The organism is Nostoc sp. PA-18-2419 (genome assembly GCF_005869855.1).
GTDB lineage: Bacteria > Cyanobacteriota > Cyanobacteriia > Cyanobacteriales > Nostocaceae > Nostoc.
Map to the genome: position 1 here is coordinate 1 of NZ_SZNH01000019.1, position 163,108 is coordinate 163,108.

Annotated in this window: 135 protein-coding genes, 3 tRNA genes, 1 other RNA gene and 5 pseudogenes; 52 read left to right on the forward strand and 92 right to left on the reverse strand. The window is 40.6% G+C overall.

The window, feature by feature from the left end; genetic code table 11:
• The coding region (locus FCR06_RS19205; protein ID WP_138502520.1) for a helix-turn-helix domain-containing protein at positions 1-227 on the reverse strand (227 nt) is incomplete at its 3' end.
• A 190-nt stretch (positions 228-417) separates the two neighbouring features.
• Here FCR06_RS19205 and FCR06_RS19210 point away from each other — a divergent pair.
• The gene (locus tag FCR06_RS19210) at positions 418-900 is read left to right on the forward strand and encodes a helix-turn-helix domain-containing protein (protein ID WP_138502522.1); all 483 of its coding nucleotides are present in this window, start codon (positions 418-420) and stop codon (positions 898-900) included.
• A gap of 356 nt (positions 901-1,256) precedes the next feature.
• Here FCR06_RS19210 and gatA read toward each other — a convergent pair whose 3' ends face one another.
• On the reverse strand, positions 1,257-2,714 hold the full coding sequence (gene gatA / locus FCR06_RS19215) for an Asp-tRNA(Asn)/Glu-tRNA(Gln) amidotransferase subunit GatA (RefSeq protein WP_138502524.1): 1,458 nt from the start codon (positions 2,712-2,714) through the stop codon (positions 1,257-1,259).
• Positions 2,715-2,971: 257 nt separating this feature from the next.
• On the opposite strand from gatA, the gene FCR06_RS19220 reads away from it, so the two are divergent.
• From FCR06_RS19220 to FCR06_RS19240, 5 genes are all read left to right on the forward strand, one after another.
• Positions 2,972-5,305 (forward strand): cation:proton antiporter, encoded by a 2,334-nt coding sequence (locus FCR06_RS19220; protein ID WP_138502526.1) that lies wholly within the window; start codon positions 2,972-2,974, stop codon positions 5,303-5,305.
• Between the two features lie 527 nt (positions 5,306-5,832).
• Positions 5,833-6,213, forward strand: a complete 381-nt coding sequence (locus FCR06_RS19225; RefSeq protein WP_138502528.1) for a hypothetical protein — start codon at positions 5,833-5,835, stop codon at positions 6,211-6,213.
• A gap of 7 nt (positions 6,214-6,220) precedes the next feature.
• The gene (locus FCR06_RS19230) at positions 6,221-7,435 is read left to right on the forward strand and encodes an Nramp family divalent metal transporter (protein ID WP_138502530.1); all 1,215 of its coding nucleotides are present in this window, start codon (positions 6,221-6,223) and stop codon (positions 7,433-7,435) included.
• Between the two features lie 3 nt (positions 7,436-7,438).
• Positions 7,439-7,798 carry a hypothetical protein gene (locus tag FCR06_RS19235; protein ID WP_138502532.1) on the forward strand — a complete coding sequence of 120 codons (360 nt, stop codon included), beginning with the start codon at positions 7,439-7,441 and terminating at the stop codon, positions 7,796-7,798.
• Entirely contained in the window at positions 7,798-8,127 is a 330-nt protein-coding gene (locus FCR06_RS19240; RefSeq protein WP_138502534.1) for a hypothetical protein, read from the forward strand. Before FCR06_RS19235 ends, FCR06_RS19240 begins: the two co-directional genes overlap by 1 nt.
• A gap of 161 nt (positions 8,128-8,288) precedes the next feature.
• On the opposite strand, the gene FCR06_RS19245 is transcribed toward FCR06_RS19240, so the two are convergent.
• Complete coding sequence (locus FCR06_RS19245) at positions 8,289-8,504, reverse strand: Hfq-related RNA-binding protein (RefSeq protein WP_138502536.1); 216 nt, start codon at positions 8,502-8,504, stop codon at positions 8,289-8,291.
• A gap of 93 nt (positions 8,505-8,597) precedes the next feature.
• Here FCR06_RS19245 and dapF point away from each other — a divergent pair, with 93 nt between their 5' ends.
• Entirely contained in the window at positions 8,598-9,434 is an 837-nt protein-coding gene (gene dapF, locus FCR06_RS19250; RefSeq protein ID WP_138502754.1) for a diaminopimelate epimerase, read from the forward strand.
• 121 nt (positions 9,435-9,555) lie between these two features.
• Positions 9,556-9,789: a hypothetical protein gene (locus FCR06_RS19255; RefSeq protein WP_138502538.1), complete on the forward strand. Its 234-nt coding sequence runs from the start codon at positions 9,556-9,558 to the stop codon at positions 9,787-9,789.
• 116 nt (positions 9,790-9,905) lie between these two features.
• On the opposite strand, the gene FCR06_RS19260 is transcribed toward FCR06_RS19255, so the two are convergent.
• Together FCR06_RS19260 and ada are read right to left on the reverse strand one after the other, a co-directional pair.
• The gene (locus tag FCR06_RS19260; protein ID WP_138502540.1) at positions 9,906-10,559 is read right to left on the reverse strand and encodes a DNA-3-methyladenine glycosylase family protein; all 654 of its coding nucleotides are present in this window, start codon (positions 10,557-10,559) and stop codon (positions 9,906-9,908) included.
• A complete protein-coding gene (gene ada, locus FCR06_RS19265) occupies positions 10,543-11,628 on the reverse strand; it encodes a bifunctional DNA-binding transcriptional regulator/O6-methylguanine-DNA methyltransferase Ada (RefSeq protein WP_138502542.1) in 1,086 nt (361 codons plus the stop codon). The genes FCR06_RS19260 and ada overlap by 17 nt, the downstream gene beginning before the upstream one ends.
• A gap of 793 nt (positions 11,629-12,421) precedes the next feature.
• Here ada and FCR06_RS19270 point away from each other — a divergent pair.
• The 3 genes from FCR06_RS19270 (at position 12,422) to FCR06_RS19280 (ending at position 15,355) form a co-directional block, all read left to right on the forward strand.
• A complete protein-coding gene (locus tag FCR06_RS19270) occupies positions 12,422-12,922 on the forward strand; it encodes a HugZ family protein (RefSeq protein ID WP_138502544.1) in 501 nt (166 codons plus the stop codon).
• Positions 12,923-13,229: 307 nt separating this feature from the next.
• Positions 13,230-14,162: an alpha/beta fold hydrolase gene (locus FCR06_RS19275; RefSeq protein WP_138502546.1), complete on the forward strand. Its 933-nt coding sequence runs from the start codon at positions 13,230-13,232 to the stop codon at positions 14,160-14,162.
• Positions 14,163-14,245: 83 nt separating this feature from the next.
• Entirely contained in the window at positions 14,246-15,355 is a 1,110-nt protein-coding gene (locus FCR06_RS19280) for a universal stress protein (RefSeq protein WP_189523490.1), read from the forward strand.
• A 130-nt stretch (positions 15,356-15,485) separates the two neighbouring features.
• Here the strand turns inward: FCR06_RS19280 and leuS are convergent, their stop codons facing one another.
• Positions 15,486-18,131, reverse strand: coding sequence for a leucine--tRNA ligase (gene leuS / locus FCR06_RS19285; protein WP_138502550.1), 2,646 nt, complete (start codon positions 18,129-18,131; stop codon positions 15,486-15,488).
• A 772-nt stretch (positions 18,132-18,903) separates the two neighbouring features.
• On the opposite strand from leuS, the gene FCR06_RS19295 reads away from it, so the two are divergent.
• Positions 18,904-19,326, forward strand: coding sequence for a gamma-glutamylcyclotransferase (locus FCR06_RS19295; protein WP_223280200.1), 423 nt, complete (start codon positions 18,904-18,906; stop codon positions 19,324-19,326).
• A gap of 13 nt (positions 19,327-19,339) precedes the next feature.
• Here the strand turns inward: FCR06_RS19295 and FCR06_RS19300 are convergent, their stop codons facing one another.
• The 3 genes from FCR06_RS19300 to FCR06_RS19310 form a co-directional block, all read right to left on the reverse strand.
• Positions 19,340-19,954, reverse strand: a complete 615-nt coding sequence (locus FCR06_RS19300) for an anti-sigma factor family protein (RefSeq protein WP_138502554.1) — start codon at positions 19,952-19,954, stop codon at positions 19,340-19,342.
• A gap of 157 nt (positions 19,955-20,111) precedes the next feature.
• Positions 20,112-20,768, reverse strand: coding sequence for a sigma-70 family RNA polymerase sigma factor (locus FCR06_RS19305; protein ID WP_138502556.1), 657 nt, complete (start codon positions 20,766-20,768; stop codon positions 20,112-20,114).
• Positions 20,769-21,136: 368 nt separating this feature from the next.
• A complete protein-coding gene (locus FCR06_RS19310) occupies positions 21,137-21,331 on the reverse strand; it encodes a hypothetical protein (protein ID WP_138502558.1) in 195 nt (64 codons plus the stop codon).
• A 230-nt stretch (positions 21,332-21,561) separates the two neighbouring features.
• Here FCR06_RS19310 and FCR06_RS19315 point away from each other — a divergent pair, with 230 nt between their 5' ends.
• Positions 21,562-22,560: a L,D-transpeptidase gene (locus FCR06_RS19315; protein WP_411268009.1), complete on the forward strand. Its 999-nt coding sequence runs from the start codon at positions 21,562-21,564 to the stop codon at positions 22,558-22,560.
• 25 nt (positions 22,561-22,585) lie between these two features.
• Here FCR06_RS19315 and FCR06_RS19320 read toward each other — a convergent pair whose 3' ends face one another.
• The 5 genes from FCR06_RS19320 to FCR06_RS19340 form a co-directional block, all read right to left on the reverse strand.
• Positions 22,586-23,134: a late competence development ComFB family protein gene (locus FCR06_RS19320; protein ID WP_138502562.1), complete on the reverse strand. Its 549-nt coding sequence runs from the start codon at positions 23,132-23,134 to the stop codon at positions 22,586-22,588.
• 119 nt (positions 23,135-23,253) lie between these two features.
• The gene (locus FCR06_RS19325; RefSeq protein WP_138502564.1) at positions 23,254-24,189 is read right to left on the reverse strand and encodes a M23 family metallopeptidase; all 936 of its coding nucleotides are present in this window, start codon (positions 24,187-24,189) and stop codon (positions 23,254-23,256) included.
• A 743-nt stretch (positions 24,190-24,932) separates the two neighbouring features.
• A complete protein-coding gene (locus tag FCR06_RS19330; RefSeq protein WP_138502566.1) occupies positions 24,933-25,625 on the reverse strand; it encodes a DevA family ABC transporter ATP-binding protein in 693 nt (230 codons plus the stop codon).
• 86 nt (positions 25,626-25,711) lie between these two features.
• A complete protein-coding gene (gene devC / locus FCR06_RS19335; RefSeq protein WP_138502568.1) occupies positions 25,712-26,884 on the reverse strand; it encodes an ABC transporter permease DevC in 1,173 nt (390 codons plus the stop codon).
• A gap of 130 nt (positions 26,885-27,014) precedes the next feature.
• Positions 27,015-28,217 (reverse strand): ABC exporter membrane fusion protein, encoded by a 1,203-nt coding sequence (locus tag FCR06_RS19340; RefSeq protein WP_138502756.1) that lies wholly within the window; start codon positions 28,215-28,217, stop codon positions 27,015-27,017.
• 614 nt (positions 28,218-28,831) lie between these two features.
• Between FCR06_RS19340 and FCR06_RS19345 the strand changes: the two genes are divergently transcribed.
• Complete coding sequence (locus FCR06_RS19345; RefSeq protein ID WP_138502570.1) at positions 28,832-29,584, forward strand: alpha/beta fold hydrolase; 753 nt, start codon at positions 28,832-28,834, stop codon at positions 29,582-29,584.
• 117 nt (positions 29,585-29,701) lie between these two features.
• On the opposite strand, the gene FCR06_RS19350 is transcribed toward FCR06_RS19345, so the two are convergent.
• The 3 genes from FCR06_RS19350 to FCR06_RS19360 all read right to left on the reverse strand — a co-directional run bounded on the left by FCR06_RS19350 (position 29,702) and on the right by FCR06_RS19360 (position 33,038).
• Complete coding sequence (locus FCR06_RS19350) at positions 29,702-30,406, reverse strand: DevA family ABC transporter ATP-binding protein (RefSeq protein WP_138502758.1); 705 nt, start codon at positions 30,404-30,406, stop codon at positions 29,702-29,704.
• Positions 30,407-30,489: 83 nt separating this feature from the next.
• Positions 30,490-31,665 (reverse strand): ABC transporter permease DevC, encoded by a 1,176-nt coding sequence (gene devC / locus FCR06_RS19355; RefSeq protein WP_138502760.1) that lies wholly within the window; start codon positions 31,663-31,665, stop codon positions 30,490-30,492.
• Positions 31,666-31,730: 65 nt separating this feature from the next.
• Positions 31,731-33,038 (reverse strand): HlyD family efflux transporter periplasmic adaptor subunit, encoded by a 1,308-nt coding sequence (locus tag FCR06_RS19360; protein ID WP_138502572.1) that lies wholly within the window; start codon positions 33,036-33,038, stop codon positions 31,731-31,733.
• 590 nt (positions 33,039-33,628) lie between these two features.
• On the opposite strand from FCR06_RS19360, the gene FCR06_RS19365 reads away from it, so the two are divergent.
• Positions 33,629-34,246, forward strand: coding sequence for a TetR/AcrR family transcriptional regulator (locus FCR06_RS19365; protein WP_138502574.1), 618 nt, complete (start codon positions 33,629-33,631; stop codon positions 34,244-34,246).
• A 410-nt stretch (positions 34,247-34,656) separates the two neighbouring features.
• Positions 34,657-35,460 (forward strand): hypothetical protein, encoded by an 804-nt coding sequence (locus FCR06_RS19370; protein WP_223280201.1) that lies wholly within the window; start codon positions 34,657-34,659, stop codon positions 35,458-35,460.
• A 113-nt stretch (positions 35,461-35,573) separates the two neighbouring features.
• Here the strand turns inward: FCR06_RS19370 and FCR06_RS19375 are convergent, their stop codons facing one another.
• The 4 genes from FCR06_RS19375 to FCR06_RS19390 form a co-directional block, all read right to left on the reverse strand.
• Entirely contained in the window at positions 35,574-36,164 is a 591-nt protein-coding gene (locus FCR06_RS19375; RefSeq protein WP_138502578.1) for a flavodoxin family protein, read from the reverse strand.
• Positions 36,165-36,359: 195 nt separating this feature from the next.
• Positions 36,360-36,728, reverse strand: coding sequence for a pentapeptide repeat-containing protein (locus FCR06_RS19380; protein ID WP_138502580.1), 369 nt, complete (start codon positions 36,726-36,728; stop codon positions 36,360-36,362).
• Complete coding sequence (locus FCR06_RS19385; RefSeq protein WP_189523491.1) at positions 36,718-37,032, reverse strand: hypothetical protein; 315 nt, start codon at positions 37,030-37,032, stop codon at positions 36,718-36,720. The genes FCR06_RS19380 and FCR06_RS19385 overlap by 11 nt, the downstream gene beginning before the upstream one ends.
• Positions 37,033-37,146: 114 nt before the next feature.
• Positions 37,147-37,683: a lipocalin family protein gene (locus tag FCR06_RS19390; RefSeq protein WP_138502582.1), complete on the reverse strand. Its 537-nt coding sequence runs from the start codon at positions 37,681-37,683 to the stop codon at positions 37,147-37,149.
• A 210-nt stretch (positions 37,684-37,893) separates the two neighbouring features.
• Here FCR06_RS19390 and FCR06_RS19395 point away from each other — a divergent pair.
• A pseudogene (locus FCR06_RS19395) lies at positions 37,894-38,580 on the forward strand (substrate-binding domain-containing protein).
• Positions 38,534-38,842, forward strand: a complete 309-nt coding sequence (locus FCR06_RS34305) for a substrate-binding domain-containing protein (protein WP_262984687.1) — start codon at positions 38,534-38,536, stop codon at positions 38,840-38,842. The pseudogene FCR06_RS19395 and the gene FCR06_RS34305 overlap by 47 nt, the downstream one beginning before the upstream one ends.
• Positions 38,843-39,024: 182 nt before the next feature.
• Here the strand turns inward: FCR06_RS34305 and FCR06_RS19400 are convergent, their stop codons facing one another.
• The 6 genes from FCR06_RS19400 to FCR06_RS19425 form a co-directional block, all read right to left on the reverse strand.
• Positions 39,025-39,606, reverse strand: coding sequence for a hypothetical protein (locus FCR06_RS19400; RefSeq protein WP_138502764.1), 582 nt, complete (start codon positions 39,604-39,606; stop codon positions 39,025-39,027).
• A 201-nt stretch (positions 39,607-39,807) separates the two neighbouring features.
• Positions 39,808-41,160 (reverse strand): OB-fold nucleic acid binding domain-containing protein, encoded by a 1,353-nt coding sequence (locus tag FCR06_RS19405; protein ID WP_138502584.1) that lies wholly within the window; start codon positions 41,158-41,160, stop codon positions 39,808-39,810.
• 274 nt (positions 41,161-41,434) lie between these two features.
• The gene (locus FCR06_RS19410; RefSeq protein WP_138502586.1) at positions 41,435-42,415 is read right to left on the reverse strand and encodes an SDR family NAD(P)-dependent oxidoreductase; all 981 of its coding nucleotides are present in this window, start codon (positions 42,413-42,415) and stop codon (positions 41,435-41,437) included.
• 19 nt (positions 42,416-42,434) lie between these two features.
• Positions 42,435-42,659: a transferase hexapeptide repeat containing protein gene (locus FCR06_RS19415; protein WP_138502588.1), complete on the reverse strand. Its 225-nt coding sequence runs from the start codon at positions 42,657-42,659 to the stop codon at positions 42,435-42,437.
• 161 nt (positions 42,660-42,820) lie between these two features.
• The gene (locus tag FCR06_RS19420) at positions 42,821-43,237 is read right to left on the reverse strand and encodes a retroviral-like aspartic protease (protein WP_138502590.1); all 417 of its coding nucleotides are present in this window, start codon (positions 43,235-43,237) and stop codon (positions 42,821-42,823) included.
• Positions 43,230-43,448: a hypothetical protein gene (locus tag FCR06_RS19425; RefSeq protein ID WP_138502591.1), complete on the reverse strand. Its 219-nt coding sequence runs from the start codon at positions 43,446-43,448 to the stop codon at positions 43,230-43,232. The genes FCR06_RS19420 and FCR06_RS19425 overlap by 8 nt, the downstream gene beginning before the upstream one ends.
• A 237-nt stretch (positions 43,449-43,685) precedes the next feature.
• Between FCR06_RS19425 and FCR06_RS19430 the strand changes: the two genes are divergently transcribed.
• Positions 43,686-43,955 (forward strand): hypothetical protein, encoded by a 270-nt coding sequence (locus FCR06_RS19430; protein WP_138502593.1) that lies wholly within the window; start codon positions 43,686-43,688, stop codon positions 43,953-43,955.
• Between the two features lie 170 nt (positions 43,956-44,125).
• Here FCR06_RS19430 and FCR06_RS19435 read toward each other — a convergent pair whose 3' ends face one another.
• Positions 44,126-45,982 (reverse strand): tetratricopeptide repeat protein, encoded by a 1,857-nt coding sequence (locus tag FCR06_RS19435; protein ID WP_138502595.1) that lies wholly within the window; start codon positions 45,980-45,982, stop codon positions 44,126-44,128.
• Positions 45,983-46,019: 37 nt separating this feature from the next.
• Positions 46,020-46,763 carry a toll/interleukin-1 receptor domain-containing protein gene (locus FCR06_RS19440; RefSeq protein ID WP_138502597.1) on the reverse strand — a complete coding sequence of 248 codons (744 nt, stop codon included), beginning with the start codon at positions 46,761-46,763 and terminating at the stop codon, positions 46,020-46,022.
• Between the two features lie 818 nt (positions 46,764-47,581).
• On the opposite strand from FCR06_RS19440, the gene FCR06_RS19445 reads away from it, so the two are divergent.
• Positions 47,582-48,328 carry a hypothetical protein gene (locus FCR06_RS19445; protein WP_189523492.1) on the forward strand — a complete coding sequence of 249 codons (747 nt, stop codon included), beginning with the start codon at positions 47,582-47,584 and terminating at the stop codon, positions 48,326-48,328.
• Between the two features lie 200 nt (positions 48,329-48,528).
• The gene (locus FCR06_RS19450; protein WP_138502599.1) at positions 48,529-50,067 is read left to right on the forward strand and encodes a flavin-containing monooxygenase; all 1,539 of its coding nucleotides are present in this window, start codon (positions 48,529-48,531) and stop codon (positions 50,065-50,067) included.
• Between the two features lie 107 nt (positions 50,068-50,174).
• Here the strand turns inward: FCR06_RS19450 and speB are convergent, their stop codons facing one another.
• The 4 genes from speB to FCR06_RS19470 form a co-directional block, all read right to left on the reverse strand.
• On the reverse strand, positions 50,175-51,227 hold the full coding sequence (gene speB, locus FCR06_RS19455) for an agmatinase SpeB (protein WP_138502601.1): 1,053 nt from the start codon (positions 51,225-51,227) through the stop codon (positions 50,175-50,177).
• Positions 51,228-51,551: 324 nt separating this feature from the next.
• Entirely contained in the window at positions 51,552-51,989 is a 438-nt protein-coding gene (locus FCR06_RS19460) for an RrF2 family transcriptional regulator (protein ID WP_138502603.1), read from the reverse strand.
• A gap of 424 nt (positions 51,990-52,413) precedes the next feature.
• On the reverse strand, positions 52,414-53,037 hold the full coding sequence (locus FCR06_RS19465) for a hypothetical protein (protein ID WP_189523493.1): 624 nt from the start codon (positions 53,035-53,037) through the stop codon (positions 52,414-52,416).
• A gap of 346 nt (positions 53,038-53,383) precedes the next feature.
• The gene (locus FCR06_RS19470; protein ID WP_138502605.1) at positions 53,384-54,331 is read right to left on the reverse strand and encodes a DNA polymerase III subunit delta'; all 948 of its coding nucleotides are present in this window, start codon (positions 54,329-54,331) and stop codon (positions 53,384-53,386) included.
• A 764-nt stretch (positions 54,332-55,095) separates the two neighbouring features.
• On the opposite strand from FCR06_RS19470, the gene FCR06_RS19475 reads away from it, so the two are divergent.
• Positions 55,096-56,664 (forward strand): phytoene desaturase family protein, encoded by a 1,569-nt coding sequence (locus tag FCR06_RS19475; protein ID WP_138502607.1) that lies wholly within the window; start codon positions 55,096-55,098, stop codon positions 56,662-56,664.
• A 54-nt stretch (positions 56,665-56,718) separates the two neighbouring features.
• On the opposite strand, the gene FCR06_RS19480 is transcribed toward FCR06_RS19475, so the two are convergent.
• Together FCR06_RS19480 and FCR06_RS19485 are read right to left on the reverse strand one after the other, a co-directional pair.
• Complete coding sequence (locus FCR06_RS19480) at positions 56,719-58,227, reverse strand: energy transducer TonB (RefSeq protein ID WP_138502608.1); 1,509 nt, start codon at positions 58,225-58,227, stop codon at positions 56,719-56,721.
• 459 nt (positions 58,228-58,686) lie between these two features.
• Positions 58,687-59,181: a GNAT family N-acetyltransferase gene (locus FCR06_RS19485; RefSeq protein WP_138502610.1), complete on the reverse strand. Its 495-nt coding sequence runs from the start codon at positions 59,179-59,181 to the stop codon at positions 58,687-58,689.
• A 744-nt stretch (positions 59,182-59,925) separates the two neighbouring features.
• Between FCR06_RS19485 and FCR06_RS19490 the strand changes: the two genes are divergently transcribed.
• A complete protein-coding gene (locus FCR06_RS19490) occupies positions 59,926-60,885 on the forward strand; it encodes a hypothetical protein (RefSeq protein ID WP_138502612.1) in 960 nt (319 codons plus the stop codon).
• Between the two features lie 247 nt (positions 60,886-61,132).
• On the opposite strand, the gene FCR06_RS19495 is transcribed toward FCR06_RS19490, so the two are convergent.
• The 9 genes and pseudogenes from FCR06_RS19495 to FCR06_RS19535 all read right to left on the reverse strand — a co-directional run bounded on the left by FCR06_RS19495 (position 61,133) and on the right by FCR06_RS19535 (position 76,116).
• Positions 61,133-61,708, reverse strand: a complete 576-nt coding sequence (locus tag FCR06_RS19495) for a hypothetical protein (protein WP_138502614.1) — start codon at positions 61,706-61,708, stop codon at positions 61,133-61,135.
• A gap of 2,717 nt (positions 61,709-64,425) precedes the next feature.
• Positions 64,426-66,453: pseudogene (locus tag FCR06_RS34820) on the reverse strand (DUF4157 domain-containing protein); the annotation flags it as partial.
• Between the two features lie 243 nt (positions 66,454-66,696).
• Entirely contained in the window at positions 66,697-68,403 is a 1,707-nt protein-coding gene (locus tag FCR06_RS19505) for a dipeptide ABC transporter ATP-binding protein (protein ID WP_138502618.1), read from the reverse strand.
• Between the two features lie 351 nt (positions 68,404-68,754).
• On the reverse strand, positions 68,755-70,050 hold the full coding sequence (locus FCR06_RS19510; protein ID WP_138502619.1) for a CO2 hydration protein: 1,296 nt from the start codon (positions 70,048-70,050) through the stop codon (positions 68,755-68,757).
• Between the two features lie 101 nt (positions 70,051-70,151).
• Positions 70,152-71,654: an NADH-quinone oxidoreductase subunit M gene (locus FCR06_RS19515; protein ID WP_138502621.1), complete on the reverse strand. Its 1,503-nt coding sequence runs from the start codon at positions 71,652-71,654 to the stop codon at positions 70,152-70,154.
• Between the two features lie 122 nt (positions 71,655-71,776).
• The gene (locus FCR06_RS19520; protein ID WP_138502623.1) at positions 71,777-72,478 is read right to left on the reverse strand and encodes a carbonic anhydrase; all 702 of its coding nucleotides are present in this window, start codon (positions 72,476-72,478) and stop codon (positions 71,777-71,779) included.
• A gap of 122 nt (positions 72,479-72,600) precedes the next feature.
• On the reverse strand, positions 72,601-74,469 hold the full coding sequence (locus FCR06_RS19525; protein ID WP_138502625.1) for an NAD(P)H-quinone oxidoreductase subunit F: 1,869 nt from the start codon (positions 74,467-74,469) through the stop codon (positions 72,601-72,603).
• Between the two features lie 406 nt (positions 74,470-74,875).
• Positions 74,876-75,061, reverse strand: a complete 186-nt coding sequence (locus FCR06_RS19530) for a hypothetical protein (protein ID WP_138502627.1) — start codon at positions 75,059-75,061, stop codon at positions 74,876-74,878.
• A gap of 77 nt (positions 75,062-75,138) precedes the next feature.
• Positions 75,139-76,116: a fatty acid desaturase gene (locus tag FCR06_RS19535; protein ID WP_223280202.1), complete on the reverse strand. Its 978-nt coding sequence runs from the start codon at positions 76,114-76,116 to the stop codon at positions 75,139-75,141.
• 215 nt (positions 76,117-76,331) lie between these two features.
• Between FCR06_RS19535 and FCR06_RS19540 the strand changes: the two genes are divergently transcribed.
• The 5 genes from FCR06_RS19540 to FCR06_RS19565 all read left to right on the forward strand — a co-directional run bounded on the left by FCR06_RS19540 (position 76,332) and on the right by FCR06_RS19565 (position 82,032).
• Positions 76,332-76,634, forward strand: coding sequence for a hypothetical protein (locus FCR06_RS19540; protein ID WP_138502629.1), 303 nt, complete (start codon positions 76,332-76,334; stop codon positions 76,632-76,634).
• Between the two features lie 378 nt (positions 76,635-77,012).
• Positions 77,013-77,228 (forward strand): hypothetical protein, encoded by a 216-nt coding sequence (locus FCR06_RS19545; protein ID WP_138502631.1) that lies wholly within the window; start codon positions 77,013-77,015, stop codon positions 77,226-77,228.
• A gap of 102 nt (positions 77,229-77,330) precedes the next feature.
• On the forward strand, positions 77,331-80,201 hold the full coding sequence (locus FCR06_RS19550; protein WP_138502633.1) for a filamentous hemagglutinin N-terminal domain-containing protein: 2,871 nt from the start codon (positions 77,331-77,333) through the stop codon (positions 80,199-80,201).
• A gap of 398 nt (positions 80,202-80,599) precedes the next feature.
• Positions 80,600-80,938, forward strand: a complete 339-nt coding sequence (gene trxA / locus FCR06_RS19555; protein WP_138502634.1) for a thioredoxin — start codon at positions 80,600-80,602, stop codon at positions 80,936-80,938.
• 323 nt (positions 80,939-81,261) lie between these two features.
• Complete coding sequence (locus FCR06_RS19565) at positions 81,262-82,032, forward strand: class I SAM-dependent methyltransferase (RefSeq protein WP_138502636.1); 771 nt, start codon at positions 81,262-81,264, stop codon at positions 82,030-82,032.
• 147 nt (positions 82,033-82,179) lie between these two features.
• On the opposite strand, the gene FCR06_RS19570 is transcribed toward FCR06_RS19565, so the two are convergent.
• Together FCR06_RS19570 and FCR06_RS19575 are read right to left on the reverse strand one after the other, a co-directional pair.
• A complete protein-coding gene (locus tag FCR06_RS19570) occupies positions 82,180-83,010 on the reverse strand; it encodes a class I SAM-dependent methyltransferase (RefSeq protein ID WP_138502638.1) in 831 nt (276 codons plus the stop codon).
• A 135-nt stretch (positions 83,011-83,145) separates the two neighbouring features.
• On the reverse strand, positions 83,146-83,607 hold the full coding sequence (locus FCR06_RS19575) for a hypothetical protein (protein WP_138502640.1): 462 nt from the start codon (positions 83,605-83,607) through the stop codon (positions 83,146-83,148).
• A 279-nt stretch (positions 83,608-83,886) separates the two neighbouring features.
• Between FCR06_RS19575 and FCR06_RS19580 the strand changes: the two genes are divergently transcribed.
• On the forward strand, positions 83,887-84,159 hold the full coding sequence (locus FCR06_RS19580; protein WP_189523494.1) for a hypothetical protein: 273 nt from the start codon (positions 83,887-83,889) through the stop codon (positions 84,157-84,159).
• A 91-nt stretch (positions 84,160-84,250) separates the two neighbouring features.
• Here the strand turns inward: FCR06_RS19580 and FCR06_RS19585 are convergent, their stop codons facing one another.
• Both FCR06_RS19585 and FCR06_RS19590 read right to left on the reverse strand, forming a co-directional pair.
• Positions 84,251-84,808 (reverse strand): DUF1634 domain-containing protein, encoded by a 558-nt coding sequence (locus FCR06_RS19585; protein ID WP_138502644.1) that lies wholly within the window; start codon positions 84,806-84,808, stop codon positions 84,251-84,253.
• A gap of 1 nt (position 84,809) precedes the next feature.
• Positions 84,810-85,646, reverse strand: coding sequence for a sulfite exporter TauE/SafE family protein (locus tag FCR06_RS19590; protein ID WP_138502646.1), 837 nt, complete (start codon positions 85,644-85,646; stop codon positions 84,810-84,812).
• A 481-nt stretch (positions 85,647-86,127) separates the two neighbouring features.
• On the opposite strand from FCR06_RS19590, the gene FCR06_RS19595 reads away from it, so the two are divergent.
• The gene (locus FCR06_RS19595) at positions 86,128-86,412 is read left to right on the forward strand and encodes a hypothetical protein (protein ID WP_138502648.1); all 285 of its coding nucleotides are present in this window, start codon (positions 86,128-86,130) and stop codon (positions 86,410-86,412) included.
• 254 nt (positions 86,413-86,666) lie between these two features.
• Here FCR06_RS19595 and FCR06_RS19600 read toward each other — a convergent pair whose 3' ends face one another.
• Entirely contained in the window at positions 86,667-87,716 is a 1,050-nt protein-coding gene (locus tag FCR06_RS19600) for a glutathione S-transferase family protein (RefSeq protein WP_138502650.1), read from the reverse strand.
• Between the two features lie 185 nt (positions 87,717-87,901).
• On the opposite strand from FCR06_RS19600, the gene FCR06_RS19605 reads away from it, so the two are divergent.
• Positions 87,902-88,315, forward strand: a complete 414-nt coding sequence (locus FCR06_RS19605) for a heavy metal-responsive transcriptional regulator (RefSeq protein ID WP_138502652.1) — start codon at positions 87,902-87,904, stop codon at positions 88,313-88,315.
• Positions 88,316-88,406: 91 nt separating this feature from the next.
• On the opposite strand, the gene FCR06_RS19610 is transcribed toward FCR06_RS19605, so the two are convergent.
• Both FCR06_RS19610 and FCR06_RS19615 read right to left on the reverse strand, forming a co-directional pair.
• Entirely contained in the window at positions 88,407-88,901 is a 495-nt protein-coding gene (locus tag FCR06_RS19610; RefSeq protein WP_138502654.1) for an ureidoglycolate lyase, read from the reverse strand.
• 88 nt (positions 88,902-88,989) lie between these two features.
• Positions 88,990-90,009, reverse strand: a complete 1,020-nt coding sequence (locus tag FCR06_RS19615) for an RpoD/SigA family RNA polymerase sigma factor (RefSeq protein ID WP_138502656.1) — start codon at positions 90,007-90,009, stop codon at positions 88,990-88,992.
• Between the two features lie 49 nt (positions 90,010-90,058).
• On the opposite strand from FCR06_RS19615, the gene FCR06_RS32805 reads away from it, so the two are divergent.
• Positions 90,059-90,217 (forward strand): hypothetical protein, encoded by a 159-nt coding sequence (locus FCR06_RS32805; RefSeq protein ID WP_189523495.1) that lies wholly within the window; start codon positions 90,059-90,061, stop codon positions 90,215-90,217.
• 398 nt (positions 90,218-90,615) lie between these two features.
• On the opposite strand, the gene FCR06_RS19620 is transcribed toward FCR06_RS32805, so the two are convergent.
• On the reverse strand, positions 90,616-91,014 hold the full coding sequence (locus tag FCR06_RS19620; RefSeq protein ID WP_223280203.1) for a hypothetical protein: 399 nt from the start codon (positions 91,012-91,014) through the stop codon (positions 90,616-90,618).
• A gap of 352 nt (positions 91,015-91,366) precedes the next feature.
• Between FCR06_RS19620 and FCR06_RS19625 the strand changes: the two genes are divergently transcribed.
• Complete coding sequence (locus FCR06_RS19625; RefSeq protein WP_138502658.1) at positions 91,367-94,825, forward strand: HEAT repeat domain-containing protein; 3,459 nt, start codon at positions 91,367-91,369, stop codon at positions 94,823-94,825.
• Positions 94,826-95,009: 184 nt separating this feature from the next.
• Here the strand turns inward: FCR06_RS19625 and FCR06_RS34310 are convergent, their stop codons facing one another.
• Positions 95,010-95,144 (reverse strand): hypothetical protein, encoded by a 135-nt coding sequence (locus FCR06_RS34310; RefSeq protein WP_262984688.1) that lies wholly within the window; start codon positions 95,142-95,144, stop codon positions 95,010-95,012.
• Positions 95,145-95,159: 15 nt separating this feature from the next.
• On the opposite strand from FCR06_RS34310, the gene pcrA reads away from it, so the two are divergent.
• A complete protein-coding gene (gene pcrA / locus FCR06_RS19630) occupies positions 95,160-97,484 on the forward strand; it encodes a DNA helicase PcrA (RefSeq protein ID WP_138502660.1) in 2,325 nt (774 codons plus the stop codon).
• A gap of 54 nt (positions 97,485-97,538) precedes the next feature.
• Here pcrA and FCR06_RS19635 read toward each other — a convergent pair whose 3' ends face one another.
• The 4 genes from FCR06_RS19635 to FCR06_RS19650 form a co-directional block, all read right to left on the reverse strand.
• On the reverse strand, positions 97,539-97,832 hold the full coding sequence (locus FCR06_RS19635) for an antibiotic biosynthesis monooxygenase family protein (RefSeq protein WP_138502662.1): 294 nt from the start codon (positions 97,830-97,832) through the stop codon (positions 97,539-97,541).
• Positions 97,833-97,924: 92 nt separating this feature from the next.
• Entirely contained in the window at positions 97,925-98,575 is a 651-nt protein-coding gene (locus tag FCR06_RS19640) for a retron system putative HNH endonuclease (RefSeq protein ID WP_138502664.1), read from the reverse strand.
• Positions 98,572-99,825 carry an AAA family ATPase gene (locus FCR06_RS19645; protein ID WP_138502666.1) on the reverse strand — a complete coding sequence of 418 codons (1,254 nt, stop codon included), beginning with the start codon at positions 99,823-99,825 and terminating at the stop codon, positions 98,572-98,574. Before FCR06_RS19645 ends, FCR06_RS19640 begins: the two co-directional genes overlap by 4 nt.
• Before the next feature lie 5 nt (positions 99,826-99,830).
• Entirely contained in the window at positions 99,831-100,751 is a 921-nt protein-coding gene (locus FCR06_RS19650; RefSeq protein WP_138502668.1) for a metallophosphoesterase family protein, read from the reverse strand.
• A gap of 135 nt (positions 100,752-100,886) precedes the next feature.
• On the opposite strand from FCR06_RS19650, the gene FCR06_RS19655 reads away from it, so the two are divergent.
• Positions 100,887-101,801 (forward strand): hypothetical protein, encoded by a 915-nt coding sequence (locus tag FCR06_RS19655; RefSeq protein WP_138502670.1) that lies wholly within the window; start codon positions 100,887-100,889, stop codon positions 101,799-101,801.
• A 362-nt stretch (positions 101,802-102,163) separates the two neighbouring features.
• Entirely contained in the window at positions 102,164-102,994 is an 831-nt protein-coding gene (locus FCR06_RS19660; protein WP_138502672.1) for a RimK family alpha-L-glutamate ligase, read from the forward strand.
• A gap of 88 nt (positions 102,995-103,082) precedes the next feature.
• On the opposite strand, the gene FCR06_RS19665 is transcribed toward FCR06_RS19660, so the two are convergent.
• A complete protein-coding gene (locus tag FCR06_RS19665) occupies positions 103,083-105,173 on the reverse strand; it encodes a GAF domain-containing sensor histidine kinase (protein ID WP_138502674.1) in 2,091 nt (696 codons plus the stop codon).
• 173 nt (positions 105,174-105,346) lie between these two features.
• Between FCR06_RS19665 and cobN the strand changes: the two genes are divergently transcribed.
• The gene (gene cobN / locus FCR06_RS19670; RefSeq protein ID WP_138502676.1) at positions 105,347-109,366 is read left to right on the forward strand and encodes a cobaltochelatase subunit CobN; all 4,020 of its coding nucleotides are present in this window, start codon (positions 105,347-105,349) and stop codon (positions 109,364-109,366) included.
• Positions 109,367-109,375: 9 nt separating this feature from the next.
• Positions 109,376-110,512: a peptidoglycan-binding protein gene (locus FCR06_RS19675; RefSeq protein WP_138502678.1), complete on the forward strand. Its 1,137-nt coding sequence runs from the start codon at positions 109,376-109,378 to the stop codon at positions 110,510-110,512.
• A gap of 130 nt (positions 110,513-110,642) precedes the next feature.
• Here FCR06_RS19675 and FCR06_RS19680 read toward each other — a convergent pair whose 3' ends face one another.
• From FCR06_RS19680 to lipA, 4 genes are all read right to left on the reverse strand, one after another.
• On the reverse strand, positions 110,643-111,098 hold the full coding sequence (locus FCR06_RS19680) for a Fur family transcriptional regulator (RefSeq protein ID WP_138502680.1): 456 nt from the start codon (positions 111,096-111,098) through the stop codon (positions 110,643-110,645).
• Positions 111,099-111,636: 538 nt separating this feature from the next.
• Entirely contained in the window at positions 111,637-112,887 is a 1,251-nt protein-coding gene (sigC, locus tag FCR06_RS19685) for an RNA polymerase sigma factor SigC (protein WP_138502682.1), read from the reverse strand.
• Positions 112,888-113,473: 586 nt separating this feature from the next.
• Positions 113,474-114,403, reverse strand: a complete 930-nt coding sequence (locus FCR06_RS19690) for an NAD(P)H-dependent glycerol-3-phosphate dehydrogenase (protein WP_138502684.1) — start codon at positions 114,401-114,403, stop codon at positions 113,474-113,476.
• Between the two features lie 146 nt (positions 114,404-114,549).
• Positions 114,550-115,422: a lipoyl synthase gene (gene lipA / locus FCR06_RS19695; RefSeq protein WP_138502686.1), complete on the reverse strand. Its 873-nt coding sequence runs from the start codon at positions 115,420-115,422 to the stop codon at positions 114,550-114,552.
• Between the two features lie 135 nt (positions 115,423-115,557).
• Here lipA and FCR06_RS19700 point away from each other — a divergent pair.
• Positions 115,558-115,631: transfer RNA gene (locus tag FCR06_RS19700), tRNA-Pro, on the forward strand.
• Positions 115,632-116,452: 821 nt separating this feature from the next.
• Entirely contained in the window at positions 116,453-117,220 is a 768-nt protein-coding gene (locus FCR06_RS19705) for a DsbA family protein (protein WP_138502688.1), read from the forward strand.
• A gap of 567 nt (positions 117,221-117,787) precedes the next feature.
• Here the strand turns inward: FCR06_RS19705 and FCR06_RS19710 are convergent.
• The 3 genes from FCR06_RS19710 to FCR06_RS19720 form a co-directional block, all read right to left on the reverse strand.
• The gene (locus FCR06_RS19710) at positions 117,788-118,453 is read right to left on the reverse strand and encodes a glutathione S-transferase family protein (RefSeq protein ID WP_138502690.1); all 666 of its coding nucleotides are present in this window, start codon (positions 118,451-118,453) and stop codon (positions 117,788-117,790) included.
• A gap of 43 nt (positions 118,454-118,496) precedes the next feature.
• Positions 118,497-118,913 (reverse strand): acyl-CoA thioesterase, encoded by a 417-nt coding sequence (locus FCR06_RS19715; protein ID WP_411268011.1) that lies wholly within the window; start codon positions 118,911-118,913, stop codon positions 118,497-118,499.
• Between the two features lie 141 nt (positions 118,914-119,054).
• Positions 119,055-119,642 carry a TetR/AcrR family transcriptional regulator gene (locus FCR06_RS19720; protein WP_138502694.1) on the reverse strand — a complete coding sequence of 196 codons (588 nt, stop codon included), beginning with the start codon at positions 119,640-119,642 and terminating at the stop codon, positions 119,055-119,057.
• Between the two features lie 523 nt (positions 119,643-120,165).
• Here FCR06_RS19720 and FCR06_RS19725 point away from each other — a divergent pair.
• Positions 120,166-120,963, forward strand: a complete 798-nt coding sequence (locus FCR06_RS19725) for a sulfite exporter TauE/SafE family protein (RefSeq protein WP_138502696.1) — start codon at positions 120,166-120,168, stop codon at positions 120,961-120,963.
• Between the two features lie 112 nt (positions 120,964-121,075).
• On the opposite strand, the gene FCR06_RS19730 is transcribed toward FCR06_RS19725, so the two are convergent.
• Both FCR06_RS19730 and FCR06_RS19735 read right to left on the reverse strand, forming a co-directional pair.
• Positions 121,076-121,876, reverse strand: coding sequence for an isopentenyl phosphate kinase (locus tag FCR06_RS19730; protein WP_138502698.1), 801 nt, complete (start codon positions 121,874-121,876; stop codon positions 121,076-121,078).
• A 69-nt stretch (positions 121,877-121,945) separates the two neighbouring features.
• Positions 121,946-122,608 (reverse strand): cadmium resistance transporter, encoded by a 663-nt coding sequence (locus FCR06_RS19735; protein WP_138502700.1) that lies wholly within the window; start codon positions 122,606-122,608, stop codon positions 121,946-121,948.
• A gap of 39 nt (positions 122,609-122,647) precedes the next feature.
• On the opposite strand from FCR06_RS19735, the gene FCR06_RS19740 reads away from it, so the two are divergent.
• Positions 122,648-123,352: a cadmium resistance transporter gene (locus FCR06_RS19740; protein WP_138502702.1), complete on the forward strand. Its 705-nt coding sequence runs from the start codon at positions 122,648-122,650 to the stop codon at positions 123,350-123,352.
• A 320-nt stretch (positions 123,353-123,672) separates the two neighbouring features.
• On the opposite strand, the gene cysK is transcribed toward FCR06_RS19740, so the two are convergent.
• A complete protein-coding gene (gene cysK / locus FCR06_RS19745; RefSeq protein WP_138502704.1) occupies positions 123,673-124,635 on the reverse strand; it encodes a cysteine synthase A in 963 nt (320 codons plus the stop codon).
• Positions 124,636-124,653: 18 nt separating this feature from the next.
• Positions 124,654-125,136, reverse strand: a complete 483-nt coding sequence (locus FCR06_RS19750; protein WP_138502772.1) for an RrF2 family transcriptional regulator — start codon at positions 125,134-125,136, stop codon at positions 124,654-124,656.
• 205 nt (positions 125,137-125,341) lie between these two features.
• On the opposite strand from FCR06_RS19750, the gene cysE reads away from it, so the two are divergent.
• Positions 125,342-126,070, forward strand: a complete 729-nt coding sequence (gene cysE / locus FCR06_RS19755; RefSeq protein WP_138502706.1) for a serine O-acetyltransferase — start codon at positions 125,342-125,344, stop codon at positions 126,068-126,070.
• A 178-nt stretch (positions 126,071-126,248) separates the two neighbouring features.
• The gene (locus FCR06_RS19760; RefSeq protein ID WP_138502708.1) at positions 126,249-126,839 is read left to right on the forward strand and encodes a Crp/Fnr family transcriptional regulator; all 591 of its coding nucleotides are present in this window, start codon (positions 126,249-126,251) and stop codon (positions 126,837-126,839) included.
• A gap of 131 nt (positions 126,840-126,970) precedes the next feature.
• Here FCR06_RS19760 and FCR06_RS19765 read toward each other — a convergent pair whose 3' ends face one another.
• Positions 126,971-127,615, reverse strand: coding sequence for an NIL domain-containing protein (locus tag FCR06_RS19765; protein ID WP_138502710.1), 645 nt, complete (start codon positions 127,613-127,615; stop codon positions 126,971-126,973).
• A gap of 517 nt (positions 127,616-128,132) precedes the next feature.
• The gene (locus FCR06_RS19770) at positions 128,133-128,315 is read right to left on the reverse strand and encodes a hypothetical protein (protein ID WP_138502712.1); all 183 of its coding nucleotides are present in this window, start codon (positions 128,313-128,315) and stop codon (positions 128,133-128,135) included.
• Positions 128,316-128,326: 11 nt separating this feature from the next.
• Here FCR06_RS19770 and FCR06_RS19775 point away from each other — a divergent pair, with 11 nt between their 5' ends.
• Positions 128,327-130,915 (forward strand): beta strand repeat-containing protein, encoded by a 2,589-nt coding sequence (locus tag FCR06_RS19775; RefSeq protein ID WP_138502714.1) that lies wholly within the window; start codon positions 128,327-128,329, stop codon positions 130,913-130,915.
• Between the two features lie 25 nt (positions 130,916-130,940).
• Here FCR06_RS19775 and FCR06_RS34825 read toward each other — a convergent pair.
• From FCR06_RS34825 to groL, 10 genes and pseudogenes are all read right to left on the reverse strand, one after another.
• Positions 130,941-131,333 (reverse strand): annotated as a pseudogene (locus FCR06_RS34825) (transposase family protein); the annotation flags it as partial.
• 2 nt (positions 131,334-131,335) lie between these two features.
• Positions 131,336-131,431, reverse strand: a pseudogene (locus FCR06_RS34830) (IS5/IS1182 family transposase); the annotation flags it as partial.
• 222 nt (positions 131,432-131,653) lie between these two features.
• Positions 131,654-131,731, reverse strand: a pseudogene (locus FCR06_RS34835) (transposase family protein); the annotation flags it as partial.
• Positions 131,732-131,743: 12 nt separating this feature from the next.
• Positions 131,744-131,926 carry a hypothetical protein gene (locus tag FCR06_RS19790; RefSeq protein ID WP_138502716.1) on the reverse strand — a complete coding sequence of 61 codons (183 nt, stop codon included), beginning with the start codon at positions 131,924-131,926 and terminating at the stop codon, positions 131,744-131,746.
• Positions 131,927-132,029: 103 nt separating this feature from the next.
• Positions 132,030-133,397 carry a Gfo/Idh/MocA family protein gene (locus FCR06_RS33645; RefSeq protein WP_223280204.1) on the reverse strand — a complete coding sequence of 456 codons (1,368 nt, stop codon included), beginning with the start codon at positions 133,395-133,397 and terminating at the stop codon, positions 132,030-132,032.
• A gap of 91 nt (positions 133,398-133,488) precedes the next feature.
• The gene (gene rnc / locus FCR06_RS19805) at positions 133,489-134,208 is read right to left on the reverse strand and encodes a ribonuclease III (protein WP_138502717.1); all 720 of its coding nucleotides are present in this window, start codon (positions 134,206-134,208) and stop codon (positions 133,489-133,491) included.
• A gap of 928 nt (positions 134,209-135,136) precedes the next feature.
• Positions 135,137-135,583: RNase P RNA component class A (rnpB, locus tag FCR06_RS19810), an RNA gene on the reverse strand.
• A gap of 134 nt (positions 135,584-135,717) precedes the next feature.
• Positions 135,718-136,413 (reverse strand): hypothetical protein, encoded by a 696-nt coding sequence (locus tag FCR06_RS19815; RefSeq protein ID WP_138502719.1) that lies wholly within the window; start codon positions 136,411-136,413, stop codon positions 135,718-135,720.
• Between the two features lie 66 nt (positions 136,414-136,479).
• Entirely contained in the window at positions 136,480-137,622 is a 1,143-nt protein-coding gene (corA, locus tag FCR06_RS19820) for a magnesium/cobalt transporter CorA (RefSeq protein WP_138502721.1), read from the reverse strand.
• Between the two features lie 499 nt (positions 137,623-138,121).
• Complete coding sequence (gene groL / locus FCR06_RS19825) at positions 138,122-139,792, reverse strand: chaperonin GroEL (protein WP_138502723.1); 1,671 nt, start codon at positions 139,790-139,792, stop codon at positions 138,122-138,124.
• Between the two features lie 156 nt (positions 139,793-139,948).
• On the opposite strand from groL, the gene FCR06_RS19830 reads away from it, so the two are divergent.
• A complete protein-coding gene (locus FCR06_RS19830) occupies positions 139,949-141,031 on the forward strand; it encodes an MraY family glycosyltransferase (protein WP_138502725.1) in 1,083 nt (360 codons plus the stop codon).
• A 135-nt stretch (positions 141,032-141,166) separates the two neighbouring features.
• The gene (locus FCR06_RS19835; protein WP_138502727.1) at positions 141,167-142,132 is read left to right on the forward strand and encodes an acetamidase/formamidase family protein; all 966 of its coding nucleotides are present in this window, start codon (positions 141,167-141,169) and stop codon (positions 142,130-142,132) included.
• Positions 142,133-142,215: 83 nt separating this feature from the next.
• Here FCR06_RS19835 and FCR06_RS19840 read toward each other — a convergent pair whose 3' ends face one another.
• Positions 142,216-143,292, reverse strand: coding sequence for an AI-2E family transporter (locus tag FCR06_RS19840; RefSeq protein ID WP_138502728.1), 1,077 nt, complete (start codon positions 143,290-143,292; stop codon positions 142,216-142,218).
• Between the two features lie 196 nt (positions 143,293-143,488).
• Between FCR06_RS19840 and FCR06_RS19845 the strand changes: the two genes are divergently transcribed.
• From FCR06_RS19845 to FCR06_RS19855, 3 genes are all read left to right on the forward strand, one after another.
• Positions 143,489-144,088 (forward strand): hypothetical protein, encoded by a 600-nt coding sequence (locus FCR06_RS19845; protein ID WP_223280205.1) that lies wholly within the window; start codon positions 143,489-143,491, stop codon positions 144,086-144,088.
• Between the two features lie 490 nt (positions 144,089-144,578).
• Positions 144,579-146,048: an efflux RND transporter periplasmic adaptor subunit gene (locus FCR06_RS19850; protein ID WP_138502730.1), complete on the forward strand. Its 1,470-nt coding sequence runs from the start codon at positions 144,579-144,581 to the stop codon at positions 146,046-146,048.
• Between the two features lie 116 nt (positions 146,049-146,164).
• Positions 146,165-147,382 (forward strand): ABC transporter permease, encoded by a 1,218-nt coding sequence (locus FCR06_RS19855; RefSeq protein WP_138502732.1) that lies wholly within the window; start codon positions 146,165-146,167, stop codon positions 147,380-147,382.
• 344 nt (positions 147,383-147,726) lie between these two features.
• Here FCR06_RS19855 and FCR06_RS19860 read toward each other — a convergent pair whose 3' ends face one another.
• The 3 genes from FCR06_RS19860 to FCR06_RS32255 form a co-directional block, all read right to left on the reverse strand.
• Complete coding sequence (locus FCR06_RS19860; protein ID WP_138502737.1) at positions 147,727-149,328, reverse strand: TROVE domain-containing protein; 1,602 nt, start codon at positions 149,326-149,328, stop codon at positions 147,727-147,729.
• Between the two features lie 37 nt (positions 149,329-149,365).
• Positions 149,366-149,487 (reverse strand) — tRNA-OTHER (locus tag FCR06_RS32250).
• A 36-nt stretch (positions 149,488-149,523) separates the two neighbouring features.
• A tRNA-OTHER gene (locus FCR06_RS32255) sits at positions 149,524-149,653 on the reverse strand.
• 475 nt (positions 149,654-150,128) lie between these two features.
• Here FCR06_RS32255 and FCR06_RS19865 point away from each other — a divergent pair.
• Positions 150,129-150,848: a hypothetical protein gene (locus FCR06_RS19865; protein WP_138502739.1), complete on the forward strand. Its 720-nt coding sequence runs from the start codon at positions 150,129-150,131 to the stop codon at positions 150,846-150,848.
• A gap of 28 nt (positions 150,849-150,876) precedes the next feature.
• On the opposite strand, the gene FCR06_RS19870 is transcribed toward FCR06_RS19865, so the two are convergent.
• Positions 150,877-152,016, reverse strand: a complete 1,140-nt coding sequence (locus FCR06_RS19870; protein ID WP_138502741.1) for a quinone-dependent dihydroorotate dehydrogenase — start codon at positions 152,014-152,016, stop codon at positions 150,877-150,879.
• A 120-nt stretch (positions 152,017-152,136) separates the two neighbouring features.
• Entirely contained in the window at positions 152,137-153,099 is a 963-nt protein-coding gene (locus FCR06_RS19875; RefSeq protein ID WP_138502743.1) for an alpha/beta fold hydrolase, read from the reverse strand.
• A 145-nt stretch (positions 153,100-153,244) separates the two neighbouring features.
• On the opposite strand from FCR06_RS19875, the gene FCR06_RS19880 reads away from it, so the two are divergent.
• A complete protein-coding gene (locus tag FCR06_RS19880) occupies positions 153,245-156,193 on the forward strand; it encodes a GAF domain-containing protein (RefSeq protein ID WP_138502745.1) in 2,949 nt (982 codons plus the stop codon).
• 324 nt (positions 156,194-156,517) lie between these two features.
• Here FCR06_RS19880 and FCR06_RS19885 read toward each other — a convergent pair whose 3' ends face one another.
• The 5 genes from FCR06_RS19885 to FCR06_RS19905 form a co-directional block, all read right to left on the reverse strand.
• A complete protein-coding gene (locus tag FCR06_RS19885; RefSeq protein WP_138502746.1) occupies positions 156,518-156,895 on the reverse strand; it encodes a response regulator transcription factor in 378 nt (125 codons plus the stop codon).
• Between the two features lie 146 nt (positions 156,896-157,041).
• Complete coding sequence (locus tag FCR06_RS19890) at positions 157,042-160,413, reverse strand: PAS domain S-box protein (protein WP_138502748.1); 3,372 nt, start codon at positions 160,411-160,413, stop codon at positions 157,042-157,044.
• Positions 160,414-160,426: 13 nt separating this feature from the next.
• Positions 160,427-162,439, reverse strand: coding sequence for an ATP-binding protein (locus FCR06_RS19895; protein ID WP_138502750.1), 2,013 nt, complete (start codon positions 162,437-162,439; stop codon positions 160,427-160,429).
• Positions 162,426-162,620, reverse strand: a complete 195-nt coding sequence (locus tag FCR06_RS19900) for a hypothetical protein (protein ID WP_138502752.1) — start codon at positions 162,618-162,620, stop codon at positions 162,426-162,428. The genes FCR06_RS19895 and FCR06_RS19900 overlap by 14 nt, the downstream gene beginning before the upstream one ends.
• Positions 162,621-162,874: 254 nt before the next feature.
• Positions 162,875-163,108, reverse strand: a 234-nt coding sequence (locus tag FCR06_RS19905; protein WP_138499596.1) for a transposase family protein, incomplete at its 5' end; no start/stop codon positions are given.

Sequence of the window (163,108 nt, forward strand, 5' to 3'; positions counted from 1 at the left end):
ACTAGCTGCTGCACTGTTAATAAATTCTCGACTGTGATTTTAGCGATCGCTCCACCTGCATGAGGTTTTGGAGTCACTTGTCCTATATTTCGGTAGCGACGAATTAACCGTTGGACAAACGATAAGCTTACTTGAAAGCGGTCTGCAAGTTGTCGAAGTGACCCTTCCTTGGCTGTATAAGCATCAATTACCCGTTGGCGTAGATCATTTGAGTAGGCAGCAGGCATTACTGTGAGTATTTTTATTACTCTTCTAGTTTATACATTTTGTAGTCTACTCAATTGAAAACCGCTGTAAAATAAAGGATTAAGCTATAATCCAAAAAATTTATTAGAAAATCAAATATCCAGTAAATTTACGTATGCATATTTAAGTCTTCTCAATGAAAGTAGAATTAGCCCATACCAAAAGAAGACTGTGATACCCTTAAACGAAGCTCAACTTGAGCAACTAAAGGAAATAAGCACACATTTACGACAAGTAAGACAAGAAAAATCGATACGCATAGAACAAATAGCCGCTCAAACAATGATTCGGGTAGGCGTTTTGCAAGCATTAGAACAAGAGCGATTTGAAGAATTGCCTGAGCCTATTTTTCTTCAAGGATTTATCCGTCGCTATGGAGATGCTTTAGGGCTAGATGGGAATGCTTTATCACACATCCTGATAACCAATGTTGTCCGTCAAGACTCTAAAAATACTCGTAATAATTTAGACAAAAAACGAAATACATACATCCCTCTTATTCTGACCTATATTCTATTATTAGCAAGTGCATCAGCCGGTCTTGTTTATACACTTAATCCTCGACTGATAGCTAAATCCGTGACTCCAGAAGACAATAATCAACAGTCAATAGTTAGCAATCAGACTAACAGGGGACTGGAAACTGGGGACTAGTGACTGGGAATGCGATTTTGAGTTTTTGAGGTGGATTAAATCTAGTTGTAACACCAATTTGAAAAAAGAATGCGACAGATACACATCTCCAAAACCTTGTCCTGTCTGGATTCTTAATGCGTAAATTTTGTTAGCACAGCTAAGCCGTGTCCGCGTCCCTTGCGCGTCTCGTAGAGAGCGTCATTTTGAATTTTGAATTGGTATAACTCTCCTGTGCCCCCCTGTACTTGTACTCACTCATCCTCGGTTTCCAGTACTCAATTTTCAAAACATAGCACAAACCTTGGTGATTAAGACATCAACAGATGATAAAACCTAGACACCAAAAGATTTTTCGCCCAGCCCCCAGTCCCCTGCTATATTTGCGGTTTACGTCGATGCCAACTAGTGGATTGCTCATAAGCATAAGCTACTTGAAAAAGTTGGTCTTCTCGCAGCACGTTACCAATTAGCTGTAATCCTACGGGTAGTCCTTGCTCGTCAAAACCACATGGCAAACTTAAGCTAGGTAAACCAGCAAGATTTACGGGAATAGTCATCAAGTCATTTAAATACATACTTAAGGGGTCAGTAGTTTTTTCCCCTGCTTTAAATGCTGTAGTCGGAGATGTAGGACAGACTAACACATCAACTGCGCCAAAAGCTTTTTCAAAGTCTTGCTTAATCAGGGTGCGGACTTTTTGAGCTTTCAGGTAGTAGGCGTCATAATAGCCAGCCGAAAGCGCGTAAGTGCCGATCATAATCCGACGTTTGACTTCTGTACCAAAACCAGTGGCACGGGTACGAGTGTACATCGATAGGAGATTATCAGCATCAGCAGCCCGGTAACCATACTTAACACCATCGTAACGAGCTAAGTTAGCTGAGGCTTCCGATGGGGCGATAATGTAATAAGTAGGTAAGCCATAGCGAAAGCGGGGACAGGAAACGACATGAATTTCTGCTCCCAAACTTTGCAGTTGATCGACTGCTTTGGTAACAGCATCTTCGACTACAGAATCCAGACCTTCACCAAAAGTTTCTTTAATCACACCAATTCTGAGCTGCCTTCTGGCTTTGAAATCTGGTTTCAAATTAGCAGCGTAGTCGGGAATGGCAACTTTCAGGCTGGTGGAGTCTTTGGAATCGTAACCTGCGATCGCATTGAGTAATATTGCAGCATCTTCTACCGTGTTTGCAAATGGGCCTATTTGATCTAAAGACGAAGCATAAGCCACCAAACCATAACGCGAAACTAAACCATAAGTTGGTTTCATCCCCACAACACCGCAGAAAGACGCAGGTTGGCGAATCGAACCGCCAGTATCAGAACCAAGAGCAACCACACATTCTTCGGCTGCTACGGCTGCTGCCGAACCCCCCGAAGAACCACCCGGAACTCGTGACAAATCCCAAGGGTTAGCCGTAACTTGGTAGGCAGAGTTTTCTGTGGAACTACCCATTGCAAACTCATCCAAGTTGGTTTTACCGAGCATTACCGCCCCAGTATCAGCCAGTTTTTGCGTCGCTGTTGACTCATAAGGTGGTATAAAATTTTCTAAAATGCGTGAGCCGCAGGTAGTAGGAATCCCCTTGGTACACATATTGTCTTTGATACCCACAGGAATCCCTGCTAGCAGTCCAATTTCTTCTCCCGCAGCAATTTTGGCATCCACAGTACCCGCCTGCTCTAATGCCCGTTCTGCGGTTACACATAAAAAGCTGTGCAATTTTGGCTCTAACGCTTGAATGCGTTCTAAAGCTTCTTGGGTAATTTCCACAGCGGAACGTTCTTTTTTTACCAACTGTTCGTGCAACTCGCGGATGGATGCCATGATTGCTCTCTTTGTGACTCAAGTCCTTGATTTTAGTACATATTGAACGAGATTGGGGAACTTAGGATACTAAGGTGTATACACAGTAGGCTTGCGGGGAGGGGAAACAAAGCCAAGCTTTGGCTGTTTCTAGTACAAGGCTCCCCAACCTACAGACTACAGACTTCCTCTGCTGCATGTCCTAAAATAAACTATTCTGAGATATATAAAACTTTGTATCCTGAGTTAAATAAGGTTTAATACTTCTTTTAAAACTGGTGCAAGAAGATTTTAGGTTAATTATTGATTTAGTCTCAGTTTTGGCGGTTGCAGCCTGTGGCGGACTGTTAGCGGCACTTTTGCGGCAGCCAGTGCTGCTGGGGTATCTCATTGGCGGCATGATCGTTGGGCCGGCTGGACTGGGAGTGATTAAAGAAGTTATTCAGGTAGAGACTCTGGCACAGTTCGGGGTGGCGTTTTTATTATTCGCTTTGGGTGTAGAATTTTCCTTTGCGGAACTCAAGAAAGTAAAAGCGATCGCTCTGGGTGGAGGTGGACTCCAGATTGCTTTGACGATTTTGGTCACGGTTGCGGTCTGCGGGTTAACAGGTGCCTGGGGAACGTTACCTGCTAAGGGAATGTTTTTGGGCTGTATTCTCTCATTGTCTTCCACGGCGGTTGTCCTCAAGTCGTTGATGGAGCGCAATGAAACAGAAACGCCCCACGGACAAGTGATGTTGGGTATTTTGGTTGTCCAGGATTTGGCGCTGGGATTGATGTTGGCAGTTTTACCAGCCCTCAACCAACCCGCAGAAACTATTGGTATCGCCGTCCTCACAGCGCTGGCGACGATTGCTTTATTTGCTGCCGCCGCAATAGCAGTGGGGATTTGGCTGATACCGCCTTTGTTGCGACTCTTAGCCCGTACTGAAAGCAAGGAGCTATTTTTATTAGGGGTTGTAGCTTTGTGTTTGGGCATTGCCTTGCTGACAGAGCATTTGGGGCTGTCGATTGAAATGGGGGCGTTTGTCGCTGGGTTGATGATTTCTGAGGTGGAGTATGCTGACCAAACCCTGACTTACGTAGAACCATTGCGAGATATCTTTGCCAGTTTGTTTTTCGCTGCCATTGGGATGTTAATTGACCCAGTGTTTTTGTGGAAGAACCTGGAATTGATTTTAGTGTTAGTGGCAATAGTTTTTGTTGGTAAGTTTCTAATTATCACTCCCTTAGTGAAACTATTTCGCTATCCTTTGAAAACAGCGATAATCGCTGGTTTGGGACTGGCACAAATTGGGGAATTTTCCTTTGTTCTGGCTAGTGAAGGGCAGTTCTTAGGGTTGGTGTCCCGGCAGATATACTTATTGATTTTGGGAACCACAGCAGTCACTTTGATAGTGACGCCATTTATTCTGCGGTTAGTGCCATTTTTATTTAACTTTGCTGAATCCATGCCCTGGTTGAAACCGTATCTAGCAGAAGACCAACCACGGGATATGTCAGAAGATTTACCTGCAAAAGACCATGTGGTGGTTTGCGGCTATGGGCGAGTCGGCAAAAATTTAGTCAAGTTGTTGCAGCAACACGACCTACCCGTGATCGTAATTGACCAATCAGAAAGTAGAATTCAACAGTTGCGTGAAGCTGGGATATCTTATGTTTATGGCAACTGTGTGAGTTTACACGTTCTGGAAACTGCGGGAGTCAATCATGCCAAAGGAATGGCGATCGCACTTACTGACCCCATGAGTACCCGTCTTTGCTTGAAACGTGCTTTGGAATTGTATCCAGAATTAGATTTAGTTGCCCGCGCTACCCATAATCGAGATATTGAAGTGCTGTATCAACTGGGAGCCAGAGAAGTAGTACAACCAGAATTTGAAGCCAGCTTAGAAATGGGAACTTATTTATTAACTGGCTTAGGCTTTTCCCAAACTGCTGTTCAACGGGAAATGCAGCTCATTCGCAACGATCATTATTTAGATTTACGACCAGAACGTTCTGCTAGTGAAGTTGCCTACGATTTGCGCCAAGCAACTCGCGATTTAAATCAGCGCTGGTATCCTCTACCATCAACTTCGCCTTTAATTGGCATGAGCTTAGAAGAAGCAGATATGCGCTACTTAACAGGAGCAAGTTTGATGGCAATTCGCCGCGCTAACGGTGATGAAATCGATTATCCCAGCAATCAAACGAAATTGGAAGAAGGCGATCGCTTGCTGGTAGTGGGAGCAGCTGAAGAACTGGCAGCTTTAGCAGAATTCGCCAAGGGACAAGCAGCTGTTCCTGGAGAAAATAGTGCTTGTCAGTGGATGGCAGTAAATGGTGACTCTCCAACGCTGACTAAAACTCTTGCAGATTTGGGTATTAGCAAACACGGCATACAAGTGCAGGCAATTCGACGTGATGGCAAATTTATCCGCTATCCTGATGGCAGTACAGATTTGCGAGTTGGTGACCAAGTATTATTGTGCGGTAACTTGACAGGTCTGAGTCAAGTAGAACAGTTATTTGKCATTCCTAATAAAGTACCCATTCCTCTCCCTGTAATTAAAGCTAGTAGCGCAGAAGCACTCAAAGAGTTTCTGCCTGTCGATAAAATGACTGATTAACTAATTCGTAATTCGTAACTATTAATTAGGAATTACTTTAAGACTTTTGGTATAGTACTTACTGAAGAACTCTAAAATTTATTCTTATCAAAACAGAATTTAGGAGTCAGGAGCGAAACCTGATGTTTTTGTGACTCAGATTCATAATTGAGCCTGATTGTGTCGTCGTTTGACTACGTTTCACTCACAATGACATATTTATAATTTGCCGCACATCATCTAATTGATTCTGGTGGCTTAGCAGAGCATCTCCGGCTTTGCTGTTCAATTGTGACTTCTGATTTATTGTTCAATTATCTAGAAAATATTTTGTAATAAAGATATACATATTGCTCATAATAACAAAACTGATACTAAATTGCATTTATAAACATAATTTCACAATTTTTATTTCCCATCTCTCCCACAGCAAAATTACATTTGATAACGCCCAATATTATCATTATATGGTTGATTATAGAAACTTAAAAATATCAGGAATTAATCAAAAACTGTTTGTCAGTAATTGCTTATTGATTCTCACATTCATGACATCCTGTAATTCTGCAAATCCCAAGGAAGATTTGAGCAAAGAAGTACAAAGTGTTTCTTCTTGGGCAGCAACGGCACAGATGGTTACTAACGCTTGGCTCAAAAGTAATGTACCCAAAAAATATGCTCAGCAAACATTAAATAAAGCTCAAACAGAATTTCTGAGTGAGAAAAAGAAAATTTCCCAAATTAAGTCATCAACAAATGTAATTCAGCAGCACCAATCATTAATCGTAACTAATATATCCCAATTAGCAACTCAAACAGAGAAAATGTCAAAAGCAATTGCCCAAAACAATCATTCTCAAGTTCAACAGCAATTAAAAGTATTAGAAATAGAAGTGCAAAAAATCAATCAGTTAAAAACAATGCCATAGGCAGATTATGAAAAAACTTTTGGAAATTGCTCTGGGTATTGTTACTAGTATTGGTGGCTTTCTAGATGTAGGTGCGATCGCAACTTCAGCTGAAGCTGGTTCTGAGTTTGGTTTTCAACTGATTTGGGCGATTGTCCTCGGTACAATTTGTGTAATTTTCTTAGTAGAAATGTCTGGTCGCTTGGCAGCAGTCAGCAAACATACGTTAGCTGCGGCAGTGCGGGAACGTTTTGGATTCAATTTTTATATTATTCCATTAATTGCAGAAGTTGTTGTTGATTTTCTAGTCTTAGGATCTGAAATTGGTGGTGTTTGTATTGCTTTGCAACTATTAACAGGTATTAGCTTTCAGTGGTATGCTTTACCAGTTGCCTTTGCAATTTGGTTAATACTTTGGTATGGCAACTTTGGTCTGATTGAAAATGGAATTTCCGTCTTAGGATTAGTTACACTCGCATTTGTTGTCGCTACGTTCAAATTACATCCATCATTGACACAAATTGGTACTGGTTTATTGCCAACTCTACCAAAAGAAGACAGTGTACATTATTTATTTCTTGCAGTTGGAATCTTAGGTGCAATAATTAGCCCTTATCTATTTTATTTCTACTCATCTGGTGCAGTAGAAGATAAATGGGATGAGGGACATATTGGTGTGAATCGTGCGATCGCTGGTTTAGGAATGAGCTTCGGTAGTGTTGTCTCACTGGGAGTGTTGATTGTAGCAACATTGGTACTCAAACCTAAAGGTATCCAAGTAGATACATACGAACAAGCAGCGCTGATGTTAACAGAACCTTTAGGTTATTGGGGCTTTGTTCTATTTGCAGCATCTTTGGGCATTGCCTGCTTTGGTGCAGCATTAGAGGTAAGCCTCGATACTGCCTATGACGTTGCTCAAGCCTTTGGTTGGAATTGGGGCGAAAATCTTAAACCAAAAGATGCCGCACGCTTTAGTTTAATCTACACCGTATTTGTCTTTGCTGCCTCGTTATTGATGGTATTTGGGATCGATCCATTGCAATTAACTTTGTTTTCAATGGCAATTACAGCAGTTATTTTGCCACCTGTGATCGTACCATTTCTAGTTTTAATGAACGATCAATCTTATGTTAGCAAGTATCGCAACGGCTGGATTAGTAACAGCGTTATCATTTTTACAATTACACTAGCATTTATACTAGCAATCGTTGCTATTCCACTGGAAATTATTGGAGGATAAGAAATGGACATTATTAGAGATGTTCTTGATAACCAATTAGTTGACCGCAATCAACGCAAAATGGGTAAAGTTGATGGCATTGTGATGGAGTTGCGCGATGGCGAACCACCAAGACTTGCTTATATTGAAGTAGGAGTAACAACCCTTAGCAGACGACTGAATCCCAGGTTGGCACGTTTGGTAGCAGTGATTGCAAGTAAATGGGGTGCTAAACAAAGTGAACCGTTTCGGATTCCGTGGTCAAAAGTGCGAGATGTTGGTATTGATGTTGAAGTCGATGTTGAAGCTGAAGCAACACCAGCCTTAGGCTATGAAAAATGGTTGCGCGATCGCATCATCGCACGAATTCCAGGAGGGGAATAATGACAACTTCTGAAATTCATCTCGAATTACTGCTAGGTAAATTAGTACTAGACTCTACTGGTAAAGCTGTCGGACGCATTCAGGAAGTACGCGCCGAACAACAAGGCGAAGAATGGATTGTTAAAGAATATCTAATCGGTTATGCTGCTGTGTTGGAACGGCTATCTGCTTGGACAATTGGGTTAGGAATTTTGCATCTACTAGGGGCGCAGAAAATTTTCGGTGGTTATACAATTCCTTGGAACAAGCTAGATTTGACTGACCCTGACAAGCCGCGTTTACATTGCAGTCTAGATACATTAAAGTCATTAGACGAGAATAATTTGTAGTACTCGCTAAGGCGCGAGAAGCAAGTGGGGTGAGGCAGTCTGTTTGCGGGTTTTTTACGCTTAAAGGAACTGCCGTCTGATTAATTGGAAGCGTAAGATGATGATCGCAATCTTACCTTTGTGCTTAGTTATGAGGTAATAATTACGAACTATTTTGACTCCTAAGTTTTTGGTTTAATATAAGCGATCGCTTGTTTCCAAACAGTGGTTTGCTCGCTGTTTTCGTCTACAATGCATACACAATGTGGGTCTTGCCATAAAACTTTTCCTCTGATTACATCGCCAGTCAGTAACTTAAACTCTGCTGGGTTTGTTTGTTTAATCAGGGTTTGAACTTGTTTAATACTAGGCAAAGTGGTGTCAAATTCAGTAATCATAGTTATTAGTTATTAGTCATTGGTCATTAGTCATTGGGTATCATTCACGAATGACCAATGACAAAACACAAATATAATTTATTGATTTGGGAAATGGCAATCAAATTTACTAAGTATCATGGTCTAGGCAACGACTTTATTTTAATTGATAATCGCTCGTCATCTTTGCCTGTGGTGACTCCAGACCAAGCCATCAAGTTGTGCGATCGCCATTTTGGTATCGGTGCTGATGGTGTCATTTTTGCCTTGCCTGGAGAAAACAGCACTGATTACACCATGCGGATTTACAATTCTGATGGTTCTGAACCAGAAATGTGTGGTAATGGTATTCGCTGCTTAGCTGCATTTTTGGCAGATTTAGAAGGTGAATCGCGCAATCAAGACTTATATCGCATTCATACCCTAGCTGGTGTGATTACACCCCAAATTTTACCTAATGGTCAAGTGAAGGTGGATATGGGTTTACCCAGGTTACTCGCTGTTGAAATTCCCACCACCCTTGCACCTGCCGAAGAAAAAGTGATTAATCAGCCTTTAGAAGTGGCGGGACAAACTTGGGAAGTCACCTGTGTAAGTATGGGAAATCCTCACTGCATTACCTTTGTGGAAGATGTAGCAGCAATTGAGCTAGAAACTATAGGCCCCAAATTTGAGCATCACTCGGCTTTTCCCCAACGCACAAATACAGAATTTATTCAAGTAGTGCGCGGCGATTATCTAAAAATGCGCGTCTGGGAACGTGGCGCGGGAATTACCTTAGCTTGTGGTACTGGTGCTTGTGCTTCCTTGGTGGCTGGTGTGCTAACTGGAAAATGCGATCGCACTGCCACTGTAGAATTACCAGGTGGGCTGTTACAAATTGAATGGTCAGACGACCAACGAGTTTATATGACAGGCCCAGCTGAGCGGGTATTCACAGGCCAACTCTAACTGATTTAGGGACTGATAAGCTGCCAAGAGCATTTTTGGTGTTGACTGTTGAGTGTTAAGCGTCAGCGGTCAACGAACCTCATGTACACACAACTCTTGTAAAGTTACTGCGTAACGTAACGTGAGTGAATTTTTACAAGCTGATGCATTAGCAGTGCAGGTCGATGCATTGGCAGTGCAAGCCGATGCATTAGCAGTGCAAGCCGATGCATTAACAGTGCAGGTCGATGCATTGGCAGTGCAGGTCGATGCATTAACAGTGCAGGTCGATGCATTGGCAGTGCAGGTCGATGCATTAGCAGTGCAGGTCGATGCATTGGCATTGCAGGTCAACAGAGTTGTGTGTAAACCTTAGTAAGAGCTTGCTCTTAGGGGCTGGAGGTGGGATGTTAGGGGACTTTTGCAACACGTCTAATCAACAGTCATCAGTCAACAGTTATCACTCATCAACTTCAAACAAGATAATTTATTTCATTGAGTTCCTTTACTATTGGCATTACTCAAGTAGTAGTGCCATAGAAGTCTGGCAGCGATCGCTCGCCACGGTTGCCAGTGCTGTGTGATAATTTCCAGTTGTGCTGGTGTTGGACGTGTCGTCAATTTTTTCAGCTTTTGTAAAGCGATCGCCAATGCTAAATCACCTTTGGGAAAGACATCAGGACGTTGCAGTGCCATGAGCAAATAAATATCAACTGTCCAGTCTCCAATACCTTTAAGACGCTTTAACTCGGTTCTAATTGCAGTTTCGTCCATTTTGGAGAGCTGACTTAGGTCAAGCTGACCAGTGGTGATCGCATTAGCTAATCCCCGACAGTATAAAATCTTTTGCCGACTGAATCCAATTGCTCTTAATTGAGCATCATCCAATGTCAGAAAATTTTCTGGCGTCAGCGTTACAACAATTCCACAAAGACGTGTAAATATAGCCTTGGCAGCTGCTAAGGAAACTTGTTGTTCGAGAATGATGCACAGAAGCGTTGCAAAACCGGGTTCTCTTGACCATATCGGTGGAGGCCCCAGTGTTGCTAAAATCTGAGCAAAATCGCTGTCAAGATTGGCAAGCACCATTAAACCACGGGTAAGACTTTCTTGAGTCAGCGATTCTAATTCAGGTATCTGAGTCATATTTGATAAATTTCGATTCTTGGATCAGCAGTTTTTGTTTGCGCTCAATTCCCCAGTGATAACCCCCAAGAGTGGCATCACTCCGTAATACACGGTGACATGGTACAATCAGCGCGATCGGATTAGCTCCACAAGCATTTCCCACAGCACGGACGGCTTGGGGTTTGCCAATCTCACGAGCAATATCACTGTAGGTGCGCGTTTCACCGTAGGGAATTTTCTGTAATGCTTGCCACACCTGCTTCTGAAATGCTGTACCGCGTACATCAAGTGGTAAATCGAGATCCGCTTTACCTCCCACGAGCGAGTCGAGGATTGCTTGTATCCAATCTTTGTGTGTCTGGTCATCACGGACGATGTGCGCTTGGTGAAATTCCTCCCTCAAGATTTGTTCCAATTTATCTGCTTCATCACCTAATTTTACGGCGCAGATACCCTTTTGTGTTGTTGCCACCAGTAAATATCCTAGTGGACATGGAGCGATCGCATAAACAATAAACATTGTCTTTCCCGCTTGCTGGTAAGTTTTTGGTGTCATCCCCAGTTGCTTGGGTGCTTTCTCATATAGTCGGCTACTTGAACCATAACCAGTGTCATAAATTGCATCGGTAATTTCTTCTCCTGACTGGAGACGCTGCTTTAATCGTTGGCTACGCAGCGCATCTGCATATTGAAAGGGAGATACGCCAATTATTTGCTTAAATATTTTTTGTAGATAACTGGGACTCATTCCCACCTCAGAGCATAATTCTAAAAGAGTGGGGATGCGATCGCTTTGGGCTTCAATGCATCGACATGCTGCTAAAACTTTTGCCTTAGCCGGATTTTGAACTGTTTGTAATTGTGGTTGACATCGTTTACAAGGTTGAAAACCTGCAATTTCAGCTTCTTGTACCGACTCAAAGAAACAAACTCGATCACGATTTGGTCTACGGCTAGGGCAAATCGGTCGGCAATAAATGCCTGTAGAGTGAACACCATAGAAAAGCTTACCATCAAAACTAGAGTCTCGATTGAGAACTGCTTGCCAGAGAATTTCCTCTAAGACTGGTGGCTGTTGTAATTGCATTGATGCCTCCTTGGAGGTATGTTTTAGCATCTGCGAAAAAGGCTAAAGTCAAGCTATACACTAGATTAAGTGTATTGACAAAGTAGTTTCTATCCGATAGTTGCGATCAAAGTTGCTTAATTTTTCCATATTCATGCTCAGCGATCGCTTTCTCAACTTCACTTACATCGGATTACTCCCGATATTTTCTCGTCAAACTCCAGTTTTGAAGATGGATCGGCTTTAATCTCCGTTAATTAACCAATTATCTGCCAACCGCTATTTCAAATCCCAGTCGATTCAAAGATTTCTTATAGGAGATACTGTCCACATAAGGACTTAAATTTTACTTTTCACAGAGTTTATCACATTGACAAAAATCTTTGCGACAAATGAATCAGCTGTCGTGGTATAAAGCTGTATGCCCCTACAAGGTGTATCTTTAGGTTTAATTAATAGGACTTATGCAACGCGGATATTGTCATTGCGACCGCAACGGAGTGTAGGGAAGCAATCCCAGCGTCAGGGGGGATTACTTCGCTATCGCTCGTAATGACAGAGTTACGTTATTTTTGCGTAAGTCCTGATTAAGTTGACCTACTTAATCACAGCCTTTAATACTGTGACAATTCACGTTAAAATATATAGCAGTCCTAAATGATTTGTGAAATACTATTATTGAGTCAGGCATTAGTCATTTTTCGTTTGTTCCTTGGAATTCAAAATGACCAAGAACGACCAGAAGAAGAATTATCACTTTCTCATTTAAGATTGCTATAGAATTAATTGTTATTTATTAAATACTAGTTTAATTATGAATCCACTGGAAATTCAAGCCGAGTACGAAAAATTTCCGGAAAAATTTGAAAGTATAATCATTAGCACCGTTAGCGCACAGGGAATACCCAACGCTAGTTATGCACCATTTGTAATGGATGATTCTAAAAATATTTATATTTACGTCAGCGGTCTTTCAACTCATACTAAAAATCTCTCTGTCAATCCTCATGTTAGTATTTTGTTTATTGAAGATGAAGCCAAGAGTAAGCAAATTTTTGCTCGGAACCGTTTGAGTTTTGATTGTACGGCAAGTTTGATAGAGCGTGAAACTGAAAAGTGGAATCAAATAGTTGAGCAATTTCAAGGTCGGTTTGGTCAAATGATAGAGGTTTTACGCGGCTTGTCTGATTTTCGGATTTTCCAGCTAACTCCTAATGAAGGTCGTTTTGTAGTTGGTTTTGGTGCAGCTTATCAAATTAGTGGTGATAATCTCTATCAACTTGTTCAGATTACAGGAGATAGCGACCAAAAATAATAATGAAAGATAAATGCTAAGAATTCAACAGTCACAATAGTTAAATAATCATCAGAACATTTGGTGAATCAATATACTAGTCATAGTAAAGAAATCCTATTTGATTTGTGAACAAAATTTCGGACAATTTCAAGCTTCTATAACTCTTTTGCAAGACTGCCTACTTATAGCGCTTCCCGCACCACTCAGATAAGTTCATGAATCAAATCGGATTGCTACAGATTATAACTTCTGATTATTAGGTACTCAATTCTGATTGATGAATTATTAATTATCAACATCCTATTAAACTCATTTTTTAAATTCTATGCTTAAATTTCAACCTCCTGGCTTTGGACATAAAGTGATCCATACATCCTTGGGGGCAATGGTTTACTATACTCAAACGAATGTACCTTGGACGCTCGCCCTTAGTCCAGAGTTCACTAGAGAAGGCCTTAGTAAAGATATTGCTAACACTAAAGATTTACCGCCACTTCTATTTCTGCATAACTTTGGTGGTGGAGCATCTGCTTATGAATGGTCTAAAGTTTATCCAGCTTTTGCTTCTACTTACCAGATTTTAGCCCCTGATTTAATTGGTTGGGGAGAATCGGCTCATCCAGTCAGAGATTATCAAATTAAAGATTATCTGGGCACGATTGCTGAATTTATTATCCAAACCTGTCACCAGCCAGTGACGGTGGTAGCTTCGTCTTTAACAGCGGCTTTTGCTATTCGCCTAGCTATTACCCAACCGAATTTATTCCAAAGATTATTTTTAGTATGTCCCTCTGGATTTGATGACTTTGGACAGGGTATTGGACGCAGGCTTCCCTTGGCGGCAATTAATACGCCTTTATTAGATGATTTTATTTATATTCTTGGTGCTAAAAATGAAGTTGCTGTCCGAAACTTTTTACAAAGTTTTCTCTTTGCCAAATCACAACGAGTGTCTCAAGAAATGGTAGAAGCTTATTTAACTTCTGCACAACAACCCAATGCCAAGTTTGCTGCCTTAGCATTTTTACAGGGTGACCTTTACTTTGATTTGAGTTTATATATTCAACAATTAACAATTCCCACAGTGGTGTTTTGGGGAGAAAAAGCACAATTTACTAACATCAAATTAGGCCGACGATTGGCAAATTTAAATCCTAATGCAATTCAAAAGTTTTATCCGATCGCAGATGCTGGCATCTTACCTCATTTGGAAATACCAGAAATTGTCATCGGTTTATTACAGCGATATCTTAGGTAACTGGGGAGTGAGTAACGTGGAGAGTGTGGGAATTAGTAATCTTAAATTATACTAATATTATTTCGGTGAGTACTACACCTTCGATGTCTGCAAATTACTCGCTTTATCCTACACGCCGAGGCAAGCACAAAATCTTTATTGGCATGGCTCCTGGGGTAGGTAAAACCTATCGAATGCTGGAAGAAGGACATGCACTCAAACAAGAAGGAATTGATGTAGTTGTTGGGCTTTTGGAAACCCACGGACGCAAGGAGACAGCAGAAAAGGCACAAGGATTAGAGATTGTCCCCCTTAAACAATATCCTCGCGGTGAGTTGACCTTAAAGGATATGGATACAGATGCTATTTTAAAGCGATCGCCACAACTAGTCCTCATCGATGAACTTGCCCATACTAATGTCCCTGGTTCGCCACGCGAAAAACGCTACGAAGATGTAGAAATAGTCTTAGCAGCAGGTATCGATGTTTACTCAACAATGAATGTGCAACATCTGGAAAGTCTCAATGACTTAGTAGCTAGAATTACTGGAGTGATAGTACGTGAGCGAGTTCCTGACAGAATTCTCGATGAAGCAGATGAAGTAGTAGTAGTAGATGTAACGCCAGAAACACTGCAAGAACGATTATTAGAAGGCAAGATTTACGCACCGCAAAAAATCCAACAATCCCTCGATAACTTTTTCCAACGTCGTAACCTAATTGCATTGCGTGAGTTGGCTTTGCGAGAAGTCGCAGACAATGTAGAAGAAAACGCGATCGCCACCACCCCCAATGGACAGTTTTGTAACATTCATGAGCGAGTCTTAGTATGTGTATCTACTTATCCAAACTCTGTGCAACTGCTACGCCGTGGTGCAAGAATCGCTAACTACATGAATGCCCCCCTGTATACTTTGTTTGTTGCCGAACCAGAACGCTTCCTGACTAAAGAAGAAAGTTTACACATTCATACTTGTGAGAAACTCTGTAAAGAATTTGAAGGGACTTTTCTACGAGTAACTAATAGTAACGTAGCTAATGCGATCGCCGAAACAGCAGGGAAATATCGGATTACTCAAATTGTAATTGGAGAAAGTCAGCGATCGCGCTGGCAAATACTCCTGAAAGGCTCTTTAACACAAAAATTGGTACGTTTGCTCAAAAACATTGATTTGCATATCATTGCCAGCGAAAAAGTGATTTCACCCAAATAGCGTAGTTATGGGGCATTGGGCATGGGGTGAGTGCGGGAGGTGTGGGAGGTGTGGGAGGATGGGAAAGAAATTTTTCCCCCCTCTCTCCCCTCTCTCCCCACACTTCCCTATCTCCACAGTCCCAGTCCCATTAGCTGACTACAAAATTCACCAACTTCCCAGGCACTACAATTACCTTTTTAATTTCTTTGCCTTCGATATAACGCTGGGCAACTTCAGATTCACGGGCGTATTTTTCCAACGCTGCTTTATCTGCTTGTGCTGGTACTTGAATCGCGCCACGAGTTTTGCCCATAATTTGAATCACTAAGGTGATTTCATCAGCAACTAAAGCAGCCGGGTCAAACGAGGGCCAGGTTTGCGTATGAACTGAATCACTTTCACCCAACAACTGCCATAATTCATCAGCAATATGTGGTGCAAAGGGTGCTAGCAATACCACTAAAGTCCGAATGCCTTCTGCATAAATTGGTGAATTTTTGCAGCTAGTATCAGTTAGGGCATTACTCAACTTCATCAATTCTGAAACAGCTGTGTTGAATTGATATTCGTCTTCTACGTCTTCCGTCACTGCTTGAATAGCGGTGTGAATTGCCCGCCGCAATTCTTTTTCTACCTTAGTTAAATCAGATTGCGGTTTGCTATCAGATATTCCAGCAGCAATATAATCTGTCACCAAACGCCAAACTCGATTTAAAAAGCGGAATTGTCCTTCTACATCAGCTTCATCCCATTCCAAATCTTTTTCTGGCGGTGCTTTAAACAAAATGAACATCCGCGCTGTATCTACACCGTATTTGGAAATTACATCTTCTGGTGCTACACCGTTTCCCTTGGACTTAGACATCGTGGCGTAGAGACGTTGGAGTGGTTCGCCCGTCTGGGGGTCGCGGGGGTCAGCAGCATTTACCACATTAGAAGGAATCCATTTATCCTTACCACCCTTGTTGGGATTCAAGTAAGTCAAACCCTGCACCATCCCTTGAGTTAACAGGCGTTGGAAGGGTTCGTCAAAATTCAATAAACCTCTGTCCCGCAGTACCTTGGTAAAGAACCGCGAATACAACAAATGTAAAATTGCGTGTTCAATTCCACCTACGTACTGATCTACTGGCATCCAATCATTGATTTTACTGGAATTAAAAACCTGTTCTTCATTCTTAGCATCTGGAAACCGCAAGAAATACCACGAAGAATCAATAAAAGTGTCCATTGTGTCTGTTTCCCGCTTCGCCGGAGTGCCACAAGTCGGACAAGGCACATTCACCCAACTTGACAACTGCGTTAAAGGTGAACCACCACGTCCAGTAAATTCTACTTCTTGGGGCAACTCTACTGGCAAATCTTTGTCAGGCACTGGTACTATCCCACAATTAGGACAGTGAATTACGGGTATCGGCGCGCCCCAGTAACGCTGCCGGGAAATCAACCAATCCCGCAAGCGGTATTGCACCCGCACTTTACCAAAACCTTGTTTTTCGGCATATTCAATTATCGCCTGTTTAGCATCTGGAGAAGCCATGCCAGTAAAAGCCCCAGAATTAATTAAAATTCCTGGTTCAGTGTATGCCTGATTGTATTCAATTTGAATCACTTGCGTGACTTCATCCATTTCTGATGTTGGAGTTAAATCAAAACCTGCAACATCATCCGGGGAAGCGATAACAAAATCTATCGGCAAATCATAAGTTCGGGCAAACTTAAAATCCCGGACATCATGTGCCGGTACACCCATGACTGCCCCTGTACCATACTCATACAGTACGTAGTCAGCAATCCAAATTGGCACTTCTTCCCCTGTAAACGGGTTAATTGCCTTACCGCCTGTAGGGACACCCCGCTTGGGTTTGTCTTCAGCAGTACGTTCCAACTCACTTTGATGAGAAATCTCCTTAATAAAGGTTTCTACTGTCGCTTGCTGTTCTTTTGTGGTGACACGCTTTGTTAAAGGATGTTCTGGTGCTAATACCACATAACTCACACCATAAACGGTATCTGGGCGTGTGGTGTATACAGCGATTTTTTCATCTATGCCGATGATGGGAAATTCTAAGTAAGCGCCTGTGGATTTGCCAATCCAGTTTGCTTGCATTAATTTGACGCGTTCTGGCCAACCCGTCAACTTATTCAAGTCGTTAAGTAATTCTTCAGCATAGTCAGTAATCTTGAAAAACCACTGCCGCAACAATTTGCGCTCAACTATTGCGCCACTGCGCCAAGAACGTCCTTCACTATCGACTTGTTCGTTTGCCAATACAGTTTGGTCAATGGGGTCCCAGTTTACCGCCGCTTCTTTTTGGTAAGCTAACCCCGCTTGTAAAAATTGCAAAAAAATCCATTGCGTCCACTTGTAATAATCTGGCGAACAGGTAGCGAGTTCGCATTCCCAGTCGATGGATAAGCCAAGACGCTGTAATTGTTGCCGCATCTGGGTAATATTCTGATAAGTCCACTTTGCTGGCGGTACACCACGGTCAATGGCAGCGTTTTCTGCTGGCAAACCAAAAGCATCCCAACCCATTGGGTGTATTACTCGATACCCTTGCATTCGCTTAAGGCGGGCAATTACGTCAGTAATCGTGTAATTACGGACGTGACCCATGTGTAAGCTGCCCGATGGATAAGGAAACATGGATAAAGCGTAAAATTTTGGCTTGTTACTAACTGTAGGTGTCTTATCTAAGCCAAGTTCTGCCCATGTTTTTTGCCATTTTTCCTCAATTGCTGCGGGGTTGTATCGAGAATCAACTGAATAAGGTATTTCCAATGGTTTCATCCCTGTTACGCTTTATTTCTACTAATCCTAAGTATTTACTTATTAGTACATTTGAACTGCTAAGTTAATTATCTGTCTAATAATTTACGTTTAATGTGAATTAAGTACTGGAACCCATGTAATTTCGTAAATAGTGCCAAAACAATTATTTTAGGCAAATCTAAAAACTCTTGTGGGATAAGAGGCGTTTCTAATTCACTTCTTACATAATTTATAAAATTAAATTATAAAATCAATTTTGAAATCTCCTCTATTTCTCATTCCTATCTATCTTATATCCCTAAAGTTCTTAGACTATCAGGGACAGTCTTTATTTCAAGTTCGGATCTCAACATATAGAAAAAATCAAAAAACTCCTCATTGTTGATGAGTGCGCTAAGAATGCTGTAAAGTGTGGACTACTGACTTACTAGTGCGATCGCCTGTTCAAACCTCATTTTAGCCAGATGTAGATTCAGCAACCTTTGTTGCTCATATCTATCTAGGTAACTGATTAGCCTATTTTCGAGTGTGATTCTAATCAGCACTATTTGCTCATTAGTAGGTGTACCCATCTCATCTATCGCTGTGATGAAAACTTGGATAGAAGCGCCAAAATCGGAAATGCCATTAAAGAAGTGATATAGCTTGCTTTGTAAGCAGAAAAGACAAGTAAGCGTAATGTGAATACTTTCTTGTAAATTAAAAACCCCTCCTGATCATAAAAGGAAGGGTTTATTAATCAGATGGTATAAAATAGACTATGTTTGAATAAAATATAAGATTTTCTGATTTGGTACAAGTTTTTGTTTATGGCACCCTCAAACCAGGTGAAGCTAACTATAGAAGATACTGCGCTGGCATCGTAGATGTTAAAAAAGCTTTTGTACAAGGCAAATTGTTTGCTTTGCCAATGGGCTACCCAGCAATGACGCTAGGCGATAGCCAAGTCTACGGTTATTTACTTTCTTTTCCCAACCCAGAAATTTTAAACCAGCTAGATGCGTTAGAAGATTACCACCCCACTAGAGAAATCTCACAAAACCTCTATAATCGAAAAACTGTCGAGGTTTATCAGGGAGAGTGGTTTTCTCTAGGATGGGCTTGGGTTTACTTAATGAGTTTAGAGCGAGTTAACAAATTAGGAGGTGTCCTCCAAGCTGACGGCTGGTGGAGTAGCTCCGGCTTAACTACAAAGTACAGTTATAATCTGTAAATTGTTAATGCAATTAATTTATGTCGTCTGTGGAATCCTGGCGTTGTGGCTGTACCTGATAAATTGAATTTTCCGGAGATGCTACTGCTGCTTTCGGAATTTCAATTACTGGATTATTTAGTCCAACCATGAGCGAGGAAGGAGGTACTAAAGACGCTGACGACATTTGTGCCGATTCTATTTGTGGTCTTTGTGCCAGTTGTGGTGTTCTCGAACCACCAGTTACTAAACCAGATATTGCGCCTATAGCACAAGCCGCAGCGGCTACGCTTCCAACCATCCAGTTAAAGCGAGAACGACGGCGCAAACGTGCTAATACCTGGTGGGCTGTTGCTTCTGGTGACTGTTGGACTGTTGGCACTGGGAGAGTCCGCAAGCCTTGCCTAAGCTTTAATAATCGGGCATACAAGCATTGAACTGAGGCATCATTTGCCAGCCATTCTTCTACTTGTCTGCGCTCGGCGGCTGTGACTTCACCATCAAGATAAGCACTTAATAGCTCGAAGCGATCGCGCTTCACCATATCCATAAAACCCGTTGATTCATTGGTATACTCAACCATTCCATCTGACAAATCTTCAGGAAGTTGTAAGGGAGAACGATCATCAAACTGAGAATCAGTAGTCATCTTAACATTATTACCAATTCATACACGGGTAAAGTGAATTGAAAATTCGGAAAAATTACGCAATTTTCCTCCTAACAGCAGAAGTTATCTAGGTCTTTCTAAAGATTATTAATCAATGCTTAAATTCCACCATTGGGCAGAGGTAAAATACTATAAATTAGGAGTCTAGATAGTTTTGCAACTGAGCTTGCAATCTAGATCTAGCTCTAGCAATTCTTGACTTAACAGTTCCTAAGGAAACTCCAGTAATTTCAGCAATTTCTTCGTATGCCATGCCTTCAATTTCTCTGAGGACAATAGTAGTACGAAATACTTCTGGTAAATCGGCGATCGCTTCCCGTAATTGCTCGTAAAATTCTCTAGTTGTCAATTCTTCTTCCGGCCCTGGTGTATCGCCAGCAATTTCCCAATCCATTTCACCATCCTCTACGGAGCGGGGAGCATCGAGTGACAACGGACTCACAATCCGCTTGCGTTTTCGCAACTCATCGTAAAACAAGTTGGTAGCAATGCGGCTTAACCAGCCCCGAAATTTAGCAGGCTCTTGTAATCGATTAATATTCCGATACACTCGAATCCATACTTCTTGAGCCAAATCAGCTCTGTCAGCCCAATCTGGAGCTAAATGGTATAGAACCCGATCAACTTGGGTTTGATAGCGGCGCAGTAGTTCTGCAAATGCAGCACGATCTGGGCGCAGTCCAGCTTGACAACGCAAAATTAAATCGTGGTTAGGAAGTTTGTCAACTTGCACTGATGCTTCTGGATACTTTGCATCAACCGTTGACCAGGATAGAGTAATCGACTGACTCATAAATCGTACTGGGTCTAAATCATCCCTTTCTATTAGACCTGCTAATAAGCCACAAGTTCCTTGCTAAGGTGACGGATTTATGACTGGAACACTGAGGCACACAATTTTAGCTAAATTTATAGCAATTAACAGAACCTCTTTGTCCTTATACTGCTTGCATGTTTTTGTTTTATCTATCAACTAACAAAGGCGTACAATTAATGCACATTTTGTTACTTTTAGCAACTGGGTATATACGCTTGCTCAAAATAATTAAATTTAGTTATAAGGATGAAAATAAAAATTTTGTAATTCTAGCTTCTTGATACCTTTAAAATTTAGGCAATAATTTCTGAAAGTTGGGTTACTCTAGTGACGATAATGGTAATTTATTTCGGAGATTTTGTTACCACAAAAGTTGCTGATTGTTCTGGTTGTAGTACGTAACTAGCACTAGAGTTATTTTGCTCTGGTAGGTGAACTTGAAAAAAGAAGTTGAGGGAAAATGTAATCGTGACTGCTAGTAATAGTTTTTCAAACATGGTTTTTCTCCCACCCACACCATTAATAATTGATTGTTCCATTTCCAAAGTTCCACCAGAAAGTCCAAGTAGAGGCTTACAACCTCCTGAACTTTGGAGGAATGAGATTCTGACTGGGAGTTTTGCTGTTGGAACAATGCGTATAGCCTTAGTTTGCCCAAACCTGTTGGCAGATTAATAGCACAAGTGATAAGTATTGATAAATTTTTCATGATCGGATAATGAACCCATCCAATTGTTCGGTTGGATACGTCAGGGATAAACAATAGGCGATGGCAATGGTAAGAAACGAATCTGTAGGGCGTATGGTAATGTTGCTTTGTTTTGGCACAGCATTTTTGTCTTTAGCTGTGCATTGGCGCATTACTACGGCACAACGGCAGTTTGAAAAGTCGGCATCTGCTTCGATGCGGCGAGATTCTAGCCAAACCAACCCTAAGGGAAGCCGCCCAGAACAAGTCTATAAGAATTTTTCACAAGTCAGTTTAGGAGAAGTTGCGCTTGGTGCAGGTGTTTCTCCTAGTGAAAATAGGCAAGGCTTAGGTCTTGAGTCTGGTACTAAGTCAAAAAGAATTAACAAGAATATAGCTAAAGCAACAGTTCGCACGTCTTCTAAACTCAAGMTTCAAACTAAGTCGAAAAAAATTAACAAAAATCTAACTCAAGCAACTGAGCAAACAGCATCTGCGCTCAACTCTGGTGTAAAATCTCAAACTAAGCCCCAAACAATTAAGAAAAATATAGCTAATTCTCCAGAGTTACCAATCAAGACACGGTTAGTAGCACAAGCAGAAACACAAAATCCAATTGTAGATAGTTGGCCAAAAGCTCTATGGCCTAAAGCTTCAGCCGAACAACTACCATCTAATAAGTTACTATCTGGGAAAACAAAAGTGGTGGTTGATTTAAGCGATCGCCGCACCTACGTATACGTAGAAGATGAGGTAATTGCAAGCTACCCGATAGCTGTTGGTAAGAAAGGTTGGGAAACGCCTACGGGTTCTTTCCAAGTGATACACATGCGACATTATCCAGTGTGGCGTCACCCAATTACCGGCAAAATATTTGAAGCAGGTACAGATAGTCCGTTAGGAGACAGATGGATTGGCTTTTGGTCAGATGGACGGAATGAAATTGGCTTTCATGGCACACCTGACATTGACCTGGTAGGAACAGCTGTATCCCACGGCTGCTTGAGAATGCGTAATTCTGATGTCCGATTGTTATATGAGCAAGTAAGTATAGGGACAAAAGTATTAGTACGCGATTAATTAAGAGTGGTTGTTATTTGGCTTGTCAATTTGGCTTGTCATTTTGCTCAAAGTTAGGTGCATATGCCCTAAGTAAAGCGCCAACTTGGTCGAGAACTTCATTGCCAGTACTTTTGCCTAAGGCTTGTCGTTCTGGGAAGAAATTAGGTCGATCTAGGTAACGACTGATCGCTTCATTTACTTGCTGGGAAATAAGTTCTTGCAGTTCTGCTTGAGCGCGTTGGCGCTGGTAATTAGCACCTTCTTCTGTAGTTGCATACAAGGGCGGTAACCGATTGAGAGCGTAAGCTGCAATATCACCAACATCTAGGGAACTTTCACTAGTTGCTTCAATTTCGGCGACTCGGGCGATCGCTTCCGTTAGTACCAATTCTTCCATCACGTTAATGAATTGTTTTCGAGGTACCGCCACTACCTCACCAGTTAACAACGCACCCATTAGGCGATCAAGCGCCATATACTCTTCAATTGAGAGTTCTGAAGCGTTGTCACAGATTCTACCGACTTCTGCTTCCATTGCTGGTGTCAAATAACCATCCTGGAGAGCTTGTTCTACAATTTTTTCGATACTCATAACGCTTATCATCATTTATGTTAGCCAAGCAAGGTAGGGACGGTATCAATCCAATTTATTTTGCTGAATTTTCGCAAAAATATCCAAATTATACACAGACGCGATCAATTCCGCCTCTACTATTTAACGACGTTAGTTCGCCAAGGTGTTGGATCGACGGATACTCCGTTGACATATAGACCCCAGTGCAAATGTGGCCCTGTGGCCGCACCTGTTGAACCTACTGCGCCAATGAGTTGACCAGCTTTCACAAAATCACCTTCTTTGACGTTAATACGACTCAGGTGCATGAAAATACTAGTTACTCCTTGACCGTGGTCAATGCCCACTACGTTACCGTGAATCCGAAACCCTTGGGATACCCTACCTACCAAAGCAACTCGCCCAGCGGCTGGGGCAATCACGGCTGAACCGGCACCACCAGCGTAGTCAAGGCCACGATGATAGTAGTCCTCTGCAAATTTACCATTATAGTAGCGGCGTACACCATAGTTTGTACTCATCCGTCCTGCATTGGGTCTGAGGAATACTCCATTCCAATATTTTTCTGGTGTTTCTAGTGCTTTAAAAGCTGCTACGCGCTTGAGTTCATACTCTGTGGCGTCAACTCCAGCTTTACCTGGTGGTAGAGTAATGCGTTGTACAGGAAACTTCCGATTTTGCACATTTACCGCCAAGTTTTGCACTTGACCATCTCCTGTAACTTGAAACGACCTCCTTCCAGACTTTTCTAAGGGAGTTGTCGGAACAAAAGCCCGATACTGATTGGGTGCAATTTTAAATGCTGGATACGTATTTTTACCACTAGCTACTGTTAGATTTGTACCATTTTCCTGATTATCTAAATTAATTTCTACCGAAAGTGTATCCCCTAATTGAGGATTATTTGGAGTCACTTTTACTTGCAAAGCATCTACAGGCAATGCCCAAGTGATGGGAAGAACAGCAAACATTCCCTTGAACAAATTTATTACATGGCGATTAACTGTCAAACTTTTGACATTTAACCCAAGCAAGTTATTGTTTAATTTACTAGTGTGATTCTCGCTAATCATAGAGCTACAAAAAATCCCTTAGTTGTGTGGGAAAATAGACTAGCTTATTACTAGTGGTGTTTCCTTTTGACAGCGGATGTTGTTGAAAGGCATAAATTTGTTTAGCAAATGCTTTAGACACTTTGTTAACATGAAGTAAATAACGAGCAGGTGGTAAGGAAGAATAATTTGTAAATATAATTTTGTGAATTTCTATTAATTTTAAGAACTAACGTGTGTGACATTGTGATTGTTCGTAAAATTTGACTACATTGATGATAAAAACGGCTTAGTGGCTTACTATAAGAATTCCTTGTTAGGCAACAAAAGAACTTTTTTATGGTTAAAGTCACTACATAATGGTACTTGAAGGAAACCTGGGAATCAACTGGACACTTGTTCAACTGGACACTCATACCACACTGTGGGGTCGAGATTGAGTCTAAGTTCATCAGCCAAATCAGCTAAGTCAGAGCGAAAGTGCTAGAAATAACCCAAAAAATTAAGATGATTAAGATTTTACACGAAGCTAGCTGGATTTACTATGTAATTTATAATCTCTATTTACATAGTCATAACAAATTTTTTTAATGTTGGTAAATTATATTTAATTTCAGTAAAATTACTTAATTCGGTTTTTTCACTAATAAACAGAATAATCGAATTTTAATTTTTAAATTTTGAGTTTTCAAGGGTAAAAATAGGATTTTAAAGTAGAATTATAGTAAATTTAGAGAATTTAAATGAATTTAATCTAATTAACTCTAGACTATTAGTTTTACTTGTGAGTTGAGCTTACCATCTTGCATGTGAACAATGCGATCGGCAATGTCTAGGATGCGGTTATCATGAGTAACCATCAAGATAGTACAGCCTTGTTCTTTTGCCAGTTTTTGCATGAGGTTAACCACATCTCGTCCCGATTGACTGTCAAGGGCAGCTGTGGGTTCATCGGCTAGAATAATTTGAGGATGGCTGACCAAAGCACGGGCGATCGCTACCCTTTGTTTTTGTCCCCCAGATAGTTGATCAGGATAGTAATGCAAGTGATTTCCTAATCCAACCTGCTCCAACATCTGGGCAGACAAAGTTCGCATCTTTTTTAACCCAATATATTTGTGTAATTCCAAAGCCATTTTTACATTTTGCAGTGCCGTCAAACTACGATGCAAATTATGTGCTTGGAAAATGTAGCCGTTATAGCGTCGCACCTTCATTAATTCTTGGGCGCTAGCACCACAAAGTTCTCGTCCTAAGACCAGCAAACTACCAGATTGGGTAGAACGCAACCCACCCACTAACGTCAGCAAAGTAGTTTTTCCTGAACCAGATGGCCCAGTCATGATAATAATTTCACCAGCGTTAATCTCCAAGTTGATATTAGATAAAACTTGCTTGCGAAGTGAGCCGTGACCAAAGTAGTGGTTGAGATTATAGATGGAGATGATGGGAGGCATGTTTGGTGAGTGAGGATTGGCTATCCAGAATTAGAGATTGAAGATTGGGTACGGGTATTAGGAAAATAGTCCCCAGTCCCCATTATTTAAAACATATCAGCCGGGTCAGTGGCTTGGAGTTTGCGGGTGGCGATCGCACCGGAAATTGCACACATAATTATTGTCAGCACTAATACCTGTAACGCCCGAATCAGGGTTATGTACATGGGCAAGTTTGTAGCTGTGCGAGTCAGTTGGTAAAGTGCTAAGGATACTGCCAATCCGGGAAAGAAGCCCAATGCTGCCAATATCAAAGACTCTTCAAACACCACGCCTAGCAGATAGTAATTGCGGTATCCCATTGCTTTGAAGGTGGCGTATTCCCGAACGTGGGCATTAACGTCGGTAGAGAGGACTTGATAGACAATGATTACGCCTACCACAAACCCCATTGATACACCCAGATTGAAAATAAACCCAATTGGGGAATTTGTTCTCCAAAAGTTATTTTCAAATTCAATAAATTGTGCGTGGGTTAGGACTTTGACATCATTTCTCAGGTAGGCTTTGAGCATTGCTGCCACTTTTTTGGAGTCATAGCCTGGTTTTATTTGAATCAAACCTAGACTGATACTGCTGGACTGTCGCCCAGAAAATAGCCGTAAAAAATTTTGATCGCTAGTAATCAAGTTACCTTCAGCGCCAAAGGAAGCCCCGACTTGGAATAAACCACTAATGATAATTGTGCGGCGTTCTATTTCCGCAGTCACGATTTTACCTTCTTCAATTTGGGCGATCGCTTTTTGATAATCTCCTCTAGCACCACGGTCGAACAAGACCGCACCCGGCAGCTTGATTGCTTGCAATTGTTGATTAACATCCGCTAAATCAAACGCTGGCTTGTCTGGGTTAAAGCCAATAACTAACACCCCCGTCTCACGGTGTGTTAGAGGATTTTTCCAGATTGTGTTGTTGAGATACATCGCTTGGGCCGACTTCACACCTGGTATATCCATTGCTTGATAAAGTCGTCGCCGAGAAAAGGTAGACAAGCTTGGTAAATTACGGGCTTGGGGACTAATTAAAACAATGTCTGCTTGCAAACTGCGGTGTAGTTTAGTATTACTGTCATACAGCGCTGTCTGAAAGCCCAGCTGCATGAACATAAGCAAATCTGCAAAGGCAATACCTAATAATGCCACCAACAAACGACTTTTTTCATGACTCAGTTGCAGCCATCCTAAAGGAGTTCTGCGTCGCAATTGTTCAATCAATCCCATAGTTTAGAGTGGCGAGATGGGGACTTGGAACTGGGGAGGTGGGGAGGTGGGAGAGGTGGGGAAGATGGGGAGGTGGGGAGGTGGGGAGCTAGGGGAAAATAATTAATGACCAATGACCAATGACTAATGACTAATGACTAATTTCAATTACTGCTTTAACTTGCATATTGGTTAGGTTGGCAGCTTTTTGGTTAAAGGCTCGATCTAGTCTGATGTGGACTTCTACAACTCTGCTGTCGATATTGCTAGCAGGATCGGTGTCAATGACATTTTGCCGCTGCACTTGCAAGCCTTTACGATCTACGATTCCTTCTAATTCAATGGGTAGGAAATCGCCAAAGATTTGTACTTTTTGCCCTGAATGCACTTTGTCAATATCGCTTTCATAAACTTCGGCGATGACGTACATCTGGCTGGTTTGCCCAATCTCAGCTATGCCATCATTTGATATTAATTCGCCCGGATAAGTGTGGATCTTGAATATCTGTCCATTTTGGGGCGATCGCACTTCAGCTTGTTTGAGATTAACTTTCGCTAGATTCATGGCTGCTAGGGCACGATTGACTTCTGCTTGGACAGCTGCTAAATCCACTCCTCGGACTTCGCTGATTTGGTCAAGTGTTGCTGTGGCTTCTTTGATTTGTTGCTGGCTAGTTAATTGGGTGCGATTTAACTGTGCTTGGGCTTGTTGTAAATTTTTTTTGGCTGTCTTTAAATTTAAATGTTTGCTGTCCCGTTGGGAGGCAGAAATTGCTCCTTGTTGAGATAGTTGCTCATAGCGTTCGTCTTCTACTTGGGCGTTATCGACTTCGGCCTGGAATTTGGCAATTGTCGCTGCTTGGGTATCAATATCGCCAAGGCGTTCTGCTTTTAAGCGGGCGATCGCAGCTTTTTGGGCAGTAATTTCACCGGGTTTAGCACCTGCTTGGGTACGGTTAAAGTTGGCTTGGGCTACTATTACCTGCGACTGCGCCTCTTTTAATGCTGCTTCTAAGCGATCGTGGCTGCTCAAAATTGCAATTACTTGTCCTGCTTTTACCCTATCGCCCTCCTTCACCAACAACTTTTCTACTCGACTTCCTTCCCCAGACACCCCAGCAGATAGTTTAATTACTTCCCCCTGTGGTTCGATTCTTCCTAAGGCTGTTACTGTTTTTAACTGTGGCAATTGTTTTACTGGCACTTGTGCTTCTTGAGTGGCGGAATTTTGCCAGAGTTTTACTGTATAAAAACTTATCGTGCCAACCAATAAAGATGCAATTATACCTATAGCGACAGATGGACGCAGAACAGACTTAGGGGACGTTGTGTACCCTAGCTTTGAGTTTCGCACCATAGATTACCTCTTAACTAGTGGCACCCAAAAAATAACAATTTGAAGAAAAAGTCACAATTCAAAATTTAGATATTGTTGGTCAAACGCTGCAAAATCTTTAACAAAATTGGAAATTTTTGAGATTTTACTTAAATAAGGCGAATTAGCCAGATAGGACAACAAAACTCTCTACTGAATCAGAGATTTGTGTTCATATTAAACTACTTTTGTTTTATAGAAGTACTTGGGGTATAGTAAACGTTTTTAAAATTACGGATTGTAACAGCGCCAACAATCAAAGATAAATTAAGTAGATATAAGTATTTATATTTTCCCAACCAGGTAAAGTTTAATCATATTTAGCTGACAATTTAAATTATTTATTAGACTTCTTGTATAAATCAAAAAAGAACCTTAAAGAGCCTTTTACTTACATCAAACTCTCCCCTAAGAGCAAGCTATTAGGGTTTGGTAGTGGGGTGTTAGAGGACTTTTGCAATAGGTCTATTGTTTTTAAACTAAAAATTATTTATAGCCATAGTTACAGAGATAATAATTACGAATTATTTTGACAATAGTGCAAGATGTAAAGTAGAAGAAAAATCCAAGTTAGAAAACTTACCTAAATCATTATGAGTCTTTTTTGTCTAGTTCACGGCGCCTTTCAAGGCGCTTGGTGCTGGGATTTGTTAATTCCTTACTTAGAAGCACAAGGTCACAAAGCAGTAGCAATGGATTTGCCAATTGAAGATGCATCTGCAAGTTTATCACAGTTTGCAGATGTAGTACTTCAAGTGCTTCCAAAAACTGATGATGATATTGTGCTGGTTGGTCACTCAATGGCTGGTACCGTTATTCCACTTGTTGCCCAAGCGCATCAAGTACGTCAACTGGTATTCCTGACTGCGCTTATTCCATACCCAGGAACCACTACAGTTGAGCAATTTTCTCATCATCTCGATGCTGATAGCCGCAAATCATTAAATTATGAACCAAAAGACTCACGTCAACTCGAACAATTCAATGATGAACTTTATATGTTTAATCCGGTTTCTGCTGGAAAAAACTTTTCAGATGAAGCAGTATTGAGGCAATTTTTCTATCAAGATTGTCAACCGGATGTAATGCGCTGGGCACTCTCAAAAAGACATTTGCAACAATCAATGGCATATATTTTTGAAGTCAATCCCCTGAAAGCTTTACCAAATGTAGAGTGTAAATATATTTTTTGTACTGATGACCTAATAATCTCTCCTGCATGGTCACGCTACGCTGCACGCAAGCGTTTGGGAGTTGAGGCCATAGAACTACCTGGAGGACACTGCCCACACTTATCTCGTCCTGCTCACCTTGCCTCAGTATTAACTAATGATAAATTAGACTAAAACCCTCTTCGCTTATCCCAACTACAAATATTTAGCTAACTTAGTTTCAAAAAGTTGTGATTGCTGTTAGCGGTAGCAGGACGTTTAGCCTATGCTGAGTAAAAATTACTAGTATATTTAAGTTACTGAAACAGCAACACGATCGTTTACTAGCTTGCCATCTTCCATGTGGACAATGCGATCCGCAATATCTAAAATGCGGTTATCATGAGTAACTAAAAGAATTGTACAGCCTTGTTCTTTTGCCAATTTTTGCATCAGGTTAACTACATCTCGTCCCGATTTACTGTCAAGGGCGGCGGTAGGTTCATCCGCTAAGACAATTTTTGGATGACTGACCAACGCCCGAGCGATCGCTACTCTTTGTTTTTGTCCCCCCGATAAGTCATCAGGATAGTAATTTAGGCGATCTTCTAATCCTACCTCCCCTAACATCTGAGCTGACCGCGTTTTCATTTCTGATGGGGAAATATTCTTGTGTACTTCCAAGCCCATTTTGACGTTCTGGAGTGCTGTCAGGCTACCGTGGAGATTGTGCGCTTGGAAAATATAACCGTTAGTGCGTCGCGCCTGGGTGAGTTGTGCTGCCTTAGCGCCACAAAGTTCTTGTCCTAAAATCTGCAAACTACCAGATTGAGCAGAACGCAATCCACCTACCAAGGTTAGCAGTGTAGTTTTACCAGAACCAGATGGCCCTGTCATAATAATAATTTCGCCGCTATTAATTTCTAAGTTGATATCAAAAAGAACTTGTTTGCGAAGCTGACCGCGACCAAAGTGGTGGTCGAGATTTTTAACAGAAATAACGAGTTGACTAGTCATAAATAGCTCGATATACTCTTGAGGCTCGTCCTTTGTCATTTTTGCTTTGCAAATGACCAATGACTAATGACTAATGGCAATTTTTAAAACATATCTGCGGGGTCGGCAGATTGTAATTTGCGAGTGGCGATCGCTCCAGAAATCATACACATAATCATAGTCAGCATTAGTACTGTTAAGGCTCGCGCTAAAGTCATATATACAGGTAAATTTGTCGCATTCCGAGTTAGGTGGTAAAGTCCCAAGGGCACGATTGCACCTGGAATAAAACCTAGTACTGCCAGAATTACTGCCTCTTCAAATACCACCCCTAGTAAGTAAAAATTGCGATACCCCATTGCTTTGAATGTGGCATATTCTTTTGTATGGGCGTTTACATCAGTAGACAGGACTTGATAAACGATAATTACTCCTACCAAAAACCCCATCATTGCACCCAAGCTAAAAATAAAACCTATGGGAGTGTTTTTCTGCCAATAGTCTTTCTCAAAAGCGATAAATTCCTCTTTGGTAAGGACTTTAGTATCATCGCCTAAGTATGATTTTAAGTTTTTTGCTACTTGTTTTGGCTCATAGCCTGGTTGTAGTTGAATCAAGCCTAGACTGACACTGCTTGCCTGTTGTCCGGGAAATAGTCGTAAATAGTTCTGATCGCTAGTAATTAGACTACCGTCAGCAATAAAAGAAGCCCCAACTTTGAATAAGCCACTAATAGTAATTGTTCGTCGTTCTATTTCGGTTGTGACTGGTTTACCTTGTTCAACTTGGGCGATCGCCTCTGTATAATCTCCCCTAGAAGCACTGTCGAACAACACAGTGTCCGGTAGCTTAATCGCCTCTAAGTTACGGTTAACTTCCGGCAAGTCTAGCATTTGGCGATCGGGATTGAACCCCATAACTAATACTGCTGTATGCTGGTGTGTTTGGGGATTCTTCCAATCGATAAAGCTAAGATACATTGGTTCTGCTGACTTTACCCCCGGTATATCCATTGCTTGGTACAGTCGCCGCCGAGGAAAGGTAGACATATTAGCTAGGTTACGTGCCTGGGGACTGAGTAACATAATGTCTCCCTGCATACTGGTATGTAACCTAGTATTACTGTCAAACAGAGCATTTTGAAACCCTAGTTGCATGAATATCAGAATATCAGCAAAAGCAATGCCTGATAATGCTACTAAAAAACGCCCTTTCTCATGACTCAGTTGCAGCCATCCTAGAGGTGTTCGCCGTCGTAGTTGTTTGATCAATCCCATAATTACGAAGTGGGGAGTGGGGAGATGGGCAGACAAGAGAGACAATGACTAATGACCAATGACTAATTTCACAATTCAATCATCGCCTTGACTTGCAGATTAGTGAAGCTAGAAGCTTTAATGCTGGATATGCGATTCAGTTGCACATGGACTTCTACTACTCTGGCATCGATATTGCTAGAAGGATCGGCGTTGACGATGTTCTGCCGCTTGATTTGCATCCCAATCCAATCCACCCTTCCCAATAATTCTTGGGGAAGGGAATCACTGGTTACCCGCACCAGCTGTCCGGGACGCACTTTGTGGATATCACTTTGGTAGACTTCTGCCACTACATACATTTGGTCAGTTTGACCGAAATCCACAATTCCATCATTACCTACTGTTTCTCCAGCCCGTGTATTAATCTCTAAAATTTGACCGGGTTTAGGAACTCGAACATATACTTGCGCCAGTTGTGTTTTAATTTTATCAACAGTGGCTTGAGCGCTTTCTACTTCTGCTTGGGCGAGTGCTACATCTGTTGGACGCACTTCAGTAGTTTGGTTAAGGGTGGCTTGTGCTTCGTTAATTTGCTGTTTTAGAGTAGCGATAGTTCTGTCTCGGTTAGCTTTTGCTTGGTTAATTTGCTGGTCAAGGGTAGCGATAGTTGTTGTCTGTGTAGCCTGACTTTCAATTAACTGCTGAGTGGTAGTTGCTGCACTCAAGCGTCTGTTGTCAACTTCTTGATTGGAAATTGCCCCTTGTTTATATAAAGTCTCGTAGCGTTGGGCGTCAGCTTGAGCATTACTTTTCTCGGCTGCTATGCGAGTTACTGTTGCTTGTAACTGCTGTTTTTGCCCTTTTAGTTCCGCTTCTAAGCGATTAATTGTGGCTTGCTGAGTTCTAATATTTCCTTCTAATTCTGCTTGCAGACGGATTACATCAGCCTGTCGTGCCCCGATTTCTCCCTGTTTTGCTCCCGCTTTCACTTGGGCAAGACGGGATCTGGCTACTAAGACTTGTTTTTGTGCTTCACGTAAAGTTGCTTGTAAGCGATCGCGACTATCCATAATCGCAACTACTTGCCCAAATCTGACCTTATCCCCCTCGTTAACCAATAGTTGTTCAACCCGATTTCCTTCATTGGAGGTAGGCGCAGACAGTTTTATTACCTGTCCCTTTGGTTCTAGCCGTCCCAATGCTGTGACTGTTTTTACTACTGGCTTCATGGCTGCTGAGGTTTGTTGCTCGTTGCTTACTCTGCCTTGAGACCTTTGCACCAGATAAAAACCTAGTCCACCTATAACTAAAGATGCAATTATTGTTAACAGTACAGGCAAGCGAAAAATATTCTGGGAAGACCGTGATTCTTCTAGCTGTAAATTTGGCTCCATACCGCCCCCTCTTACCAGCGGTCAACAAAACTAAACCGTCTAGTTCTAAAATACTAAACTAAACGGTACAGTTTAGTCAATATCGCGGATCTAAACTTCCATTAATTTGTTCTAAACTAAAGGCTCGATTAAAAATATTTAGTAAGTTGGCACAAAAAATCAAACTAAGTAAAGAAAAGTGAACTAAGCTAAAACCCTTTTTCATCGTCCCTCGTGCCTCCGGCCTCCTGCGTTATGCCAACAACAAATATTTACACCGCTCTACTTTGTTCTATTTAATCCTTCATACCTTGCCAAATTGTTTGAAAATAATAGTCTTTCTTATAGCATGTTTAAAAAGTCAAAATATATACTCGAAACCTCACTTCCATTCCTCTCTCCTGCTTTTGAAAGGCTTTGAAACCCCCATTCCCTTGTACGCAACTCGCTACCCAATTAAATTCGGGCTAAGGTCAAATTTAATCGGGATTAGGTTCTGAGGCTTTTGGTGTTTCAGACAATACTTTCCAAATATCCTTTCAGAGAAAAAAGATATTTTTAGTTTAAGTTTAATTAGTTTAATAGTACTTAACCGCAGAGGCTCGTTAGAAATGACACGTATAAAAGCTAGTGAAATTGAGCGAGAAAATTCAAGCGATAAAATCGAAAAAATTTTACAAGGGTCAAAGCAAGAGTTTTTAGCACACGGCTACACTGGCGCAAGTATGGATAGAGTAGCGGTAGCAGCAGGTGTTTCTAAAGCAACAATTTACAGCCATTTTCAAGATAAAGAAGGACTTTTTAAAGCTTTGATAGAGCAGTTAGCAAGAAAACGGTTTGAGTCAATTTTTGGCGCACAAACTTTAGAAGGAGAACCCAATATTGTATTACGGCAGTTATTAGCTAAAGCATTGACACAAATGCTAGAAGACAAAGAATTTCAAGCATTTCAGCGAGTAATAATTGGGGAATCTGCTCGTTTTCCTGAGTTAGCTCAGATTCTCTTCCGCTGTATTGCTAAACCAGGAAGTGAGATTATCAGTCAATATTTGGCTTCTCGCTTAGAACTTAATATTCCTGATCCAGAGGCAATGGTATGGGTATTGATGGGATCTATAGTACATTTAGTGATTGCTCAAGAGATTATGCATGGTAAAGAAATTTTACCAATGGAAAGCGATCGCTTAATTAATGCTTTAACACACTTGATTAATAAATGCGCTGAATAAAACTTGCTTGTAGGAAATAGGAAATGAAGAATTGAAGAAGTATTAATTACTTTTTAGAGGATGTTTGAAAAGTATTGATGCAATACAATTTGCTACTACACAAACGTAGGCAAAGCCTTCCTGTAGGATAGTCCGCACAGGCGGACTAACAGAAAATAAAGCTTTTTCTAGTTTTTTGTCAAAGCACTGGCTAGCACTTTCTCAATATCAAATTGATAGTTTTACAAACTTATTTAATTGTATTTATTTTTCTTTTTATACAAAACTTAAATATTTTCAATATTATCTGTAAAATAAATTAATTATTAGAACAAGGTATTTTATGTATCTTAAAGAACAAGTCTAAGTTATAGACAATATTATTTTATGCATTTTATTTCAAAACTTGAGGAGTAACCCTTGTGGTATTTATGACACATCGATTATTCAAATTATCAATCAAATATTTACCAGCAATTACAGCATTAATTACAGTTTTTTCCTTACCAGTTAAAGCTGCAACATCTTTTGTCGCTCAACGGGCTGCTTTTGGAGGTAATGATGAAGTTAATTGGCTGAGTTTAGGTAAAGTATTCAATCCCGTCACTCCTGATTTTTCTGTTTTTTTACCTAACTCTTTTTCTACAACATCCCAAGGTGGTTTGGGATTAAATGTAAATATAACTCCAAGTAATAATCCTCAAATTACGCCACCATTTGTCTTTCAAACTTTACCTAATGGTATTCGGACTAACTTCGCATCAGGCGATTATATCCTGTTTGGAGGCATTGACCCAACAGGTTTTCAACCTCCTCCTCCTGGTACTCCCGCTCCTAATACTCTAGGTAATGGAAAGCCTTTTACTATCAGTTTTGACCAGCCTGTTTTTGGCGTTGGTACTCAGATAGCTGTAGACGTTGGTAATTTAGAATATGAAACTTTTATCAGTGCTTTTGATAGTGCCAATAATTTGTTAGGTACTTTTTCTAGAGTCACTACTTCGTCACTAGCATTAGATAATTCGGCAGTGTTCTTGGGGATTCGTAGTGATACTCCTAATATCTCACGAGTAGTTTTTAGTAGTTCTCTTCCCCAATTTGGTTTGGCKATTAATCAAGTAAGCATCATTGGAGTTCCTGAACCAACTTATACTTTGGCAATATTAGTTTTTGGTATTTCAGGTACCGTTTTGAAAGTACGCCAACGCATTTTATATTCCCATAAAGCAAAATAGTTTTAATTAAAAAGGCTTATAATATAAGCCTTTTTTACTTTAGGAAAGAGGTACTCGATATCATTCCCAATTATAAAAGTTAACACTTTTGGTTAATAAGTGAACTATAAAAGCTAATTAACCCAACGTTTAGTAGCTTCTGCAATACGTTGTCCAAAGCGTTGTGAAGTGAGATAGTCACCCGAATCTAGTACTGGTTCTTTGCCACTCATATCGAGTTGGCTTTGACCCATAACACCTAAAAATCCTCCTAGTCGATTAACCCCATCATCTTTCCCAGACAGAAAGCTTTGCAAGTCGCCAACGTTTACCCAAATCATGCCATGCTGGGCGGCGTTGGTGGCTAAGTACAAGAGCGTACTTTGCTTGTCGCCACTGGGAGAGCTTGAGTGAGTGAAGCCCCCAGCAATTTTGTCTTTCCACCCATGTCGGAACCAAACTTCGCTACCAGTATCAATAAAAGCCTTGAACTGAGCCGCTACACCACCCATATAGGTAGGAGAACCGAAAACAATCGCATCCGCTTGATTGAGGGTTGCCATCATCGAATCATTCTTCCAACGACCATTGATAATCTGCTCTCCCTCAATTCGCAGCAGATTAACAGTGATATCTTCAACTTTACTTGCACCTTCAGCAATAGCTTGGGCCATAAGATGAGTATGTCCTGCACCTGAGAAGTAGACAATTGCAATTGTGGGCATAAAAACTTAAGTCAATCTTGTAATTAATAGAGAGTTTCGCACAACTTAGACGAACCTTAAAAATAAGTATATAGCGATGTATATAACAATTCTTATTTGAATTAGGTAAATACGGTAGCACAGCTGTGCTACCTACAGATATCTGCGTTTTTCTGTATCTTACTCAAACGGAAACCGCACTCAACCCATTGCCCTTCATACCTTCTGCATATTTTGACTAATGGGGTCAAAACCTTTAGAAAAACGGGTACTTTCATCGTAGTAAGCGCCAGTTAAATTCGCTCCATACAATTTGGCATATTTGAGTTTGGCTCCTCGAAGATTCGCTTCATTAAGTTTGACACCGCTCAAATTAGCTCTAGTCAAGTTCGCCTTGGCTAAGTTAGCTCTACTCAAATCTGCTCCCCAGAGTTTGGCTTTAGCGAGATTAGCTCCACTTAAGTCAGATCCCCATAAATTAATTCCAGGTAAGTAAGCTCCAATCAGCTTGTCCCTAATTAAGTTAATGGCTGGAAAATATCTCTCCCCTGCGGCATAACGCCTTTTCAATTCCTCAGCATCCATGCATCACATTCACCTTTTTTAACAATACAGAAGTTATTTGTTCCCATTCCTGATTTAGCCCTCCTAGAAATTCTATCTGGCCACTGCGTCGATACCAGTAACGGGCGTTGTTTAAATCGCCCTCTTTACGGTGCAGGTAAGCATGAACCCAAGCACTATCAGCATCACTAGCATCTTGAACTATTTCATGAGCTTTACTCCAATTACCTTTGTTGTCATACCACATTGCTTGCAGCGCTTTTGGCAATGTCTGAGGACATGGGCGCTGTTTCTCAATCAATCGCAAGAATTCTTCTGTATTCACGATCGCCACCCAACGAAAATCAAACTTCTATCTTTAAGATACTCCTGACACGAGCGAGGGGACTGAGTATTATATTGGGAAGAAATTTTCCCAATTCCTAGTTGCTAGTCCCTTCTATATCTGCTTGACTGAAATAACTTCAAACTCGAAGGTACTAATTAAACGGTCAGCAACATAGACCTCTATTTTATACTTACCAACTGGATCGCCAGGAGCGATCGTCCAAAAATTCTCAATTACGCCGTTAGKAGCAGACTGTGTACGCCGCGTTACAGATGTAGTACCGTCTGCTGAGATTGAGAAATCTTCACCACTATCTGTACCCCAAGTTTCTGGAGGTTTTGGTAACCGCAAGACTTCACGCCATTTAACTTCACCTTGGTAATCTTGGAGTTTAATTCGCCAACCGTAGGCGTTTCCTTGCTGGAGTGGCACTGTTGTTGTTTGAAAAATGGTAACGTTACCTTTGGCGTCAACTCTCTTCAACCCAAACTCAGCGTTACTAACAGTAATCTTTTTCAGGCTTGTTGGTGTAGGAAATGGTGTGATATTTTGTCCGATAAGAGAACTAGCGGCGATCGGCTTAGAAGCTATAACCCCAAATATTAGCCAAGAAGAAGCTAGCACAGCAGCAGCAGCCAAAATTCTCATTTTTTTGGTTTTCCTGTCAGACGTTTGGTACTTATTCAATTAATCTGACATGTTTTCCGGGTCAAGATTGCTTATAGTTGGACAATGACTAAAGCTTTGTTGTTTGGCAAAAACTCCGATTTAGAGAAAATATTTTATTTCTACCAAATTAGTTGGTAATACAAAGTTTGAGTTAAAAATACCTAATAACTTCAAGGCTTTAGTAAACAGATGAAAGAATATTTTTTGGTAAGTTCTTTAGTAGCTTGTGCCTTCGGTACTCTAATACCAAATCAGGCTTTTGCCGCCGATTTCAACTTATATGGGGCAGGAAGTTTAAGAGATGCACTAACGGAAGTCAGTCAAGACTTTACTCAAGAAACAGGCTACACAGTGAATACAGTCTTTGGGCCTTCAGGAATTAGAGAGCAAGCAATTGAAACAGAACTCCAAGTCGGACAGCGTACTGCTGATGTCTTTGCTAGTGCAGATATTGGGAATCCACAAAAACTCTACATTAAAGGATTGAGCAGTCAACCAATAGAATTTACTCGAAACCAAATCGTTGCAGTCTTTTCCTCCAAGTATTTCTAAGTACAAATTACACCTAATCAGGTGTTAGATTACTGAGTAAATCCCAATATCAAGGTAGGAACTTCAACACCTATAGCTGATCCTCTTGGTGACTACACTCAACAAATATTCACTCAAGCTGATTTAAAAAGACCTGGAAGTTTTGATACTCTCAATAGTAAAGCTTTGCAATTAACAGGTGGAGCTAATTCACCGATAGTCCCATCAGGACAGAATAACTTAGTTTACTTCTTAGATACTACTCAGCAGGCAGATGTTTTCTTGAGTTACTATACTGGTGCTATTGCATCCCAAAAAAATCGCTCCAAGTCTACAAATAGTTAGGCTACCAGATTATTTATCTGTTGCAGCACCATATGGTTTAACAGTTCTTAAAAATGCTGATCCGAATGCACAGAAACTAGCAGATTATATTTTGTCATCAAAAGGACAGCAAATTTTGCATAATTATGGGTTTAGTAGCTCCAGTCAATCAGTACCTGAGCCTAACTATGTGTATGGACTACTATCTGCGGCTATAGGTATAGTACTCAACAAAAAATCCACCGAGCAAAAGCGAAACTTACAAACTTCAAATTTGAGATAAACTCAATTAAGATGACAGCGATAGCGAAATGGCGATCGCTGTCAATAATTATTGATTATAAGATTTAGCTTGGGTTTATTTGGTGTAGGTAAAAGGTAAGTGATATTCGGAAATTAGAAAGGATTCAAGTTTCCGGAAAAATTAAATACATAAAGTACAAAGAACTAATCGGTATTACAAAGTTAACTCAATTTTTGGACTCCTATTTTGCTTACTTCATAACCTTTTTGAACAGTGTGATAAGTTCTTCGCCATTTTTCTAGATAATCTATAGATATAGATTTAGATGTGACATTTACCCCATTTCCTCGCCAAGCAACTTCGGGATCTGTTGTAAAAACTCCGCATTCTAGTTGGTCTAGCCTGATATTCCAATATTCACTAAATCGACCTTTTAAGGTAATAACTTGTTCAAATACTTTATTTCTATGTTTATTTCTTCTTTTTCTTTCTGTCGCTCCTGTTGCTTCTGTATCAATAAACTTAGTTTCAATTAAAAACAGACTACCTTTAAACGTCAGGTAAACAAAATCGCACTTACCTAAATCTGTATAATCTGATATTGGCGATTTTTCAAATAACAGCAATTCAGCGCATGAAGGAAATAATTCTTTGATATTTAAAAATAAATATGCCTGCAACAGAAGTTCTTTATCATAAGGAAACAACAGCACCCCTTCAAAAAATTTTTGAATGTCCTCCTGAGTTTGGGGTTGAGTTCTTTTACAGTATGAAACAAATTTATGTAGCTCGTTGACAATCATCAATTTATAACTCCTTCCCCCGGTCGCAGCCTTAAGGTTCATGGCATCAAAAGATACCACTTCCTTAAGAGAAATTTCATCCGCATAAGTAACTAAAAAAACTATTAAAACCCTACCTAATTAAGGCAATCTACTGTTGACAGTTGAGGAAAACTCATCTTTAATTTACTTTCAGTGCTGCTGCACCTTTCACTTTTAACATCAGTTACTAGTTAGAGATTTTATATGAGCAGGAAAACTAGCATTTTGCAAGGCTTGAACAGTTATTCTAGAATCTTGTACGGAAAATTGCCAACCTAAACGAACAAGCTTACGTGAATTTTCAGTTTGGATAACTCCAATTACTGGCATTTTTGCTTTTTCTTTGTCTGGTGAATGTTCTTGCAAAATTTTTTTCAAGCGGTGTAATTCTTCAATATTAACTGCTTGTTGGGGATTTAACTCCACCATTACCATTTGTACTGTTTCCACTGGTTCTGCATCTTCAAGAATAAATTGAGTTTGCTCGTCACGTCGATCTACTTTTCCCCAAATAATTAATCTGGTATCAACTTGCAGTAGGGAAGTAATGCGTTCGTAGGTTTTGGGAAAGACTACAGCTTCTAGTTGTGTAGTTAAGTCTTCTATTTGCAAAATTGCCATTTGATCGCCTTTTTTAGTAACGACTTTTTTGACATTATTTAACATTACAACTGCACAAAGTCGTGTATCTTCCCTTTGTTCTCCAAGTTGTGAAAGATTAATTGGAGTTAAAAGTGGTACTATTTGCCGTAAAGATTTCAGTGGATGGTCTGATACGTAAAAACCTAGTAGTTCTTTCTCCATTTGTAATTTTTTCTGTGGAGGAAAATCCGTCACAGGTTTAGCTTTAGGAGCAGTTTCAAAGGCATTATTTACTCTTTTATTTTGATTTTGAGAAAATCCATTACCTAATAAATCAAAGAGATTCCCTTGACCGCTGGCTCTATCTTTAGCGCGAGATTGTGCCCAATCATATACTAATTCAAGGTCATGAATTAACTGTTGGCGGTTAGTTTCAATTTTATCAAAGGCTCCACAGTAAATGAGTGACTCTAAAGTTCGGCGGTTAACTGCACGTAAATCGACGCGATCGCAAAAATCAGCTAGGGATTTAAACTCTCCTGTCTCATTTCTCGCTGATAAAATACAAGCGATCGCATTTTGTCCCACATTACGCACTGCCGAAAATCCAAACAAAATCTTTCCTGCGGTTGGTGTAAAATCAACACCAGAACGATTAATATCTGGCGGATCTATGGGAATACCCATATTTGTACAGTTGGTGATATATTTTTGTACCTTATCTGTATCGCCGCTGTTAGCTGTCAACAGCGCCGCCATATATTCCAATGGATAATTAGCTTTTAAATATGCTGTTTGATAAGTTACATAGCCATAGGCAGTTGAATGGGATTTATTGAAACAATTAGAAGCTATTAAACCATTTTTGATTGCAAAATTGTGGTCACACTCAACCCCAATATCATAGACATTTTGTTTGCCTAAATATTTGCGTGTTATTATTTTTACCATCTTATTACCTCTGTAAACAAATTTTGCAAACAAAATTAATTGATTAATAAAATGATGAAAATTGTAGATGGTGTATTACTGATAATACCATTCCTCAACGAAAGGAAACATTGCTATACTCTTACACAAAATTAACCACAATATATCAAAAGTTTAATAAACAAATAAACAAACAGTTAATAGCCAGATAATTGAGGTTTTAAAAACTTATTAAACACATTTAGATAGATATTAATCCGCTTGATCAGATAAATTACCCATTGCCTAGTATCGGTTAAACTTTAGGCGAACTTAGGGCATTCAATAATAGCAGTGACCACGGCACTTTAATATCGGGTATGAGCGATGAATACTTTCTCAGTATAGGCAATGCAGCTGGCAGCACAAAACGTAGAGAGCGTAACGACGCAGGCCGATCGCCATTTTCATCGACAATTCCATATTGGTTCGCGAGTTCGGCAACAATTTGCACGCGTCCTGTACGATTCATGATATTTAGCTCGCCAGCGAGTTGAGCGATCGCTCGTCCGGTGAATAAGGGAGTTTCCCAGTTGTAGCGTTCGCCCAAGAATGAGTTTTTGCGATCGCTAGCATTTGTTTGGTTCGCCTCAGAAGCAAAACGGGAAAAAAGCTCAGTACCAACAATACCCGGCCAAATTGAAACCGAAGCGACGTTGTAGGGTTTTAACTCAACAGCCATATCAGCGGCTAGGCGATCGCAGGCTGTTTTCCCAACACCGTATCCTACATTAAAGATATAAGACATGCTCCCCCAAGAAGAAATAGTGCAAATTAGTCCAGACTTTTGCTTAGTCATCATTCGGGCAGCAAAAATACTCGCTACATAATGGCTGCGAAGACCAACATTGTTGCAAGCATCCCAAAGACTCGGTTCACTATCCCAAAAAGGCTGCCCAGAAGCGTCTCTTAAGGCCTGAACTCCTGAGTAAGCATTATTTACCAGCAAATCGAGTCGTCCATTTTGCTCGTCTTGGATGCTCTTAAAGAGCAAACGCACCTGCTCATCGTCGCTGTGGTCTAGTTGGACGGGAATGCATACACCACCGACTTGCTCAACGGCTGATTGCGTTTCAGTTAGAGTCCCGGAAATATCATCATTGGCATAGGAATTGTGCAAACTGCGACCCGTAATGTAGACAGTTGCCCCTGCTTCACCGAGGCCAATGGCAATTCCCCGACCGATTCCCCGCGTCGCGCCTGTAACTAATGTAACTTTACCTTCAAGGTGTTTCATGATTGCTGATGAAATATATTTACACTGTCCAATCCTGTGTTTTCAAGTTTGGAATTTTGTCAGCGTGGCGCAATGACCGCCCATATTCTAAAGCTTCCAAAAATGCTGGTTCATCAGAGATTGAGCCAATAACGTTTTCCAGCCAATTACTAGAGGTAGGCGCATTGATGACTCTATATTTGAGATCCGCTACTGTTTGTTCAAGAGTCACTAAACGTTGTTCGAGATTCGCTTCATCTAACATAATTTTTTGGAGGCTTTAATTTTAATGGTAGTGCTTATCCGCGTCTCGACAACTACTAAAGTGGCGTTGGCACAGCCCAACCCAGGCATCGCTATTAACCAATTATCAAAACAAACAAAGCGATGTCTATGACGGTATATGCCTACGCGTAATTGTCAATCTTACGACTTAGGAGACAGTTCAAAAGTCATCTGCGAACGATAAAAACAGACATCGAATTCTATAAAAAAATTCATCCGTCCTAAAAGTAACGGCACATCATCTGTAAGACTCCAAGCAAATACCAATCTTACTGGTGCAAAACTGGCTATTTGAGCAGATACAACTAACCCTTTTGCTTCAACTGGTGCTAGGTTTCCAGCCAGTTGCACTGAGGTTGTTAGTTCTTCCCAAGCTGCCCCCAACTGAATACCTACACTGTAAGGTAAAACATTAATACTAGCTCCAGTATCCAACAAACCTGAAACGTTGATGACAGAATTTTTGTAGCTTAACGTCAGAGGTAATATTGGCACCGCATCGATATCCCCGAATAGATCGCGACTTTCAATAAAGGGAAATCTTTGTAAATTAAGCATCGTTTACCTGTTTGTCTTCTTCTAGCAGTGCAGCTAGTTTGTTAGCAGMTTCATAAGAATTATACGGAGACCACACATAATGAGTGACTCCTGGCTGTAAGGACAATGCTTCTTCTTCAGTCGCTAGTTCTTGAACTAAAAACTGCATCACCTTGAGTTTATCTGCACGAGATAGGTTGTGCAATGTTGGGAATAAATCTGCTGGGCTCATATTAAGTTGAAGATAATGACTAAGTACTTTTTATATTTTCACAACTACTATAAGGTGGTTACAAAGTTTGTGGCATCGCATCGTCAACAACAGGCGTTGGCGCAACCTAGCGCAGGCATCGCTATTGACGAATTCTCAAAACAAACAAAGTAATTATCTGTGACGGGACACGCCTTTGCGTTTTGAACTCGACAATTGATGTTCAAAGGTGCAACTTCCGAGTTCAGAACTCGAATCGTGAGGATAAAAGCCGCAACTTCGAGGATAAAAGGTCAAACAGCCACCCTTTTTACTCGACAATTCATGTTCACAGGTGCAACTGCAAGGATAAAAGCCGCAACTTCCAGGATCAAAGGTGAAACGATCGCCCTTTTTACTCAACAGTTCATGTTCACAGGTGAAACGATCGCTCTTTTTACTCGACAATTCATGTTCACAGGTAAAGCGATCGCCCTTTTGACTCAACAGTTGATGTTCAGAGGTACAATCTTCGTGTTCAGAAGTTAAATGATGAGGTTTTGAGTTAAAGCGATCGCTCTTTTTGCTCGACAATTTCTGTTCCAAAGTGCAAGCTTTGTGTTCAGAAGTCAAATGATGAAGCTTTGAGGTCGAGCGCTCGCATCATCAGCAACAGGCGATCGCACACCATTGAGTTGAATCAGACTGAGAATATTCTACTAACCAAATAAACTTCCCCAAAAACCCTTCTTCTTATACTTATAATTCTCTAAGTTTTTACGAATCACAGTGTTACTAGGGTCGAGGCGAACAGCTATTTCTAGTTCAGCAATCGCTTCTTCTAGCTTTCCTTGCTTTTCCAGCGCCACCCCCAGATTACTGTGAGCAGCTGCAATGTTTGGGTCGAGGCGCAGGGCTTCTTGGTAGCTGGCGATCGCTTGTTCCAACTTCCCTTGATTGTACAGCGCTAACCCCAGATTACTGTGAGCGGCTGCAAAGTTTGGGTCGATTTGCAAAGCTCTTTGGCAGGCAGCGATCGCTTGTTCCAACTTCCCTTGACTTATTAGTGCAATCCCCAAGCAATAGTGAGCGATTGCAAAGTTTGGGTTAATTTGCAAAGCTCTTTGGTAGGCGGCGATCGCTTGTTCCAACTTCCCTTGACTTATTAGTGCATTCCCCATGCAATTGTGAGCCATTGCAAAGTTTGGGTCGATTTGCAAAGCTCTTTGGAAGGCGGCGATCGCTTCTTCTAACTTCCCTTGCTCGTATAGTGCATCCCCCAGGTTATTGTGGGCGTTTGCATCGTTTGGGTCGATTTGCAAAGCTCTTTGGAAGGCGGCGATCACTTCTTCCCACTTCCCTTGACTTCTCAGTGCAATCCCCAGGTTATAGTTAGCCACTGCATCGTTTGGGTCGATTTGCAAAGCTCTTTGGAAGGCGGCGATCGCTTGTTCCAACTTTCCTTGACTTCTCAGTGCAATCCCTAGGTTACTGTGAGCGATTATAGAGTTCGGGTCAAGACGGAGGGCTGCTTTGTACTTGACGGCTGCTTCCTCGAACTTTTTAGCTTCGCGCAAACGATCCGCTTCGTTTATCAGGCTTGTGACTTTATCTTGGCGCTTTTCTTGCTCTTGTGGAGTGACTTGCTCCTCAAGCTGAGTTACATCCTCATTTCTGAGTTTTAGCATCTGCTGATAATTCTTTAGTCCTTCACGGCTATGATTACTAAGTGGATACTCCCATTGCAGGATTTCGATTAATTTTTGCTCGTATCGTCGCAAATTTTGCTGGTAGGCCTCCAGTGATACCTCTACCTTTTGAACACTAACAACCTTGAGATACAAATCTCCTCGTTGATTGGTTATCGAGTTAAGTTTACCTTTACCTAGAATCCGCAGCTTCTTACCAGGACTAAAACCAGATGGAACAGTCACAGTAATTGAGCCATCTTCCAGTGCAATCTTCTTTTCTGTACCGTAGGTCAATTCAGCAATACTCAGAGGGAGTTCTAGCGTTAGGTCAGTTTGAATTTGATTATTAGGTTGAGATGGAGCATTATCTGTTGCGGGTTTGAGAGCAAGAGGCTTTTGGTTTGCTGAACTGTCTTTGGGAGGTGAGTAATTCGAGCTAGCAACTAATCGCGCCACCTCAAGCCGAATTCCCTTGACAACTTCTAAGAATGCTTCATCTCGGTCAGTCCAGCTTTTTATCGGTTTGCGATTACTAGGCAGGGGTGACAATTTATCAATGGGAGGATTGTCCCAATCTGCATGGCGTAGCAATACCGGAATCACACGAGCCTTACCTGCGGCATTTTGTTCTAAGGCTCGTGTAACTTCAACAGTCCAGTGATAGTCTGAAGCAATAAAATCTGGACTCACCAACAGTAAAATTAGCCCAGCCCGTTTAAGGTACTTATTAATTTCATCTTGAAACTCTTGCCCAGCGATAATTTCGCGCTTGTGCCAACTAGTAATAAGTTTTTCCCGCAGCAAAGTCGCTAAATGCTTCTCTAACTCTTCGCGCAGTTCTTCATCTTTTTGGTGATAAGAAATAAAAACTTCAATAGACTTCATAGGGATATGGCAAGACGCTGGCTGGTTTAAAAGAAAACTACAAAAGCTTTTGCTCGATTTCCTCAAGCTGCTGATCTAATCTACTCTGTTCTGTTTGGCTTTCCTGAATTTGCGCTTCTAGCTTAAACTTTGTTGCTGTATCTGTTTCAATGCCGTAAGCTTGGCGCAGGCGACCTAATTTTGTGGTAGCCAGGTCATACTGTTGTTGCAGTGAATCTCGTTCTTGCTCTAATCGGCGACGCTGGCGCTCAGTTAAACCCCCACTCGTTGCAGCAGGGCTGGAAGTCGCAGGTGTAGTAGTTCCAGAAGCAGTTGAAGAGGAGGTTTTTGATTTGGCAATATCTTCCACAACTCTGCGAATCCCTTGAGCGACATTTACAAAAGCCTCATCTTGGTCTGGCCAGGTGGTTACAGGTTTAGCATTTTTGGGGAGTGCTTGCAGTTTCCCAAAAGGCGCACCATTCCAGTCTGTCGGCTTCAGAATAACCGGAATTACACGAGCTTCTCGCGTTTCGTGTCGCTCCATTGCTCGTGTCATTTCTTTGTCATAACAGTAATCTGAAGCCAAAAAGTTAGCACTCACCAGCAGCAGAATGATATCTGCAACTTCAAGATTGTCATCGATCGCATTTGCCCATTCACTACCAGCGCTAATTTCGCGATCATGCCAAGCTTCGATAATCCCTTGACGTTTCATCATGCTCAGATGAGTTGCCAATTCGTCACGCAAAGCTTCATCTTTGTGGGAGTAAGAAAAAAATACTTTAACCGGATTAGACATATCCTTAAATGTACTTATTTAAATAGCTATTTATTTAGATTTGCTGAAATAAATTTATCAATTTTAGTGGTTTGTAAACAATCTTTGCTCACGATACCAAATTTACAAATATCAAGACTGAAGATTTAGGCGATCGCTATTGACCAATTCTCAAAAAATCTAAAGCGATGTCTGTCTTAAAAAGTGAAAATTTGAAGTAGCAAAAATTAATATTTATTTTTTATCATCTATCTAAAGATATACATTATAATATAGGAAATTAATAATATTATATATATTTTATAAATTACATTGATATTTCATTAATCAGATCCTTTCTAGATAGCAAAATAAATCTAAAAATGGGGGTTTTAGCTCGTTTTTTTGACAAATATCCATAAAATAAAATATTTTTGCAATTTTTATTTGTCACCAAAAACTGACAATATTAAATATTGATGTATAGTAAATCACATTTTTTCTTTTTTAAAAGAATTAACTAAAAGATTTATGTATTTTTTTTACTGTGAGTTAACAAGAAAATATATACAAAATACTGAGTTTTGATTTTTATATACTGCTAGTAATTTATAAAATAATTGTATTTAATAATACTATATATAGATGTAAATTATTTTACAAAAGGAAATCTAAAAAATTACGGTTACGATTTTATAAAAAAAATATTAAAAAATAATTAAGCAAAATAATTTTTTTATACAAAAACTTTATTTCGTGAAGTACTAAATGCAGTAGATGAACAATAGCACTGTAATTAGTGCGATCTATCTGTAGGTTTTTGAACAATTAAATTATTAGAGTGAGATAGGGCATTAAATATGAAAGAAATCCTTGCATTTATTGAAGCTAAGAAGCAAGAGTTTGCCCAGTTACCTTTATTGGAGTTCATGCAAGATAAAAACATAGACCCCAGAAAAAGATTAGCTTGGAGTCCATGTGCTGCTCCTTTTATCATGGGTTTTGGAGAATTAAATAAATATGTATTTCGTGATCTGACAAGTAGCGATCCTATTCAGAAATTAATTAATCAACATACTGAAGAAGACGATCATCACTGGCTATGGTTTCTATCAGATATTGACAAACTTGGGTTTGACCACTCATTAAGATTCAGCGAGAGTATGAAATTTTTATGGAGTGAAGCAACCAAAACTCCACGTTGGGTAGTTCATCAATTATTTCGTTATGCTTTAGAGTCAGATCCTCTACAAAAGCTAGTTATCATCGAAGTTTTAGAGGCAACCGGAAATGTTGTATTTACTAATACTGCACAAGTTACCCAAGAGTTGCAAGTAATTACAGGCAATAAATACTTATATTTCGGTGGATTTCATTTAGCTGTAGAAACTGGTCATGCAACAGGCACAAATGATATAGAGAATTTTCTCCAAAGCATTGAGATGAATGACATACAGCATCAAGCTGCATTGCAATTGGCAGATAAAGTATTTGAGTTGATGACAGAATTAGTTAATGCGCTCTTTGCATATGTCACAACTTATGATGAGCAACAAGCATTTATGCAAGTATCGACAATTGATAATAATGTAGTTATTGCTGCTTAACTTAATTCTTATTCAGGTGTTAATAATTAAAACTAGCACCTGATAGAGAATATGTAATAGTAGAAAATTACTACAACTTGCTGCTTGATAATAATCTAGATACCTGTGGCTGAATATAATATAATTTTTACATTTAGCACCTAGTTTATTAATTGTTAGTTAACTTCCTTGGTTTGGAAGTTTATAGAGGATAGTCGATTATGCTGATAAAGCAAGTTTGCGTAATTGGTGCGGGAATCAGTGGTTTGGTTGCAGCTAAAACCTTTATTGAGGAAGGCTACGAAGTTACTGTATTTGAAAAACAAAAAAGTTTAGGCGGTGTCTGGGAAAAATCTCGTACTTATCCAGGTTTGACTACCCAAAATACTCGTGACACCTATGCTTTCTCTGATTATCCCATGCCTGCATCTTATCCAGAGTGGCCGACAGCAGAACAGATGCAAAAGTACTTAGAGTCTTACGCACAGCATTTTCGCATGATGGAAAAGATTCGCTTTCACACAGAAGTTACCAAAGTTGAGCAAAAAACTGATGGAACAGGATGGGTAGTCAGTGTAAATACTTTAGCCGATAGTGAGAGTAACACCACATCGCAGAAGTATGAATTTGATTTTGTATTGGTGTGCAATGGCATATTCAATATTCCTCACCAACCTTCACTTGGTGGGAGAGAAGAATTTATTGCCTCTGGTGGTCAACTGCTACACTCTACCCAGTTTAATGATATTTCGGCGATCACAGGTAAACGGCTGATTGTTGTAGGTTTTGGCAAATCTGCTATTGACATCGCTACTACTGCTGCGCCAGTAGCCGCAGAATGCACACTTGTCTTTCGTCAAGCTTCATGGAAAATTCCTAGGTTTTTCTTTGGAGTCCTTAACATGAAATATGTGCTGTTAAGTCGTTTTGCGGAAGCTTGGTTACCCTATCGTCACCTACAGGGTATAGAAAGGTTACTACACACTGTAGGCAAACCATTGGTATGGCTTTACTGGCGAGTCTGTGAAATGCTTTTGGGTCTTCACTTAGACGTTGATGCTTTTAAGATGCAGCCTAGCAAACCCTTAAATCAATCTTTGGATTGTGGTGGTATCTCTGTACTTCCTCCAGACTTTCGCAAGCACCTGCGTTCTGGAAAAATTCGGACTTTTAAAACTGCGATCGCCAGATTGATGTCGGGTGGTGTAGAGTTAGCAACAGGTGAGCATTTATCAGCAGACATAGTTATTTTGGCAACCGGATTTCGCCAAGATATACCCTTTTTAGAAGAAAAGTATCATCAGTTAATTATTGACAACCAAAATATTTTTCATCTTTATCGCCATCTAATTCATCCTGACATCCCGCAAATGGGTTTTGTTGGCTATAACTCTAGCTTTTATTGTCAATTAACATCAGAAATTGGTGCTAGGTGGCTAGCTGAATTTGTCAAAGGTAACTTAGTATTACCTTCTAATTCTGCGATGTACGATGAAATGGCTACAGAATGGCAATGGATTAAAACACACTGGGATTATACTCACAATAATGGTACTTGCATTGCTCCATTTCACTTACATCATATTGAACAATTAATAAATGATATGGGTGTCAAGAGTCACAAAAATTTTTGGCAAAAAATTCCACAAGTATTAATGCCATTAGACCCATCTATCTACAAAAATATTTTACAGCAATTGCCAAGACATAACTTATATCAACAAGAATCAAATACAGAGGTAATACCAATTAAAAATTAAAATAATGAATTCGTTCCCAAATGAAGACGAGTAACATCGGGAACAATAGAACATCCGCCAAAAGTACAGTACAATTGGAGCAAAGGTGAGAGCATATACTCAATTGTCTATTCTGACTGCTGAATTCTGTTCGACAAATCCATCAAATTCGCCAGCTTATAAACAACCCGTGCCCCAACATTCCCATCCCATTCACTATCACCAACTTCACAAATATCAAAGCCAATAATTTTTCTGCCACTATTTACCAATTCCCGAAACAGGCAAAATGCTTGTTCTAATTCCAATCCACCTGGAACAGGAGTACCTGTACTCGAACAAAGTTTTGGATCTAAGCCATCAGCATCAAAGCTAATATAAACATACTCAGGTAAATGATTGATAATTTCTCGACATAAATCAATCCAAGTTGTGCCAGAGTAAAGCTTTTGTTTAATGGCAGGATCGTAATAAGCAATAATCCGACTATTAGATTGGTTAATCATCTGCACTTCATCATGAGAAATATCTCGCAAAGCAACTTGCACTAACTTGGAAATTTGCGGTATTTTCATTGCATTAAACATGATCGACGCATGAGAAAATTCAAATCCCTCATAGGCGTCGCGTAAATCTGCATGTGCGTCAATGTGCAAAATTCCATAATTTGAGTAGCGAGTCGCCAATGCTTGGAAATAACCTAACGGCGAACTATGATCTCCTCCAATAACTGCGACTCGTTTACCATTGTTAATTGCTTGCTGAGAATTCTTAAACAGCCATTGATTAACTTGTTGACAAGCCTGATTGATTTCTGTCAGTACAGGTGTTAAATCTGGTGTATCTGAGAGTTTTTTACCTTGAGCTAGTCGCTCGATAATTTTTGCTGCTAAGCTGCGATAGTATTTGTTCTTTTCTAAAATATCCTGGGAAATTTCGACCATAAAAATTCCCTGCTTCCAGCCATCGGGATGATCAAAATCGAACAAATCTAATTGCGTCGAAGCATCCAGAATCCTCTGTGGCCCGTTAGCTGTACCTGCACCATAGGAAACAGTCACTTCCCACGGGACACCAAAGACAATCAGGTTTGCAGACTCGTAATCGAATGGTAAACCCAAAAGGTTGCCATTTATTTCACCTACGCTGCTGGGATTGTAGTCTTGTAGTTGATTACTCATCGATTATTTACTGAATTTAGTAGACAGCAGGCCGCCTAGTAGACATCTGCATTGTAATCAAAAATTTTCACCAACGCTAAACTACATACCTTATAAATGATATTTTTCCACACACTCCGATTAAAGATAAGTAGGTCGGTGTAAATATTTATCGTGCTTACACAAAAGTTTTGAATAAGTTTTGTAGTGTGTGTTATGCCGCTCGCTTAGGCACAAAGATATTTAATAGTGGGTTAGGACTAATGCCCATAACACACCTTGTATTCTTAGAAGAAGTGATGGCTACACCACCGTAGCTCACAAAGGTGGAGTAGTTAAACTTTCCTAAATATAATACATCAGTTCCTTTTGTTGGCGGATTGCTCTCCTGTCACAAAGGTCTTGGAGTGTATATTTTTCTAATACAGAGTTAGCAGCTTGACGTGCTTCCTGCCACACTTCTTGAATTAGCTCACCTTCTACCGTACTGGGAGGCGGTTCACAAGTAGAGACAACAACATCTGACCCTTCCATACAGGTAAAAGCGTCCAGTACTGTGATTGTCCTGGGGTCTCGTGCCAAAACATAGCCGCCTTTGGCTCCGCGTATACTTTTAATCAAACCTCCACGCCTTAATGTTGCTAGGAGTTGTTCTAAATAGCGGTTTGGTATGTCTTGTAATACTGCTATTTCTCGAATTTGCAGGGCGTCACCGTTAGGGTAGCAAGTTGCCAACTCTAACAGGGCTAGAAGGGCGTATTCTGATTTGTTAGAGATTACCACAGGCGTAATATTTTAAAGTCACACCTAAATATACAAAGTTACTGGATCTATTTCCCTAAGCTTTTGCTAAGAAAAACTTGACAATTAACTAATTGTTGACCGGCTAACTCTAGTTTAAATACTTTTAACAATAAAAACAATTACTTTTTTTTTTCCATTTAATAAATCAAAATGATGAATAAGTTGACAGTATTCTTAGCTGTCTCAATAAATACAGGGCTAGAGGAAGAAAGATGTTTATTTCATTCCTAGCGAGTGGTGTACAGTCTGTGCGGCTACTCTGAAGAAAAGGGAGTGGGGGAAATCGAGAAAGAGGGTATTTCCTTGATTCTTCATGCGTAGTTTGGATCTGCTGAGATTGCTTCCTTGCGCTCTACTCGACTCGCAATGACAGAATACTACTATGTTTAACAGTAATCTAGTATCAATAGATACTTTGCCAAGCTTTCACTGTCTGTTTACCAATTTCGCTATCAACGGTTTGGCCTCCTTCCAATACTAATCTAATGTCTAAATTCTCATCAGGAGCATTTTTCAAAGCAGTGGCTAACTCTTTATTGACAGCAAACGTGCCGGTTGAACTGTCTAATCGAAAAACTTGTTCTCTGACCTTGAGCAAGAGTTTATCTACTTTTTTAGTAGTAACGAACCTCACATAATCAGGTCTAGGATAATATATATTACCTGCGGTATAGAAAGAAGAACTTGCTTGATCGTTATTTATTGTTACAAGTAGTCGAATGCTGGAAGGAGTCCACAAACTAATAACTTGCTTTGAGCCACTACGGTATAAAGAACCACCTAAATAATTACGATCAAAAACCCCAAATAACTCCCCTTCAAAAGGGTCAACGATTTTCACAGGTTTTGACCAAGGTACATTCATATCGGGGGACAGTCCTGCTGATTTGACCACTTGCAAATTAGTTGATGCTTGGGCAAGACTAGGTAGCTTTTGAACACTGGAAGCAGTGCAAAGTCGAGGGGAAAGCACAGCCAAGCTCGCCCCTAAAAGAAGAACAGGAATTGTCTGTGGTAAGTCGATCATGAGCCAGGGGTGGAATCTTCAAAGACAATAATTTAGACAGCTTTTATTTAGTTCTCCTCACCAAGAGTTTTTTCTAATACACCGAGTGCGTAAATAAACCACTGATTTCAAATCAATGAAACGCTTACGGTATAGTAATTACGAATTATAAATTACAAATTACGCCATGCAGTTCTAGAACTTTTGGCAATTGAGTAAATCCCTAGTGTTTTGAGAAGATGTTTTTTGACACTTCAACGTCGGAGTACTCATCTACACGATATAGAAAGCTGCTACAACTATTCTAGCTTGTGAATATTCGTAGAATTGGCAGGATTGTTCTAAATTGAGAATTTTGAATTATGCTTTATTTTTGATACATAGATAAAAGCAGACATTCCCAAACTAACCGTGGTTGAGCATAAGTAAGTAAGTATTTACGAGCTTGTTCTAGCTGCTGGATTGTGTTATATTGATGCCACTGCTGCCAGTAAAATTGCTGAAGATAATCAACTAACCATAGTTGTGCTTCTATATCTAAATCTTTATCAATTTTTTTAGCTAACTCTAAAGCGTTGCGGTAAGATTTAGGGGCGAGTTTCAAGTCTGCGAGTAATTCAGGGGGAATAGCTTGTAGTTGCTCAAAAGAAGCGATCGCCTTTCCTACACTGCCAGCTGCTATGCTCAATACTGCTTGATGTTGCAAAATTTCCTCATGACCTGTTTGCTTTAGTACAACAGCTAAAGACTGTGCATCTAGGCGATAAAAAGGAATGCGCTGACAGCGTGACACCAAGGTTGGTAGCACAGACTCAACTGTAGGTGCGATTAAAATTAATGTCGCTTGTCCTGGTTCTTCTAAAGTCTTCAGTAAAGCATTCGCTGCTGCTTCTGCCATTGTTTGAGCTTCTTCCAGTACTACCACATTCCTTGGCGCTTCCAAAGGCGGACGACTGAGAAATTCAGTAATTTCTCGAATTTGCTCTAATCGAATTACTGGTGGTGTCTTACGCTTAAGTCCTTTTTCAGCCGCTTCTGCTGCTGTGAATCGTTGTCCTTGATATTGGTAAGTTGGTTGCACCCACAATAAAGCTGGGTGATTACCTTGAAGCAAACGGTTTTGTAAAGATGCACTGGCTTGCATTTGACTAGAGAATAGCAATTCTACAAAGCACCTAGCTGCTAAACTCCTTCCGACACCATCTGGCCCTATGAATAAATAAGCTGGAGGAACGCGGTTTTGTTTGACAGCTTGAGTGAGTAACTCTATAGCTTGTTGTTGTCCTACAAGTGGTGTAAATGGATCGTTGAGCATTGAGTATAGTCAATTGTAATCTCTACAACAGTGGTCTTAGCGTTCAGAAGAGATTTTTCTAAAATTTAATGGTAATTTTTTAAGTTTTAAGTTATTAAAAATAAGTTTTTTAACCTTTCCAGATTTATTTATTACATATTTTTTAACTAATTAAAATTATACTACTTGATTGGCAAATTTAACTTCATATTTATCAGATATAAAAAGCTTGTAGATTAAGTGTTATTTTCTTGTACGTTGTTGAAATATTCAGCTTTGATAAAGAAAAGCAGACATTATCAAACACTTCTTATTGAGTTAGATAATCTGAATACATAAAATAGAGAAAAAATAATTTAAATTATTAAATTAGCAACTGTTAAATAACTACAAAGTTTTACCAAAATTTACGGCAAAAGTTTGTAGCTATTTTAAATATTATTTAGGACATCTAAATCTTAGAGATAAGTAGCTCAGCCTGATTAAACGTGAAATGTCATTACGAGCAAAAGGGAGTCAAGCGTACCACTTCCCTGTAGGACGCTACGCGAACGTGGAAGCAAGCTACGCAAAGCGTCTCGTAGAGAAGTAATTGCAAAGATTAATAAATTACGTTTTTCAATATTGACCTACTTATAACTCCTAGTTAATTGCGTGCAAAAACTCGCCCTCAAGCCAAAACTAAAAAGTTAGGTGAATAACTGTTGAGTATTTTGGCATTTTTTCAAATACAAAATAGTGAAAAAACCTTAACACCAAAATCAAGATTGCCAAAGGAAACCGACATGGAAATCTTCGATTACGTAATTCTAGGAGCAGGACTAGGTGGACTTTCTGCCGCAGCTTGTTTAACTCGGCAAGGCTACCGGGTAGCAGTTTTAGAACAACATTATTTACCTGGTGGATGCTGTCACACCTTTGATTATGGTGAATATAGTTTTTGTGCTAACGTTCATTACATTTCCCAATGTGGTTCTGGTCAAACTATAGCTCAATTTTTAAACTATATTCATCAAGATATAGCCTTTAATAGCCTCAATCCTGACTGCATCGACCGAGTTATTACACCAGAGGCAGATTTTAGAATTCCTTTAGGATGGGAGAATTTGCGATCGCGTTTACTTTCGACATTTCCAGAAGAAGCTGGGGCGATTAACCATTACTGCAATGAAATTGTGCAACTCCACCAAGAAATTCGCAACTTCGTACAGGAAGTACGGTGGTTCGATCGCAAATTATCTGATTGGTTAAAGTTACCAAAATATTTCAATTTATTTTGCAAGCGGAACTGGACACTACAAAATTTGTATAACCATGTCGGTTTGTCGCCTAAACTACAAGCAGTCTTGGCGGGGCAAAGTGGTGATTATGGATTACCACCTGAAGAAATTGCTCTACTTACCCACACTTCCTTAGTTTCGGACTACTCAGAAGGCGCTTATTATCCAAAACATCACTTCAGACACTTTGTTGACACTATTGCAAACGTAATTACCGCAGGTAGCGGTGTAATTAACTACTCAACTACAGTTAACCATATTCAAGTTAGCAACCGCACTGTCCATAGCGTACTTGCCGATGGAATCACCTATCGCGCTACTAAGGCTTATATCAGCGACCTCGACCCTAAATTAACAGTAGAGTTGATGCACGATTCTGAGGCTTTGAGCGATAAAGAGCGTCAACGTCTCACTCGTTACGAATACTCAGCTAGTGCTTTCAATATTTACTTAGGTTTAGATAGCGGCTTCAATCCCCATCGCTACGGCATCGGGAACTGGAATATTTGGTATTATCCTACAGGCAACCTCAATAAAGAATATCAACAACAATTGCAGGGAGACCTCAGTCAGCCGTGGATTTTCCTCTCGTGTCCGACGATGAAATCCAGGGAACCAGGGATAGCACCAGAGGGACATCATGTTTTAGAGATTGCTACTGTCTGCTCCTATGAATCATTTGAATATCTGCATAAAACTAACCCCAAAGCATATAAAATTAAAAAACAGCAAGTTTATCAGCAGATAATGACAAGTGTGCGAGATTTGATTCCAGATGTGGACAACTACACCAGAATCAAAGTTTACGGTACACCTACCATCAGCGAATTTTATCTTAGACGACCGCAGGGTAATATTTACGGTGCAAAATTAGTACCAAAACAAGTTGGTTTAAATCGTCTGGGATATGTGACTGAATTACCGAACCTCTTCTTAGTAGGGGCGAGTGCTGGATATCCAAGTGTACCAGGTGTAATTGGTAATGGGATGGATGTAGTGGAACTGTTGACAGGGCGATCGCCACGCCAGAAACTTGAAATAAGCACCGTTGGCAACAATAACGCTTGTATCTAAGCATTTTAAAGTTTGACATTACAAGCGTTTGTTACTTTTGAATTCATCGCTTACCTATTGTCCACCATCCCCTGATAAATTTAGCTCCCCATAGACATTGATATTAAATGTAAATTGAATCTGGATGTAGTTGTTGGGATATCCTGTAGGCAAAGGTGCAAAGGGCGCTGCTCGCTGTATAGCGTTGAGTGCGGCTCGATCCGTCACACTAAATCCAGAAGTTTCTGCAAGCTGGAGATTGCTCAATTGACCTGAACGGCTAATACTGAAGTGAAGTACTGTTCGCCGGGAAGACTGGCTCAGTCCCGGTAGCCACTGCTGCCTTACTTGTTGCTGTAATTGGTTTAAGTAAGAGGTAATATCTATATCTTGATTTTGGGCATCAATACCAGGAGGAGCTTGGCGATCTCGGTTGGAATTAGGTAATGCTGCTAGATAATCACCACTAAAATTTCGACTAGATACACTCACCGTACCACCCAGCAAGCTTGCTGCACCTGTATTTTTAGAAGACCGAGCTTGAGATGGTGTTCGTCCGCTTAAGGGTCTTCCCGACTGCCCTAAGTTCTTAGGATTCGGTACTGGTGATTTAGTAGCTGTTGCAAGCGCTGTTTTTCGCGGCTTAGCTAGCGGTGGTGTAGTATTAGGCGCGAGTGCAATTTTTTTTGGCTCTGGTGCTGGTGGTGTGGTTGCTCTTATGAGTGGTGTTGGCTCAACTTTGGGCACTGGTAACTTTGTATTTAGCGCCAGGGGCTTTGGTGCTGGTGGTGTGGTTGCTCTTATGAGTGGTGTTGGCTCAACTTTGGGCACTGGTAACTTTGTATTTAGCGCCAGGGGCTTTGGTGCTGGTGGTGTGGTTGCTCTTGGGAGTGGTGTTGGCTCRAGTTTCGGCRCTGGTAACTTTGTATTTAGCGCCAGGGGCTTTGGTGCTGGTGGTGTAGTTGTTCTTGGGAGTGGTGTTGGCTCAAGTTTCGGCGCTGGTAACTTTGTATTTAGCGCCAGGGGCTTTGGTGCTGGTGGTGTGGTTGTTCTTGGGAGTGGTGTTGGCTCAAGTTTCGGCGCTGGTAACTTTGTATTTAGCGCCAGGGGCTTTGGTGCTGGTGGTGTGGTTGCTTTTGTGAGTGGTGTTGGTTCAGATTTTGGTTGCTCAGGAGATAAATTTGGTGATTTTGCTTTCTGTTGCCTTGGTTCTGGCTGAAATATCTTTGCTGGAGATAAGGCTGTTAAGTTAGAAGAACTTTCACTAGAGGCTTTATGTGCATCTATTCGTGACTTGACAGCAGAAACAGGTCTTTTCGGTGAAGCTTTACCCCCTGCAATTGAATCTTTAATAGCCCGCCGTGAGGTTTTTTGAGGTATATGTGTTTCATTAGGAGGAACTTCAACTATCTCAATTGGAATTTCTTGAGAAATATCTTGCTTCGGCTCAGGTACAAAAGCTGTAAGCAAATATTTGCCACCTACCAGTAAAGTAAAATGTAGAAGGATAGAAATAACTAGACATTGGAACGTTTCTCCAGAGCGCACGCTCCGATAGTGGTGTAATTCATCAGAAAAAGCCATGTTATTGTGCTTTTGCGTTATAGTGCTATTTAATCACTCTCACCAGAGAATAAAATAATTTTGTCTTAGAGGATGTTTGAAAAGTCCTCTTGTAGGTATCAAAAGTTTTAGATCGCTCTAAATATCCCTTAAAAAGGGAGGTAGTCGGGAAATCTAAAAGTACCTAAAGTCACAGTGAAACACTTTTCAAACAACCTCTTAGAGTTAATAATAAAATATTTTCTTAATTAAAGAATAACTTATAAAGTTGGCTACAGAATTAAATGCTGAGTTGCTTACCATGTCCAAAGCTGCAAAATGAAACTCTGACTACGCAAAACGATACAATACTCTAACTATAAATAATAGAGTAACTTCTCATCAATTAGAAGCTTTATTAATTCCAGCGATCGCAAATCAACAAAAACACTATAGCAGTCCTATAAAGATTTATAAAATATTGATGCCCAGGCTGTTTACCTATTGATTAATTCCGAGTCCCATAATAACTAAGTCTCGTTCAACACCGTCTAGTTCTGCAATTTTAGGTAAATGTCCCCACTGTTGAAACCCAAATGTTGCAAATAAGTTTAAACTGGGTTGATTGTGGGCAAAAATGAAGCATACTAAAGTTTTTAAACCCAAATTAGAACTTTCTTGAATTGCTTGTGCTAAAAGTTGCTTTCCTAAACCACATCGATGAAAGGCAGGCGCTATATAAATACTAATTTCAGCTGTCGTACTATAAGCAGGTCGTCCATAAAACGATTGGAAACTCAGCCAGCCAGCAATTACTCCTTCTACCTCGATTACCCAAAGCGGACGTTGTGAAGGCGATCGCCCCTTAAACCAAGCAAGCCGACTTTCCACAGATATCAGCTCTAAATCAGCAGTCGCCATGCGGCTGGGAATTGCAGCATTGTAAATTGCTACAATTGTAGGTAAGTCAGTTTCAATCGCATGGCGAATCATCATTGCTAAGTCTCAAAGAAAATCTTCAGCAAATATTCAAAAATATTACAGCTTTAACAGTAGCAATTATAAAGCTTTTATCCTAATTCTTAAAGATGTTGACGTAGAGATTCTCTAAAATACTAACTTACTAATTTTTAAATTACAAAAAATCTAAAAGGGCTAAGCAAGATGAGGTAAAATTTTCTACCTCATCTTATATATCTTTTAACTGGTAAGCTCTACATCATTAGCAAAGACACCACTATTGCTACAACTAGATAAAAATTGCAATCCATTGTCTCTTGTACTGGTTGTAGCTGAAAAACTTTATCATTTATCACTCTGAAATCATAAGTCTTTATTTCTCACCTCTAATTCATTTCTTATTATCAGCAAATAGGTAACTTTAAAAATTACACAAATAATAAATCTTTTGGTTTAAATATGTATGTATATTTAATATAATTTCAATAAAATTATTTTTGAGCTTATCATAGCACAGTAATCTCTAATATATATCCATCATAATATACAATACTAAATTCTCTACATTATAATTTTTAAATATTTTTATAAAACATTAACATGCATATAGATAGAGAAAATTTTGTATTTTTTAGCGCAATTTTAAAAAAAATTATTTTATCGATTTCAATAAAAATAACTTGTATCTACAGCTAAAGATAGAGGGTGCTAATATTAGTTATGCTTAAACTTAAATTAGTAGTAATATGAATTTTTGTAAAAGTTTAACTTCTATTCACTATGCTGATTAAGTTTTTGACAAACAATGATACTTGTGTCAAGAAAATTAAACCTAATAACATATCTATAGAAGTTGAAGTTGCTATTTTTATAGATAAAATTAAAAATTTAATTTGGCTATTTGGTATTCCCTCTTGGCTTTTTGGCATAACTGATAGAAGTCTAGCTACATTTGCTGATGGTTATGTCTCGACTATAGAAATATTTCAACTATTTACAGCCTCTTTCTTTTTTTTCAGTTGGCTATATCTCAAACCAGAGGAAGGCTTTAATGGTAATGATTTAGAACCCAACCAGTATCAAGAATATCTCTATCGGATTCAAGCCGAAAAGTTAAAAATCAAAAAGCTACACATGATTAGCCAAGAATATATTTTACCATTCCCTTATGTTTGTCAAATATATCATCTCTTGAGCTTAAAACATTTAGAAACAGTTCATAAATTTAGCCTAAATAACCTAAAAATCATAAATGTCAGCCATTTTAAAAATACAAATATTGGTGGGGCAATAAAATTTCAAACAATATTAGATTCCCCAGCTAATCCTTTGAGAATTTGGCGACAACCAATAGTGGAAGTTGATTTAATATTGCATAGTCCTTACACGATTGAGCTGAGTATTCCGGTCTATAATAACAAAAGAATAATTGTGATTTTTCACGTTTTTCCATTAAATGATTCGGAACATCATTTATTTATAGATATTTATAGTGATTTAGAATGGCCAAAGCCATTATTGCAAATAATTTTGCATTTTGCTTCTTGTTTGACACTCTTTGAAGACTTACCATATTTAAAGGCTCTAGCTGAGAGAAAAATAGAGCGTTTATTCAATTTAAATCGAGTTTCAAATCACGAAACTGCTTTACTTTTTAAAAGATTTGTTGAGCTATATAATTCGAGTGGAGAAGCAATTAAATTAATTGAAGGAAGTGAAGAGTTTAATGAAGAGTTCTAAGAATTACAGCGTTGCTGAATAAAGGCATGATTGGTGGTGACGCTGGGAGGCGATGATTATGTTTCGATGCCAATTCTCAAATCATCCCGCAATTAATGCAACACCAGAATTATTTGTTTAGGATTTTAAAGTTTTGCCTTTAAACGTGTTGGTATAAGCTGATTGAGACATTCTCTATCAACTCTTGATGCTGCAATCGTAGCAAGCGATCACCATTCATCTCAAAGCATCTCAACAACAGTCGCTATCAGCCCTTAGAATTTTTGATGGCAAGCCAGTTTTCAATAGATTGCTTTGCGGTTTTTGCATGTTCATCTAACCCTTGAATAACATCTTGATATTCAAGATCGTTACCTCTGAGCATTCGGAAAAATTCTATAAATCTTTTTCCACAATCATATAGAGCTACTATCAATTCTGAACGGTCAATTCTAATATCGGGGATTCCATCACCTGATATTCTTACTATATTTCCCTCTGGATCTAATCGTACAAATCCATAGTTATTATATATCCTAACAACCGCAGATTTTTCAGCTACTAAGTCTGGAATTGTAATGAAGCAAAGATTTTGTACAATCGCCCATAATTCATCTTGAATCTGCACGCGAGTATTAGGCTCATCTAAGGAGCTAATCACAATCAATCCATCAGCATCTAAGTAATTAATTAATTTGTCACGATATTTTTTAAAATCCACTTTCAACGTATTCTCATCAATGCAAGGAAACTCATTTCCTTCACGAATATAAGCACAAAATTCTACTTTAGTTTTCATTTCATTTTTTTCTCTAAAGCAATCGATTTGCTCGCAATCATCCACGTTTCAAAACAGAGTATATAGTAATCTTCCTTTCTCATGCCTCTAGATTAAAAAATTAATAATCGATTCACTTATTTTTATTGTAGCAGCCTCCATAGGGCATTTATTTCAGCCTGTGTGTAGTGAATTCCACCACCTGTAGGTGTCGGGAAAAATTGTCCTATTCTTAAGTTTGTTGCAGATCCTTGCGTACCGACTTGAACAGTAAAACCGCTGATAGAAACTGATTGTGGAGCTCCCGGTAGAATCACTGTAGGAGGTGTACTGGAAGTTAGGACATTAACTGCTTCTTGTACATGCGTCTCAAGAGTAGCAGGAGTAGTTCCTGGTGGCCACAGTGTTGTACCAAGGGTCTTATTCAGCCTACTTGGTAAATCGACATATTCATACGTATGATCTAGAAAATGCCCCGCAGTTGCATTTGGAGTCAAACCTGTGTAGGGAGGTGTTGGAGTTGGTAGACTCATCGTCGGTTTTGCTAGTGGTGGTACTTTGAACAATGGTGCTGCATCAGCCAATTTGCGGAATACAGTTGCATTACCATTGGCTAGATTCAGAATATCCTCAACTCGCTTAACATCTCCCTTGGCAACTGCACGGTTCAAAATTGCTTCTAGTCCTGCAATTTCACCTTTTCCTCCTGCCATTAGCACATAAAGTTCAAGGTCTTCTGAGGTATTGACAAGGTTAAGAAGACGCTCAAGTTCGGCAGCATTATTTGTAATATTTGCATTTAGAAGCTCTTGCAGCCTAGTAATACTGGGTATCTTTGCATTATTGAGCAGGTTCAAAATTTCAGTAACATTAGTAACCTGGGCGTGATTCAATAAGTCTAAAATCTCAGTAATATTCGTGACTTTGTTATGATTCAACAGGCTAACAAGTTCTGCAACATTCGTTACCTTGCTATGATTTAGCAAACTTAAAATCTCTGCAACATTTACAACTTTAGGATGATTCAGTAAGTCAAGAATTTCGGTAACATTCGTAACTTTGCTATGATTGACTAAACTCAGAAGTTCAGCAATGCTAGTAATTTTGGCATGATTGAGTAAACTGAGAAGCTCGCCTACATTCGTAATCTTGGCATTATTTAGTAAGTCGAGAAGTTCAGTAATGCTAGTAACTTTGGTATGATTCAGTAAACTGAGAAGCTCACCTACATTTGTAATCTTGGCATTATTTAGTAAGCTGAGAAGTTCAGCAATGTTAGTAACTTTGGTATGATTCAGTAAACTGAGAAGCTCGCCTACATTCGGAATCTTGGTGTGATTTAGCAAGCTGATAATTTCGGTAACATTTGCGATTTTGGTGTGATTCAGTAGGCTGAGAATTTCAGCCGTATTTTCAATCTTGCTATTGTTTAGTAAACTTATAACCTCAGCACCATTGCTAATTTTAGTATGGTTTAATATATTTAAAAGTTCAGTACCATTGGTAATCTTGGCATTATTTAGCAACTCTTCCAATTGACCAAGATTTGTAATTTTCGGATGAGTAACTAAGCTCTGTAATAGAGTTACGTTGTCTGCTATTTTACTATGACTAAGCAGTTGCTCTAACTTAACCACAGTCATTCGGGGAGAACCATCAGCATTACGCAGTAAATTTCTTAAAATGCTTCCTGTCATGCCTGGCTTACTTAGCAGTTGCAAGGCATTATCAACTGTAATTCCTTCAATCCGCAGAATTTCTAATAACGTATCAATATTTTTTTCGGCTCTAATTAGCTCCAAAGCTTTTTCAGAATTCTTAGCAAGCTCAATCAATTGAATGGCTTTATCAACATTCTTGACTTCATCTAAAACTGCTAGACTGGCTTCTATGCTGCCAAAGCGCCGCAGTTGCATAATCCAACGAATTTTTTGCATTGCTCCAGCACCCTCTGTCAATTCAGAGATAGTCCTGAATGCTTTGGCAAACTGAAGAATTTCCAGGACGCTGACAACAATAAGTAAGCCTTCAATTAATGCTTTGCCTAAATGTTTTCCTTTTTCATAGGCACTGATTAAAGGATTAAAAAGCATTGCTATGTGATATACCAGGTGTAGAGCTCCTACTGCAATCCCAACACCCACTAAAATCGGAACTGAGACTTCAGGGAAAGCACAGGCTAGGATAATCAAGACAATTAGTCCAATAACTCCCAAGCTTGCCCAGATATTACCTCTATCTGCCTCAGCGAGCAGTTCCAGTAAACTCCCTGCAAGACTGATTACGCCTGTAATTAAGTTCTCAATCCACTCAAGTATTCCTGCGACGACACCAAGAACGAAATCAGCAATGGCATTGCCTGTTCTCAAATAACTGAAAACATCATCAACTAGCGATCGCTGTATAACTATTTCATCTTTTGTGCGGCGTTGAACGCTATCAATAGCGGTATCGCTTTCTAAGGATTCAGCTTGAGCTGGTAGTTCGTCAACGGATTCTGTCTTGCTTAAAACTTGACCTGCTAGCAATTGTGTCAGCGATTCTTCAGCTACAGAGGTGTCGGCTTGACGATTCTTCTGACGTTGTACATTCTGTGGAAAACCTCCTACTAGAGGCTCAAGCCAATCATTGGAACTAGCTGATGCCTTACTGAGCATTTCTGGTTTGGGAGCTTGCATCGCTCGATCTGCTATTTGCTCGGCTTCTTGCTCAAACGGATCGGAGGGATCGCTAATGGAAACCCCTTCTGCTGTGGGTGTGCCAGCGACGGCTCCATTTCTCTGCTGTACGGTATGCACCACTTCATGGGCAATTAGATGTTGTCCCTCTGTGGAAGTGGGATTGTAGCTACCGGAACTAAAGAAAATATCTTGACCTGTTGTGAAGGCAACTGCATTCACCGATTGAGAAAGTCGATCTGCTTCGCTATCGGTATGGATTCGCACGTTGGCTAAGTCTGCCCCTAAATGCTGCTCCAAATGCTGTTCAACCCCAGCATCCAATTTGCTGCCCTTACCAGATGCCGCATGGATGCCTTGGGCGATCGCCCCCTGTGCAGCTGTCTCGGTGTTATCTTCTTGCCGCTGAATCTGCTGAACCGGTAGGGGTTGCGGCGGCGGACTGCCGATCGCACTGGGAGAAGATGCACCAAAGCCTAGACTAGAGGGCAGTAGTTGTCCGATATCAAGGTGCATTCCCAGCATCAGGTTATTACCACCTGTATTCAGTTCCAGGTGCAACCAGTTGACTCCGGGAACGGGCAGTACTTGTCCGTTGAGTTTATCTAACGCAAATCTTCGAGTCTCTGGATTGGAGAAAACCCCGGTCAGCGCCCCTGCGCCAATTAAAACCGTTGTACTCACGACAGCAACCTGTCCGCCGGCGTTCAGCTGCGACCAGTCTTGAGTAATCCGGTTTTTCGCTTGGGTTCGTAGCGAAATCAGTTCGCTATTAATTGCTGGCACAGCCATAATTGCCCGCACCAAATCCCCTGTAGTCGCATTTTGCGGCGGATGAGGATCTGGACTGGCAGCTGGGGAAGCAGCGGTTGCGGGGGTTGGTTGTCTAAAAATTAGATTCGAGTCGTTGCTATTCTCAGATGGCGATAGAGCCGCATACAGATTGGTTGTTGGGGTTGTATTGTCAGATGAGTTGGGGGGGTTATCTGAAACAGGCAAGCCGCTGAGGTCGATTTGCACCAAAGCAGATTCAATGGTTTCGGGGATTAACTGCTCGTCCAGCTGTTCCACAGCGATCTCCTCTATCTTGGGATTGGAGCTGGAATCCGGCGTTGTTTGATTTGCAGTGTTAGTAGCTGGGGACTGTGGCAAAGCAGGAGTTGGTAGACCGTTGGCAGGAGGCTGTAAATTATCGCTTTGATCTCGTTGGATGAGATCGTTGTGCTGTTCCCAGGCAGCAGATTTGCCAGATAGGCTTTGGGTGAGCGATCGCATGACCACAGCCTCATTTGACTCGGGAGTTTGCATTGGCATCACTTCATCCACAAGCCAATCGGTTTGTCGTTCGTAGAGGTTTGGTGCCTGATTCGCCCTCTGCTTGGCTAGCACTGGCAACATCGAAACCTCGTTTGAATCATCGTCTCGAACTGAAGGATCTTTGAATTGACTGGTTGAGAATTTTGCCTGGGAACGCAATGAAATGCGACTAATATCGTGTTCTAGAGGCTGGTATTTGAAAGCTTCTTGTTCCTGGGACTGCTCCCCAGCAGACTGAGGATCTTGCTGGTTTGATAACTCTTGAGCTGCGATCGAATCTTGAGGTTGCGGCAAAGTAGGAGTCATTTGACCATTGGCATCCCCCTGTTCCCAGGCAGCAGATTTCTCAGATAGGCTTTGGGTGAGCGATCGCATGACCACAGCCTCATTTGACTCGGGAATTTGCATTGGCATCACTTCATCCACAAGCCAATCGGTTTGTTGTTCGTAGAGGTTTGGTGCCTGATTCACCCTCTGCTTGGCTAGCACTGGCAACATCGAAACCTCGTTTGAATCATCGTCTCGAACCGAAGGATCTTTGAATTGACTGGTTGAGAATTTTGCCTGGGAACGCAATGAGATGCGACTAATATCGTGTTCTAGAGGCTGGTATTTGAAAGCTTCTTGTTCCTGGGACTGCTCCCCAGCAGACTGAGGATCTTTCTGGTTTGATAACTCTAAACCAAAACTAGGCGTGGGATTGGCTAATGTTGGGGTTGTGGGTGAGGCCAGCGAAGGATGGGGAACAGTTGATGTGTCGCTCTTTTTAGGGTTTATCTTTGTGCGTTGGCGTAGCCCGTCGTAGACATCGCTCATCCCACTCAACCGCCTGTGCTACAAAATGTTTATAAATTTACAAAATAATATCTACAATACAACTTCTCAAAAGCCTGCCATATTGGACTAAAGTCTAATGTTTGCCCTGAATTTTAACCCACTTAAGCCAAGCAAATCAAACCAATCCTCATTAGTGGTTATGCAAAATTATTTATGTCATTGCCAACAAAGTCAAGCAATGCCAAAACCTTGTGATTGCTTCGTTTCGCTACACTCGTATAGTTAAGCGCGTGCTAATAAGGGAGCAGCAGCTAGTAAGGTTTGGGTATATGGGTGCTGAGGACTGGCAAAAATCTCTCTTGTATTACCGAGTTCAACAATTTTCCCACCGTTCATTACGGCAATGCGATCGCACAAAAATCTAGCTAACCAAAGGTCATGAGTAATAAACAGATAAGTTAACTCAAACTCTTCTTTTAATTGCAACATCAAATCCAAGACTTGTGACTGCACGCTGGCGTCTAACATACTCACAGGTTCATCACAAATTAAAAGTTTCGGGTGAGTAATCAAAGCACGAGCGATCGCTACTCTTTGTTGTTGTCCTCCAGACAAATCTGATGGATAACGCTCATAATACACTTGTGGTGGTGTTAAGCCAACTTTTTCTAACATCGATAAAACTTGTTCTTTTGCCTTCACAGAATCAGCGAGATTGTGAATAAATAAAGGATCAGCGATACTTTGTCCCACTGTCATTGCTGGATTCAGACAAGCATGGGGATCTTGAAAAACCATTTGGATTTGTCGCCGTGAAGACCGAATTTGTTTGCGCGACAGTTTAGTTAAATCCTGTCCTAAAAACTCAACTTTACCAGCCGTGGGACGAATTAGTTGCAAAATTGTCCGTGACAATGTACTTTTACCGCAACCTGATTCCCCAACTAAACCAAGAATTTCTTTTGGATATAGCTCCAGATTAATACCATCTACTGCTTTAATTGTCTGTGGTTGTTTATTAAATAGTCTTTCAATAAAGTTAGGTTCTATAGTGTAATATTGTTTGAGTTCCGTAACACTCAAAATCGGTGATTTCTGATTAATATTCGCTAATTGCTTTTCCTCCCCAGCCACCAGTCCCCATTGCCCCTTATCCCCAAAGGGGACCCCGAGTTCCCCAGTCTCTATTTCATCGACTGATTGAATATGTAAAGCTGCTTTGAGGAGGGATTGGGTGTATTCATGTTGCGGTTGTCTAAATACACTTTCTGTGGAACCCATTTCCACCATCTTACCTTGGTACATAACGCCAATGCGATCGCAATACTCAGCTACCATTGCTAAATCGTGAGAAATCAGCAGCAATCCCATGTTTTCTTGACTGCACAGCCGAGTTAATTCTTGTAATATCTGCGCGGAAACGGTGACATCTAAACTTGTGGTGGGTTCATCTGCAACAATCAACTTCGGGTTGAGAAGTAAAGCTAAAGCGATGGCTACCCGTTGTCGCATTCCGCCGCTAAATTCATGAGGAAACTGATTCCAGCGACTTTCGGGAATGTTTACCTTTGCCAATGTGGCAATTGCTTTTTCTTTGGCTTGTGAGGGTGATAATTGTGGGGAGTGCGCTTGCAGAGTTTCAATACAATGCTTACCAATGGTCATCAGCGGATCGAGGCGTGTCATCGGATCTTGAAAAATTAAAGCGATCGCTTCTCCACGAAATTTCCGCAATTGGTTAGGCGTTAAGTCAAACACTGATTGTTCCTGAAATGTGACTCGTCCCTCAACGCGACTAGAAGCTGGTAGTAAGCGCATTACGGCGCGTCCGATAGTTGACTTCCCACAGCCCGACTCTCCCACCAATCCCATTTTTTCACCTGGCTGCAAGCTGAAAGATACATCATCAACTGCCCAGCTTAGTTCTTCTCCACTTGGTTGAGGATAGGCAACCCGGAGATTTTCGATACAGAATAAGGCTTTACTCATACTTAGTTATCAGCGCTGAGCTAGCAGCTTTGATAGTTTTAAATTTTAGATAGTTTAGCAGATTATTTTTAGAGCTTCGTTGTCTAAACATCTCTAACCAAACATCTCTAATATATTAGCGATCGCTCTTATCGATAACTAATTGTAGGGTGTGTTATGCAGTAAGCTAACGCACCCAGCCCTGTAACTATTGACGAATTGGCAATACTCCGCGTCGTACCTTGGCGCTGACTTTGCCTAACCTTCGGTAAGCCCCTAACGCATCTACCTCTGCGTTTAAAAACACTAGCTCACTACAAAACTTACATAATATATTAAAGCCCCCATGAAAAAGGAGGCTGAAGGAATCATCTATCTATAATCCTGGTTTTGAATATTACGCAGACGTGCAGCATCACGAATGTTGTAGTCAGAACGAGTAAAGCGATTGAGTTGCATTTCAAAGAAATCTCGATTGGCTTGGAGGTGTTCGGGATCGGGGTCATCTAAAGGATGTAAAAGTGCTGTTCGCAAAGCTTGAATTACCGCAGAAGTTACACAGTACATTGACCTTTGAAAACTAATACCTAGCTGAATCAACATATCATTTTCACCACGGCAATGTTTGCTGTAGTAATCAACAAGATAAGGTGGCAGAAAATGCAACATGTCTTGCATTAATAATGTCGGCGGAATGCCAGCCGTACCTACTGGAAATACATCCGCGTAGAGAATCCCGTAGTGAAAATCTTTTTGGTCTTCTGGTACTTGACGCGCTTGAGCATTATAAGATTTTGTGCCGCGAAACGGAGCAGTGCGGTAGAAAACAGCTTCGACATAAGGTAATGCAGCTTCATACAGCCAGACAAAACCCTTGGATTTAGGAACAATTTCGTAGCATTCGCCGCGAATATAAAGATGATGGTAAATCGGGCGATCTGCAACTGCAAATATTCCATTGACAATAAAATTCATTGCCTCTGGAACGCTAGCGATTGTACCTTCATCATAGCGATCGGACATTTCAAAAAATACAGGTGCCATGACTTCCCAGAACAAGCCGAGATTAGCGTAGTAAGACATCTGGCGACATTGTTCTAAAAACATATCTGGAAATAGCTTGTAAAGTCCCAGCATTACCGGGTTGCCTTGGAAGTAAGCTTTAATTGCCCGATCGGCGTTGGCTTTGTATTCTTCAGAATCTAAGTAAGGGTCAAATTTTCCGCCCATACCTCTATGCCACAGCATCGCCCGCATACAAGCTTCGGCAAACTCCATGTTAATGCGATCGTGGAACAAATGATGTAATAACTTTGGCATTTTGAAGGTTTCACCTTTATTAATAAATGCCAAAAGTTCTGGATGCGCTGTGGCTTCGCCGCGCCAAACTCGTAAATCGGCATCATCACCAGCGTAATGATTATGCAGTTCTAAATACTCTTTGGGCAAGAAGTATTTAAAGAAAGGCAACGGATTTAAAAATACATGTTCGGCAATATAAAGCAAGTCACGCCAATAAAAGTCCATCGGTACTGCATAAGCTTTATATAAACCGATGATTTGCATTAAATTTTCTGGGGTATCCGGCAACATCGCACCGCCAGCTTCTAAGCGATGAATGACTTCGGCAAATTCATGTTTGGAAGGAGGTAATTGAATTGCTGTCATGTTAATCGATAGTTGGTGTAATTAATTGTTGACGTGTTTTTAAAGCATGAAAAATGCTTAAAACATCTGTTATTTGTCAGTTGTTTTCTAATAGCCACTGACTACTGATTATTGACTACTTGAGAGATTACGGTTTTTTCAGCTGGGAGAATTGTGGCTACCATTGCTGTAGTTGTCTGTTCACTCCAACGCACTAACCAAGTGGGTTGTATTCCCAAAAAGATGATAAAAACTGCCAAGATTAAAGCTGGTATTTTCTCAGACCATAAAACTTTTGGATAATAAGCTAAGTTATTATCGAGTTTGCCAAAACAGGTGCGGTTGAGGAGGATAACAAAATAGACTGCGGTTAAGCCAGACGCAACAACACACAACAGTGTGGGGATGGGAAAGACAGAGAAACTACCTTGGAAAACGATAAATTCAGCGATGAATCCTGTCAAACCGGGAATACCGGCGCTAGCCATGCCGCTTAAAACTAGTAAAGCGCTAATTAAGGGTAAACCACGTATGGGACTCATTAAGCCGTTGAGTTTATCTAACTCGCGCGTCCCGACTTTGGCTTCTACAACTCCAACCAAGTGGAAAAGAATTGCCAGGATCAGACCGTGGCTAAACATTTGGGCGACAGCACCGACAAGTGCTAGAGAAGTACTGGCAGCACTAGCTAGCAAGACATAGCCCATATGACCAATGGAACTGTATGCTACCATGCGCTTGATATCTTTTTGAGCGATCGCAACTACTGCCCCATAGATAGCGCTAACTGCCCCCCAAATTGCCAAAGTTGGTGCGATAATGCTCCAAGTTTCGGGAAACATGCCCATCCCAAATCGTAACAGTCCGTAAGTTCCCAGCTTGGCTAACACCCCACCTAAAAGAATGGCAATTGGTGCTGAAGCTTCAACATAAGCATCCGGTAACCAAGTATGGAAGGGAACTAAAGGAATTTTAATTCCAAAACCTAACACTATCCCCGTTAGTAAGAGGATTTGCATTCCTGTTGATAGGGTTTGCGTAGAGACTGCATCACAAGCAAAACTAGTAGAACCAGTCAGCCACACCATACCCAAGAAGGTTGCTAAAATTAATGCCCCTGAAACAGCGGTATAAATTAGAAACTTGATCCCAGCATAAGCCCGTTTTTGTCCTCCCCAAATAGAAATCAATAAATAGAAGGGAATTAATTCTAGTTCATAGAACAAAAAGAATAACAACAAATTCTCTGCTAAAAATGCACCCGCCACCCCGCCACTCACTAGTAAAATCATTGAGTAGAACAGGCGAGGACGTTCGGTTTGTTGACTACTGCTGTAAATAGCAATCCAGGTGAGTAGGCTATTTAATATCAGCATCAAAATTGATAGCCCATCAACTCCTAATTGATAGCTTAAACCTAGAGTTTCATTCCAAGGAAGATATTCTTGAAATTGCATTCCTGGATTTTTGATATCGAATTTCCACAGAATAAATAAATTCCAGAATAAGACGATTCCAGAAAAGTATAATGCTCCTAAACGAATCCTGTTTGCTGGAAGACTTTTAGGTAGTAAAGCTATGATAGCCGCCGCACAAATTGGTAGTAAAACTAAAACACTTAACATGGGCTTTAAAGTTTAGTAAAAGTTAATTGTTAACTAGCGACTGTTGACTGTTACTGGCAACAGTCAACTTGGCTAAATGTGCAATTTATTTTGACCTAATAGCTGATTGGACAAAAACTGAATTAACTAACTAGGCTAATTTTGCCATTATCTAAATCGTAATAGCCACCAACTATTTTTAGTTTTTCACTTTTGATTAATTCAGATAAGACTGTTGAAGATTTAAGTTTAGCAACTTGCGCCAAAATATTTGCTTTACAGACATTCTCTGTTTTATCTCCTGATTGTTCTTTGGAACTTTCCACACTTGGTCTAATTGCTTCTATCAAGCTTCCAATTTGTCCAGGTACAGGACTACCTTTGATCGCAGCTTGTACTGCACCACATCTTTTATGCCCTACTACCATAATTATTTTTGAACCTAATATTAAGCTACCAAATTCTAGGCTACCAATTTCTTCTGATGTAGCTACATTCCCAGCTATCCGGCAAACAAATAAATCTCCTAGGCCTTGGTCAAAAATAATCTCCGAAGGAACTCGTGAATCTGCACAACCGAGAATAGAAGCAAATGGCTTTTGACCTTTGGCGACTTCGTGTAAACGTGTAAGGTTTTGGTGGGGATTTTTGCGCTTTGTTTTCACAAAGCGGTCGTTACCATCCATTAATTCTTGTAGCGCCTTATCAGGGGTAAGCTCATCTTTTTCTGGAGTTTCTTGAGCTATAACTAAGTTGGAACCAACTCCTACTGTGACGACTCCTGTAGCGATCGCACCTGCACTGTATTTGAGTAAATTTCTTCTGGAAAGATTGTTTGTAGTCATGAATTTTTTCTCACTGGATTAAGAAACTAAAGATTTAAAAAGAATTCCGGAGTCAGAATTCAGTATGATTTTTTGCAGTTTTTCAGATGAATATCCAGGATTTTACCCATTAATTCTGGATATTACATTTTTAAAAACATCAGATTTAAGAACAGATTTCCCCAGTATCGCCAACTCAGAAATGCTCCTAATATGCCTACTCCTAAGAGGACTGTGAAGGCATAAAACTGCGTTTGTCCAGTAGTGCTGTACTTGAGACTTTCACCACCCAACAGCGAAAACAAACCAACCATATTTACGATGCCATCGACTACAAAACGGTCAATCATATCGACAAGTTTTGAAAGTTGGGCAACGCCGAAAATAATAGTCATCCGATAAAGTTTCGGTGTGTAAAAATCGTATGCCACCAAATCTTGTAACCCTTTCCAAGGTAAGCGAATTGGTTTTGGAACATTGCTTAAATAAATCACACCAGTGACACTACAACCGAAAAGAGTTGACCAAATTAACAGTAGTGCGACATCTTTATTAAGGATTGCCCAACTGGGTAACAGTGATAAGCTTTGCAACACTAAGGGAAGATGCAGAGTAAAGCCAAGTAAAACCATCATTGGTAAAACCATCGGCCAGTGAACTTCAGGCGATCGCTCGCTCATCTGTTTAGCTTTACCGCCAAAAAGTAAACCGAATTCTCTGGTTAAACTCACGGCTGTTAAAGTATTGACAGTTATCACTACTCCCACTAACCAAGGGTGAGTTCCCCACAGTCCATCTGCTAGTTCCAGCATCGCCCAAAAGCCGCCGAGGGGAGGAAAACCAATTAATCCCAAACTTCCCACGATAAAGGCTAGTGCGGAAATCGGGCGACGTCTCCACAATCCGCCTAACTGAGTTACATCTTGGGTGATGCTATTCCAAATAATTCCGCCGGTACTCATTACCAACAAAGCTGCGGCGATCGCATTGGAGAGTACCAACAACAGTGCGGCTTCGTCTTGCTGCACTCCCACAGCGATGAACACCAAACCCATGTAGGCACTTACAGAATAAGATTGGCAGCGTTTGAGGTCGATTTGGGCGATCGCTATTAAAGAAGCACCCACGGCTGTGACTGCACCAATCGCCACCATTGCTGAGGAAATTATCGGCGAGAGGGTTAACACAGGTTGGAGTTTAATCAACACCCATGCACCACTAGCAACTACCACCGAGTTCCGCAAAATTGTACTCGGAACAGGGCCTTCCATTGCCTCATCTAACCACAGGTGCAAGGGGAACTGGGCGCATTTGCCCATCGGCCCGGCAATTAATGCTAAACCGACAAGCGTTATCACTATGGGGTTGACGTTTGCAGTAGTCGCCCACTCTGCCAATTCTGTATAATTCCAAGTCCCAGCTAGGGTCCATAATGCTAACACCCCCATTAGCAAGAATAAGTCTCCCACCCGCTTGGTTAGAAAAGCATCCCTGGCACCCGTGACTACCAATGGCTGACTAAACCATAATCCCACTAGTAGATAGGTTCCCAAAGTCAGGACTTCCAGAATTACATAGCTGAAGAACAGGTTATTACATAGTGCCAAGGCACACAATCCCGCTTCAAATAATCCCAATAAAGAATAGAAGCGTCCCCAACCCCAGTCCATTTCCATGTAACCTATGGCATAAATCTGCGCTAGCAAATTCAAGCCAGTGACAACAGCGATCGCACCCACACTTACTGAGGAAATTTCTAAGGTGATCGTTAGGTTTAAACCTGCTGTAGATAGCCAAGGTATAAATACTTGTTGAGACGGCTGATTCCAAGTTGCTTGTAATGCCAACGCAGCATGAACAAATGCCAAAAATGTCATGATTAAATTGACATAACCTGCCGGTCTTGGCCCCGTTTTAGAAATTAAACCCGGCGACCAAGGCACGGCTAACAACCCACCTACCAAGGCATAGCAAGGAACTAGCCAAACAGTCTCCAAGAGAAACTGAGCCATTAACTTACCTCTATGTTTTCATCAAAAACTTGCAATTTTAAATCAACTAGCGTTGATCCCGGTTGATCCCGCTATTGAAAATATTGCAAATTTATCTTTTTTTAATTTTCTTAAAAAACAGCTTACCTTTATATTTGCCAAAAGTGAATTACTATATCTAAATAAATCTGAGATGCTTACTCTAAATAATTCTTATATAACGTAACTATTCAATTAGTAAATTATAACTATTAATGTTTATCTATGAACGATGTATTGGCGCAATCAATAGTAACCATTGATTTTCTCGGTTAATTATATAGCGCTTTTCATCTAAGTTAAATAGATTACAGAGTTTTCACGGCAATCCGCTATAAATGACAAGAGACGCCATCGATGGCATCTCTGAAAGTCGGTTAAATGCAATCTAGATTTGGGTAGTTTTGTCAACCTGCCAGTGATAGATAGCGATTGTGGGTGCTGAATTTAGTTGATTAATGGGGGCGGGTTGCATATCGCGGTAGTCCAGCAGTTGGACGAGGATGAGGTAGGCGATCGCTAAGATAATAGAAATCGCACCTGTAATAATCGCAACTATTTTCGAGCGGTTCATAAATCTTTCCTTTAAACTGTCATTATCTGTAGGCTAACTTAGTGCAATACATCACATCTGGTACAAAAGTAAACAACTCAGAAATTTTGCGATGATGGCGATCGCTCAAATTCACCGACAATATCCCAGTTAACTTTTATGTATCCTGGTTCAATGTGGGTAAAGTGTGAATTCAACTGTTGATGAGCTGTGGGTAGAGCGTGAAATGGAATTGATGGGTACAAATGATGCTCTGCATGAAATGGCATATTCCACATCAAAAATTGTAGAGGAAAGAATGTCAGGGTTGTACGGGTATTCGTCAACAGATTAGCATCAAGAGTACAACCTGTATGTTCTGCCAGCAGAATAAAACGCAGAATTGGTTGACCGATAAACAAAGGTAGCAGCCAATAAACCAAAAACCAAGGCTGACCCACTATTATGGAAACAGCGATCGCCCCTGCATAAACAGCTAATTGCCAACGAGTCGAGCGAATAACTTCAGCTCGTGCTGTTTGCGGCACAAATGGGCAATCATCAAGTTGACCAAATGCAGCCCGAAAATGTCCACCAATCTTGCCTAACCACCAAGGTAAACCACTAATAATTAGCAAGTATTTACCTAAATTGCTAGGTTCAAGGTCGGTCAGTTCTGGATCTTTGTCAGGAACACGAGTATAGCGGTGATGCCAGTTGTGGTAGTAGAGATAAAACGTGCTGTTATAAAATGAAAGCAAACCTGCACACCAAGCCACAATATCGTTCAAACGATTATTAGCAAAAGCAGTTCTGTGAATGCATTCATGCATAGGTGCGAACATCGAAGCCAGACAAAAGCCGTAGATTGCCAGTGCCGGCATTGCTAACAACCAATTACCAAAATTCATTACCCACACGTAACCACTGCATCCCATAACAGTCAGATGTCCAGCCAATTGAACCAACCCCTTCCAGTTATAGCGATGATTCAAAACACTTAATTCTTGCATAGCGAGAATTTGGCGGGGTTTGTGCTGCTTGTCGGCTTCCTTTTCTAATAATTCAGGTTGAATAATCGCATCATTAAACATCATTTCAAACTCCACATAGATAGATATAACGATTAAACTCTGTGTTTACACCGTACTTGAGAACCAGAGAGGTCAAATTCCAGCTATCGAACTCCTGCAAATAAATTAACCCATTTGTAGGAGGTAATGACCAAGACAATCAGTGTAGTTTACGTATTGTCAGACCAAAACAAGATGGTTTGAAGCAAAGCAGAATTCACATAAGAGATATATTAACTATGTTCAAACCAAGATTCACTCGCTGTATAACAATAAAATTGTTAGTATTTTCAACAGCTTTTTTCCTAGTTTGGGAAAGTTCTGCTAACGCTCAACGAACTTTTCCTAGTTTGACTCCAGCACAAGCTCAACATTTATCTCGTGATTTGGTTCCATCTAGCTCTGAAGAATTTTTTAGGCAAGAAAAAAATTCTTTTGAGAGAGAAATTCAACTTCTCAAAAAAAGACAACTTTCTCCAAATAAACCTATTCTCAAGAATAATTTGATAGAAGTTCTCAAGAAACCATCTACTCAAGAGTAACCTTTAGGAAATAAGTTCTAAATAAAAAATATTCCATAGCACAAGCAGACAAGGCAAAGTAAATATAATGCGATCGCACCAGTTCTAAAAAAAGAGTGATCGCCGAAAATTCAATTAGTAAGTAGTTAAGCAAAATTAAATACACGCCGAATCGGGCAAGAGCCAACTAGGGAATAAATAATCAACAAAAAATAACATTAAGTTGTATAAAAATTTACTTATTTTTTATGACTTAATTCTTTTTTTGTGCATCCGGACTAGCCAATTATTGAGCAAATTTAAAAGATAATATAAAGTTTTATTGCATAACACGTAATTCCTACAAGTAGAACTGAAGCATTAATTGACAGTACAGTTTTTAACTTGAGGGAATAAGTTATGAATGAAAGCATTGAGCCTAATGTTACTACTAACTCAGAACAATCTTATTTACAAGAAGAGAACACAGAATCTAATGAAAGCCAAACAATAGATACTGAACTCAACGATCCACAAAATTCTCTTGTGCAGAAAGGCAAACCAGTACTACTTGCTGACGGAACAATAAATCCTCCGCCTCCTAAACCAGAGATTATTTCTGAAAGAATTGCGTAGTTTTGGGCATTGCTTTTGCTAATCACCAAAACAAGACTATTACTGATTTTCCACTTTTCCAATATTTCATCTTCAAGTTGACTCTAAATTTTTTCCAAATTTATGAAACAACGCTTTTATATGTTGTCGGGTGCTTGTGGTATCTCTTTGTATTTGATAGCTGCGACCAGTAGTGTCCAAGCTCAATCTATCCAGATAGATGGAACTACCCCAACCACACCAGGTACATGCATTGGAAGTTGTAATATTGGGGGTGGAATTCAGCGTGGTAGCAATCTTTTTCACAGTTTTTCTGAATTTAATGTTGATCGAGGAGCAACAGTTTTGTTCCTCGATCCGGGAGTCACGAATATTTTGACTCGGGTAACAGGAAATCAACGCTCCAACATTTTTGGGACACTAGGTGTATCAGGGGGTAATGCCAACCTATTTTTAATAAATCCGAATGGGATTATCTTTGGGCCAAATGCCAAGCTAGATGTTGGGGGGTCATTTGTAGGGACTACAGCTAATGCTATTCAATTTGGCAATCAGGGTTTTTTTAGGGCTTCTGCTTCTGAAGTTCCATTACTGACAGTCAATCCTTCAGCTTTGTTCTATCAAAATCCCAACGGAATAATCCAGAACAATTCAATTGCATCAGCAGGATTAGATTCAACAGGCTTACCTGTATCAGGGCTTAGAGTTCCTGATGGACGGAGTTTGTTACTAGTTGGTGGACAAGTGAACTTAGACGCAGGAAAATTAAATGCTTTTGGCGGTCGAGTCGAATTGGGAGGATTAGCTGAATCTGGAGTAATCGGGTTAGATATTGATAACAACAACTTACGCTTAAGTTTTCCTGAAACTACTGCATTAGCAGATGTATTACTAACCAATGGAGCTAGAGTTGATGTTACTGCTAATGGTGACGGTAATATCACAATCAATGCAGGAAATATAGGCATTTCGGGAAATGATACTAGGCTTCTTGGCGGTATCAGGACAAAAGGTGGGGGTCAAGCTGGAGATATTACACTCAATGCCAGAGGAGCATTAACGGTTAACGGTAGTAGAGTACTCAATAGAGTGCGGCCTGGAGCAGAAGGCAATAGTGGCAACATCAATATTAAGGCTGGATCGCTTGCCTTAAGTAACGGTGGTCAAGTGCAGGGTGTGACTTTTGGTAAAGGAAATGCTGGAAACGTGAACATTGATGTCCGTAATGGCACTGTTACAGTTGTTGGTGAGGATTCTCGTTTAGATAGCAGTGTGGGAGAAACAGGAATAGGTAACGGTAACAATGTCAACATCACAGCCAAGGAACTTGATATCAAAGATGGGGGTTTTGTAACTACGGGAACCTTTGGACAGGGAAATGCTGGAAACATATTGATAGAGGTTTCGGATCTTGTCTCTCTCGAATCAACAAAAAACAGTGGAATTTTTAGCAATGTGTCAGATGGAGCAGTCGGTGATGGTGGTGAAATTAATGTTACGACGCGATCGCTCTCCTTAAGTGGTGGAACTCAAATAGCTGCTTCCGTTATTGGTGAAACACAAAACCCCGATGGATCGAAAACTCCCGGAGGTCGGGGAAATGCTGGAAATATCACAATCAATGCTTCTGATTCTGTGACTATTTCAGGTACTAGTTCTCAAACGGGTTTTTCTAGTGGCTTATTTGCGGCTACAGAAACAGGTGCAGAAGGTCGAGCAGGCAATATTACCATTAATACGGCAGCCTTTAGCATTGCAAACGGTGGTGCTGTGAATACTCAAACTCTCAATCAGAGCGATGCAGGTAACATCATCATTAACGCGACTAACTTTGAAGCTACTAATGGTGGACAAATTATCACCACTACCGGCAGTTCTGGAAATGCAGGCAATATTACCATCAAAGCTACTGATAGCATTACACTTTCTGGAAGCGACCCCACCTTTGCTCAGCGAAAGGCCAAATTTAATAATGATAAAATAGTCCAAAATGAAGAACCTGGTGCTAGTGGGTTATTTGCCAGTACCCGCCCTGACTCTACAGGGTTAGGAGGGAATATAACAATTGAAACTGGACAATTCAATGTCCAAGATTCAGCTCAAGTCAGCGTTAGTAGTCAAGGAAAAGGGGATGCAGGCAATATTGATATAAATGCACACAGCCTCAGTCTCAACAACCAAGGAAAAATCACCTCAGAAACTCAATCAGGTAAGGGTGGAAATATTACCCTCAAAGTGCGGGACTTATTACTGATACGTCGCAATAGTCAAATATCCACTAATGCAGGTAAGGCAGGATCCGGGGGCGATGGAGGTGATATCGAGATTAATGCACCTAATGGTTTTATTATTGCCGCTCCTTTAGAAAATAATGATATTACTGCCAATGCCTTCTTTGGAAGTGGTGGTAAGGTTGTAATCACCACTAAGGGCATCTTTGGATTTGTGCCTCATACTGGTGCAGACATAGATGACTCCAATCCAAATGACGTCCCAACTAATGACATTACAGCATTTTCTCAAAAAGACCCTTCATTAAATGGCACAGTACAAATCAACTCGCCAGATGTTGACCCCAGCAAAGGATTAGTTGAACTACCAGTAAATGTAATTAATGCCTCAGGGCAAATTGTTGGTGAATGTAATGCGAGTGGAAAATCCAGCAGGAATTCATTTACAATCACCGGACGTGGCGGAGTACCATCCAATCCTGTAGAATCATTGACAGCTGAGCCGGTGTTAGTAGATTGGATAGCCTTAGAACCAAAGGCAAAAAATACTATTGGTGGTGTCCAAAATAGAGTAGTTATTTCAAAACAGAGAAATAGAGAACATTTTTTAGAGAAAGTCAATTCTGTAGAGCAACCTACTGAAATTGTGGAAGCCCAAGGCTGGGTAGTGGATGCCAACGGTAATGTGGTTCTAGTTGCTCAAAGACCGACTGGAACACCTCATAACTTAGCCCTTGTATCTGGTTCTTGTGTTGTGAAATAAATGTGAGTTCGATAGGTCATAATTATATTCGTCTAATTAGTCGAATCAAAATACCTCTGCCTGAGGTTAAGTTTGGCGTTGGTTTTTCCAGATGATGTAAAAAGTCGGCAAGAGTGGGGGTAGGAATGATACTCCTGCGGTAAGTAGGTCAGTGTGAATATTTATCGTTGGAATGAGGCAGTTCGCGTAGCGTGTCGAAGAAAAGGCAGTTGTTGCAGGAGGCAGAAGCCAAGAGGGTTTGAGTCTATTTAATTTGTATTAACATAGTTTGGTTTTTCCACATCGTTCTACTTAATTTGCCAATCTACGAAATTAGTGAACCCAATATACATAACAAAGTATAGTTTGTATAGTCAGCTTTGTAATAAAATTTTAGTTTTAGATTGGAGACTTAAAAGATGTCTAGTGATACTCACATAGTTGCTTACGTTCAAGAAGGCGAATTTGATGTTGTTTTAAATGGAAGTGAAGAGCAAGTTGTTGTTGTTGACTTTACTGCTAGTTGGTGTGGTCCCTGTCGCCTGATTGCTCCGTTAATGGAGCAACTCGCCGAGGAATACAAAGGTCGTGCTAAAGTTGTTAAGGTAGACGTTGACAGCAACAAACCAATCTTCAAACAATTTGGTCTTCGCAGCATTCCAGCAGTTTTATTTTTCAAAGATGGTGTTTTAGCAGAGACTATCGTAGGAGTTTCTCCCTATGAGCAGTTCACCAATGCTGTTGACAAGCTTCTTTAGTTAATTCGTAATTCGTAATGACGCTCGTTCCGACGCTCCTCCGTCGCTAACGCTTCGCTATCGCTAACGCTGCGAAGACAGTAATTCGTAATTAAAGGGGGTTTGATTGCTCTGAGGTCATTCAGCTTACTATAAATTATGCTCAGTAGTCTGCTCAGAGCAAGTAGATAATACTGATAGCACTCTCGATCCCGATGCGATCACCCAAACTTATCTCAATATCCTCCGCCAACCGCGCAGTGCTTAGACATGGGAAGTAGAACTACGTCCGTGGGTAGAGAACTTCTAGCCAAGACAATTGTTACAAAGATAGTTTTGAAGGTATGAAAATTGATTTTGGTGCAACTGCTGTTGATTATGCAAAACACCGTGCTGGTTTTCCCAGTTCATTATTTAACAAACTGTCTGAATATGGTATAGGTTTACCAGGGCAAAACATTGTTGACCTGGGTACAGGAACCGGAACACTAGCGCGGGGTTTTGCGGATAGAGGTGCCTATGTGATTGGTATCGATCCATCAGTGTCACTTCTAGAACAAGCCAAACAGCTAAGTGAATCTGTCCAAATCAAAGTAAATTATCGAGTCGCAACTGCTGAAAACACTGAGTTACCAGATAAAAGTGCTGATGTAGTCACTGCTGGACAGTGTTGGCATTGGTTTGACCGTCCGCGTGCTGTAAAAGAAATCACTCGCATATTAAAAGCGAATGGGTCAATTGCGATCGCTCATTTTGATTGGATACCTTTAAAAGGTAATGTGGTTGAAGCAACAGAAAAACTGATACAAGCTCATAATCCAGCTTGGAAACTGGGCGGTGGTAATGGATTGTATCCTTTGTGGTTACAAGATATTGGCGAAGCCGGATTTCGAGACATCCGCACATTTTCTTACGATATATTTGTATCTTATACACACGAAGATTGGCGGGGACGAATTCGTGCGAGTGCAGGTGTGGGAGCCAGCTTAACACCAGAAAAAGTAGAAGTATTTGACCAGGAATTGGCGGTATTACTGAAAGTAAAATATCCCACACCAATTCTGCAAGTTCATCATCGAGTGTGGGCGGCGATCGCTAAATCACCACAGCCCTAGTAGATTTTTCGGGGAAACAACTAATACTAATTCGTAATTCATAATACTCGCGTCCGGCGAGAAGCAAGCTACGTAATTAAGAAAGTCTGATTTAGTTTGGGTTCCTGGGTTTGAATCTGTATCATTCTTTTTGGGAAATGGTACAACTCATGGTTTGCGACCTACAGTCAATACTGCATAAGCAGGAATTTCAATCCCATCATTTGTAGCGTACTTCTTTGCTCCCTCGATAATTGCGTTCTCGATATCGTGGCGTTGCTGTCCAGTTTGCATTGACAGCATCGAGCCAAGGCGTGCCGAACTTGCAATAATCGTCGGCATTACATCCTCAGGTTTAGAGAAAGTCCAGTTTATAAGCAATTCGGTAACAGACACCGATGTGAATCCTTTAACATTCAAGGTCTTTTTGCACTCGTCAGGGTCGCCGAAACGAAATAACGGTGGCGCTGGAGGTAGATCCACATCAATCGTGCCATAAGTCTGCACTGTTCCCAGAATCAAGGACATGAATGGGTTGTGTGCGGGTGGTGTCCAACAAGTGAAGGCATAGCGCCCTCTTGATTTGAGGACTCGCAAGGACTCGGCGATCGCTTTTTCCGGTTCTGGGAAATGGAGAATACCAAAGTTACATACTACCGCCTCAAACTCATCAGACTCGAAGGGAAGATTTTCGGCGTCCCCTACCCGAAATTCAGCTTCCGGACATCGCGATCGGGCAATGACCAACATATTCTCTGTATAGTCTAAGCCAGTAACTATAGCCCCACGTTTGACTGCATCAGCACTGAGCCAACCAGTGCCGCAGGCGACATCCAGCAATCGCATACCAGCTCTGGCTTCTACGCCATCCAATATGGCTTGATTTACCTGAGACGTTACCTGAGCGATCGCTCCATTGTATCCTTGTGCGACCTTAGAGAATCCGTCACGCTCAAACTGCTTAAATGCCTCATGATCGATGGGAGGGTCACCCGTCATTTTTTAGCTCCTTTCCTCTACAAAAAAATATAGCACCTCCGTAAGTTCTATATTCTTGTAAGAAAGAAACAGTCTCAGCTAAATAGCCTGACGCTCCTATAACCAATTCAGATGTAGAAAGGCGATCAACTAAATTTAACCATTAGAGAATAAAACCGGAGAATCGAGAATCTTCAACTGGATTAATAGCAAAATCAACAGAGTAAAGGCTGTTGAAGAAATTATACCCGTAAATAACTCTTTTTTCAGGTTATGCTTTTTGGGTTCTTTTTGAAATATCTCCTGAGAACCAAATTGCATCAACAGAATTCCGACAATATTAGAGAGCCAGTACCCGATAATAGAACAAGGTAAAAGTAATTTTGGGAAAAATAAACTACATCCATACCCAAAACCATAAGCTATTGGCAGATTAAAAATTAAGTCATTCCACCAACACAGTGGTGATAATAAATATCCGAGTACCAGAAAGAATCCACCTCTAAGTTTTTTGAAAATGTCTTTTTTCAACTCGTGTGAAATAGTTGGCTCTAACTGCTCAGTCATTGTCTGATTTTCGAGGCTCAACTGTTGACTTCCTTTCTGGACGCTTTGCATAAAAAACCACTAATCCTATCTGCTTAGTGTAGTTTAAACCAAAAAGCAGAGCAACGTCTACTATACAAGCGACATAATTTTGAGTTTTTGACACTAAAAGTTCTATCAATGGATAGTTGCAGCAAAATATGTCATTAGTTACTTGTGATTAGTTTTTCTTTGCGTCCCGGTGTCTTCTTCATATCCCCGTCTTCCTAATCTCCTCTATACATGTAGCCGTTGCAGAAAATTTAAATAATCATAGCTACAATAAAGCTACTGAAGTATTTGAATAGGAAAATGACAGATTTTACTGCAAATAACACATTTGTGATCGCAGGAATTGTGTTTATAACGATTGCTGTGATTGGGCGATCTAAATTAGCTTTTATCGAAATTAATCCAGGTTTTTTTGGCAGATTCTTAGCTTTAATTATCGGTGTTTCGAGCTTATTATATGCTGTAGGATTATTAAATTTTTCAGTTGGAACTCTTGATTCCTTAAGAACTTATCTGCCAGAACTAATTCAACAGAGTGTAAGCTCAATTAATGAAATTTTACAAGGTTCATAATAGTTAACATAATTAAATTTTAGGTAAATCTTCAATACCTTTAGGTTAGGGGTAAAAGTGTCAATTTCACCCTTAACCATTGAAAATAAAATTAATAATATGCTCCGAGAAGGCTGTAAGTCAGACTAGCTAGTACTAATAAGGTAATAATCACATAAATAAATTCTCGCTTGAGCAGAAATGCCAATAGAGAAATGACTACCCGTAAAATTGGAGTAGCAATTAATAGTAATAGCCCCAGTTGAATAATACCGCGATCGCTACCTGATAAAACAGCTTTCACAACACCTGTTGGCGAGCGAAATTGCAATGGTTCTCCCCGAAAAAAGTGATATTTAGCAGGTTCAGCACCATGATGAATTAAGTAGAGGATACCTCCCAATAAAACTACAGCACTAGCTATCAAAACGCCGTATTTAAGTAAGTTACTTAGCAAATATTCTAATTGTTGCTCGCTTGATATTTTCGTTATATTCTTGTTAGCATCAATCTCAGAACTATTCGGCAATTGCGCTGCTGTACTAACTTGCTGTTCTTCCAACTTCTCAATATCAGAGTGTGAATTTTCTGATGGTAAGGTTAGTGCAATTGCTTTACTCTGTGGCTGTGCCGATGATGTCCAGCGAAAACCAGTCTTTAACTTATACATTTTACAGCCCCCATATTAAATTGTTGTAGACCATTTTTAAAGCCATTACCACCAGTACAAGGCTGAAAATAATTCTTAAAATTTGTGTTTGAGTCCCTGCAAGGACTCGTGCGCCCAAAAAAGCACCAGGTAATACTCCCAACATTACCGGCATAGATAGTCCCGGATCTATGTAGCCTCGTGCTAAGTAAACTCCGGCTGAGGCTGCTGCTGTCACACCAATCATAAAATTGCTAGTGGTGGTAGAAACTTTAAAGGGTAGGCGCATAGCTTGATCCATTGCTAACACCTTAAATCCGCCAGAACCAATACCTAGTAATCCAGAAAGCACCCCAGCTAAAATCATCATGGTAAACCCCATTGGTACTGAATGAACTTGATAAGCCATTAGTCCATCAGGAGTTGGATAACTGTTATTTAGTTTTAAATAGTTTGCGAGGGGATCTCCTGGTTCACCTTCAGTATTTTCTATTTTTGGTCGTTGCGAAAGGTATGCAGAATAAATCAGGACGATCGCTAATACAATAGTTAGCGCTTTGACGGACACAAAACTAGCAATCACAGCTCCGGCGATCGCCCCAATAGTTGTAGCTACTTCTAAAAACATCCCTAATCGCAAATTGGTATAGCCTTTTTTAATGTAAGTAGATGCTGCACCTAAAGAAGTAGCAATTACAGATACTAGAGAGGCGCCAACTGCATATCGAAGATCGACGCCAAATACTGAAGTTAGTAAAGGAACAATTACTACTCCACCCCCTAAGCCAGTTAATGCTCCTAAAAAGCCAGCACTAAATGAACCAATCCAAACTAATAAAGAAAATTCCAAAATAGACAAATTTCATACCTCTTTTTTTATATGTATATCAAAATGCCAAAATATTTTTTGTATTATTTAAAACTTAAACGGTAAGTTTGTTACTGTTGACAGGCTTAGTGGTTCATATTTTTAGGGTGATGGGGAGACAATGACAAATGACTAATGACCAAATCCACCAATGGTTGATTAACTTAGCTCAATTAAGTCTGTACATACAGAAAACTAATACTAATTTGCCAAAATACTGCTATAGGCGATCGGACTTTGATGCCAAAACAGCAAATCGTAACACTAATTATGATCAATTCTTTAGCAAAGTACTCGTATTTTCCACAAATTTGCTGTATTGTAATTATTCTGTTAAATTGTTCAATACTCAACTTGCCCGCAGTATCTTATAGATCTGGTTAAACCTTCTTAAAAGGCTACATCAGACCCTTAAAGAATCGACTTTCAGATTCTCTTTTTTTATGACCACTTTTTCAAACCTTTAGGAAATATGAAAATCATCAAAAAATCTGAAAAGCTAACCCTGAAGAAGATGAAAGAAATGGAAGAAGCTCAAGAGCAGACTCTTCAAGGTGAAACTGTTGATTTTTCTGAACCTCTGGTTGAAGACAAACCAGTAATCACCCCAGAGTATCCAGTAAGCATTGCGGAGTATAAACAACCGGATTATATTGCAGTGCGTGACAATCCTTTAGTTCAATCTGTTGGTAACTCAGGCTGGCAACCTTCTGATATTTGGCGGGAAATAAGAGTGGATAGTTTTTATGATGGATAGAAGAGTGCTTTTCTAGCAAACAACTGTTCAGCATTAAAAGCCATCTATCAAAAATCCTTCTCCATGCTAACTTTTAAAAACGCTGCTTCTGCTTGATGGCAATTGCTAGTGATGCAGTCTGCAATATTTCAGATGATGTCCGGTAAATCACCCATGATATTTCTGAAGCGAGTGAAACTATGCAATCACAACGTTTTTGGGATTGCTTCCCTACGGTCGCAATGAATCGATGTATTTGTTTTCAATCTAACCGATCAAGCATTCACTTTGCTGATGCGATCGCGACTATGTGGTTGATTAAGATAGGACATATCAGGGCCGTCGGGAATGATTCCACCGGGATTGAGTGGGAACAAGTTACCATAGTAGTCGCGTTTAACAGTTTCTACGTCGCAGGTATCAGCAACACCTGAAAGCTGATATAAATCTCTTAAGTAAGCTCCCAAGTTTTGATAGTCTCGAATTCGTTGCCGATTACACTTAAACAAGCTGTAATAGACGCTATCAAAGCGAAATAAAGTAGTAAATAAACGCACATCAGCCAGTGTGAGATTCTCTCCGCATAGATATCGACTAGTTTGCAATGCACTGTCAATCTCATCGAGAGTTGCGAATACTTCATTACAGGCTTGATTATACGCTTCTTGACTCTGGGCGAAGCCGCAGCGATACACCCCGTTATTCACTGCGTGATAAATCTTCTCATTCCACCAGTCAATTTTTTCTTTGAGTTGTTCTGGATAAAGATCCAATGTTGGATTTTTGGCGAACTCGTTAAATTGAGAGTTGAGCATCACAATAATTTCTGAACTCTCATTGTTAACAATGGTTTTTGTTTGCTCGTCCCATAGAATTGGAACTGTGACGCGTCCGCTGTAGCCCGGTTCTGCTCGCTGATAAAATTCAACTAGCGTGCGACAACCTTGTTCTTCTTCGTCGAATACCCAACCGCCTTCAATCGGAGAAGGAGAGACGATACATACTGATATTACCGCTTCGAGTTTTTTGAGCGATCGCACAACTAAAGTTCGGTGCGCCCAAGGACAACCCAACCCAACATAGAGTTTATAGCGTCCCGCTGCTGGTTGGTAAGGATTCCCTTCTTCGATGCCAATGAAGTTGCGAAACTGGCTACTAGGACGAATATACGCTCCCGATTTATTGGTAGGAGCAAGCTTTGACATCATTATTCGCCAAAGGCTTGTCCAGACAAACATTCCTAGCCAAATAATCAGCTTTGGAGGCAGGGAGCGGCCTTTCTTTTTGGGGAGAGTTTTATTATCTATTGCAGTTGAGTTACTCATGGCGACAATTTTGCTTTTAGCCCTGCTAACTTTTCTTGGCAGACTACTAAAAATTGCGAGTGGTCAATACAATTGTTACATTATTTCTGATTGTTAAAAACGATCCTGTTCTCACTTGACTCTCCAGTTCACTAGAGAGTTTAAAATAAAGTAAATAAATTTATTTAACATCAGGGCAGCTACGTATGTTAGTTCAAGAACAGCCAAAACTCATTGGTCATGTTGCTAAGTCTAGCGGTGTACCAATTAAAACTATTCGCTACTATGAGGAGCTAGGCTTACTCAAGTCATTAGGGAGAACCGAGGGTGGATTTAGATTATTCAACTCTGATGTTTTGGCTCGCTTGAATTTTATCAAACGTGCCCAAAGTCTAGGATTGACCTTATCAGAAATTAAGAATTTTTTGGATGTTCACGACGGAGGTGAATTACCTTGCGTGCATATAAAAGCTAAACTGCAAGATAAAATTGCAGCTATTGATGAACAAATTCAGCAATTACTGATTCTCAGGCAAGAATTATCAGGATTAGTTTCTGGTTGGGAAACAATACCTGAAAATCCTGAACAAACAATTTGTCCTATTATTGAAAGAAATTAAACAAACGCTCCCCTAAGAGCTTGTAGGGTGGGGTCGAAATTACCAAAAAAATATTTCACTTTCTCATTTAGAACTGTTATAGAGTGGATTACTATATCATTTCAAACTCTAATTGATGACTTTTGAGAAAATCATGAGTGAAATGATCTACCACATTTGTATCAGTTAGTTCTAAATTATAAAAATCCACAGTTTCATGTTCAAAATATGGCCCTGCGTGCCAAGTTCCCTGATGTAATTGAATAAAGCAATTTCCAGGAATGCGGAAAGCAGCAATTTCCTCTAACGCTGGTTGATCAACATCATTATTCGGTGGACAAACTGCTATTAACCAATCTTTTCCTGACAAAGAACCGAGACATTGAGTGCATTGGACGTGGCGAGTAATTTTATGAAACTTTCGCCCTCTTTTATCTAACTGCATAATATAAAATCGCGGAATTCCATTTTGCAAGTTTAACTTTGCATCTTCGGCATCATAAGCTTTGCCATCTTGACTAGCAAAAATTACCTGTCCATAAGGCCGAAAATTTTTTGGTGTCACCCATTGCGCTTGCAATTGTTGTATTGTTCGCGATGTATTCATAGCAAGTTTTATTGAAATTATTTAGGCTTATTGTATGAATTCAGAAGCGTCTTTGGCGAGGCTTCTGAATTCTTACCTCAAAACAACTTTAGCTAGCTAGATAACTACGTACTTGTTCCTTTTGACGTCTCAGAAGGCTTAGAGCTTTTTGCTCTATTTGACGCACCCGTTCTCGACTAATACCCATACGATCGCCAATTTGTGCTAAGGAAAGTTCATGTCCATCTGTCAGACCAAAGCGCAAGGTTAATATTTCTCGTTGCTGGGGAGACAGCTTTGACAATAAGTTTTGTAAATCTTGGTGCAGCGATTCTTCAGTAGCGTAGTCTTCGGGAGAAAGTCCGTCATCTTGCAATATGTCTTGCAATTCTGTATCCTGTTGTTCGCCAACTCGCGCTTCTAGGGAGAAGGGTTGACGAGCTAAATACAAACACTCGCGAATCTGGCTGGCTGTTAAAGACAACGCTTCGGCAATTTCAGCAGTAGTGGGAACGCGACCCAACTGTTGAGATAATTCTCGCTGTACCCGCTTAATTTTATTCAGCTTTTCAAAAATGTGAATTGGTAACCTAATTGTACGTCCTTGCTGAGCGATCGCTCTTGTGATTCCTTGACGAATCCACCAGTAAGCATAGGTAGAAAACTTATAACCAAGAGCAGGATCAAATTTATCTACGCCTCGTTCTAAACCCAAAGTACCCTCTTGGATTAAATCCATAAACTCCAAGTTGCGATGCTGGTATTTTTTCGCCACTGCTACCACTAACCGGAGATTAGCTTGAATCATTTTCTGCTTGGCTTGCTGTCCTTGTCTTAGCTGTTGCTTTAACACCTCAACACTTAAATCCATCTGGTCTGCCCATTCTTGCAGCGTAGGTTCCTGCTTTAGTTTCACAGCTAATTCTTCTTTGACAGCTAATAAATTCATCATCTGCTGCACTTGTTGGGCAAAAATAACCTCTTGCTCGCGAGTCAACAAATCTACACGCCCGATCTCTTGCAGATAAATACGCACAATATCATCTGTAGTTCGAGCTTTTTTATCTGCAACGCCACTTTTTTTGTTCGTGTTTTGAACTTCGGTTTGTGGAGATGTTAAGCTGCTCATGGTTATTCACTCCTATGTAACCTTATGAATTTATTGGTATCAAGCCTAAATGCTGAGACTCATAATGCACGTAGATATCTGCGTTAAATCTGGTATTATGAATGTAATTACTGCTGGTGACATTTTCTGTTCTAAAAGTAGTAACAGTGGTCACATTAACACCAAGGATTATAGTTGGCAAGACAGCAGCACCTATGATCGCCACTAAATATCCAAATTTCAGCCAAAAAATTTCTGCTTGCAGGCACTTAGTTGAGTATTGCGGAGTATAACTAATACATTTGACAAAATAGTCCCTACACATATAGAAGTCTGATTTAGGTACTAATAAATAAAAAATATTAGCTACTTACACTTAACAGTCAACAGCCACCACTGATATTGTTCGCTTTCTCATTTATAATTGCTAATTATATGTGTAATAAAGCACATTTATTATAGTTCTTGAAATTTACTTTGATAACTCATAATTGTGTTTCAAGTAGGAATTTTAACCCCACCTGAAACGATGCTGACATTATTAGGCACTGAGTAGAAACCTTTTAAAATTAGGAATTATGAATCAAGAATTATGAACTACATTGATTATTTCAGAAACTTACTGACTTAAAACTGAGTAACTGTTAGTTTAATGCCAGAATCGAGTTTAGGAACCTTGAGATAATCAATTGGCTCATAACTTTGACGAGTTTGAGCATTGCTTTGTTTGGGACATGCCTTGAAGAAAGATTCTGGGTTATTGATGATTTCACGTGGGTTGATTTTTGGACATTGTTGGTCTTGGATTGCTGAAATTGTTTGATGAGGAATTGGTTTAAGATTGTTAGTCCGTCCAGCAAAATTTGTCCATTTAGTATTAATGGTTGCAGGTTCAGTCAATAACACTTGAGCTTGATTGCGATCGCCTGTTGGATTTGGGATATTCTCTTGGTTTCCAAAAGCGCTCTGAGGCAGAGCGAGTGCGCTAATTGCAACAAATAAGGGGACACAAAAGGATTTCATCATTGAATTTCTCAAGCTTGTCAGTTTAATAACTACAATTGCCTAAATACAGATACCGAAAAACAGGAGTCTGATTTTAATACTTCTTAAAGCATATACAAACAATTAAGTATTCGTCATGCACTATGTGGATGAAAATGGGCATGGAACATGAGGCTTGGGGCATAGTCCGTAGGAAAACGGGAAAGACTTACTGCTACTTACCCTCAGTTCCTCGCTCACCTGCTTTCTCTTATTATTAAAGGGCGATCGCACTGACTACAATTCTAGGATTATCGGTAGAAAGCTAATTCTCTCAAGAGATGTTTTATTGTGTAGTATGTTAGGCAGAACTTAACTTGCTCAATTCACTGGCATGGTTTCAGACCACGGCATTGATTTTCTAGCATATTTACAATCCCTCTGCCAAGATGAGACATACAGTGATTGGCAGAAATTTTATACAACAACTGATACTTTAGACCATCAGCGACTTGAACTGAATAAATCTCCAAAACGGTTGGATTTGAGTTTGATGGTGCAAACAGTACAATCAAAGCAACCGACGGAAGTACCAGAAAGAGAAACAATCGAACGGTTGAATGTTCTAGAAGGGCTACGGAAGTATGCTGCTAACCATGTCATGCTAGTGGGACGACCAGGTTCAGGAAAATCAACTGCTCTAGAACACTTGTTGTGGGAAGAAGCGGAAAAGTGCAGGGGAGCATGGGAGCAGAGAAGCAGAAGAGAAGGGGAAAAGCTGGCAAGGATTCCCGTGTTGGTAGAATTGCGGCAATACAAAACTTCCGTGCTGGATTTGATTCGGGAGTTTTTGAAACGGCACAGGTTACTGCTAGATGAAACAACAATTGAAACGCTGCTGTTTCAAGGGCGATTTTTGTTACTAGTAGATGGCGTCAATGAGTTGCCTGATGAAGATGCACGCCGAAATTTACGATTCTTTCGCCAAAATAATCCTAATACACCGATGATTTTCACCACAAGGGATTTAGGTGTAGGGGATGATTTGGGTATTGAAAAAAAGCTGAAAATGCAACCTTTGTCAGAAGGGCAGATGCAACAGTTTGTCTGCGCGTATTTGCTGCACAAAGGTGAGGAAATGCTACGACAACTGGGTGGACGCTTGCGAGAGTTCGGGGAAACGCCACTGCTGCTGTGGATGCTGTGTGAGTTATTTAGACAAACAGGTAATATACCGCCAAATCTGGGTTTAGTATTTCGCTGCTTTGTCCAAAGTTATAACGCCAAATTCTGGGATAATGTGCGAGTCTGCCATGAGTTCCGTCATTTGTTACCTGAGTTATTGCAGCATCTAGCGTTTACAATGATGCAAGCAGCAAGCCCCACAGAATTACGAGTTAATATTGACAAGCGAGAAGCGGAACTAATTCTGACAAAATTTTTAGAAGGCAAGGTTGATTATCCTCCAATTCGGGCGAAAGCTTGGTTAGAAAATTTACTCAAACATCATTTAATTCAACTTGCTAGTAACTCTCAAATAGAATTTCGTCACCAACTGCTTCAGGAATACTACGCCGCAGAATGTCTACTCCAGCAGTTTGGGAACATTAATGATGACAAGCTCAAACGGGATTATCTAAATTATTTGAAGTGGACAGAACCCTTAGCGCTGATGTTGTTGTTAGTGGAAGATGAAGCCCAAGCAGTGCGAGTGGTTAAGTTAGCACTAGATGTAGATTTGAAATTAGGGGCAAGGTTGGCGGGAGAAGTAAAGCCAGAATTTCAGGAAGAAACTGTTGGTTTAGTTAACGGGCTAGAGGTTCCTCAAGAACTCAAAATTAGACTTTTGGGGATAACACGTTCTAATAATGCAATTCCAGCTTTGCTCCCAGTTTTAAATTTGAATGATGAAAACTCTAGTGTTGCTTGGTATGCTGCCGACTCATTAGGCAACATCTGTAGCGCAGAATCGGTTTCAGCTTTGCTTCCAGGTTTGATTCATGAATATGCTCATGTTCGTAGAAATTCTGCTTACGCGTTAGGCAAAATAAGTAGTGAAGCAGCCGTTTCAGCTTTAGTTACAGCATTAAATCATGAATATTCTGATGTTCCTAAGAATGCTGCGTATGGCTTAGGAGAAATCGGAAATAAGGCAGCTATTACAAAGCTTTTAGAAGCTTTAGAAGATGAAGAATCCTCTGTTCGTCAGGAGGCAGCTACAGCGTTAGGTAAAATTGGCTCTGATTTGGCAATACCTGGATTACTCAAAGCTTTAAAGGATGAAAGCTTTTCGGTGAGTCATAGCGCTGCATTTGCATTAGGTGAAATTAGCTCGGCTCTGGCTGTCCCTGAAATATTGGAAGCTTTGAAAAATAAAGCTATGTGGCTTCGAGAAAGAGCTATCTATTTCACAGGTAAAATTGAAAATCAGGAATACTTATTTGATATAATGCAAACTTTGGAGAATGAAAATCATAGTTTTCTTAATGCTATCACCTGGGCTTTAAATAAAATAGGTGGCGAGTTAATAGTACCTACTCTACTACAATATTTGAAGGATGAATATTTTTTGGTTCGTGCAAATGCTGCCTATGCATTAGGAGAAACTGGTACAAAAGAGATACTACCCGCATTACTGAAAACTTTGAAAGATGAAAACTTTCAAGTTCGTGAGAAATCTGCTTATGCATTAGGAAAAATCAGTGATGAGGCAGCATTACCCGCATTACTAGAGGCTTTGCAAGACGAAGTACCTTGGGTTCGTGCTTATGCTGCCTCTGCATTAGGAGAAATTGGTAATGATAAAGCAGTACCTGCGCTGCTAGAAGCCTTGAAGGATAAATATTCATTAGTTCGTGGGAATGCTGTTTATGCATTAGGAAAAATTGGTAGTGAAAATGCTGTGATAGGAGTAATTTCAGCCTTAGGAGATCGAGATCCTTCTGTTCGTAGGAGTGCTGTTTTGGAGCTAGGAGAAATTTGTAGTGAAAATGCTGTTATCAAATTGCTATCTGCTTTGAAAGATACAGATATTTGGGTTCGTGCTTATGCTGCTGAAGTGTTAGGAAAAATTGGCACTGAAGCAGCTATTAAAGGTTTACTAGCAGCTTTAAAAGATAAAAACCCTTCGGTTTGCCGAGGCGCTACCCGGGGTTTAGAGCAAATCAAAATAAATATAGAGGTAGCTGTTGCAGATCTGCTGCCAGCTTTAAAAGCTAAAGACTCTTACGTGCGTCAAGATGCGGCTTATGCTCTAGGAAAAATCGCTCCTTTTCAAATACTGCCTAATCTTATTGAGCTTTTGAAAGAAACTGAAGAAACATATTTACTCAATACAATTACCGCAATTCAAAAGCGTTGCAATTTTTATAACTATGCAATCGCAACTTCTCTACATGAAGAAGAGATACAATCTGATCCTTTACTTATTACTCTAAACAAACTTAATCAAACTATGTCAGAAACTCCTAAAGTACAAATGAATTTTAATGCGCCTATTACTGGTAGCAGTGTTGCGGGGAATGTTGAAGGTAATAGTATTGGCACTCACAATAAAAACGTTACAATACAAAATATTGCTGAGGTAGAAAAACTACTTCAGCAATTGCTTGAGCAAATAGAGCAGACTAAACCAACACCAATCGAAGCTCAAGTAATTGTTGATCAAGCTGTTGAAAAACATCCAGTACTCAAAGACAGGCAAATAATTGAGCAAGCGATTAAACATTATCCACCACTCAAAATACGTTTACAAAGAGTGGTGACAGCAGTAGGTATTGAGATAGTAAAGATTATATTCGCTCCTGCTGGCATTGCGATAGAAGCAATTAGAGCTTGGAATCAACCTGAATAGTTACGCCTGGCGGTTGGAAACCGCGCCTACACAAGCCAAGTCCGCCTGCGCGGACTAACAATATCTAATCAAGCTGCGTGGTTGGTTTTGTTTTTGTAGCTGTGATTTCCAATCAGCAGGGTAAAATTTCCTCAATTGCTATCGAGTAGCATTTTGGTTAAGAAGATTGCCAGACAATCTTTATTCACCAAGTTTCGTTAGGATATTGTAATCTGGGCAATAGCCACTCTTTTACTGATGTGACGCCTAGCGTAGGTATAGCCCGCACTTCTCTGCCAGACGCTGCGCGAACGACAAGCTCAGTGACCATCGTAGACATCGCTTTTTCACATCCATGACAACAACCATTGACTTTCTCAGTCACCTTAACCCCAGCCAACGTCAAGCTGTCGAACATTACTGCGGGCCATTGCTAGTTGTTGCTGGCGCGGGTTCGGGTAAAACACGAGCGCTGACTTACCGGATTGCAAATCTGATCCTCAAACACCGTGTAGATCCGGAAAATATCCTGGCGGTTACTTTTACTAACAAAGCTGCACGGGAAATGAAAGACCGGATTCAACGGCTGTTCGCCGAACAAGAAGCAATGAAACAATACAGTCAGCGGTTGGATTTGTTGACAGAATACCAACAAATGCAATTGCGATCGCAAGTTTATAAAAATACTATAAAAGATTTGTGGTGCGGTACTTTCCACAGTCTATTTTCTCGGATTCTTCGCTTTGACATTGAAAAATATCAAGACGATAAAGGACGCCGCTGGAATCGCAATTTTTCTATCTTTGATGAATCAGATGTTCAAAGTATTATCAAAGAAATTGTTAACAAGCAATTAAATTTAGACGATAAAAAATTTGATGCTCGCTCTGTCCGTTACGCTATTAGTAACGCGAAAAACCAAGGCTTGTCACCCCAAGAATTTGAACGAGAACAACCCAATTATCGGGGACGGGTAATTGCCGAAGTTTATAATATATATCAAGATAAGTTAGCAGAAAATAATGCTCTCGATTTTGACGATTTAATTCTCGTACCTACGAGATTATTTCAACAAAACGAACAAGTCTTGGGTTACTGGCACCGCAAGTTTCGCCATATACTTGTAGATGAATATCAAGATACTAACCGCACTCAGTATGAACTGATTCATTTATTAGTAACTAATGGTGAAACCAAAAAGAGCGACTGGGAATGGCAAAATCGCTCAGTTTTTGTTGTCGGTGATGCAGACCAATCTATTTACAGTTTCCGCATGGCAGATTTCACAATCTTGCTAGAATTTCAGCAAGATTTTGGCGATGGTTTGGCAGATGACGATACCCGGACAATGGTCAAGTTAGAAGAAAACTATCGCTCTTGTGAAAATATTTTGCAAGCGGCAAATGAATTAATTGAAAATAACACCCAACGAATTGATAAAATTCTCAAACCAACGCGGGGGCCGGGGGAGCAGATTTTTTGTCATAAAGCCGATGAAGAATTAGCAGAAGCGACATTTGTAATTAATCAAATTCGCACCTTAGAACAGCAAAATCCAGAGTTGAACTGGGGTAGTTTTGCCGTACTTTATCGTACAAATGCTCAATCTCGTCCTTTTGAAGAATTGTTAGTCAGGAATCAAATTCCTTACACAGTTGTGGGAGGAATGAAATTTTATGATCGCAAAGAAATTAAAGATGTGATTGCTTATTTAAGAGCGATCGCTAACCCATCTGATACACTAAGTTTATTGCGAGTTATTAATACTCCCCGGCGGGGAATTGGCAAAAGCACGATTGATGCTTTGGTGAACGCCTCCCAACAATTAGGAACGACTTTGTGGGAAATACTCAGCGACGAAACATCAGTTAATACACTAGCTGGACGGGCAACAAAAGCTGTAAATAACTTTGCCCAAATGATTAGCCGTTGGCAAGGACAAATTGGCACGCTTCCGGTGACTGAGGTTTTGCAAGGAATACTAGAAGATTCTGGTTACGTCCAAGACTTAATGAATCAAGGCACAGATGAAGCCACAGATAGAGTACAAAACGTCCAGGAACTTTATAACGCTGCACTGCAATTTCAAGAAGAAAATGAAGATGTTTCTCTGACAGCATTTCTGCAAAGTGCCGCCCTCAGTTCGGATTTGGATAACTTAAAAGAAGGACAAACAGCGGTTTCTTTGATGACTTTACACGCCTCCAAAGGACTAGAATTTCCTGTAGTATTTTTAGTGGGATTAGAACAGGGACTATTTCCCGGCTATCGTTCGCTAAGTGATCCTGCGTCTTTAGAAGAAGAACGCCGCTTGTGTTACGTAGGAATTACTCGCGCCCAAGAAAGATTGTATCTATCACACGCCCGCGAACGTCGCTTGTATGGTTCTCGCGAACCCGCCATCCGATCGCAATTTCTCGACGAATTACCAGAAGAATTATTAGCTAGCCAACGAGTGAGTCATCAAACTTATACCAAAAGTGCCTATAATTCAGGTGGTAAGCCAGATACAACCCACAATTGGCAAGTAGGCGATCGGGTATTACATAAAACTTTTGGCCCTGGCGAAATCACACACGTTTTCGGAACGGGTAGTAAAATGTCTGTGGCGATTAAATTTCCCAGTTTGGGGCAAAAAATTGTTGACCCAAGGATAGCACAATTACAAAGAGTCGAATAAAAGTCACAGCTTTGTTACTTCTTAAAGAAGTTGCAGAGCTTGTTTTATACTTTTTTATATTTCAACTTCTTGAAAATGTTCAACTGTAGGAAATGGCTCGTAAAAATGATGTAGAAGTTTCTTCCACTCTTGATATTCAGGAGAACCTCGAAATCCCACAGTATGAGATTCTAAACTTTGCCATCTCACAAGTAATAAGTATTTCCCTTGTACTTCTAGACATCTGTGTAATTCATGGGATAAATATCCATTGATTGAGGAAATAATTTTAGAAGCTTTTTGAAAATCAGCTTCAAAATCTGATTCTAAACCAGATTTGACGTGAAGTATCACAGCCTCAAGAATCATATAGTCTTTAACGAGAATTAAGTTGATGTTATTTAGTATAAATTGAATGTGATGTCTACAATGAGCTACGCCTACATACACATTTTTATCAATCAAAAATAATTCTTGAATAAATAGCTAATTGCCGCACAAAACGGAGTATATTGCCCATTTTTATCAGGTTTTTCATAACCTTGAGCAAGTAGCTGTATTTCTGCTTCAGTTAAATCATCAGTAGCAAGCAATGCAGCATCAATTGCTAGTTTACGCATATTTTGTAGCTTGCTGATATTGAGTGCAAGCTTCTCAATTGTTGTTTGAGCAGCAGCTTTTTTAGCTAGCTCATCTGTTGGTTGAATTTCGCCAGAAGCAGGGTATTGAAAAAAATCAGCACAGGTTATTTTTAAGGGTGAAACCATCAAATTTTCATCGTACCAATACTTTTTCTTATGTCCACAATGCACGGGAACAGGAGGAGGTTCTTCACTTTCTCCTTGGCACGAAGCAATAAGATTTTTATATTCTAGAGATAGACTTGGATATGCACTACGAGGCTTTAGATGTTCTATATGGCTAGTTTCTCTAGTAATACGCATTCCACAATAGCAACAGATATATCCTTGTTCTTTAAGTAAAGCATCATGTACAATAGGTTTTTCTGGTGTTTGAAAATTATCATCCCAGTCAGGTTTCCAATCATCGTTTTCTAGAGCTTTCCAAGCAGTCAATTTTTCTGGTTCTTGATTTTTTTTGATGTACTTCATCGGTTGAGAATTTCCTTCCGCCGAATGAGTACATCCGCTTTAACAAACTCAGGTTCATCTGCTCCAATTTCATTGGCTAACTGTTGACGTAATTGCCTAGCACCTTCAATATTTCCAGCATCAATTAGTCGAAAAAGCTCTAAAAGACTTTCTTTTATTTTCTGCGGACGTTCTGGAACACCCATGAGGTCTTCTAATATGCGATTGCTATCTCTGCCAAAGGAACTTTCTGGTTTTTTAGCAACAACACCTTGGTCTGTCTTTTCTAAAATGTAAATTCCTTCTGGCTTGACTTGGCTAATTACTTGAGGCGAATGGGTAGTGACAATAAATTGACAATTGGGGAATGTTCTGGTCAAAGCTGGAATAATTTCACGTTGCCATTTTGGGTGTAAGTGTAGTTCAATTTCATCAATTAAAACAACACCCTCACCTTCGAGCGGTTCTGTTAAACCTGGGTTGGCGATCGCCAATCGTCTTGCTAAATCTCCCACCATTGCCAGCAAACATTTCTCACCATCCGATAGCTGATTTACTATCAGTTCTTCACCTTGTTTTATTACAGTCATTCTTAAAGGAGAACGACGAACCCGTAACTTTGAGAAACTAGGTATCAATGAAGATATCGCTTGTCTAACTGCTTCTAACTGTGGATCTTGGTAAGTTAGGTTGTCTCGTAGTAACTCACTCTCTAAATCTTCTTGGTTTCTAAACCATTGGAAAAAAATCGCAAAGTCATTTCTGCTGCCTGTAAGCGCTTTTTCATAAGCATCTATTTGCTTAAACTCAGTTTTCTTTGGAGTCTCTAGTTTAATATCAAGAACTGCACGATTAACGGGATAGTACACTGCTAGAGGTAGGTTATATTGAGGCTCATTTTGCCAATGACGCCAAATTGCATCAGCAGCGGATCTTATCATTTCATGCATTGAATCTTGAGATACTCCATTACGACTTCGAGATATTTCCCAATTATCTTCTCCTCCACGTAATAAAATCGCAATATTCAGTTTTGTTAATATGTCTTTATTAGAAATATCTAGTTCACTAAATGCTCTTACTTCATCTTTCGGAGAAACACCTCCAATCCATTCCATAAAACGGGAAAGTAAGAGAGAAAGAGCATCAAGAATGCTGGACTTACCTACACCGTTGATACCAATAAGCACAATAGATTCATTTACATCAAACTCAAGCGTCAAATCACCGATTCCACGGAAAGATTGCATTTTCAAGCGCTTGACTTTCATAATAATTACGCTAATTTCAATTGAATAATACCTTTATCAAAAACACGATTATTAGTAGCGATCGCATTTACTTCAATTCTATCTGCATACACTTCATACGCTGCAAAACTTAAATCACTAGTGGAATACTCTGTCCACTGAGAACGCCCTACAGGACGATTACCTGCACCTGCACCACAAATTAAATAAGTTGTACCATCAATAGCACGAGTCCGTTCATAATTATGTTCGTGACCATTGATATAAAGTTGAACGCCATATTTTTGAAACAATGGAGTCAATGTTTTAATAAAGTCTGGATTACTGCCATACTGACCAGATGAATAAATTGGATGATGTCCATATACCACTTTCCAAGCAGCGTTACTCCGACTTAATTCTTTTTCTAACCAAGTTAGCTGGTTTTCCCAATCAGCATTACTATTAGTATCTAAAGCAAAAAATTGTACAGTTCCCCGACGAAATGTATAATATCGTCTGCCATTCATATTGAAACCAACATACTTCAGTTGTGGTTCGCCATTTTCAGTACGAATATCGTGATTACCTAAACAAGCTTGAAATTTTACACCTTGCTTGAGCAAAGCTTGGTAGGGGCGTTCAAAAACTGCACTAATTTTTTCAATTTCGCCATTGTTGTAAATGTTATCTCCAGCTAAAACTACTAAATCATAAGGATTTTGTTTGTGATAAAAATTCATTGCCCCAGCCACAGCATACTGTCCTTTAGCACCGGTTCCTGTATCTGCAACAGATACAAAACGTAATAACAAGTCTTTTTTCGGTGGGTTGGCGGCTATAACTGTTGTGGAATCGCTAACATCAGCACTTTGAGAATTTTGATGATTTAACATCCAGCCCAAAAATCCTGTACCGATAGCGCCCAGGCTACTTAAAAATAAAAATTGACGGCGTTTCAAGTTCATAACTCACCAAATTTAATAAATAGTTAGTTTCCACAGAACTAATGTGCAATGAAGTGATACATTAAGGCAAAAGAGGCAGCACCAGTAATAATGTACGTTGTTTGTCTTTGATTCGCTGCTTTTGGTGAAAGTTCCATGTCACAAGACAATCCAAAACCGAACGAACAGCAGGTAACTCAACCTCCCCAAAAACCTTACCAGAGAGTTCAGCCAATTTGGAAGGCTAAAATTATCCAACTTCTGAAAGGGACAATTGGGGTTTTAGAAGTAACAGTCCAAAAACTGGAGACAGCACCTCCACCCGGTGCTGAAGAAACCCCCAGTTTTTTGCAACAGCTTCAGCTGCGGTGGGGTGGACTATTAAGGACAGTCCGCTTATTTTTACCATCAAATTTATCTACAAAGTTATCAGATACAGCTTTGACGGGAATTATCACAGGAATTGCTGTAATTCTCGTTTGGACAACTACAACTATTTTTACTAATAAACCTACCCAAGTAGCAACAGTTCCTCCGGTTGAGGAAGTTCCCATACCAACACCAACCATAACTACTCCACCAAAATCAGCTGTACCAGAACCACAGCCACCAGAGGAAATTACGCCGCCAGAAAAAATTACACCAGCGCCAGAAGCACAACAACCACCCCAGGAAATTACGCCGTTGCCAGAACCAGAACCGGAAGTAATTCCCACACCAACGCCAACACCAACACTAATCAGAGAATTGACACCTGAACAAGCCTTAATTGTGGCTATTGAAAATCAGGTAGCTGAAATTAGCGATCGCACTACCTCTGGTCTGATAAAGTCAATTCAAGCTAACTTTCGCACCAGTAATCTCACTGTGAAAATTAGTGACGATTGGTACACTATTTCAGAATCTCAACAGGACAAACTCGCTGCCGATATTTTACAACGCTCTCAACAACTTGATTTTACTCATTTAGAAATTATCGACTCTCGAAATCGCTTAATAGCACGTAATCCAGTTGTTGGTACTGAAATGGTAATTTTCAAACGAAAAACAACAATTTCAACAAAAACTTAGAAATTAGCGTTGCATATTTTGAAATCGTAATTTTTAGATTTCAATATCTAAATTTCATCCGTCGTTTATGCAACGCTTTCAAAGTCTAAAGTTATAAAAAAATAAAATAAATAATATATTTTTTTGCTGAAGTGTAAAATTTGTGTTAATTGTAATTTCTGCATTCACTATAACATTGATGGCAAATTATTGCATTATCTAATAAAGAGGTGTATTTTAGAGAATGGCTTTTGTAAAGAGCTTTAGTAAAAAATAATTCAGCAAATCAGAATAAAGCGCTCAATTGATATTTATCAATTTTGCAAACTTTGTCTTGTTAATTACTATCAACACTTAACTTATCAGTTTAACTTCAAGTATTTATGTTAGACAACGTTTCGCTATTGCTCCAAGCTTGTGAAAATCTAAATATTAGCTATGAAATTATTTATCCATCTGAAAATTTAATCAAAGTAAAATTGAATAATAAACACCACTATTTTTGTAATCATACCACTCCTTTAATTAATCAAGCAGTGGCAAAAATTGTCAAAGATAAGGAATATACTTATCATATTTTAAATAGAAAAATTAAACTTCCTCGGACAATAGGCTTTCTTTCGCCTTTTTGTGATGCAAGATACAATATGTATTTAAAATTTCCAACTATCCAAGATATTATCTCAGAAATTAAAGAAAATTTTGCAACACCTGTGATTGTAAAAAGGAATTCTGGTTCCAAGGGACATAATGTCTTTTTATGCCAAAATCAAGATGAAATTGAAAACGCTTTAAAAGAGATTTTTAATAACAATAATAAGTATGATTATGTTGCCATTGCTCAAGAATTAATTCACATAAAATCTGAGTATAGAGCAGTTTTCTTAAATAAAGAATTAGTTCTACTCTATGAAAAAGATATAAGTAACGCGAATTTTACGGGTAACTTAAGTCCTCTCCATTGGGATGGCGCAAAAGCAAAATATATAAGCGATCCACAAATTTTGTCAGAGATTGATAATTTTGCCAGACCAATTTTTGAAGAATTAGACCTTGATTATGGTGGCTTAGATATTGTATTGGATCAAGATAATCAATATTGGTTAATTGAAATCAATTCTCAACCAAATTTCACCATTTTCACTAGAGACAATGGAAAAGAACATGTGTTGAAAGTTTTTGAAAAAATCCTAACTAGTCTAGCCTCAAAATAATTTAGGGCATGGGGCATGGGGTATGGGGTAGGGAAGATAATATTAACTTCTCACGCCTTGGCGGAGCTTTCCTTGCTTTAATCTTAACTTAGCATTGATTATTGGGCACTTTCATTGTCTGAGTTGGTATCCATACAGTAAAAATTGAGCCAATACTCACAGTTGATTCTATTTCAATTCGACCTCGATGCAGTTCTACAAGTTGTTTTGTTAAAGCCAATCCCAATCCAGTACCCTCGTAACGGCGGCGATAGGGTGTATCGAGTTGTTGAAATTTCTCAAACAGTAGTGGTAATTGTTCTTCAGGAATGCCTATGCCGGTGTCTTCCACTTGAAAAATGGCGGTATCGTCCTCTACCCAAAGACGCAAAGTAACGTCGCCACTTTCGGGGGTAAATTTAATCGCATTAGTTAACAGATTCCAGAGAATTTGTTGTACTCGTTCGGCATCAGCAGTAAAGCGATCGCGTTCAGGATTGATTTGCAAATCAAGTTTGAGACTAATTTGTTCGCTGGTTGCTTTTTTTTGCAATGATTTCACAGCATTTTCGGCAACATTTATCAAAGAAAATTCTGAAATATTTAAAGCTGTCTTCCCAGCCTCGATTTGTGATAAATCGAGGATGTCATTAATCATATCTAATAAATGTTCTCCACTATCGTGGATTGTTTGCAGATAATCCCGTTGTCGTTGACTCAATTCACCCAAAGGCCAGCGTAACAACGTCGAAGACATCCCAATCACATAAGTTAAAGGTGTGAGTAATTCATGACTGATGGTAGCGAGAAATTCACTTCTGAGGCGGCTAGCAGCTTCAGCAGCGAGGAGAGCATCGCGTAGGGCCCTTGTATGTTCAATAACTCGTTGTTCTAGTGTTTGTTTTTCTTGGGTGAGGGTTTGCATTAACTCAGCTTGGTGAATGGCGATCGCTAATTGTTCGGCGATGGAACTGAGCAAGTTTTTTTCGCTATCAGTCCACTGACGTGGATTCTCGCACTGATGAGCAATCAGCAATCCCCAGAGTTTTTCCTCAAAAATAATCGGTGCAGCCAATTTTGCCCGGACTTGGCATTCTCTTAAAAAATTTAACAAACACTCTTCTAAAACATAAGTTTTTTCGACATCATCTACCGCTAAAGTAAAGCCTTGGCGATACTTTTCCCAACATTGAGAAGTTGGAAAAAAGCAATTTTTTTCACTATAATTCAACACCGATATAATACTATCTGTTACACGGGCTTCATAGATAACATAACCTCGGTACTTTTGATACTCTTGTGAGAGAGATTGACTATTGACTGATAGACAAAGCGAGGAGTTACTGTTATTGGAAGAAAAATCCGAGTCAAGGTTTTCTTGAATTAAGACTTCAGGTTTAATACTACTAGCTAAAATTCCCTCTGTTGTAGCCAGCGCTGTGTCATTGAGAGCAATAGTATTAAATTGGTGTTGTTGAGTCTTGACTTTGGAACCCTCAAATTTATAAATTACTAATCTGTCTAATTCCAAAAACTCACGCACTTGTGTAATTGCTGTTGCCATAATTACTGGCAAATCTAGGCTTTTGCGGATCTGCGTTGTTACCTGGTTTAACAGCTGTTCTTGGGAAATTTGTTTTTTTAGGGCATCTTCTACTGGTTGACAAATATAAACAGCCGGGCCCGTTGAGCTTGGAGGTGATATTATTTCTTGATTTGGCTGAGTCAGAAAATATTCTAATAACAACAGCGTGAATTTACTTTGGAGCGTAGCATCGTTAAGTCTAATTACTTGGTGATAGCGTTCCAGGTTTTGGTGAGTCTGGGAACTGCACTCAAACAAGTTTCTCAATTGCAAGACAAAAGAAGCGATCGCCTCTAAATTAAATGTCAATCTAGTATTAATCTGTGATTCTCTATTGCCTAGTTGTGAGTTGTCAGTAAGTAGTTTTTCTTCCTCATCTCCCTCGTCCCTTTCTAAATTTCCTAGCAGCAGCGCACTAAACTGCTCAGAAACAACTACTGTAAACCTTTGCCTTTCCCACTCCACAGGTATAAGAATCGACGCCAAAATAGCATCTGTGAGTACCAGAGTGGCACTTCCTACCGTTTGAGCCATCTGCTCTAACAATTCCCGTAGCTGATTGAATACAACAATAGGCAAGGTTCGAGAAAAGCTCAAATCAGGAGAACTCAGCATTTTTAATCATTCTGGTAAGAGAGGGCTGAATGCAAAAACGAAAGTTTATTTTTCTTAAGAGAAACTCACGGTTAAGAGGAGGTAGTGCGGGGACATAAAGTCTTCGGAATTCTGAATTCTGACTCCTTTTTTATTGTCTATTAACCAACAGCTTAAGACTGTAATACAAGATTATGCATCGTATAAGTGGCATATCGGGCGGATGGGATCAGTCAGAGGGTTTAACTTTTGTAGAACAAACTCCAGCGACCTTGGTGTTGATTACGGCTGCTGATACCGACATTCAAACCTTGGCAACTGCGATTCCAAAATTACCTGCACGCTTTCCGACATTCAGAGTCGCCAACCTGTTGCAATTGCAGCAACAACTAAGTATAGATACTTACGCAGAGCAAGTTTTAGAATTTGCCCAAGTAATAATTCTCCGTCTGTTAGGGGGACGTTCTTACTGGGGTTATGGCTTAGAAGTAGTGCAGGAAATTGTGCAACGTAAGGGTATAACCCTTATTGTAATGCCAGGAGACGACAGTCTAGATCCCAACTTAATCTCCCAGTCTACCTTGCCTTTGGGCATTGTTAACCAGATATGGCAGTATTTTAGCGAAGGCGGGATAGAAAATTTCGTGAATGCTCTGCAATTTATCGCCGACGCTTGCCTTTCGACTGCATATAATCCTTTGCCACCTCAGCGCATTCCGCGTGTGGGATTGTATGAATGGGGAGCCGGGAGATGGGGCATGGGAAGAGGATGGGGAGCAGGGAGCAGGGAGCAGAGGGGAGAAGATCCTCCCCTGCACCCCGCCCCCTGCCCCCATGCTTCTCCCTCATCTTCCCACACTCCCAATCCCCATTACCCCTTATCCCCAGAGGCGGCCCCACCTTCCCCAATTTCCAAAGTTGGCATCCTTTTCTACCGCGCCCATTATTTAGCGGGAAACACCAAGGTAATCGATGCTTTATGCCAAGCTTTGGTACAGAAAAATTTACAACCAGTGCCAGTTTTTGTTTCGTCGTTGCGTGAACCAGATGTTCAGCTTGAGTTGAGTGAATTTTTTCAACCCAAAGAAACTGAACCAATTGCACTGCTACTGAATACCACCAGTTTTTCTCTAGCAAAGTTGGAGAGCGAAACACCCCAAACCGAACTGTGGCAAAAATTAGATGTGCCTGTATTGCAGGTTATTCTTAGTGGCGGGTCAGTTGAACAGTGGGAGTTACAGCTTAAAGGGCTTTCTCCCCGTGATATTGGGATGAATGTAGCCCTACCAGAAGTAGATGGGCGGATTATTACTCGTGCTGTGTCTTTTAAAGCAGTGCAAACTCGTAATTCCGATTTAGAGACAGATGTGGTAGTTTATGAACCAGTGAGCGATCGCATCGAGTTCGTTGCTCAACTAGCAGCAAATTGGGTGCGTCTGCGTTCTAAACCACCCCAAGAGCGGCGAATTGCCCTAATTTTGGCAAACTACCCCAACCGCAATGGACGCCTAGCTAATGGTGTGGGACTCGATACCCCAGCTAGTTGTGTAGAAATCCTCCAAGCTTTACATCAGGCTGGCTATCAAGTAGAAAATCCACCTGCTCAAGGAGATGAGTTGATTCAACGGCTAACATCTGGCGTAACCAACGATCCGGAAAGTCGAGAATGGCGTCCGGCGCAGCAAAGTGTCTCTTGGAGAGAGTATCAAGAGTATTTCGCTTGTTTGCCGCCAGCAGTGCAGCAGGGTATTAGTGAACGTTGGGGAGTGGGAGACCAGGAGAGCAATCAAGAATTCTTCCCCTGTGCCCCTGTGCCCCTCTGCTCCTCTGCCTCTATCCCCGTTCCCGGAATTCAACTCGGCAATATCTTCGTGGGAATTCAGCCGTCAAGGGGTTATGATAATGACCCCAGTTTGAATTATCATGCACCGGACTTAGAACCAACCCATGCTTATTTAGCTTTTTACTATTGGGTTAGAGAATGTTTTGCTGCTGATGCTGTAGTTCATGTGGGCAAACACGGAAACTTAGAATGGCTACCCGGTAAAAGTGTGGCTTTATCGAGCAATTGTTACCCAGAAGTCGCTTTCGGTGCCCTTCCCCACTTGTACCCGTTTATTGTCAATGACCCTGGTGAAGGTTCTCAAGCCAAACGTCGCGCTCAAGCAGTGATTATAGACCACCTGACGCCACCGATGACTCGTGCAGAACTCTACGGTTCTTTGCAACAGCTGGAAAATTTAATTGATGAGTATTATGAAGCAGAAAGCTTAGATCCTTCCCGTTTGCCAGCGATTCGCGATCGCATTCGCGAACTAACTCTTAAAGAAAATTTGCATCTGGATTTAGGAATTCAAAACGAAGAAATTTTGAATTCAGAATTTTTAATTTTGAATTCTTTAGATGGTTATCTTTGTGAACTCAAAGAAGCTCAAATCCGCGATGGCTTGCACATTTTTGGGCAATGTCCTCAAGGACAGCAATTAAGAGATTTAATAGTAGCGATCGCTCGCATACCCAATCGCTATTCTTTAGGCATTACCCGTGCCATAGCTGAAGATTGGGGTTTAGACTTCGACCCCCTGACAGCAGACTTGTCTATGACTAGCGGTCAATATTCAGTAGTCAATAGCACAGAATGTCGCACTATCGGTGATATTGTTGAAGTCCTAGAACAACACGCTGCCCTTTTAGTAGAACAACTTATAAACCAGAATTCAGAATTCAGAATTCAGAATTCAGCACTCCCGACTCCCGACTCCCCACTCACCACTACCTTGGACTGGATACGCGATCGCCTACTTCCAACTTTACAACAAACCCACGAAGAGATTACCCATTTATTACACGGACTTGATGGCGGGTACGTAAAGAGCGCTCCATCTGGCGCACCCACCCGCGGACGCCCGGAAGTTCTACCAACGGGGAGAAACTTTTATTCCGTGGATATTCGCGCCATTCCCACAGAGACAGCTTGGGATATCGGTAGAAAAGCCGCTGAAACTCTGATTGAATATTACACTCAAGAACATGGTGAGTATCCAAAAACACTAGGCTTATCATTGTGGGGAACTGCCACCATGAGAACTGGAGGTGATGATATTGCCGAGGCTTTGGCTTTACTGGGAGTAAGACCCGTGTGGGATGGTGCAGCACGGCGAGTCGTGGATTTTGAAATTTTACCCTTGGCAGTTTTAGGGCGTCCCCGTGTAGATGTTACCTTGCGAATTTCCGGATTCTTCCGCGATGCTTTTCCCAATTTAATTGATTTATTCGCTCAAGCAGTGACAGCGGTGGCAAACTTAGATGAACCCCCAGAACAGAACCCTTTGGCCGTTGCAGTTCGCCAAGAGACTGATTTGTGGACTCAACAAGGTTTAACTTTAGAAGCAGCAAAAATGCGATCGCTTTATCGTATCTTTGGTTCTCGTCCAGGTGCTTATGGTGCCGGACTCCAAGGTCTAATAGAATCGCAAAATTGGACAGATGACCAAGATTTAGCCCGCGCCTACATTAACTGGAGTTCTTACGCCTACTCCTCGGCAGGGGGAGCAGGGGAGCAGGGAGCAGGGAGCAGAGGAGACAAAATTACTTCCCCCAGCCCCCAGCAAAGAGCCCCTCTGCCTCTTAACCCCACTCCCGAAATCTTCGAGCAACGCTTAGCCCAAATGCAAGTTGTACTCCACAATCAAGACAACCGCGAACACGACCTGCTCGATTCTGATGATTATTACCAATTCCAGGGTGGCTTAACAGTTGCAGTGCGTTCTCTACAAGGAAAAAATCCCCAAACCTATTTTGGGGATCATTCTATACCTACCCAACCGCGAATCCGCCAATTAAGAGAAGAAATTGCACGGGTGTATCGTTCTCGCGTAATTAATCCTAAGTGGATTGCGGGAGTCATGCGTCACGGTTATAAAGGTGCTTTTGAAATGGCGGCGACGGTGGATTATTTATTTGCCTACGATGCTACAACTAAATGTGTCGAAGATTATATGTATCAAGGCATCGTGCAAGCTTATTTACTCGATCCAGTTGTCTTGGAATTTATTGAGGAAAAGAACCCTTATGCACTGCGTGATATTGCTGAAAGATTAATCGAAGCACACAAGCGCAATTTATGGCAGGATGTAAATATAGGAACATTAGAAATTTTGAGAAACCTAGTACATCAAGCTGAAGCAGTTATCGAAGAAAAATCAATGGTGTAGGAAAAAAATATGGAGAATCTTGCGTATTTACACCTAGCTAATGCTTATGAAGACGGCACACCCAGTGAATTGATTTCGCTCAGTTGTTTGTTAAACAAAGCAACTGCACCAGACTGGAACCGGCTTTCTGGAAAGGCTTGGAAGTATATGCTGCCCCTTGTTTTATCTTTGTCTATTCTCAGTGCTGTCAGCAGCGTCATGGCACTAGAAAAAGGCGATCAAGGGCCTTCTGTCAGAAATTTACAACAAAAGTTAAAATCAGCAGGTTTTTATCAAGCTCCTATCACTCAAGTATATGATACATCCACGGAAGAATCTGTGCGGCGCTTCCAAAAAGCTGCTGATATACAAGTAAACGGTGTTGTCGGAGCAACCACCCTGGAAAAATTAGAAAAATGGCAACCGAAAAAGCCGAGTAATACAACTGCACAAGCTAAAAAAACGACTACGACTACACAAGCTAAAAAAACCAGCACTACAACCGTAGCTAGTTCGGCAACTAATCAACGCCATAATTCCAACTATTTGATGAAGGGAGATGAAGGGCAAGACGTAAAGGTTTTGCAAGAACGCTTAAGAGTTGCAGGCTTCTATTACGGGAACAGCACAGGAATATTTGGCCCGATTACTGAAGAAGCTGTTAGGCGCTTTCAAGATTCTTACAACTTAAGCGTTGATGGAATTGTTGGCCCGGCAACATCACGTAAATTGCCGCCAGTTGGCGTCGGTGATGGAGAAGAAACTCCTAAAAAAGTAGCAGATCGAGATAAACTCCGCCTTGGCGATCGCGGCGAGCCAGTTAGAATTGTTCAAGAACAATTAATTCAGGCAGGATATTTAGAGGGAGAGCCAAATGGCTACTATGGTCCCTACACTGCGGATGCTGTCAAGAGATTTCAGTCAGCTAATTTCTTGAGTGCAAGTGGCGTTGCTGGCCCAACTACTAGAGCTAAATTATATGGCTCAATAAATACTGCCTCTAAAAGCGACTTTAGTGTTCTGGAAATTCAAACGCGACTACGGGAGCGAGGTTTTTATAAAGGCAAGCTCAACGGTGTGATGGCAGATGACACCAAAAAAGCAATCAAGCAAGCCCAAGAATTTTACGGCATTAGTCTTAAGGATCTTAAGAGCGGACGCTTTTAGCATCCGCTTTGGTGTTGTTAGTATCAGTCCTCAACTGGTTGCTTGCCTCCAGTAACAGCAAATTACGAACTGCTCAAAATTCGACTAACTTGGTTAATTTGAGTAGTTTCGTTTTTTATATACCCAAGTTCTAGAGCGGCATCAGCGCTCGTTGGCACTTGGGACACACTGCATGGATAGTCATTTGACAATCAAGTAAGTGAAAACCTTCTTTTTGAGCAGTTTTCCCCCCAATTTTTAAAATTGAGTCATTTTTAAACTCAATGGTTGAGTTACACCTGACACAAATTAGGTGATGGTGATGATGGGGATAGGGTTGGTTGAGTTCATAATGTTTATGTCCCTCGCCCAATTCTAATTCCCGTAGAATTCCCATTCTCGCCATCAACTTTAAACTCCGATAAATAGTTGACAGACTGATCCCTTTACCATCAGTTTCTAAACGATGATAAAGATCTTCCGCACTCAAATGTTCACCTTGTGGAAGTTCTTGAAAAATGTGTAAAATTGTTTCGCGCTGGGGAGTTAAACGCCAGCCTCGCTCGTTCAGTTCTGCCTTGAGTGAAGTAGTTGTGTAGACAGTCATAGCTAATATTTCTCAACTAACACGCTTTGTTGAGAATATAACAAATCTTTGGAGCAATTTGCAACAATCATTACCTATTGAGAATATTTACTAAATGCTCGAAAAATGTTGATCAAAAGTCAGCTAACAGTCGATCCCCAGCTTCAAGATATTCGGAGCAAAGATCTGGGGAAAACTCTACTATAACTGGTGCAAATTATTTGCTATAAGGCTTGAAGAAGTTTTGTTGCAATTTGTAATTCAATACACCACAGTACAGTACCACATCTGTGCTACCCTACAATAATTTAATTTTCTTTTCATGTCTATTTCATTTAATTGAAAACCACTGTCTATCTAGGGAGCAAATACAGTCATTTGTTCATAATCATTTGCCAGGTAAGTTTTCAAATAAAACGCAAAATCTGAACGGAGGAAACCTCCGCTCAGACGCCACTTAACTACCATACGGGTTCTCCAAAGGAGTACAAACTAAAACGCCCGTCCAAACATAGTGGCTCAACTTTCTCACAAATGACTAATGACAAATTACCATTGGCTAACTTAGAGACTCCAAATAATCGCGGATGAGGTTACGGCGTTTGGGTTGGCGTAACTTTTGCAAAGCCTTAGATTCAATTTGTCTTACTCGTTCCCGCGATAAGTCAAGAGCGCGTCCAATTTCTGCTAAAGAGTAGGGATGACCATCAGCCAAACCAAATCGCATCAAAATTACGTCGCGTTCCCGGCTAGTCAAATCTGATAGAAGATGATGCAAGTCTTTTTGTAAAGATTCTCGCATTAACATCTCTTCTGGAGTCACATTGTCAGTCTCGAGTAATTCTCCTAACTCAGTGTCTTTATCCTTTCCTACCTTGGTTTCCAAAGAGACGGAGCGAGGAACCCGCAACAAAACTTCCCGAACTTGTGCGGGTGTCATTTCTAACTCAGTGGCTAAATCCTCTAAAGTTGGGGTGCGACCTTTTTCTTGAGCAATTTTGCGTTGGGCTTTTTTGATTTTGTTTAACTTTTCAGTAATATGAACAGGTAGGCGAATGGTGCGACTAGAAGTAGCGATCGCCCGTGTAATTCCCTGACGAATCCACCAGTAAGCATAGGTACTGAAGCGATAACCCTTTGTTGGGTCAAATTTCTCTACAGCCCTCTCTAAACCTAAAGTACCTTCTTGGACTAAATCCAACAATTCCAAACCACGATTTTGATACTTCTTAGCAACAGACACAACCAGGCGAAGATTAGCCTTAATCATGTGTTCTTTTGCCTGGAGTCCTTGGGATTGAATTTGCTCCAACTCTTCCACAGTCAACTTGGCGATTTCAGCCCAGCGACGTTTGCCATCTGCCAAAATCGGTCTAAGATTTGATACAACGACACCAGCAGTAGCAGCCCACCTTTCCAAAGACGGGCGATGTCCTAGTTCCGAGGTCAGACGCTCTTGAACTTCAATTAACCTTAGATAAGGCGAAATTACCTCATCTCCTTGCTTTGCAGCATTAGCAAGCACTATCCGCATCCGCAAATAACGCTGAACTTTTTGAGCTTCTGAAACCTCTTCATCCCGCCCCAACAACCTAACCCGGCCAATTTCCTGAAGATATAAACGTACAAGATCTGTACTACGGCGGTTAGCGTTAGCAGCAAAGTTAGTATGGTCAACAGAAGCCATTTCTAACTCCTGTAGATCGTCTACTGATAACTCACTTTCATCAACTGTGAGATCCGAGTCCAAAACCTGGCGGGACTTTTGGGTATTGTAGGCGGCATCTGCATAAAAAGATGTTGCTGGCATAAAGCGTCTCAATGGCTCCAGGTAACAATAGATTAGGGTCAGCTAAGATTACGGTCAGCTATTCAACTGTTGCTATTGTTCCCGTGATTCACGAGGAACTAACACGGTAGAGAATTCCATTACAATTTTTTTATAAATTTAATGGAATAGTTTTATTAGATACAGTATTACTGAACTTTATCGGCTACTAAGCTTCTGATTGAACCAATAGCTATTCAAATCCGCAGCTAGGCTTTCAATATCTAAACTATTTACTTAAGATTTCAATTTTGATGATTTTTGATAGTTATTTTTGTAACATTGTATAAACATAATTCAGTGAATATTTGGTTTATAATTGTCATAGTCACATTTACATGGGTACGAAAGTAATATCCTGACGATTTAACAATTTTTTCTCAGGATTATTTGGGAATAAGTTTAACTAATAGGTCGAACAAAAGTGATTAGTAGCGCTAGGGTAGTCAGATGCGGGGAGGGCAGACGTAAAGAGTAGGAGACGCAGCCAGGCAAAGAGTGTTTGTGATAAATTAAGAGCGCCTCCATTTCCTATTTCCCCACGTCTTTGTGTCCCCGCATCCGACTACTAGTAGTTATACTCAGGCTTGATATCTCGTAGCATTAGTTCATCAAGTGCTTGTCGGGGTGTGATATTACCCTGAAGTAAGCGATAAACTTGCTCGGTAATTGGCACAGCAATGTTTTGTTGATTAGCTCGTTGTATCAAAACCCGACAAGTGTTAACTCCTTCAGCGGTTCCTTGTAAATTTGCCAGAATTTCTGTAAGTGTCTTACCGCCAGCTAGCTGGTAACCGACTTGGTAGTTGCGACTTAAGGGACTATTGCACGTTGCTAACAGATCTCCTAGACCCGATAAACCATAAAATGTTTCCGTCTTTGCGCCCCAGTGATTACCGACGCGAATTATTTCTGTAAGTCCACGGGTGACTAAAGCAGCTTTGGCATTGGTTCCTAGTTGTAAACCATCGCATACACCAGCGGCGATCGCAATGACATTTTTCAGAGTTCCCCCCAGTTCGACACCCAGAGGATCGGGATTGGTATATACCCGGAAACGATAGGAAGAAAATACTAACTGCACTAGTTCGGTAGCCGTGGGAATATTACTGGCGACCACCGTTGCTGCTGGTAATTGTTGTTCAATTTCTTGAGATAAATTCGGCCCTGAGAGAACAACTACTGCATGGTTAGGGAATATTGTTTGCCAAATTTGCGAAGGCGTACAGGTCGTTTGGGGGTCTAAGCCTTTTGTAGCTGTGATAAAAATTGTTTGCTGAGAAACAGGGAAAGAGTGGACTTGAGAAGCAACATCCCTGACACCTGTCATGGAGATAGCTGACAGGATTATGTGGACATCTTTTACTACTGCTTCGAGAGTTTGCGAACCGTGACGCGACCACAAGCGCACCTGATGACCATTGGCTGCTGCTAGATTTGCCAGCGCCATACCCCAAGCACCTGCACCCAGAATTGCAACCGATTTTGGATTAGTCATTACTCAAGAGACTCCATGAGTTGCGCCCATAAGGAAAGATGAAAATTTTTCTTTCCCACTTCCCATTACCATACAGACGCGATGAATCGCGTCTCTACAAACTCCCCATTTTTCCATCTCTTCACTCACCAATCTCAAATCTCAAATTAACTGCGGGGATAACGTTCCATTAATTTCTTGACTTGTTCTGCATGATATGAGCTTCTTGTCAATGGTGAAGAAACTACCTGTAAAAATCCTAGTTCTTCGCCGAATGCCTTCCAAGCTGCAAATTTTTCTGGGCGAATAAATTCATTTACTTTCAGGTGTTTTTGACTGGGTTGAAGATATTGCCCAATTGTTAAAATGTCGCAATCTACAGTTCGTAAGTCTTGGATGACTTGGCGGATTTCTTCGTCAGTTTCACCGAGTCCAACCATGATACCGGATTTAGTGTAGGTGCTACGAGAAAGTTGGCGAGTTCGCTGCAATAATTCTAATGTGCGATCATAGTTTCCTTGGGGACGTACCCGACGATACAACCGCGGGACAGTTTCCGTATTATGGTTTAACACCTCTGGCGCAGCTTGGAGAATCAACTCTAAAGCATCCCAATTACCGCACAAGTCAGGAATTAATACTTCAATTGTGGTGTTGGGTGAGACGGTACGAACTGCATCAATACACCCCACAAATTGAGCTGCACCACCATCTGGCAAATCATCCCGGTTGACGGAAGTGATGACCACATGATTAAGTTTCATCCGGCGAACAGCTTCCGCTAATCGTGCAGGCTCGGTGGGGTCTAGGGCTTTGGGTTTTTTCTCAAAATCAATATCGCAGTAGGGACAAGCGCGTGTACAAGCCGGGCCCATAATCAAAAACGTAGCAGTCCCAGCGTTAAAGCATTCACCAATATTCGGACAGGATGCTTCCTCACAAACTGTATTGAGGGCTAAATCCCGCAAAATGTCTTTAACGTTACCGATGCGCTCACGCCCAGGTGCTTTCACCCGCAACCAGTCTGGTTTTACAGTCACAATCCGCTTTGACCACTAAAGTTATACAAATTTAATCGTAGCAAGCAAAGCTTGTGGTGAAATGATTATATATAGATGTAATTTTGTCATTTGGGACGGGTTGTGATATTTTGGATTAATAATGTCATTTTTTGGCGGGATGTAGCGCAGCTTGGTAGCGCACTTCGTTCGGGACGAAGGGGCCGCTGGTTCGAATCCAGTCATCCCGATTTGTTGTTATGAATTAATCAAAATTTGGAAATCAATAATTTTGATAAAACGACAACTAAAATGTTACTATTTTAAATAGCGACATTTAATTTGTTAAAAACTTTTCAAAGTTAAATGGAAGTCAAAAAGGCTATAATCATTGTGCAATGAAGATTATAGCCTTTAGTCTTTTGATGACACTAATTTGTTAAGACGACATTTAATTTGTTGACCGACAGTTGTACATTCGCAAATTAGTGTCGTTGTTCGCACGTTCATGTCAATTTTTGTGTTTCTTATAAGCAATTTAGGCGTTGCTGATTGCGGTATGAAAAATGTGTATATCATGCTGAATGGAGCAAAGCGAAATGAAGCATCTATCAAGATTCTTCGTTGCACTCAGAATGACAAATCATACTTGATTCAGCAACGCCGCAATTTAATTATCCTAAGTTTTCGCAAATATTATCGTTAATTTGATGAAGTAAGTTTACTTCACTAAGTTTCTAAATATAATTCCAAAGCTCATAAGGCTCCCGAACGAAGAGCGCCTTTGAACCCTCCTATTTAAAAATATATCTGTGAAAGTATAACAAAGACTGCAATGCTTAATTCGTTATCTACACGTCACGTAGATTAGTTGATAGACAAAAGCGATCGCCTTTTGTGGAACCCCATCAATGAGGTTACTTAGATGATTGTACAAAAAGAGTTCGATAATCAGAGCTCGGCTCAATCAGAGTTTGTGCGGTCTTCTATGTTTAGAGATTAGCTTAACCGGCTGTAAATTGACACATGTGTGGCAATACTAAGAGAATGTTGATTTTTTTACAGTCTTTGTATGACTACATTCTTTAGTTGGTTTAGACAATTACTTCAATATCTGCGTATATTGGCAGCAATAGGTATGCTATGTTTACTTCTCACTTGTTCACTTCCTGCACAAGCTGCTAGCGGCATCGATCCTAAGTTAGAACAGCAAGTATTACAAATTATCCGCGAACATCCAGAGGCAATTATCGAATCTGTTCAAGTGTATCAGCAGCAACAACAACAAAAACTAAATCAAGTGCGGCAAGGATTTTTACAGAATTTAAAAACAAATCCTCAAGCAGTGATTGGTGATTCTCCAACCATAGGTTCAACTCAATCAAAAATTCTACTGCTGGAATTCTCAGATTTTCAATGTCCTTACTGTGCTGAGGCGCATAAAACCTTAAAACAATTGTTAGCAAAATACCAAGATAAGGTAACATTAATTTACAAGAATCTCCCGCTAACTTCAATTCATTCTCAAGCATTGCCAGCGGCAACAGCAGCTTGGGCAGCATATCAGCAGGGTAAATTTTGGGAATATCATGATGCCCTATTTACTAATCAAAAGCAACTGGGTGAGAAATTGTATTTAGATATTGCTAAAAATCTCAATTTGGATTTAGAAAAATTTAAACGCCAGCGAACTATTGCCATTCCTGCGATTAAAAAAGATATCGATTTAGCTGAAAAACTAGCTATTTCTGGCACACCTTTTTTCATAATTAATAGTCCAACTGTTTCAGGTGTAGTGGAGCTATCAGATATCGAAAAAATATTGGCTGATACTAAGTAGATTGGTCTATTTGGTAATCAGTTAACATTGATAATGGTAATTCTGTTTAGTCATTAGTACGTAATAACTGAGAATTCAAAATTAATCAAGTTTAGATACTCAAAGATAAGTTGAACCAAATCAAGCAGGTATATAATCATTGATTTTTTAACTATTTTGAACTTGCATTACTTAATTTGGAGAGACACGCCAATTCGTTCACTTGGGGAAACCAAGGTCGCACTGGCTCCTCCTGACTCCTGAATTATTACATTAATACTAATGACTTAACAGTAATAAACTGGATATATATACTGAGTAACTATGCTATCTCTATAGTATTTGTTTAGATATATACTTAATTATTTAATATAAATTTGCATCTTTAGTTAGAGGTTTAATACATCAGTAAACTGTTGTACTTGAAGCAAGTGTAAGGAGTAGCTATATGAGGAGTAAGGAGGAGAGATTTTCCTCACTCCTCATGTTCTTAAAGATATGATAATCTTTCTGAGTTATACTAAATTGAGGACTAAAACACTGTAATTACTTTCTGCTATTTTTCCTCAAAAAATCGTGCATAACTTGTTATTTGTTTTGATTGGCTTTATTTGTATGCAACCTCACTAAAGCTCTAACTCGCTCTTTAAATAGTTCAAATTCTTCACTACTCAATTTGGTTTTCTGCCATGCTGGACGTTGTATCAAGCGCTCAGACCATTCCTCTAATCTGGGGTAATCACTAAGATTAACACCTAAACTAGGTAATGAAAGTATACTTATTCCTGCAACGATATCTGCTAAAGTTAACTGTTCGTTACCAAAAAAAGAGCAATCGCCAAGCACTTGGGTAAAAAATTGCAGTACCTTAGCTATATGCTGTTTTGCTAGTACAGCTTGTGGCGAATCTTCACTTTCATAAATTAGTGAAATGATTTGTGGAAATAATTCATTACCAGCAACTAATTGCACCATCCTCACTTTAGCTAATACTTGAGGTTCAGAAGGTAGCATCGCAGGTGTAGGATATTTCGCTTCTAAATAGTCCATAATTGCCAAGGATTCCACAACTCGAAAACCATCATCTACGACAACCGGAATATGATGAAAGGGGTTAATTGTCACAAACTCTTCTTGGAGTTGATCGCCATCTAACTTTATCAAAACTGGTTCAAAGTCAATTTCTTTTTCTAGTAAAGTGAGCCATACACGACGAGTATTTGGCGAAAGAGGATTATAGTAAAATTTCAACATTTTGAATCCTTAATCAATAAAATAATTTTGACATTTCAATCTACTAAGTTATTTGATGATAATGAAAATATTTCTTTTGCAATTCTTCTGGAATTTTAATCAGACGACCATTTTGTAAACTAATAAAAGCACCTTTTTGGATAGCTACTGCTGCTAACTCATTGTTAGATAAAATTTCTGCTTTCACAGTCCACTTCAAACGTCCTAAATTACTTAACCATAAATGTCCAATCACGCGATCGCTAATCTTTATCGGACGTTTATATTCAATTTCAGTTCCAGCTAAAACAGGTGCATATCGTTGCTCAAGCTGTTGACTGAGTTGCCAATGTTCATCTAAAAATTTTAAACGTAAATCTTCTAGCCATCTGATATAAACAATGTTGCTAACAATTCCCACAAAGTCGATGTCATATGTCCTTACAGGAATAGCCAATACTACCTCTAATGGTCTGTGCATGTCATTTATTATCATGATTTGTCCTGAAAAACTAATTTTAAAGACCGATTGGTCTCTAAATAGCCAAAATAATTACTCTAAGATAAATTGCGCTCAGATTTTTAGTCTAGATAACTACAACAATTTCAAAATTTTATATGTTTAAAGGTGAGTTTCTAAATATTGATTCAGGTGATTAATTACTATGTGCATGTGAATTGAATCACCATAAAGCTTGCTCATCATAATGGCTCCTTCCAAGGTTGCAATGATGATAGTAGCAATTTCATCAGCGTTCACATCAGGACGAATTTCACCTTTTGCAATTCCTGTTTGAATAATTCTACCAATCAGATTCAGCCAAGAGTTCATTGCTTGTTGAGCGCGATCGCGCAATGCTGGATGAGCATCATCACTCTCAACAGCAGTGTTGAGCAATGGACATCCTCCCTTGATTGGTGGATTTTCTGCAAAACTGCTAAAGACTCCAATGATTGCTTGCAGACGTTCCACTGCATGGCGTTTGTTTCGCAACGCAGATCTAGTATGCTGTTGGATACAGGCGATCGCAAACTCAAAAGCCTGTAGCGCTAGATCGTCTTTGCTTTGGAAGTGATTGTAAATTCCTCCTTTTTGCAATCCAGTGACACGCATGATGTCTGACATCGATGAGCCTGCATACCCCTGTTGGTTAAACAGTTCGGCTGCTTGCTGGAGAATTCTGCTTTTTGTTTCTTTACCTTTGGACATTAAGTTATTTGAGACCTTTTGGTCTGAATTAAAGTAGCATTAAATTTTATAAAAATCAAGTATTTCTCAATCCAAAGTATCGAGGATTGGGGATTCTGACTTTTCACAGGAAGTCCTTAGCCTCTTGTTATAGCAGGAGGCAGGGGATAGGGTGTAGGGAAAACAAGAAAGTCTTACTACACCCCACACCCTCGCTCCTTTACCACATACCATGAAAAATCAGTTGGGGATTAGCTTAGAAAAACTTTTCTCTAGTCCCCAATCCCCACTGCGTATACAAAGCGAATACAGTAGACGTTTAATCATAATTACGATTAAAATACGGTAAGCTAGTCGGATTACCGTTTTTTATGTGTAATACTGCAAAAAAATTAGTTAGGAGTAGTAATTCAGCAATCAGCGAACCAGAACAGTTATCAATACTTTCTTTAGAGATTTAAACCCCAAAGAAAGTCTCCTCACTCATAAGACGACTTTGAACGTGCAGATACTTGATAGCTGATTGTTGAAATTCCCGAAGAATATGCACTATCTATCACTACCATTTTTAAGCTTCTTCGTTGGCATCATTGTTGGTTTAACGGGAATTGGCGGAGCTTCTCTGATCACCCCAATGTTAATTTTTGTCTTTCAAGTTCCGCCTTCTATTGCTGTGAGTTCTGATGTTGTGGCTGCGACATTGATGAAGATTGTCGGTAGCGTCAAGCATTGTCAACAGAAAACCCTTGACACCGAAGTTGTCAAATGGCTCGCCTTTGGAAGTGTTCCAGGCTCATTGTTTGGGGTAGGAATTTTGCACTTTATTAAGCGCACCGGCGAGTATAACCTAGATAGCATTTTGCTTCGTTTGCTTGGGGTGATGATTCTACTAGTCACCTTGTTAGCATTAATACAATTATTGTTGTTGACTTTTTTCCCTAAGTTTAATTTACCCGAACTACCAAAATTAAACTTAGAAACTAACTTTGGCCGTTTGAAAACAATGACTTTGGGAGCAATTTTGGGCTGCTTAGTTGGTTTAACAAGTGTCTCCTCAGGTTCAATGTTTGCGCTACTAATGATTGCATTTTTCCGTCTTGATGCGCGTAAGTTAGTGGGTACAGATATTTCCCACGCAGCCATTTTATTACTGTTTACCTCCCTTGGACACCTCAGCCTGGGAACAGTTGATTGGAGTGTGGTAGTGCCTATATGGTTAGGTTCTATTCCAGGAGTATTAGTAGGTGCTAAAGTTTGCCAACTAGCTCCGCAACGCCCACTACGGTTTATTATTTATGCAATCTTGATGATGGTGAGTTGGAAATTAGTTCATCAAGTTTAAAAAGTAAAAAGAACGCTTTCCCTAAAAGGGCTTTCATCGACTTACAGATTGTACAAGGTGAGACTGAAATAGAGCGATCGCCAGTTTTGATTCAGCTGACACAACTATTTAGTTAAACTGCGCGAATCAAAGTACCTTGAGTTGGCGCTCCAGAAACAGCTTTGACTAAATTGCCAGGAATATTCCCATCAATTATCCAACAATCAATTCCTAAACTGGAAATAGCTAAAAACTCCTCAACTTTTTTAGCCATTCCGCCAGTCACATCTACTGATTCACTTTTACTCAAAAAAGGTTGTATGTGAGAATAGTTGGCTTGAGTAATATTAGAAAATACCTGTCCATCTTGGTCATGCACACCTGGATAATTCCCGGCATTGATTAGTCGAACTTCAAACTTATGTTGAAGATAAAAATATTTAGCTAATTCTGCAAGCATTGTATCTGTGGAGAGTATAGTACCACCAATGGCTTTATCTAAAACAACATCACCARAAACTAAAGGAATCAAACCTGCTTGTAGACTATTTTCTATTGCCCAAAAGTTACTCGTTAATAGTTTTTTGTTGTCAGTTATTACCATCGTCAGAGGTGATAGGCTGACCACTGGCAAACTCGCTTGTAAAAAAAATTTAGCTAAGAGTAAATTTAAATCTAAAGCATCTTGGTGGACTAAGCAAAACCCCAACTTTTCTTCCTCACAGAAAAAACCATCTATTGTATTGTATTTCTGAGCTGATTGGTGAGCGAAAGAACCAGCACCGTTGCCTATAATCAATTTCAGATTAGGATTTTCATGTCTAATTATGCTCACTTCCTCAACCAGTTGTGACATAATTTCTGGTCGAGTAGTATAAGGTTTATCCTTATCAGTAATTAAGGAACCTCCGAGTTTGATTAATACTAGCTCCATAATCAAATCTTAAATAAGAGAAGATAAATACTTTTAGCAAGCTTATTAGTGTTCACTGATAATTGTTGATTAGCCTTTCAGCCACGGTAATAGTCTGAATGTACCTCGTTCATAAATAATAAACAGACCCAAGCCAATTAATACAAAAGGTACCACAGCCTTGCCGTAGCGACTTAAAATATTTGCGATGGTAGGTTGACGACTTAACAAATAAGCGATCGCACACCACACCCCTACCATGATAAAAAATATACCCAGAATTAAAACCAAGCTCTTAAGATCATGACCAGCGAATAGGGGGATATATATACTAATATTGTCACCGCCGTTAGCAATGGTTACTGCTGCGACTTTATAAGTTTGGGGATGTAAAATACTCAAAATCAAAGATAATACAGGATTAGTAGGTGTAAACTGTCTAAAATCAGTGCTTACTGTTTGAACTGTTATATTTTCTTCTTTTTTAGATAATAATTGCTGAACACCAATTGCTATTGGTAGCAGTCCTAGCAATCCTATCCATTCTCGCTTTATCGCTAAGCCGCCAAAAAATCCTGGTAAGCTAGCGATGATAATAGCTGTAAAACCTAAGTATTGACCGAGTAAGATATGCCGCCGCCGAAAATTAACATCTACCTGTGAGAAAAATACTAATAAGATAATGATGTCATCAATATTGGTGGCACTGAAGGCAATGATTCCTTCAGTTAAAGCTGTTGTAAGCTTACTCATGCTGGATGCAAATAACACACATATCACTATACCAAGTTAATGTCCTGGCACAACTATGTTACTGCAATTAGTACAGGGGCAATTACGTTTATTGCCACTAACATTGACGATATTGTTATTCTATTGTTGTTTTTTTCTCAAATAAATTCTACTTTTCGCCCGCGACATATAGTTACTGGTCAGTTTTTAGGTTTTACAGTTTTGTTAATCCTGAGTCTTTCTGGTTTATTTAGTGGGTTAGTTTTATCAAAAAGCTGGATTGGATTACTTGGATTGCTGCCAATTGCTATTGGTATCAGCAGTTTAATCAATCAGGAAGAAGATTCATTAGAGGAAGTTTTACCAGAAACAGAACATCAAGAAACAACAATTGCTAATTTACTATCTCCTCAAACTTACAGTGTGGCAGCCGTTACAGTTGCTAATGGTAGCGATAATATTAGTGTTTATGTACCATTATTTGCTAGCAGTAACTTAGAGAGTTTTCTAATAACTATAGGATTATTTTTTCTATTATTAGGAATTTGGTGTTATGCAGCATATAGATTAACTAACTTTCAAATAATAGCCAGCGTCTTAACTCGCTATGGCAGTAATCTTGTACCTTTTATTCTCATAGGTTTAGGTACTTTTATTGTATTAAAAAGTGGAGCTTTGAGCTTAATCAAGCTAGCTGCTAGTTGTTTTTGTTTGATGATTTTGGTAAAAAATAACAAAAGTCAGGATGAAATCGAAGAAAATTAAAGTAGGCAACAAAGCTAATTTTAAGTAATAACTCAGGAGTCAGAATTCAGAATGATATCATGTCCGGTTGAATAGTTATGATATCTGTTAGGATCGGTAATGGATAAGAAAAACACAATTGTTCACCTATCAACCATTACCTTTTTCCCAATTACCAAAAAGACCAATCATATTATAAGTAATTAACTGGACTTGATATGATTTGTCAATCAAGTGTGATATAACTTCTTGATTATTTTAAAGTTGTTAAGTTGAAGTATTAAATATTCTGACTTCTGAATTATTGCCTAAAATCCAAAACCTAAAATTGCTTTACTGAATTAAACTTTGCTCAACCATTCATTTTCGTCTGGGTCTTTAAACAGTGAGGTACTAAGGTAGCGTTCGCCGAAGCTAGGCTGCACCATGACGATGAGCCGACCTGCGTTTTCTGGTCGTTGTGCGACTTTAATAGCAGCATACAAAGCAGCACCAGTAGAAATACCAGATAGTAATCCTTCTTCTTTTGCTAGGCGACGACCATAGGCGATCGCTTGCTCATCTGCTACCTGAATCACTTCATCTATCAGTTCTGAACGGTAAATTGCTGGGATAAATCCCGCACCGATACCTTGGATTTTGTGAGGCCCTGATTTACCACCTGCTAATACCGGACTGTTGCTTGGTTCAACTGCGATCGCTTGAAAACTCGGCTTGCGTCCCTTTATAACTTCTGCAACTCCCGTAATCGTCCCACCAGTACCAACTCCCGCCACAAGAATATCCACTTGTCCATCGGTATCATCCCAAATTTCTTCTGCGGTGGTTTGGGCGTGAATTTGCGGGTTAGCAGGGTTACGAAACTGCTGCAACATATAAGCATTAGGGGTTTTAGCTACAATATCCTCTGCATGAGCGATCGCCCCTCGCATCCCTTCTACCCCTGGGGTTAACTCTAGTTGAGCGCCATAAGCTTTGAGCATGGATCGTCTTTCTTGGCTCATTGTGTCGGGCATCGTTAGAATAAGATGGTAACCCTTAGCGGCTGCCACCATCGCTAACGCAATTCCTGTATTCCCAGACGTTGGCTCTACTAAAACGGTTTTTTGGGGGTGAATCAAGCCTGCTTCTTCTGCCGCTTCCACCATACTTGCGCCAATCCGGTCTTTGACAGAAGATGCTGGATTCATGCTTTCTAGTTTCACCACAATTCGAGCAACCGCTCCCGAAGCTTGGGGAATCTTGTTTAATTGAACTAAAGGAGTCCGTCCAATTAATTCTGTGATATCTTTAGCGATTCGCATATAAGTACTCCTTTGGGACTAAATGTAATACATCGGACTCTGTTGGGCGCGACTTTCCCTTTCCTGACACAAATCTTGGAGCGTATAACGAGCCAAAACTTCAATTGAAGCAGTATTAGCTTGCTCCCAGACTTCATAAACCAGAGTCCTTTCCAGAGTTGCAGATTCAGAGGGATCTTTCTCTTTTCGCTCGCCTTCAACCAAAGTCACAATTTCCAGCAGGGTGATCTGCCAAGGTTCACGAACTAAAACGAAACCTCCTTTAGAGCCACGTTGACTCTGCACCACACCAGCACGCCGGAGGTTAGTCAAAATTTGTTCCAGATAGCGCTCAGGTATGGGTTGCTTAGCGGCGATTTCACTCATGGTTAAAGGAACTTTTTTCCCGTGGTGGCTTGCTAGTTCTAAAAGTGCTAGCAGCGCGTATTCCACTTTGGAAGACAAATCAAGGAGAGAGTAGTTTTGGCTATTCAAGACTGTACTCAATATACTACGGTGAATTGAGGGATTTATCGCAGTTTGTGCGAAATTTATTTTTCCAAGTGTCGGATGTGATAGCATCCCACTTATGGCCCACAAAAACACTATAATCTATCGATTTACCGTAGATTATTATTTGAGAAAATTCCCATAAATACTTGATTTTTGAGTGGGAATTATCTGAGTTTGGGAACTCCAAAAAATCAAACTAAAATCTCAAAAGAGTATGCTACTAACAGATTTGCGGACCATTTTTGAGCGTGACCCAGCAGCGCGTAACTGGCTAGAAGTATTGTTCTGTTACCCTGGATTTCAGGCGTTACTGTTCCATCGAGTGGCACACTGGCTGTTTAAACTTGGAATTCCCTTTGTACCTCGGTTTATCTCTCATCTTAGTCGGTTTTTTACTGGAATTGAAATCCATCCTGGGGCATTAATTGGCAAAGGAGTGTTTATTGACCACGGTATGGGAGTAGTGATTGGCGAGACAGCGATCGTCGGTGACTATGCTTTGATTTATCAAGGTGTAACCCTTGGTGGTACCGGTAAAGAAAGTGGCAAGCGCCATCCAACTATAGGTTCTCATGTAGTTGTAGGAGCAGGTGCCAAGGTATTAGGAAATATTCAAATTGGCGATCGCGTCCGCATTGGAGCAGGTTCAGTAGTGCTGCGAGATGTGCCCAGCAACACTACCGTTGTCGGGATTCCAGGCCGCGTGACTCGTCAGAACAATTTACCCGGCGAAGTTCTAGATCATGATAAAGTTCGGGACGTGGAAGCTGAGGTTATCCGCGCTTTATTTGAACGAGTCAAAGCTCTAGAGAAACACTTACAGGAGTTAGAAGACCAATCAAGCTTAGTTGAAAACGAGCTTGGCTGCGAACAAACAAACAAACCTAAGAGCAATAATTCTGATGGAATGATTGAAGATTTTCTAGATGGTGCCGGAATTTAGGGAATGGGGCATTGGGGAGTGGAAAAGATAAAGGAGATAAGGAGATGGGGAGAATTCCTAACTCAACACCCCCATACCCACTCCCTGTGTAAAAACATTATTAATTTCAATATACATGAGCTTTTATAACCTGATATATATATACTACGGTTAGTTTATCCAATAACAGTATTATAAAATGGTTTCTCTATACACAAATTTTACTAATCTACCAAGTAATAATACTAGGCAAATTTTTGCACGTCGCTCATTCCTGCCAGAATATCCAAACGGTCTGTGGAAGATTGAAACGGGTTTTGTCAGGACTTATACTTATTTGGAAGATGGTACAACCGTGGCTTTGGGATTGTGGGGACCTGGAGATGTGGTTGGAAAAACTTTGTCAAAATTAGAACCTTATCAAATGGAATGCTTAACTAAAGTAGGGGCAACAGTCTTAGCTTTAGAGGAGTGGACTCAACTAACGGAAACTTTACTTAGCCATATCCAACAGGCTCAAGAATTGATGGTGATTCGTAGCTATAAAAAAGTAGATACTATGCTCATCAAGTTATTGGTATGGTTATCTAAAAAGTTTGGTTCGGAAGTTGAGAAGGGACGTTTAATAGATATGCGCCTAACTCATGAAGACTTGGCAGAAATGCTGGGTTCAACTCGTGTAACCATCACTCGTGTTCTTGGCCAGTTTGAGCAAGAGGGCTTAATCGATCGCCTTTCGTTGCATCGAATTGTGCTACGAGAAGAAGATATTTGGTACTACGAAATTTAAATTTGCGGGAGATGGGGAGATGTGGTTCGACTTCTCTACGAGACGCTACATGTAGCTTGCTTAAGAGCAGGGGTACGCTCACCAACCGGGAGATGGGGAGATGGGGGAGTTCTGAATTCTAAATTCTTTAGTTAGCGATCGCCATAAACGCTAGATAAATCCAACCAAATCGGTAGTCCGAGTTTTTCTAAATAACTCAGACTAGAGTAGAGTTGCTTTGTTCTACCCCATAAATCCAAGTCAAACCAGCCGTCATCTTGGCTATCGGGTCTAAGTATAGCACTGGTAATATTGACTGTTAATCCATAACAAGAAACTAACTTAGAAATCACGGGTTSTTCGTAGTAGGTTTTCAAGACACACAGTTGCAAGCGCAATCGATTGGTCTGACCTAAAGAAATCCATTGCTGAAATTGTTCTTGCCATTGATTTGTCAGCGATGTGGAGTCTCTAGGGCTGAGTTTGTCAGCGGAATCTGGGAAGGGTAAGGAGTGTTGGGTGGGTTGAATTTGAGTCGCGATCGCTAGTTGTACTAAATTTACTCCTAATCCTTGCAAGTAAGATAGGCTATTTGTCAGCTTTTGGGGATTTCCCGAAAGTTCTAAATCAAACCAGCCATCGTTGTCAGTATCTAATGTCAAGGATGCAGCTTTGATATTGACGGTTAAATCATAACGAGACACCAGTCGGGAAATTACAGGTTGCCTGTAATATCGCCCAGGCACGAGAATTCGACTGTAGACTGAAGCAGGTTTTACGGATTTAGTGGCAGACATAACTTCATTCCCAATAGCGATGCCTATGGCGGGCTGCGCCTACGCAATTTTTGGTCAATAGACAATCTTGCTAATGCTGTACATCTGCAACTCAACTGTGCCGACTTGGATGCCAGCCTTACAGAGATTTTCATTTTTTTGACTTTAATCAAACTACTGTAAATCTATCGAATTAATGTATTTAATTATTATGTAAAGGAGGGTCTCATAAAGCCCAGAAAAAAACAATAAGTAAATTTACGTAAAATATACTCAATTTATGTAAATTACTTGTACATCAAATTGATAAATTATTTTAAATTTGATAAAGGTGTCATATAAGAATTAAGTGTTTCCAAAGATTGAAACGCAATTTTAAGGTTTTTTAATCGAAATTAATTGACTGGCTAATGGGCGATCGCATTAATTCTGATAGGTAATTAAATTGCCAAATTCGCAACCCATCAGAATTAATGATGAGTGAAAAACTAGGGAGACTCATATCAAAACCTAGTGGCGGAATTTGGATGTCTGATTTTTATTGACTTGATGTATCCCAGGAATCAGCGTCACCCTCAAGTGTGGTTACTTTACAGGAACCAACAGCAATTTTGCCTGGTTTTGAAACTTTGGTGTTGCAGGTAAAGTCTTGTGCAGTGCGATCGAGTTTCAGAGTTGCCTGATGCCAGATATAAGCCACTCCCGCAATTACAAAAAACACAGGAGAAAATCATGGCTAATTCAATATTTAATCTTTCAGATCTCAATGGCAGCAATGGCTTCGTTATTAACGGCATTGCTGCGGGCGATAATTCAGGCAATTCAGTCAGCAATGCAGGAGACATAAACAACGATGGCATTGACGACCTGATTATTGGTGCATATACTGCCTCCCCTAACGGCATCGGTGGTCTCTATCAGGCTGGGCAAAGCTACGTGGTATTTGGAAGAAAAAATGTAGGCAGTGGCAGTATCTTAAACCTCTCGTCCCTGGATGGTACTAATGGCTTTTTAATTAACGGCATTGCTGTTGGCGATCAATCAGGCATTCGGGTCAGCAATGCAGGAGACATAAACAACGATGGCATTGACGACCTGATTATTGGTGCATATACTGCCTCCCCTAACGGTAACTCTCTTGCTGGGCAAAGCTACGTAGTATTTGGGGGAAAAAATGTAGGCAGTGGCGGCATCTTTAATCTCTCCTCCCTGAATGGTACTAATGGCTTTTTAATTAACGGCATTGCTGAAGATGACCGCTCAGGCAACTCTGTTAGCGATGCAGGGGACGTTAACGGTGATGGCATTGACGATCTGATTATTGGGGCATTTTTTGCCTCCTCCAACGGCAAGAGTTATACGGGGCAAAGCTATGTGGTGTTTGGAAGAAAAAATGTGGGTAGTGGCGGCCTCCTCAATCTTTCCTCCTTAAATGGCATCAATGGTTTTGCCATTAACGGTATTGCTGAAAATAACTTCTCAGGTAACTCTGTCAGTAATGCAGGGGACGTTAACGGTGATGGCATTGACGACCTGATTATTGGAGCAATTGGTGACTTTGGCAACGGCAATCAGTCTGCTGGACAAAGCTATGTGGTGTTCGGGGGAAAAAATGTGGGCAATGGCGGCATCTTTAATCTCTCGTCCCTAGATGGTACTAATGGCTTTTTAATTAACGGCATTGATAAAGATGACCTCTTAAATGTCTCAGTCAGCAATGCAGGGGACATTAACGATGATGGCATTGACGACCTGATTATTGGGGCATCTGGTGCCTCTGGCAACGGCAATCAGTCTGCTGGACAAAGCTATGTGGTGTTCGGGGGAAAAAATGTGGGCAATGGCGGCATCCTCAATCTTTCCTCCTTAAATGGCATCAATGGCTTTGTCATTAACGGCATTAGTCAGTTCGCTCAATCAGGTATCTCAGTCAGCAATGCAGGAGATATTAACAACGATGGTGTTGACGACTTGATTATTGGAGCAATTGGTGCCTCCCCCAACGGCAATAGTTTTGCGGGGCAAAGCTATGTGGTGTTTGGGAGGAAAAATTTGGGCAGTGGTGGCATTCTCAATCTCTCCTCTTTAGATGGCACTAATGGCCTTGCCATTGATGGGATTGCTGAAGATGACCAATCAGGCACTTCAGTCAGCAATGCGGGGGATATCAACAACGATGGTGTTGACGACCTAGTTATTGGGGCATTTTTCGCCTCCCCCAACGGCAACTTTCGTGCTGGGCAAAGCTATGTGGTGTTTGGTGGAAGTAATATCGGCCGCAGCCCTAACTTCACGGGAACTTCTGGTTCAGACACTCTTATCGGCACAATTGGCAACAACATCATTGATGGCAAAGGTGGTAACGATATCCTCACAGGTAATGGAGGTCAAGATAAGTTTATTATTCGCCGGGGCGATGGTAGTGACACTATTACCGATTTTGGTGGCGTTGGTAAAGGCACAAATCCATCAGCGACGGTAATTGCCAATGTTGACACACTGCAATTTATTGGGGCTGGCTTGACTGCTCAAAATCTGCTGTTGACTCAAAATGGGAGCAACTTAGAAGTCACGTTTGACAATGTTTCCAATACCAAAGTCACTCTAAAAAACTTTCAGTTAGAAAACCTGGATAACTTGAAAGCTTCTGGAGGCATACCAGCCATTGGTAATATCCTGTTTGATGGGCAAACTATCATTACCGACAACTTTAATGTCCTCGATGCCAACTCTACTGATACGAGTATCGGCATCAAGAACACAGTTACTTTCCTCAATGACCTCAATAACAAGATTACGGGTTTAGATAACTCCAATGATGCGATCAATGGTCAAGGAGGTAATGACAAAATCGACGGCAAGAGTGGTAACGACCTTTTGAGGGGTGGAACTGGTAATGATAGTATTGTTGGCGGTGCTGGCAATGATACTCTTGTCGGCGGTGCTGGCAACGATCGCCTCACAGGTGATGTGGGTACTGACTATTTCCTTTACAATACCAATGCTGCTTTTGTTAGTTCTGTTATTGGTCAAGATACCATTACTGACTTCAAACACTCCCAAGGTGACAAGATTATCCTGGATAAAACTACCTTCAGTGCTATCAATTCTCCTGCGGGAAAAGGTTTCAGTAATGCTAGTGATTTTAAAATCATTTCTAATGGGGCATCCAGCACGGCGAAAATTGTCTATGACCCTGTGAGTGGTAATTTGTTCTACAACCAAAATGGCAGTGCGGCTGGTTTCGGTAGCGGTGGTCTATTTGCTACCCTTGCTGGTGCGCCCACTATCACAGCTACAGACTTCATCATTCAAGCGTAGTTAATAGACCTCTTGCAAAAGTCGCTCAGGAAGATTTGATTTTGGGGAGACAAAGCTCATAATTGTAGAGAGCAGCAATCAAATAAAACCTTAAACTAAATCGTTTTCGGCGATTTCTATAAGTAAGGGACAAAATTTTAAATACCTTTAACTTCCGATTTACATGCTCACCTAGAACTCTAATTCTGGCTAATTCTTGATTACTATTTTTATCCTCACAACTTAATTTATCCCCTCTAGGTTTTTTCTTGGGAATCCGACTATTGTTATGCAGTTTTTGAATACCTTGATAACCTTTATCGCCCAAGCACTCTATATCTTCTCTCAATCTAACTCGACTATTTTTAAATATCCGAAAATCATGCTCTCTACCCTTGCCATGAGCGGTGCAGATGATTTTACCATTTGCTCGGTCTACTACTACTTGTGACTTAAGTGTATGCTGTTTGTTTTTTCCACTGTAAAACTTTTTTTGTTTTTTTTAGGACGTTCAATGGGACTTTCTGTAACATCAACCACTACTACTTCTAACTGATAATTAGAACTAGCCAATTTTTTCTTCCCTGGNTTGTGACTTAAGTGTATGCTGTTTGTTTTTTCCACTGTAAAACTTTTTTTGTTTTTTTTAGGACGTTCAATGGGACTTTCTGTAACATCAACCACTACTACTTCTAACTGATAATTAGAACTAGCCAATTTTTTCTTCCCTGGAAGTGTAAACGCCCTAGATTTAGTCAGTGTATCTTCTATTTTTCGGATAATTCGGTAAGCTGTAGACTCGTTCACTCCCCAAGATTGACCTATATGGAAGTAGGTACGGTACTCTCTTTAGTATTCCAATGTCATCAACAATTTGTCTTCCAACGTGAGTTTACTTGGCCGTCCTGTTTTCTGTTTTGCAAGGCTTGGCGATCGCACTATCTCTAGCATCTGGTTAAAAGTCTCCGGTCGTACACCACACAAGCGTTTAAAGTCTTCTGGCTTTAAGCTTTTTACTTGTTCGTAGGTCATCAATGCTACCCAACTCTAACCTACTTGTCCCACGTATTTGGGACTTTTGCAAGAGGTCTAATGTTTGTCAGCAGGGAAACTTATTAATGTGTAAAACTCTTTTTTACTTTTTAATTGTTAATTTTGACTGTTGACCATCATTGAGAAATACAGGTTTGCCGCCTTCCTTCAGAGATAATGAAAGAGCTGCAAGAATTTCTACTAACTGTGCCCCAACCCAGCCAGACGAAACCTCTGAGGGAGTATTGTTAAGAATAGAGACAACAAAGCGATCGCAAACTCGTCCCAATGGTTCTCCTGGTTCTAATTCCAACATCACTTGGCTTTGATTTACAGGAATAAATAGATTGCCCTGCTGTTCAAACTCCCCGTGTAATAGGGTTAGAGGTGACAATCGCGACATTTCATCAAAAATCAAGCTGCCAAGGCTGCCTACAATCCCTAACCGTCGCTGCTTATCAGGGTTCAGCCAGCACAAGTGAATATAAGCTTGAAAGTTATCTGGGTATGTCAGCGTTAGCCATACTAAGTCAGCCAAGCCTTGAGATAGAGGGGCACAGGGGTATGGAGCATTGGAAGCGTCGGGAGACGGGGCGATAGGGTGGTGGGGTGAAATTTTCTCTCCATCTCCCCATCGCCCCTTATCCCCACAGGGGACCCCCACCTTTCCCATCTCCCCTAATCCCTGCTGAGCTTCGCCCCGCTTCTCTACGAGAGGCTGCGCCAACGCTAACGTGGAGTCCCCGAATTCCTCATTGCTAATCCCCACTGAGCTTCTCTGCGAGACGCTACACGAACGCCCCGCTTCTCTACGAGAGCCTGCACCAACGCTAACGTGGGGCCCCTGAGTTCCTGATCTCTCCTCCCCTTGTAGCCACACCGTACTTGTTGCCTGTACTTTCACAGGTAACTGACCTAACCATGTATTAAAAATAGCAATATCATGAATCGCTAAGTCCCATAGTGCATCAACATCTTGCCGCACAGGTCCTAAATGGGTGCGGGTAGCATAGCCATAGCGGAGATCCCCTAATTTACCCGCTTGAACTACAGTTTGTCCCCGCTCGACTGCTGGGTGAAATAAATAAGTGTGGTCAACCATGAGTATTAAATGATGCTGCTCTGCTAACTGGCAAAGTTGCCAACATTCTGCCGGGTCAAGAGTTAGCGGTTTTTCTGCCAAAACATGGTATCCCTGTTGCAGAGCGTCTTGAATTAAAGCATAGTGCGTGGTAGCAGGAGTTGCGATCGCTACTGCTGTTAGTCCAGGCACTTGTTTTAAATCCTGCCACTGAGTTGTTAATATTATATTTTTATCTAAATTGAACTGCTGTTTTACTGCCACTAACCGTTCTGGATGGGGATCTACTACAGCAACAACACTTACCCGGGGATGTACTAAAAAATTTCGCAGTAAATGCACTCCCCAACGTCCAACTCCGATGACAGCGATTTTAATTTGGTTTGTCATTTGTTATTTGTTATTTGTCATTGGTAATTGGTTATAAGTTTTATACAAACGACAACCAACTGATTATCAGTTTAATCGCAGTCTTTTGAATTCAGGGTTTTTCCTGATGATTAATTGCTAAAAACGCTACTTTAGCTGCGGCTTGTTCAGCAGTTTTAATTGAGCGTCCCTTACCTTGTCCTAGCATATTTCCGTGTAGCCATACTTCAGCAACGAAACGTTCTTGATTGCGGTACGGTTGATTAACTTCCACAACTCGATACTCTGGTAAAACTTTAAATTGTGCCTGTGTCCATTCTTGGAGAGCCGCTTTGTAATTAAGTCTGGCTGGATCGAGGCGAATTTCTGTTGCTAGTTTTTGAAAGTGAGGATCTAGCCAAGAACGGATTAATTCTAAATTTTGAGTGCTTAAATAAAGCGCACCCAGAACTGCTTCAAAAGCATCTGCTAGTCGTGACTCTTGACCAACTTTATCAGCCGTAGCACTCCCAGCAACTAGTAAATATAGCTCCAAACCATATTCTCTCGCTAATTGTGCCAGAATGCGATCGCTCACTAGCACCGAACGAATTGCCGCAAAATCCCCTACTGGACAATCTGGGTAATTTTCCCACAACACAACAGCTGACACTAACCGTACCACTGCATCGCCAACAAACTCTAGCTGTTCGTAATTTGCTGACTCAGAAACCGTAGCATGAGTCAGTGCTAAGTCCAATAGTTGCCATTTAATTGGTGCTTCTAGTGGCAAACCAAATTTTTTGACTAAGCTTTCGAGTTGTCGTTGACGGCGTGGATAAACTAGGGTCATCAGTTCTTAGTCAAGAGTTATTAGTGATTAGTTATTGCTCATTCATAAATAAACAAAGAGTCCGTAGTAAGCCAGTTAGCCTACATATTAACGATATTAAACACGTTTAAGCTTACTTTTTTTCAAAACATACAAATCTTGTACAAATAAATCCTAGTCTTATGCTATCCCTTCATACTACAAGTATTACCATGTATTACATTGTGGGTGCAACTAGGCTATTAATTAGTTTACTCAAAATTACTCTAGCTATATTTGTCTGCCTTAATGTTGGCTTAAAGGGTCTGGTGACTGATACAGACCTTTGCTTCCCCGAACTCCTACTCACTGTTCACAGTCATCACTCAGCAATTTCAAATCGGATAATTTATTTGTTGGAGTTACCTTATATCATTGGCTAGCTAGCAACTGCTATATTTTGGAAACACAGCAACATAGTAAAGCTTACTGTGCTGTATCAGTTTACTAATTTTCTTAAAATAAGTTACAAAAACTGCTTCTTAGATAAGTCAATTAGAAGCTGGAGTTAATACAACTTAAGCTAAATTTATACTTAGTGATATTTATTTACAAACCTAATTTATTAATAAATAAAACTAATTTTTTAAATAAAAAAGGAAATTATTAATTATAAAAATTTATTAAATGATAATTAAACTATAATTTTTAGTTAAATATCTTATTGATAAATTATCAATTAACAAGTTTTAGTAATACCAATTTGAAAAAAGAATGCCAGAGATACATACGGACATACCTTTGTTCTGTCTGGCTTTGTGAATGCGTGAATTTTGAATTGGTATAACTCCGGTATGTCCTGGAGTTACAAACTATAACACAGTCTAAGTGTTTTCTATTAATTTCATGAGATAAGTTAGTATAAAAAATAATGGAGTACAAACCTAAAAAGTTTAATACTCCATTTTGAAGGAAAGAGCAGGACATAAGCCGGGTTCTGTTCTCTTGCGAGGGCAGTTATCTATCTGGGACGCCTGTTACCAGACGCCTCTAGCGGCTCTTATTGAGCGGAACTGGTAAAAGACCAACCGTAGTTCCTCTGGCCTTGCTCCCAACCGGGGTTTACCGAGCCAGCACCTCTCGATGCTGCTGGTGCGCTCTTACCGCACCTTTGCACCCTTACCAAAATTAATTCAAAATTCTTGGTTCAAAATCCTTAATTTTGAATTTTGAGTCGCACCTTTGGTGCGCTAGAAGCGCAACTTGAGTTTTGAATTGTTTTGGCGGTATCTTTCTGTGGCACTATCCTCACGATCGCTCGCACTGGACGTTATCCAGCAAGTTTGGTCTTTCGGGAGTCCGGACTTTCCTCAAACCAGTAACTATGACCGGTCTGCAACCGCCTGCGCCTACTCCTCCCTAGATCAAGTGTAATCTTGGATGGCATAGTGTGTTGAGATGAGGTGAGGTTCGTTGACAGATGACGGTTAACAGTTAATCATCAACAGCCAATACCAAAAGATATGCTGCATTATATACAAGGACAACTTATTATTTCTTTTTATTCCAAGGTAGGGCGTAAGTCCAAGGTAGTTTTCTGACTGTAAAAGGACAATTGATAATGCAAATGGGAGGAAAGTTGATCCCAGGAGCTAAACCTATACGTACTTCAGATATTCTTAATACTAATTGCAGTGAGAAATCTAACTCCTTTCTTCTATTTATAAAGTCGTTGTACAATTTCTTTTGTCCTTTTTGCAGCCCATTGATGTCAATTAGTGGTTTTTGAGCTGAGTAGGTTCCAGTTGTTTGGTCGCGTTGAAAAACATCTTCTGCGGTCACTGTCTCAGAAAGTGTTTTCTTGGGGACAATCAAGCTCGGACTTTGAGGTACGGCTAAGTCGCGGGTTAAGTCTGGTGATTTGCGGATTACTCGGCGCGATTGTTTGCTATGTTCAACTACCAAGGAGCTATTATCCCAGTCAACGTATACGGCAATATTCTCAGATTTATTTTCGATACTAATGGATAACTCTTTCAAATCATCAATTGAATAAGAAGATTTGAATTTGAAAGAAATTCCAACTTTGTCATCGAGATTTTGTTCTTTTAACTGCTCCTCGACAAATCCTTTTTTAAACTCGAATTTAATTTGGTCGTCAATGGATTCAATCATCCGGTTAAAAACATAGGATACGCCAATGATATAAATCGTCAAAACTACTAAATTCTGGTCGCTACTCCTCATAATTTTAAAACATCAACTCCGGGTATTAATTAATAATTATTCAACTCATTGTTTGCGTACAATTCTTTAATCACGTTTAATGGTGAAAGAATTTTGCAGCCAGCCTCGTTGCCAAAAAAACAATAGTAAACCAAGTGCGATCGCTATCATCACTGCCCAACACATTGGATAGCCCCAATACCAATTCAATTCAGGCATATTATATGGTGATTTCTCGGTATTGAAATTCATACCATATATTCCGGCAACAAAAGTCAATGGAATAAAAATTGATGAAACCACTGTTAAGACTTTCATGATTTCATTCATTTTGTTGCTCACTGCTGAAAGATAGACATCCATTAATCCAGATGCTAGTTCTCGGTAAGTTTCCACCATATCCATTACTTGCACGGTATGGTCATAACAATCTCGCAGGTAGATTCGCACGTCTTCACTAATCAAATCACTGCCATCTCGAATCAAGGAATTAATTGCGTCTCGCTGCGGCCAGACAGCTCGACGTAGTTGTAGTAATTCTCGCCTAATTTGATAAATATTTTGTAATGTTTGCGGAGTTGGTTTAACTATTACTTCCTCTTCTAATTCTTCGATTCGCTCACCATAAAGTTCCAACACTGGAAAATAGCCATCAATAATCGCATCTAATAGAGCATAAGCTAAATAATCGGCTTTTTGAGAGCGGATGATGCCTTTACCTTTTTCAATTCGCGATCGCACTGGTTCAAAGCAATCATGCTCTGGTTCTTCTTGGACTGTGAGCAAATAATTTTTACCCAATATCAAACTCACTTGTTCGCTGTAAAAGCCACATGTTTTTTCCTTTGGTACTACCATGCGAGAAATGAAGAGTAATTGGTCTTCATAATCCTCTGTTTTCGGACGCTCTGGTACATTAACCACATCTTCTAAAACCAGAGGATGCAAATCAAAAACTCGACCCAATCTTTGTAATATGTCTTGAGATCCTAAACCTTGTACGTCTACCCAAGAAACAGTTTCCATCTCTAGATATGGACTACATTCTTCTGGAGTTGCTACTTGTTCGTGGATAAAATTGGTTTGGTTATAGTCAATCAAGAAAATTATCGGTGCTGGAGCATTTGCATCAATAAAAATTGTTCCTGGCAGAGTTCCTGGGTGGTGATAGAACTCATCTTCAAATGGCTTATTTACTACTTTCGGAGCGCGGCGCAGTTTTCGTGCCATGAAATATTACCTAATAGTAATTTGTCATTTATTACAAAGTTCTGATGTCTGACGACAAGACGCCCCAAGGGCATCTATGGAAAAAAGCTTGGAACAGGCTTTGCACTTTGTCATCTATTCTTTGTCATTTGTTATTTACAAAAGACAAAAGATAAATCACATACATATGATTTTACAAAAATTAATCAAAAGACAGTAATTTCTAAATTACATAATTGATTTACATGGTTAATTTGGCGCTCAAAATTTTATTAATCATTACTTATACTTACGACTAACCACTGAAAACGTTGATAATTAAATTTATTTATGTTCGGGAAGTTACCAGCAATACAGATAACATATTGCTTCTAAATCAGCAATGGTAGGGTAGATATAAAAAACAGTTTGTCTTCTCAAGACAAACTGCTTAAAAAATATTTATCTAAAAATTCAGGAGCTAAGCCACAGACCTTTGCGGCTTTGGTTGTGAATTCTTACATCTGTGGGCGAACAGAGATTAAAACATGCCGCCCATGCCGCCCATGCCGCCCATGCCACCCATGCCACCCATGCCGCCCATACCGCCCATATCAGGAGCAGCAGCGGATTTCTTTTCAGGTTTTTCGACAACGATCGCTTCGGTAGTTAAGACTAAGCCAGCAATCGAACCAGCGTTTTGTAAAGCTGAGCGCACGACTTTGGCAGGGTCGATAATACCAGCAGCAATCAAGTCTTCAAATTCTCCGCTAGCAGCGTTGTAACCAATGTTAATTTCGGCATCCCGGACTCTAGAGACAATTACAGAACCTTCTGCACCAGCATTGTCTGCTATTTGACGCAAGGGAGCTTCTAACGCTCGCTCGACAATATTAGCCCCAATTTTTTCTTCCTCGTGGAGGCTGTTTTTGATTGCTTCTATTGCCTTGGCTAAGTGAATCAGGGTGGTTCCACCACCAGGAACAATACCTTCTTCCACAGCAGCTTTAGTGGCGTTGAGGGCGTCTTCAATCCGTAGTTTACGGTCTTTGAGTTCGGTTTCTGTAGCCGCACCTACTTTAATCACTGCCACACCGCCAGCTAGCTTAGCAATGCGTTCTTGGAGTTTTTCTTTATCGTAGTCGGAATCGCTTTCTTCCAACTGCCTGCGAATTTGACCAATTCGCTTTTGCACCTCTGGTTTGTTATCGCTACCAGCAACAATTGTGGTGTTTTCTTTATCGATAGTGATTTTGCGAGCAGTTCCTAACGCCTCTAAAGAAGCGGTGTCTAGGCTCAAGCCGATTTCTTCAGAAATCAATTGTCCATCGGTGAGAATGGCAATATCTTCTAGTAAAGCTTTGCGGCGATCGCCAAATCCAGGCGCTTTAATGGCAGCTACGGTAAGTACACCCCGCGCTTTGTTGACTACCAAAGTTGCCAAGGCATCTCCTTCAACATCTTCGGCAACAATTAGCAACGGTTGACCAGAACGGGCAACTTTTTCCAATACCGGCACTAAATCTTGAATGCTGCTAATTTTTTTATCAGTAATCAAGATGCGAGCGTTTTCAAATTCGACGATTTGCCGTTCGTTGTTGGTGACAAAGTAGGGAGAAATATAACCCCTATCGATTTGCATCCCTTCTACAACTTCTAATTCAGTTGTCAGGGATTTCGATTCTTCAACGGTAATGACACCATCTTTGGTGACTTTTTCCATTGCTTGGGCTAACATATCACCAACTTCTTCGTCGTTACCAGCAGAGACAGTGGCAACCTGAGCGATCGCACTTCCTTCTACTGGTTTAGCTATCTTGGCAATTTCTTCTACCAGCGCTTCGATAGTTTTATCGATCCCGCGCTTTAAGCTCACTGGGTTACTACCAGCCGCAACGTTCTTTAGACCTTCGCGAATCAAAGCCTGTGCCAGAACTGTAGCAGTTGTAGTACCGTCTCCAGCAACATCTTTAGTTTTCGAGGCCACTTCCTGGATGAGTCTTGCACCTGTATTTTCCAAAGGATCTTCTAATTCAATTTCCTTGGCAACAGTGATACCATCGTTGACAATTTGAGGTGCGCCAAATTTTTTCTCTAAAAGGACATTGCGACCTTTGGGCCCCAAGGTGATTTTTACGGCATCGGCAAGGGCGTTAACACCCCTTTCTAGAGCTCGCCGCGATTCCTCGTCAAATGCAATAATTTTCGCCATGTTTTATTTCTCAAGCGCTTCCATTAGACAATTTAGCACTCACAGGACAAGAGTGCTAATCTCTCCAGCAAGTCAAGTTACAAATGGAAATAAAAAATTGATTAATATACAGGTGATGCTCATACTAAATACTGGCAGTAATGCTTGAATTGGGAGATGAACTTAGACAACTCCCTTAAGTCCCTTGGTATTGCCGAACCTAGCGGCACCGGCTGGTTGGCAGTAGTATTTACCTTCCTCTTAGCTTGGCTGGTAACCTGGCGTTTAATTCCCACAGTACGTAAATTCGCCTTGCGGGTAGGTTGGGCTGACCAACCCAACGCACGGCGACTCAACCGAGAACCTTTACCCAATGCAGGGGGGCTAGCTATCTACGCGGGCGTAATTGCCGCGCTGGTATTAGCCAGTCTTTTACGACCGATCGAACTCCAAAACGTATTGGCTCAGGTGCTAACTATTCTCTTGGGGAGTTCAATATTAGTCCTTGTGGGCTTTATCGACGATCAGTTTGGCTTACCGCCCTCTGTGCGTTTGTGGGCACAAATTGTCACAGCACTATTATTGGTAGCTAACGGTATCAGTGTCAAAGTCCTGTTTGGTACTCCTATCGACTCGCTTCTGTCCATGTGCCTGACGGTGGTATGGGTAGTAGGGATTACCAATGCCATCAACTTGATGGATGGTATGGATGGTTTGGCGGGAGGAATCAGCTTTATTACCGCCATGAGTTTGTTAGGAGTTGCAGCCCAATTTAACAACCGTGCAGCAGCAATATTGGTATTAGCAGCCTTGGGAGGTGCGGCACTGGGCTTTTTGCGCCATAACTTCCATCCATCACGGATTATTATGGGCGATGCTGGAGCATACTTTTTTGGCTATGTCTTGGCAGCAACTAGTATTTTAGGCAGACTGCAACAAAACACAATTTATGCCCTCGTACCCACAGTTTTATTTCTATTGTTGCCAGTGTTAGATACTACTCAAGTATTTGTGCGACGGCTATTAGCAGGAAATAACCCTCTGAGTACTCCTGGCAAAGACCATCTTCACCATCGCTTACTGGCTTGGGGACTCTCCCAGCGCCATGCTGCCTTTACACTGTGGGGAGTTACCTTGGTTTGCAACTTGCTAGCGATGAGAATACAGGGTATGAGTTTGGCTGTAATGTTGGCTACTGCTACTAGTATTATTCTTCTTTTAGCCTTTACTGTGTGGCAAAGAATACGCCAACAGCCGTAGTAAAATTAAGGCAAAAGTAAAACCATTTGAGGAAATATCTGTTATAGATACACACGTAGGGGCGTACAGCTGTGTGCCCCTACAATCAATTCATTTGCTATAAAAATTTTGATAAATAATATTTAGAACAGAGCGATGGCTCATTTTATTTTAAAAGCTACTAAGGAAACCGTACATTTGGGTGGTTTCTCCCATTCGTTAGACCCAGCACTTATTATTGATTCTGGTGATACAGTTGACATAGAAACTTATACTGGTTACTACGTTTACGAGAAAGCACCACCAGAGTTTCTGACACCAGAATTTCTCGACATCTGTCAAAATCTTTTACCAGAACGCAAAATAGCTGGGGGACCGCATTTGCTCACAGGGCCAATTTACGTGCGGGATGCCCAACCAGGGGATGTTTTAGAAGTAAAATTAGAGGCGATCGCACCTCGTTTACCTGTAGGCTTCAATGCAATTCGTACAGGTTGGGGAGCTTTACCACATCAGTTTTCTCAACCCGCTTTAAGATTCATTCCTCTGGATTTAGCAAACAATATTGCGGAATTTCCACCGGATGCTGGGATCAAAATTCCCCTGAAACCGTTTTTCGGAATTCTTGGTGTTGCTACCCCAGAAACCTCTCGAACTTCCGTCCCACCAGGTTGTTACGGCGGTAATATCGACAACCGCGAACTCCAAGCAGGTTCTCGTTTATTTTTGCCAATTTTTGTCCCCGGTGCGTTATTTTCTATTGGTGATGGGCATTCCGCACAGGGAGATGGGGAAGTCAATGTTACCGCCATTGAAACTTCGATGAATGGTAGAATTACGCTCAAACTTCGCAAAGATTTACAACTGACGACACCAATTGCAGAAACTCCAACCGATATTATCACAATGGGTTTTGCTCAAACCTTAGATGAAGCCTTAGAAATGGCTTTAAAAAACATGATTGATTTTCTGGAACGCTTCACAAATTTGTCACCAGAAGATGCTTATGTATTGTGTAGTTTAGCTGTGAATTTTCACATTACTCAAGTTGTGAACACTCCCCAAAAAGGTGTGCATGGAATGCTACCTAAATCAATATTGTCTAATAATATTAATTTATAAATTGTAATCTTACGACGATTTTTTACAGCAGGTTTCAAGTTGTTGAGTTACAAAAAATACATAATTGTTAAAGAATTGCTTATTTAGTCGTTCGATTGGACATCTGTTTTACTTTCGATAGCTACTTTCTCTAAAGCAGGTTTTTCAAGTGTAAACTCATCAATGAGCGTAACGAATACTGCTGCTGCTGGCACTGCAAGTACTATACCAATAAATCCGAATAGCTTACCCATCACCAAAAATGCCACAATTACCATCACCGGATGAATATTAACTTGCTTACCCATCACTAAAGGCTGGACAATGTGTGCATCTATTTGATTCATTACTAAGAATAGTATCAGCACAAATAGTAGTTTGATTGGTGAAATACTTAACGCTACTAATGCTGGTAAAAAAGCTCCAATAATCGAACCAACGTAAGGAATTATTTCAAATAAACCTGCAATAATCCCAAATGGTAGAGCTGAGGGAATCCCTAAAATCAAAAGTCCAAACGTTACTCCAATACCCAGAAATATCATCGCTATCCCTGTGCCAAAAATCCAACCCTGCAATCTTGTCTTACAAGCCTTAAGGATTCGTTGAAACCGTTTGTGATGTTGCCTTGGTACTAATCTTAAGATTCCATTCACTAATGAATTCGGATCGTAAGCCATATAAAGCGCTAAAATCAACGTCGCGGCAAATTCCAAGGTGAAGCCGAAAGCTTGACTCAAGAAAACTGGTACTCCCCTTAATAACTGATTAGTCAAGTTTCGTAATTGTATTAGAGCTTGAGAGATATCAGGAATAAAAGTAAATCTCGTCCGTAACTGTTCAACATCTGTTGTCAATCTATTCAGGTAAGTTGGTAATGTGGTTAGTAATTTCTGTGACTCAGATGTTACACTCGGAACTACTACTGTAATTAGTATTATAAAAAATCCGATAATTAATCCAACTAAGAGTAAAACAGCTATCTTCTGCGATTTCACAAACTTTTGCAACAATCGTAACAGCGTGCGTAAAATCAAAGCAATCAATGCTGCAATCACTAAAAGTTCTAATACCGATAATAGTCGGTAAAGAATATATAGCGCGACTGCTAGTATGACTGCTAACGGTGCGCCATGAGTTAACTGCGACCATCCATTGTCTTTATCTGTAAGATTTGTCATTAATCGTTATATTTAGTAAGCTTCGACACGTCTACTTTAAATTTTATTTATAAATTTTCTCTTAGATTATTGTGAATTGGTCAGACCATTAGGCATCTTATCTCTAAATAGAAAATCTAGAACACGGCGAACATAAGTACCCCATGATTCGGCATTAGGTGGAAAGACTGATGCATAAAGCATGATACTGCTTATTGTGTCAAAGAATAAATCTGAATCGGCATCTGCTTGGAGTTCTCCCCGCTGTTTGCCATTTAATATTATCGATACTATTAGTATCGATAATATTATTTACAGACCTATATCTATGGGAACTCGACCCCAATATACCAACAAAAATAGTATTCAAACTTTACGTCAAGGATTAGAGGAATACTACACCTGCAACTTGAATCTCACTCATCCCAGTACTCAGCCAAAGGATTTTGGCAAAATTTTGCTTGCTCATGATATTAGTCATGTCATTTATGGCTATGAGACAAATATGTACGACGAACTTAAGATTTTGCCGCTAACATTTTGGACGAGTGACTTCAAATTTAGAGATTGGTTGCGTGAGCGCCAGAATCCATCTGTAAATGTGATGTATGAAGACTTGCTCAAGCGTTATGGTCTGATTCGCTTGTACAGTTCCATATTTTCTCAATCATTACGATTAGTGCCAGAGTTTATTTCAATGTGGCTTAAAACTCGTAATCATAAAACTTTCCTCCCATTTCTTAACTTAGAACCAATGTTAGACCGTTCGCTATTAGAAATTCGTCAAGAGTTTGACCTTTTTCCTTTTATCAAATAGATTTATCCTAGTTTCCGCACGAATGCCAAAAACCACAGTTTTCATAAAGACAAACCTTTGTAGGCAGACGCTACTTTAACTTTATTTAAGTAGAATGGTGTGAAAAAACTATGTTAAGGAAAATTAAATAGACTTAGACCCTCTTCCCTATTGCCTTGTCTTCGACAGGCTACGCGAACTGCCTCCTACCTCATCCCAACAATAAATATTTATACCAACCTACTTATTTACCTGTAATACACTTTTTACTTTAACCATTATTAGGATTTTTAATTCGCCACAAGGATATCAATCGGTAAAGTCACCCATTTAGGTGAAGGCATACAGACATACTAATGCCTAGTATGAAGTAAGATTAAGACATTATGAAGCTAATTATGCCTCTAGTTGTGAAATAAAGATTTAATCCCCAAAGAAAAACTCCGTATTCTCTACTTATCCTCTAACTAAAGGTCACTCTGATATAAAAATATTTACAGGCTTCTATAATATGGCTACGCACATAGAAATTCCAGTTATTGGCAAAGTAAAGTATCCATTACGCTGGCTGATTGGGCTGATGGCAGGAGGAGCCATAATTGTTGGTACAGTCGCAAACTATACTCTGATAAATCAAGGCACAAACAAACAAGACATTGATCGCTTAACTGTTCCAGTTGCAGCACAAAATGTTACATTGCGGATTACAGCTAGTGGGAAAGTTGTACCAGTGCAGAGCGTGAATATTAGTCCGAAGAATCCTGGGGTGCTGTCGCAATTGTATGTCCAACAAGGCGATCGCATTCAAAAAGGACAAATTCTCGCCCGCATGGATAGTGCCAGCATTGAAGCACAAAGGAGCCAGTATCTTGCTAACTTAGCCCAAAGTCAAGCACAGTTAGCCGAAGCCCTTGCTGGTAGTCGTCCTCAAGAAATTGCCCAAGCTAAAGCGCGATTAGCCCAAGCCCAAGCCCAGCTAACCCAGGCTCGTACGGGTAATCGTCCCCAAGAAATTGCCCAAGCTCAAGCCCAAGTAGACGCAGCTCAAGCCAAGGTGAATTATACTGCTCAACAAGTCAAGCGTTATCAATATCTATATCAACAGGGCGCTGAGAACAAACAATTACTCGATCAAGCCATCAGCGAAGACAAAAGTGCAACAGCCAGTTTAGAAGAAGCAAAAAAACGATTTTCCTTAGTACAAAGTGGCAGTCGTAGTGAAGAAATCGCTGGGCGTCAAGCAGCTGTCAATGAAGCACGTGCAGCATTGGTATTATTGGAAGATGGCACCCGTAGTGAAGAAATAGCCGCACGCCAAGCAGCTGTCGCCGCCGCCCAAGCTCAGTTGAAGGGTGTGCAAGTACAGTTGGAAGATACAATTATTCGCGCTCCCCTTTCGGGAATTGTTACCCAAAAGTATGCCGATCCTGGCGCTTTTGTCACACCCACAACTTCTGCTTCTACTAGTGCATCGGCAACTTCCAGTTCAATTGTTGCCGTAGCACGGGGTTTAGAAATATTAGCTCAAGTTCCCGAAGCCGATCTTGGCAGAATCAAACCGGGACAGCAGGTGGAAATTGTCGCTGATGCTTATCCAGATCGAGTTTTTAAAGGTCATGTACGCCTGATTGCTCCAGAAGCAGTGATAGAACAAGGTGTGACATCCTTCCAAGTGCGAGTTGCTTTGGATACTGGTACAGATAAACTGCGTTCTGGGTTAAATGTAGATCTGACTTTTTTGGGCGATCGCGTTAATAATGCCTTAGTATTACCAACGGTGTCAATCGTCACCGAAAAAGGTAGAACTGGCGTACTTGTACCAGATGTAGATAATAAACCCCAATTCCGCGAAGTCACAGTTGGGGCGCAAATCAAAGACCAAACTCAAATTTTAGAGGGAGTTAAAGAAGGCGATCGCATATTTATCAATCCACCTAAAGATTACAAAATCGAAAAGGCCAAAGAACAGCAGAATAAATAATTTCACAATTGGGGAGTGTGGAGATGAGGAGATAGGAAGAATAACTCTTAACTTCTAACTCAACAGCCAACAGTCAACTTTTAATAGAAACTTTTAATCTAAAATCTAAAATTGGCATGAATTTCTTAGAAAGCGTCCAAATGGCAGGGAAAACCTTGCTATCAAATAAGCTGCGTAGCGCCCTCACCATGTTGGGTATAGTTATTGGCAACGCCTCAGTGATTGCCATGATTGGCATTGGCGAAGGTGGACAAAAGTTTGTTAATAAACAGTTGGAATCACTAGGGCCAAATGTGCTGTTTGTAATTCCCGGAAATCGAGAAACTCAACGCATTTCCTTTGAAGTACCAAAAACTTTAGTGTTGCAAGATGCGGATGCAATTGCTTCTCAAGTGCCAACAGTAATAGGAGTTGCACCAGAGTTAAATACAAGACAAGTAATTACTTACCGGAATAGAAACACTGATGTCAATATCATTGGCACAACTCCCAGCTTTCTATCGGTGCGCGATTTTGAAACTGATAAAGGCAGGTTTTTTAGTGAAGTAGACATCAAGCGAAGCAACCAAGTTGTTGTATTAGGTGCAAACTTAGCAGAAAAACTATTCGGTAATAGTAACGCTATCGGTCAGCAATTGCGAATCGGAAATACTAGCTTTCAAGTGATTGGGACATTAACAGCTAAAGGTTCCAGCGTGGGAGCAGATTACGATGAAGCTGCTTTAATACCGATTACAACCTCAGCAAACCGCCTTGTGGGAAAGAATTCTCCCTATGGTATTGCCTTAGATTACCTCGTCGCTGCCGCTCGTGATTCTGATAGCGTCGATGCAGCAGAGTTTCAAATTACTAATTTGCTGCGTCTACGCCACAAAATTAATGGTGAAGATGACTTTACGCTTCGTACCCAGAAAGATGCTTTGCAAACTGTAGGTCAAATCACGGGTGCATTGACAATTATGCTAGCAGCGATCGCCGCCATATCCTTATTCGTCGGTGGCATTGGGATCATGAACATTATGCTAGTCTCCGTCACCGAACGCACCCAAGAAATCGGATTAAGAAAAGCGATCGGTGCAACAGAGCAAGATATTTTGCTACAGTTCATCATCGAAGCAATAATAGTTTCTGCTGTTGGCGGTTTAGTTGGGACTGCCGTTGGTGTTAGTGGCATTCTGTTAGTAGCATCTTTAACACCTTTAAACGCAGGAATTTCCCCTGTGGCAATTACTATGGCAGTTGGTGTTTCTGGCGGTATCGGTTTATTTTTTGGTGTTGTTCCTGCACGTCGCGCCGCCAAACTCGACCCTATTGTGGCTTTAAGAAGTGCTTAGGGACTTCCAATTAAAAAAATATTCCATCCCTGCGGGACGCTACGCGAACGCTTTGAGGGCAAGGGAGCAGGGGGAGAGAAAGTGGTTTTGATGGACGTGAAATGGGATAATTTATTTTTTGGAAGTCCCTTAGTCAAACAATTTTCAATTTTGGATGAAAATTAGCTAAAGTAAAAATCAAAAACAAAGGCGGGTGCGGGAATTGAACCCGCTAATCCCCAAAATGGTGGAGATGTATCCGATAACCCTACATTCTTCGTCCCCGGAAGGCAAGTTGCGAACAAGGGTAACCCGCCATGAAGTAATGAAGGATAAAGTTTTTTATTTTTATCCTTCACCAATTTTTATAACTCATCCGTAGCCAGCATTTGGATAATTCGAGGCGTACCCGGATCGAATCCTGCTAAATCCCAAGACAGCGAATCTTCAGGATCTACCAAAGTAATTTGGTAAGGTGTCAGGGTGATATACACCGCCTTAACCTTGGGATTTACCTTTTTGCGGTACTCCTTCAGCGCTTGACTTGGATGCTTATACCCAGCCCAGCTTTCTGAGTCAGTCCAAAAGCAGACAACATCTGCCTTGAACTTGTTTTTAATCATCCAGTCGTAAGCCACAGATGCATCGGTTCCACCGAAGTTTTGGTTGCTAGCTTTGCGAACCGCAGAACTAAAACTATCTTTGGCAGTGATATCTAATTCCCGGAATTCTGTAGCAAAGCCACGAATTACATAGTTTTTCTCAGCTTTTGCTGTTACTAATGCCATTGTAGTGGCAATTTCACAACAACTGAGTCCTATATCTGCAACCAAGCTACCCATAGAACCAGAAACGTCTACGGCGTGCATGAACACTTTACCTGTGGGTTGCACAACATCAAAAGACAGTTCAACTGCTTTTTCTAAAATGTCCACAATCCGAGGAACTGGGTTCCAAGTCTTCTGGCTGCGTCCTAATCTACCACCAGATTGATATGTTTTAAGCGCTTTCAAAACATCAATTGGATGTATGCGACCTTTACGCAGATGTTCTCTGCGATTAAGAACTGCTTCCACTTGTAGCAAGTTGGCGTTTTCATCAGCTCGCAATACGCCCAATTCAGTTAAAGAACCTAAGTTACGCAACATTGCACCTATTGGCATTTCCTGAAATAGCAGTTGCCAAGCAAGCTTATCCATTTTGCCTACAGGTGCAGCCATTTCGTGGGTTAGGCGTCCTTGGGAAATAGCTTCATGAGTTTGGGTTGGATTCCGCTTTAGCCACTCATACCACCAAATCTGCGCCAAGGCTTCTGAGGGGATATCTGCTGGCAATTCTTCCCAGCCTCTAACCACCCATTCAAATAGTTGACGGTGATTTTCTGTAGGCGGTTTGACATGAAACAACCGCAATGCATCTCGGTGGGAGAAGCCTTGACGCTGTTGATACTTCAAAAGTTGATAAGCTAAACCTTTGACATCTTCCCGCGATAGCCAAGTTTTACCAGCTTCTCGTACAACTTTGCCAAATCCTCGCAGAGATTTCGTGTAATTCAGCCATTCATAGAAGTGGCTACCAGTGCGGACAACTTGGGGGAAAATTTGACTAAAAGCTCGTTTTGCTTCTGGTGCTTCACCCATAGACAGCAAAACTAAGGCTAAAATAGGCGCGCTGTTATTGATGGCGCGTCCATCGCTAGCATAGAGAATTTCTTCCGCCACACGACCGGGATTTTCAGCAACAGCTTGTCTGACAACTGTGACAAAATCTTCAGTTAATTCTTGTTTGCCAGCATAGTAAGTACTTTTTGCCGTGCCAACTAAAAGACAACGCCGTAGCATTTTCCAAATACCAGCATCAAACATCCAACCGCCGGAACGTCCCTGGACCATTTCTGCTTCCCGTCCGGGGATAGGTTGATTTTGTGGTGTAGTTGTTTTCTTTTTAGTGAAAAAATTGTAATTCATCGTTTCATCTCCCGGCCTTTGCAGGCAAAAATGAAAGGTGGCGGAGCAGGACTTGAACCTGCGACCTCTCGAACCCTATTCGATAACCCTCATTCGTCGGCCTTTGCAGGCAAGGAGTGAACAAGGATGTTTAGCGCTCTACCACTGAGCTACCCGCCACATATAAATTCAAAATTCAAAATTCAGGACTAGATTTGGTGTAGTGGAGCGGGAATTGAACCCGCGACCTCCCGCTTGGCAGGCGATAACCCTCAATTCGTCGGCCTTTTCAGGCAAGGTGTGAATAAGGATATTTAGGCGCTCTATCCACTGAGCTACCCACCACATATAAATTCAAAACTCAGCATTAAATTTGCTGTAACGAAGTAGGATTTTTACCTACACCTCCAGAAGTTTGATCGGGGGTGTTTTAGTTATATGCGATAACCCTCGATTCGTCGGCCCTTCCAGGCAAAGTGGGCGCTCTGCCATTTGAGCTATTCGCTACTGGTGAAAGCTAACTTGCTAGTGAAAGTTGACTTGTATTATTAATGTAGTATATGTATTATCTGTTGTCAAGGGTTTAGCAAGTTAATTTAGAGTTATTACTTTAGAAAGAAAAGTCTGAGCGGCATAAGCAAGTTGTCGCTTAGAATTTCAAGCGATATTAGATAAATAGAAGGTTGATAAACCTATAACACTTACTGAGTAAGATTTTGCTGACAAATTTGCCGTAACTTTGCCAAAAGATACAAAAAAATGTTCCACTTTTTGCCAATATAGTAATATTATTTTCCAAAATTCACTTGGCAAAAATCGGCATGAGTGAGAAACCCATAGAGGATAACGGTAAGGCTTTTCTCGTTGTACTTTTGCCCATCTCGTTTTTGATTATTTTCCTAGTTGCCACTTGGAGAATTTTACTAGCAGTAATTGTGCTGGTAATTGGCTTCAAGCTTTGGCAGGAATATCAATGGCAACAGTGGACTGTGCGAGTTAACCCAATTTTTCATCAATTGGTTCGTGAAAATCAGGGCAGACTGACGCCAATGGACTTAGCAATCAGGGGCAATTTTCCGGGAACAACGGCAAAACGCTACTTGGATGCTAAAGCCTCGGAATTTGGTGCCAGTATAGTCAACTCTGAAGAGTCAGGGCAGTCTTACTACTTTATAACTGCCAGCATTCTTGGCAATATTCTTGATAGTAGTGAGCCAGTTAAAGAACTTCCGGCTCAACCAGTTACTAAAACAGCGCGGTCGCTATTAGCACCACCACCAACCATACAGGAGGAAGAACCAGAAACTGAATCACTCCCACAGCCAACTCATAACGAAGCTAGACAAACGCTAGAAAAACAATTAGTTTTTGGCTCTCTGATTCAATCTGAACTTGCCAAACGGCTAAATGTCTATTCCAGCACAGTTTATAAACGGCGAAATGACCCCGAATTTCCAGAGTGGAGTCGCAGTAGAGACCCTGATGGTATCGCTTGGTCATACTCAGAAAAAACTAAAGAGTTTTTCCCAGTGGAAGAATAAAAGGCTAAAAGGCAAAAGTAAAGAACTTTCAGGCTTTACTTTTTACTTCTAAACCCACAGCTTCGCCGATGGAATTTAATCCGCTTTCTTTTAAATGAGAGAGCAAACCTGTAAGAATCCGACGTACTATCAGTGGCCCTTCGTAAATCCAGCCTGTATAAACCTGAATTAAGCTAGCACCAGCGATAATTTTTTCCCAAGCATCTTCTGGAGAAAAAATACCGCCAACGCCGATAATCGGGATTTGTCCTTGAGTTTGCTGCCAAATAAAACGAATTACCTCAGTGGAGCGGGAGCGCAATGGTTCACCGCTAATTCCGCCAGCTTCCGACTGGGGTGATTTACCAGTTGGCTCAATCACCTGGGTTTTGAGTCCATCACGACTGATAGTAGTGTTGGTGGCGATAATTCCCGCTAATTGATAAGTTTTAGCTAAAGAAATAATGTCAGCGATCGCTTCCCATGATAAATCCGGTGCAATCTTGACAAAAATTGGCTTTTGTGATTCATTTTCTGATTGCAATAACTCTAAGATGGCACTGAGCATGGTTGCATCTTGGAGTGATCGTAAGCCTGGTGTATTTGGCGAAGAGACATTAACAACAAAATAATCTCCCAAATCCTTAAGTAGGCGAAAACTATCAAAATAGTCCTGTGCGGCTGCTTCCAGAGGAGTTATTTTAGATTTACCCAAATTTATCCCTATAGGTATTGACCTAAACTGGTGCTTTTCGCCTGCCAATCTCGCCGCCATTGCTGCCGCACCACTATTATTAAATCCCATGCGATTGAGAGCAGCTTTATCTAATGGCAAGCGAAACAAGCGGGGACGGGGATTTCCTGGCTGTGAATGAAAAGTTACAGTTCCCAATTCGGCAAAGCCAAAACCGAGACTAGGCCAAATGCCAGCAGCAACGCCATCCTTGTCGAACCCAGCAGCCAACCCTACAGGATTAGGGAAATTTAGCCCAAACAAATTTTGTTTTAGACGCGAATCATCCAAGCACAAAGATTTTTGTAGGGAGGGATTTATCCAACTGGCAAGAGGATAACTACTTGTTTGTGAGAGCCAATTAAAACTGCGAATCGTCTGCTGGTGTAACCACTCTGGGTCTGCTTTTACCAGATTGAACAACAGTGGACGAATCGCAACTTGATAAATATCCATTAGTTTTTATCTAAGAATTCAGAATCCAGAATTCACAAGTCATATCATGTCCGCTCAAATAACTGTGATTGCGACCGTGGGAAGTTTTTACTTCAGCTTTGTTGAAAGATTTTGCAGTAATTAGTGTTGAGAGCCAAAATCTTTTAAGAAGCGAAGTAAGGCTTCATTAACTACTTCGGGAGACTCCACGCTTACCCAATGACCAACACCAGGAATTATAATTTGTTCTTTCAAGTTCACAACCCAGTTGCTCATTTCATTGAGGTTCATTCCCGGAAATTTGAGTACTGGATCTTTTTCACCAGCAATGAACAATGCTGATTGGGATATCTTTTTATCTTGCAGTTGAGGAGTAATTTCCATGTTCCGGTCAATATTACGATACCAATTTAAGCCCCCACGAAAGCCACTGCGTTCGTACTGCTCTACATAATAATTTAGATCCTCTTGGGTTAACCCTAACGATTGATCCTCAGGATCGATTAACCCGTCTAGAAAACCAGAAGTTGATGGTTTTAGGTTAGACAAAACTTTCTCAGCGTTGGAACCCTTACCGATAGCATAAATCATTCGCAACGAACGGTGGATATCGGCTTCAAATTCAGCTTCGGCAATTCCAGGCTTTTGGAAATAGACTATGTACCAAAAGTTATCTCCAAAATTCTCTTGTTTTGTTAATAGTCCTACTGGGTAACGAGAGTAGGGGACGCTCATACTGACAACAGCGTTTACTCGTTCTTCATAAAGCAGTGCTGTGTTCCAGGCTACAATTGTACCCCAATCATGACCAACAACAGTGAAATTTTCATAACCAAGCGCATCGGCAATGCCAACAACATCTCCAGTTAAATGGATGATGTCATAAGCATTGACTTGTTCTGGAGCATCGCTGCCACCGTAACCTCGTTGGTCAGGAACAGCGACTTGGAAACCTGCTTCCACAAGCGGGTCGATTTGGTGACGCCATAGATACCAGCATTGAGGCCAGCCGTGAAGCAAAATTACCAGAGGCCCCTGACCCTCAACAACTGTCCTCAGATTAACCCCATTTGTCTTAATAGTACGAAAGTTGCGTTGTTTCATATTAAAACCTTTTGTTTTTCACCATTAACCTGTTAATACCTGTTTTAGTAACTACTGTTCGATAGTTTAATACTTGTGGCGATATGATTCAGAGTGCGTTTGTGGGCATCTTATATATTACAAGTTACGTAAAACGATAAATCAGATGGGGCAGCCGCAAAAACCTATAGCCGCTGAACAGCAGATCCTTTCATTGGGGCGCGTCCTCCAGAGCATCAGAGAAGAAGATGATGTTGATGTTCTGATTGAAATTGTTATTTCTTATCTCCAAAAAGAGTTTGACTACAAACTGATTTGGATTGCTCTTTATGATCGCCTGAATCACGTATTGTTCGGCAAAGGTGGTATCATGCCTCACAAAGACACAAGTTTTTTACGCCAAAAATTTGTTATTAGTTCCGGAGATTTATTAGAGCAAGTAGTAATTGAACAGCATCCTTTGGGTGTAGCTGATTTGCGAGCGGAAATTCGTGCTGCTGAATGGCAAAAAGTTGCAGAAAAATTTCAGATTCAAGGAACAATCATCGTACCAATTCGATATAAAGACCGTTGTTTAGGTTTGTTGTTACTGGGTTCAGAACGCTGGGGCTATCTACTAACAGGGGAAGCAAAAGCTCGTTTGATGATGGTTTTAGGCGAACTGGGAGCAGTGCTGTATCAACATGAGATGCATTTGCAGCAAAAGCAAACCAGGCGAACCGACGAACCATTATTAGAATTGCTAGAAAAACTAGGCAACGTCAATAACTTGAATCAAAGATTAGAATTAGCGGTGCAAGCAACGCATAAATTTGTCTCTCCCAACCGGACTAATGTCTACTGGTTTGAGCGGGAAGGTCGCTATTTTTGGTGTCGGATGAGCAATCAACTTGTGAAAATCGATTTTAATTCTAGCACTCAGCCAGCGGCGGGAATGACAGTGCAGGAATTGAGCGATTTTTATTATGCTTTGTCAGTGAACCAAATTGTCTCTATTGGTGATGCTCGCAGTTCCTTAAAAAGTCATTTTACAGCAAAATTGCTGCAACGGTTGAAGGTGCGATCGCTCTTGGCAGCTCCAATTATTTGGCAAAAAAACTTGCTGGGTTTTCTGGCGGTGGAAAGTAATGAACCCCGGATTTGGACGGACACAGACAAAAATTTTGTCCAGGGTGCTGCTGGGTTAATTTCCCTAGTTGCTCCCAACGAAAACACCGAAAGCACTATCAAACAGATTCAAGAAGATGCCCAACTAACTAGCCAGGTTGCCCAAGGTGTTTTTAACGAACATGAACTTCAAGAAACTTTACAAATTTGTGCTAAAAGAGTTTTAACTCGATTTGCTGCAACGCGCTTTTTGCTGTTACAGTACGACCCAGAGCAGAATAATTATCAATTTATTTATCAAAGTCAGCCGCATAATCGCCGACCGTTGAAATTTGCTCTCGATACTCTCAAAGAATTAGATGGGCAACTTTTGCAACGTTCAACTCAAGCGGTAGAGATTGAGAACTTAGATGAAGATTTACGCTTTTTTAATTGGCGTCCCTTGTTGTTAGAAAATGGGATGCGATCGCTACTTATTTGTAAATGCCTTCACGGTCAAATACCGCCAGCACTTTTGGTCATTGCTCACGAAACCCATCGTTCTTGGACAACTCTAGAAAAAGAATTGCTCTGGGCTGTGAGTCAACAAATTGGTGTAATTGTTCGTCAGTGGCAGCTGCACACCCGCACTCAGCACCAGCAAAAAATTACATTTGCATTTGAGCGATGCCTAAATATTCTCGCGGAATCGGAAAACAGCAAAATCGAGGCAGGAAAAAAGAATCTAGAATCTACAGCACTCGAACAAATAGCAGCGATTCTCGGCTGTCCGCTAGCGGTACTATTTTCCTGGTCGCCTGGTGAAAAGTTGGTAGAAATTATACCTGGAGTCACTGCCAGTAGTCAATTTGGAATTTTTGCCGATGCATCGATTTCTATCCAAACTGAGGCGCTAATTCAGTGGGCACTGGATACAGAAAGTTACTTAACTCTCAAAGTGGATGATTTACCTCCAGAAACGCGGAGATGGTTAAATACGCCAGACAAAGGGCAAATCTTCTTAATGACCTTACGTACTAACACTGACTATAAACCTACGGGTGTAGTTTTATTGGCAGATACTCAAGAGCGTCGTTGGTCAGAACAGAGCTTGAATACCACAGCAACTCTGATTTCTCAATTAGCTTGGTGGCGTCGTCAAAAGCAAATTAACCACCTTTTAGAGTCCACAACCGAGGAATTACAACAACTTAACTGGTACAAACATCGTCGCCTAGAGGAAATCCAAAGAATAACAGCGCTGTCTTTGAGTCAAATACACGATTTAGGCATTCCTGCAAATGAACTTACTCAGATGCGTTACCAGCTGTTGCTACGGCAATTAGACCACGCAACCACTTCCATGAGTGGATTGCTAAAACTAGAGCAATGGCAGCTACACAAGAGTTGGGAAACTATGCCCATAGCTAGTTTATTAAAGCGATCGCTCGAACGTATCGATAATTTAGTCAAACAACAAAAGCTGTGGATTGGTGTGCATGGTTTGGGACAACCGATTCAGGATGGAGAATCACCAAAAAGTTGTTTATTACCTCGAGGTGTTGCTAGCTCTAACGCTCAATCTGGAATGGCGATCGCAGGGGATGTGATGAAGATTGAATTAGTGATTCATGAATTATTAGTTAATGCCTGTAACCATTCTCCAAGCAGTGGCAGAATTGACATTTGGTGTCGCCGTTTAACTGACCATAAACCCACAGATATCAAAAGAAATATATCCCAGTTGGGGCAGGATTCTGCTATTAGAGTAGGCGTTGCTTGTCAGAAATTCTTAGAACTGTCGATTACACACAATGGTGCAATCGAACCACAGCTATTAACAGATTTAGATAAAAATACACTTAAAGATGTCCTTGCTCCCTCTAACCTCAACCAACCACCAGGTTTGCACCTGCTAATTTGCCAAAATCTGATGCAGGAACTAGGAGGAGAAGTGAATTTCTATGAATTACCCGATAATCGAGTAGTTAACCGTTTACTTTTGCCCTTAGCTAGTAATGATTCTTAGATATATAGCAGCAGAATTCCAAATTGAGAATTTACTACAATTAAAGTCAAAGTGGCGTGAAGTTAGCCGATTTAAGTCTCTTAACTTTGTGTAGCCGTACTCACACCCTTTAGGACATAATAATAAGCATGAATGCTAGGAATATTAATAGTTCTACCTCCAGCAAGAAGAGTAAGAACTGCCTCCTGCCATAAGAGAGCGGCGGTCTGTTTTGGAAAGTTCAGATGTTTGACGACAAGCCGATGCAGCGTTTACGGCAAAAGCCGCCTCATGACTTTTTGCTAAATCCTGACTAATAGATTCTAAATTATGTATTCTCTCGAATCAAAAGCCCAAGACATTCATTGATTTTTCAAGTACTTCTTTGGGGCGAAATGGTTTAGTTAAATATAAGTCTGCACCTACCTCAATTCCTTTTTGTTTATCAAATTCCTGTCCTTTAGCTGTCAAAATCACAATGTAAATGTCATTCATTTGCAACTCGTGTTTCACTATCTGGCAGACTTTCAGACCATTCATTTTAGGCATCATCACATCAAGAAAAACCAAGTTTGGTTTTTCGGTTTTAATAATTTCCAGAGCTTCTTCACCATTTCTAGCAGTTAAAAGTTCAACCCCTTCATCTTCTAAAGCTTCTAAGGCTTGTTCCATCAAAATTAAGATATTAGGTTCATCGTCAACAATTAGAATTTTTTGGGTCATAGGAGTGGGGAATGGGGTATTGGATAATGGGCAAACTGGGAGTGTGGGAGGGGTGCGAGGGGTGCGAAGGGTGAGAAGCTTTTTGATAATCTACCCACATTCCCCTCACTTCCTCATCTCCCTACTCCCACTCTCCATTCCCTAGATTACTGATCGGACAGCATAATAAAGAATACATTCTCCAATTCTTTCTCAAAGCGTAAGGTTTTCACCAAATCGGCTTTTTGAGAAAAGATAGAATCAATAATAATCATGTCAGGTTTAACTGACAAAGCTTTATTGATGCATTCTTGGGGATTGGAAGCTTCAATAACGCTGTATCCCTGAGTTTGTAGGACATCGGATATGGTTTTTAAGGTTGAGGCATTTTCATCGACAACTAATACCTTTTTACTGGAAGTGCCTTGAGTAAGTAGTAAGCCAATTTCGCCCAGAAGATTCTCTGTATTGATCGGCTTAGTAAGATAGCGATCAATCCCAATATGATATCCCCGTTCCTTGTTTTCAATAATTGATAAAATAATGATTGGAATATCTGCGGTTTGAGGATTGTTTTTTAGGACAGCTGCCACGTCGAAGCCGTTGATTTGAGGCATCATCACATCTAAAAGAATCAAATCTGGACGGGCTATTTTAATTTGATGAATTGCATCCATACCGTCTTTGGCTTCTCGAACGTTGTAGCCTTCGTTTTCTAGTTGTTGACGCAGCAGTTCCCGAATGTTGGCATCATCATCTACCACTAAAATGGTTTTGCGGTTTTCGTAGGGCACAGTGTTTGTAGTGATGACGTGTTCTTTGAGTTGTTTAACCAAAGCATCTAAATTCAGCTTGGCACTGGTTTTGTGATTGCTGGTGTAGATAGGAATGATGAACGAAAACGTACTACCCTTACCAGGCTGACTCTCTACCCAGATTCTACCGCCGTGATGTTCAACAATTTGTTTACAAATGGGCAGTCCTAAGCCTGTACCTTTAGGTTTGTCGGTGAGAGTGTCGCCAACTTGGCGGAATTTCTCAAACACTTTCGGCTGGTCTTCAGGTGCAATGCCAACGCCTGTGTCTATGATGCTTATGCAAATAGCGTCGTTCTCTTGTTTGATGCGGCAGGAGATAGAACCAGACTGAGTAAATTTGATAGCATTGGAAATCAAGTTGATCAAGACTTGGAGTAGACGATTGCGATCGCCTACTACTTCAGGTAATCCTGGTTCAATTTCCGTAATTAGCTCTAAGCCATTGGTTTCAAACAACGCGGCTGTAGAAGTAGTCGCCCAATCTAATAACTCAGTTGGGTCAAGGGGTTGCATTTGCCATTCCACTTTACCTGCTTCCATCTTGGCAATATCTAAGACATCGTTAATCAAAGATGTCAATCGTTCTGCCTCAGACACAATAATGTTGAGATTGTCACCTACCCGCTTGATTGTTTTCTGAAGCTTGCGGTCTTCGCCAGTAAGCATGGGGAACACATCGCTTTCCAGCTTTTCTTTAATGATCGAGGCAAAACCGAGGACAGAAGTCAGTGGTGTTCGCAGTTCGTGGGAAACTGTGGAGATGAAATCGGTCTTCATCTTATCGATTTCCTTTTCCACAGTTATATCCCGAATCAGCAGCGCCGAACCAAAGCAAGTAGCAGGTTCATTGCCTGACCCTCTTTTGAAGATGGCGGCAGCTACTGCTTGACCGATACGTTCCTTTGCCAGGGTAACTTCGGCAGCCAACACCTCGCTGGGATGAGATTGGGTTTTTTGCACTAAGTCTGCTAAACCGGATATCGGTAGTTCCTGATAGTGACCTTTGAGGGTATCGCCTGTCAATCCATACATAGCTAAAAAGGCAGGATTGAAGTGGGTGATTTGTCCGGTAGTGTCTGTCACTAACAAACCATCCGCTAAGTTGTCTAAAATGGCATTTAAACCTTGGGCTTCTGCTAGGGTATTTTCTAAGGCAGCCGTCCGCTCTGTAACTCTAGCTTCCAGTTGTTGATTCAATTGCCGCAGACCGATTTCTGCTTGTTTGCGGGCAGTAATATCAGTATTAATTTCTAACGTGGCGCAGGGTTGACCGGATGCATCCAATTGCATTGTCCAGCGACTCTGAACGATAATGCATTTGCCATCGCGGGTGGTATGTTGCAGTTCGCCTTCCCAAGTACCCTGCTGTAAACACTCTGTCTGGATTTGAGCTAGCGGTTTAGGAAAGATTGTGTCTAACAGGTTGTGAATGATGGCTCGGTTTTTCACCTCTTGAGAGCTCCAACCATAGAGCCGTTCAGCCCCCTGACTCCAATGAGTGATGTTGTCAGCAAAGTCGCGCACAATCACAGCATCGCTGGAATGATTTAACATATCCATTAGCCGTTGATTTTCCGCTTCTGCTAGCTTGCGATCGTGAATATCAGTGCAAGTGCCAATCCATTCCCGGATACTGCCATCTGCTTCTAGGACTGGGGCACCACACACAGAGAAGTAGCGGTATATGCCATCTTTGCCACGTAATCGGTATTCGGTTTGGTAGATACCTCGGTTTGCCACAGCAGTATTCCAAACTTCTGCACTGTGGGCACAATCGTCAGGGTGAATCGGATCTATCCAACCCCAACCTGCAACTTGCTCTTGGGTCTGACCTGTGTATGCGATCCAAGTTAGCATTTCATTACTGATTCCCAGTCCTTCGGGAGTAGCTCCCCAAACGATTTGTGAAGTAGCAGTCACCAAACTACGATATCGTTCTTTAAGACGCTGATTTTCGGCTTCTGCAAGCTTGCGATCGTGAATATCGGTGCAAGTACCAATCCACTCCCGAACACTGCCGTCTTCTTCGATTACTGGGGCACCCCAGACCCAAAAGTAGCGATAATTACCATCTTTGCCGCGAATTCGGTATTCAATTTGATAAAGACTGCGGTTGGCTACAGCAGTACTCCAGACTTCTCCAGTGTAGGCGCGATCGTCAGGATGAACGGCATTAATCCATCCTCCATTCTCAGCTTCAGCTAAACTTTGACCTGTGTAGGCAATCCAGCTTGCCAATTCAAAGCAAATTCCTTCTGGTGTACTGACCCAAATTATTTGGGTGTTAGTTGTTACTAAAGAACGGTATCGTGCTTCACTCTGTTTCAAAATTTTTTCAGCGTCTTCGCGTTCTTGGTGGGCACGCTTGAGGTCGCTAATGTCCTCCACAGTTGACAAAATTAGCCGCTCCCCATCCTTCTCAACCAGTACTGCCGAAAGCCTGACCGGAACCAAATGCCCGTCTTTGTGGATGTAATCTTTCTCACAAGGTTCGTAGCGGCCATTTCGTTCTAAGCTTTCTAGGATCGTTGACTGAGCGCCATACTTTTGCAGTGTCATCTCCCAATAGTTAAGATTCAGGGTTTGGGAGACACTCCGCCCTAAAATGGCCGCATAAGCAGGATTGATGTCAATCAGTGCCCCATTTCGGCGGCACAACACTAGACCAACTGGACATTGTTCAAATAGCTGACGGTAGTATTCATCAACTTGGCTAGGCATGGTTGAGGTTTCCTCAGTCATTTAAGTGAGTGGGATTCTGACAACAGAACCAGGACAATAGGGTGGCGTAAAGCTTTAAGGAAATTGGGTGGCGTTGAAACAGTTGGTAAATTTGATCGGGTTGTCCAACGCCAATGTCTGGACTTTGCTGTGAAAGTCGTTGGATCAGTTGAGTATGGCGGATTAGCAAATCCGCTGGTTTGAGCATAGGTATTGTTGATGGAATCAAACCCTGGACATTGATAGTGGAGCAGAGTTCAGTTGTAGAAGTTGGTGAAACAGAATTTGTGTCACAGTGCCCTGGTAAAGCTTCTAGCACTAAATAATTCACTGGAATTTGAATCCAGAATTCTGTACCTTCACCCAACTGAGAACAACACTTGAGAATTCCTCCGTGTCTGTCTACAACAATTTGGCGGCTGATGGCCATACCTAATCCAGTTCCTTTACCAATCTCTTTGGTAGTAAAGAAGGGATCGTAAATGCGTTGGATGATGTTTTCGTTCATACCTGGGCCGTTGTCTGCAATGCGAATAACAATCCAGTTATTGTCTAGCGTTTGGGTGCGAATGCTGATTTGGGGAGTAGGGGAGCGTTGAGTTGTGATTTCTAAATTGTGATTTCTTTGTGATTCGTAATTTCGCCATTCCCTATTCCCCATTCCCTCTTCCAAGGCATCAATGGCATTTGCCAGAATGTTCATGAACACTTGATTTAACTGTCCTGGGTAGCATTCAATCAGGGGAAGTTTGGCATACTCTTTTATGATTTCAATTGCCGGACGGTGAGCAGACGCTTTTAGGCGATGGCGAAGAATCATCAGCGTTCCATCGATGCCATCGTGGATGTTGACAGCTTTGATTTGGGTTTCGTCATGGCGGGAGAAGTTTTTCAAAGATTGGACAATTTCCACAATGCGATCTGTGCCCAGTTTCATCGAATCCAGCAGTTTGGGAAGATCCTGCATGATAAATTCCACATCAATACTGTCTAACTCTGATTGCAGATCTGGCGGAGCTACAGGTAAAAATTTTTGATAGTCTTGCAGCAGGTGTAATAAGTCATTGGCGTACTCTGCAACATATCTCAAATTCCCGCAAATGAAGTTCACTGGGTTATTGATTTCGTGGGCCACCCCAGCAATTAGTTGCCCTAAAGAAGACATTTTCTCGCTTTGGATTAACTTAGTTTGTGCCAGTTGCAAATCTTGCAGAGCTTGTTGAAGTTTTTGTGTTTGCGCTTTTGCTTCGATGGTTGCTTGAGTGCTTTGCTCATAAAGCAAAGCTTTTTCAATGGCGATCGCACTTTGAGACGCAAAGATAGTTACAAGTTTCAGGTGTTCGGTTCTGTAGGAGTCGGTTTTCTCTGTACCAATAGCGATCGCTCCTATTACCCGCTCTTTTGCTCTTAAAGGTACACAAATCAAAGCGTTAATGTTTTTCTGTGCCCATAATCGAGAATCAGCTTGCACGTCATTCACCAGTTCTGCTCGACCTGATTCGATAATGCTGCCAATTATTCCCTTGCCTAGTTCTGGCTGATTCTGCCCAAAAAACGCTCCAAATTCGCCAATGATTTCAAACTCAGCCGTATCGGGACTGAGCAGAAAAATCATCCCTGCTGATGATTCAATCAATTGACTCATTTCTTGAAGCACAAGTTGGGCAATCTGTCGTCTATCCAAACTTGTTGTCAGTTGAGTTAAGATATCTTCAAACAAATCAATTTCCTGATATCGCTCCAGGAGTTCTTTAGCAAGTATTTTCTTCTCAGCTTCCTGCTTTGCCAATAACGAGAGCCAACCCGCCAGTAAACTTGCCTGTTCTTTACCAACAACCCAACCGATGATTTCTCCTGACGCTTCAATAGGATATCGATTTTCTGATGTTTGCTCGCCAATACTAATCAGTTTCGTACCGTCTACTAGTTCAACGTCAATCGCGATGTTCAGTCGGGATACTAAGTCCTGAAGCAGAGATGGCAACTCTTCTTTATTAAGAATCTTTCTAAGGCTAACTGCCGACATGAAACACCTCATCTAGAGTGGATTGTAAATTTCCGGCAATCAAAACAACCCAGTAATTAATTTCATCAGCTACCCAGCCTACAAAGTTTTTCAAAGCAGATATTTTAGGAATTTCCATCAAAATCTCGGAAATATAATAATTTGCTAATAACACTAGTTTTCCCAGGAAGATTGGTAGCATAACAGTTATCTTACGGAGCAGCCAATACCTTTAAAATCTGTAACAAAGACGCCCTTTATGGGTAAAAATTTATTATTTAGCGATCGCCTCTTGTTACTCTGTGAAATTTTATCTCCGTAAATTACGTGTACTTAATTTATCTGAATTCATCGGTGAGCGATCGCTCCAAGGTATGGGAAATTTACTTAAACAATAGACCTCTTGCAAAAAAGTTTTGTGGTATGGTGGAGGATTGAGTTAAATTCAACAGGAATTTAGGCTTTTTGAATTTCGTAGTTATAAAGCCCAGCAATTAAATGACAGCGCAATCCAAAACGTTTCCTGCGATTACGGTAGCGCTGACTCAAAATCCGAAAAACTTTTAACTGCCGATTAACATGTTCAATCAGGACTCGACGACTCGCTAAAGTCCGGTTAGATTGCTTTTGCTCTTTGGTTAACTTACCTCCTCTAGGTTTTTTGTGAGGCAACTGACTATTTGTATGTAC

What these genes read in the sequence shown, in the direction of transcription:
- gatA (WP_138502524.1), bottom strand. Translation starts at nt 2,714, where the DNA reads ATGGCATCCATCCGCGAGTTGCACGAACAGTTGGTAAAAAAAGAACGT.
- FCR06_RS19225 (WP_138502528.1), top strand. Translation starts at nt 5,833, where the DNA reads ATGACATCCTGTAATTCTGCAAATCCCAAGGAAGATTTGAGCAAAGAA.
- FCR06_RS19230 (WP_138502530.1), top strand. Translation starts at nt 6,221, where the DNA reads ATGAAAAAACTTTTGGAAATTGCTCTGGGTATTGTTACTAGTATTGGT.
- FCR06_RS19235 (WP_138502532.1), top strand. Translation starts at nt 7,439, where the DNA reads ATGGACATTATTAGAGATGTTCTTGATAACCAATTAGTTGACCGCAAT.
- FCR06_RS19240 (WP_138502534.1), top strand. Translation starts at nt 7,798, where the DNA reads ATGACAACTTCTGAAATTCATCTCGAATTACTGCTAGGTAAATTAGTA.
- FCR06_RS19245 (WP_138502536.1), bottom strand. Translation starts at nt 8,504, where the DNA reads ATGATTACTGAATTTGACACCACTTTGCCTAGTATTAAACAAGTTCAA.
- dapF (WP_138502754.1), top strand. Translation starts at nt 8,598, where the DNA reads ATGGCAATCAAATTTACTAAGTATCATGGTCTAGGCAACGACTTTATT.
- FCR06_RS19260 (WP_138502540.1), bottom strand. Translation starts at nt 10,559, where the DNA reads ATGACTCAGATACCTGAATTAGAATCGCTGACTCAAGAAAGTCTTACC.
- ada (WP_138502542.1), bottom strand. Translation starts at nt 11,628, where the DNA reads ATGCAATTACAACAGCCACCAGTCTTAGAGGAAATTCTCTGGCAAGCA.
- FCR06_RS19270 (WP_138502544.1), top strand. Translation starts at nt 12,422, where the DNA reads ATGAATCCACTGGAAATTCAAGCCGAGTACGAAAAATTTCCGGAAAAA.
- FCR06_RS19275 (WP_138502546.1), top strand. Translation starts at nt 13,230, where the DNA reads ATGCTTAAATTTCAACCTCCTGGCTTTGGACATAAAGTGATCCATACA.
- FCR06_RS19280 (WP_189523490.1), top strand. Translation starts at nt 14,246, where the DNA reads ATGTCTGCAAATTACTCGCTTTATCCTACACGCCGAGGCAAGCACAAA.
- leuS (WP_138502550.1), bottom strand. Translation starts at nt 18,131, where the DNA reads ATGAAACCATTGGAAATACCTTATTCAGTTGATTCTCGATACAACCCC.
- FCR06_RS19300 (WP_138502554.1), bottom strand. Translation starts at nt 19,954, where the DNA reads ATGACTACTGATTCTCAGTTTGATGATCGTTCTCCCTTACAACTTCCT.
- FCR06_RS19305 (WP_138502556.1), bottom strand. Translation starts at nt 20,768, where the DNA reads ATGAGTCAGTCGATTACTCTATCCTGGTCAACGGTTGATGCAAAGTAT.
- FCR06_RS19310 (WP_138502558.1), bottom strand. Translation starts at nt 21,331, where the DNA reads ATGGAACAATCAATTATTAATGGTGTGGGTGGGAGAAAAACCATGTTT.
- FCR06_RS19320 (WP_138502562.1), bottom strand. Translation starts at nt 23,134, where the DNA reads ATGAGTATCGAAAAAATTGTAGAACAAGCTCTCCAGGATGGTTATTTG.
- FCR06_RS19325 (WP_138502564.1), bottom strand. Translation starts at nt 24,189, where the DNA reads ATGATTAGCGAGAATCACACTAGTAAATTAAACAATAACTTGCTTGGG.
- FCR06_RS19330 (WP_138502566.1), bottom strand. Translation starts at nt 25,625, where the DNA reads ATGCCTCCCATCATCTCCATCTATAATCTCAACCACTACTTTGGTCAC.
- devC (WP_138502568.1), bottom strand. Translation starts at nt 26,884, where the DNA reads ATGGGATTGATTGAACAATTGCGACGCAGAACTCCTTTAGGATGGCTG.
- FCR06_RS19345 (WP_138502570.1), top strand. Translation starts at nt 28,832, where the DNA reads ATGAGTCTTTTTTGTCTAGTTCACGGCGCCTTTCAAGGCGCTTGGTGC.
- FCR06_RS19350 (WP_138502758.1), bottom strand. Translation starts at nt 30,406, where the DNA reads ATGACTAGTCAACTCGTTATTTCTGTTAAAAATCTCGACCACCACTTT.
- FCR06_RS19360 (WP_138502572.1), bottom strand. Translation starts at nt 33,038, where the DNA reads ATGGAGCCAAATTTACAGCTAGAAGAATCACGGTCTTCCCAGAATATT.
- FCR06_RS19365 (WP_138502574.1), top strand. Translation starts at nt 33,629, where the DNA reads ATGACACGTATAAAAGCTAGTGAAATTGAGCGAGAAAATTCAAGCGAT.
- FCR06_RS19375 (WP_138502578.1), bottom strand. Translation starts at nt 36,164, where the DNA reads ATGCCCACAATTGCAATTGTCTACTTCTCAGGTGCAGGACATACTCAT.
- FCR06_RS19380 (WP_138502580.1), bottom strand. Translation starts at nt 36,728, where the DNA reads ATGGATGCTGAGGAATTGAAAAGGCGTTATGCCGCAGGGGAGAGATAT.
- FCR06_RS19400 (WP_138502764.1), bottom strand. Translation starts at nt 39,606, where the DNA reads ATGATTGTCAACGAGCTACATAAATTTGTTTCATACTGTAAAAGAACT.
- FCR06_RS19405 (WP_138502584.1), bottom strand. Translation starts at nt 41,160, where the DNA reads ATGGTAAAAATAATAACACGCAAATATTTAGGCAAACAAAATGTCTAT.
- FCR06_RS19410 (WP_138502586.1), bottom strand. Translation starts at nt 42,415, where the DNA reads ATGAAACACCTTGAAGGTAAAGTTACATTAGTTACAGGCGCGACGCGG.
- FCR06_RS19415 (WP_138502588.1), bottom strand. Translation starts at nt 42,659, where the DNA reads ATGTTAGATGAAGCGAATCTCGAACAACGTTTAGTGACTCTTGAACAA.
- FCR06_RS19420 (WP_138502590.1), bottom strand. Translation starts at nt 43,237, where the DNA reads ATGCTTAATTTACAAAGATTTCCCTTTATTGAAAGTCGCGATCTATTC.
- FCR06_RS19435 (WP_138502595.1), bottom strand. Translation starts at nt 45,982, where the DNA reads ATGAAGTCTATTGAAGTTTTTATTTCTTATCACCAAAAAGATGAAGAA.
- FCR06_RS19440 (WP_138502597.1), bottom strand. Translation starts at nt 46,763, where the DNA reads ATGTCTAATCCGGTTAAAGTATTTTTTTCTTACTCCCACAAAGATGAA.
- FCR06_RS19445 (WP_189523492.1), top strand. Translation starts at nt 47,582, where the DNA reads ATGAAAGAAATCCTTGCATTTATTGAAGCTAAGAAGCAAGAGTTTGCC.
- FCR06_RS19450 (WP_138502599.1), top strand. Translation starts at nt 48,529, where the DNA reads ATGCTGATAAAGCAAGTTTGCGTAATTGGTGCGGGAATCAGTGGTTTG.
- speB (WP_138502601.1), bottom strand. Translation starts at nt 51,227, where the DNA reads ATGAGTAATCAACTACAAGACTACAATCCCAGCAGCGTAGGTGAAATA.
- FCR06_RS19465 (WP_189523493.1), bottom strand. Translation starts at nt 53,037, where the DNA reads ATGATCGACTTACCACAGACAATTCCTGTTCTTCTTTTAGGGGCGAGC.
- FCR06_RS19470 (WP_138502605.1), bottom strand. Translation starts at nt 54,331, where the DNA reads ATGCTCAACGATCCATTTACACCACTTGTAGGACAACAACAAGCTATA.
- FCR06_RS19475 (WP_138502607.1), top strand. Translation starts at nt 55,096, where the DNA reads ATGGAAATCTTCGATTACGTAATTCTAGGAGCAGGACTAGGTGGACTT.
- FCR06_RS19485 (WP_138502610.1), bottom strand. Translation starts at nt 59,181, where the DNA reads ATGATGATTCGCCATGCGATTGAAACTGACTTACCTACAATTGTAGCA.
- FCR06_RS19490 (WP_138502612.1), top strand. Translation starts at nt 59,926, where the DNA reads ATGCTGATTAAGTTTTTGACAAACAATGATACTTGTGTCAAGAAAATT.
- FCR06_RS19505 (WP_138502618.1), bottom strand. Translation starts at nt 68,403, where the DNA reads ATGAGTAAAGCCTTATTCTGTATCGAAAATCTCCGGGTTGCCTATCCT.
- FCR06_RS19510 (WP_138502619.1), bottom strand. Translation starts at nt 70,050, where the DNA reads ATGACAGCAATTCAATTACCTCCTTCCAAACATGAATTTGCCGAAGTC.
- FCR06_RS19515 (WP_138502621.1), bottom strand. Translation starts at nt 71,654, where the DNA reads ATGTTAAGTGTTTTAGTTTTACTACCAATTTGTGCGGCGGCTATCATA.
- FCR06_RS19520 (WP_138502623.1), bottom strand. Translation starts at nt 72,478, where the DNA reads ATGACTACAAACAATCTTTCCAGAAGAAATTTACTCAAATACAGTGCA.
- FCR06_RS19525 (WP_138502625.1), bottom strand. Translation starts at nt 74,469, where the DNA reads ATGGCTCAGTTTCTCTTGGAGACTGTTTGGCTAGTTCCTTGCTATGCC.
- FCR06_RS19530 (WP_138502627.1), bottom strand. Translation starts at nt 75,061, where the DNA reads ATGAACCGCTCGAAAATAGTTGCGATTATTACAGGTGCGATTTCTATT.
- FCR06_RS19535 (WP_223280202.1), bottom strand. Translation starts at nt 76,116, where the DNA reads ATGATGTTTAATGATGCGATTATTCAACCTGAATTATTAGAAAAGGAA.
- FCR06_RS19540 (WP_138502629.1), top strand. Translation starts at nt 76,332, where the DNA reads ATGTTCAAACCAAGATTCACTCGCTGTATAACAATAAAATTGTTAGTA.
- FCR06_RS19545 (WP_138502631.1), top strand. Translation starts at nt 77,013, where the DNA reads ATGAATGAAAGCATTGAGCCTAATGTTACTACTAACTCAGAACAATCT.
- FCR06_RS19550 (WP_138502633.1), top strand. Translation starts at nt 77,331, where the DNA reads ATGAAACAACGCTTTTATATGTTGTCGGGTGCTTGTGGTATCTCTTTG.
- trxA (WP_138502634.1), top strand. Translation starts at nt 80,600, where the DNA reads ATGTCTAGTGATACTCACATAGTTGCTTACGTTCAAGAAGGCGAATTT.
- FCR06_RS19565 (WP_138502636.1), top strand. Translation starts at nt 81,262, where the DNA reads ATGAAAATTGATTTTGGTGCAACTGCTGTTGATTATGCAAAACACCGT.
- FCR06_RS19570 (WP_138502638.1), bottom strand. Translation starts at nt 83,010, where the DNA reads ATGACGGGTGACCCTCCCATCGATCATGAGGCATTTAAGCAGTTTGAG.
- FCR06_RS19575 (WP_138502640.1), bottom strand. Translation starts at nt 83,607, where the DNA reads ATGCAAAGCGTCCAGAAAGGAAGTCAACAGTTGAGCCTCGAAAATCAG.
- FCR06_RS19580 (WP_189523494.1), top strand. Translation starts at nt 83,887, where the DNA reads ATGACAGATTTTACTGCAAATAACACATTTGTGATCGCAGGAATTGTG.
- FCR06_RS19585 (WP_138502644.1), bottom strand. Translation starts at nt 84,808, where the DNA reads ATGTATAAGTTAAAGACTGGTTTTCGCTGGACATCATCGGCACAGCCA.
- FCR06_RS19595 (WP_138502648.1), top strand. Translation starts at nt 86,128, where the DNA reads ATGAAAATCATCAAAAAATCTGAAAAGCTAACCCTGAAGAAGATGAAA.
- FCR06_RS19600 (WP_138502650.1), bottom strand. Translation starts at nt 87,716, where the DNA reads ATGAGTAACTCAACTGCAATAGATAATAAAACTCTCCCCAAAAAGAAA.
- FCR06_RS19605 (WP_138502652.1), top strand. Translation starts at nt 87,902, where the DNA reads ATGTTAGTTCAAGAACAGCCAAAACTCATTGGTCATGTTGCTAAGTCT.
- FCR06_RS19610 (WP_138502654.1), bottom strand. Translation starts at nt 88,901, where the DNA reads ATGAATACATCGCGAACAATACAACAATTGCAAGCGCAATGGGTGACA.
- FCR06_RS19615 (WP_138502656.1), bottom strand. Translation starts at nt 90,009, where the DNA reads ATGAGCAGCTTAACATCTCCACAAACCGAAGTTCAAAACACGAACAAA.
- FCR06_RS32805 (WP_189523495.1), top strand. Translation starts at nt 90,059, where the DNA reads ATGCTGAGACTCATAATGCACGTAGATATCTGCGTTAAATCTGGTATT.
- FCR06_RS19620 (WP_223280203.1), bottom strand. Translation starts at nt 91,014, where the DNA reads ATGATGAAATCCTTTTGTGTCCCCTTATTTGTTGCAATTAGCGCACTC.
- FCR06_RS19625 (WP_138502658.1), top strand. Translation starts at nt 91,367, where the DNA reads ATGGTTTCAGACCACGGCATTGATTTTCTAGCATATTTACAATCCCTC.
- FCR06_RS34310 (WP_262984688.1), bottom strand. Translation starts at nt 95,144, where the DNA reads ATGTCTACGATGGTCACTGAGCTTGTCGTTCGCGCAGCGTCTGGCAGA.
- pcrA (WP_138502660.1), top strand. Translation starts at nt 95,160, where the DNA reads ATGACAACAACCATTGACTTTCTCAGTCACCTTAACCCCAGCCAACGT.
- FCR06_RS19635 (WP_138502662.1), bottom strand. Translation starts at nt 97,832, where the DNA reads ATGATTCTTGAGGCTGTGATACTTCACGTCAAATCTGGTTTAGAATCA.
- FCR06_RS19640 (WP_138502664.1), bottom strand. Translation starts at nt 98,575, where the DNA reads ATGAAGTACATCAAAAAAAATCAAGAACCAGAAAAATTGACTGCTTGG.
- FCR06_RS19645 (WP_138502666.1), bottom strand. Translation starts at nt 99,825, where the DNA reads ATGAAAGTCAAGCGCTTGAAAATGCAATCTTTCCGTGGAATCGGTGAT.
- FCR06_RS19650 (WP_138502668.1), bottom strand. Translation starts at nt 100,751, where the DNA reads ATGAACTTGAAACGCCGTCAATTTTTATTTTTAAGTAGCCTGGGCGCT.
- FCR06_RS19655 (WP_138502670.1), top strand. Translation starts at nt 100,887, where the DNA reads ATGTCACAAGACAATCCAAAACCGAACGAACAGCAGGTAACTCAACCT.
- FCR06_RS19660 (WP_138502672.1), top strand. Translation starts at nt 102,164, where the DNA reads ATGTTAGACAACGTTTCGCTATTGCTCCAAGCTTGTGAAAATCTAAAT.
- FCR06_RS19665 (WP_138502674.1), bottom strand. Translation starts at nt 105,173, where the DNA reads ATGCTGAGTTCTCCTGATTTGAGCTTTTCTCGAACCTTGCCTATTGTT.
- cobN (WP_138502676.1), top strand. Translation starts at nt 105,347, where the DNA reads ATGCATCGTATAAGTGGCATATCGGGCGGATGGGATCAGTCAGAGGGT.
- FCR06_RS19675 (WP_138502678.1), top strand. Translation starts at nt 109,376, where the DNA reads ATGGAGAATCTTGCGTATTTACACCTAGCTAATGCTTATGAAGACGGC.
- FCR06_RS19680 (WP_138502680.1), bottom strand. Translation starts at nt 111,098, where the DNA reads ATGACTGTCTACACAACTACTTCACTCAAGGCAGAACTGAACGAGCGA.
- sigC (WP_138502682.1), bottom strand. Translation starts at nt 112,887, where the DNA reads ATGCCAGCAACATCTTTTTATGCAGATGCCGCCTACAATACCCAAAAG.
- FCR06_RS19690 (WP_138502684.1), bottom strand. Translation starts at nt 114,403, where the DNA reads ATGACTAATCCAAAATCGGTTGCAATTCTGGGTGCAGGTGCTTGGGGT.
- FCR06_RS19705 (WP_138502688.1), top strand. Translation starts at nt 116,453, where the DNA reads ATGACTACATTCTTTAGTTGGTTTAGACAATTACTTCAATATCTGCGT.
- FCR06_RS19710 (WP_138502690.1), bottom strand. Translation starts at nt 118,453, where the DNA reads ATGTTGAAATTTTACTATAATCCTCTTTCGCCAAATACTCGTCGTGTA.
- FCR06_RS19715 (WP_411268011.1), bottom strand. Translation starts at nt 118,913, where the DNA reads ATGCACAGACCATTAGAGGTAGTATTGGCTATTCCTGTAAGGACATAT.
- FCR06_RS19720 (WP_138502694.1), bottom strand. Translation starts at nt 119,642, where the DNA reads ATGTCCAAAGGTAAAGAAACAAAAAGCAGAATTCTCCAGCAAGCAGCC.
- FCR06_RS19725 (WP_138502696.1), top strand. Translation starts at nt 120,166, where the DNA reads ATGCACTATCTATCACTACCATTTTTAAGCTTCTTCGTTGGCATCATT.
- FCR06_RS19735 (WP_138502700.1), bottom strand. Translation starts at nt 122,608, where the DNA reads ATGAGTAAGCTTACAACAGCTTTAACTGAAGGAATCATTGCCTTCAGT.
- FCR06_RS19740 (WP_138502702.1), top strand. Translation starts at nt 122,648, where the DNA reads ATGTCCTGGCACAACTATGTTACTGCAATTAGTACAGGGGCAATTACG.
- cysK (WP_138502704.1), bottom strand. Translation starts at nt 124,635, where the DNA reads ATGCGAATCGCTAAAGATATCACAGAATTAATTGGACGGACTCCTTTA.
- cysE (WP_138502706.1), top strand. Translation starts at nt 125,342, where the DNA reads ATGCTACTAACAGATTTGCGGACCATTTTTGAGCGTGACCCAGCAGCG.
- FCR06_RS19760 (WP_138502708.1), top strand. Translation starts at nt 126,249, where the DNA reads ATGGTTTCTCTATACACAAATTTTACTAATCTACCAAGTAATAATACT.
- FCR06_RS19775 (WP_138502714.1), top strand. Translation starts at nt 128,327, where the DNA reads ATGGCTAATTCAATATTTAATCTTTCAGATCTCAATGGCAGCAATGGC.
- FCR06_RS19790 (WP_138502716.1), bottom strand. Translation starts at nt 131,926, where the DNA reads ATGACCTACGAACAAGTAAAAAGCTTAAAGCCAGAAGACTTTAAACGC.
- FCR06_RS33645 (WP_223280204.1), bottom strand. Translation starts at nt 133,397, where the DNA reads ATGACAAACCAAATTAAAATCGCTGTCATCGGAGTTGGACGTTGGGGA.
- rnc (WP_138502717.1), bottom strand. Translation starts at nt 134,208, where the DNA reads ATGACCCTAGTTTATCCACGCCGTCAACGACAACTCGAAAGCTTAGTC.
- FCR06_RS19815 (WP_138502719.1), bottom strand. Translation starts at nt 136,413, where the DNA reads ATGAGGAGTAGCGACCAGAATTTAGTAGTTTTGACGATTTATATCATT.
- corA (WP_138502721.1), bottom strand. Translation starts at nt 137,622, where the DNA reads ATGGCACGAAAACTGCGCCGCGCTCCGAAAGTAGTAAATAAGCCATTT.
- groL (WP_138502723.1), bottom strand. Translation starts at nt 139,792, where the DNA reads ATGGCGAAAATTATTGCATTTGACGAGGAATCGCGGCGAGCTCTAGAA.
- FCR06_RS19830 (WP_138502725.1), top strand. Translation starts at nt 139,949, where the DNA reads ATGAACTTAGACAACTCCCTTAAGTCCCTTGGTATTGCCGAACCTAGC.
- FCR06_RS19835 (WP_138502727.1), top strand. Translation starts at nt 141,167, where the DNA reads ATGGCTCATTTTATTTTAAAAGCTACTAAGGAAACCGTACATTTGGGT.
- FCR06_RS19840 (WP_138502728.1), bottom strand. Translation starts at nt 143,292, where the DNA reads ATGACAAATCTTACAGATAAAGACAATGGATGGTCGCAGTTAACTCAT.
- FCR06_RS19850 (WP_138502730.1), top strand. Translation starts at nt 144,579, where the DNA reads ATGGCTACGCACATAGAAATTCCAGTTATTGGCAAAGTAAAGTATCCA.
- FCR06_RS19855 (WP_138502732.1), top strand. Translation starts at nt 146,165, where the DNA reads ATGAATTTCTTAGAAAGCGTCCAAATGGCAGGGAAAACCTTGCTATCA.
- FCR06_RS19860 (WP_138502737.1), bottom strand. Translation starts at nt 149,328, where the DNA reads ATGAATTACAATTTTTTCACTAAAAAGAAAACAACTACACCACAAAAT.
- FCR06_RS19865 (WP_138502739.1), top strand. Translation starts at nt 150,129, where the DNA reads ATGAGTGAGAAACCCATAGAGGATAACGGTAAGGCTTTTCTCGTTGTA.
- FCR06_RS19870 (WP_138502741.1), bottom strand. Translation starts at nt 152,016, where the DNA reads ATGGATATTTATCAAGTTGCGATTCGTCCACTGTTGTTCAATCTGGTA.
- FCR06_RS19875 (WP_138502743.1), bottom strand. Translation starts at nt 153,099, where the DNA reads ATGAAACAACGCAACTTTCGTACTATTAAGACAAATGGGGTTAATCTG.
- FCR06_RS19880 (WP_138502745.1), top strand. Translation starts at nt 153,245, where the DNA reads ATGGGGCAGCCGCAAAAACCTATAGCCGCTGAACAGCAGATCCTTTCA.
- FCR06_RS19885 (WP_138502746.1), bottom strand. Translation starts at nt 156,895, where the DNA reads ATGACCCAAAAAATTCTAATTGTTGACGATGAACCTAATATCTTAATT.
- FCR06_RS19890 (WP_138502748.1), bottom strand. Translation starts at nt 160,413, where the DNA reads ATGCCTAGCCAAGTTGATGAATACTACCGTCAGCTATTTGAACAATGT.
- FCR06_RS19895 (WP_138502750.1), bottom strand. Translation starts at nt 162,439, where the DNA reads ATGTCGGCAGTTAGCCTTAGAAAGATTCTTAATAAAGAAGAGTTGCCA.
- FCR06_RS19900 (WP_138502752.1), bottom strand. Translation starts at nt 162,620, where the DNA reads ATGCTACCAATCTTCCTGGGAAAACTAGTGTTATTAGCAAATTATTAT.